At 71.4% G+C, this 192,483-nt stretch carries 168 protein-coding genes, 1 pseudogene and 2 riboswitches; of the genes and pseudogenes, 109 read left to right on the forward strand and 60 right to left on the reverse strand.

Features of this window, described 5'->3' with window-relative positions; genetic code table 11:
* The first annotated feature begins 43 nt into the window (after window positions 1–43).
* Window positions 44–3,193 carry an efflux RND transporter permease subunit gene (locus A6A29_RS31035; protein ID WP_073725157.1) on the forward strand — a complete coding sequence of 1,050 codons (3,150 nt, stop codon included), beginning with the start codon at window positions 44–46 and terminating at the stop codon, window positions 3,191–3,193.
* A 130-nt stretch (window positions 3,194–3,323) separates the two neighbouring features.
* Here A6A29_RS31035 and A6A29_RS31040 read toward each other — a convergent pair whose 3' ends face one another.
* Window positions 3,324–4,340 carry a hypothetical protein gene (locus A6A29_RS31040; RefSeq protein WP_073725159.1) on the reverse strand — a complete coding sequence of 339 codons (1,017 nt, stop codon included), beginning with the start codon at window positions 4,338–4,340 and terminating at the stop codon, window positions 3,324–3,326.
* Window positions 4,341–4,553: 213 nt separating this feature from the next.
* Window positions 4,554–5,741, reverse strand: coding sequence for a quinolinate synthase NadA (gene nadA / locus A6A29_RS31045; RefSeq protein ID WP_073725161.1), 1,188 nt, complete (start codon window positions 5,739–5,741; stop codon window positions 4,554–4,556).
* 222 nt (window positions 5,742–5,963) lie between these two features.
* On the opposite strand from nadA, the gene A6A29_RS31050 reads away from it, so the two are divergent.
* Window positions 5,964–6,320, forward strand: a complete 357-nt coding sequence (locus A6A29_RS31050) for a HesB/IscA family protein (protein WP_073725163.1) — start codon at window positions 5,964–5,966, stop codon at window positions 6,318–6,320.
* Window positions 6,321–6,428: 108 nt separating this feature from the next.
* Here A6A29_RS31050 and A6A29_RS31055 read toward each other — a convergent pair whose 3' ends face one another.
* Window positions 6,429–7,895, reverse strand: a complete 1,467-nt coding sequence (locus A6A29_RS31055; RefSeq protein WP_073725165.1) for a hypothetical protein — start codon at window positions 7,893–7,895, stop codon at window positions 6,429–6,431.
* Between the two features lie 195 nt (window positions 7,896–8,090).
* A complete protein-coding gene (locus tag A6A29_RS31060; RefSeq protein WP_073725167.1) occupies window positions 8,091–8,288 on the reverse strand; it encodes a hypothetical protein in 198 nt (65 codons plus the stop codon).
* 159 nt (window positions 8,289–8,447) lie between these two features.
* Here A6A29_RS31060 and A6A29_RS31065 point away from each other — a divergent pair, with 159 nt between their 5' ends.
* Window positions 8,448–9,422 (forward strand): carbohydrate kinase family protein, encoded by a 975-nt coding sequence (locus A6A29_RS31065; protein ID WP_073725169.1) that lies wholly within the window; start codon window positions 8,448–8,450, stop codon window positions 9,420–9,422.
* On the opposite strand, the gene A6A29_RS31070 is transcribed toward A6A29_RS31065, so the two are convergent.
* The gene (locus tag A6A29_RS31070; protein ID WP_073725171.1) at window positions 9,423–10,820 is read right to left on the reverse strand and encodes a cysteine desulfurase/sulfurtransferase TusA family protein; all 1,398 of its coding nucleotides are present in this window, start codon (window positions 10,818–10,820) and stop codon (window positions 9,423–9,425) included.
* Between the two features lie 271 nt (window positions 10,821–11,091).
* Here A6A29_RS31070 and ctaC point away from each other — a divergent pair, with 271 nt between their 5' ends.
* The 4 genes from ctaC (at window position 11,092) to A6A29_RS31090 (ending at window position 15,572) form a co-directional block, all read left to right on the forward strand.
* Window positions 11,092–12,060 (forward strand): aa3-type cytochrome oxidase subunit II, encoded by a 969-nt coding sequence (gene ctaC, locus A6A29_RS31075; protein WP_073725173.1) that lies wholly within the window; start codon window positions 11,092–11,094, stop codon window positions 12,058–12,060.
* On the forward strand, window positions 12,057–13,793 hold the full coding sequence (ctaD, locus tag A6A29_RS31080) for an aa3-type cytochrome oxidase subunit I (protein ID WP_073725175.1): 1,737 nt from the start codon (window positions 12,057–12,059) through the stop codon (window positions 13,791–13,793). The genes ctaC and ctaD overlap by 4 nt, the downstream gene beginning before the upstream one ends.
* Complete coding sequence (locus A6A29_RS31085; protein ID WP_073725177.1) at window positions 13,790–14,188, forward strand: cytochrome c oxidase subunit 4; 399 nt, start codon at window positions 13,790–13,792, stop codon at window positions 14,186–14,188. The genes ctaD and A6A29_RS31085 overlap by 4 nt, the downstream gene beginning before the upstream one ends.
* Before the next feature lie 130 nt (window positions 14,189–14,318).
* Entirely contained in the window at window positions 14,319–15,572 is a 1,254-nt protein-coding gene (locus A6A29_RS31090; protein WP_073725487.1) for a L,D-transpeptidase, read from the forward strand.
* Between the two features lie 57 nt (window positions 15,573–15,629).
* Here A6A29_RS31090 and A6A29_RS31095 read toward each other — a convergent pair whose 3' ends face one another.
* Window positions 15,630–16,031, reverse strand: coding sequence for a hypothetical protein (locus A6A29_RS31095; RefSeq protein ID WP_073725179.1), 402 nt, complete (start codon window positions 16,029–16,031; stop codon window positions 15,630–15,632).
* A 187-nt stretch (window positions 16,032–16,218) separates the two neighbouring features.
* Between A6A29_RS31095 and ctaE the strand changes: the two genes are divergently transcribed.
* The 6 genes from ctaE to A6A29_RS31125 all read left to right on the forward strand — a co-directional run bounded on the left by ctaE (window position 16,219) and on the right by A6A29_RS31125 (window position 23,348).
* Entirely contained in the window at window positions 16,219–16,839 is a 621-nt protein-coding gene (gene ctaE / locus A6A29_RS31100; protein WP_073725181.1) for an aa3-type cytochrome oxidase subunit III, read from the forward strand.
* Between the two features lie 55 nt (window positions 16,840–16,894).
* On the forward strand, window positions 16,895–17,704 hold the full coding sequence (gene qcrC, locus A6A29_RS31105) for a cytochrome bc1 complex diheme cytochrome c subunit (protein WP_073725183.1): 810 nt from the start codon (window positions 16,895–16,897) through the stop codon (window positions 17,702–17,704).
* Window positions 17,701–18,753 (forward strand): cytochrome bc1 complex Rieske iron-sulfur subunit, encoded by a 1,053-nt coding sequence (qcrA, locus tag A6A29_RS31110; RefSeq protein WP_073725185.1) that lies wholly within the window; start codon window positions 17,701–17,703, stop codon window positions 18,751–18,753. The genes qcrC and qcrA overlap by 4 nt, the downstream gene beginning before the upstream one ends.
* Window positions 18,750–20,375, forward strand: coding sequence for a cytochrome bc1 complex cytochrome b subunit (gene qcrB / locus A6A29_RS31115; protein WP_073725187.1), 1,626 nt, complete (start codon window positions 18,750–18,752; stop codon window positions 20,373–20,375). Before qcrA ends, qcrB begins: the two co-directional genes overlap by 4 nt.
* 122 nt (window positions 20,376–20,497) lie before the next feature.
* Window positions 20,498–21,562, forward strand: coding sequence for an anthranilate phosphoribosyltransferase (gene trpD / locus A6A29_RS31120; RefSeq protein WP_073725189.1), 1,065 nt, complete (start codon window positions 20,498–20,500; stop codon window positions 21,560–21,562).
* A 117-nt stretch (window positions 21,563–21,679) separates the two neighbouring features.
* Window positions 21,680–21,797, forward strand: a riboswitch (SAM riboswitch).
* A 174-nt stretch (window positions 21,798–21,971) separates the two neighbouring features.
* Window positions 21,972–23,348: an aminotransferase class V-fold PLP-dependent enzyme gene (locus tag A6A29_RS31125; RefSeq protein WP_073725191.1), complete on the forward strand. Its 1,377-nt coding sequence runs from the start codon at window positions 21,972–21,974 to the stop codon at window positions 23,346–23,348.
* Window positions 23,349–23,411: 63 nt separating this feature from the next.
* Here A6A29_RS31125 and A6A29_RS31130 read toward each other — a convergent pair whose 3' ends face one another.
* Both A6A29_RS31130 and A6A29_RS31135 read right to left on the reverse strand, forming a co-directional pair.
* Complete coding sequence (locus A6A29_RS31130; protein ID WP_007451244.1) at window positions 23,412–23,693, reverse strand: Lrp/AsnC family transcriptional regulator; 282 nt, start codon at window positions 23,691–23,693, stop codon at window positions 23,412–23,414.
* Entirely contained in the window at window positions 23,690–24,442 is a 753-nt protein-coding gene (locus A6A29_RS31135; RefSeq protein ID WP_073725193.1) for a rhomboid family intramembrane serine protease, read from the reverse strand. Before A6A29_RS31135 ends, A6A29_RS31130 begins: the two co-directional genes overlap by 4 nt.
* Window positions 24,443–24,641: 199 nt before the next feature.
* Here A6A29_RS31135 and A6A29_RS31140 point away from each other — a divergent pair, with 199 nt between their 5' ends.
* The 5 genes from A6A29_RS31140 to A6A29_RS31160 all read left to right on the forward strand — a co-directional run bounded on the left by A6A29_RS31140 (window position 24,642) and on the right by A6A29_RS31160 (window position 30,176).
* Entirely contained in the window at window positions 24,642–24,884 is a 243-nt protein-coding gene (locus A6A29_RS31140; RefSeq protein ID WP_073725195.1) for a hypothetical protein, read from the forward strand.
* A gap of 37 nt (window positions 24,885–24,921) precedes the next feature.
* Window positions 24,922–26,283, forward strand: a complete 1,362-nt coding sequence (locus A6A29_RS31145) for an NYN domain-containing protein (protein WP_073725489.1) — start codon at window positions 24,922–24,924, stop codon at window positions 26,281–26,283.
* A 319-nt stretch (window positions 26,284–26,602) separates the two neighbouring features.
* Window positions 26,603–27,631, forward strand: coding sequence for a C40 family peptidase (locus A6A29_RS31150; RefSeq protein ID WP_073725197.1), 1,029 nt, complete (start codon window positions 26,603–26,605; stop codon window positions 27,629–27,631).
* 237 nt (window positions 27,632–27,868) lie between these two features.
* Entirely contained in the window at window positions 27,869–28,900 is a 1,032-nt protein-coding gene (locus A6A29_RS31155; RefSeq protein ID WP_073725199.1) for a C40 family peptidase, read from the forward strand.
* 79 nt (window positions 28,901–28,979) lie between these two features.
* Window positions 28,980–30,176, forward strand: a complete 1,197-nt coding sequence (locus A6A29_RS31160) for a hypothetical protein (RefSeq protein WP_073725201.1) — start codon at window positions 28,980–28,982, stop codon at window positions 30,174–30,176.
* Here A6A29_RS31160 and A6A29_RS31165 read toward each other — a convergent pair.
* The gene (locus A6A29_RS31165; RefSeq protein ID WP_079183099.1) at window positions 30,133–31,419 is read right to left on the reverse strand and encodes a glycosyltransferase family 87 protein; all 1,287 of its coding nucleotides are present in this window, start codon (window positions 31,417–31,419) and stop codon (window positions 30,133–30,135) included. The two genes, A6A29_RS31160 and A6A29_RS31165, sit on opposite strands and share 44 nt — an antisense overlap.
* Window positions 31,420–31,582: 163 nt before the next feature.
* Between A6A29_RS31165 and A6A29_RS31170 the strand changes: the two genes are divergently transcribed.
* The gene (locus A6A29_RS31170; protein ID WP_073725491.1) at window positions 31,583–32,725 is read left to right on the forward strand and encodes a glycosyltransferase family 4 protein; all 1,143 of its coding nucleotides are present in this window, start codon (window positions 31,583–31,585) and stop codon (window positions 32,723–32,725) included.
* 146 nt (window positions 32,726–32,871) lie between these two features.
* Here A6A29_RS31170 and A6A29_RS31175 read toward each other — a convergent pair whose 3' ends face one another.
* On the reverse strand, window positions 32,872–34,668 hold the full coding sequence (locus A6A29_RS31175; RefSeq protein WP_073725203.1) for an AMP-dependent synthetase/ligase: 1,797 nt from the start codon (window positions 34,666–34,668) through the stop codon (window positions 32,872–32,874).
* A 279-nt stretch (window positions 34,669–34,947) separates the two neighbouring features.
* Between A6A29_RS31175 and A6A29_RS31180 the strand changes: the two genes are divergently transcribed.
* The 6 genes from A6A29_RS31180 to A6A29_RS31205 all read left to right on the forward strand — a co-directional run bounded on the left by A6A29_RS31180 (window position 34,948) and on the right by A6A29_RS31205 (window position 40,025).
* Window positions 34,948–35,757, forward strand: a complete 810-nt coding sequence (locus tag A6A29_RS31180) for a metallophosphoesterase family protein (protein ID WP_073725205.1) — start codon at window positions 34,948–34,950, stop codon at window positions 35,755–35,757.
* Window positions 35,758–35,864: 107 nt separating this feature from the next.
* Window positions 35,865–36,314, forward strand: coding sequence for an SRPBCC family protein (locus tag A6A29_RS31185; protein WP_073725207.1), 450 nt, complete (start codon window positions 35,865–35,867; stop codon window positions 36,312–36,314).
* A 4-nt stretch (window positions 36,315–36,318) separates the two neighbouring features.
* Entirely contained in the window at window positions 36,319–37,518 is a 1,200-nt protein-coding gene (locus A6A29_RS31190; RefSeq protein WP_073725209.1) for an ArsA family ATPase, read from the forward strand.
* 83 nt (window positions 37,519–37,601) lie between these two features.
* On the forward strand, window positions 37,602–38,081 hold the full coding sequence (locus tag A6A29_RS31195) for a DUF5304 domain-containing protein (protein ID WP_073725211.1): 480 nt from the start codon (window positions 37,602–37,604) through the stop codon (window positions 38,079–38,081).
* A gap of 126 nt (window positions 38,082–38,207) precedes the next feature.
* The gene (locus A6A29_RS31200) at window positions 38,208–39,149 is read left to right on the forward strand and encodes an ROK family glucokinase (RefSeq protein WP_073725213.1); all 942 of its coding nucleotides are present in this window, start codon (window positions 38,208–38,210) and stop codon (window positions 39,147–39,149) included.
* 102 nt (window positions 39,150–39,251) lie between these two features.
* Window positions 39,252–40,025: an endonuclease/exonuclease/phosphatase family protein gene (locus A6A29_RS31205; protein WP_073725215.1), complete on the forward strand. Its 774-nt coding sequence runs from the start codon at window positions 39,252–39,254 to the stop codon at window positions 40,023–40,025.
* A 19-nt stretch (window positions 40,026–40,044) separates the two neighbouring features.
* Here A6A29_RS31205 and A6A29_RS31210 read toward each other — a convergent pair whose 3' ends face one another.
* Together A6A29_RS31210 and A6A29_RS31215 are read right to left on the reverse strand one after the other, a co-directional pair.
* Window positions 40,045–40,734: a hypothetical protein gene (locus tag A6A29_RS31210; protein WP_073725217.1), complete on the reverse strand. Its 690-nt coding sequence runs from the start codon at window positions 40,732–40,734 to the stop codon at window positions 40,045–40,047.
* Window positions 40,727–41,506: an alpha/beta hydrolase gene (locus A6A29_RS31215; RefSeq protein WP_073725219.1), complete on the reverse strand. Its 780-nt coding sequence runs from the start codon at window positions 41,504–41,506 to the stop codon at window positions 40,727–40,729. Before A6A29_RS31215 ends, A6A29_RS31210 begins: the two co-directional genes overlap by 8 nt.
* Before the next feature lie 207 nt (window positions 41,507–41,713).
* Here A6A29_RS31215 and A6A29_RS31220 point away from each other — a divergent pair, with 207 nt between their 5' ends.
* The 4 genes from A6A29_RS31220 (at window position 41,714) to A6A29_RS31235 (ending at window position 45,565) form a co-directional block, all read left to right on the forward strand.
* On the forward strand, window positions 41,714–42,484 hold the full coding sequence (locus tag A6A29_RS31220) for a lysophospholipid acyltransferase family protein (RefSeq protein ID WP_073725221.1): 771 nt from the start codon (window positions 41,714–41,716) through the stop codon (window positions 42,482–42,484).
* A gap of 31 nt (window positions 42,485–42,515) precedes the next feature.
* Window positions 42,516–43,742, forward strand: coding sequence for a MacS family sensor histidine kinase (gene macS, locus A6A29_RS31225; protein WP_073725223.1), 1,227 nt, complete (start codon window positions 42,516–42,518; stop codon window positions 43,740–43,742).
* Window positions 43,739–44,431, forward strand: a complete 693-nt coding sequence (locus A6A29_RS31230; protein WP_073725225.1) for a response regulator — start codon at window positions 43,739–43,741, stop codon at window positions 44,429–44,431. The genes macS and A6A29_RS31230 overlap by 4 nt, the downstream gene beginning before the upstream one ends.
* 129 nt (window positions 44,432–44,560) lie before the next feature.
* Complete coding sequence (locus A6A29_RS31235; protein ID WP_073725227.1) at window positions 44,561–45,565, forward strand: 2-hydroxyacid dehydrogenase; 1,005 nt, start codon at window positions 44,561–44,563, stop codon at window positions 45,563–45,565.
* Between the two features lie 56 nt (window positions 45,566–45,621).
* Here A6A29_RS31235 and A6A29_RS31240 read toward each other — a convergent pair whose 3' ends face one another.
* Together A6A29_RS31240 and A6A29_RS48265 are read right to left on the reverse strand one after the other, a co-directional pair.
* Window positions 45,622–47,508 carry an anthranilate synthase family protein gene (locus A6A29_RS31240; RefSeq protein WP_073725229.1) on the reverse strand — a complete coding sequence of 629 codons (1,887 nt, stop codon included), beginning with the start codon at window positions 47,506–47,508 and terminating at the stop codon, window positions 45,622–45,624.
* 96 nt (window positions 47,509–47,604) lie between these two features.
* Window positions 47,605–47,673: a trp operon leader peptide gene (locus A6A29_RS48265; protein ID WP_351863589.1), complete on the reverse strand. Its 69-nt coding sequence runs from the start codon at window positions 47,671–47,673 to the stop codon at window positions 47,605–47,607.
* Between the two features lie 103 nt (window positions 47,674–47,776).
* On the opposite strand from A6A29_RS48265, the gene A6A29_RS31245 reads away from it, so the two are divergent.
* Together A6A29_RS31245 and A6A29_RS31250 are read left to right on the forward strand one after the other, a co-directional pair.
* Window positions 47,777–49,123, forward strand: a complete 1,347-nt coding sequence (locus tag A6A29_RS31245; RefSeq protein WP_073725493.1) for a class II 3-deoxy-7-phosphoheptulonate synthase — start codon at window positions 47,777–47,779, stop codon at window positions 49,121–49,123.
* Window positions 49,124–49,287: 164 nt separating this feature from the next.
* Window positions 49,288–49,557 carry a (2Fe-2S)-binding protein gene (locus A6A29_RS31250; protein WP_073725231.1) on the forward strand — a complete coding sequence of 90 codons (270 nt, stop codon included), beginning with the start codon at window positions 49,288–49,290 and terminating at the stop codon, window positions 49,555–49,557.
* Window positions 49,558–49,617: 60 nt separating this feature from the next.
* Here the strand turns inward: A6A29_RS31250 and bfr are convergent, their stop codons facing one another.
* Window positions 49,618–50,097 (reverse strand): bacterioferritin, encoded by a 480-nt coding sequence (gene bfr, locus A6A29_RS31255; protein WP_007451289.1) that lies wholly within the window; start codon window positions 50,095–50,097, stop codon window positions 49,618–49,620.
* A gap of 154 nt (window positions 50,098–50,251) precedes the next feature.
* On the opposite strand from bfr, the gene A6A29_RS31260 reads away from it, so the two are divergent.
* A complete protein-coding gene (locus tag A6A29_RS31260; RefSeq protein ID WP_073725233.1) occupies window positions 50,252–50,884 on the forward strand; it encodes a sulfite oxidase-like oxidoreductase in 633 nt (210 codons plus the stop codon).
* 76 nt (window positions 50,885–50,960) lie between these two features.
* Here the strand turns inward: A6A29_RS31260 and A6A29_RS31265 are convergent, their stop codons facing one another.
* The 5 genes from A6A29_RS31265 to thiO all read right to left on the reverse strand — a co-directional run bounded on the left by A6A29_RS31265 (window position 50,961) and on the right by thiO (window position 56,218).
* Window positions 50,961–51,824, reverse strand: a complete 864-nt coding sequence (locus tag A6A29_RS31265) for a deoxyribonuclease IV (RefSeq protein WP_073725235.1) — start codon at window positions 51,822–51,824, stop codon at window positions 50,961–50,963.
* A 6-nt stretch (window positions 51,825–51,830) separates the two neighbouring features.
* Window positions 51,831–53,753 (reverse strand): Stk1 family PASTA domain-containing Ser/Thr kinase, encoded by a 1,923-nt coding sequence (gene pknB, locus A6A29_RS31270; protein WP_073725237.1) that lies wholly within the window; start codon window positions 53,751–53,753, stop codon window positions 51,831–51,833.
* A gap of 115 nt (window positions 53,754–53,868) precedes the next feature.
* Entirely contained in the window at window positions 53,869–54,663 is a 795-nt protein-coding gene (locus A6A29_RS31275; RefSeq protein ID WP_073725239.1) for a thiazole synthase, read from the reverse strand.
* A gap of 2 nt (window positions 54,664–54,665) precedes the next feature.
* Window positions 54,666–54,854 (reverse strand): sulfur carrier protein ThiS, encoded by a 189-nt coding sequence (gene thiS / locus A6A29_RS47155; protein WP_073725495.1) that lies wholly within the window; start codon window positions 54,852–54,854, stop codon window positions 54,666–54,668.
* Between the two features lie 179 nt (window positions 54,855–55,033).
* Window positions 55,034–56,218, reverse strand: a complete 1,185-nt coding sequence (thiO, locus tag A6A29_RS31285) for a glycine oxidase ThiO (RefSeq protein ID WP_073725241.1) — start codon at window positions 56,216–56,218, stop codon at window positions 55,034–55,036.
* Window positions 56,216–56,328, reverse strand: a riboswitch (TPP riboswitch). Its footprint overlaps the gene before it by 3 nt.
* Before the next feature lie 51 nt (window positions 56,329–56,379).
* On the opposite strand from thiO, the gene A6A29_RS31290 reads away from it, so the two are divergent.
* The 6 genes from A6A29_RS31290 to A6A29_RS31315 all read left to right on the forward strand — a co-directional run bounded on the left by A6A29_RS31290 (window position 56,380) and on the right by A6A29_RS31315 (window position 61,247).
* A complete protein-coding gene (locus A6A29_RS31290) occupies window positions 56,380–56,721 on the forward strand; it encodes a hypothetical protein (protein WP_073725243.1) in 342 nt (113 codons plus the stop codon).
* Between the two features lie 28 nt (window positions 56,722–56,749).
* On the forward strand, window positions 56,750–57,994 hold the full coding sequence (locus A6A29_RS31295) for an NAD(P)/FAD-dependent oxidoreductase (RefSeq protein WP_073725245.1): 1,245 nt from the start codon (window positions 56,750–56,752) through the stop codon (window positions 57,992–57,994).
* Window positions 57,995–58,064: 70 nt separating this feature from the next.
* A complete protein-coding gene (locus A6A29_RS31300; RefSeq protein ID WP_073725247.1) occupies window positions 58,065–58,430 on the forward strand; it encodes an Rv2175c family DNA-binding protein in 366 nt (121 codons plus the stop codon).
* Between the two features lie 76 nt (window positions 58,431–58,506).
* A complete protein-coding gene (thiE, locus tag A6A29_RS31305; RefSeq protein WP_073725249.1) occupies window positions 58,507–59,166 on the forward strand; it encodes a thiamine phosphate synthase in 660 nt (219 codons plus the stop codon).
* A gap of 198 nt (window positions 59,167–59,364) precedes the next feature.
* A complete protein-coding gene (gene metF, locus A6A29_RS31310; RefSeq protein ID WP_073725251.1) occupies window positions 59,365–60,282 on the forward strand; it encodes a methylenetetrahydrofolate reductase [NAD(P)H] in 918 nt (305 codons plus the stop codon).
* Window positions 60,283–60,332: 50 nt separating this feature from the next.
* Window positions 60,333–61,247: a hypothetical protein gene (locus A6A29_RS31315; RefSeq protein ID WP_073725252.1), complete on the forward strand. Its 915-nt coding sequence runs from the start codon at window positions 60,333–60,335 to the stop codon at window positions 61,245–61,247.
* A gap of 70 nt (window positions 61,248–61,317) precedes the next feature.
* Here A6A29_RS31315 and A6A29_RS31320 read toward each other — a convergent pair whose 3' ends face one another.
* The 5 genes from A6A29_RS31320 to A6A29_RS31340 form a co-directional block, all read right to left on the reverse strand.
* Entirely contained in the window at window positions 61,318–62,835 is a 1,518-nt protein-coding gene (locus A6A29_RS31320) for a phytoene desaturase family protein (RefSeq protein ID WP_073725497.1), read from the reverse strand.
* A 31-nt stretch (window positions 62,836–62,866) separates the two neighbouring features.
* A complete protein-coding gene (locus A6A29_RS31325; protein ID WP_073725253.1) occupies window positions 62,867–63,484 on the reverse strand; it encodes a DUF4126 domain-containing protein in 618 nt (205 codons plus the stop codon).
* A 450-nt stretch (window positions 63,485–63,934) separates the two neighbouring features.
* Window positions 63,935–64,546: a TetR/AcrR family transcriptional regulator gene (locus A6A29_RS31330; RefSeq protein ID WP_073725254.1), complete on the reverse strand. Its 612-nt coding sequence runs from the start codon at window positions 64,544–64,546 to the stop codon at window positions 63,935–63,937.
* Between the two features lie 29 nt (window positions 64,547–64,575).
* Complete coding sequence (locus A6A29_RS31335; protein ID WP_073725255.1) at window positions 64,576–66,666, reverse strand: YhgE/Pip family protein; 2,091 nt, start codon at window positions 66,664–66,666, stop codon at window positions 64,576–64,578.
* Complete coding sequence (locus tag A6A29_RS31340) at window positions 66,638–67,381, reverse strand: ATP-binding cassette domain-containing protein (protein WP_073725256.1); 744 nt, start codon at window positions 67,379–67,381, stop codon at window positions 66,638–66,640. The genes A6A29_RS31335 and A6A29_RS31340 overlap by 29 nt, the downstream gene beginning before the upstream one ends.
* Window positions 67,382–67,680: 299 nt before the next feature.
* Between A6A29_RS31340 and A6A29_RS31345 the strand changes: the two genes are divergently transcribed.
* The 3 genes from A6A29_RS31345 (at window position 67,681) to A6A29_RS31355 (ending at window position 69,777) form a co-directional block, all read left to right on the forward strand.
* Complete coding sequence (locus A6A29_RS31345) at window positions 67,681–68,208, forward strand: SAV_6107 family HEPN domain-containing protein (RefSeq protein WP_073725257.1); 528 nt, start codon at window positions 67,681–67,683, stop codon at window positions 68,206–68,208.
* A gap of 103 nt (window positions 68,209–68,311) precedes the next feature.
* Window positions 68,312–69,070, forward strand: a complete 759-nt coding sequence (locus tag A6A29_RS31350) for a methyltransferase (protein WP_073725258.1) — start codon at window positions 68,312–68,314, stop codon at window positions 69,068–69,070.
* Between the two features lie 302 nt (window positions 69,071–69,372).
* Complete coding sequence (locus tag A6A29_RS31355; RefSeq protein ID WP_073725259.1) at window positions 69,373–69,777, forward strand: DUF3040 domain-containing protein; 405 nt, start codon at window positions 69,373–69,375, stop codon at window positions 69,775–69,777.
* Between the two features lie 297 nt (window positions 69,778–70,074).
* Here A6A29_RS31355 and A6A29_RS31360 read toward each other — a convergent pair whose 3' ends face one another.
* From A6A29_RS31360 to A6A29_RS31375, 4 genes are all read right to left on the reverse strand, one after another.
* Window positions 70,075–72,495 carry a transglutaminase TgpA family protein gene (locus A6A29_RS31360; protein WP_073725499.1) on the reverse strand — a complete coding sequence of 807 codons (2,421 nt, stop codon included), beginning with the start codon at window positions 72,493–72,495 and terminating at the stop codon, window positions 70,075–70,077.
* Complete coding sequence (locus tag A6A29_RS31365; RefSeq protein ID WP_073725260.1) at window positions 72,492–73,865, reverse strand: DUF58 domain-containing protein; 1,374 nt, start codon at window positions 73,863–73,865, stop codon at window positions 72,492–72,494. Before A6A29_RS31365 ends, A6A29_RS31360 begins: the two co-directional genes overlap by 4 nt.
* Window positions 73,865–74,917, reverse strand: a complete 1,053-nt coding sequence (locus A6A29_RS31370; protein ID WP_073725261.1) for an AAA family ATPase — start codon at window positions 74,915–74,917, stop codon at window positions 73,865–73,867. The genes A6A29_RS31365 and A6A29_RS31370 overlap by 1 nt, the downstream gene beginning before the upstream one ends.
* Before the next feature lie 220 nt (window positions 74,918–75,137).
* A complete protein-coding gene (locus A6A29_RS31375; protein WP_073725262.1) occupies window positions 75,138–75,701 on the reverse strand; it encodes a beta-class carbonic anhydrase in 564 nt (187 codons plus the stop codon).
* A gap of 425 nt (window positions 75,702–76,126) precedes the next feature.
* Here A6A29_RS31375 and rsmH point away from each other — a divergent pair, with 425 nt between their 5' ends.
* The 16 genes from rsmH (at window position 76,127) to A6A29_RS31455 (ending at window position 94,354) form a co-directional block, all read left to right on the forward strand.
* Window positions 76,127–77,092, forward strand: a complete 966-nt coding sequence (rsmH, locus tag A6A29_RS31380) for a 16S rRNA (cytosine(1402)-N(4))-methyltransferase RsmH (protein ID WP_073725263.1) — start codon at window positions 76,127–76,129, stop codon at window positions 77,090–77,092.
* Between the two features lie 97 nt (window positions 77,093–77,189).
* On the forward strand, window positions 77,190–77,834 hold the full coding sequence (locus A6A29_RS31385) for an FtsB family cell division protein (protein WP_073725264.1): 645 nt from the start codon (window positions 77,190–77,192) through the stop codon (window positions 77,832–77,834).
* A gap of 4 nt (window positions 77,835–77,838) precedes the next feature.
* Window positions 77,839–79,845, forward strand: coding sequence for a peptidoglycan D,D-transpeptidase FtsI family protein (locus A6A29_RS31390; RefSeq protein WP_073725265.1), 2,007 nt, complete (start codon window positions 77,839–77,841; stop codon window positions 79,843–79,845).
* 37 nt (window positions 79,846–79,882) lie between these two features.
* On the forward strand, window positions 79,883–81,622 hold the full coding sequence (locus tag A6A29_RS31395) for a UDP-N-acetylmuramoyl-L-alanyl-D-glutamate--2,6-diaminopimelate ligase (RefSeq protein WP_073725266.1): 1,740 nt from the start codon (window positions 79,883–79,885) through the stop codon (window positions 81,620–81,622).
* A 4-nt stretch (window positions 81,623–81,626) separates the two neighbouring features.
* Complete coding sequence (locus A6A29_RS31400) at window positions 81,627–83,048, forward strand: UDP-N-acetylmuramoyl-tripeptide--D-alanyl-D-alanine ligase (RefSeq protein WP_073725267.1); 1,422 nt, start codon at window positions 81,627–81,629, stop codon at window positions 83,046–83,048.
* On the forward strand, window positions 83,045–84,115 hold the full coding sequence (gene mraY / locus A6A29_RS31405; protein WP_073725268.1) for a phospho-N-acetylmuramoyl-pentapeptide-transferase: 1,071 nt from the start codon (window positions 83,045–83,047) through the stop codon (window positions 84,113–84,115). The genes A6A29_RS31400 and mraY overlap by 4 nt, the downstream gene beginning before the upstream one ends.
* Window positions 84,097–85,539 carry a UDP-N-acetylmuramoyl-L-alanine--D-glutamate ligase gene (murD, locus tag A6A29_RS31410; protein WP_198953403.1) on the forward strand — a complete coding sequence of 481 codons (1,443 nt, stop codon included), beginning with the start codon at window positions 84,097–84,099 and terminating at the stop codon, window positions 85,537–85,539. The genes mraY and murD overlap by 19 nt, the downstream gene beginning before the upstream one ends.
* Window positions 85,540–85,655: 116 nt before the next feature.
* A complete protein-coding gene (ftsW, locus tag A6A29_RS31415; RefSeq protein ID WP_198953405.1) occupies window positions 85,656–87,113 on the forward strand; it encodes a putative lipid II flippase FtsW in 1,458 nt (485 codons plus the stop codon).
* 6 nt (window positions 87,114–87,119) lie between these two features.
* Window positions 87,120–88,214 (forward strand): undecaprenyldiphospho-muramoylpentapeptide beta-N-acetylglucosaminyltransferase, encoded by a 1,095-nt coding sequence (murG, locus tag A6A29_RS31420; RefSeq protein WP_073725270.1) that lies wholly within the window; start codon window positions 87,120–87,122, stop codon window positions 88,212–88,214.
* Between the two features lie 49 nt (window positions 88,215–88,263).
* Window positions 88,264–89,058, forward strand: a complete 795-nt coding sequence (locus A6A29_RS31425) for a cell division protein FtsQ/DivIB (RefSeq protein WP_073725271.1) — start codon at window positions 88,264–88,266, stop codon at window positions 89,056–89,058.
* Between the two features lie 276 nt (window positions 89,059–89,334).
* On the forward strand, window positions 89,335–90,549 hold the full coding sequence (ftsZ, locus tag A6A29_RS31430; protein ID WP_073725272.1) for a cell division protein FtsZ: 1,215 nt from the start codon (window positions 89,335–89,337) through the stop codon (window positions 90,547–90,549).
* On the forward strand, window positions 90,546–91,304 hold the full coding sequence (gene pgeF, locus A6A29_RS31435) for a peptidoglycan editing factor PgeF (RefSeq protein ID WP_198953407.1): 759 nt from the start codon (window positions 90,546–90,548) through the stop codon (window positions 91,302–91,304). The genes ftsZ and pgeF overlap by 4 nt, the downstream gene beginning before the upstream one ends.
* Before the next feature lie 6 nt (window positions 91,305–91,310).
* Window positions 91,311–92,030: a YggS family pyridoxal phosphate-dependent enzyme gene (locus A6A29_RS31440; RefSeq protein WP_073725274.1), complete on the forward strand. Its 720-nt coding sequence runs from the start codon at window positions 91,311–91,313 to the stop codon at window positions 92,028–92,030.
* Between the two features lie 125 nt (window positions 92,031–92,155).
* On the forward strand, window positions 92,156–92,779 hold the full coding sequence (locus tag A6A29_RS31445) for a cell division protein SepF (protein ID WP_073725275.1): 624 nt from the start codon (window positions 92,156–92,158) through the stop codon (window positions 92,777–92,779).
* Window positions 92,780–92,868: 89 nt separating this feature from the next.
* Entirely contained in the window at window positions 92,869–93,153 is a 285-nt protein-coding gene (locus A6A29_RS31450) for a YggT family protein (protein ID WP_073725276.1), read from the forward strand.
* A gap of 49 nt (window positions 93,154–93,202) precedes the next feature.
* Window positions 93,203–94,354, forward strand: coding sequence for a DivIVA domain-containing protein (locus tag A6A29_RS31455; protein ID WP_073725277.1), 1,152 nt, complete (start codon window positions 93,203–93,205; stop codon window positions 94,352–94,354).
* Window positions 94,355–95,024: 670 nt separating this feature from the next.
* Here A6A29_RS31455 and ileS read toward each other — a convergent pair.
* Complete coding sequence (gene ileS / locus A6A29_RS31460; RefSeq protein ID WP_073725278.1) at window positions 95,025–98,174, reverse strand: isoleucine--tRNA ligase; 3,150 nt, start codon at window positions 98,172–98,174, stop codon at window positions 95,025–95,027.
* 537 nt (window positions 98,175–98,711) lie between these two features.
* Here ileS and A6A29_RS31470 point away from each other — a divergent pair.
* Genes A6A29_RS31470 through A6A29_RS31485 form a run of 4 tightly spaced genes read left to right on the forward strand, consistent with a single transcriptional unit; the run spans window position 98,712 to window position 101,659 of the window.
* A complete protein-coding gene (locus A6A29_RS31470) occupies window positions 98,712–99,494 on the forward strand; it encodes a TraR/DksA family transcriptional regulator (protein ID WP_073725279.1) in 783 nt (260 codons plus the stop codon).
* A gap of 58 nt (window positions 99,495–99,552) precedes the next feature.
* A complete protein-coding gene (gene lspA, locus A6A29_RS31475; RefSeq protein WP_073725280.1) occupies window positions 99,553–100,221 on the forward strand; it encodes a signal peptidase II in 669 nt (222 codons plus the stop codon).
* 23 nt (window positions 100,222–100,244) lie between these two features.
* The gene (locus tag A6A29_RS31480; protein WP_073725281.1) at window positions 100,245–101,186 is read left to right on the forward strand and encodes an RluA family pseudouridine synthase; all 942 of its coding nucleotides are present in this window, start codon (window positions 100,245–100,247) and stop codon (window positions 101,184–101,186) included.
* Window positions 101,183–101,659: a GNAT family N-acetyltransferase gene (locus tag A6A29_RS31485; protein ID WP_073725282.1), complete on the forward strand. Its 477-nt coding sequence runs from the start codon at window positions 101,183–101,185 to the stop codon at window positions 101,657–101,659. Before A6A29_RS31480 ends, A6A29_RS31485 begins: the two co-directional genes overlap by 4 nt.
* A 15-nt stretch (window positions 101,660–101,674) precedes the next feature.
* On the opposite strand, the gene A6A29_RS31490 is transcribed toward A6A29_RS31485, so the two are convergent.
* Complete coding sequence (locus A6A29_RS31490) at window positions 101,675–103,990, reverse strand: glycosyl hydrolase family 95 catalytic domain-containing protein (protein ID WP_073725283.1); 2,316 nt, start codon at window positions 103,988–103,990, stop codon at window positions 101,675–101,677.
* A gap of 238 nt (window positions 103,991–104,228) precedes the next feature.
* On the opposite strand from A6A29_RS31490, the gene A6A29_RS31495 reads away from it, so the two are divergent.
* Window positions 104,229–105,815, forward strand: coding sequence for a Na+/H+ antiporter (locus A6A29_RS31495; protein WP_073725285.1), 1,587 nt, complete (start codon window positions 104,229–104,231; stop codon window positions 105,813–105,815).
* Between the two features lie 125 nt (window positions 105,816–105,940).
* Here A6A29_RS31495 and A6A29_RS31500 read toward each other — a convergent pair whose 3' ends face one another.
* Complete coding sequence (locus A6A29_RS31500; protein WP_073725503.1) at window positions 105,941–107,092, reverse strand: mechanosensitive ion channel family protein; 1,152 nt, start codon at window positions 107,090–107,092, stop codon at window positions 105,941–105,943.
* Between the two features lie 45 nt (window positions 107,093–107,137).
* Between A6A29_RS31500 and A6A29_RS31505 the strand changes: the two genes are divergently transcribed.
* Window positions 107,138–107,707 carry a dienelactone hydrolase family protein gene (locus A6A29_RS31505; protein WP_073725287.1) on the forward strand — a complete coding sequence of 190 codons (570 nt, stop codon included), beginning with the start codon at window positions 107,138–107,140 and terminating at the stop codon, window positions 107,705–107,707.
* A 128-nt stretch (window positions 107,708–107,835) separates the two neighbouring features.
* Here the strand turns inward: A6A29_RS31505 and A6A29_RS31510 are convergent, their stop codons facing one another.
* The 3 genes from A6A29_RS31510 to A6A29_RS31520 all read right to left on the reverse strand — a co-directional run bounded on the left by A6A29_RS31510 (window position 107,836) and on the right by A6A29_RS31520 (window position 110,872).
* Window positions 107,836–108,651 (reverse strand): DsbA family protein, encoded by an 816-nt coding sequence (locus A6A29_RS31510; protein WP_073725289.1) that lies wholly within the window; start codon window positions 108,649–108,651, stop codon window positions 107,836–107,838.
* 61 nt (window positions 108,652–108,712) lie between these two features.
* Complete coding sequence (locus A6A29_RS31515; protein WP_073725291.1) at window positions 108,713–109,429, reverse strand: hypothetical protein; 717 nt, start codon at window positions 109,427–109,429, stop codon at window positions 108,713–108,715.
* Window positions 109,430–109,546: 117 nt separating this feature from the next.
* On the reverse strand, window positions 109,547–110,872 hold the full coding sequence (locus A6A29_RS31520; RefSeq protein WP_073725293.1) for a DUF2252 domain-containing protein: 1,326 nt from the start codon (window positions 110,870–110,872) through the stop codon (window positions 109,547–109,549).
* Between the two features lie 193 nt (window positions 110,873–111,065).
* Here A6A29_RS31520 and dnaE point away from each other — a divergent pair, with 193 nt between their 5' ends.
* The gene (gene dnaE, locus A6A29_RS31525; protein WP_073725295.1) at window positions 111,066–114,605 is read left to right on the forward strand and encodes a DNA polymerase III subunit alpha; all 3,540 of its coding nucleotides are present in this window, start codon (window positions 111,066–111,068) and stop codon (window positions 114,603–114,605) included.
* 123 nt (window positions 114,606–114,728) lie between these two features.
* Here the strand turns inward: dnaE and A6A29_RS31530 are convergent, their stop codons facing one another.
* Window positions 114,729–114,920, reverse strand: a complete 192-nt coding sequence (locus tag A6A29_RS31530; protein ID WP_073725297.1) for a hypothetical protein — start codon at window positions 114,918–114,920, stop codon at window positions 114,729–114,731.
* Window positions 114,921–115,145: 225 nt separating this feature from the next.
* Here A6A29_RS31530 and A6A29_RS31535 point away from each other — a divergent pair, with 225 nt between their 5' ends.
* The 4 genes from A6A29_RS31535 (at window position 115,146) to A6A29_RS31550 (ending at window position 119,270) form a co-directional block, all read left to right on the forward strand.
* Complete coding sequence (locus A6A29_RS31535; RefSeq protein ID WP_073725299.1) at window positions 115,146–116,399, forward strand: NYN domain-containing protein; 1,254 nt, start codon at window positions 115,146–115,148, stop codon at window positions 116,397–116,399.
* Between the two features lie 138 nt (window positions 116,400–116,537).
* Window positions 116,538–117,521, forward strand: coding sequence for an ABC transporter ATP-binding protein (locus A6A29_RS31540; RefSeq protein ID WP_073725301.1), 984 nt, complete (start codon window positions 116,538–116,540; stop codon window positions 117,519–117,521).
* Between the two features lie 94 nt (window positions 117,522–117,615).
* Window positions 117,616–118,458 carry an ABC transporter permease gene (locus A6A29_RS31545; protein WP_073725303.1) on the forward strand — a complete coding sequence of 281 codons (843 nt, stop codon included), beginning with the start codon at window positions 117,616–117,618 and terminating at the stop codon, window positions 118,456–118,458.
* A gap of 128 nt (window positions 118,459–118,586) precedes the next feature.
* Window positions 118,587–119,270, forward strand: a complete 684-nt coding sequence (locus A6A29_RS31550) for an ABC transporter permease (RefSeq protein WP_073725305.1) — start codon at window positions 118,587–118,589, stop codon at window positions 119,268–119,270.
* Window positions 119,271–119,572: 302 nt separating this feature from the next.
* Here the strand turns inward: A6A29_RS31550 and ybaK are convergent, their stop codons facing one another.
* The 4 genes from ybaK to A6A29_RS31570 form a co-directional block, all read right to left on the reverse strand.
* The gene (gene ybaK / locus A6A29_RS31555; protein ID WP_073725307.1) at window positions 119,573–120,076 is read right to left on the reverse strand and encodes a Cys-tRNA(Pro) deacylase; all 504 of its coding nucleotides are present in this window, start codon (window positions 120,074–120,076) and stop codon (window positions 119,573–119,575) included.
* Window positions 120,077–120,105: 29 nt separating this feature from the next.
* Window positions 120,106–120,858 (reverse strand): LON peptidase substrate-binding domain-containing protein, encoded by a 753-nt coding sequence (locus A6A29_RS31560; protein WP_073725309.1) that lies wholly within the window; start codon window positions 120,856–120,858, stop codon window positions 120,106–120,108.
* Window positions 120,859–120,863: 5 nt separating this feature from the next.
* On the reverse strand, window positions 120,864–121,904 hold the full coding sequence (locus tag A6A29_RS31565) for a hypothetical protein (RefSeq protein WP_073725311.1): 1,041 nt from the start codon (window positions 121,902–121,904) through the stop codon (window positions 120,864–120,866).
* 222 nt (window positions 121,905–122,126) lie between these two features.
* Window positions 122,127–123,728 (reverse strand): oxidoreductase, encoded by a 1,602-nt coding sequence (locus A6A29_RS31570; protein WP_073725313.1) that lies wholly within the window; start codon window positions 123,726–123,728, stop codon window positions 122,127–122,129.
* A 147-nt stretch (window positions 123,729–123,875) separates the two neighbouring features.
* On the opposite strand from A6A29_RS31570, the gene hisD reads away from it, so the two are divergent.
* The 13 genes from hisD to A6A29_RS31630 all read left to right on the forward strand — a co-directional run bounded on the left by hisD (window position 123,876) and on the right by A6A29_RS31630 (window position 137,610).
* On the forward strand, window positions 123,876–125,207 hold the full coding sequence (hisD, locus tag A6A29_RS31575) for a histidinol dehydrogenase (protein WP_073725315.1): 1,332 nt from the start codon (window positions 123,876–123,878) through the stop codon (window positions 125,205–125,207).
* The gene (locus A6A29_RS31580; RefSeq protein WP_073725317.1) at window positions 125,204–126,376 is read left to right on the forward strand and encodes a histidinol-phosphate transaminase; all 1,173 of its coding nucleotides are present in this window, start codon (window positions 125,204–125,206) and stop codon (window positions 126,374–126,376) included. The genes hisD and A6A29_RS31580 overlap by 4 nt, the downstream gene beginning before the upstream one ends.
* Complete coding sequence (gene hisB / locus A6A29_RS31585; RefSeq protein WP_073725319.1) at window positions 126,373–126,969, forward strand: imidazoleglycerol-phosphate dehydratase HisB; 597 nt, start codon at window positions 126,373–126,375, stop codon at window positions 126,967–126,969. The genes A6A29_RS31580 and hisB overlap by 4 nt, the downstream gene beginning before the upstream one ends.
* A complete protein-coding gene (locus tag A6A29_RS46005; RefSeq protein ID WP_198953409.1) occupies window positions 126,966–127,133 on the forward strand; it encodes a hypothetical protein in 168 nt (55 codons plus the stop codon). The genes hisB and A6A29_RS46005 overlap by 4 nt, the downstream gene beginning before the upstream one ends.
* A gap of 10 nt (window positions 127,134–127,143) precedes the next feature.
* Window positions 127,144–127,785 (forward strand): imidazole glycerol phosphate synthase subunit HisH, encoded by a 642-nt coding sequence (gene hisH, locus A6A29_RS31590; protein WP_073725321.1) that lies wholly within the window; start codon window positions 127,144–127,146, stop codon window positions 127,783–127,785.
* Window positions 127,785–128,510 carry a bifunctional 1-(5-phosphoribosyl)-5-((5-phosphoribosylamino)methylideneamino)imidazole-4-carboxamide isomerase/phosphoribosylanthranilate isomerase PriA gene (gene priA / locus A6A29_RS31595; RefSeq protein ID WP_073725323.1) on the forward strand — a complete coding sequence of 242 codons (726 nt, stop codon included), beginning with the start codon at window positions 127,785–127,787 and terminating at the stop codon, window positions 128,508–128,510. Before hisH ends, priA begins: the two co-directional genes overlap by 1 nt.
* Window positions 128,507–128,905: a RidA family protein gene (locus tag A6A29_RS31600; RefSeq protein WP_073725325.1), complete on the forward strand. Its 399-nt coding sequence runs from the start codon at window positions 128,507–128,509 to the stop codon at window positions 128,903–128,905. Before priA ends, A6A29_RS31600 begins: the two co-directional genes overlap by 4 nt.
* A complete protein-coding gene (gene hisF, locus A6A29_RS31605; protein ID WP_073725327.1) occupies window positions 128,902–129,657 on the forward strand; it encodes an imidazole glycerol phosphate synthase subunit HisF in 756 nt (251 codons plus the stop codon). The genes A6A29_RS31600 and hisF overlap by 4 nt, the downstream gene beginning before the upstream one ends.
* Window positions 129,658–129,846: 189 nt before the next feature.
* Window positions 129,847–130,779 carry a bis(hydroxyethyl) terephthalate hydrolase gene (gene bdeA, locus A6A29_RS31610; RefSeq protein WP_073725329.1) on the forward strand — a complete coding sequence of 311 codons (933 nt, stop codon included), beginning with the start codon at window positions 129,847–129,849 and terminating at the stop codon, window positions 130,777–130,779.
* A gap of 305 nt (window positions 130,780–131,084) precedes the next feature.
* Window positions 131,085–133,964: a helix-turn-helix transcriptional regulator gene (locus tag A6A29_RS31615; RefSeq protein ID WP_241838732.1), complete on the forward strand. Its 2,880-nt coding sequence runs from the start codon at window positions 131,085–131,087 to the stop codon at window positions 133,962–133,964.
* 125 nt (window positions 133,965–134,089) lie between these two features.
* Complete coding sequence (locus tag A6A29_RS31620) at window positions 134,090–135,538, forward strand: PucR family transcriptional regulator (RefSeq protein WP_073725331.1); 1,449 nt, start codon at window positions 134,090–134,092, stop codon at window positions 135,536–135,538.
* Between the two features lie 202 nt (window positions 135,539–135,740).
* The gene (locus A6A29_RS31625) at window positions 135,741–136,325 is read left to right on the forward strand and encodes a winged helix-turn-helix domain-containing protein (protein WP_073725333.1); all 585 of its coding nucleotides are present in this window, start codon (window positions 135,741–135,743) and stop codon (window positions 136,323–136,325) included.
* A 28-nt stretch (window positions 136,326–136,353) separates the two neighbouring features.
* On the forward strand, window positions 136,354–137,610 hold the full coding sequence (locus A6A29_RS31630) for an MFS transporter (protein WP_073725335.1): 1,257 nt from the start codon (window positions 136,354–136,356) through the stop codon (window positions 137,608–137,610).
* A 146-nt stretch (window positions 137,611–137,756) separates the two neighbouring features.
* Here A6A29_RS31630 and A6A29_RS31635 read toward each other — a convergent pair whose 3' ends face one another.
* Window positions 137,757–138,389: a TIGR03085 family metal-binding protein gene (locus A6A29_RS31635; protein ID WP_073725337.1), complete on the reverse strand. Its 633-nt coding sequence runs from the start codon at window positions 138,387–138,389 to the stop codon at window positions 137,757–137,759.
* 85 nt (window positions 138,390–138,474) lie between these two features.
* Between A6A29_RS31635 and hisI the strand changes: the two genes are divergently transcribed.
* The 11 genes from hisI (at window position 138,475) to lgt (ending at window position 147,497) form a co-directional block, all read left to right on the forward strand.
* Window positions 138,475–138,855 (forward strand): phosphoribosyl-AMP cyclohydrolase, encoded by a 381-nt coding sequence (hisI, locus tag A6A29_RS31640; RefSeq protein WP_073725339.1) that lies wholly within the window; start codon window positions 138,475–138,477, stop codon window positions 138,853–138,855.
* 11 nt (window positions 138,856–138,866) lie between these two features.
* Entirely contained in the window at window positions 138,867–140,375 is a 1,509-nt protein-coding gene (locus A6A29_RS31645) for an anthranilate synthase component I (RefSeq protein ID WP_073725341.1), read from the forward strand.
* A complete protein-coding gene (locus tag A6A29_RS31650) occupies window positions 140,375–141,049 on the forward strand; it encodes a TIGR02234 family membrane protein (RefSeq protein WP_073725343.1) in 675 nt (224 codons plus the stop codon). The genes A6A29_RS31645 and A6A29_RS31650 overlap by 1 nt, the downstream gene beginning before the upstream one ends.
* Window positions 141,050–141,156: 107 nt before the next feature.
* Complete coding sequence (locus tag A6A29_RS31655) at window positions 141,157–141,408, forward strand: HGxxPAAW family protein (RefSeq protein ID WP_073725345.1); 252 nt, start codon at window positions 141,157–141,159, stop codon at window positions 141,406–141,408.
* A 92-nt stretch (window positions 141,409–141,500) separates the two neighbouring features.
* Window positions 141,501–142,118, forward strand: coding sequence for a DUF2752 domain-containing protein (locus tag A6A29_RS44465; RefSeq protein ID WP_385729814.1), 618 nt, complete (start codon window positions 141,501–141,503; stop codon window positions 142,116–142,118).
* A gap of 115 nt (window positions 142,119–142,233) precedes the next feature.
* Entirely contained in the window at window positions 142,234–143,043 is an 810-nt protein-coding gene (gene trpC, locus A6A29_RS31665) for an indole-3-glycerol phosphate synthase TrpC (protein WP_073725349.1), read from the forward strand.
* A gap of 8 nt (window positions 143,044–143,051) precedes the next feature.
* Entirely contained in the window at window positions 143,052–143,264 is a 213-nt protein-coding gene (gene trpM, locus A6A29_RS31670; protein ID WP_073725351.1) for a tryptophan biosynthesis modulator TrpM, read from the forward strand.
* Between the two features lie 138 nt (window positions 143,265–143,402).
* A complete protein-coding gene (gene trpB / locus A6A29_RS31675; protein ID WP_073725353.1) occupies window positions 143,403–144,638 on the forward strand; it encodes a tryptophan synthase subunit beta in 1,236 nt (411 codons plus the stop codon).
* A 35-nt stretch (window positions 144,639–144,673) separates the two neighbouring features.
* Complete coding sequence (gene trpA / locus A6A29_RS31680; protein WP_073725507.1) at window positions 144,674–145,456, forward strand: tryptophan synthase subunit alpha; 783 nt, start codon at window positions 144,674–144,676, stop codon at window positions 145,454–145,456.
* Between the two features lie 76 nt (window positions 145,457–145,532).
* Window positions 145,533–146,357 (forward strand): DsbA family protein, encoded by an 825-nt coding sequence (locus A6A29_RS31685; RefSeq protein WP_073725355.1) that lies wholly within the window; start codon window positions 145,533–145,535, stop codon window positions 146,355–146,357.
* Between the two features lie 99 nt (window positions 146,358–146,456).
* Window positions 146,457–147,497, forward strand: coding sequence for a prolipoprotein diacylglyceryl transferase (gene lgt / locus A6A29_RS31690; RefSeq protein ID WP_073725357.1), 1,041 nt, complete (start codon window positions 146,457–146,459; stop codon window positions 147,495–147,497).
* A gap of 30 nt (window positions 147,498–147,527) precedes the next feature.
* Here the strand turns inward: lgt and A6A29_RS31695 are convergent, their stop codons facing one another.
* Genes A6A29_RS31695 through A6A29_RS31725 form a run of 7 tightly spaced genes read right to left on the reverse strand, consistent with a single transcriptional unit; the run spans window position 147,528 to window position 155,536 of the window.
* The gene (locus A6A29_RS31695) at window positions 147,528–148,397 is read right to left on the reverse strand and encodes an HpcH/HpaI aldolase/citrate lyase family protein (RefSeq protein ID WP_073725359.1); all 870 of its coding nucleotides are present in this window, start codon (window positions 148,395–148,397) and stop codon (window positions 147,528–147,530) included.
* Window positions 148,394–149,593 (reverse strand): CaiB/BaiF CoA transferase family protein, encoded by a 1,200-nt coding sequence (locus A6A29_RS31700; RefSeq protein ID WP_073725361.1) that lies wholly within the window; start codon window positions 149,591–149,593, stop codon window positions 148,394–148,396. The genes A6A29_RS31695 and A6A29_RS31700 overlap by 4 nt, the downstream gene beginning before the upstream one ends.
* Window positions 149,590–150,474, reverse strand: coding sequence for a ribokinase (rbsK, locus tag A6A29_RS31705; RefSeq protein ID WP_073725363.1), 885 nt, complete (start codon window positions 150,472–150,474; stop codon window positions 149,590–149,592). Before rbsK ends, A6A29_RS31700 begins: the two co-directional genes overlap by 4 nt.
* Entirely contained in the window at window positions 150,471–151,838 is a 1,368-nt protein-coding gene (locus tag A6A29_RS31710) for an ADP-ribosylglycohydrolase family protein (protein WP_073725366.1), read from the reverse strand. The genes rbsK and A6A29_RS31710 overlap by 4 nt, the downstream gene beginning before the upstream one ends.
* Window positions 151,835–153,019 carry an ADP-ribosylglycohydrolase family protein gene (locus A6A29_RS31715; protein ID WP_073725368.1) on the reverse strand — a complete coding sequence of 395 codons (1,185 nt, stop codon included), beginning with the start codon at window positions 153,017–153,019 and terminating at the stop codon, window positions 151,835–151,837. Before A6A29_RS31715 ends, A6A29_RS31710 begins: the two co-directional genes overlap by 4 nt.
* Entirely contained in the window at window positions 152,964–154,418 is a 1,455-nt protein-coding gene (locus tag A6A29_RS31720) for an ADP-ribosylglycohydrolase family protein (protein ID WP_241838733.1), read from the reverse strand. The genes A6A29_RS31715 and A6A29_RS31720 overlap by 56 nt, the downstream gene beginning before the upstream one ends.
* Window positions 154,415–155,536, reverse strand: a complete 1,122-nt coding sequence (locus A6A29_RS31725) for an ADP-ribosylglycohydrolase family protein (protein ID WP_073725370.1) — start codon at window positions 155,534–155,536, stop codon at window positions 154,415–154,417. The genes A6A29_RS31720 and A6A29_RS31725 overlap by 4 nt, the downstream gene beginning before the upstream one ends.
* Window positions 155,537–155,802: 266 nt before the next feature.
* On the opposite strand from A6A29_RS31725, the gene A6A29_RS31730 reads away from it, so the two are divergent.
* The 3 genes from A6A29_RS31730 (at window position 155,803) to A6A29_RS31740 (ending at window position 163,023) form a co-directional block, all read left to right on the forward strand.
* Window positions 155,803–156,537: a VIT1/CCC1 transporter family protein gene (locus tag A6A29_RS31730; protein ID WP_073725372.1), complete on the forward strand. Its 735-nt coding sequence runs from the start codon at window positions 155,803–155,805 to the stop codon at window positions 156,535–156,537.
* 440 nt (window positions 156,538–156,977) lie between these two features.
* Window positions 156,978–161,552, forward strand: a complete 4,575-nt coding sequence (gene gltB / locus A6A29_RS31735; RefSeq protein WP_073725374.1) for a glutamate synthase large subunit — start codon at window positions 156,978–156,980, stop codon at window positions 161,550–161,552.
* Window positions 161,545–163,023: a glutamate synthase subunit beta gene (locus A6A29_RS31740; protein WP_073725376.1), complete on the forward strand. Its 1,479-nt coding sequence runs from the start codon at window positions 161,545–161,547 to the stop codon at window positions 163,021–163,023. Before gltB ends, A6A29_RS31740 begins: the two co-directional genes overlap by 8 nt.
* Before the next feature lie 183 nt (window positions 163,024–163,206).
* On the opposite strand, the gene A6A29_RS31745 is transcribed toward A6A29_RS31740, so the two are convergent.
* Complete coding sequence (locus A6A29_RS31745; protein ID WP_073725378.1) at window positions 163,207–164,241, reverse strand: hypothetical protein; 1,035 nt, start codon at window positions 164,239–164,241, stop codon at window positions 163,207–163,209.
* A gap of 58 nt (window positions 164,242–164,299) precedes the next feature.
* The gene (locus tag A6A29_RS31750; protein ID WP_073725380.1) at window positions 164,300–165,217 is read right to left on the reverse strand and encodes a rhomboid family intramembrane serine protease; all 918 of its coding nucleotides are present in this window, start codon (window positions 165,215–165,217) and stop codon (window positions 164,300–164,302) included.
* A 202-nt stretch (window positions 165,218–165,419) separates the two neighbouring features.
* Here A6A29_RS31750 and A6A29_RS31755 point away from each other — a divergent pair, with 202 nt between their 5' ends.
* Together A6A29_RS31755 and A6A29_RS31760 are read left to right on the forward strand one after the other, a co-directional pair.
* Window positions 165,420–165,989 (forward strand): HutD/Ves family protein, encoded by a 570-nt coding sequence (locus A6A29_RS31755; protein ID WP_073725382.1) that lies wholly within the window; start codon window positions 165,420–165,422, stop codon window positions 165,987–165,989.
* A gap of 182 nt (window positions 165,990–166,171) precedes the next feature.
* Window positions 166,172–166,687, forward strand: a complete 516-nt coding sequence (locus A6A29_RS31760) for a pyridoxamine 5'-phosphate oxidase family protein (RefSeq protein ID WP_198953410.1) — start codon at window positions 166,172–166,174, stop codon at window positions 166,685–166,687.
* Window positions 166,688–166,740: 53 nt separating this feature from the next.
* Here A6A29_RS31760 and A6A29_RS31765 read toward each other — a convergent pair whose 3' ends face one another.
* The 3 genes from A6A29_RS31765 to A6A29_RS31775 are packed head-to-tail and all read right to left on the reverse strand — an operon-like array spanning window position 166,741 to window position 169,774.
* Window positions 166,741–167,727 (reverse strand): acyl-CoA dehydrogenase family protein, encoded by a 987-nt coding sequence (locus tag A6A29_RS31765; RefSeq protein WP_073725386.1) that lies wholly within the window; start codon window positions 167,725–167,727, stop codon window positions 166,741–166,743.
* On the reverse strand, window positions 167,727–168,872 hold the full coding sequence (locus tag A6A29_RS31770) for an acyl-CoA dehydrogenase family protein (protein ID WP_073725388.1): 1,146 nt from the start codon (window positions 168,870–168,872) through the stop codon (window positions 167,727–167,729). Before A6A29_RS31770 ends, A6A29_RS31765 begins: the two co-directional genes overlap by 1 nt.
* Window positions 168,872–169,774: an enoyl-CoA hydratase gene (locus A6A29_RS31775; protein WP_241838734.1), complete on the reverse strand. Its 903-nt coding sequence runs from the start codon at window positions 169,772–169,774 to the stop codon at window positions 168,872–168,874. Before A6A29_RS31775 ends, A6A29_RS31770 begins: the two co-directional genes overlap by 1 nt.
* A gap of 93 nt (window positions 169,775–169,867) precedes the next feature.
* On the opposite strand from A6A29_RS31775, the gene A6A29_RS31780 reads away from it, so the two are divergent.
* The 5 genes from A6A29_RS31780 (at window position 169,868) to A6A29_RS31800 (ending at window position 175,034) form a co-directional block, all read left to right on the forward strand.
* Window positions 169,868–170,650: an SDR family oxidoreductase gene (locus tag A6A29_RS31780; protein ID WP_073725390.1), complete on the forward strand. Its 783-nt coding sequence runs from the start codon at window positions 169,868–169,870 to the stop codon at window positions 170,648–170,650.
* A 105-nt stretch (window positions 170,651–170,755) separates the two neighbouring features.
* A complete protein-coding gene (locus tag A6A29_RS31785) occupies window positions 170,756–171,367 on the forward strand; it encodes a TetR/AcrR family transcriptional regulator (RefSeq protein ID WP_073725392.1) in 612 nt (203 codons plus the stop codon).
* Between the two features lie 21 nt (window positions 171,368–171,388).
* Window positions 171,389–172,546: an acetyl-CoA C-acetyltransferase gene (locus A6A29_RS31790; RefSeq protein WP_073725394.1), complete on the forward strand. Its 1,158-nt coding sequence runs from the start codon at window positions 171,389–171,391 to the stop codon at window positions 172,544–172,546.
* A 431-nt stretch (window positions 172,547–172,977) separates the two neighbouring features.
* Complete coding sequence (locus A6A29_RS31795) at window positions 172,978–173,181, forward strand: cold-shock protein (protein ID WP_015607926.1); 204 nt, start codon at window positions 172,978–172,980, stop codon at window positions 173,179–173,181.
* A gap of 179 nt (window positions 173,182–173,360) precedes the next feature.
* Entirely contained in the window at window positions 173,361–175,034 is a 1,674-nt protein-coding gene (locus tag A6A29_RS31800; protein ID WP_073725396.1) for a DEAD/DEAH box helicase, read from the forward strand.
* 413 nt (window positions 175,035–175,447) lie between these two features.
* On the opposite strand, the gene A6A29_RS31805 is transcribed toward A6A29_RS31800, so the two are convergent.
* Genes A6A29_RS31805 through A6A29_RS31820 form a run of 4 tightly spaced genes read right to left on the reverse strand, consistent with a single transcriptional unit; the run spans window position 175,448 to window position 178,852 of the window.
* Window positions 175,448–176,488, reverse strand: a complete 1,041-nt coding sequence (locus A6A29_RS31805; RefSeq protein WP_073725397.1) for an NAD(P)H-dependent flavin oxidoreductase — start codon at window positions 176,486–176,488, stop codon at window positions 175,448–175,450.
* Window positions 176,488–177,240: a CoA-transferase subunit beta gene (locus A6A29_RS31810; protein ID WP_241838735.1), complete on the reverse strand. Its 753-nt coding sequence runs from the start codon at window positions 177,238–177,240 to the stop codon at window positions 176,488–176,490. Before A6A29_RS31810 ends, A6A29_RS31805 begins: the two co-directional genes overlap by 1 nt.
* Window positions 177,237–178,091: a CoA transferase subunit A gene (locus tag A6A29_RS31815; protein WP_073725513.1), complete on the reverse strand. Its 855-nt coding sequence runs from the start codon at window positions 178,089–178,091 to the stop codon at window positions 177,237–177,239. Before A6A29_RS31815 ends, A6A29_RS31810 begins: the two co-directional genes overlap by 4 nt.
* An 11-nt stretch (window positions 178,092–178,102) precedes the next feature.
* Entirely contained in the window at window positions 178,103–178,852 is a 750-nt protein-coding gene (locus A6A29_RS31820) for an enoyl-CoA hydratase family protein (RefSeq protein WP_073725399.1), read from the reverse strand.
* 84 nt (window positions 178,853–178,936) lie between these two features.
* Between A6A29_RS31820 and A6A29_RS31825 the strand changes: the two genes are divergently transcribed.
* Window positions 178,937–179,926, forward strand: a complete 990-nt coding sequence (locus A6A29_RS31825; protein ID WP_073725401.1) for an SDR family oxidoreductase — start codon at window positions 178,937–178,939, stop codon at window positions 179,924–179,926.
* A 262-nt stretch (window positions 179,927–180,188) separates the two neighbouring features.
* Here A6A29_RS31825 and A6A29_RS31830 read toward each other — a convergent pair whose 3' ends face one another.
* Both A6A29_RS31830 and A6A29_RS31835 read right to left on the reverse strand, forming a co-directional pair.
* A complete protein-coding gene (locus A6A29_RS31830; RefSeq protein WP_073725403.1) occupies window positions 180,189–180,938 on the reverse strand; it encodes an ankyrin repeat domain-containing protein in 750 nt (249 codons plus the stop codon).
* A gap of 62 nt (window positions 180,939–181,000) precedes the next feature.
* Window positions 181,001–181,909, reverse strand: coding sequence for a hypothetical protein (locus tag A6A29_RS31835; RefSeq protein ID WP_073725405.1), 909 nt, complete (start codon window positions 181,907–181,909; stop codon window positions 181,001–181,003).
* 264 nt (window positions 181,910–182,173) lie between these two features.
* Between A6A29_RS31835 and A6A29_RS31840 the strand changes: the two genes are divergently transcribed.
* Window positions 182,174–182,950 (forward strand): S1 family peptidase, encoded by a 777-nt coding sequence (locus tag A6A29_RS31840; protein WP_073725407.1) that lies wholly within the window; start codon window positions 182,174–182,176, stop codon window positions 182,948–182,950.
* A gap of 13 nt (window positions 182,951–182,963) precedes the next feature.
* Here the strand turns inward: A6A29_RS31840 and A6A29_RS31845 are convergent, their stop codons facing one another.
* On the reverse strand, window positions 182,964–184,871 hold the full coding sequence (locus A6A29_RS31845; protein ID WP_073725409.1) for a glycoside hydrolase family 35 protein: 1,908 nt from the start codon (window positions 184,869–184,871) through the stop codon (window positions 182,964–182,966).
* Window positions 184,872–185,022: 151 nt separating this feature from the next.
* On the opposite strand from A6A29_RS31845, the gene A6A29_RS31850 reads away from it, so the two are divergent.
* From A6A29_RS31850 to A6A29_RS31870, 5 genes and pseudogenes are all read left to right on the forward strand, one after another.
* Window positions 185,023–185,901, forward strand: a complete 879-nt coding sequence (locus tag A6A29_RS31850; protein WP_073725411.1) for a helix-turn-helix domain-containing protein — start codon at window positions 185,023–185,025, stop codon at window positions 185,899–185,901.
* 91 nt (window positions 185,902–185,992) lie between these two features.
* Window positions 185,993–186,325 (forward strand): annotated as a pseudogene (locus A6A29_RS31855) (chorismate mutase); the annotation flags it as partial.
* A 370-nt stretch (window positions 186,326–186,695) separates the two neighbouring features.
* Window positions 186,696–189,197, forward strand: coding sequence for an aminopeptidase N (pepN, locus tag A6A29_RS31860; protein WP_073725413.1), 2,502 nt, complete (start codon window positions 186,696–186,698; stop codon window positions 189,195–189,197).
* 360 nt (window positions 189,198–189,557) lie between these two features.
* Complete coding sequence (locus tag A6A29_RS31865; protein ID WP_073725415.1) at window positions 189,558–190,979, forward strand: pyridoxal phosphate-dependent decarboxylase family protein; 1,422 nt, start codon at window positions 189,558–189,560, stop codon at window positions 190,977–190,979.
* Entirely contained in the window at window positions 190,976–192,406 is a 1,431-nt protein-coding gene (locus tag A6A29_RS31870) for a lysine N(6)-hydroxylase/L-ornithine N(5)-oxygenase family protein (RefSeq protein ID WP_073725417.1), read from the forward strand. The genes A6A29_RS31865 and A6A29_RS31870 overlap by 4 nt, the downstream gene beginning before the upstream one ends.
* The last annotated feature ends 77 nt before the right edge of the window (window positions 192,407–192,483 follow it).

Here is a 192,483-nt window from a genome sequence, read left to right on the forward strand (position 1 = left end):
TCCCGCCCATCTGCCGCGTAAGCCACAGAAGAGAGACCCACCCATGTCCTGGCTGTCCAGATTCAGCCTCGCGCAACGGGCCCTGATAGGGCTGATCTCGATCGTCGCGCTCGTTTTCGGCGCCATCGCGATCCCGCAGCTCAAGCAGCAACTGCTGCCCACCATCGAACTTCCGATGGTGTCGGTGCTGGCCCCCTACCCGGGTGCGTCCCCCGATGTGGTCGAGAAGCAGGTCGTCGAACCGCTCGAAAACTCGATCAAGGCCGTCGACGGCATCGAGGGCATCACCTCGACCGCCAGCGAGGGCAACGCCGTCATCATGGCGACGTTCGACTTCGGTGACGAAGGCACCAAGCAACTCGTCGCCGACATCCAGCAGGCCGTGAACCGGGCCCGCATCCAGCTCCCCGACGACGTCGACCCCCAGGTCATCGCCGGTTCCACCGACGACATCCCGACCGTGGTCCTCGCCGTCACCTCCGACAAGGACCAGCAGGCGCTCGCCGACCAGCTGAACCGCACGGTCGTCCCCGCCCTTGAGGACATCGAGGGTGTCGGACAGGTCGCCGTCGACGGTGTCCAGGAGCTCCAGATCTCCGTCGTCCCCGACGACAAGAAGCTCGCCGCGGCCGGTCTGAACGCCGGATCGCTGGCCCAGGCGCTCCAGGCGGGCGGCGCCACCGTCCCGGCCGGTTCGTTCTCCGAGGCCGGCAAGAGCCGCACCATCCGGGTCGGCGGCGGCTTCACCTCGCTGAAGCAGATCGAGAACCTCCAGGTCACCGCCAAGGACCCGGCGACCGGCCGGCCCGGAGAGCCGGTCCGCGTCAGTGACGTCGCCGCGGTGAAGCAGGAGCCGTCCACCGCGGTCTCCATCACCCGTACGAACGGCAAGCCGAGCCTCGCCGTCATGGCGACCATGGACAAGGACGGCAGCGCCGTCGCCATCTCGGACGCCGTCAAGGACAAGCTCCCGGACCTGCGCAAGGACCTCGGCGCCGGTGCCGAGCTGACCGTCGTCTCCGACCAGGGCCCCGCCGTCTCCAAGGCGATCTCCGGTCTGACCACCGAGGGCGCGCTCGGCCTCGTCTTCGCGGTCATCGTGATCCTGGTCTTCCTCGCCTCGCTGCGCTCGACCCTGGTCACCGCGGTCTCCATCCCGCTCTCCGTGGTCCTCGCGCTGATCGTGCTCTGGACCCGCGACCTCTCGCTGAACATGCTCACGCTCGGCGCCCTGACCATCGCGATCGGCCGCGTCGTCGACGACTCGATCGTGGTCCTGGAGAACATCAAGCGTCACCTCGGCTACGGCGAGGAGCGCCAGCCGGCGATCATCGCGGCCGTCAAGGAGGTGGCCGGAGCGGTCACCGCGTCGACGCTCACCACGGTCGCCGTCTTCCTGCCGATCGGTCTGGTCGGCGGCATGGTCGGTCAGCTCTTCGGCTCGTTCTCCCTCACCGTCACCGCGGCCCTGCTGGCCTCCCTGGTGGTCTCGCTGACCGTGGTCCCGGTCCTCTCGTTCTGGTTCCTGCGCGCCCCCAAGGGCACTGCCGAGAACCCGGCCGAGGCACGCCGCAAGGCCGAGGAGAAGGAAGCCGCCAGCAAGCTGCAGCGGCTCTACGTGCCGGTGCTGCGCTTTGCGACCCGGCGCCGTATCACCAGCCTCGTCATCGCCGTCGCGGTGCTCTTCGGCACCTTCGGCATGGTGCCGCTGCTGAAGACGAACTTCTTCGACCAGGGTGAGCAGGAAGTCCTCTCCGTCAAGCAGGAGCTGACCCCCGGCACCAGCCTGGCGGCCGCGGACGAGGCGGCCCGGAAGGTCGAGAAGGTCCTCAACGACGACAAGGGCGTCAAGGACTATCAGGTCACCGTCGGCTCGTCGGGCTTCATGGCAGCCTTCGGCGGCGGTACGGGCGCCAACCAGGCGTCGTACCAGATCACCCTGAAGGACTCGGGCGAGTTCGAGGCCGCCCAGGACCGTATCGACGAGGCCCTCGGCAAGCTCGACGGCATCGGCGACACCACCATCGCCGCGGGCGACGGCTTCGGCAGCCAGGACCTCAGCGTGGTGGTCAAGGCCGCCGACGGGGACACCCTGAAGAAGGCGTCCGAAGCGGTACGCACCGAGGTCGGCAAGCTCAAGGACGTCACCGACGTCCAGAGCGACCTCGCGCAGAGCGTCCCGCGCATCTCGGTCAAGGCCAACGACAAGGCGGCCGCCGCCGGATTCGACGAGGCCACGCTCGGCGCGGCCGTCGCCGGTGCGGTGCGCGGTACCCCGTCCGGCAAGGCGATCCTGGACGACACCGAGCGGGACATCATCGTCAAGTCGTCCCACCCGGCCACCACCATGGCCGAGCTGAAGGACCTGCCCCTCGGCCCGGTCAAGCTCGGTGCGATCGCCGATGTGAAGCTGGTCCCCGGCCCGGTCTCGATGACCCGGATCGACGGACAGCGCTCCGCGACGATCACCGCCAAGCCCACCGGTGACAACACCGGTGCGGTCAGCACCTCGCTCCAGTCGAAGATCGACTCCCTGGACCTGCCGGAGGGTGCCACCGCCACGATCGGCGGTGTCTCCGAGGACCAGAACGACGCCTTCATGAAGCTGGGCCTGGCCATGCTGGCGGCCATCGCAATCGTCTTCATGCTGCTGGTGGCGACCTTCCGGTCCCTGGTCCAGCCGCTGATCCTGCTGGTCTCCATCCCGTTCGCGGCGACCGGAGCCCTGGGTCTGCTCATCATCACCGGCACCCCGATGGGCGTCCCGGCGATGATCGGCATGCTGATGCTGATCGGCATCGTGGTGACCAACGCGATCGTGCTGATCGACCTGATCAACCAGTACAGGTCGCAGGGCATGGGCGTCGTCGAAGCGGTCGTCGAGGGCGGCCGTCACCGGCTCCGCCCGATCCTGATGACCGCTCTGGCGACGATCTTCGCCCTGCTCCCGATGGCGCTCGGCGTCACCGGCGAGGGCGGCTTCATCTCGCAGCCGCTGGCGGTCGTGGTGATCGGTGGTCTGATCACCTCCACGCTGCTGACCCTGCTGCTCGTCCCGACGCTGTACGCGATGGTCGAGCTGCGCAAGGACCGCAGGGCCGGCAAGAAGGCGGCCAAGCGGGCGAAGAAGGCCGGCGTCCCGGCGCCGACGGCCACCGACGAGAGCCGCGAGAGCGAGCCTTCGAGCGTGTGATCCGTCCAGCCGTCCATCCGTCCAGCAGTCCCGACCGGCTGACGGCTCATGACGAAGGGGCCTGCCCCACGCACTCCGCGTGGGGCAGGCCCCTTTCGCTGTCCACCGCCCCCCGAGGGGAGGGTAAGCGTCAGCCGGCCTCCACGAGGGCCCGGACGAGACGGAGCCAGAGGTCGGGGCTCCGGTCCGCGTGGCGGACGCTCAGCGCCGAGATCTCGCGGACCAGACGGCCACGGACCTCCTCCGGTGCCGCGGCGGCGAGATCCACGAGCTCCTCCGGAGTGATGCCGTCGGTGGCGCCCGCCAGGATCATGCCGACCTGGGCATGCGCGAAGGAGGAGAGCCGGTCGCCGAAGACCTCGCCCTCGATGCCCGCGGCATGGAGCAGCGAGTTGGCGTCACCCGCGTCGAGGGCGCGCTGCAGATAGCTCTGGAGCGCCTCGCGGTCGCGGATCAGCTGATAGGCGGCGGCGATCCCGTCGGAGCGGGAGACATGCAGGAGAGCGTCGTGGGTGAGGGGCGCGGAGGGCGGAGCGGTCGTGCGCAGCAGGTCGGGGTGGTCCCGCAGATACTGCTGGGACTCCTTCCAGCCGCTGCACCGGAGCCATTCCGCGAGCTGGTCGTCCAGCATCAGACGGGGAAAGACGACGTCCGCTCCCTCGGCCAGGATGCGTTCCCTGAGCGCCTGGTGCTGCCGTGCGGAGTCCGGGGAGACGAGCGCGTACTCGGCGAGCGCGACCGGCGCGTCCGGTGAGTTCAGCGTGTCGGCGTGATCCGTCCAGTACGCGTACGAATCGGCCCACGTGGCGCTGAGGAGCCAGGCGGCGACGGTCTTGAGCGTCGCCTCGGGGAGCGGCAGCCACGCGGGCACCGGCCCGCCGGACTGCTCCTGCCACACCGTCTCCAGAGCCTCGCGATTGGCCGGCGCGGCATGCCCGTAGGAGCGAAGAGCCTGTCTGGCGCGGAAGCGCGTGCTGTCCGCCCCTTCGGCGGGCGGGTCGGCCGGGTCGGCCGGGTCGGCCGGGTCGGCCGGACGGTCCGCCTGTCTCACCAGGTTCCGCAGCGCGGATTCGGTCTGGGGGCCCGGCTGTTCGAGCAGAAGGATGTCGCGTTCGAGGGCGCTGCTGGTGGCTGGATCGATCGTCATCAGAACTTCCACTGTCGTATCGGGGGCCTGTGCGAGGTCCCGCCGCAGCGTAGTCACGGCACGAGCGCCCATGTGCCGGACAGGGGAAAATTCAGCCTGTCCGGTCACATGGGGATACGACGGATACAGCGGATACGACGGGATGCGGCGGATACGAGGGCGTACGCCGATGCCGATGCCGTGGCCGCGCGGGCGCGACCGCGGCTGCTGCGGCTACGCCAGCGCCAGCATCCGCTCCAGCGCGAGCTTCGCGTACTTCTCCGTCTCCGGGTCGACCGCGATCCGGTTGACCAGGTTGCCCTCGGCCAGCGACTCCAGCGTCCAGACGAGGTGCGGGAGGTCGATCCGGTTCATCGTCGAGCAGAAGCAGACCGTCTTGTCGAGGAAGACGATCTCCTTGTCCTCGGGCGCGAAGCGCTCGGCGAGGCGGCGGACCAGGTTCAGTTCCGTGCCGATCGCCCACTTCGAGCCGGCCGGGGCCGCTTCCAGGGCCTTGATGATGTACTCGGTCGAGCCGACGTAGTCCGCGGCCGTCACGACCTCGTGCTTGCACTCCGGGTGCACCAGTACGTTGACGCCGGGTATGCGGGCGCGCACGTCGTTGACGGAATCGACCGAGAAGCGTCCGTGCACCGAGCAGTGCCCGCGCCACAGGATCATCCTGGCGTTCCGCAGCTCCTCGGTGGTCAGGCCGCCGCCCGGCTTGTGCGGGTTGTAGAGGACGCAGTCCTCCAGGGTCATCCCCATGTCCCGTACGGCGGTGTTCCGGCCGAGGTGCTGGTCGGGGAGGAAGAGCACCTTCTCGCCCTGCTCGAAGGCCCACTCCAGGGCCGTCCTGGCATTGGAGGAGGTGCAGATCGTGCCGCCGTGCCTGCCGGTGAACGCCTTGATGTCGGCGGAGGAGTTCATGTACGAGACGGGCACCACCTGTTCGGCGACACCCGCGTCGGTCAGGACGTCCCAGCACTCGGCGACCTGTTCGGCGGTGGCCATGTCGGCCATCGAGCAGCCCGCCGCCAGGTCGGGCAGGACGACCTTCTGGTCGTCGGTCGTCAGGATGTCCGCGGACTCGGCCATGAAGTGCACGCCGCAGAAGACGATGTACTCGGCCTCCGGCCGCGCGGCCGCGTCCCGGGCGAGCTTGAACGAGTCGCCGGTGACGTCCGCGAACTGGATGACCTCGTCGCGCTGGTAGTGGTGGCCGAGGACGAAGACCTTGTCCCCGAGCTTCTCCTTCGCGGCACGCGCACGCTCCACCAGGTCCGGGTCGGACGGGGAGGGGAGGTCGCCGGGACACTCGACGCCGCGCTCGCTCTTCGGGTCGGCCTCGCGGCCGAGCAGCAGCAGCGCGAGGGGTGTCGGCTGTACATCCAGGGGCTGGGCCGTGGTCACGTCACGCACCCTTTCTTCTCTGCGGACTCGCCTTTTCGTCTATTTGACGTTATCTATCATAACCGCTTCGTGTCACTTTGACGATGCCGATAGCGTCGATGTGACGCATCCCGCCACGGGTGCGGTGTGCGAGCATGAAAAGGAACAGACACGCGCCTGGCCCGGAATGAATCCGCGGCCCCGACGGTTGAAACGTCGGCAAGCAGTCCGTACAACCCGGGAGAGAAGCAGATGTCCGTATCGGACGAGACCACCACCGTGAACGACGGCATCCTCCTTTCGGACGCCGCCGCAGCCAAGGTCAAGGGCCTGCTGGAGCAGGAGGGCCGTGAGGACCTCGCGCTGCGTGTCGCCGTTCAGCCCGGCGGTTGCTCGGGCCTGCGCTACCAGCTCTTCTTCGACGAGCGTTCGCTCGACGGCGACGTCGTGAAGGACTTCGACGGCGTCAAGGTCGTCACCGACCGGATGAGCGCCCCGTACCTGGGCGGCGCCTCCATCGACTTCGTCGACACCATCGAGAAGCAGGGCTTCACGATCGACAACCCGAACGCCACGGGTTCCTGCGCCTGCGGTGACTCCTTCAACTAGGCGTCCCGAGCAACGACTGACGGCGGCGGCCCCCGAGGAATGATCCTCGGGGGCCGCCGCCGTCAGTCGTCGGCCGTCACCGCCCCGGCCGTGTGTTCCGAGGCGCGTTCAGCCGCGCGGCACCCCGCTGCCGGACGCCGCGTCGATCACCTTCCGGTCGCCCAGCGGCGCGTCCAGCGTCACCGTCCGCTTCAGTTCCTTGGCGATCATGATGCAGGCCTTGCCGCCGTCCTGCTTGGTCTCGGCCACCGACACCCGCACCTGGCCCGCGCTCTCCTCGGCGCTCGCCGTGTACGTGCTGCACGCGCCGCCCCAGAACGTCACCTCCAGCGTCCGGCCGTCCGCGCTGTACGAGCTGACCTTCCGGTCGCCCGCCTCCTGCGGCGGGTCCGACTTCGCGAGGAAGGCGGGGGCCACGGCCACCTGGGTGACGGTGCTCTGCGGGCCGCCCGGCGCCGACCGCACCGAGAAGAGCCAGGACGGTACGAGGATCTGGCGTCCGTCCACGTAGTTCAGGGCCAGCCCGAACACCGCCTTGCCGACCGTCATCGTGACCGGTGCCTCCTTGCCGTTCGACGGCACGCACTGCGGCTGCGAGGACTTCGGCCGTGAGGGCTGCTGCTCGCCCTCCAGCGGTACGGGAGTGGCGCAGCCGCCGACGTCCGGCCTGCTGGTCCGCCGGTTCGACGCGTTCAGCCGCTTCAGCGCCGCGTCCGCGCCGATCGCCGGGTAGGTGTCGCCCTTCTTCAGGGCCTTGAGGTGTCCGCTCCCGCCGATCACATCGCCCCCGGGGCCCACCTGGATCCCGGTCTGCCAGCCGTACGTGGGCAGCCCGTCCACCACCGGGTCGGCGTTCACCACCCGTACGGGGCCCATCAGCTGGCCCGCGTCGAGCGCCGCGTCGCCCTGGCCGACCGCCTTGAGTACGGGGACGGCGGCCGCCTTGGCCGCCTTGTCGCTCACCGGGTCCGTCCGGCCCGGCACCGCGGTCCCGTTCGCGCACACCGTGGCGGACTCGCAGGGAACCGTGCCGCCGGAGCCGTACCGGGCGAACGTCCAGCTGCCCGGAGCCTGCTTGGTGACGCTCAGGACCGGGCCGGAGCCGTCCTTGCCGGCGCCCACCTTCCAGGCGGTGCCCTCGGTGCGCGGGGTGCCCGGCACACCGAGCGCCTTCGCCAGCCGGGTCACCTCGGCCGCCGTGACCGTACCCGTCGCCCGGTGGACGGCCGCGGAGTCCGGGCCGTCCGGCAGCTCGCCGGAGGCGCGGTAGGTGATGCCCGCACCGCTGGGGTCCGGTTCGCCCGGCGCGATGCCCTCGGGCGGTGCCGTAGGGGTGTTCCCGGACTCGGCGGGGCCGGCCCCGGTCTCGTCCAGGGTCAGCAGGGGGGCGGCGCTGTCGCCGCGGGCCGCGGAGCCGCTGTCCGTACCGCCGTCGCCGCCCGAAGCGGTCGAGGCCCAGTACGCGCCGCCGCCCCCGGCCAGCAGCACCGCTGCCGCCACCGAGGCCACCGCGAGCGGCGGACGCCGCCGCCGCCGGGGGCCGGTCACGTCGTTGTCGGGTCGCTCGGTGCTCACCGGATCGCTCCTTCGACTGCATCGCCGTCACGTGACCTACCGTGAGCCTCCCGGACGGGAGACAACGGTGGGACGGAGCGGAGGAGCGCGCGGTTCCACCGGCGGGTGCGGGGAAACCGCGCTCGTCGCGCACGGCACGGCCCGAACCGGCGGGAAAAGGCCGGAAAGAGCCGCTGCCGCAACCGGCAGCCTGACTCAGTCGCCGTATTCGGACATCGCGTCGATCAGCCGGGCGGACGCGGGAGGCACCGAGACCCCGTGAATCAGGGACGGTGTCACCGGTGCCGTGGCAGTCTTCGCAGGTACCACCCAGTGCGGCGCCATACGCGCGCAGTCCCCGCGCAGCTCGGCCAGGCTCATTTCGGACTCACGAGGTGCGGTGTGCTTCGACATATCCGCACCGTACGCACGGTCGTACTCAGGTAGAAAGCCCTACTATCGGGTAGTTTTCCCCTTTCGGGCCGGGTGCGGTGACCCGGTAGCGTGAACTGTCACGCCGTCCCGGAGGGCGCGCTCCCGCGTTCCCTTCGCCTGTCGAGGAGAATCCTCCCCGTGCGTATTGCAGTCACCGGCTCCATTGCCACCGATCACCTCATGACCTTCCCCGGCCGTTTCGCCGACCAGCTGGTCGCGGATCAGCTGCATACGGTCTCCCTCTCCTTCCTGGTCGACAACCTCGATGTGCGCCGGGGCGGTGTCGCCGCCAACATCTGCTTCGGCATGGGGTTGCTCGGCACCCGCCCGATCCTGGTCGGCGCGGCAGGTGCCGACTTCGACGAGTACCGCGCCTGGCTCGACCGGCACGGTGTCGAAACCGGTTCGGTACGGATCTCCGAGGTACTGCACACCGCCCGCTTCGTCTGCACGACGGACGCCGACCACAATCAGATCGGCTCCTTCTACACGGGCGCGATGAGCGAGGCCCGGCTGATCGAACTGAAGAGCGTCGCCGACCGGATCGGCGGCCTCGACCTGGTCTCGATCGGCGCCGACGACCCGGAGGCGATGCTCCGGCACACCGAGGAGTGCCGCTCCCGGAACATTCCGTTCGCCGCGGACTTCTCGCAGCAGATCGCCCGCATGGACGGCGACGACATCCGCATCCTGCTGGACGGCGCCACGTACCTCTTCTCCAATGAGTACGAGAAGGGGCTCATCGAGTCGAAGACCGGCTGGAACGACGCGGAGATCCTGTCCAAGGTCGGCCACCGGGTCACCACGCTCGGCGCCCGGGGCGTGCGCATCGAGCGCGTCGGCGAGACGACGATCGAGGTCGGCTGCCCGGACGAGGAGACCAAGGCCGACCCGACCGGCGTCGGCGACGCCTTCCGGGCCGGATTCCTCTCCGGCCTGGCCTGGGGTGTCGGTCTGGAGCGCGCCGCCCAGGTCGGCTGCATGCTCGCCACCCTGGTCATCGAGACGGTCGGCACCCAGGAGTACACCCTGCGCCGCACCGACTTCATGGACCGCTTCACCAAGGCGTACGGCGACGAGGCCGCCGCCGAGGTGCGCCTCCACCTGGTGTAGTCACCGGAGCCGGCGGACCACATAGGCCGAGCCCTGCTCCGCCGGCTCCTCACCCACGTACTCCTGCCCGCGCATCTCGCACCACGCCGGGATGTCCAGGCGCGCCGCCTCGTCGTCGGACAGGACCCTCACCGTGCCGCCCACGGGTACCTCTTCGATCACTTTTGCGAGCTCGATCACCGGAATCGGGCAGCGCCTGCCCAGCGCGTCGACGACGAGTGACGCGGCGGGAGAGGGGGAGAGGGCTGTGGGGGAGGGAGGCGCGGACGCCGGGGCGCCCAGCTTCTCGCGCACCCCGGCCACCACTCCCGGCAGTACCTCCAGGAAGCGGTCGACATCGGCCCGGGTGGTGCCCGCCGGGAGCGACAACCGGACGTTTCCCTCCGACAGCACCCCCATCGCCTTGAGCACATGGCTCGGCGTCAGTGTGCTGCTGGTGCAGGACGAACCGGACGATACGGAGAATTCGGCCCGGTCCAGTTCGTGCAGCAGCGTCTCTCCATCGACATAGAGACAGGAGAAGGTGACCAGATGCGGCAGCCGTCCCTCCGGATCGCCCACCACCTCCACATCGGGCACCCGCTCGGCCACCGTCGTCCGGATCAGGTCGACCAGGGCGCGCAGCCGTACCGATTCGGCCGCCGCCTCGGCGCGTACCGCCCGCAGCGAGGCCGCGGCGGCCACGATCGCCGGGATGTTCTCGAACCCGGCCGCCCGTCCCGACTCCCGTTCCCCGGCCGGTCCCTGGGGGGAGAAGCGGACCCCTTTGCGTACCGCCAGCAGCCCGACCCCCGCGGGACCGCCCCACTTGTGGGCGCTCGCGGTCAGCAGCGACCAGCCGCCGGGCACCGGACCCCACCCCAGCGACTGCGCCGCGTCCACCAGCAGCGGCACCCCGGCGGCGGCGCAGATTCCGGCCACCTCGGCCACCGGCTGCTCGGTGCCCACCTCGTGGTTGGCCGACTGCAGGCAGGCCAGCGCGGTGTCCGCCCGCAGGGCCCCGGCGTACGCCGCCGGGCTCACCGCCCCCGACCGGTCGACCGGCACCTCGGTGAACGAGCCCCCGCCCGCCTCGTGGGCGGCGGCCGAATGGAGTACCGACGAATGTTCGACCGCGGAGTGGACCAGATGGCGCCCGACACGCCGACGCCCGGAAAGGGCCCCGGCAATTCCCGAGTGCACCGCCGTCGTCCCCGAAGAGGTGAACACCAGCTCGTCCGGACGGCAGCCGACGGACTCCGCCGCGGCCTCGCGGGCCGCGTCCAGCAGCAGCCGGGCGCGCCGCCCCTCCCGGTAGAGCCTGGCGGGATCGGCCCAGCCCTCGTCCAGCGAGGCAAGCAGCGCCTGGCGGGCGACGGGGTGCAGGGGGGCGGCGGAGGCGGCGTCGAAGTAGGGCACGCCGCCACGCTAGCCCGCACCCGGCTCCACCTCGGTGGCGGCTGCCCGCCGAGACCGGGAGAGGGGGCGTCAGATGGCGCCCGGAGGCCCGGATTCCACCCCTTCGGGGAGTCGGGCGGCGCGTTGGGCACCCTCCCCGCGCGACCCCAAATAGCGTCCAGTAGGGTTTGGTCCGCATAAACATCCAAACCCCTGCCCGCGTCAGGGCCGGCGACCGACCAGCGAGACGGGCGCGCCGACCGTGCGGGCGAGACTCTCGGGAAGGCGCTACGTGAGTCCCAACGGCTCCGACCGCTCGTCGCGGCGCCCGATGCGGCGGAAGCTGCCGCAGGTGCTGACTGCGGGCCTGGTCCTGGCGACGGCCTCCGGTTGTTCATACAACTGGGAGGATTTCCCCCGCCTTGGTATGCCCACCCCGGTAACGGAAGAGGCCCCTCGGATCCTCTCCCTCTGGCAAGGCTCGTGGGCGGCAGCGCTCATCACGGGTGTCCTTGTCTGGGGGCTGATCATCTGGAGCGTCATCTTCCACCGGCGTAGCCGGACCAAGGTGGAGGTACCTCCGCAGACCAGGTACAACATGCCCATTGAGGCGTTGTACACAGTGGTTCCCCTCATCATCGTCTCGGTGCTCTTCTACTTCACCGCGCGTGATGAATCGAAGCTCCTGGAGCTCTCCGACAAGCCGGCCCACACGATCAATGTGGTCGGCTACCAGTGGAGCTGGGGCTTCAACTACATCGAGAAGGTGGAAGGCCAGCCCTCCGCCAGCAGTGAGTTCCCCAAGGAGCTCGACGCCATCCCCGACCGGTACCGCAAGGACTTCCCCCAGGACGCCGGCGGCGTCTACGACGTGGGCATCCCCGGCACCCGTAACCCGCAGAACGGCAACCCGGGTCCGACCCTGTGGCTGCCGAAGGGTGAGAAGGTCCGCTTCGTCCTCACTTCGCGTGACGTCATCCACTCCTTCTGGGTGGTGCCGTTCCTCATGAAGCAGGACGTCATCCCGGGCCACACCAACGCGTTCGAGGTCACTCCCAACCGGGAGGGCACCTTCATGGGCAAGTGCGCCGAGCTCTGCGGCGCCGACCACTCCCGGATGCTCTTCAACGTCAAGGTCGTCTCCCCGGAGCGTTACCAGCAGCACCTCAAGGAGCTGGCGGAGAAGGGTCAGACGGGCTACGTGCCGGCAGGCATCGAGCAGACGGACCCGGCCAGGAATGCGGAGACGAACAAACTGTGAGCATCCTCAACGAACCTCAGGGTGCCGCGGCAGCAGACGACTCGTATGAGGACGAGCTGCCGGTACGGCGCAAGCAGCCGGGAAACGTCGTCATCAAGTGGCTGACCACCACTGACCACAAGACGATCGGCACGCTCTACCTGGTCACGTCGTTCGTGTTCTTCTGCATCGGCGGACTGATGGCGCTCTTCATGCGCGCCGAGCTGGCCCGTCCCGGCACGCAGATCATGTCGAACGAGCAGTTCAACCAGGCGTTCACGATGCACGGCACGATCATGCTGCTGATGTTCGCGACGCCGCTGTTCGCCGGATTCGCGAACTGGATCATGCCGCTCCAGATCGGTGCGCCCGATGTGGCGTTCCCGCGGCTGAACATGTTCGCGTACTGGCTGTACCTCTTCGGCTCGATCATCGCGGTGGCCGGCTTCCTCACCCCGCAGGGTGCCGCCGACTTCGGCTGGTTCGCCTACTCCCCGCTGTCGGACGCGGTCCGCTCGCCGGGCATCGGCGCCGATATGTGGATCATGGGTCTGGCGTTCTCCGGATTCGGCACGATCCTCGGTTCGGTCAACTTCATCACCACGATCATCTGCATGCGCGCACCCGGCATGACGATGTTCCGCATGCCGATCTTCGTCTGGAACGTCCTGCTGACCGGTGTTCTGGTCCTGCTGGCCTTCCCGGTCCTCGCCGCCGCGCTCTTCGCGCTGGAGGCGGACCGTAAATTCGGTGCGCATATCTTCGACGCGGCCAATGGCGGCGCATTGCTCTGGCAACACCTCTTCTGGTTCTTCGGCCATCCAGAGGTGTACATCATCGCCCTGCCATTCTTCGGAATCATTTCCGAAGTGATCCCGGTGTTCAGTCGCAAGCCGATGTTCGGTTACATCGGCCTGATCTCCGCGACGATCGCCATCGCGGGTCTCTCGGTGACCGTGTGGGCCCACCACATGTACGTCACCGGCGGCGTGCTGCTGCCGTTCTTCTCCTTCATGACCTTCCTGATCGCGGTACCGACCGGTGTGAAGTTCTTCAACTGGATCGGCACGATGTGGAAGGGGTCGTTGTCCTTCGAGACACCGATGCTCTGGGCCGTCGGCTTCCTGATCACCTTCACCTTCGGTGGTCTGACCGGCGTCATCCTGGCCTCGCCCCCGATGGACTTCCACGTCTCCGACTCGTACTTCGTCGTCGCGCACTTCCACTACGTCATCTTCGGCACCGTGGTCTTCGCGATGTTCTCCGGATTCCACTTCTGGTGGCCGAAGTTCACGGGCAAGATGCTGGACGAGCGGCTCGGCAAGATCACGTTCTGGACGCTGTTCGTGGGCTTCCACGGCACGTTCCTGGTGCAGCACTGGCTCGGTGCCGAGGGAATGCCGCGTCGATACGCGGACTATCTCGCCGCTGACGGCTTCACCGCGCTGAACACGATCTCGACGATCTCCTCGTTCCTGCTCGGCCTGTCGATGCTGCCGTTCTTCTACAACGTCTGGAAGACGGCCAAGTACGGCAAGAAGGTCGAGGTCGACGACCCGTGGGGTTACGGCCGTTCGCTGGAGTGGGCCACGTCCTGCCCGCCCCCGCGGCACAACTTCCTCACGCTGCCTCGGATCCGTTCGGAATCCCCGGCGTTCGACCTGCACCACCCGGAGATCGCGGCGCTCGAACAACTGGAGCACCACTCCGAGGCCGACAAGGCCCTCGCCGGTGGCAAGGAGGCAGGCAAGTGAAGGTCCAAGGCAAGATGTTCATCTGGCTGAGCGTCTTCATCCTCGCCATGGCCGTCACGTACGGCGTGTGGTCGAAGGAGCCGGTCGGCACCACCGCGCTCGTCCTGGCCTTCGGCCTGAGCATCATGATCGGCTTCTATCTGGCCTTCACGGCCAACCGGGTCGACCAGATGGCCCAGGACAACAAGGAAGCCGATGTCGCGGACGAGGCCGGCGAGGTGGGGTTCTTCTCCCCGCACAGCTGGCAGCCGCTCTCCCTGGCAGTCGGCGGAGCCTTCGCCTTCATGGGCGTCATCTTCGGCTGGTGGCTGCTGTACTTCTCGGCCCCGATGCTGCTGATCGGCCTCTTCGGCTGGGTCTTCGAGTACTACCGCGGTGAGAACCGCACCCAGTGACACCGCACCACCCGTGACACCGCAGCACCCACGAAGGGCCCGGACCGCTCAGCGCGAGCAGTCCGGGCCCTTCGCTCGTTTGCAGTCATTGAACGCGCTGGAACGAATGAATCTTCTTAGCGTGGGGTTCATGAACCACACGCCGCGCATCCGCACCGTAGTGAGCTGCACTCTGCTGGTCGTGACCTTCGTCGCAGGTGCGGCTGCCTGTGGCGAACCCGATGGCCATCCGCTCTCCGCGAAGCCGTACGACGCCGGGGACCAGGTCAGCTTCAACGGTCCCTCCGAAGGCGGGAAGACCGACCCCGACAAGCCCCTCGAAGTCACCGTCAAGGACGACGACGTCCGCATCACGGACGTGTCGGCGGTGGACACCGGCGGCCGCCATCTCGCGGGCGAGCTCGCCGCCGACGGCAAGCGGTGGCACTCCACCGCCCCGCTCGCGGCCGGCACCGGCTACACCGTCAGGGTTTCCACCGAGGACGACGACGGCGCTCCGGGGAGCCGTACGCTCACCTTCGAGACCACCTCGCCCAAGAAGCTGCTGAAGGTCTCCTTCGGCCCTCAGGCGGGCACCTACGGCGTCGGACAGCCCATCACGGCGGAACTGAGCGCTCCGGTCACCGACAAGGCCTCCAGGGCCACCGTGGAGCGCGCCCTGAAGGTCCGCTCCACGCCCGCGGTGACCGGCTCCTGGTACTGGGTGGACGACAAGACCCTGCACTACCGTCCGCAGGACTACTGGCCCGCCAAAGCCACCATCGAGGTACGCAGCAACCTCACGGGCATCAAGGTGACCAACGCCCTCTACGGGGCCGCCGCCAAGCCGCTGAAGCTCACCACCGGGGATCGTATCGAGGCCGTCACCGACGCCTCGGACCACTCGATGACGGTGCTGCGCAACGGAGAAGTGATCAACACCATTCCGGTCACCACCGGCAAGCCCGGCTTCTCCACCCGCAACGGCGTCAAGGTGGTGCTCGGCAAGGAGTACTACGTACGCATGCGCGGGGAGAGCATCGGCATCTCGGCCGGTTCCTCGGACTCGTACGACCTGCCGGTCTACTACGCGACGCGGGTCACCTGGAGCGGCGAGTACGTCCACGCGGCCCCCTGGTCGACCGGCTCGCAGGGCAGCGCGAACGTCAGCCACGGCTGCACGGGCATGAGTACCGGCGACGCCGAGTGGTTCTTCGACACCGTGCGCGAGGGCGACATCGTCAAGGTCGTCGGCAGTGAGGGCGAGACGATGACGCCGTTCGACAACGGGTTCGGCGACTGGAACCTGTCCTGGGAGAAATGGCAGAAGGGCAGCGCCCTGCAGAACGGCACGCCGGACAGCGGAAACACCGTCCAGGCCGCGCGCCTGCGCCCCCAGGTCTGACCCGGCCAGGGAGTGCGCCGCCCCTCGGCAGGACCGTCACAGGCCCTGTGGGGGCCCTCAGGCCCCCACGGAGAGCCTGCTGCGCAGCAGGGCGGCCAGTGCGTCCGCGAAATCGACCGGATCGACCGGAAGGGTCACCGCGGCGTCCGCGCGGCTCCAGGTGGCCAGCCAGGCGTCCTGAGGGCGGCCGATCAGCACCAGCGCCGGCGGGCACCGGAAGATCTCGTCCTTGATCTGCCGGCAGACGCCCATGCCGCCCGCGGGGGCCGTCTCGCCGTCCAGCACGCAGACGTCGATGCCACCGTGGTCCAGTGCGGCCAGGACGGCGGGCAGGGTGGCGCACTCCAGGAACTCCACCGGTGGCACGTCCGCCGCAGGCCTGCGACCGGCTGCCAGCCTCACCTGCTCGCGGATGTTGGCGTCGTCGCTGTAGACCAGGACCGTGGCGGTCGGCTGCATTGTTCCTCCGTGACATCTGTGTCTTCGGGGCTCTCGGGGCATGAACCGATGCGCGGATCGTACTCCGACGGACAGCCTGTCAGCACCGGTAATGACACCGATTCGCTGGGCCGTTCGAGGAGGACACACGCTGCTGACACACCGAACGGCACCCCCCGGAGTGAGGGCGGGATAAGCGACCGACATAATGTCGGTCGTGGCGACAGCAACGACAGTAGAAACCGGGCACGCGCACCCGTCGGTCAATCGACCGAACCTCACCAGCGTCGGAACCATCATCTGGTTGAGTTCCGAGCTGATGTTCTTCGCGGCCCTCTTCGCGATGTACTTCACCCTGCGATCGGTGATGGGACCGGATCACTGGAAGGAGATGGCTCATCATCTGAACTTCCCGTTCTCCGCGACGAACACCACGGTCCTGGTGCTTTCCTCTCTCACCTGCCAGCTCGGCGTTTTCGCCGCGGAGCGGGGCGATGTGAAGAAGCTCCGCACCTGGTTCATCATCACCTTCGTGATGGGTGCGATCTTCATCGGCGGCCAGGTCCTGGAGTACACCGAGCTGGTCAAGGACGCGGGGCTCTCCCTGTCGTCCGACCCGTACGGCTCGGTGTTCTACCTGACCACCGGCTTCCACGGTCTGCATGTGACAGGCGGTCTCATCGCCTTCCTGCTGGTTCTCGGCAGAACATACGCGGCCAAGAGGTTCACCCACGAACAGGCAACCGCCGCCATCGTCGTGTCCTACTACTGGCACTTCGTCGATGTCGTGTGGATCGGCCTCTTCGCCACGATCTACATGATCAAGTAACCGGGCTCGCACCCACCCACCATCGACGCAGAAGATCCTGACACCGGGGTAATCCGTGAAAAAGCTCTCCGCACGACGACGCCATCCACTGGCGGCGATCGTCGTACTACTCCTCGCGCTGGCGGCTACCGGGGGGCTGTACGCCGCGTTTGCGCCTGCGGGCAAGGCGCAGGCCGACGAAACCGCCCAGTCCCTCGCCATCGAGGAGGGCAAGAAGCTCTACTCCGTCGGCTGCGCCAGCTGCCACGGAGCCGGCGGTCAGGGCACCACCGACGGGCCGCAGCTTGTCGGCGTGGGCTCCGCCGCCGTTGACTTCCAGGTCGGTACGGGCCGTATGCCGGCACAGCAGCCGGGCGCCCAGGTACCGAAGAAGAAGGTCATCTACACCCAGGCCGAGATCGACCAGCTGGCGGCGTACGTAGCGTCGCTCGGCGCCGGTCCGATCACGCCGACCGAGAACCAGGTCAATCCGGCCGGCGCAGACGTCGCCAAGGGCGGCGACCTGTTCCGTACCAACTGTGCCCAGTGCCACAACTTCACCGGTCAGGGCGGCGCGCTGACACACGGCAAGTACGCCCCGACCCTTGACGGCGTGAGCCCGAAGCACATCTACGAGGCCATGCAGACCGGCCCGCAGAGCATGCCCTCCTACCCCGACACGACGATGCCGGAGCAGGAGAAGAAGAACATCATCGCGTACATCAAGACCGTGAACGGTGACAAGGCCGAGAACCCCGGAGGGCTTTCCCTCGGTGGCCTCGGACCGGTCAGCGAAGGTCTGTTCGCGTGGATCTTCGGGCTGGGCGCACTGATCGCAGTTGCCGTTTGGGTCGCGGCCCACACCGCTAAGGCCAAGAAGTCATGAGTAGCCAAGAGATTCCAGAAGAGACCCTGCCCGCAGAGCAGGAGACCGCGCACGGCGCGGTAGAGGGTACGGACGACCCGTTCGCCGACCCGGGGCTGCCGGCCCACAAGCCGCGCATCCAGGACATCGACGAACGTGCCGCGAAGCGCTCCGAGCGAGCCGTCGCGTTCATGTTCACGCTGTCGATGCTGGCGACGGTGGCGTTCATCGCCTCCTACGTCATCTTCCCGGTGGACCGGATCGTCTACATCTGGCCCTTCGGCCATGTGAGCGCGCTGAACTTCTCCCTGGGTGTGACCCTGGGCGTGGCGCTCTTCTTCATCGGCGCGGGCGCCGTCCACTGGGCGCGCACCCTGATGTCCGACGTGGAGGTCGCCGACGAGCGGCACGCCATCGAGGCGACCCCCGAGGTCAAGGCGAAGGTGCTCGCCGACTTCAAGGCCGGTGCCGAGGAGTCCGCCTTCGGGCGGCGCAAGCTGATCCGTAACACCATGTTCGGCGCGCTGGCCCTGGTGCCGCTCTCCGGCGTGGTGCTGCTGCGCGACCTCGGTCCGCTGCCGGAGAAGAAGCTCCGCCACACCCTGTGGGCCAAGGGCAAGCAGCTCATCAACATGAACACGATGGAGCCGCTGCGTCCCGAGGACATCGTCGTCGGTTCGCTGACCTTCGCCATGCCCGAGGGCCTGAAGGAGGACGCGCACGACTTCCAGACACAGATGGGCAAGGCGGCCCTGATGATCATCCGCATCGAGCCGGACGACATCAAGGACAAGCGTGAGCGCGACTGGGCCCACGAGGGCATCGTGGCCTTCTCGAAGATCTGTACCCACGTCGGCTGCCCGATCAGCCTGTACGAGCAGCAGACGCACCACGTGCTCTGCCCGTGCCACCAGTCCACTTTCGACCTCTCCGACGGCGCTCGCGTCATCTTCGGTCCGGCCGGTCACCCCCTTCCGCAGCTGCGGATCGGTGTGAACAGTGAGGGCAACCTCGAGGCGCTCGGCGACTTCGATGAGCCCGTCGGTGCTGCCTTCTGGGAGCGCGGATGAGTACTTCGACAGACACACGGCGCAAGGCGCCCGCCGGCGAGCGGGTGGCCGACTGGGCGGACGGCCGGCTGGGCATCTACGGCCTGGCCAAGGCCAACATGCGCAAGATCTTCCCGGACCACTGGTCCTTCATGCTGGGCGAGGTCGCGCTCTACAGCTTCATCATCATCATCCTCACGGGTGTGTATCTGACGCTGTTCTTCCACCCGAGCATGAACGAGGTCGTGTACCACGGCTCGTACGAGCCGATGCAGGGCATCCGGATGTCCGAGGCGTACGCCTCGACACTGGACATCAGCTTCGACGTCCGCGGTGGTCTGCTCATGCGGCAGATCCACCACTGGGCCGCGCTGATCTTCCTCGCCGCCATGTTCGTGCACATGATGCGCGTGTTCTTCACGGGTGCGTTCCGCAAGCCGCGTGAGATCAACTGGCTGTTCGGCTTCCTGCTGTTCGTGCTGGGCATGTTCACCGGCTTCACCGGCTACTCCCTCCCGGACGACCTGCTCTCCGGTACGGGTGTCCGCTTCACCCAGGGCGCGATCCTGTCCGTGCCGATCGTGGGCACGTACATCTCGATGTTCCTGTTCGGCGGAGAGTTCCCCGGCGGCGACTTCGTCGCCCGGTTCTACTCGGTCCACATCCTGCTGCTGCCGGGCATCATGCTCGGTCTGCTGGTAGGCCACCTGATCCTGGTCTTCTACCACAAGCACACGCAGTTCGCGGGTCCCGGCCGGACCAACAAGAACGTCGTCGGCATGCCCCTGCTGCCGGTGTACATGGCGAAGGCCGGAGGGTTCTTCTTCCTGGTCTTCGGCATCATCGCCCTCATCGCGGGCATCGCCTCGATCAACCCGATCTGGGCCATCGGCCCGTACCGGATCGATCAGGTCTCCACCGGCGCCCAGCCCGACTGGTACATGGGCTTCGCCGAGGGTCTGGTCCGAGTGATGCCTGGCTGGGAGATCAACCTCTGGGGTCACACGCTGGTCCTGGGCGTGTTCATCCCGCTGGTGCTCTTCGGTGTCGTCCTCACCGCGATCGCGGTCTGGCCGTTCATCGAGTCCTGGGTCACCGGCGACAAGCGCGAGCACCACATCCTGGACCGCCCGCGCAACGCCCCGACCCGTACGGGCTTCGGTGTCGCCTGGATCACGGCGTACTTCATCGGTCTGGTCGGCGGTGGAAACGACCTGTGGGCCACGCACTTCCACCTGTCGCTGAACGCCATCTCGTGGTTCGTCCGGATCTTCTTCTTCGCCGGACCGGTCATCGCGTTCATCATCACCAAGCGGATCTGCCTCGGCCTCCAGCGCCGGGACCGGGAGAAGGTGCTGCACGGGCGCGAGTCCGGCATCATCAAGCGCCTGCCGCACGGTGAGTTCGTCGAGATCCACGAGCCGCTCAGCCCGGGCCAGCTGCACACGCTCACCGCGCACGAGCAGTACCAGCCGGCCGAGATCGGCCCGCTGGTCGACGAGAACGGTGTCAAGCGCAAGGTCTCCGTCGTCGAGAAGCTGCGCGTCAAGCTCAGCAAGGGCTTCTACGGCGAGGAAAGCCAGATCGCCAAGCCCACCGCCGAGGAGTACAAGGAGATCACCAGCGGCCACGGTCACCACTGATCGCCTGAACTGATCGCCACAGCAGGAGCCCCGTCCATTCGATGGACGGGGCTCTTCGCGGTCTCCGGCGCTGGATAGGGTGGAGCCATTCCCTTACCGGCTGTGGACCCCAGGAGCGGACCATGAACGTGGCGACCCCGAGCGGCGGCGGCAGCGTGGCGGACCGTTCCTGGCCCGGCGTGCTGAACCCCCTGCTGCGTGGTGAGGACCTCACCTCGGACGACACCGCGTGGGCCATGGACCGCATCATGAGCGGCGAGGCGACCGACGCGCAGATCGCCGGCTTCGCGGTCGCGCTGCGGGCCAAGGGCGAGACCGTGGACGAGGTCACCGGGCTCGTCCGGGCGATGTACGAGCACGCCAGGACCATTCACGTACCGGGCCGCACGGTCGACATCGTCGGCACCGGCGGCGACCTCGCCAAGACGGTCAACATCTCCACGATGTCCGCGATCGTCATCGCGGGGACCGGCGCCAAGGTCGTCAAGCACGGCAACCGCGCCGCCTCGTCGGCGAGCGGCTCCTCCGACGTACTGGAGAAGCTGGGCGTCAACCTCGACCTCACCCCGCAGCGGGTCGTCGAGGTGGCGGAGGAGGCGGGCATCACCTTCTGCTTCGCCGTGAAGTTCCACCCCGCCCTGCGGTACGCGGCCAAGGCCCGCAAGGAACTGGGCGCGCAGACCACCTTCAACATCCTGGGTCCGCTCACCAACCCGGCCCGGGTGCGCGCCCAGGCCGTCGGGGTCGCCGACGCCCGCATGGCGCCCATCGTCGCGGGCGTGCTCGCCGACCGGGGCAATTCCGCGCTGGTCTTCCGCGGCGACGACGGTCTCGACGAGCTGACCACCACCGCCACCTCCCGGGTCTGGGTGGTCCGTGACGGCCAGGTGCGCGAGGAGGCGTTCGACCCGCGTCACGTCGGCCTGGAGCTGGTGCCCGTCGAGGCGTTGCGCGGCGCCGACGCCTCGTACAACGCCGATGTCGCCCGTCGGCTGCTGGACGGCGAGCGGGGGCCCGTGCGCGAGGCCGTGCTGCTCAACACGGCCGCCGCGCTGGTCGCGCTGGACCCGGGCGCGGGCACGCTGAACGAGCAGATCGCGGCGAAGATCACCGAGGCCGCCGCTTCCATCGACTCGGGTGCGGCCAAGCGGGCGCTGGAGCGCTGGGTCGCGGCCAGCAACGCCTGAGGGCCGGCCCTCGGCGCGGGATGTGCGCCCCGAGGGTATGCGCTGTGCGCAAGGGCGCAGTCCGAATGACGGACTGCGCCCTTGCGCATGCCGGTACGTATGGCAAGATGCTGCGCAGGTCATGAGTGACAGCGACTACGGCCCCGGCCCGCTGTCCGGCAACCCTCCGTCCGTGGCGGGGTGCCCCGGGTGAAGACCAGGCCGTAGGCAGCGAGGTCTGCGGCAAGCGCGGGCCCCTCGGCATTGTTGAATGCCAACCCCCGGGGTCCTGGTCCCTAGGGAGCCTCTTGTGAGCAAGCGAATGCGTTAGGGCCTCCGGCCCTCTTCCGCGCACCCTTCCTTCTTTTTCCCGCGCTGCCGCGTATCCGCCGGCGCGAGGAATTCGCCTGCCTTGTTACGGGAGTTCGCCATGTCTGTCTCCACCGCTGCCGCCGACCAGTCCATTTGTGCACCGCTGCCGGTTCTGGGTAAGAACGTCACTGTTCCGCTGGTTACGGGCGGAGAAGTCACCTATGCCGCCCTCGACTACGCGGCGAGCGCCCCGGCGCTCCAGCGGGTGTGGGACGACGTCGCGGCGTACGCCCCGTACTACGGCAGTGTCCACCGGGGCGCCGGGTACCTTTCGCAGCTCTCCACCGACCTGTTCGAGAACAGCCGCACGGTCGTCGCGGAGTTCCTCGGCTGCCGTGCCGAGGACCAGGTGATCTTCACCCGCTCGACCACGGACTCGCTCAACCTGCTGGCGGCCGTACTCCCCGCCGACTGCCAGGTGTTCGTGTACGAGACCGAGCACCACGCCTCCCTGCTGCCCTGGCGCGACGCCCGGGTCACCTACCTCAACGCGCCGCGCACCCCGGCCCAGGCCGTCGAGACCCTGGAGCGGGCGCTCGCCGACCGCGACCCCTACGGCCCGGCCCTGGTCTGTGTCACCGGCGCCTCCAACGTCACCGGTGAACTGTGGCCGGTGAAGGAACTGGCCGCCGCCGCCCACGCGCACGGCGCCCGGATCGTCCTGGACGCCGCCCAGCTCGCCCCGCACCACCCCGTCGACATCGCCGAGCTGGACGTCGACTGGGTCGCCTTCTCCGGGCACAAGCTCTACGCGCCGTTCGGCTCGGGCGTCCTCGCGGGCCGCGCGGACTGGCTCCGGGCCGCGGAGCCGTACCTGGCCGGCGGTGGCGCCTCCCGCAAGGTCGCCCGGCGCACCGACGGCGGTGTGGACGTGGACTGGCACACCACCGCCGCCCGCCACGAGGCCGGTTCGCCCAACGTCATCGGCGTCTACTCCATCGCCTCCGCCTGCAAGGCGCTGACCGAGGCGGGCTTCGACAACCTGGTCGCCCGTGAGCAGCGGCTCGTCGCCGAGGTCCGCGCGGGTCTCGCCGAGGTCCCCGAGGTCAGGGTGCTCTCGCTGTTCGGCGACGACGCCCCGCGGGTCGGCGTGATCTCCTTCGTGGTGGAGGGCTGGAACAGCTCGCACTTCGCCGCCGCGCTCTCCGCGGAGTACGGCATCGGGGTCCGCGACGGCCTCTTCTGCGCGCACCCGCTGATCCGCACCCTGCTGGGCAGCGACCCGCAGGACCCGGGGGAGTGCGGTGCGCCGGAGGCGGAGCCGGGCGAGCGCTCGCTCAACGCGATCCGGGTCAGCTTCGGCGCCGGTACGCCGGACGAGCATGTCGAGCGTTTCGTACGGGCGGTCAAGGAGCTGGTCCGCGAGGGCGCCCAGTGGAAGTACCGCACCGAGGGCGGCCGCTGCGTCCCGGACCGGGGCGCGGCGCAGGTCTGAGGGCCGGATACGGCTTCGGCCGGGTACGGGCAGCCGCCCGTACCCGGCCGAAGCCGTACCTGGTTACGCGTCGAGGCCGATGGCGAAGGCCGCTTCCAGGTCGTGCTGGGAGTACGTACGGAACGCCACATGCGTGTCGGTGCCCTCGACGCCCGGGATCTTGCTGATCCGGCCGGGGATGACATCGGCGAGATCGTCGTGCTTGGCCACCCGGACCATGGCGATCAGGTCGTACGTACCGGTGACCGAGAAGACCTCGCTGACACTGTCCAGCGCGGCGATGGCCTCGGCGATCTCCGGAATCCGGTCCACGCTGGTCTTGATGAGCACGATCGCGGTGATCACGGCTGGCTGTCTCCCTCGGTGGCCGTGGCTGGAGTCCTCACTCTAGCGTCACGCCGGTAGCGCCCCCAGGCGTAGAGGAACCCGGCGGCGAACCCCGTCACATGCGCCAGATACGCCACCCCGGGGCCGCTGCCCGCGCTCCGGGCGGCCAGCCATTGCAGGACGAACCAGAAGATCAGCACGATCCAGGCGGGGAAGCGCAACGGCAGGAAGAAGAGGAACGGGAAGAGGCTGGTGACCCGGGCCCTGGGGAAGAGGTAGAGGAACGCGCCGAGCACCGCGGAGATCGCTCCCGACGCGCCCACCAGGGTCTGCTCGGAATCGGCGTGCGCCGCGGCGTAGCAGAGCAGGGCCAGATATCCGCAGCCGAGATAGAAGAAGGTGAACTCGGTGTGGCCCATCCGTTCCTCGGTCATGGCGCCGAACACATAGAGAAAGAGCATGTTGCCCAGCAGGTGCAGCCAGCTGCCGTGCAGGAACAGGGCGGTGAGCGGGGTGAGCATCGCGTGCGCGGAGCCGTCCCACAGCTCGGCGGGGATCACCCCCCACCGTTCGAAGTACGCGGCCTGCGCGGCGAGCAGGGTGTCGGCGGTGCCGTAGGCCGGGTTGAAGCCGGACAGCGGGCTGACCAGGAAGACGGCGCAGCACAGCGCGATCAGCCCGTACGTGACCGGTGCCCCGCCCGCCGCGGCCGCGGCCCGGAACCTCCCGGCCCTGCCCCGCCCATCGGCTTCCCGCCAATCGATCATGCACAGAGCATGACGCACCGGTGGAGAAGCGGACAGAGCGCCTCGCCGTGCCGATGGGTATACGCGAGGCCGTAGGGTTACGCCAGGACTTCCGCAGTTCGACGGCGCACCGCGAGATCCTTGACGTAGGACAGCACGGAACTCGCCGGAATCCGGTGCGGGTCCCGGTGGACGACGAACGACGAAAGAGGACGCAACGATGACGACGGTTCCCCGGCCGACCGACACGACGCGCTGGCGCTGCACGCTCTGCGGCAATCTCACGCGCTTCGATGTGACGCGGTCCTCCAAGGTCGTCGAGTACGTCCATCTCGACCTGGCCGGGGAGTCGAGTGTCGAGGAGCGGGAGGTGGTCAGTGAGACCATCGAGTCGGTCCGTTGTCGTTGGTGCAATGCGGTGGATCAGATCGAACTGGTGGACAGGCCTGGTGCCGACTCCTGAGGGGGCCGCCCGGACAGACAATTTGGGGTGACGGATGGTGGAGCAGCCGACTAACGGCGCCGAACCGGCCGATGCGGCCGACGGCGCCGACGAGGTGCTCGACCGCCCGCTGCCCGAGGGCGTACGGCGGCGGGTCGTCGCGCTGGTCTCGGACGCCTTCGGCGGCCTGACGGTCGGCGAACTGCCCGCCCAGCTGCGGCAGTATGCCCGTTTCACCCCGACCCGGCGCGCCAAGTTCGCCGGGAACGCGATGGCGGCCGCCCTGGAGAGCGACCCGCTCTTCCGCCGGCGTATCGGTGAGCGGATCGGCCAGGCCCAGCCCGAGCTGGCCGGTGCGCTGGAGGCGGGCTCGCCGCCCGCCGCCGCCGACCCCGTCGATGTGGCCGCGGCCGCCTATGTGCTGCGCCCGGCCGGCTGGGTCAAGCTGGTCGAGGCCGCGGGCGAGGAGGTCCAGCGCGCCGACGCCGAACGCGCCGACGAGGAGACCCGGCGCGAACTGGAACGGCTGCGCGAGGAGCTGGCCCAGGCCCGGGGGCAGACGAGGAGCGAGACGGAGCGGCTGCGGGCCGAACTGGACGCCGTCCGCAAGGAATCCGAAGCCCTTCACCGCAAACTGCGCAGCGCCCTGAGCGAGGTGAAGCGCGGCGAGGCCGCGGTGCGCCGGAGCGCGGCCGAGACCGATGCGGTACGGGCCGAGGCGTCCGCCCAGGTCTCCGCGGCCGAGAGCGAGTCGCGGCGGCTCAAGGCGCGGCTCGGCGAGGCGGAGGCGTCCGTCGAGGCGAGTCGCCGGGCTGCCAGGGAAGGGCGCTCCGTCGAGGACATGCGGCTGCGGCTGCTGCTGGACACGGTGCTGGACGCGGCCCGCGGGCTGCGCCGTGAACTGGCGCTGCCGCCCTCGACGATCCGCCCCGCCGACAGTGTCGAAGCGGTGGAGCCGGGCCGGATGTCGCCCAAGGACATTGCCGCCAGGGCCCTTTCGGAGACCGATCCGGCGCTCCTGGACCAGTTGCTCGCGCTGCCGCAGGCGCATCTCATCGTGGACGGCTACAACGTCACCAAGACCGGCTATCCGCAGATGCCGCTGGAGAAGCAGCGGTTGCGGCTGCTGGGCGGTCTCTCGGTACTCGCGGCGCAGACCGGCGCCGAGATGACCTGTGTCTTCGACGGGGCCGAACTGGCCGCCCCGGTGCTGCTCGCCCCGCCGCGCGGGGTCCGGGTCCTGTTCAGCAAGGCCGGCGTGACGGCCGACGAGCTGATCCGTCAACTGGCCCGCGCGGAACCGCCCGGCAGGCCCGTCGTGGTGGTCTCCACCGACCGTGAAGTGGCGGACGGGGTGGCCAAGGCGGGGGCCCGGCCGGTCGCTTCCGCCCTGCTGCTGAAGCGCCTTTCCCGCGTCTGAGGGCACATGGCCGGACATGACCGGCTAGTTCGACATGCGCGACATGTGTGGCATGCCGGATTTTTGGGAACGTACCGTCAAGTCGCCACTACACGCGGTGTGATGTGGGCAAAGAAGTGCCTGAAGTGGTGAGATTTTTCTTGTCAGGATTTGAACTGATCACAAGATGGTCACTAAGGTCAGCCTCGAACCTTCGCACGGTTGATCACCCATTCGGGGTGACGGCGAAGGCACCGCCGAGTCCGTGACATGCACGGAGCCGGGGATTCACCTCCCCCACAGCCCGGTAGGCGGCTCGAGGAAGAAGGAGCTCGCCTTCGTGGCGTCCCACCGTCGTCCCAAGCAGCCGAGCCGCACCCGTGTGAACGTGGTCACCGCGGCCGCCGCTGCGGCCGTGGCCCTGACTTCCCAGGCCGCCCACGCCGATCCCAAGCCGAGCAAGAGCGAAGTCAAGGCGAAGGTCGACAAGCTCTACCACGAGGCGGAAGAGGCCACCGAGAAGTTCAACGGGGCCAAGGAGCAGCAGGACAAGCTCAAGAAGCAGGCCAACGCGCTCCAGGACAAGGTCGCCCGCGGCCAGGAGGAGCTCAACGCCCTGCGCGGCGAGCTGGGTTCGATCGCCACCGCGCAGTACCGCTCCGGCGGTATCGACCCGTCCGTCCAGCTCTTCCTCGCCTCGGACCCGGACGACTTCCTCGACCAGGCCTCCGCGCTGGACCAGCTGACGGCCAAGCAGACCGAGTCGCTCCAGAAGATCCAGTCCAAGCAGCGCACCCTCGCGCAGCAGCGCAAGGAAGCGCAGGCGAAGCTGGGCGACCTCGCCGAGGTCCGCAAGACGCTCGGCGAGAACAAGAAGAAGTCCTCGGCCAAGCTGGCCGACGCCCAGCGGCTGCTCAACACCCTGACCGCCGCCGAGCGCGCCAAGATGGCCGACGACGAGCAGCGCGCCAGCCGCGCCGCGGGCGATCGGGTCGAGCTGGGCAACGAGGCCCCCGCCTCCGCGCGTGGCGCCGCCGCCCTCCAGGCCGCCGCGACCCAGATCGGCAAGCCGTACTACCGCGGTGGCACGGGCCCCAGCTCCTACGACTGCTCCGGGCTGACGCAGTGGGCCTACGCCCAGGCCAACGTCCAGATCTCCCGCGTCACGTACACCCAGGTCAACGACGGCCAGCGGATCGGGCGCAGCGCGCTGAAGCCGGGCGACCTGGTCTTCTTCAACAACACCTCGCACGTGGGCCTGTACGCGGGCAACAACCAGATCCTGCACGCTCCGAAGCCGGGCGCCAATGTCCGCTACGAGTCGATGGACTACATGGGCACCTTCCAGTTCGGCGTCCGCGTCGCCTGACGCCCGAACGGGCGAATTACGCCACGTGTTGCTGACGCCCCGCCCCGCCGGAGACCCGAGGTCACCGGCGGGGCGGAGGCGTTTGACACCCCACTCGCCTCCGGCGCGGTCTTTGGCCGCCGGGTAGCCGTCCGATTACTGTCTGCCTGCTGTGGCAGCACCCGGTCTTCGGTCCGCCCGCCCCGGGCGGCAGGGGCTGCCCACCGTCTGCGTCAGCGGAAGGGAGTGCGGCTTCCTGTGGTGTCCCATCGCCGTCCCACACAGTCCGGCCTCAACCGGAGCGTCCGGGCCACCGTCCTCACGGCGGCGGCGGCCACCGCGGCCGCGACGCTCACGGGAGCCCCGGCGAGCGCCGACCCGCAGCACGGCGCCGGGGCGAGCCGGGCCGAGGTGGACCGGCTGTACCGCGAGGCGGAGCAGGCGACCGAACAGTTCAACGAGGCCGGGGAGCGGGTCGAGGAGCTGCGCGGCGAGGTGGACCGGGCCCAGGACAGGGCGGCGCGCGGCGAGGAAGGCATCAACCGGATGCGTACGGCGCTCGGTTCGCTCGCCCAGGCGCAGTACCGTTCCGGCTCCATCGACCCCTCGCTCGCCCTGCTGTTCTCCTCGGACCCCGACACCTACCTGGACCGGGCCGCCGCCCTGGAGCGGATGAACATCCGTCAGTCGCTGGCCCTGGAGACGCTCCGCCGGGCCCAGCGCGGCGTCGCCCAGACCCGCGCGGAGGCCGCCAGGTCGCTGGAAGGGCTGGAAGCGAGCCGGAGCGCCGTCACCCGCCACAAACGCACCGTCGAGGCCAAGCTCGCCCGCGCCCAGCGGCTGCTGGACGCGCTGCCCGCCGGGGAGCGCGCGTCCTTCGACCGGGCCTCCCGTTCCGGCCGCGACGACGTGGCCCCGGATCTCGCCGGGGTCGTCCCGGGGTCGGCGAGGGCGATGGCCGCCGTGGCGGCGGCCCGGCAGGCACTCGGCAGCCCGTACGTGTGGGGCGCCGAGGGGCCCTCCGGATTCGACTGCTCCGGGCTGATGCGGTGGGCCTACGCGCAGGCCGGGGTCGGCCTGCCGCGGACCTCGCAGGCCCAGCGGTACGCGGGCCGCATGGTGCCGCTCTCCCAGGCCCGGCCCGGAGACCTGGTCGTCTACCGGGCGGACGCCGGCCACATCGGGATGTACGTGGGAAACGGCCAGGTCATCCATGCCCCGTACCCCGGGGCGCGGGTGCGCTACGACCCCGTCGGCATGATGCCCGTCTCCTCGGTCACCCGTATCTGACCGTACGATCGGCAGGGTGGCGGTTCTCACGGGTGACACGCGGCGGGGCAGAGCCCGTGGGCGGCGTACGGCGGGTGCCGTGCTCGCCGGGCTGCTGCTGACGTCCGCCTGCGCGGCCCCCGACGCCCCCGCCACGGGCCCCACGGCCCGGGAGGTCGGCGCCGTCCTGGACCGCCGCGCCGACGCCGTCCTGGACCACGACCCGGACGCCTACCTGGCCGCGCTCGCCCCCGGTGCCACGAAGCTGCGGGCCACCCAGCGCACCGAACTGGCCAACCTCGCGGACATACCCCTGAAGTCCTGGACGTACGAGGTGAAGGCCGTCACGGAGCACGGCGCCGACAAGGTCACCGCCGATGTCGAGCTGCGCTACCGGATCGCCGGTTACGACACCGCCCCGATCGCCACCCGCCGCACCCTGGAGCTGACCCGGTCCGGAGCCGGTGACCGCTGGTACATCACCGCCGACCGGCCCGGCAAGGGCGCCGCGGACCAGCTCTGGCAGCAGGGCGACGTCCAGGTCGTGCGCGGCAGGCACAGCCTGGTCCTGGGCGTCGGCCGGGACCCGGGGGAGCTGCGCCGGGTCGCGGACACCGAGGACCTCGCCGTGCCGGCCGTCTCCGCCGCCTGGCCGCAGCCCTGGGCGGGGCGGGTCGTGGTGCTCGTACCGGACTCCGTCGAGGACATGGCGAAGCTGCTGGGCTCACCGGAGGCGAGCTACCGGGGGATAGCGGCCGTCACCACCGGCGAGGTCGGCGGCAGCGGCAGGAGCCCGGCCCTGGCCGACCGGGTGATCATCAATCCGCAGGCGTACGCGATGCTCGGCACCTTCGGACAGCGGGTCGTCCTGACCCACGAGACCACCCATGTCGCGACCCGGCCCCGGACCTCGACGGCCACCCCGATGTGGCTCTCCGAGGGCTTCGCCGACTGGACGGCGTACCGCGAGGAGGGCCGCCCGGCCCCGGAGATCGCGCCCGAGCTCGCCGAGGCAGTGCGGCGCGGCGAGCTGCCCGCCGCACTGCCGGTGGACGACGACTTCGCCTTCGGCGGGGACCCCGGGAAGCTCGCGCGGGCGTACGAGGGCGGCTGGCTGGCCTGCGCGCTGATCGCCGACCGCTGGGGCGAGGAGAAGCTGATCGCGTTCTACGAGGCCGTGGGGGACCATCCCGGACGGGACGGGGCGGTGGAGCAGGCGATGGGCGAGGTCCTGGACACCACGCCCCAGGACTTCACGGCGTACTGGCGGGACTACCTGAGCGCCCGGCTCGGCTGAGCGTCCGCCCCGGGCGCGGTGCCCGCCGCGTTCCGCACCGCCCCGCCGGACGGCGATCGCCCGCGGATGGCACCGTCTCCCGCCACAGCCGCCGCCCGGCGACGACCGAGGCGGCCACCAGCAGACCGTTGCGCACCAGCAGCAGGCTCACGCCCGTCGCGTCACTGGCCACCACATGCCCGAACCCGAGCGGGAACTCCAGCAGGGTGACACCGGCCGCCACCAGCACCAGACCGGCGGGCAGCACCATCCGGCCGGCCCGGAACACCAGGCAGACCGCCGCGAGCCCGACCAGCCACACGAGGTACTGCGGGCTGATCACCCGGCTGGTCGTGGTGAACAGCAGCACCGCCGTGAACGCCGCGTCCGCCGGGGTGTGCGCCGAGAACCCACGGGCCCGCACCCGCCACAGCAGCAGCCAGCCGAACGCCACGACGCTCAGCCCCAGGGCCAGCGTGGAGACCACCGGCACATACGGACCGAGGAACTCCAGCGAGCCGTAGTGCAGCTCCACCCGGCCCTCCCAGCCGAACCGCCGCGCCACATGGAAGACCAGCGCCCCCAGCGACTCGATCTCGGTGCCCCGCTCCCGCTGGAAGGCCAGGAACGCGAACGCGCCCGGCGCGGCCACGGCGCACGCCCCGGCCACCACCGCACCCGTCACCGCCGCCGAGGCCCAGGCACGGCGCGTCGCCCGCCCGCGCCCGGTACCCACCAGCAGCAGCACCGGCCACACCTTCAGCAGCGCCCCGAATCCGGCCAGCGCCCCCAGCACCCGGGGGTGGCGCGCCCCGGTCAGCAGCGCCGCCACCGCGACCGCCGCCACCATCAGGTCGTACCGGGCGTACGCGGTGGGACCGAGCAGCGGCACCCCCGCCACCCACACCCACGCCCCCGCGTCCCGCATACCGGGCCGCCGCCCCGCGTACAGCAGCAGCCCGAGGACCAGCGCGTCGCACAGCAGCACCAGGACGAAGAACGCCGCGGCGTACTCCAGGAACGGCAGCAGCGCCGGGGACAGCACGGCCAGCGCGGCGGCGGGCGGGTACTGCCAGGTGACGTCGTCCCTCGGGTACGTGCCGGTCCGCAGGACGTCGTACCAGTCCTGGTAGATCACCGAGACGTCCACCGTGACGTCCGGACCCGGCACCGTGAACACCTTGAACACGCACAGCAGCAGCACGGCCCTGGTCAGCGCCCACACCGCGAGCGGCAGCAGCCGTGCGCCGACGGCCCCCGTCATGGCTGCCCTCATCCGTTGCCCCGCCCGTCCCGCTGATGGCTGTCCCGCCCGGGGGTGCGTCCCGCCCGGGTGCGTCCCGCTCGTGGTCCGTGTGGGGAGCCATGATGCCGGGCGGGACGGTGCGGGAGCGATGAAGCGCGGCCGTTCGGTACTGTCGGCGGCGATGGACAAGACCTTGATCGTGACGAACGACTTTCCGCCCCGCCCCGGCGGCATCCAGGCGTTTCTGCACAACATGGCACTGCGCCTGGACCCCGGACAGCTCGTCGTCTACGCCTCCACCTGGAAGCGGAGCGCCGAGGCTGTCGCGGCCACCGCCGCCTTCGACGCGGAGCAGCCCTTCACCGTCGTGCGCGACCGTACGACGATGCTGCTGCCGACCCCGCGGGTCACCCGGCAGGCGGTGCGGCTGCTGCGCGAACACGGCTGCGCCTCCGTCTGGTTCGGGGCCGCCGCCCCGCTCGGCCTGATGGCCCCGGCCCTGCGCCGGGCCGGGGCCCGCCGCGTCGTCGCCACCACCCACGGCCACGAGGCCGGCTGGGCCCAGCTGCCCGCGTCCCGGCAACTGCTGCGCCGGATCGGCGAGGGCACGGACACCCTCACGTACCTCGGCGAGTACACCCGCTCCCGGATCGCCGCGGCCCTCACCCCCGAGGCGGCCGGACGCATGGTCCAGCTGCCGCCGGGCGTCGACGAGAAGACCTTCCACCCGGCCTCCGGCGGGGACAGGGTCAGGGCCCGCCTCGGCCTCTCCGACCGGCCCGTCGTCGTCTGTGTGTCGCGGCTCGTGCCGCGCAAGGGCCAGGACACGCTGATCCTCGCCCTGCCCGCGATCCTGGCGCGGGAGCCGGACGCCGTGCTCCTGATCGTCGGCGGCGGCCCGTACGCCAAGGAACTGAAGCGGCTGGCCGCCGAGACGGGTGTGCTGGACTCGGTGCGCTTCACCGGCCCGGTGCCATGGGCGGAACTGCCCGCGCACTACGGCGCGGGGGACGTCTTCGCCATGCCGTGCCGCACCCGGCGCGGCGGTCTGGACGTGGAGGGGCTCGGCATCGTCTACCTGGAGGCGTCCGCGACCGGGCTGCCGGTGGTGGCGGGCGACTCGGGCGGCGCTCCGGACGCGGTGCTCGACGGCGAGACCGGGTGGGTGGTGCGCGGCGGCAGTGCCGAGGAGTCGGCGGACCGGATCGTGACGCTGCTCGGCGACCCGGAGCTGCGGCGGCGCATGGGGGAGCGGGGCCGGGCCTGGGTCGAGGAGAAATGGCGCTGGGACCTGCTCGCCGAGAAGCTGAAGACGCTGCTCTGAGCCGCGTACGGGCGATCGGTCCCCCCGGACGCCGGGTACGGGCGATCGGTTCACCCGTACGGACGAGAAGACGCGATCGGTCCCGCCCGTACCCACGCGAAAAGGGGCCCGCACAGTGTGTGCGGGCCCCTTTTCGCGTAAATACGTCAGGTGCGGTAGATCGACTCGACCTCGTCCGCGAAGTCCTTCGCCACCACATTGCGCTTCAGCTTCAGCGACGGCGTGATGTGGCCCGCCTCCTCGGTGAACTGCGTGGGCAGGATGCGGAACTTGCGTACGGACTCCGCCTTGGACACCGCGGCGTTGCCGTCGTCCACCGCCCGCTGCACCTCGGCCAGCAGCTCGGCGTCCTCGCGCAGCGACACGGCCGTCGAGCCGACGGGCTTGCCGTGCTCCTCGGCCCAGTGCACCAGGAACTCCTCGTCGATGGTGATCAGCGCGCCGACGAACGGCCGTCCGTCGCCGACCACCATGCACTCGGCGACCAGGGCGTGTGCGCGGATCCGGTCCTCGATCACGGCGGGGGCGACGTTCTTGCCGCCCGCGGTGACGATGATCTCCTTCTTGCGGCCGGTGATCGCGAGATAGCCGTCCTCGTCGAGCGTGCCGATGTCACCCGTGTGGAACCAGCCGTCGGCCAGCGCCTCGGCCGTCGCCGCGTCGTTCTTCCAGTACCCGGTGAACAGGTGCTCGCCGTGCAGCAGGACCTCGCCGTCGTCGGCGATCCGGACGACCGAACCGGGCAGCGGCTGGCCGACCGTACCGATCTTCTGGCGGTCCCACGGGTTGAACGCGGTCGCCGCACAGCTCTCCGTGAGGCCGTAGCCCTCCAGCACCGTGAAGCCGATGCCCCGGAAGAAGTGGCCGAGCCGCTCGCCCAGCGGAGCGCCGCCGGAGATCGCGAACTCGCCGCGCCCCCCGAGCACCGCGCGGAGCTTGCCGTAGACCAGCTTGTCGAAGACCTTGTGCTTGAGCCGCAGCCCGAGCGACGCGCCCTGCGGGGTGCCCAGCGCACGGCTGTAGGCGATCGCGGTATCGGCGGCCCGGTCGAAGATCCGGCCCTTGCCGTCGGCCTGGGCCTTGGCCCGCGCCGAGTTGTAGACCTTCTCGAAGACCCGGGGCACGCCGAGGATCAGCGTCGGCCGGAACGAGGCCAGCTCATCGGTGAGGCTCTTGATGTCCGGCACACAGCCCAGCCTGATCGGGGCCATCACCGAGGCCACCTCGACCAGCCGGCCGAAGACATGGGCCGCGGGCAGGAAGAGCAGCACCGAGCACTCACCCGTACGGAAGAGGGGCTTCAGCCGCTCCACCACATTGCCGCACTCCGCGAAGAAGCTGCGGTGCGTCAGCACACAGCCCTTGGGGCGGCCCGTGGTGCCGGAGGTGTAGACGATGGTGGCCGGGTCGTCGGCCTTGGCGCTCACCATGCGCAGATCCATGGTCTCGTCCGAGACCTCGCCGCCGAGGGCGGTCAGCTCGTCGACCGCGCCCCTGTCGATCTGCCAGACGTGCGACAGCTCCGGCAGCCGGTCCCGTACGGACGCGACGGCCCCGGCGTGCGCGTCGCTCTCCACGAGCACCCCGACCGCACCGGAGTCACCGAGGATCCACTGGACCTGCTCGGCGGAGCTGGTCTCGTACACCGGCACGGTCACCGCGCCCGCACTCCAGATCGCGAAGTCCAGCAGCACCCACTCGAAGCGGGTGCGCGACATCAGGGCGACCCGGTCGCCGGGCTGCACGCCCGAGGCGATCAGTCCTTTGGCGGCGGCTCTCACCTCGGCCAGGAACCGGGTGGCGGTGACATCCGTCCAGACGCCGGCCACCTTGCGGCCCATGACCGCGACATCCGGATGCTGAGCGGCATTGCGGCGGATGAGATCCGTCAGGTTGCCGTCCGTGGGGACCTCGTACAGGGCCGGAAGGCTGAACTCGCGCAAGACTGCTGCTCCTCATCGGGCTCCGGTGCCACGGCTCCGTGCGACGCACCGGCTGCGGTCCAAGACTGGCGGTGCTCCGTGGGGTGAGCACGACTGGACTGCCCGGACGTTACCCATCGGTACGTGGTTCCCGATAGGGGGTTCCGGCCAGATGTCTTGTGCATCACACACATGGGTGGTCCTTTCGCGCAGAGTAGTCCACCCGTGTCATGACCCGGAAGTAACCGCAGGTCCGGCAGCCCCTACCCAGGGCTCCGGGGGCGGCCTAGGGTGGCTCGCATGCGAGGCAGCGAACCGGACGGTCGGGGCACCAGCGTGCGGCGCACCACGCGCGTGCACGTGGTGAGTGATGTGCACGGCAACACCGAAGCGCTGGCCCGTGCCGGAGACGGTGCCGACGCCCTGGTCTGTCTGGGTGACCTGGTCCTCTTCCTCGACTACGCCGACCATTCGCGCGGCATCTTCCCCGACCTCTTCGGGAAGGAGAACGCGGACCGCATCGTCGAGCTGCGCACCGCGCGGCGCTTCGAGGAGGCCCGCGAGTTCGGCCGCGGGCTCTGGGCCGGACGGGACCGCAACACCGCGATCCTCGGTGCCGTGCGCAAGCAGTACGCCGCCCTGTTCGCGGCCTTCCCCACTCCGACGTACGCCACCTACGGCAACGTCGACATCCCCGACCTCTGGCCCGAGTACGCGGGCCCCGGCACCACCGTCCTGGACGGCGAGCGCGTCGAGATCGGCGGCCGGGTCTTCGGCTTCGTCGGCGGCGGGCTGAAGACCCCGATGAACACCCCGTACGAGATCAGCGACGAGGAGTACGCCGCCAAGGTCGAGGCGCTCGGCCCGGTCGACGTGCTCTGTTCGCACATCCCGCCCGAGGTGCCGGAGCTGACGTACGACACCGTCGCGCGCCGCTTCGAACGCGGCAGCCCGGCCCTCCTGGACGCCATCCGCAGGACCCGCCCCCGGTACGCGCTCTTCGGCCATGTTCACCAGCCCCTGGTGCGCCGGATGCGGATCGGCGTCACCGAATGCGTCAACGTCGGGCACTTCGCCTCGACCGGAAGGCCCTGGGCCCTCACCTGGTGAACCCGGCGGCCCGGGGCGTGGACGGGGCGGGGGCGGGCACGCGATAGCCTGCAACCGGCAGGCTCCTGCCGAACGCGACCGGTACACCGCACTGGAGGGCCACGGCGATGGCTGAACACACCAGCTCGAGCATCACGATCGAGGCGGCACCGGCCGACGTCATGGGTGTGATCGCCGACTTCGCCCGCTACCCGGAGTGGACCGGCGAGGTGAAGGAGGCCGAGGTGCTGGCCACCGACGACCGCGGCCGCGCCGAGCGGGTCCGGCTGGTCCTGGACGCCGGAGCGATCAAGGACGACCATGTCCTCGCCTACACCTGGACCGGCGAGAACGAGGTCAGCTGGAGCCTGGTGAAGTCCCAGATGCTGCGGGCCCTGGACGGTACGTACGCCCTGGCGCCCATCGGCGGCGGCGACCGCACCGAAGTCACCTACCGGCTCGCGGTCGACGTCAAGATCCCGCTCCTCGGCATGATCAAGCGCAAGGCGGAGAAGGTCATCATCGACCGCGCCCTGGCCGGTCTGAAGAAGCGCGTCGAGTCCGTCCCGCGGGGCTGACCCGGTGCGTACGGTCCTGGTCACCGGCCCCGGCGGCGCAGGCCGTACCACCGTCGCGGCGGCGACCGCACTGGCCGCCGCCCGCAGCGGCCGCCGCACCCTCCTGATCACCGCCGACGCCATCCCCTCCTTCCCCACCGGTACGGAACCCACCGAGGTCACCGGCCACCTGCACAGCGCCCGCATCGACTCCGGCGCCCACTTCCGCGGCGAACTCCTCGAACTCCAGGACCGGGCCTCGGGCGTCCTCGACCTCCTCGGCGCCAACCGGCTGGACGGCGAGGAACTCACCGAGCTGCCCGGCAGCGCACCGCTCGCCCTCCTGCACACCCTGCGCCGCGCGGCCGAGGGCGACTGGGCATCACCCGAAGGCGGCTACGACGTCCTCGTCGTCGACCTGCCACCGCTGCGCGAGGCCCTCGCCCTCCTCGCCCTGCCCGAGCAGCTGCGCCGCTATCTGCGCCGCCTGCTGCCCCAGGAACGGCAGGCCGCCCGCGCGCTGCGCCCGATGCTCGCCCAGCTCGCCGGGGTCCCGATGCCCGCCCAGTGGCTGTACGAGGCTGCCGCCCGCAAGGACGCCGAGCTGGCCGCGGTCCAGGCGCTGATCGAGGACCGCGCGACGACGGTCCGGCTGGTCGCCGAACCTGGCCCGGCCGCCGAGGACGCCCTGCGCGCCGCCCGTACCGGCCTGGCCCTGCACGGACTGCGCGCCGACGCCCTGGTGGCCGCCCGGGTGCTGCCCCGGCACTCCTGCGACCCCTGGTTCGCCGACCTCGCGGCCCAGCAGGACAAGTGCCTGGACCACTGGCGCGCCGACTGGGCCCCCGGCACCCCCGTGTGCGAGGCACCCCACCTCGGACGCGACCCGCGGGGCCTCGACGACCTCGACGCCCTCGGACTCGCCGGGCCGGACGACCGGACACCGGGCCGGGCGGAGCACCCCTGGTGGATCGAGGAAGCCCCCGCCGGGAGCGACGACGACCGGGCGCTCGTCTGGTGCCTGCCGCTGCCCGGAGCCGCCAAGACCGATCTGCGGCTCGTCCGCCGCGGCGACGAACTGCTGCTCACCGTCGGCCCGTTCCACCGCATCCTGCGGCTCGACTCCGGGCTGCGGCGCTGCACCGTCGCGGGAGCGGCACTCAGCGACGGCGTGCTGCGTGTCCGGTTCACCCCCGACCCGGCCCTCTGGCCGCGCACCTCCTGAACGGCGTACCACCGTTCGGGTAACGTCGGTAGTACGTGTTCCGTACGGCCCGTCGCCGACAATCCGCGTCGCAGGAGTCCGCCATGAGTGAAGCCACCGATCGTCCCGTCGACGGCGACGCGTGGGCCGATGCCTGCGCCGAGGACCTGGCAGCCGAGAAGGCCCGCCGCCGGGCCGAGTACGGCCCGCCGCCCGGCTCAGCCGCCGAGGAGCTGCGCAAACTGGTCGACGCCGTGGCCGACAAGGTCGCCTCGCTCCAGTCGCCGCTGCTCGGCGTGGCGGCGCAGGGTGCCGTGCAGCAGGTCATCCGGCAGGCGAAGACGGCCGTCGAGCCCGTCATCGAGCGCAACCCGGACCTCTTCGACCACCTCGCGGCGGCGGGCAACGAGCTGCTGGCCGCCTACCGCTCGGCGGTCGAGGGCCAGGAGAGCCGCTGGACCCGGTCCACGGAGGGTGCCGGGGGCGCCGACAGCGCCACCGGCACGTCGAAGAAGGCGGCCGAGGACCCGTCCGACCCGAGGGACGAGGGCCCCTCCGGGAGCGAACACATCGACCTGGACTGACCCGGGCCGAAGGGACCGGCCGGACGCGGTGACCGGGGCGTACCGGCCGGTGGACCGGCCGGACGGACCGGCCCCCGCCTCGGGTACGGTTGGCCGTAGCGGGGCTCGACCGAAACTGAGGGATTCATGGGACTCACCATCGGCGTCGATATCGGCGGCACGAAGATCGCGGCTGGAGTGGTCGACGAAGAGGGCCGGATCCTCTCGACGTTCAAGGTGGCGACCCCGCCGACGGCCGAAGGCATCGTCGACGCGATCTGCTCGGCCGTGGCCGGCGCGAGCGAGGGGCACGACGTCGAGGCGGTCGGCATCGGCGCGGCCGGATACGTCGACGACAAGCGCGCCACCGTGCTGTTCGCGCCCAACATCAACTGGCGCCACGAGCCGCTCAAGGACAAGGTCGAGCAGCGCGTCGGCCTGCCGGTCGTCGTCGAGAACGACGCCAACGCCGCGGCCTGGGGCGAGTACCGCTTCGGCGCCGGGCAGGGCCACGACGACGTCATCTGCATCACGCTCGGCACCGGCCTCGGCGGCGGCATCATCATCGGCAACAAGCTGCGCCGCGGCCGCTTCGGAGTGGCCGCCGAGTTCGGCCACATCCGGGTCGTCCCGGACGGCCTGCTCTGCGGCTGCGGCAGCCAGGGCTGCTGGGAGCAGTACGCCTCCGGCCGCGCGCTCGTCCGTTACGCCAGGCAGCGCGCCAACGCCACCCCGGAGAACGCCGCGATCCTGCTCGCGCTCGGCGACGGCACCGTGGAGGGCATCGAGGGCAAGCACATCAGCCAGGCCGCCCGGCAGGGCGACCCGGTGGCCGTCGACTCGTTCCGCGAGCTGGCCCGCTGGGCCGGCGCCGGACTCGCCGATCTCGCCTCGCTCTTCGACCCGTCCGCGTTCATCGTCGGCGGCGGCGTCTCGGACGAGGGCGAACTCGTCCTGGACCCGATCCGCAAGTCGTTCCGGCGCTGGCTGATCGGCGGCGAGTGGCGCCCGCACGCCCAGGTCCTCGCGGCCCAACTGGGCGGCAAGGCCGGTCTGGTGGGCGCGGCCGACCTGGCCCGCCAGGGCTGAGCGGCCGACCGCGCGGGACCGGTCCACCGGCTCCGCAGGACTGACCGGACGCCCGTCGCGCCCTTCGGGGCGGCGGCGGGCGTCCGTCGTATCGTGGCCCGCATGGTCCTGACGCCGTTGCCCGACTCCCGCACCGAGCCGAACGGTTCGGCCGTCGTCCGCGTGCTCAGCTACAACATCCGCTCGATGCGCGACGACACCGCGGCACTGGCCCGGGTCATCCGCGCCTGCGAACCCGACCTGGTGTTCGTCCAGGAGGCCCCGCGCTTCTTCCGCTGGCGCAAGGCGGCCGCCCGGCTCGCCAAACGCAGCGGTCTCGTGGTCCTCGGCGGCGGCGCCCCCGCGGCCGGGCCGATGCTGCTGTGCTCGCTGCGGGTCACGGTGGAGCGCACCGAGGACATCCTGCTGCCGCGCACCCCCGGCCTGCACCGCAGGGGCTTCGCCACGGCGGTCGTACGGATCGCCGGGACCAGGCTCGGCGTGCTGAGCTGCCATCTGAGCCTCCAGCGCGAGGAGCGCCTGGCCCAGAGCGAGTTGCTCCTCCAGCGGCTGGAGACGATGGACGTGCCGCACGCCGTGGCGGCGGGCGACCTCAACGACGTACCGACGGGGAAGGCGTTCACGCGCCTCGCCGGGCGGCTGCAGGACTGCTGGGCCACGGCGCCGTGGGGCGGCGAGCTCACCTTCACCCCGGACGACCCGCGCCGCCGCATCGACGCGGTCCTCGCGACGCGGGGCATCGAGGTCCTCGGGTGCGGCGTCCCGGCGGGACTGCCGGGCATCAGCGAGGCGGACCTGCGGGCAGCCACGGACCACCTGCCACTGCTGGCGGCGCTCCGGGTGCCCGCGTCCGACGACGGCCGGGCAGTGCCGTGACACGGCACCGCCCGGCGGCTCACACCACCGCGCCGCGCCCCGGATCGCCGTGCCCGTCGGCATCGTCGTCGTCATGGGGCATCCGGGCCACCAGCGTCGCGAAGCCGCCCAGGAAACCGCCGATGCAGAGCGTGGTGAGCCACCACGTCATCTCCCACTGCAGCAGCACCGCGAGGAGCATCAGGACCGGGCCGCCGACGACCGCGAGCCACGCGAACTTCGCCGTGACGTCGGCCTCCGGCAGCGGCGGCGGCTCCGGGGGCACGAAGTGGCCCTCCTCGCCGTCGTCCGGGTCGTCGATGTCACCTTCCTTGGGCTCCGCCATCTCGTAGTCACGGGGACCGCCGACGCCGGGGGCGAAGACGACCGAGCTGCCGAGCGACTGCTTCTCCGGCGGCTTCGGGGGCCTCTTCGCCGCCCCCTTGTCCGCCGCGTCCGAGGGACCCGCGTCCGGTCCCAGGACATTGAGCTGGTCGTCCTCCAGCAGGGCCAGGTCCTCGATGGACTTGAACGGCTTGGCGCCCGGCGGGTCCGGCGGCTCCTCGCCGTACCCCGCGACGATCGCCTCCCACGCCGCGTCCTCGTCGACCGGCCCGCCGCTCCGTGCCCCCTCGGGCGCCTCGGCGCCCCCGGGGACGGCCGCGCTCTCCGTGGGGCGCGGCTCACGCTCCTCTTCGCTGCCTGTGCGTTCCGCGTCCTGCTCAGCCACCGGACGTGCTCCCCTTCTTCCCGACGCTGGGTGCGAGACGGCCGATGAACCGGTAGCTCTCATCGAAGATCCGCTCCGCATCGTGGTCCAACGTCGCGACGTGGTAGCTCTGTTCCAGCAGGATCTCCTCGACATCCGTGGAGGACACCCGGCTGAGGATCCGGGCCGAGTCGGCGGGCGGCACCACATGGTCCTGCGGACTGTGCAGCAGCACGATCGGCTGGGTCACCTGGGGCAGCTCGGCATCGACCAGCCGGAAGAACTTCCGTACCGAATGGGCCGCGTGCAGCGGCACCCGGTCGTAGCCGACCTCCGCGCCGCTCTCCAGCGCGATGTCGCTGGCCAGGCCCTTCGTCGTACGTACCAGATGACGGGCGACCGGCAGGGCGTACGCGGACAGGCCGTGCACCTTGTTCGCCGGGTTGACGAGCACCAGACCGCTGATCGCGTCCCCGTGCTTCGCCGCGAGCCGCAGCGTCAGCGCGCCGCCCATGGAGAGGCCGAAGACGAAGACCTGGCCGCACCGCTCACGCAGGGCCCGCAGCTCCCGGTCCACCTCCGCGTACCAGTCCTGCCAGCCGGTGACCGCCATGTCCTCCCAGCGGGTGCCGTGGCCGGGCAGCAGCGGCAGTGAGACGGTCAGTCCGCGCTCGGCCAGATAGTCGGCCCAGGGGCGCAGTGACTGCGGCGATCCGGTGAATCCATGACAGAGGAGGACGCCGACCTCTCCGCCCTCGTGGCGGAACGGCTCGGCTCCAGGGAGGACCGGCACCAAGGTCTCCTGTTCGTGAGGCTGGGCGGGCGTGCAAGGGGGAGTGCGAGAAGGATTACTTCACCGTACGCGACCGGGCTGACACCGACCAGGGTCGTCACCGCCCGCACCACCGCCACCGGCCGGAACCACCGCCCCGTGCCGGGCGGGAGGGCGGGTGACCCCACAGGCTAAGGTCTGACCGACCGCATACAGGAGGCACCCGAGTTGATCTACGGCGCAATGAAGTTCTCCATCGGCGGGTCTCTGAAGCTCGCTTTCAGGCCGTGGGTGGAGGGCCTGGAGAACATCCCCGAGCAGGGGCCGGCGATCCTCGCGAGCAACCATCTGTCGTTCTCCGACTCGTTCTTCCTGCCGGCCGTCCTGGACCGCAAGGTCACCTTCATCGCGAAGGCCGAGTACTTCACCGCGCCCGGCGTGAAGGGCAAGCTCACCGCCGCCTTCTTCAAGGGCGTCGGGCAGCTCCCGGTCGACCGCTCCGGCGCCAGGGGCGCCGGTGAGGCGGCCATCAAGGCAGGCATCCAGGTCATCGAGAGCGGCGGCCTCTTCGGCATCTACCCGGAGGGCACCCGGTCGCCCGACGGCCGGCTCTACCGGGGCAAGCCCGGCGGTCTCGCGCGGGTGGCCCTGGCCACCGGAGCGCCCGTCATCCCGGTCGCGATGATCGACACGGAGAAGATCCAGCCCCCCGGCCAGGTGATGCCCAAGCTGATGCGCCCCGGCATCCGGATCGGCAAGCCGCTCGACTTCAGCCGCTACCAGGGCATGGACGGAGACCGCTTCATCCTGCGTTCGGTGACCGACGAGGTCATGTACGAGATCATGAAGCTCTCCGGCCAGGAGTACGTGGACATCTACGCCACCGCGGCCAAGCGCCGGATCGCCGACGAGGCCAAACGACGGGCCGAGGCCGAGAAGCGCGCGCAGAAGCAGGGACACGGGGCGGACGACGAGGGAACGGAACGGTCCGGCGCGTAATGGCGTCGTTGTCCGTCCGGGGGGTGGGTTGATGGCCAAGCGCGAGCGGGTCGTACGGATGTCGGTCGAGCAGCCGCTGTGGCGGGCGCTGACGGCGTACCGCGTACTGACGATGATCTACGCCGTGCTGCTCGCGGTCTTCGGCCGGGACAAGTACGAACGGCCCTGGGTCGCCGTCGCCTTCCTGGCGGTCATGGTCCTGTGGACACTCGTCACGCTTCCCAAGGTCGCGGGCGCGGTGAGCTGTACGAAGCGTTTCCTGGGCGCGGATCTCGTCATCGCCCTCGCCGGGATCCTGCTCACCCCGCTCGCCGACTTCGACGCCCAGCACATCGACGGCCCGACCCTGCCGTCGATCTGGACGGCCGGCTCCGTCCTGGCCTTCGCGATCAAGGGCGGCTGGCGGTGGGCGGCCTTCGCCTCCACCTTCGTCGCCGTCGCCAACATCATCGAGCGCGGCGAGCCCAGCCGGGACACCTTCCACAACGTCCTGCTGGTCTGGGTCGCCTCGATCGCCATCGGGTACGTCGTCGAGGTCGCCCGCGCCAGTGAACGCACCCTGGCCCGCGCCCTGGAGATCGAGGCCGCCACCCGTGAGCGGGAGCGGCTGGCCCGCGACATCCACGACAGCGTGCTCCAGGTCCTCGCGATGGTGCAGCGCCGGGGCTCTGCCATCGGCGGCGAGGCGGCCGAGCTCGGCCGGATGGCGGGGGAGCAGGAGATCGCCCTGCGCACCCTCGTCTCCAGCGGCCTGGTGCCCACGTCCCGGGTCTCCGAGGACGCCGCCGAGGGCGCCGTCGTCCGTACCGTCGAGGTCGACGACGAGCGGTCCGGCCCGGCGGGCGTGTGCGACCTGCGCGCGCTGCTCGCCCCGCACGCGGGTTCCCGGACCAGTTTCGCGGAGCCGGGGGCTCCGGTGCTGCTGCCGCCCGAGGCCGCGCGGGAGCTGGCCGCCGCCGTCAGTGCCGCCCTGGACAATGTCCGGGTGCACGCGGGTCAGGACGCGCAGGCGTGGATCCTGGTCGAGGACGAGCCGGACGAGGTGATCGTCACGGTCCGGGACGACGGCCCGGGTATCCCGGCGGGGCGCCTGGCCCAGGCGGAGGGCGAGGGGCGGCTCGGGGTCGCCCTGTCCATCCGTGGCCGGCTGCGCGATCTGGGCGGCACGGCAGAGCTGATCTCGGTGCCGGGACAGGGCACCGAGGTCGAGTTGAAGGTTCCGAAGGTTTCCCGGGGGAAGGCAGAATCAGCCGGATGAGTACACAGAACGAGCCGGGTGGAGCCGAGCGGCCCATCAAGGTGATGGTGGTCGACGACCACCCGATGTGGCGCGACGCGGTCGCCCGCGACCTCGCCGAGTCCGGATTCGACGTCGTGGCGACCGCCGGGGACGGCCCGCAGGCCGTGCGCCGCGCGAGGGCCGCGGACCCCGACGTCCTCGTCCTGGACCTGAACCTGCCGGGGATGCCCGGTGTCCAGGTCTGCAAGGAGCTGGTCGGCTCCCACCCCGGGCTGCGTGTCCTGGTGCTCTCCGCGAGCGGTGAGCACGCCGATGTCCTGGAGGCGGTGAAGTCCGGCGCCACCGGCTATCTGCTGAAGTCCGCCAGCACCCGGGAGCTGACCGACGCCGTCCGCTCCACCGCCGTCGGCGACCCGGTCTTCACCCCCGGTCTCGCCGGGCTCGTGCTCGGTGAGTACCGCAGACTGGCGTCCGACCCGGCCCCGGCCGCGTCCGACGAACCGAAGGCGCCGCAGCTCACCGAGCGCGAGACCGAGGTGCTGCGGCTGGTGGCCAAGGGACTCTCGTACAAGCAGATCGCCGAGCGGCTGGTCATCTCGCACCGCACCGTGCAGAACCACGTCCAGAACACCCTCGGCAAGCTCCAGCTGCACAACCGGGTGGAGCTCGTGCGGTACGCCATCGAGCGCGGCCTCGACGACGTGTGACCCGGCGGCCGCACCGGCTCCCGCGGGGGGCGAGCGGCAGGGCGGGGTGAGGGGCCGTATATTCGCGATATCCGGATATTCGCGATCTCCGGCCCATCACCCTGGAACGCGTACAGAGCGGGAGCGGCTGTGGAAATCCTGGCATTCGGCGTGCAGTCCGACGAGAAGCCCCTGATCGAGAAGGCCTTCGCCGGACAGCACGAGGTCCGTTGCCTGGACGTCTTCCTGAACCGGGACACCGCCCCCATCGCGGCGGGTTACGAGGTCATCTCCACCAGCGTCAACGCCGACCTCGGCAGCAAGGTCCTCCAGACCCTCGCCGCGGGCGGCACCCAGATGATCGCCCAGCGTTCCACCGGCTTCAACAACATCGACCTGGACGTCGCCGAGCGCCTCGCCCTGCGCGTCGCCCGGGTCTCGTACTACTCCCCGTACTCCGTCGCCGAATTCGCCTGGACCCTCGCCATGGCGGTCAACCGGCGCATCATCCGCGCCGCGAGCCGCACCCGGGACTTCGACTTCCGCCTCGACGGCCTCCTCGGCCGGGACATGCGCGGACGCACCGTCGGCGTGGTCGGCACCGGCAAGATCGGTGAGGCGTTCACCCGCATCGCCCACGGCTTCGGCATGAAGCTGCTGGGCTGGGACGTCGCCGAGAACCCGGCCTGCACCGAACTGGGCATGCGGTACGTCGAGAAGGAGCAGCTGTTCGCCGAGGCCGACCTGATCAGCCTCCACGTACCGCTGCTCCCTTCCACCCACCACCTCATCGACAAGGCCGCCCTGACCGCGATGAAGGACGACGCGATCCTGATCAACTCCAGCCGGGGCGGCCTCATCGACACCACCGCCCTGGTCGGCGAGCTGCGCGCGGGCCGCTTCCTGGGCGTCGGACTGGACGTGTACGAGGCGGAGGCCGGGCTCTTCTTCCTGGACAAGTCGCTGGAGGGCGTCGACGACGACACCCTGGCCCGGCTGGTCACCTTCCCGAACGTCATCGTGACCTCGCACCAGGCGTACTACACCGAGGACGCCGTGGGCCAGATCGTCGACGCCACCGTGCAGAACGTCGCCGACTACCTGGCCCGCCGCACCAGCGACAACGTCCTGGTCCCGGCGCCCCCGAAGAGCTGACGGTCCCGGGACCGTCAGTTCCTCGGGACCGTCCGGCCGCGCGGGCCGTCCGGTCCTCAGCTGAGGACCGGCAGCCCCGCCAGCAGCTCGGTCACGATCGCGGCCCCCCGGATCGTCAGTACCGACTCCGGGTGGAACTGCACCGACGCGAAACCCTCACCCCGCAGCGCGTGCAGCTCACCGGTGGCCTCGTCCCGGCTCACCTCGATGCCGTGCGCGGCCAGTTCGGCGGCGCTCGCCCCGTCGCAGCGCGCGGTGAAGCTGTTGTAGAAGCCGACCGTCTCCGGCCGGCCGAACAGCTCGATCCGGGTCTGCGCCCCCTGGTACGGCACGGTCTTGCGCACGACCTCCATCCCCAGCTCGGCCGCGATCAGCTCATGTCCCAGACAGACCCCCAGCAGCCCGTGCCGGTGGTCGCGCACCAGCTCGGCCGCGAACTCCCGCAGCAGCCGCATCTTCGGGTCCGTGAGGTCGCCCGGATTCCCGGGGCCGGGACCCAGCACGACCGGACCGCGGTGCGCCCGTACGACCTCCCGCAGCCCCGGCTCGTCGTAGCGGCGCACCGATACCTCCAGCCCCGAGGCGCGCAGCAGATGGGCCAGCATCGCGGTGAACGTGTCCTCGCCGTCCACCACCAGCGCATGGCCGGTCAGCTCCCGCGTACGCTCCTGCATCCGCAGCCAGAACGGCGCGAGCCCACCGCGCCGGTCGTCCAGCGCCGCCTGCACCCGCGGATCGGAAGCCAGCTGCGGACGGGTCGCCTCCGCATCCGGCCGCCCCGGCCGCACACCCAGCGCCGTCAGCACCCCGGCCGCCTTCGCATGGGTCTCGGCGACCTCGCTCGCCGGATCCGAGTGGCGCACGAGCGTCGCGCCGACCGGGACCTTCAGCTGCCCGTCGGCCGAGATGTCGGCGGTCCTGATCAGGATCGGCGAGTCCAGGGTCTGCAACCCGTTCGCATCCCGCCGCAGCAGGGCCAGCGCGCCCGCGTAGTAGCCGCGGCCGCCGGGCTCGTACCGCTCGATGACCCGGCAGGCGTTCTGCACGGGGGAACCGGTGACGGTCGCCGCGAACATGGTCTCCCGCAGCACCTCGCGCACGTCGAGGGAGGACTTGCCGCGCAGCTCGTACTCGGTGTGCGCGAGGTGGGCCATCTCCTTGAGCCGGGGGCCGATCACCACGCCGCCCATGTCGCCGACGGTGCACATCATCTTCAGTTCCTCGTCGACCACCATGGAGAGCTCCTCGGTCTCCTTGCGGTCCCCGAGGAAGGCCAGCAGGCTCTCGGGGGTGGGGCCTTCGGCCGGGTAGCGGTACGTGCCGCTGATCGGGTTCATCACGACCGTCCCGCCGGACATCCGCACATGCACCTCGGGGCTGGCACCGACCAGTGTCCTGTCCCCGGTGTGCACGACGAACGTCCAGTACGCGCCCCGCTCACCGGCCAGCAGCCGCCGGAACAGCGCCAGCGCGTCCGCCCGCCCGAATCCGGGGATCTCGCCGCGGAAGGTCCGCCGGATCACGAAGTTCGCGCCCTCGCCCTGCCCGATCTCGTCCTCGATGACCCGCCGGACGATCCCCGCGTACTCCTCGTCCGGGACGTCGAAGGCACCGTTGTCGACCCGCACCTCATGGGCGGGCAGCCGCGTCAGGACCTCGTCCAGCGGCAGCTCGTACGTCTCGTCCGCGACCAGCACGGACAACGGGGTCCCGTCGTCGCGGACGTCGAAGCCGCGCTCGGCGATCTGCCGGAACGGCACCAGGGCCAGTGAGGGGGACCCGCCCACCGGCAGATCGGCCAGCCGGTCCGCCTCCCGCACCTCGCCGATCAGCAGCTCGACGAGATCGTGGTCATGGCCGGGGGTGCGCCGGCGCAGCAGAGCGAACGGCGGGCAGTCGTCCTGGAGCAGCCGGCGGACGAGGTCGGTGACACGGTCGGACATGGGGTGTTCCTTCCGGATGGAGGAGGGAGGAACGGCCCCGGGACACAGAGAAGGCCGCCCTCGGGCGGCCTTCGCGAAGTCTGTACGCGCGTCGAGTCAGCGGGCCGCCGGATGAGCGGTCCACCACCAGTTCTGAATCGAGATCCGGGTCTGCTGCGCGAACATGCTCCGAACCCTAGCGGACGTCCGGGGCACCGGAGCGCGTGTCTCAACTATTGAGCGGGCGAATGGGCGCCCTCCGCGACCCCGTAATGTTGTCCGCGTGACCGTGAACGCCAATACCTCCGTCGCCGGTGGCCACACCTGGCGAGACCTTCCCGCGGCGCAGCAGCCCGAGTACCCCGACTCCGAGGCCCTGCGCGATGCACTCGCGGACCTCGCGTCGTATCCGCCGCTCGTCTTCGCGGGCGAGTGCGACCAGCTGCGCGCCCGACTGGGAGCCGTCGCCAAGGGCGAGGCGTTCCTGCTGCAGGGCGGCGACTGCGCCGAGGCCTTCGACGGCGTGTCCGCCGACCACATCCGGGCCAAGCTGAAGACGCTGCTCCAGATGAGCGCCGTCCTCACGTACGCGGCCTCCGTGCCCGTGGTGAAGGTGGGCCGGATCGCCGGCCAGTACTCCAAGCCGCGCTCCAAGCCGACCGAGACCCGCGACGGCGTGACGCTGCCGACCTACCGCGGCGACTCCGTCAACGGCTTCGCCTTCACCGAGGAAGCCCGGATCCCGAACCCGGACCGGCTGAAGCAGATGTACCATGCATCCGCTTCCACGCTGAACCTGGTGCGCGCCTTCACCACGGGCGGCTACGCGGACCTGCGCCAGGTGCACGCCTGGAACCAGGACTTCGTGAAGTCCTCGCCCTCCGGCCAGCGCTACGAGGCCCTGGCCCGTGAGATCGACAACGCGCTGAACTTCATGAAGGCGTGCGGCACGGACCCGGCCGAATTCAAGGCGGTCGAGTTCTACTCCTCGCACGAGGGGCTGCTGCTGGACTACGAGTCGGCGCTGACCCGCACCGACTCGCGTACCGGGGAGCTGTACGACACCTCCGGCCACATGGTCTGGATCGGTGAGCGCACCCGCCAGATGGACGGCGCGCACATCGAGTTCGCCTCGAAGATCCGCAACCCCATCGGTGTGAAGCTCGGCCCGACGACCACCGTCGACGAGGCGCTGGGCTACATCGAGCGGCTGGACCCCGAGCGCGAGCCCGGCCGGCTGACCTTCATCGTCCGCATGGGCGCCGACAAGGTCCGCGACAAGCTTCCCGAGCTGGTCGAGAAGGTCACCGCCTCCGGCGCCACCGTGGTGTGGGTGACCGACCCGATGCACGGCAACACCTTCGAGGCGGCCTCCGGCCACAAGACGCGCCGCTTCGACGACGTCCTGGACGAGGTCAAGGGCTTCTTCGAGGTGCACAAGGGCCTCGGCACGCACCCGGGCGGCATCCACGTCGAGCTGACCGGTGACGATGTCACCGAGTGCGTCGGCGGCGGCCACGAGATCTTCGTGGACGACCTGCACCAGCGGTACGAGACGGCCTGCGACCCGCGCCTGAACCGCAGCCAGTCCCTCGACCTGGCCTTCCTCGTCGCCGAGATGTACCGCGACCAGTAAGGGCCACCGGGCCGTCGCATCTGTGGGGCACGGATCGATGTGATCCGTGCCCCACAGTGCGTTCCGGGGCTTTTACCCGCCTTGAGGGACGGGTAAGGTTAGGTTAGCCTCACCGAATAGATCGGGACGGCGCCAGCGACCGATCCCGCCGGGAGGTGAACCGCATGTACGTCTGCTCGTGTTTCGGCGTTACGGAACAGCAGGTCAAGCAGCATGCGGACGCCGGAGCGTGCACGCCCCGCCAGATAGCCTCCGCCTGCAAGGCGGGTACGGACTGCGGCGGCTGTGTCCGCAGGATCCAGGCCCTTCTCGGGCGCGGCGAGTGCCCGCGCCGTGAGCTGCTCGACCAGCGTCAGGAACCGGCCACCGGCTCGGTCGCCGCGCCCGTGGCCAGGACCGCGCTGCCGGACATCCGGCTGTCCGACGCCGCCTGACCCGGTCGTTCCGGCCGCTTCGCCCTTCATGCGGACGTACCGGAGAACCGTTCCCGCAGGTCAGCTCTCCGGCTGCTCGATGAGCTGGGCGATGTAGAGCGGCTCGCCGAGCTTCTCGACCAGTTCCAGCTGGGTGTCGAGGTAGTCGATGTGATGCTCTTCGTCCTCCAGGATGGACTCGAAGATGTTTGCGGACGTGATGTCGCCCTTGCCGCGCATCACCTCGATGCCCCGCTTGAGCCGGTCGATCGCCTCCACCTCGACCTGGCGGTCGGCCTGGAACATCTCGGTGACCGTCTGCCCCACCCGGACATGGAAGAGTCGCTGGTAGTTGGGCAGTCCGTCGAGGAACAGGATCCGGTCGGTCAGGATCTCGGCATGCTTCATCTCGTCGAAGGACTCGGCCCGGGTGTACTTGGCGAGCTTGGTCCAGCCGAAGTTGTCCTGCATCTTTGCATGCAGGAAGTACTGGTTGATGGCGGTCAATTCGGCGGTCAGCTGTTCGTTCAGGAACTCGAGGACCTCGGGGTCGCCCTGCATGGCAGAGGCTCCTTCCAACCGGTGAACGGGGCAAGTTGCGCGCATCCTCGCACCGCACTTCCCGGCCGTCCAGTAAGTACATGCTTAGTACGAGTTGCCCGAATCGCCTTCGCCCTGGTCGTGACCACCCTTGGCCGTCTGTCACCATGGAGCCATGGGTCAGCCGGAAAGCCGGGAATACCGCGAATCAGAGCAGTCCGAGCTTCCGCCGGGACAGCGACTGCAGCGCGGTTGGCCGGTTACCCACTACGGGCCCGTTCCGAAATTCAAGCCCGACCGCTGGGAGTTCCGGGTCTTCGGGGCCACCGCGGACGGTGACAAGCACTGCTGGAACCACCAGGACTTCTCCGCCCTGCCGTTCTCCTCGGTGGTCTCCGATCTGCACTGCGTGACGAAATTCAGCATGCTCGGCGCCGAATGGGGCGGGGTGCTCGCCAGGAACGTCCTCGAACTCGCGCCGCCCGCGTCCGATGTCACCCATGTGATGGTCTGGGCGGAGTACGGCTTCTCCTCGAACATGCGGCTCTCCGACTTCGCCTCGGACCGTACGCTCTTCGCCACCCACAAGGACGGCGAGCTCCTCACCGCCGAGCACGGCTTCCCGCTGCGCCTGGTCGTTCCGCACCTGTACGCCTGGAAGGGACCGAAGTGGGTCCGGGGCGTCGAGTACATGACGGCCGACCGGCGCGGATTCTGGGAGGAGCGCGGCTACCACAACATCGGTGACCCCTGGAGCGAACAGCGCTACTCCTACCAGGAGGAGCCCGGGGACGGCCCCGAACTCTGACCCGGCGGTCCCGGTGCGTGGCCCCGGTTGTCCCGGTACGTGACCCCGGTCCGTGGGGAGGTCCTCAGGGTGGTCCTCAGGCGGTGGCGGAGGCGCGCAGCTCCTTCAGCCGTGCCACGTCCGCGGCGTGTCCGGCCGTCCCGCCCGGTGTCTCGATGATCAGCGGGACCCCGTCGGTCGCCGGGTGCGAGAACAGCTCCCGGAAGGGCTCGGCACCGATGTGACCTGCGCCGATGTTCTCGTGACGGTCCTTGTGGGCGCCCACGACGTCCTTGGAGTCATTGGCGTGGATCAGTTTCAGCCGGCCCTCGCCGACCGTGTCCACCAGAAGATCGAGGGTCTGCCGCATGCCCGCCGGACCGGCCAGATCGTGTCCCGCCGCGTAGATGTGGCAGGTGTCGAGACAGACGCCCAGCTTGGGGTGGGAGTCCAGCGCCTCGAAGTACGGTCCGAAGTCCCAGGTCCGCGAGCAGAGCGAGGAGCCCTGGCCGGCGGTCGACTCCAGCAGCAGATCCGGATCGTCGTCATGGGTCAGCTCGTCCAGCAGCGGCCTCATATGCGTACGCACCTGGGCAAGGGCCTCGGCGCGGGGACGTCCGCCGGTCGCCGAACCGGTGTGCACCACGACTCCGAGCGCGCCGATCTCCCTGGCCCGGCGCAGCGAGTGGCGCAGTGACTCCACCGACTTCTCGACGGTGGCCTCGGTGTGCGAGCCGAAATTGATCAGATACGGGGCGTGGACGTACGCCGGGATCGACGCGGCCGCGCACGCGGAGCGGAACAGCTCGTCCTGCGCCGGATTCCCGCTGGGCGTCGCCCATCCGCGCGGATTGGCGACGAAGACCTGAACGGTCTCCGCGGCCAGCTCGCGCGCGTATTCGAGACCGACCTTGGCGAGGCCACCGGCCACCGGAACGTGACCGCCTACTGGGTTGCGCATGTGGATCTAGAGTCCCTTGGTCCTGATGGTGATCGTGGAGCCCTCGGCGGCCTTCTCGCCGCCGTCGACCGACTGGCTGTCGACGGTGTCGCTGAAGGAGAGGAACGGACGGTCGACCTCGACCTCGAAGCCCGCCTCCTCCAGTGTGCTCCTGGCCTCCTCGACGTCCTTGCCGGTGACGTCGGGGACGTCCAGCATCCGGGGGCCCTTGGAGACCGTGAGCTGGACCGTGTCACCCTCCGCCGCCTGAGCGCCCTCGCCCGGCGTCTGGTGGGCGATGTCGCCCGCGACCTCGGGGGAGTTGACCCGGTCGGGCAGCACCTCGGCCTTCAGCCCCTCCCCGTCCAGCTCGGCGGTGGCGTCCTCGACCGAGAGCCCCCGGACATCGGGCACGTCCACCGGGCTGCCCTTGCTGAGGACCAGCGCGACGGCCGAGTCGGGGTGGCGCTCGGTACCGGCCTCGGGATCCGTACGGATCACCTCGCCCCGCGCGACATCCTCGCTGAACTCCTTGGTCACCATCCCGGGGACCAGACCCGCCTTCGTCAGGGCGCGCCGGGCGTCACCGAGGCCGAGCCCCTCGGCGTCGGGCACCTTCACGATCTCCGGGCCGCGCGAGACGACCAGCTTCACCGAGCCGTTGCCCCGTATCCGTTCGCCGGACGCGGGGTCGCTGTCGATCACCGCGCCGCGGTCCACCGTGTCGCTGTACGCCTTCTCGACGCCCTTCAGATCCAGGCCGGCGTCCGAGAGCCGCTGTTCGGCGGTCTTCTGGGACTGGCCCAGGAGGGAGGGGACCCGGGTGAACTGTCCGGAGTTGATGTACCAGACGCCCGCGCCGACCCCCAGGACCAGCACCAGTGCGGTGAGCGCCGCGAACAGCACGCGGTGCGGGCCGCCGAACGGTCCCCGCCGCCGCGGCCGGTCCGGCCCCGGCGGCGCGGACGGCGGCATCTCCAGCCGGCTCGTGTGGTGGGCGGTGCCCTGGTCCACGGGCAGGGCCCGCGGGATCACGCTCGTACGGTCCTCGCCGGCGTCGTGGGCCGTGGTCAGCGCCTGCGGCGGCACGGCGTCCAGCTGTTCGTCGGTGAGCCCGGCACGGGCCTCCCGGGCCTCGGCGAGCAGCACGACCGCGTCGTGCGGGCGGACCTCGGCGTTACGGGCGGTCGCGCTCGCCACCAGGCTGTCCAGCGCGGCGGGGAGCCCGGGGACCACGGCCGACGGGGCCGGGACGTCCTCATGGAGATGCTGGTAGATGACCTGGGCCGCGGTGTCGCCGGTGTGCGGCTTGGCGCCGGTGAGCATCTCGTACAGCACGACACCGCAGGCGTACACATCGGCGCGGGTGTCGGCCGTGCCGTGCTCGATCTGCTCCGGGGCGAGATACGACACGGTGCCCAGGAGCGACCCGGTGGTGTCGGTGACGGTGCCCACGGCCCGTACGAGACCGAAGTCGGCGACCTTCACCCGGCCGTCGTCCCCGATCAGGACGTTCTCCGGCTTCATGTCGCGGTGCACGAAGCCCGCCCGGTGCGCGGCGCCGAGCGCGGCCAGGACCGGCTCCAGGATGTCCAGCGCGGCCCGTGGCTGCAGGGCTCCGCGCTCGCGCAGCACATCGCGCAGCGTGCACCCCGCGACGTACTCCATCGCGAGATAGACGTACGCGCCCTGGGCGCCCTGGTCGAAGACCGCGACGACATTGGGGTGCGCGAGCCGGGCCACCGACTTGGCCTCGCGGATGAAGCGCTCGACGAACGAGGCGTCGGTCGCGAGCGCCGGGTGCATCACCTTGAGGGCGAGCACCCGGTCGAGGCGGGTGTCCACGGCCCGGTAGACCGTGGCCATGCCGCCGACGGCGATGAGTGCCTCGACGCGATACCGGCCGTCGAGCAGCTGCCCGACGAGAGGGTCCTGGAGGGTCGTATCCACCCGATGAGTCTACGAGCCGCCACGGACAGGACGGACGGGCCGGGGCGGTCCCGGAGCGGTACTGCAGCCGATCCGTGACAGGGACAGGCTCATGGCGGGGGTGCGGTGGGGGACGTCAGAACGCCGGGCGTTCCGGGTCCAGCACCGCCCGGCCCGCCACCGGGGACGATGCCTCGGCGAAGTGGCGGCGCGGGATCCGGCCCGCCCGGTACGCCAGCCGTCCGCCGTCCACCGCGTGCCGCATCGCCGCCGCCATCAGCTCCGGCTCCTGCGCCCGGGTCACCGCGGAGGCCAGCATCACCGCGGCGCACCCCAGCTCCATCGCCTGCGCCGCGTCCGACGCCGTCCCCGCCCCGGCGTCCAGGATCACCGGCACCCCGGCCCGCTCGACGATCAGCTGGAAGTTGTGCGGATTGCGGATGCCCAGCCCGGAGCCGATGGGGGAGCCCAGCGGCATGATCGCCGCGCATCCCACGTCCTCCAGTTTCCGGGCCAGTACGGGGTCGTCGTTGGTGTAGGGCAGGACCGTGAACCCGTCGTCGACCAGGATCTCGGCCGCGTCCAGCAGCTCGACCGGGTCGGGCAGCAGCGTCCGCTCGTCGGCCACCACCTCCAGCTTGATCCAGTCGGTGCCCAGTGCCTCCCGGGCCAGCCGGGCGGTCAGGACGGCCTCGCCCGCGGTGAAGCAGCCCGCGGTGTTCGGCAGCACCCGGATGGCGAGCTTCTCCAGGACGGAGAGCACCGAGCCCCGCACGGTCGGGTCGAGCCGGCGCATCGCGACGGTGGTCATCTCGGTGCCGGAGGCGACCAGGGAGCGTTCCAGGACATCGAGGCTCGGAGCGCCGCCGGTGCCCATGATCAGCCGGGAGGTGAACGAGGCGGAGCCGAGGGCGAAGAGGTCGTCGGACATGGTCAGCCCCCCTGTACGGCGGTCAGGACCTCGACCCGGTCACCGTCGCCGAGCGCGGTGACGGACCACTGGCCGCGCGGGACGACGCTCTCGTTGACGGCGGCGGCGACCCCGGAGTGCACGGAGGTCAGGGTCGCGACGAGGGCGTCCAGCGCGGTACCGGCGGGGAGGACGCGGCGTTCCCCGTTCACGGAAACCGAGACGGAGGCCGGTCCGGAGGCCGGTCCGGAAGCAGGGTCGGAGACCGGACCGCCGGAGACCGGTCCGGAAGCCGGGCCGGAGACAAGTCCGCAGGCCGAATCGCCGGCCGGCGCGGGTGCGGTGACCGGATCGGGCGCGGAAGGGGGCACCGGGGCGGAATCGGGCCGGATCATGCGGGCTGCTCCTGGGGTACGGGGGCGGCGGCGGGTGCGAAACGGCCCGGCGCGAAGGGGCGGGCCACCTCGGGCAGTTCGCCGGAGGTCAGCACGTCCGCCATCGCGTCGCCGGTGACGGGGGTCAGCAGCACCCCGTTGCGGTGGTGGCCGGTGGCGAGCAGGAGGCCGGGCAGCGTGGTGGGGCCCAGCAGCGGGGCGTTGTCGGGGGAGGCCGGGCGCAGGCCCGCCCGGGTCTCGGTGAGGGGCAGTTCGGTGATGCCGGGCACCAGCTCGTGCGCGTCGCGCAGCAGCTCGTACACCCCGCCGGCCGTGACCGTGGTGTCCCAGCCCAGCTCCTCGCTGGTGGCGCCGACGACCAGTTCGCCGTTCTCGCGCGGGACGAGATAGAGATGGCTGCCGCGGACCACGGCGCGCACGGTCCGGCTGAGAAAGGGGGCGTACGCGGGTGGCACGGTCAGCCGCAGTACCTGGCCCTTGACCGGGCGGACCGGCGGCAGGGCCTCTTCGGGCACGCCCGCGAGCCGGCCGCTGAGACTGCCCGCGGCGAGCACGACCTGGTCGGCGGCGAGCTCCGTACCGTCGGCCAGCACGGCTCCGACGGCCCGGCCGCCCGTGACCGACAGCCGCTCGGCCCAGCCCCGGCGCAGGACCACCCCGGCCCGCTCGCAGGCGGTCAGGAGCGCCGAGGCGAGCCGCCGGGGGTCCACCTGGTGATCACCGTCGACGCGCAGCCCGCCGCGGACCCCGGGTGCCAGCATCGGTTCCAGGCGGCGGCACTCGCGTCCGCTGAGCCACTCGGACTCCAGCCCCGAACGCTGTTGCAGGGCGTGCAGTTCGCGCAGATGGGCGCGGTCGTCGGAGTCCAGCGCGACGGCGAGCGTGCCGCAGGCGCGGAAGCCGATGTCCTGTCCGCTCGCGGCGGACAGCTCGGCGGCGAACTCCGGATAGCGTGCGGCGGAGGCGACGTTGAGACCGAGCAGCAGCTGTTCGCCGTAGTGGAGTTCGGTGACGGCGGCCAGCATTCCGGCCGCGACCCGGGCGGCCCCGCCCCCCGGTTCGGGGTCGGCCACCGTCGTCCGCAGCCCGCGCTGCGCGGCCCGCCAGGCGGTCACCAGACCGATGATTCCGCCCCCGATGACGAGGACGTCGGATCCGTTGCCGTTCGTGGAAGAACGCATGGGCGTCCAGCCCCTCCCTTCGCCGGCATGACCCGGATCAGGTTCGTACGGTCGGAGGCCGTCCAGCCTCCCTCTCAGCCCGGTACGTCCGGGCTCCCGCGAGTGTTTTACCTCTGCCACCCTAAACCCAGTCGCCCACGGTCAGTAAGGGAGCAACCACCATGGCCCGTTCGCTCGACGGCCTCGTCCTCTCGCCGGTCGCCGACCAGGCCCCCGGCCAGGTCGGCACCCGTACCCGCTTCACGTACCACGAGCGGGACGGCCGGATCTGGGCCGAGTACGAGGGCGGTGACGTGGTGCGCGGCCATCTCGTCGGCACCCGGACCGCGGACACGCTCGATTTCCGGTACGTCCAGCTCAAGCAGGACGGAACGACCTCCTCCGGACACTGTGTGTCCACGGTCGGCGCCTGCCCGGACGGCCGGGTGCGGCTGGACGAGCGGTGGGAGTGGGAGTCCCAGGAGGGCAGCGGGACGAGCGTGGTGGAGGAGCTCATCCCCTGACGGTCCGTCAGGTGTTTATGGTGTACGGGTGAGCGAGCAGACGGAACAACAGTCAGCGCGGCAGTCGGCGCGCCGTGTCGTGATCGTCGGAGCGGGCATGGCGGGCGTGCAGACCGCCGTCGCCCTGCGCGAACGCGGTTTCACCGGACCGGTGGTCCTGATCGGCGCCGAACCGCACCAGCCCTACGACCGGCCACCGCTGTCCAAGGCCGTCCTGCTCGGCAAGGCCGAGGACTCCGCCTTCGACATCGACTTCGAGGCGCTGGACATCACCCTGCGCCTGGGCGTGGACGTGAGTGGCCTGCGCCCCGGCGCACATGAACTGGACACACCGGACGGTCCCGTTCCGTACGACGCCCTGGTCATCGCCACCGGTGCCGAACCCGTGCAGCTGCCCGGCTCCGAGGGCGTGCCCGGCGTGCATCTGCTGCGCACCCTCGACGACGCCGCCCGGCTGCGGCCCGTCCTGGAACGGCAGCACGACGTGGTGGTCGTCGGGGCGGGATGGATCGGCGCCGAGTTCGCCACCGCGGCCCGCACCGCGGGCTGCGCGGTCACCGTCGTCGAGGCCGCCGAACGTCCCCTCGCGGGCGCCCTGCCCGCCGAGGTCGCCGCCCCCATGGCCGACTGGTACGCCGAGAGCGGCGCCGAACTCCTCACCGGCGCCCGGGTCTCCCGCGTCGAACCGGGCGCCGTGGCCCTGGCGGACGGCCGGGTGCTCCCGGCCGGTGCGGTGGTCGTCGGGATCGGCGCCCGGCCCGCCACCGGCTGGCTGGCCGGCTCCGGCATCGCGCTCGGCCCGGACGGCTCGGTCACCGCCGACAGCGCGCTGCGCACCTCGCTGCCCGATGTGTACGCGGTCGGCGACTGCGCCTCCTTCCCGTCCGCCCGCTACGGCGCACGCCTGCTGGTCCACCACTGGGACAACGCCCTCCAGGGCCCCCGGACCGTCGCCGCGGACATCGCCGCACTCGACGGCGACGGCCCTCCCGGCGTGTACGACCCCGTGCCGTACTTCTGGTCCGAGCAGTTCGGCCGCTTCGTGCAGTACGCGGGCCACCACGCCCACGCCGACACCCTCCTGTGGCGCGGCGACCCGGCCGATCCCGCCTGGTCGGTGTGCTGGCTGCGCGACAACGCGCTCGTGGCGGTCCTCGCCGTCGGCCGTCCGCGGGACCTGGCGCAGGGGCGCAAGCTCATCGAATCGGGGGCGGCACTCGACCCGGCGCGGGTGGCGGACCCCTCCGTACCGCTGAAGTCGACGGCTCTGTGAGACGCGGCCCGACCCCCGTACGGTCGGGCCCGGCTTCCGGCTGTCGGTCCCAGATGGCACGCTTGTCCTCGTGACCGAGATTGACGCAAAGATCGATGCTCTAGTACCTGCCTGGCTCCACCTTCCCGACATCGCGGAACTGCTCGACATCCAGGTGACGCGGGTGCGGCAGCTGGTCAAGGAAGGCCAGCTCATCGCCGTACGACGCGGTGAGAACCGGACCCTCCAGGTGCCCGCCGCCTTCATCGACGGCGACAAGGTCGTCAAGGGCCTCGCGGGGACCCTGACGCTCCTGAGGGACGACGGCTTCTCCGACCAGGAGATGCTGGACTGGCTCTTCACTCCCGACCCGACCCTGCCGGGCACCCCCGCGCAGGCTCTGAGTGAGAATCGCGGTACGGAGGTGAAGCGCCGCGCCCAGGCGCTCGCCGTCTGACCGAGACAACCACATGCGGGGTACGGGCCGTCCCGCACGGCCCGTACGCCCGCCGTACCGACGGGGGAACTTCGCCATGCCCACGCCTCGCGAGCTGCTCTCCGACGCCCGGCTCTACCTGTGCACGGACGCCCGCAGGCGACAGGGTGACCTCCCCGCGTTCCTCGACGCCGTGCTCCCGGCCGGCGTGGACATCGTCCAGCTGCGGGACAAGGGCATGGAGGCGGCGGAGGAGCTGGAACACCTCGCGGTGTTCGCCGACGCCTGCAAGCGCCACGGCAAGCTCCTCGCCGTGAACGACCGCGCCGATGTCGCCCATGCCATCGGTGCGGACGTGCTGCACCTGGGCCAGGGCGACCTGCCGGTGCCCGCCGCTCGCGCGATCATCGGCGCCGACGTGGTGACCGGCCGCTCCACGCATGCCGAGTCCGAGGTCGACGCGGCCGTCGCCGAGGCGGGCGTGGACTACTTCTGCACCGGCCCCTGCTGGCCCACCCCCACCAAGCCCGGCCGGCACGCCCCGGGGCTCGGACTCGTGCGCTACGCCGCCTCGCTCGACCAGCCGCGCCCCTGGTTCGCCATCGGCGGGATCGACGAGGGCAATCTGGACGAGGTGCTGGACGCGGGTGCCCGCAGGGTCGTCGTCGTCCGCGCGATCACCGAGGCCACCGACCCGGCCGAGGCCGCCGCCGCACTCGCCCGAAGGGTGCGGGCACGCTCCGTCCGAGGGGCATGACCGAGGGATGTCCGAGGGGGCCTGCCCGCGTGATGGTCGCGAGGGCCCTGCCCGCGTGGTGTTCGCGAGGGGCATGACCACGTGATGTTCGAAGGGCGTGCGCGCACGATGTCCGAGGGGTGGACAACAATCAGGCCAATCCAGACAAAAAACGCCGGCCCGGTTGGGCGACCGCCGAGCCCTGGTTAACCTCACGGTATGGCCCTTGGCACACCTTCCACCAGGACAGACCGTGCACGCACCGTGCGTGACCTGCTCGCGACCGGCACGACCTCGTATTCCTTCGAATTCTGGGCGCCCAAGACCGAGAAGGGTGAGCGGAACCTCTGGAACGCGCTGCGCCGGGTCGAGGCGGTGCGCCCGAGCTTCGTCTCGGTGACGTACGGCGCCGGCGGCTCCACCCGCTCCGGGACGGTCAGGGCGACGCAGCAGATCGCCGCCGACTCCACGCTCACCCCGGTCGCCCACCTCACCGCGGTCAACCACTCCGTCGCGGAACTGCGCAACATGGTCGGGCAGTACGCCGACGCCGGAATCAGGAACATCCTCGCGGTGCGGGGCGACCCGCCCGGCGACCCGATGGGCGAGTGGGTCGAGCACACGCGGGGCGTGCGGTACGCCGCCGACCTCGTCCGGCTCATCAAGGAATCCGGCGACTTCTGTGTCGGCGTCGCCGCCTTTCCCGAAATGCACCCGCGGTCGACCGACTGGGAGACCGACATCGGGCATTTCGTGGACAAGTGCCGCGCCGGAGCCGATTATGCGATCACTCAGATGTTCTTCAATCCGGATGACTATCTCCGGATGCGTGACCGCGTGGTCGCGGCGGGTTGCGACACCCCGATCATTCCCGAGGTCATGCCCCTCACCAGCGTGAAACAGTTGGAAAGATTTGCGCAGCTCAGCAACGCGACCCTCCCCGCTTCGTTGAAAGAACGCATCCTCGCCGTCAAGGACGATCCAGCCGCTGTACGCTCCATTGGCATCGAGTTCGCAACGAAGTTCTGCGCGAAGCTGCTGTCCGAAGGTGTGCCCGGACTTCACTTCATCACGCTCAACAACTCGACGGCAACGCTCGAAATCTACGAGAATCTCGGACTGCACAAGCAGTCGTGACCGGCCGTACCCGCCACCAACCGGGGCGGTGGCCGTAGGAGGGGGCGGGCGTGGGCTGGACGGTCCTCTACATCGCATTCGGCTTTGTGGCGTTGTGGCTGCTGGGCGAGGTGCTGCTGCAGTACAAGGCACGGTTGCGCTGGCGGCTGCTCGCCTTCGGCGGGTTCCTCACCGTGGTCATCGGTGTGCTGATCGCCTCCGTGCCGGTCATCGTGGTCGGGGCGATCGCCTTCGCCACCGGCCAGACGTATGTGACGCTCTCCTTCCGGCGGGGCTTCTCGACCGGCTGGGCCATCGGGGGCAGCCCCGGTGAGAGCCGCCGTCGCCGTGGCGGCGGCGAGCGGGCGGCCACCAAGGACCCCACGCTGCAGGTCTCGGACCTGGAGTACGAGCAGCCCCTCGGGGAGACCGCGGCCATGCCCGCCGCATCCGTCTACGAGCCGCAGCCGCTGCCCGACGACACCGGGCAGTACGGCGTCTACCACGACAACGCGTACGCCGGGAACGGCCGGCAGGGCGACGGCCCCGGCCCCGGTTCCGGCCACCCGGAGCAGCACGGGGCGGAACCGCAGCCGCAGTACGGCGCGTACCCCCCCTACGGCGACTACGACCGGCCCGCCGCCCAGGACACCTACGCCGGGCAGTACGACTACGGCACGGGCCAGCAGCAGAGCTACGCGGCCTACTCCGACCCGTACATCGGCACCGGCCCCGCGGGCGGGGCCGCGCCCTACACCTCGTACGACGGCTACGGCAACGGCAACGGCTACGACAGCTTCGGGGGGCAGCAGCAGTACGCCGACCCCTACCCGCAGCAGTACGACAACCCGGAGACCCCGCCCGGGGGCGTCTGGGTCCCGCAGCAGCGCGATGCCGAGCAGTTCCCGCCGATGCCGCCGGAACAGCCCGTGCGGCCCGCCCCGTACGGCAACGACACCGGCCAGAACGAGCCCTACCGCTACTGAGCACGGCTGTCCGTACGGCGGCCGGGGCGCGCGCAGACGCCTCCGGCCGCCGATCCTTTCGTTCAGCCGTTCAGCGGGAGCCGCGGAAGTCGTCGCCCTCCACGATGAGTCCGGCGACGAGCGTCCCCGACATCCCGGCGTGCGCCAGCCCGCCGCCCGGATGCGACCAGCCGCCCGCCAGATACAGTCCCGGCAGCCGGGTGCGGTTCGCCGGACGCAGATACGCGCCCCCGGCCCCGGCCAGCGCGGGCGCGGGCACCGCCCCTCCCTCGGCTCCCGTCTCGGCGGCGGTCTCGGCGGGCGTACGCACCTCCCGGTGCAGGATCCGCTCCCGCAGACCGGGAACGGCCTTCGCGGCCGACGAGATCAGTGTGTCGGCATACCGCTCGCGCAGCGCCGCGTCCGTCCAGTCGACCGGGCCCTGCGGCGCCACCGTCGCCATCAGCGTCACCGCCTCGTGCGCCTCGTCCGGGCGGGTCGAGGGATCGTCGGGACGCAGCACCGTGACCGTGGGCCGTTCGGCGATCCGGCCCCGGAACACCGCGTCGAGCTCCGCCGCCCCGTCCGCCGCGTGCACCACGGTCCGGTGCACGGCATCGGCCTCCCGGGCGCCGCGCAGCGACAGCAGCACCACGAACCGGCCCGGCACGTCCCCGCCCCCGGGACGTGACCGCACCGCCACGTCCCCGTCCCCCCACAGCTCCTGACCCGGCACCAGACCGGGGCGCGGCTGGGCGCCGAGCACCACCCGGTCGGCCTCCGCCGCCTCGCCGCCCGCCAGCTCCACGCCCGCCGCGCGGCCGTCCTTCTCGACCACCCGGACCACCTCGGCGCCGAAGACGAACTCCACCCGTCGTGCCAGGCACCGCTCGTACACCGCGCGGGCCAGCTCCCGCATCCCTCCGGTGATGTACCAGCTGCCGAAGGTCTCCTCCATGTACGGCAACAGGGCGGCCGCCGCCGGGGCGTGGCGCGGATCGAGGCCGTACGACAGGGCGTACCCGTCGAGCAGGGCGGCCAGCCGGGGGTCCGCCAGCTCCCAGGCGCCGACCTCCGCCACCGTGCCCGCCTGCCGGGCACCGCGCAGCAGCCGGCGCTGCCGGACCGAGGGGTAGGGGTCGCGGGCGAGCGCCTGCGGGTCAGGGCCCAGCGGCTCCTCCAGCAACGGCCGCCGCGACCGGTCCCAGGCATCGCGGGCCCGGTCCAGGAAGCCGCTCCAACGGGCTCCCGAGCCGGGTCCGAGCGCTCCGTCCAGGGCGGCGGCCACCTTGGAGCGCGAGGCGTTGGGCAGGGACACCGCGGTGCCGTCCGCGAAGAGATGGCGGCTCGCCGGATCGACCTGGGACAGCGTGACGCTCTGCTCCAGGGACTCCTTGCCGGTCTTCACGAACAAGTCGCGCTGGACCGCGGGGAGATGAAGCAGCGTCGGCCCGGTGTCGAAGGCGAAGCCCTCATGGGCATACCGGCCGACCGAGCCGCCGTACGTCGCCGAGCGCTCGTACACCGTCACCCGGTGGCCTGCCACGGCGAGCCGGGCGGCCGCCGCCATGGCGCCCGTCCCGGCGCCGATCACCGCAATTCGTGCCATGCCGTTGACTTTATCGACCGCCACCGACAACTCATCCGGGAGGCCGGTGCCCACCCGCCCCGGCCAGGCGTTTCTCCTCGCGGCGCTGGGCCCTGCGGCGCAGGAACCGGCGGATCCGCGCGGCCAGGAAGACCAGTATCAGCAGTCCGAGCAGCAGCAGGACGGCGGCGATGACGGCGGCCGCCAGCGGATGGAATATGGCGAACGTGATGACCGCGGCGACACCGAGGTCCTCGGCCGTGCTCACCCCGATGTTGCTGAACGGTTCGGGCGAGGTGTTGACCGCCATCCTGGTGCCCGCCTTCACCAGGTGGCTCAGCAGCGCCGTGGAACCGCCGACCGCCCCGGCCACGAGCTCCGGCAGCGAACCGCTCTCGCCGGCCAGCAGCGCCGCCACGACCGCTCCGGAGAGCGGCCGGATCACGGTGTGCGCCGTGTCCCAGACCGAGTCGACGTACGGGATCTTGTCGGCCACCGCCTCGCACAGGAACAGGACGGCGGCGACGACGAGGACATCGGTGCGCTGCAACGACGCCGGCACCTCGTCGCTCACGCCGGTCGCGCCGAAGATGCCGAGGAGCAGGACCACCGCGTAGGCGTTGATCCCGCTCGCCCAGCCACTCGTGAACACCAGGGGGAGTACGGACACGGACGCGATCGTAGCCAGAGCGGGCCCGGCAGGGGTGGGCCCGGGTGCGCAGCTCTGAGTATCCGTACCTAGTGAGCGAGATGAGTAGCAGCGCGGATAGGCCCCCACCTGCGCGGACGGCAGAGTGGTGACCACGGAAGGGGCGCGGCGCCAGGACCGCCGACACGGGGCGGCGGAACGGCGCGGCACCCCTGACGGAGCGGGGGTGCGCGACGGAGAGCCCGGGGGACCACGGGGGAGATCGGGGTCACGGGGGAACGGTTCTCCGGCAGCACGGAAGACGCCGGTCCGGCGGAGTTCGAGACGATCGCACTCCGCCGGACCGGCGTCTTCGTGTGCGCTGCGGCTGCCAGGAACGCACGGCTCCGCCCAGCGCCCGCCATGTTGCCGCCGTATGCGTACGGTCCCGGTCAGCGCCTGCCACATCGCCGCGGGATGCGTACGGCCCGGTCAGCGCCCGCTGACCCGCCCGTGCAGCAGCAGGGACAGCGCCGAGTGCACCTCGTCGATCGACCGTTCCGGCTGGAACGCCTGCCAGTCGAGAGCCGCCACCAGCACCATCCCGACGAGCGCGGCGGCCGTCAGCGGAATGTCGATCTCCTCGCTCAGCTCACCGCTCTTCACGGCGCCCCGCAGCACGTCCTCGACCACGGCCACCGCCTCCTGCCGCACCACCAGCAACGTGGCCTGCCAGGCACGGTTGGTGCGCCAGAGCTCGGCGACGTACAGCTGGGTGAAGGCCGGGTAGCGGTCGATGAAGGCCAGACCGGCCCTGATCATCGCGTCCAGCGCCTCCACCTTGCTGCCGCCGCGTTCCTCGGTCTCCTCGGCGGCGGACCGCAGCGAGGCCGTGAGCAGCCCGACGCCGTGGCGCAGCAGCTCCTCGAAGAGTTCGGTCTTGCTCTTGAAGTTGTAGTAGACCGTGCCCTTGGCGACCCCGGCGCGCTCGGCGATCTCGTCCACGGTGGTCGCGGAGAAGCCCTTCTCCGCGATGAGGGTCACCGCCGCCTCGTAGAGCTTCTGCCGGGTGGCCTGGCGGCGCGTGGTGCTACTGCTTTCCATACGGTCGATTCTCACAGGTCCCGGCGCGCTCACAGGCTCAGCTCCGGATGCAGCCGGTCCAGGGTCCACACCTGCTTGCGTCGCGCGGAGAGGGCGGTCAGGGCCAGCGCGCCCGCGGTGAAGGCCAGCAGGACCGCGCAGCCCTGCCACACCGGGCCGAGCCCGCCGCCGGTGATCAGCCTGCGCAGTGCGTCGACGACGTAGCTCATCGGCAGGTACGGGTGGATCGCACCGAAGAAACCGGGGCTGGTCTCGACGGGGTACGTCCCGCCCGCCGAGGTGAGCTGGAGCATCAGCACCGCCAGGACGAGGATCCGCCCCGCCGCGCCGAAGCGGGCGTTCAGCCACTGCACGATCGCGGCGAAGCAGCAGGTCACCAGGGCCAGGAAGCCGATCGTCCCGGCCGCGTGCGCCATCTGGAGGCCGAGGCCCCAGTGCAGGACGGACATCAGCGCGGCGACCTGGAGCACGCCGATCGCGGCGACCGGAAGCCAGCCGGCGAAGGCGATCCGCCAGGCGGAGGCTCCGGCGGCGAGCGCCCGTCGGTTGAGCGGCTGGATCAGCATGTACGCCACCATCGCGCCGACCCAGAGGGAGAGCGGGATGAAGTACGGGGCGAACCCGGTGCCGTAGTTCGGGGCCGCGTGCAGCGACTTGGAGGCCAGCTGCACGGGGTCGGCCATGACGCCCGTACGCGCGTCGCGGTCCTTCTTGTCGTAGTCCGGGATCTTGCCGACGCCGTCGTTCAGCCCCTGGGCCAGCGTCGCCGACCCGTCGCCGAGGCGGAACAGCCCGCCGTCCAGGTTGTCCGCGCCCGTCTTGAGCTTGCCGACACCGGTGTCCAGATCGGCGGATCCGGACTTGGCCGTGCCCAGTCCGGTGTGCAGCGCGTCGGCGCCCGTGGCGACCTTGTGGGCACCGGTGTTGAGCGCGTTGATCTTCGCGACGGCGGACTCCAGGTCCGTGTCCAGGGTCGGTGAGCGCTTCGCGAGCGCGTCGGCCTGCTCCTGAAGGGTGGCCAGCTGTCCGCGCAGCTTCTTGAGGTCCCCGTTCTGATGGGTGACCAGTGCGTTCACGTCGTCGGCGACCTTCGCGACATCGGCCGCCGCGGTCCTGGCCCGCTTCAGCGGCGGGCAGACCGTGGGGTCGTCGGGGAGCGGCTGCTCCTCGCACCGGGTGCGGTAGACCTCGGCGAGGTCGTCGGAGGCCGTGTGGGCGGCGCCGGCCGCGGTGGGGGCGGCCTCCACGAGCAGGTCGAGGTTGTCCCGTACGGTCTGCGAGGAGTCGGCGACCAGCCGGGCCGTGTCGCCGATCGCCTTTCCGTTGTCCTTCAGGAACGGGCGGACGTCGCCGGCGATGCCGTTGACCTTGTCGGCGAGTGCCTGGGTGCCGACGGCGACCTGCCGGGAGCCCGCTTCGAGGTCGCTCGCGCCCTGGTTGAGCGTGACGATCCCGTCGGACAGCCGCTTGCTGCCCGCCTTGGAGTCCTTGAGGCCGTCCGCGAGGTCCTTGGAGCCCTTCTTGGCCTTGGAGATGCCGCCCTTGAGGTCGTCGGCACCCTTGGCGGCCTTCTCGGTCTGACCGTGGAGGTCGGAGAAGTTGATGAAGATCCGGTCCAGGAAGCCCCGTGAGGCGTTCGTGGAGGCGGCGGTGCGCACCTCGGAGAACACCGAGCGGGAGATCTGCCCGACGATGTAGTTGTTGGCGTCGTTCGTCCGCACCTGAAGGGCGCCCGTCTCGGGGGAGTCCCCGCTGCTCGACGCGATCCTGCTGCTGAAGTCGGACGGCATGGTCAGCGAGAGGTAGTACGTCCCGTCCTCGACGCCCTTGTGGGCCTCGGCGGAGCTGACCTCGTGCCACTGGAAGATCTCGGAGTCCCGCAGCTTGCCGGTGATCTCGTCACCCGCCGCGATGCGCTTGCCCGCGGCACTCGCCCCCTTGTCGTTGTTGACCAGGGCGACGGGCAGCTTGTCGAGGCGGCCGTACGGATCCCAGAACGAGCAGAGGTACAGGGCTCCGTACAGCAGAGGCAGCAGCAGAAGGGCCACCAGCGCGGCCGCCGGCAGCTTCCCCCTGCCGAACCGCTTGAGTTCAAGCGCGGCCAGTTTCGGCGAACGCATCGGCCGTCCTCTCCTCGGTGGTGGTGCCGGTGCGCACGACGAGCGCGTCCTCGGGGGCCTCGCTGCACACGGCGAGCACCGTCGTCCCGCCGGCGGCGATCGAACGCAGCAGTTCCCATGCCTCGGCGCGTTCGGCGTCGGACAGCTTGAGATCGGTGTCGTCGACGGCGAGCAGCCGGGGTCGGCCGATGAGTGCCAGGGCGACGGACAGCCGCAGTGCTTCGAGCCGCTCCAGATCCCGTACGGAGGTCCGCTCGGCCTTGGGCAGGGCGGCGGGATCGAGTCCGGCGGCGTCCAGCGCCTCGTCGATCCGGGCCCGTGCCGCGGCGGCGCGCTCGGCGCGCGGGCGGAGCAGGGCGCGCAGTGAACCGCCGTAGCGCCGCTGGAGCAGGGCCCGCTCCCACAGGTGTTCGGCGACGGTGAAGGCGGGGTCGAGCTCGCTGACCCCGGGGACCGGCCCCAGAGCGCTGATCCTGCGGACGGCGGCCCCCTTGGAAGGCAGGCTCAGGCCACCGGTCTCCGCGTGGCCCTCGGAGGGGCGCATCCGGCCGGTGAGCGCGAGCAGCAGGCAGGTGCGGCCCGATCCGGACGGTCCCTCGATCGCGACGAGCGCTCCGGGGGCGGCGGTGATGTCCACCCCCCGGAAGGCCCAGCCGCGCGGTCCCTTGAGTCCGAAGTCCTCGGCGTCGACAGCTGCGCCGTGCGGGCTGTCCACAGGCCCTCCCCTGATCCTCTGATGTTCGGACGATTCTCTTTGAACTGACCGGTCAGTGCAAAAAGTTAGCCCGAACCTGCGCTCGAACGCAAAAGTGGGCTGTCCGGCGGGCTGTGCGCGGGCGCGCCCGACGCCCGCGCACATGAGCCGGTGACTTTCTTCTTCGGTGCGGGCTTCGGTGCGGGCTTCGGTGAGAACGCCCAGGTCGGAGGTGGGTTCGACGGAATTGTCAGTGGGGACCGTCACGATAGATACATACGGCCACGGAGCCGTCACACGACGACAGCAGGAGGTTCGTCATGGCCAGCTCGTCCGCAGCCGCCGCCCCGCGGCGCCGCGCAGTCAGCCCTGCCCCCTCACTGACCGGTCCGGCAGGCGATGTCCACCCTGTACTGCGCCGCACCACGGCGCCGCCGGCCGCTCTCGATCTGCTCGCCAAGGCCCGTGCCGGCCTCGACGAGGCCGCCGTTCTCGACGTGCCGAACGAGCGGTATGCCACCGCCCACCTCGCCGCGCTGCGCACGGCTGCCGCCGTGCTCGCCGCCCGAGGCCGCCCCGAAACGAACAAGCGCCGCCGGGAGCGCATTCGCAGCGCATGGGAAGTCCTCCCGGAGATAGCCCCCGAACTCACGGAGTGGAGCGCGCTGTTCGCCTCCGGAGCCCTCCGCCGGGCACGGGCGGAGGCCGGCATGCCGGGCGCGGCCAGCAACCGTGACGCCGATGATCTGCTGCGTGACGCGGCGATGTTCCTGCGTCTGGTCGAACGCCTGCTGGTGCTCCAGCCGGTGCTCCCGCAGCCCAGGAAGGAGCGGCCCGACGTGAGGTGACCGGGACGGCGGTGCGAGGCAATAGGGTGGAGAGCACCTGTAGTCACCTGCACTGTTCACGCACCGCCGTCAGCGGCGGCACCGTGCCGAGGAGTCATCTGTCGTGTCGGACCAGCTGCGCCCCCGCGCCTCCCTCCGTACCGCCGTGGTCTGGGAGGTCCTCAAGGACGCTCTCGACCGTCAGGTCAAGGCGACCGGCAGGGACGCCCTGGACGTCCTGGACACCGGCGGCGGCACCGGGAACTTCGCGGTGCCCGTCGCCCGGCTCGGCCACCGGGTCACGGTCGTCGACCCCAGCCCCAACGCGCTCTTCGCGCTGGAGCGCCGCGCCGCCGAGGCCGGGGTCGTCGATCGTGTCCGGGGAGTCCAGGGCGACATCCTCGGACTGTTCGACGTGGTCGAGCGCGGCGGCTTCGACGCGGTGCTCTGCCACGGTGTCCTGGAGTACGTGGACGAGCCCGCCGAGGGCGTACGGAACGCGGTCGACGCGCTCCGTCCGTCCGGCGCGCTCAGCCTGCTGGCCGCCGGGCTCGGCGGGGCCGTCCTGGCCAGGGCGCTCGCCGGGCACTTCACCGAGGCCCGGCAGGCGCTCGGCGACCCGGCCGGCCGCTGGGGCGAGGGCGACCCGGTGCCCCGCCGGTTCACCGCCGAGCAGCTCTCCGACCTGGTCTCCGGGGCGGGCCTGGAGGTCGGGGCCGTCCACGGCGTACGGGTCTTCGCCGACCTCGTGCCGGGCGTCCTGGTGGACACCGAACCGGGAGCCATGGACGCGCTCCTCAAGCTGGAGGCAGCGGTGGCCGAGCTGCCGGCCTTCCACTCGGTCGCGACCCAGCTGCACGTTCTGGGCGAGAAGCGCGCCTGAGGGGTGGCGCGGTCGCGGCCGAGGCATGGCCGCGGAGCGACCGGAGCGTGGCTGATCAGCAACGCAGCGGCAGACGGAGTACCGCCCAGGACCCCCGTACGGCGCTCCGGCCCCGTATGATCGGGTGACACCATCCGGCATGACGGATCGGCTGTCGGGGAATCTACGCCTCAGCAGCCGAGCCGACATGGCGGTCCGGAGTGGCTAAACGCTAGAGGGCGGGTTTCACGGGGACGAATCCCTGCCTATCCTGGAAGGGCCGCATACCGGTCGCCCCCGCGGCCGACGACGAGGAGGACTCCGTGCCGCTCTCGGAGCACGAGCAGCGAATGCTCGAGCAGATGGAGCGAGCGCTGTACGCCGAAGATCCCAAGTTCGCTACAGCGCTTGAGGGAAGCGGGCTGCGCAGGTACACCCGACGACGGGTCTACCAGGCGGTCGCTGGCTTTCTGGTGGGTATCGCGCTCCTCATGGCCGGAATGGTCGCACAGCAGATCTGGGTCAGCGTGGTGGGGTTCCTCGTCATGCTGGGCTGTGCCGTGCTCGCGGTCACCGGGTGGCGCAAAGCGCCCAAACCCGGCGAACAACAGCCGGAGGCCGCAGGGAGCGGGGGCAGCGGCACCCGCCGACAGCCCCGGCAGCGCCGGTCGATGATGAACCGCATCGAGCAACGGTGGCAGCGCCGCCGCGACGAACAGGGCCAATAGACACTCCCGATTCCCGGAAGTCGTTCCGGAATCGGGCTGAGAACTTAACGCTGGACACTGATGGGTGAGGGGCGGCCGCATTTCTGCGGCCGCCCCTCACCCATCCCCGCTGTCCGGCACCCGGCGCCGCTCGGTGATCAGTGCTCGCCGGAGTGCGGGTGGTCGCGTGTACGGCGGGCGGGGCCGGGGCCCTGGGCGAGGCGCGCGTGGCGGGCATGGCGGGAGTGGCGGTGAGCGTGGCGATGGGCCGGGTCCGCCCGCGAGGGGTGGGCCCGGCCCATCACTGGAGACCACGGATCAGCCGTGCCGGCGCGACGGCCTCTGCGGTCGGCGGGTCCAGCGGCCACGCCCCGGACGGTTCGCCCAGCGGCGGGCGAGCTCCGCACGGCGCTCCGTGAGAGCCCACACCACCCGGACGGCCGAGCGGGGCGCGAGCGTCGCGCGGAGCCGTGCGGCGCGGCCCACGGAGGCCCGCAGAGCCGCCCGTACTGTGAGGGCGTCCTCGGTGAGACCGGAGGCCGGCCGGGGCTGCGGCGCGTAGAGCACCTGCTCCACGGCCCCCGCGACCCGGTGAACCGCGGCAGCCGCGGTGGAGTCGAGCCGTCCCAGCCGCACCACGCGCGCCGCGGCCTTGCGCGGGGTCAGTGACTCGTCCGGCACAATGCCGTGGTCCCATGCCGCATCGGTGATCTCCCGCCAGGCCGCCAGGACTCTGGCCCTGGCATCCGCGGGCGTACGCCCTCCGGACGAGCTCAGCCGCCGGGTCCGGGCACGGACCCGCCAGAGCAGCGGCAGCAGAGGCAGCATCAGCACCAGCAACGCGCCGAGAACGATCAGGGTCACCGTGCCGGCGGGGGTCCCCGGCCCGGTGGGGCCCACCGAGCCCGGCGCCGCAGAGGCACCGCACTCACCCTGGCGGCGCATCTGTGCCGGGCAGCTCTCCGAGGCGGACGGCGCGGCGCTCGGCGCGGCGGAGGCGCTCGTGGACGGCTGCACCGGGTTGGCCGCGTCGCCCGAGGGGGCGTCGGGCCGGGTGTACGCGGGGGTGGTGCCCCGCGTCGGTGTCGGCTCGAACCGGGTCCAGCCCACGCCCTCGAAGTACAGCTCGGGCCAGGCGTGCGCGTCCCGCAGCCCGACCGAGGACGCCCCGTTCGACTGGACGGTGCCCGGTGTGAAGCCCACCGCGACCCGGGCCGGGATGCCCAGCGTCCGGGCCATCGCGGCCATCGTGAACGAGAAGTGGACGCAGAAGCCCTGCTTGTCCTTGAGGAACCGGCCGATCGCCGCCGATCCGGTCCCCGAGGTGACCGTGGTGTCGTAGATGAAGCCGCCCGAGGAGGAGAACCAGTCCTGCAGTTTCACGGCCCGTTCGTAGTCGTTGGCCGAGCCCTGCGTGATCTTCCCGGCCGTCTCGGCCACCACGTCCGGCAGCGAGCCGGGCAGCCGGGTGTACTCCCGTGCCAGCGCCTCCGGCGGCGGGCCCGCCGCCGCGAGCTGTGCCGCGGTCGGTTCGACCACCAGGCTGCCGACCTCGTACCGCGCGCCACGCGTCGTCTGGCCGTCGTCGCCGACGAGGGTGCGGCCCTCGGGCTCGTACCGCCAGCGCCCGCCGGCCTTGACCTCGGTCACGGGGTAGGGGAGCGGCAGATAGGTCTGCTGGTACGAACGCGACGCCGCGATGTTCGTCCTGATCTCGGTCACGGCGACGTCCGGGCTCAGCCCGGTGGGATCGGGGAGGCGCTCGGGCACATCCTTGAGCCGACGGGTCGAGGACCGCCACTCGCTTCCGTTGAACTGGTCCAGGGCCAGGATCCGCAGATAGAGGTCCTGAGGGTTCCCGGAGTTGGTGCGATACGTCATCACCTCCCGGTTCTCCGGCTGATTGAGGTTGTTCTGCAGCGAGACCAGCGGATTCACCGCGGAGATGGTGCCGCCGCCGCTGCCCTTGCCGTTCCCGTTGCCCGTACCGCCCAGCAGACCGCCGTCGAGAGCGGGCAGGGCCGCGGGGACGACCAGGGCGATACCCAGTGCCATGGCGCCGATGCGCCGCCCGGTGCGGACCGGGGCCGTCGCCCCGCTGCCGGAACCGACGAGCCCGGCCAGACCGTCCGAGGACCGGGCGACGCCGCCGAAGACCCGCCCCCACTGGGACAGCCGGTCGCGGCCCTCGGCCAGCAGGAGCAGCAGATAGCCGCAGGCGGCGAGCAGGAACCACAGCCAGCCCGCTCCGCCGTCGGCCAGCCCGGCGGCGACCGAGTACAGCGCGAGCAGCGGCAGCCCGGCCGGTGCCGCGCTGCGGAAGGTCACCGCGAGGGCGTCCACCGCGAGCCCGATCAGCAGCACACCGCCGATCAGCAGCAGCCGGATGCCGTCCGTCGCCGGTGCTGGAATGGAGTACGTACCGACATCGTCGGCGCCCGCCGCGAGCAGTGCCCCGAGCCGCTCGACCGCCTCCGGTCCGGGCAGGACACCGAAGAGTGCGTGGTCCCTGGCGAACACCACGGTCAGCACCAACAGCGTGACCAGCGCCTGAGCGGCCACGGTCAGCGACCTGGCCGGCGTCACCCGGCGGACGAGCGCGCCCGCCCCGCCCTGGATCGCGAGCAGGACCACTGCCTGCAACAGCCACCCCGCCGACTCCACCAGTGGCAGCAGAGCGCCCGCCGCCATCAGCGTCGCCGCGAAGGCGCACAGCGCCAGCCGGGTCCGCCCGCTCATGACCATCCCCCCGAAAAACCTGTCGAACCGCCGCTCCCGGCGCTCTGGGCGCCGTCGGGCAGCTGACCCGCCTGCTGCCACAGCCGGGCGAGTTCCGCCCCGGCGGGCACCGGCACCGCGATCCAGCCCGCCTCGCGCAGCAGCCGCAGCCGCTTGTCGGCGGCGCCCGCGCCCCGCTCGTCCCCGCCGTGCACCCAGTCCCCGCTGTCCAGGACGAAGGCGACGGCCGCGCCGCTGCGCTGCCGCATCCGGGCCGCCACCGCCGTCTGCTCCTCGTCGAGATCGCCGAAGAAGGCGATCAGCAGTCCTTCGTCACCGCCGCGCAGCACGTCGTAGGCACGCGACAGGCCACCGCCGTCGGACTGGTCGACGACCGCGAGGGTGTCCAGCATCAGGCCGGCCGAGTCCGCGGACGCCTGGGTCGAACCGGCGAACCCGTCGGAGCCTTCACCCGGCACCGAATCCCCGTTGTCCGTCAGCAGCCGTACCGCGAAGCCGCGCTCCAGCATGTGCACCAGCGCGGACGCCGCGCCCGACACCGCCCACTCGAAGGCCGAGTCGGGCCCGGCCCCCTGATAGCCGATCTGCCGGGTGTCCAGCAGCACCGTGCACCGGGCCCGCCGCGGCTGTTCCTCGCGCCGCACCATCAGCTCGCCGTAGCGCGCCGTGGAACGCCAGTGCACCCGGCGCAGATCGTCGCCGTGCCGGTAGCCGCGCGGGATGACATCGTCCTCACCGGCCAGGGCCAGCGAGCGCTGCCGTCCGTCGCCGTACCCCGACGCCTCGCCCGCGAGCCGCAGCGTGGGCAGGGGTTCGGTACGCGGGATCACGATCAGGGTGTCGTACGCACTGAACGAGCGGGTCAGCTCGCACATGCCGAAGGGGTCGCTGAGCCGCAGTTGCAGCGGGCCCAGCGGGTAGCGCCCGCGCAGGTCGGACCTGACCTTGTAGGACACCTCGCGCCGGCCGCCCGCCTCCACCCGGTCCAGTACGAAACGGGGGCGCGGCCCCAGCACGTACGGCACCCGGTCCTGGAGCATCAGGAGCCCGGTGGGCAGCCCGGACACGTTGTCCATCCGCAGATGCACCCGCGCCTCGGAACCGGCGGGCACCCGCGACGGCGACAGCCGCCGGCTGCCCGCGACCCGGTAGCGGGTGCGGTAGAGGACCGTCACACACAGCAGCGGCAGTACGGCGAGCAGCAGCCCGACCCGCAGCAGGTCGCCCTGGCCGAGCACATAGGCGCAGACCGCGGCGGCCACACCGGCGGCGAGGAAGGACCGTCCCCGGGTGGTCAGCCCGCCCAGGGCCGCCCGCAGACCGCCCTTGTCGTCGCCGTCCTCCACGGCACCGGGCTCCCCGGCCGCCATCACAGCCGCCGTGCGCCGGGCTGCTGCTGGCCGTACGCCGGGCGGCCCGGCAGGTGCTGGGACCGCACGTCGGCCGCGGTGCCACCGGCCGAGGTCGGCACGGGTGTGCGCTGAAGGATCTCCAGCACCACCTGTTCGGCCGTGCGGCGGTTCAGCTGGGCCTGCGCGGTGGGCAGCAGGCGGTGCGCGAGGACCGCTGTCGCGAGCGCCTGCACATCGTCCGGCAGCGCGTAGTCGCGCCCGCTGAGGGCGGCGGAGGCCTTCGAGGCGCGCAGCAGATGCAGGGTCGCGCGCGGCGAGGCCCCGAGTCTGAGATCCGGGTGGTTACGGGTGGCCCCGACCAGCTCCACCGCGTACCTGCGGACGGAATCGGCGACATGGACCGTGCGCACCGCGTCGATCAGCTTCACGATGTCGTGGGCGTGCGCCACCGGCTGGAGGTCGTCCAGCGGCGAGACGCCGCCGTGCACGTCGAGCATCTGCAGCTCGGCCTCCGGGCTGGGGTAACCGATCGAGACCCGGGCCATGAAGCGGTCGCGCTGGGCCTCGGGCAGCGGGTAGGTGCCCTCCATCTCCACGGGGTTCTGGGTGGCCACCACCATGAACGGGTCGGGCAGCTCGTACGTCTGTCCGTCGATGGTGACCTGGCGCTCCTCCATCGACTCCAGCAGCGCGGACTGGGTCTTCGGCGAGGCGCGGTTGATCTCGTCGCCGATCACGATCTGGGCGAAGATGGCGCCCGGTTTGAACTCGAAGTCCCGCCGCTGCTGATCGAAGATGGACACACCGGTGATGTCCGAAGGCAGGAGATCCGGTGTGAACTGAATGCGCCGCACCGAGCAGTCGATGGACCGCGCCAGCGCCTTGGCCAGCATGGTCTTGCCGACCCCGGGGACATCCTCGATGAGGAGATGTCCTTCCGCGAGCAGCACGGTCAGCGAAAGCCGTACGACCTCAGGCTTGCCTTCGATCACACCTTCCACCGACCGGCGCACCCGCTCCGCTGTGGTGGTCAGATCTGTGAGGCTCGCTCGATCGTCATAGGTCGTCACCCGGCCCTCCTCGGCCCTTTGTGCATGGGCCGGCGCGCGCTTCCGCCCCGGCCCACCCCGAAATTCGGACACCGCGCCGGAGGACCCGGGGAGATGTCACCCCCGCATTCTTGTTGCCGTTACCGCTTCGTGTCACTCGCCTGTGGATAAGTGGGTGCGATATGTCGGCTGTTGCCGGGGTTTCGGTGTCCTGATGCCGCCGGAGGAGGGGTGGGGCGGGTCAGGAAGCGGGAAGGATCTCGCGCAGCAGGCCGGTGGTGACGTCGAAGACGAAGCCGCGGATGTCGTCGGTGTGCAGGAGGAACGGCGACGTGCGTACGCGCTGCATCGACTGGCGTACGTCCTGGTCGGCGTCCGAGTAGGCCTCCACCGCCCAGACCGGCCGCTGGCCGACCTCGTGCTCCAGCTCCTGCCGGAAGTCCTCGGTGAGCGATTCCAGGCCGCAGTTGGTGTGGTGGATGAGTATGACGCTGCGGGTGCCGAGTGCCCGCTGGCTGATGGTGAGCGAGCGGATCACGTCGTCGGTGACCACGCCGCCCGCGTTGCGGATGGTGTGGCAGTCGCCGAGTTCGAGGCCGAGCGCGTCGTGCAGGTCGAGGCGGGCGTCCATGCAGGCGACCACGGCGACGTGCAGCACCGGCCGTGCGTCCATGCCCGGGTCGCTGAACTCGTCCGCGTACCGGGCGTTCGCCTCGACCAGGCGGTCGGTGACCGTGCTGCCGGGACTGGCCGTGCCCGGGGCGGTCGTCACGGGTTCGGCGGGGGAGTGCGCGGAAGTCGACATGAAGATGACGTTAGCCTTCCCAGCTGGACGAAGCCTGCTGTGAGAGTGGACAAAGAACGTCAACGAGGCTTGTTGTGAGGTAACCCACAAGCCTCATGGAGATGCGCCCGGTCGGGTGAGCTCCGGGGTGTGCGGGCGGCGGGCCGACGCGCTGCCCGGTTCGTTGATCGGGAATCGATCGAATGGCAGGGTGGACTAAAGTGACGCGAAGTTACCGACACACCCCGCACATATCGCGCATTCCATAGATATAGATGTCGTACGTTCCGTTTTCCCCCGTGCTGTGCGGTGTTACGTGCGGCCCGGCCCTCTCCCGCTCTCGGTCGGCCGACGCCCCTTCCCCGGCGCCGGCGGACCTCCCCTTCAGGGCGGGCGGGGACCAGGACGCACGCGCTGCCGCACGGGACTGAGCCTGAGAGGGCGCTTTGAGCCAGACCCGACATGTCCCGGTGATGCTCCAGCGGTGTCTGGACCTGTTGGCCCCGGCTCTGGAAGCCCCGAGCACCGGGGCGCCGGTGGTCGTCGACTGCACCCTCGGCCTCGGTGGCCACAGCGAGGCCCTGCTCTCGGCCTTCCCCACCGCCCGGCTGATCGCCCTGGACCGGGACAAGGAAGCGCTGCGGCTCTCGGGCGAACGGCTCGCCCCGTACGGCGACCGGGCCACTCTGGTGCACGCCGTCTACGACGAGCTTCCCGAGGTGCTCGCCCGGCTGGGCATCCCCAAGGTCCAGGGCATCCTGTTCGACCTCGGCGTCTCCTCCATGCAGTTGGACGAGGCCGACCGCGGGTTCGCGTACGCCCAGGACGCCCCGCTCGACATGCGCATGGACCAGACGACCGGCATCGGCGCCGCCGAGGTGCTCAACACCTACCCGCCGGGCGAACTCGTCCGGATCCTGCGCGCGTACGGCGAGGAGAAGCAGGCCAAGCGGATCGTCTCCGCCGTTGTGCGCGAGCGCGAGAAGGAGCCGTTCAGCAACAGCGCCAGGCTCGTCGAGCTGATCCGCGACTCCCTGCCGCAGGCCGCCAAGCGCACCGGGGGAAACCCGGCCAAGCGCACCTTCCAGGCCCTGCGCATCGAGGTCAACGGCGAACTCACCGTCCTGGAGCGGGCCATTCCGGCCGCCGTACGGAGTCTCGCGGTCGGTGGCCGCATCGCCGTCCTGTCCTACCACTCGCTGGAGGACCGGCTGGTCAAGCAGGTCTTCGCGGCGGGCGCCGCCAATACGGCGCCCCCCGGGCTGCCCGTCGTCCCCGAGCGCTACCAGCCCCGGCTGAAGCTGCTCACCCGAGGCGCGGAGCTGCCCACCGAGGAGGAGGTCGCCGAGAACCGGCGCGCCGCCCCCGCCCGGCTGCGCGGTGCCCAGCGCATCCGCGAGGAGGAGCGATGAACGCTCCCGGAGCGTCGGAGGCGGCCACCGGTGCCGTGACCGGCCGGACGTCCGAGGCGGTGACCGGCGTGGCGGCCGAGGCGGCAGGGGTGATGCGGTGAGCAAGTCGGCCGCGCAGTTGAAAGGGCGGGCCGGACGGCTCGCCCGGCTGATGCCGTCGGGGCCCAGCAACGCGGCCCGCACCCCCTTCGTCCTGCTGGTCGTCCTGCTCCTGGGCGGCGGGCTCATCGGCCTTCTCCTGCTGAACTCCGCACTGAACGAAGGATCGTTCAGGCTGAGCGAGCTCAAGAAGGAGACCACCGAGCTCACGGACGAGCAGCAGGCCCTCCAGCGTGACGTCGACGGATACTCCCAGCCCGACGCGCTGGAGCGCCGCGCCCGGGAACTCGGCATGGTGCCCGGCGGCAGCCCCGCCTTCCTCGACCCGGACGGTACGGTCCGCGGGGTGCCCGCGGAGATCACCGCCGAGCCGTCCCCCACCCCGGAGCCGGAGCCCGGGACCAGCGAGCCCACCGTCCCGGCCGCCCCCTCGGACGGCACGTCACCGGACGCCACGCCCACACCCGACGCCTCCGAGCAGGCCGCCGGTCCCACGCCCGCCGCCCCCGAAGCCCCCGAGGGCCGGGCGAGCGGCGCCGCCGGAACAACCCGCGAGGCGCCCGCCGGGCCCGCCGACCCCGCAGCAGATACCGTGCCGCCGCGCACCGCGGCGACCCCGCCCACGACGAGCCCCGGCAGGTGACGCAGTGCCGCCCAAGGAACCGCCGCGCCGCCGCGTACCCGGCCCCACGCGCCCGCGCAGCAACGGAGCGGGCGGCTCCGGCCGCCCCCGGTCCACCGTGCGTCCCGAGGCCGGACGCCCGCGCCCCGCTCCCAGGCGGCCGGGCACCAAGGCCGCTCGTAACCGCGCCCGGCGCACGCTGCGTCTGGGCAGTCCCCGCCCCCGGCTGCGCCTGGTCGGCCTCGGCCTGACGGTCGTCATGCTGGTCTTCGTGGCCCGGCTGCTCCAGGTCCAGGCCGTCGACGCCAGTGCGTACGCGGCCAAGGCCGACGAGAACCGCTACCTGGAGTACACGGTGGCCGCCGAGCGCGGCGAGATCACCGACCGCAGGGGCATCGCCCTGGCCACCAGCGTGGACGCGCACGACATCACCGCCGACCCCAAGATGTTCACGCCCGAGGACAGCAAGGCCGCCGACGCGCCGCAGCAGGCGGCGGCCCTCCTCGCGCCCATCCTCGGCAAGGACGTCGAGGAGCTGACCAAGAAGCTGTCGACGCCCAAGAGCCGCTACACCGTCCTGGCCCGGCGGCAGACCCCGCAGGTCTGGAAGCAGATCAAGGACCTCAAGTCCGTCTTCGCGGAGAAGGCCGCCAAGGACAAGGCCGACGGCGGCCCGGGGGCCAACGTGCTCGCCGGTGTCCTCCAGGAGCCGACCACCAAGCGGGTCTACCCCAACGGCGACCTCGCCGCCGGGATACTGGGATTCGTCAGCGCCGACGGCAAGGGCGGCGGCGGACTCGAATCGCAGCTGAACAAACAGCTCGCGGGCGAGGACGGCACGATCAGGTACGCCCAGTCCGGCGGGCGCAGGGTGCCCACCGCGGGCGCCCGGGAGATCCCGGCCGTGTCCGGCTCCGACATCGAGCTGACCATCGACCGGGACATCCAGTGGGCCGCCCAGCGGGCCATCGCCGACCAGGTCAGGAAGTCCAAGGCCGACCGCGGCTATGTCATCGTGCAGAACACGAAGACCGGCGAACTGCTGGCCATGGCCAACGCCCCCGGCTACGACCCGAACGACCTCTCGCAGGTCAACGGGGCCGCCCTGGGCAACGCGGCCCTCCAGGACGTGTACGAACCCGGCTCCACCAGCAAGGTCATGTCCATGGCCGCAGTGCTGGAGGAGGGTGCCGCCACGCCCGGCACGCACGTCACCGTGCCCAACCGGCTGCACCGCGGCGACCGGCTCTTCAAGGACGACATCGACCACCCCACCTGGTACCTGACGCTCAACGGCGTACTGGCCAAGTCCAGCAACATCGGCACCATCCTGGCCACCGGACAGCTCGGCAGGACCCAGGCCGAGTCCAACAAGGTCCTGCACTCCTACCTGCGCAAGTTCGGGCTCGGCAGCAAGACCGGGCTCGACTACCCCGGCGAGTCGCCCGGCATCCTGGCCGAGCCGCAGGACTGGTCGACCTCGCAGCAGTACACGATCCCGTTCGGCCAGGGGCTCTCGCTCAACGCCGTACAGGCCGCGTCGGTCTACTCCACGATCGCGAACGACGGGGTCCGGGTCGCCCCCAGCCTCGTACGCGGCACCAAGGGCTCCGACGGCCGCTACACCGCGGCCCCGGACCCCGGGCGGAGCCGGGTGGTCAGCACGAAGACCGCCAAGACGCTGGCGTCCATGCTGGAGTCCGTCGTCGGCGACGAGGAAGGTACCGGGACCAAGGCCAAGATCCCCGGCTACCGGGTCGCGGGCAAGACCGGTACGGCCAACCGCGTCGACCCGGTACGCGGCGTCTACAAGGGCTACACGGCCTCCTTCGCGGGATTCGCGCCCGCCGACAATCCGCAGATCACCGTCTACTGCGCGATCCAGAACCCGACCAGTGGCAGCTACTTCGGCGGCCAGATCTGCGGACCGATCTACAAGCAGGTCATGGAGTTCGCGCTGAAGACGCTCCAGACCCCACCGTCCGGCAGCGAGCCCCCCCGGCTGCCGGTGTCCTTCAAGCCCGGCGAGTGACAAGGGGGTGCGCGAGCACGCCCCGAGGGAAGCCCCAGTGACAACCATCACCCCCGATCCCGGGAACCGGAACGAGAACTACCGCAACCCGGGTCCCTCGCTTCGCGAGAGGCCGGGTCAGCCCGGTACGCTCACCGCCGTGCCCCACGCTGATCAGTCCCAAACCACCCAGAAGGACGCGCCTGTGACCTATCCGGGAGCGCCCCGACCGGACCGGCTCCGGCCCACTTCCCTCGGCGAGCTGGCAGCCCGGCTCCAGGTCGAAGCACCGCGAACCGGCGAGGTCACGGGCATCACCCACGACTCGCGCGCGGTACGGCCGGGCGATGTGTACGCGGCCCTGCCCGGCGCCCGCTTCCACGGCGCCGACTTCGCCGCCCAGGCCGCCGGCCTCGGTGCCACCGCGGTCCTCACCGACCCGGCGGGCGCCGAGCGCGCCGCCGCCACCGGACTTCCGGTGCTGGTCACCGAGGACCCGCGCGGCCGGATGGGCGAGCTCGCCGCCGAGATCTACGGGCGGCCGGGCGTCGGCCTGCTCCAGATCGGCATCACCGGAACGTCCGGCAAGACCACCACCGCGTATCTGGTCGAAGGCGGACTGCGCGGCGCCGGACGCAGCACCGGGCTGATCGGCACCGTCGAGATGCGGATCGGCGACGAGCGCATCAAGTCCGAGCGCACCACGCCGGAAGCCACCGACCTCCAGGCCCTGTTCGCCGTCATGCGCGAACGCGGCGTCGAGGCGGTCGCCATGGAGGTCTCCAGCCACGCCCTGGTGCTCGGGCGGGTCGACGGCTGCGTCTTCGACGTCGCCGTCTTCAACAACCTCAGCCCGGAACACATGGAGTTCCACACCGGCATGGAGGACTACTTCCAGGCCAAGGCGCAGCTGTTCACTCCGCGGCGCAGCCGGCGGGGGGTCGTGAACTTCGACGACGAGTACGGCCGCAGGCTGATCGAGGAGGCGACCGTACCCGTCGTCACCTTCTCCGCCGAGGGCCACCCGGACGCCGACTGGCACGCCGAGGACGTCGAGGTCGGCCCACAGGACAGCACCTTCACGGCCGTCGGCCCCCAGGGCGAGCGGATCGCCGCCAAGGCCCCGCTGCCCGGCCCGTTCAACGTCGCCAACACCCTCGCCGCGATCGTCACCCTGGCCGTCGCGGGCGTCGACCCGCAGACCGCCGCCGACGGCATCGCGGCCGTCCCCGGGGTCCCGGGCCGGCTGGAGCGGGTGGACGCGGGACAGCCCTACCTCGCGGTCGTCGACTACGCGCACAAGACCGACGCCGTCGAATCGGTCCTGCGCTCGCTGCAGAAGGTCACCGAGGGCCGGGTGCACATCGTGCTCGGCTGCGGCGGTGACCGCGACACGACCAAGCGCGGCCCGATGGGCGCCGCGGCGGCCCGCCTCGCCGACACGGCCGTACTGACCTCGGACAACCCCCGTTCCGAGGACCCCCTCGCGATCCTCGCCGCGATGCTCTCGGGCGCCGCCGAGGTGCCCGTCCACGAGCGCGGCGACGTCCTGGTCGACGCCGACCGTGCCGCGGCCATCGCCGCCGCGGTCGCCCGCGCCGAGCCCGGCGACACCGTCCTCGTCGCGGGCAAGGGACACGAACAGGGCCAGGACATCCACGGGGTGGTACGCCCCTTCGACGACCGCCTGGTCCTGCACGCAGCCATCGAACGGTCCCTGGGGCGTGCCCGCGCCGACGACGCACCCCCGAGCGTCACGGACCGCGCCCCTCACCACGAGAACAACAGTCAGGGATGACCCAGTGATCACCCTTTCCCTCGCCGAGATCGCCGAAATCGTCGGCGGGCAGCCGCACGACATACCGGATCAGGCAGTCGTCGTCGGCGGCCCCGTCGTCATCGACTCCCGAGAGGTGGAGCAAGGCAGCCTGTTCGCCGCGTTCGCCGGGGAGCAGGTCGACGGCCACGACTACGCGCAGCGCGCCGTCGAGGCGGGCGCGGCAGCAGTGCTCGCCGCCCGCCCCGTCGGTGTTCCGGCGATCGTCGTGGACGATGTCGAAGCCGCGCTCGGCGCCCTCGCACGTGCCGTCGTGAAACGCCTCGGCACCGCCGTCGTCGCCCTCACCGGCTCCGCGGGCAAGACCTCCACCAAGGACCTGATCGCCCAGATCCTGGCGAGCAAGGCCCCCACCGTCTGGACGCCGGGCTCCTTCAACAACGAGATCGGTCTGCCGCTCACCGCGCTGCGCGCCACCGCGGAGACCCGGCACCTGGTCCTCGAAATGGGTGCCCGCGGCGTCGGCCACATCCGCTACCTCGCCGGCCTGACCCCGCCGAGGATCGGTCTGGTCCTCAACGTCGGCACCGCCCACATCGGCGAGTTCGGCAGCCGGGAGGCGATCGCGCAGGCCAAGGGCGAACTGGTCGAGGTCCTCCCCGAGGAGGGCGTCGCCGTGCTCAACGCGGACGACCCCCTCGTGCGCGCCATGGCCTCCCGTACAAAAGCCCGGGTCCTCCTCTTCGGAGAAGCCCCGGATGCGGACGTACGGGGCGAGAAGGTCAGGCTGACCGAGGACGGCCGCCCCGCTTTCGAGCTCCACACACCCTCCGGGTGCAGCGACGTGACCTTGCGCCTGTACGGTGAGCACCACGTGTCGAACGCGCTCGCCGCGGCCGCCGTCGCCCATGAGTTGGGCATGTCCGTGACTGAGATCGCCGAGGCGCTCTCCGGAGCGGGCACCCTCTCCCGCTGGCGCATGGAGGTCACCGAGCGTCCGGACGGTGTGACGGTCGTCAATGACGCCTACAACGCGAACCCCGAATCCATGAGAGCCGCACTGCGTGCGCTGGCTGCCATGGGCAAGGCCCGACAGGCCGGAGGGGGGCGCACCTGGGCGGTGCTCGGTCCGATGGCCGAGCTCGGCGAGGCGTCACTCGCCGAGCACGACGCGGTCGGACGGCTCGCCGTTCGGCTCAACGTCAGCAAGCTCGTCGCTGTCGGAGGAAGAGAAGCCTCCTGGCTGCAACTGGGCGCATATAACGAGGGTTCGTGGGGTGAGGAGTCGGTGCACGTGTCCGACGCACAGGCGGCCGTCGACCTGTTGCGCAGTGAACTGCGCCCGGGAGACGTCGTGCTGGTGAAGGCGTCCCGGTCGGTCGGCCTGGAGAAGGTCGCCCTGGCACTGCTGGAGAACTCGACCGAGGGCGAGGTCGCCGGCCGATGAGGCAGATCCTCTTCGCGGGGGCCATAGGGCTCTTTCTGACCCTGGTCGGTACCCCGCTGCTGATCAAGCTCCTGGCCCGCAAGGGATACGGGCAGTTCATCCGGGACGACGGCCCGCGCACGCATGGCAGCAAGAAGGGCACGCCCACCATGGGCGGCATCGCCTTCATCCTGGCGACGATCATCGCGTACGTCCTGGCGAAGGTGATCACGGGCGAGGACATGCGCTTCTCCGGCGTCCTCGTGCTGTTCCTGATGGCCGGGATGGGGCTCGTCGGCTTCCTCGACGACTACATCAAGATCGTCAAGCAGCGTTCGCTGGGCCTGCGGGCCAAGGCGAAGCTGGCGGGCCAGCTGATCGTCGGTGTCGCCTTCGCGGTGCTCTCGCTCCAGTTCGCCGACTCCAGCGGCAACACCCCCGCCTCCACCCGGCTCTCGTTCGTCGAGGACTTCGGCTGGTCGATCGGCCCGGTGATGTTCTGCGTCTGGGCGCTGTTCATGATCCTCGCGATGTCCAACGGCGTGAACCTGACGGACGGTCTGGACGGCCTGGCCACCGGTGCCTCGGTGATGGTCTTCGGTGCCTACACCTTCATCGGCCTCTGGCAGTTCCAGGAGTCCTGCGCCAACGCGGACACCCTGACCAACCCCAGCGCCTGCTTCCAGGTACGCGACCCGCTCGACCTCGCCGTGGTGGCCTCCGCCCTCATGGGCTCCTGTTTCGGCTTCCTGTGGTGGAACACCTCGCCCGCCAAGATCTTCATGGGTGACACCGGTTCGCTCGCCCTCGGCGGCGCGCTGGCCGGGCTCGCGATCTGCTCCCGTACGGAGTTCCTGATGGCCATCCTCGGTGGCCTCTTCGTGATGATCACCATGTCCGTGGTCATCCAGGTCGGTTCGTTCAAGATGACCGGCAAGCGGGTCTTCCGGATGGCGCCACTCCAGCACCACTTCGAACTCAAGGGGTGGTCCGAAGTCCTTGTCGTGGTCCGCTTCTGGATCATCCAGGGCATGTGCGTGATCGTCGGCCTCGGCCTCTTCTACGCGGGATGGGCAGCCAAGAAGTGAGCAACGTGGACTGGCAGGGCAAGCGCGTCACGGTCGCCGGACTCGGCGTCAGCGGTATCCCCGCGGCCCGTGTCCTGCACCGCCTCGGGGCGCTCGTCACCGTCGTCAACGACGGCGACGACGAGCGCAGCCGTACCCAGGCGGCCGAACTGGAGGCGCACGGCATCACCGTGCGCCTCGGCGACGGCGCGACCCTGCCCGAGTCCACCGAGCTCATCGTGACCGCCCCCGGCTGGAAGCCGGACAAGCCGCTCTTCCTGGCAGCCGCCGAGGCGGGCGTCCCCATCTGGGGCGACGTCGAACTCGCCTGGCGGCTGCGCGGGCTGAACGGCAGGGAGCCGGCTCCCTGGCTCGCGGTCACCGGGACCAACGGCAAGACCACCACCGTACGGATGCTCGCCTCGATCCTCGAAGCGGCAGGGCTGCGCACCGCGGCCGTCGGCAACATCGGCGTCTCGCTGCTGGACGCGGTGCTCGGCGAGGAGACGTACGACGTACTCGCCGTCGAGCTCTCCAGCTACCAGCTGCACTGGGCGCCCTCGGTACGCGCCCACTCCGCGGCCGTGCTCAACCTGGCCCCGGACCACCTCGACTGGCACGGCTCGATGGAGGCGTACACCGCCGACAAGGGCCGGATCTACGAGGGCAACACCGTCGCCTGCGTCTACAACGTCGCCGACCCGGCCACCGAGCACCTGGTGCGCGAGGCCGATGTCGAGGAGGGCTGCCGTGCCATCGGCTTCACCCTCGGCGCCCCCGGCCCCTCGCAGCTCGGTGTGGTCGACGGCATCCTCGTCGACCGGGCCTTCGTGGCGAACCGGCAGAAGCAGGCCCAGGAACTCGCGGAGGCCGGCGACGTCAACCCGCCCGCCCCGCACAACATCGCCAACGCCCTCGCGGCCGCCGCGCTGGCCCGCGCCTTCGGTGTCGAGCCCGCGGCGGTCCGCGACGGACTGCGGGCCTTCCGCCCGGACGCCCACCGCATCGAGCATGTGGCGGACGTCGGGGACGTCGTGTACGTCGACGATTCCAAGGCCACCAACACCCACGCCGCCGAAGCCTCCCTCGCGGCCTACGACCCGGTCGTCTGGATCGCCGGGGGCCTCGCCAAGGGCGCCACGTTCGACGAGCTGGTGACCGGTGCCGCCAAGCACCTGCGCGGGGTCGTGCTGATGGGCGCCGACCGGGCGCTGATCCGCGAAGCCCTGACGCGACACGCCCCCGAGGTACCGGTGGTCGACCTCGACCGGACCGACACTGGGGCGATGTCCGAGGCGGTACGGGAAGCGGCACGGCTCGCCCGGCCGGGCGACACCGTACTGCTGGCACCGGCCTGCGCCTCGATGGACATGTTCGCCAACTACAACAAGCGGGGCGAGGCGTTCGCGGACGCGGTCCGCGCACTCGCCGACGAGCGCGACTGACGGGCCCGGCCGCCGCGCCACGGGTGTCCCGGTGCCACCGGGCCGCCCGCGGCACCGCCGCAGGCTCCCGGGCCCGGCACCAGCCCCGGGCACGAGCAGTGGAGGGGACAGCGACAATGCCGGCCGACGAGAGTTCCGCCGCGCGCGGCCCGGACCGCGCCCGTGCGGGCGGGGTGCTCAGCCGGGCGCTCACCCCGCGCCTCCTTGCCCCGCCCGCCCCCGCGGGCGCCCCGCTGCCCGGGGGCTTCGCCCTGCGCGGGCGGCTGGCCACCGGCTCCCGGCGGCCCCCGGCGCCCCGTGGCGGCGGCCGCGGCTCCGGCGGCACCCGGACACCGCGCGGCGGCGGTCCGCGCCGGCTGTACGAGCGGGCACGCCGGGCCTGGGACCGGCCCCTGACGGCGTACTACCTGATCCTGGGCTCCAGCCTCCTGATCACCGTGCTCGGGCTCGTGATGGTCTACTCCGCATCGATGATCAAGGCGCTGGACATCGACCGGCCCGCCACCTACTTCTTCCGCAAGCAGTTCCTCGCCGCGGTCATCGGTGCCGGACTGATGCTGATCGCCGCGAAGATGCCCGTGAAGCTCCACCGGGCGCTCGCCTACCCCCTGCTCATGGGCACGGTCTTCCTGATGGTGCTGGTCCAGGTGCCGGGGATAGGGATGTCGGTCAACGGCAACCAGAACTGGATCTATCTGGGCGGCCCCTTCCAGCTCCAGCCCAGCGAGTTCGGCAAGCTCGCACTCATCCTGTGGGGTGCCGATCTGCTGGCCCGCAAACAGGACAAGCGGCTGCTGACGCAGTGGAAGCACATGCTCGTCCCGGTCGTCCCGGTCGCCTTCATGCTGCTCGGGCTGATCATGCTCGGCGGCGATATGGGAACTGCGATCATTCTCACCGCGATCCTGTTCGGCCTGCTCTGGCTGGCCGGTGCGCCGACCCGGCTGTTCGCGGGGGTACTCGCCTTCGCCGGGGTCATCGGATTCCTGCTGATCAAGACCAGCCCGAACCGGATGGCCCGGCTCGAATGCACGGCGTTCAGCGATCCCGGCCCGGATGCCTCCTGCTGGCAGGCCGTACACGGAATCTACGCGCTGGCGTCCGGCGGATGGTTCGGTTCCGGGCTGGGGGCGAGTGTGGAAAAATGGGGTCAACTGCCCGAACCGCACACCGACTTCATCTTCGCGATCACCGGTGAGGAACTGGGGTTGGCGGGGACGCTGTCGGTGCTCGCCCTGTTCGCGGCTCTAGGCTATGCGGGTATCCGCGTGGCCGGACGCACGGAGGACCCCTTCGTGAGGTACGCCGCGGGAGGTGTGACCACCTGGATCACGGCGCAGGCTGTGATCAACATCGGTGCGGTGCTCGGTCTGTTGCCGATCGCCGGGGTCCCGCTCCCGCTGTTCTCCTACGGAGGGTCGGCTCTGCTGCCGACCATGTTCGCTGTCGGGCTGATGATCGCCTTCGCGCGAGATGATCCCGCCACGAAGGCGGCCCTGGCCATGCGGAGGCCCGGGGTGAGATGGAAGACGATGAGACGGCGCGTCAAGAAGCGTCCGTCCGGAGAGCGGTGAATTTCGGTGCATGTCGTACTCGCCGGTGGGGGGACCGCCGGCCACATCGAGCCCGCGCTTGCCCTCGCAGACGCCCTGCGCAGGCAGGACCCGACCGTGGGAATCACTGCCCTCGGTACGGAACGCGGACTTGAGACCAGGCTCGTACCCGAGCGGGGGTACGAACTGGCGCTCATCCCGGCCGTACCGCTGCCGCGCAAACCCACCCCCGAACTGATCACCGTCCCGGGACGGCTGCGCGGCACGATCAAGGCCGCCGAGCAGATCCTGGAGCGCACCAAGGCGGACTGCGTGGTCGGCTTCGGCGGCTACGTCGCCCTGCCCGGCTACCTCGCGGCCAAACGCGCCGGAGTGCCGATCGTCGTCCACGAGGCCAACGCCCGTCCGGGCCTGGCCAACAAGATCGGTTCGCGGTACGCGCACGGGGTCGCCGTCTCCACCCCGGACAGCAAGCTGCGCGGCGCCCGCTACATCGGCATCCCGCTGCGCCGCACCATCGCCACCCTGGACCGCGCCCGGGTCCGCCCCGAGGCGCGTGCCGCCTTCGGCCTGGACCCCAACCTGCCGACGCTGCTGGTCTCCGGCGGCTCACAGGGCGCCCGGCACCTCAACGAGGTGGTCCAGCGCGTCGCGCCGCTGCTCCAGCGCTCCGGAATCCAGATCCTCCATGTGGTCGGCCCGAAGAATGAATTGCCGCGTATCGACAACATGCCCGGAATGCCGCCCTATATCCCGGTACCGTATGTGAGCCGGATGGACCTCGCGTACGCCGCGGCCGACATGATGCTCTGCCGCGCGGGCGCGATGACCGTCGCCGAACTCTCCGCCGTCGGGCTTCCCGCCGCCTACGTCCCGCTGCCCATCGGCAACGGCGAACAGCGGCTCAACGCCCAGCCGGTGGTCAACGCGGGCGGCGGCCTGCTGGTGGACGACGCGGCGCTCACCCCCGAGTGGGTGCAGGGCAACGTCCTTCCGGTGCTGTCCGATCCGCACCGGCTGTACGAGATGTCGCGCGCCGCCGCCGAGTTCGGCCGGCGCGACGCCGACGACCTGCTCGTCGGCATGGTGTACGAAGCGATTGCCGCACGCCGCCAGGCGTGAGGCGGTGCGGACCCGGGGCGCGCGTCCCGGGTCCGGTGAAGGAGCGAGCGTGGCCGGAGGGACGACCGCCCAGCGCGGTGCGGGCAAGCGGGCGGACACCCCGGCCCGCCCGCCGCACATCGGCACCGAGAGGCGCCGGCCGAGCCGCCGTACACTTCTGATCCTGATCGCCGTCGCGGCGGCGCTGCTCACCGCGGGCGTCGTCTGGGTGCTCTACGGATCGTCCTGGCTGCGGGTGGAGCGCGTGAGCACCACCGGCGTCGGCGTGCTGACCCGTGCCGAGGTGGAGCGGGCGGCGGCGGTGCCGATCGGGGCTCCGCTGATTTCCGTGGACACGGGTGCCATGGAGAATAGGTTGCGCCAGAAGTTGTCTCGTATCGACAGAGTGGATGTCGTACGGTCATGGCCGCACGGCATCGGCCTTAAAGTGACCGAACGAAAGCCGGTCCTGTTGGTGAAAAAGGGCGCAAAGTTCATTGAAGTGGACGCGAAAGGCGTGCGCTTCGCGACAGTGGACAAAGCGCCCCGGGGCGTACCTCTGCTGAAATTGACACCTGATCAGTCAGCGAGTCTGCGCCGCTTCGGCAGTGACCGTCTGTTGCGGGAAGCGGTCCGGGTCGCGGGCGATCTTCCGGAGAACGTTTCCAGGGACACCAGGGTCGTACGGGTCACCTCGTACGACTCGATCTCCTTGGAGCTGACCCGGGGGCGGATGGTGGCCTGGGGCAGTGGTGAAGAGGGCGCGGTGAAGGCGAGAGTCCTCGCCGCTCTCATGAAAGCCTCTCCCAAAGCGGGGCACTTCGACGTCAGTGCGCCCACCGCCCCTGCGGTTTCGGCGAGTTGACGCACATTTGGCCTGGCCAGCACCCTGGTTGGTCAGCGACACGGGTGATCACATAGGGTGAAAAGAAAAACGGGAGGTTCGGCGTGTTCGTTGAACGTGCGCCACTTGTCGACTTAGTGTCCTGTTCGGAAGAGTCCAAGAAGCAGACACACTGGTAACCCTAAACTTGAACGTTAGGGTTTGGGTCGGCGTTCGGACCGTCCCCATCGGCATCCGTCGTCGCCACGGGAATCCCGTGAAGCGGCGACACGTAACTCGAGGCGAGAGGCCTTCGACGTGGCAGCACCGCAGAACTACCTCGCAGTCATCAAGGTCATCGGTGTCGGCGGCGGTGGTGTCAATGCCATCAACCGAATGATCGAGGTCGGTCTCAAGGGCGTCGAGTTCATCGCGATCAACACTGATGCGCAAGCCCTGTTGATGAGCGACGCCGACGTCAAGCTCGACGTCGGCCGTGAACTCACCCGTGGCCTCGGCGCCGGGGCAAACCCGGCCGTCGGTCGCAAGGCGGCAGAGGACCACCGTGAGGAGATCGAGGAGGTCCTCAAGGGGGCCGACATGGTCTTCGTCACCGCCGGAGAAGGCGGCGGCACCGGCACCGGCGGCGCACCCGTCGTCGCCAACATCGCGCGCTCGCTCGGCGCCCTGACGATCGGTGTGGTCACCCGCCCGTTCACTTTCGAGGGCCGGCGACGCGCGAACCAGGCGGAGGACGGCATCGCCGAACTCCGCGAAGAGGTCGACACCCTCATCGTCATTCCCAATGACCGACTGCTGTCCATCTCGGACCGCCAGGTCAGTGTGCTCGACGCATTCAAGTCGGCCGACCAGGTACTGCTCTCGGGTGTCCAGGGCATCACCGACCTCATCACCACCCCCGGCCTGATCAACCTCGACTTCGCCGACGTCAAGTCGGTCATGTCCGAGGCGGGATCGGCGCTCATGGGGATCGGCTCGGCCCGCGGGGACGACCGCGCGGTGGCCGCCGCGGAGATGGCGATCTCCTCGCCGCTCCTGGAGGCGTCCATCGACGGCGCCCGTGGTGTCCTGCTCTCCATCTCCGGCGGCAGCGACCTCGGTCTCTTCGAGATCAACGAGGCCGCCCAGCTGGTGAGCGAGGCGGCGCACCCCGAGGCGAACATCATCTTCGGCGCCGTCATCGACGACGCGTTGGGCGACGAGGTACGGGTCACCGTGATCGCCGCGGGCTTCGACGGCGGACAGCCGCCGACCCGTCGCGAGAACGTCCTGGGGGCCAACTCCGGCAAGCGCGAGGAGCCGGCCGCGCCGGTACGGGCCGCCGAGCCCGTGCGCCAGACCAGCGGACTGGGATCCCTGCCGCTGCGCGAGGAGTCCTCGGCCCAGGCCGAGCACACCCCGGTATCGGGCGAGAGCCAGCTTCCGCCGGTCTCCGCTCCGCACGTCCCGCCGGCCCGTCCCTACCAGGACACCCAGGCCGAAGAGCTGGATGTACCGGATTTCTTGAAGTGATAGGTCAGCGTCACGCAGTACCCGCGGTTCACGCGGTGGCCTCCGCGGATCGCGCGCACTTCGCCTTCACCGACAGGTGGGGCGGAGTGAGCGCCGCTCCGTACGAGGAGCTCAACCTCGGCGGCGCGGTCGGAGACGACCCCGCCGCCGTGCGCGCGAACCGCGAGCGCGCCGCCCGTCACCTCGGTCTCGACCCGGCGCAGGTCGTCTGGATGAACCAGGTGCACGGGCGGGACGTGGCCGTGGTCGACGGACCCTGGGGCGAGACCCCGGAAATCCCGGCCGTGGACGCGGTGGTGACCGCCCGTCGCGGGGTTCCGCTCGCGGTTCTCACCGCCGACTGCACGCCCGTTCTGCTCGCCGACCCGGTCGCCGGAGTCGTCGCGGCGGCGCACGCGGGGCGGCCCGGTCTGGTCGCCGGAGTCGTACCGGCCGCGATCGAGGCCATGATCGGCCTCGGCGCCGAACCCTCCCGTATCACCGCGCACACCGGCCCGGCCGTGTGCGGGCGGTGTTACGAAGTCCCCGAGGGGATGCGGGCGGAGGTCGCGGAGACCGTTCCCGTCTCCTGGTCCGAGACCAGTTGGGGAACACCGGCCGTGGATGTCACCGCCGGAGTGCATGCCCAGCTCGACGCCCTCGGCGTGAGTGACCGGCACAGCTCGCCGTTCTGCACCCTGGAATCGGGCGACCATTTCTCGTACCGCCGCGACCGCACCACGGGGCGGCTCGCCGGATATGTCTGGTTGGACTGATAGGGCATGACGGAACGTAGGGCTCAACTAGCCGAAAATCTGGCACAGGTGGAGGAGCGTATTGCTTCCGCTTGTGCAACAGCCGGTCGTAAAAGGGAAGAAGTGACCCTCATTGTGGTCACGAAGACCTATCCCGCGAGCGATGTGCGGATCTTGCATGAACTCGGTGTGCGTCACGTCGCGGAGAATCGCGACCAGGACGCGGCACCCAAAGCCGCTGCTTGTGCGGATCTGTCGCTGACATGGCACTTTGTCGGACAATTGCAGACGAACAAGGTTCGTTCTGTGGCGAGTTATGCCGATGTCGTGCAGTCGGTGGACCGTAGCAAGTTGGTCACAGCCCTGTCCGCGGCCGCGGTGCGCGGCGAGCGGGAACTCGACTGCCTCATCCAGGTCGCCCTGGACGCGGACAGCGGTGAACGCGGTGAGCGCGGCGGTGTCGCGCCGGACGCGATCGAGGAGTTGGCCGCCGCGGTGGACGCCGCGCCGGGGCTCCGGCTCGGCGGTCTGATGACGGTCGCGCCGCTCGCCGGCCCGTACGCGGGGCGGCAACGGGCCGCATTCGACCGGCTGATGGAATTCGCATCCCGCCTGCGCTCCGACCGTCCGGCTGCCACCATGGTCTCCGCGGGGATGAGTGCGGACCTTGAGGACGCGGTAGCGGCCGGAGCGACACATGTACGCGTCGGTACGGCGGTACTCGGAGTCCGACCCAGGCTCGGGTAACGTCGCGAAGCAAGTCGGACCACAGCAGAAAATATGGTCATTCCCGCTCCGAACGGGCAGGCCACAGTGGATCGCGGGCACTTGGTGACGAATGCCGATCCACCACAGAGCGGAGGACTCAGAGCATGGCCGGCGCGATGCGCAAGATGGCGGTCTACCTCGGCCTCGTGGAGGACGATGGGTACGACGGTCCGGGGTTCGACCCCGACGATGAATTCGAACCCGAGCCGGAGCCCGAGCGGGACCGGCGGCGGCACCAACCCGCGCATCAGGTGGAGCGGGAGCGCGAGCGCGAACGGGACGAACCGGTGCGAGTGGTGCAACCACCCGCGCAGCGCGAGCCGGTTCAGCTCCCCGCAGAAAGCGGACGACCCGCCCGAATCGCCCCCGTGGCGTCCATCACACCTGAACGCCCGAACATGGAGAAGAACGCACCGGTGATCATGCCCAAGGTTGTGTCCGAGCGGGAGCCTTACCGCATCACCACGCTTCACCCCAGGACCTACAACGAGGCCCGTACCATCGGGGAACACTTCCGTGAGGGCACTCCGGTGATCATGAATCTCACGGAGATGGACGACACGGATGCGAAGCGACTTGTCGACTTTGCCGCAGGACTCGTCTTCGGTCTCCATGGCAGCATTGAGCGCGTGACGCAGAAGGTGTTCCTGTTGTCGCCTGCTAACGTCGATGTCACGGCGGAGGACAAGGCCCGTATCGCAGAGGGCGGATTCTTCAACCAGAGCTGAGAACACGACACCGGGAACAACCCGGCCGAGAGGCCGGTGCCGGCCGAGAGGCCGGAGCTACGAGAGCCAGGGGAGAGGGAAGCGCGGGAATGGGCGTCGCACGGGATGTGGTCTATATCGCGCTGATGTGTTTCCTCATCGTGCTGATCTTCCGGCTGGTCATGGACTATGTCTTCCAGTTCGCACGTTCATGGCAACCCGGCAAGGCGATGGTGGTCGTTCTTGAGGCCACTTACACTGTCACCGATCCACCGCTCAAGCTTCTGCGGCGGTTCATTCCGCCGCTGCGTCTCGGGGGCGTGGCACTCGACCTGTCCTTCTTCGTTCTGATGATCATCGTCTACATCCTGATCAGAGTTGTGGTCAGGTTGTGAGCGATACGGTCTTGCCGACTGCCGACGACTACGTAGAGGTGAAGAAGAGATGCCGCTGACCCCCGAGGACGTGCGGAACAAGCAGTTCACGACCGTCCGCCTCCGAGAAGGCTATGACGAGGACGAGGTCGATGCCTTCCTCGACGAGGTCGAATCGGAGCTGACCCGTCTGCTCCGTGAGAACGAGGACCTGCGCGCCAAGCTGGCCGCCGCGACGCGTGCCGCCGCGCAGAACCAGCAGCAGCAGGGCATGCGCAAGCCGGAGCCGCAGGACCGGCCCGGTGCGCCCGTTCCCGCCGCCATATCCGGTCCGCCGGTGCAGCAGCAGCCCCCGCAGATGGGTCCGCCCCAACTGCCCGGTGGCGCGCCGCAGCTGCCCGCCGGTCCCAGTGGCCATGGCCCCCAGGGTGGCCACGGTCCCGGTCCGCAGGGCCCGCACGGCCCCGGACCGATGCAGGGCGGTCCCATGGGTGGCCCGATGGGCGGTCCCATGGGCGGTCACGTCCAGCAGCAGCAGATGCAGCAGATGCAACAGCAGCAGCAGCAGCCGCAGATGCAGCAGCCCGGTCAGGCCCCCGGTGGCGACAGTGCCGCCCGTGTCCTCTCGCTCGCACAGCAGACCGCCGACCAGGCGATCGCGGAGGCCCGTTCCGAGGCCAACAAGATCGTCGGCGAGGCGCGCAGCCGTGCCGAGGGCCTGGAGCGCGACGCGCGTGCCAAGGCCGACGCGCTGGAGCGGGACGCGCAGGAGAAGCACCGCGTGGCGATGGGCTCGCTGGAGTCGGCCCGCGCGACGCTGGAGCGCAAGGTCGAGGACCTGCGGGGCTTCGAGCGCGAGTACCGGACCCGTCTGAAGTCCTACCTGGAGAGCCAGCTGCGTCAGCTGGAGACCCAGGCCGACGACTCGCTGGCTCCGCCGCGGACCCCGGCGACCGCTTCGCTGCCGCCGTCGCCCTCGCTGGCTCCGGCCGGTGCGGGAGCCATGGGTCACCCCATGGGTGGCGGAAACCATGGCGGGCACAACAGCCAGCAGATGGGCGCCAACGCGTCCATGGGCGGTGCGCCTTCGTACGGTGGCCAGCAGCAGATGTCGCCCGCGATGACGCAGCCGATGGCACCGGTGCGGCCGCAGGCGCCGCAGCCGATGCAGCAGGCGCCTTCGCCGATGCGTGGGTTCCTGATCGACGAGGACGACAACTGAGCGGTTTGCGCTCGCTGAGCGCGTAGCCGTCGGCAGGCTGAGGGCCGGGTCCTGGGGTTTCCCCGGGGCCCGGCCCTTTGTCGTGGGTGGGTGGGGGCCGGGGGCGGGGTGTGCGCGGGGCGGAGCCGGGGGTGCGGGTGGGGCGCCTGCGGCGGGCGTGTCCCCTACCCGCCCCTTCCCGAAACTGGGGCGCTGCCCCAGGCCCCGGTCCTCAATCGCCGGACGGGCTGAAATGCGCCCTCAATCGCCGGGCGGGCTTGGGGTGCGGGAGGGGCTGGGATGTGGTGTCAAGCGCGGCGCGGGGTGGGGAAGTCGGGCGGGCTGAGATGCGCACTCAAGTGTCGGGTGGGGTGCGGGAGTCGGTCGGGCTGGGATGTGCCGTCAGGCACCGGGCGGGGTGGGGGTGCGGGAGGGGCTGGGATGTGGCGTCAGGCACCGGGTGGGGTGGGGGAGTCGGGCGGGCTGAGATGTGCCCTCAAGCGCGGGGGAGGGGCTGAGGTGCGCCCTCACGTGCCGGGCGGGGTATGGGGTGCCGGGCGGGCTGAGGTGTGCCCTCGATCGTCGCCGCAGGGTGGGGAGTCGGGGCAGTGGGGGTGGGGCTTGGGTGGGGATGGGGAAGGGCCCGGCCGGGGGGTGGTCCGGGCGGGCCCTTCGGGGTGGGGCTCTTCGGTTACTGCTCCGTCTTGCGGAGGCGGAAGGTGAGGGACAGGCCCTCGTCCTCGAACGGGGTGCCGTACGTGTCGTCCGCCTCGGCCTGCGCGTAGTCCAGGGCCAGGACCTCGTCCTGGATCAGCGGCGCGTGCTCGGTCAGGGCCTCCACCGTGGCGGGGGACGTGGACGTCCAGCGCACCGCGATCCGGTCCGCCACGTCCAGGCCGCTGTTCTTGCGGGCCTCCTGGATCAGGCGGATCGCGTCACGGGCGAGGCCCGCGCGCCGCAGTTCCGGGGTGATCTCCAGGTCCAGGGCGACCGTGGCGCCCGAGTCGGAGGCCACCGACCAGCCCTCGCGCGGTGTCTCGGTGATGATCACCTCGTCCGGGGAGAGGGTGACCGTCTCGCCGTCCACCTCGACCGACGCCGTACCCTCGCGCAGGGCCAGGGAGAGCGCCGCCGCGTCCGTGTCGGCGACGGCCTTGGCCACCGCCTGGACGCCCTTGCCGAACCGCTTGCCCAGGGCTCGGAAGTTGGCCTTCGCCGTCGTGTCGACGAGCGAGCCGCCGACGTCCGAGAGGGAGGCCAGCGAGGTGACGTTCAGCTCCTCGGTGATCTGGGCGCGGAGTTCGGGGGAGAGGGTCTCGAAGCCGGAGGCGCCCACCAGGGCGCGGGACAGCGGCTGGCGGGTCTTGACGCCCGACTCGGCGCGCGTGGCCCGGCCCAGCTCCACCAGGCGGCGCACCAGGGCCATCTGCGTGGAGAGCGCGGGGTCGATCGCCGCCAGGTCCGGCTTCGGCCAGGTGGAGAGGTGCACCGACTCCGGGGCGTCCGGGCTGACCGGCGCGATCAGGTCCTGCCAGACCCGCTCCGTGATGAACGGGGTCAGCGGGGCCATCAGCCGGGTCACCGTCTCGATGACCTCGTGCAGCGTGCGCAGCGCCGCCTTGTCGCCCTGCCAGAAGCGGCGGCGCGAGCGGCGGACGTACCAGTTGGACAGGTCGTCCACGAAAGCGGAGAGCAGCTTGCCGGCGCGCTGGGTGTCGTAACCGTCCAGCGCCTGGGTGACCTGGTCCACCAGCGCGTGGAGTTCGCTGAGCAGCCAGCGGTCCAGGACCGTGCGGTCCGCCGGTGCCGGGTCGGCCGCGGAGGGGGCCCAGTTCGACGTACGGGCGTACAGCGCCTGGAAGGCGACGGTGTTCCAGTACGTGAGGAGGGTCTTGCGGACGACCTCCTGGATGGTGTCGTGGCCCACGCGCCGCGCCGCCCACGGGGAGCCGCCCGCCGCCATGAACCAGCGCACCGCGTCGGCGCCGTGCTGGTCCATCAGCGGGATGGGCTGGAGGATGTTGCCCAGGTGCTTGGACATCTTGCGGCCGTCCTCGGCGAGGATGTGGCCGAGGCACACCACGTTCTCGTACGACGACTTGTCGAAGACCAGCGTGCCCACGGCCATGAGCGTGTAGAACCAGCCGCGGGTCTGGTCGATGGCCTCCGAGATGAACTGCGCCGGGTAGCGGCTCTCGAAGATCTCCTTGTTCTTGTACGGGTAGCCCCACTGCGCGAACGGCATCGAACCGGCGTCGTACCAGGCGTCGATGACCTCGGGGACGCGGTACGCCTCCAGCTGGCAGTTCTCGTGCGAGCAGGTGAACGTGATCTCGTCGATGAACGGACGGTGCGGGTCCAGGTCCGTCCGGTCCGTGCCGGTCAGCTCACCGAGCTCGGCGCGCGAGCCGACACAGGTGAGGTGGTTGTCCTCGCAGCGCCAGATGGGCAGCGGCGTGCCCCAGTAGCGGTTGCGGGACAGCGCCCAGTCGACGTTGTTGTTCAGCCAGTCGCCGAAGCGGCCGTTCTTGACCGACTCGGGGAACCAGTTGGTGTTCTCGTTCTCTTCGAGGAGCCGGTCCTTGATCGCGGTCGTACGGATGTACCAGGACGGCTGCGCGTAGTAGAGCAGCGCGGTGTGGCAGCGCCAGCAGTGCGGGTAGCTGTGCTCGTACGGGACGTGGCGGAACAGCTTGCCGCGGGCGGCCAGGTCCTCGGTGAGCGCTTCGTCGGCCTTCTTGAAGAAGACGCCGCCGATCAGCGGCAGGTCTTCCTCGAAGGTCCCGTCGGGGCGGACCGGGTTCACGACCGGGAGGCCGTAGGAGCGGCAGACGACGAGGTCGTCGGCGCCGAAGGCGGGGGACTGGTGGACCAGACCCGTACCGTCCTCGGTCGTCACGTAGTCGGCGTTGACGACGTAGTGGGCCTCGGCCGGGAAGTCGACCAGGGTGAACGGGCGCTCGTAGGTCCAGCGCTCCATCTCGGCGCCGGTGAACGACTCGCCGGTGGTCTCCCAGCCCTCGCCGAGGGCCTTCTCCAGCAGGGGCCGCGCGACGACGAGCTTCTCCTCGCCGTTCGTCGCGACGACGTAGGTGACCTCGGGGTGCACGGCGACGGCGGTGTTGGAGACCAGGGTCCAGGGTGTGGTCGTCCAGACCAGGAGCGCGGCCTCGCCGGCCAGCGGGCCGCTCGTCAGCGGGAAGCGTACGAAGACCGACGGGTCGACGACCGTCTCGTAGCCCTGCGCCAGCTCGTGGTCGGAGAGCCCGGTGCCGCAGCGCGGGCACCAGGGGGCGACCCGGTGGTCCTGCACCAGCAGGTCCTTGTTGAAGATCTCCTTCAGCGACCACCACACGGAGTCGATGTACTCGGGGTCCATCGTGCGGTACGCGTCGTCCAGGTCGACCCAGTACCCCATCCGGGTCGTCAGCTCGGCGAAGGCGTCGGTGTGCCGGGTCACGGACTCGCGGCACTTGGCGTTGAACTCGGCGATGCCGTACGCCTCGATGTCGTTCTTGCCGTTGAAGCCCAGTTCCTTCTCGACCGCGAGCTCGACCGGCAGGCCGTGGCAGTCCCAGCCGGCCTTGCGGCCGACGTGGTAGCCCTGCATGGTGCGGAAGCGGGGGAAGACGTCCTTGAAGACGCGGGCCTCGATGTGGTGCGCGCCGGGCATGCCGTTGGCGGTGGGCGGGCCCTCGTAGAAGACCCACTCCGGGCGGCCCTCGGACTGTTCGAGGCTCTTGGCGAAGACCTTGCTCTCGCGCCAGAAGTCGAGCACGGCGTGCTCCAGCGCGGGCAGGTCGATCTGGGCGGGTACCTGGTGGTACTGCGGCGATGTCATGTGCGGGCTTCCTCCGGCGGACGTTTTCCACTTCCGTCGGAGGGACGAGAGCATGTCGCTCCCGCGGTACCACCCTCCTTGGCCCCGGGCGTGCGCCCTTGGCCCCCTCATTGGGGTCGCGATGCCGGGTCTACTGGCCTTGCGGCGTTCTTCCGACGGCTCCGGGTGATCTTCACGACGCGCTCGCCCCCGGGCTCCCACCGTCCCCGGGTCGCTGCTGGCTGCGTACGACGCTACTCGTCCCATCCATGCCTCTCGCTGAGGCCAGTGTACGGGCCCGTACGGGCGACGGCCGACCGGTTCAACCGCCGCCCCCGGGTGTGACCCGAATGGCCAGAGGGGGGCGGTCGGACTTTCCGGTCCGGGGCGGGAGCGGATTACCGGGCGGGGAGCTGGGCACAACGGAGGCAGGCGCGCCTCGACCTGGGCTCAGGGAGGGGCGAACGGCGGCGTGCCCCGTTGCCGCGGAGCTGGGGTCGATTTATCGTCCCAGCACGATTCGCGTGCAAGATCACAATATGTGAAGGGGCCGCGGCCATGGTGGCGAAGAAGACGGCGAAAGAGACCGTGGAGACCGTGGCCGAGAAGGAGGCCGCCAGGACGCCACCGGCCAAGAAGGCGGCGAAGAAGGCGGCCGTGAAGAAGGCGGCCGTGAAGAAGGCCCCGGCGAAGAAGGCGGCGGCGAAGAAGGCGGCGGCGAAGAAGGCGGCGGCCGGGGCGGCGGCCAGGAAGGCGCCGGCGAAGAAGAGCGCGGTCAAGAAGGCTTCGAAGAAGGCCGCAGCGGCGGCCATGGGGGCGGCCCAGGCCGCCGAGCAGACGGGAGCCACCACGGTGGTAGCCAAGAAGAGCGCGGGTCGGACCACAGCTGCCGGAAAGGGGGCGGCGGCGGTGCCGCAGGCCCGCGCCGCCGCTGCGACAGCCCCCGGCGAGCTGGCGGTACGGCCCGGGGAGGACCCGTGGACGCCCGAGGAGGTCACCGAGGCGCGCACGGAGCTGGCCAGCGAGGTCATGCGGCTGCGGAGCGAGCTGGAGGCGTCGGGGGCCGCGCTGGCCGGACTGATGCGGGACTCCGGCGACGGCGCGGGTGACGACGAGGCGGACACCGGAACGAAGAACATCACCCGCGAGCACGAGTTGTCGCTCGCCGCCAACGCGCAGGAGATGCTGGAGCAGACCGAGCGGGCCCTGGCCCGGCTGGAGGCGGGGACGTACGGACTCTGCGAGATCTGCGGCAAACCGATCGGGAAGGCACGGATGCAGGCATTTCCCCGGGCCACCCTGTGTGTGGAGGACAAACAGAAGCAGGAGCGACGCGGCTGATCCGCCGGGGTGTGTCGTACTCTCGTCCTCAGTCAGGCACCTAGGTTGAGGGACTCACGTGGCAGAGGCGGAGCGCATCATCGGTACGCCGGATATCCCTGATGCAGCGGGGGCCGACGGGGCCGAGCCCCCGAAGGCCGCCGACGGCACGGTCGTGGGCTCGACGGGAAGCACGGTCGAAGGCTCGGCCGGGAGCACGGTCGAGGGCGACGGCTCCGGCGGCAGCACGGCCAAGGGCAGGGGCAGGCGGAAGATCCTGGCCCTCTTCACCGTGGCCGTCGTCGCCTATCTGCTGGACCTGACCACCAAGATGATCGTGGTCGCGAAGCTGGAGCACCAGGAGCCCATCGAGATCTTCGGCGACTGGCTGAAGCTCAGCGCGATCCGGAACGCGGGTGCCGCGTTCGGGATCGGCGAGGCGTTCACGGTGATCTTCACCGTGATCGCCACCGGTGTGATCGTGGTCATCGCCCGGCTCGCCCGCAAGCTCTACAGCCTGCCGTGGGCCATCGCGCTGGGGCTGCTGCTCGGCGGTGCGCTCGGCAATCTCACCGACCGCATCTTCCGTGCGCCCGGCGTGTTCAAGGGCGCGGTGGTGGACTTCATCGCCCCCGCGCACTTCGCGGTCTTCAACCTCGCCGACTCCGCGATCGTCTGCGGCGGCATCCTGATCGTGATCCTTTCCTTCAAGGGACTGGACCCCGACGGCACCGTGCACAAGGACTAGCAGGCGCAAGGCATACTCGACAGGTGAGTACGCATCCCGAGATCCGCACCCTGCCCGTACCCGATGGCCTGGAAGGCGAGCGTGTCGACGCCGCCATCTCCCGGATGTTCGGTTTCTCCCGCACCAAGGCCGCAGAGCTGGCCGCCGCCGGGAAGGTCCAGGTGGACGGTGCGGTGGCCGGGAAGTCCGAGCGGGTGCACGGTGGCGCCTGGCTGGAAGTGGAGATGCCGCAGGCACCCGCTCCGGTCCAGATCGTCGCCGAGCCCGTCGAGGGCATGGAGATCGTGCACGACGACGACGACATCGTCGTGATCGTGAAGCCGGTCGGCGTCGCCGCCCACCCGAGCCCCGGCTGGACCGGGACCACGGTCATCGGCGGCCTCGCGGCCGCCGGATACCGGATCTCGACCTCCGGTGCCGCCGAGCGCCAGGGCATCGTGCACCGCCTGGACGTCGGCACCTCGGGGCTGATGGTCGTCGCCAAGTCGGAGCGCGCCTACACCCTGCTCAAGGCCCAGTTCCGCGACCGGGTCGTCGAGAAGAAGTACCACGCGCTCGTGCAGGGCCACCCGGACCCGATGAGCGGCACCATCGACGCCCCCATCGGCCGCCACCCCAATCACGACTACAAGTGGGCGGTCACGGCCGAGGGCAAGCCGTCCATCACGCACTACGACCTGATCGAGGCGTACCGGTCCGCGAGCCTCCTCGACATCAAGCTGGAGACGGGCCGCACGCACCAGATCCGGGTGCACATGTCGGCCCACCGCCACCCCTGCGTCGGGGACCTCACCTACGGTGCAGACCCGACCCTGGCCAAGCGCCTGGGCCTGACCCGGCAGTGGCTGCACGCCGTGCGCCTCGGTTTCGAGCACCCCTCCGACGGCAGCTGGGTGGAGTTCTCCAGCGGCTACCCGGACGACCTCCAGCAGGCCCTCGACACGATCGTGGCGGAGAGCGAGTGACCACCGCTCCCGCCCCGTACACCACCCGCAGGGCTCTCGACGACGGCGATCTGGCGGCCTGCTTCCAGGTCCGCAAGGACGTCTTCGTCGGTGAGCAGCAGGTGCCCGAGGAGATCGAGTACGACGCCCACGACGCGGACGCGGTGCATGTCCTGGCCCTCGCGGCGGACGGCTCGGCGCTCGGTACGGGACGGCTGCTGCACGGCGCCGCCGCGGCGGACCGGACCGGCGGTGACCTTGCGGTCGGCGCGCTCGGCAGGCTCGCCGTGACCCGGACGGCACGCGGGCTCGGCGTCGGCGCCGCACTGGTGCGCGCCATCGAGGACCAGGCGCGCACGCTGGGCCTGGGCGCCGTCGATCTGCACGCCCAGACCCATGCCCTCGGTTTCTACGAGCGGCTCGGGTACGTGGCCTACGGCCCGGAGTTCCCGGACGCGGGCATCGCCCACCGGGCGATGCGCCGCACCTTCTGAGCGGAGCTCCGCGCCTCAGTCCGGCAGCCCCCAGCGCGTCCACGCGCCGTTCGACGGCACCTCGCGCGGACCGGTCTCCGGGCGGCGCGCCCCGCGCGGGGTGATCAGCACGGTGCCGCCGCGCGGCACGTCCAGGGTGATCCGGCCGGGGCCGGTCTCCCGTCGGCGCACCGGGTGCCCGCGCCCGTCCCGTACGTCGATCTCGCCCTCCACCGAGTGCTCCAGCGTCAGCGGCGCGCCCGCCTCGCTGCGCACCCGTACCCAGCGGGTGAGACCGCCCGAGCGGTCCGCGTCCACCAGGAACGCGCCCTGGGTGCGCAGTGAGGCGATCGACGCGTCCGCCCACCGCCGCGAGAGGGACGGAAAGACCTTCACCACCCCGTCGTGTCCCTGCACCACCATGTCGAGCATCGACTGGGCGGCGGACAGCGGGCTCTCCAGGGCGAGGTTGCGGCCCTCCCGGTACATCGTGTTCACCGTCATCGCGCAGTCGGCGACCACGTTCAGGTCGGTGAAGAAGGTCAGGAAGTCGAGCGCCTTCTCCGGCTCGTCCATCACGGAGTACATGGACGACGCCGTGGCGTAGCTGTACCCGTGCCACAGCTCCCGCATGGACACCCAGTGGTCCATGCTGCGCCGCATGACGGCGCGGTCCGGCGCCCGGTCCCAGTTCCGCTCGCGCAGGGGGTGGAGCCAGAGCAGATGGGAGTGGTGGCGGTGCGATGCGGCGAGCGGCACATCCTTGCCGATCATGACTCCGGCCGCCGGGTCCTCGGCGTACGGGGTGAGGCGCCGGCCGATGTCCCGCCAGCGCCCCAGCCGGGGGTCGTCGTGGCGCAGCAGCTCCGCCGACCCGATGAGCGTGCGCACGCCCCAGCGGATGAGCGAGAGGTCGTACGTGCAGTCCGCGGCGTCGGCGTACTCGGGGGAGCGGGTGGTGAGCAGATGCAGCCGGCCGTCGGAGCCCTCGCGCAGGAAGTGGGCGTAGAACGTGATCGCCTTCGCGAGGATCGGATACACCACGTCGCGCAGGGTGCCCGGGTCCATCGAGTGCCGGTAGGCCAGCCAGACGTGGTGCAGGGCCCAGGTGAGGTTCCCGAAGTTGTCGGAGATCCGGTCCGAGCCCGGTATCCCGACGTCGTACGTGTCGCCCGCGCGCAGCTGCCAGTCGGAGGGGTGGCCGAGGGCGTAGCTCTCCCCGTCGCGGTACGCGGCCGGGACGGAGGCGGGCAGATGGTGCTCGAAGCGGCGCAAGGCGTGGGTCACCGAGTCGAGTTCGGGGTGGTTGGAGCCGTGGACCGGTGCCATGCCGATCTGGACGTTGAGGTTCCACCAGACCGCGGTCCAGTTGTTCCCGACCTCCGGGAACCAGGGGCCCCATTCGGAGATGACCGGGCCCCGGGCGCGGGTCGCCGAGGCGAGCTTGTAGAGCTGGGTGACGTAGAAACTCTGCAGCCGCTTGTCCGGTACGGACAGGAAGCTGCGCCGGTAGTAGGCGTGCCACCAGTCGCGGTGGCGGTCCACCAGCCGGTCCGGGTCGGTGGCGAGGGTGCGGTCCACGGCCCGTAGCGCGGTCGAGGTCGCCTCGGCCGGTTCGCCGGGGAAGCGGTACACGAGGTGCGCGGCGAGCAGCCGCCCGGTGCCCTCGCGGCGCTCGCGCCAGGCGGTGGTCCAGCCGCCGCCCGCGAGCAGCGGCTGCTCGACGAAGCCGTCGCCCACCCGCGGGGCGGGGTTGGGGGTGTAGTCCGCGGGCCTGCCGCTGGTACGGGTGGTGGCGGCGGGCAGCCACTGGAAGGTCCAGGCGGCGGCCTCCTCGCCCGCCGTCGGCCGGGTGGAGAGCAGCAGCGCACCGGTGTCGTTGTGGATGAGGGCGCAGAACGCGAGGCTGCCGCGGGTGGTGGTGACGGTGCCGCGCAGCTCCGCGTCGTACAGGTCGAGTGTCCAGTCGACGGCCGTGATCTCTCCGGCGAGCGTGAGCGTGAAGTACCCGACGGGAAGCCGGGAGAAGCCGATGCCGCCGCGCCACTGCCCGCGCTGGTCCTGTACCTGACTGTGGCTCAGCATCAGCTTCAGGGTGTTCGGGGTCGCGCCCGCGTACAACTGGGCGCCCAGGTAGCCGTTGGCCAGGAACGGGGCCTCCTGCCAGCCCGTGGGGAGCCGCCGCCAGGTCATGGCCGCCGCACGGACGGTGTTCTCGTACGGGTCCGGGGAGGCCGGGCCGGCCGCGCCCGCGGGCGGGGCCGTCCAGGCGGTACGGGAGCCGGCGAGCCAGAGCGCGGTGGTTCCGGCGGCCGTGGTGGAGACGAAACGCCTTCGGGAGAACTCGGTCATGGGATCTCTCCTGCCGGTCATATACGTGGCGGTGGTTCGTGTTCCTGAACCGTGCCCGCCGCATACTGCCCTCCTCGCCAGGTCGGCGGAAGAGGTGCGACGGCAAAGACATCGGAGGAATGCGGCGCCAAGAGGGCGGCCGGAGGGGGGTGTTGTCTGATTTGCAGGCATTGCATGGCAGGGTGGAAGTCCCGATCGACCGATCACCGCTCGATTTCGCACGCCCGGAAGGCACATCGTGGATCAAATGGCACTGCTGCTCCTGCTCCTGCTCGGAGCCGTGGTCACGGTGCCGTTGGGGGAGCGGCTGGGCCTCCCGGCGCCGGTGCTGATGACGCTTGCCGGGATCGCGATGGCGTTCACCAGCTTCGTGCCCAATGTCGACATCCCGCCGGAGATCATCCTTCCCGCGCTGTTGCCGCCGCTGCTCTACGCCTCCGTGCAGCGCACCTCCTGGCGGCAGTTCGCCGCCAACAGACGACCGATCTTTCTGCTGGCCGTGGCGCTGGTCTTCGTCACCACGGCCGCGGTCGCCGCGGTCGCCAACTCGATCGTCCCCGGACTGCCCATCGCCGCCGCGGTCGCCCTCGGCGCGCTCGTCGCCCCGCCCGACCCGGTCGCCGCGACGGCCGTCGCGGGCTCGGTCGGACTGCCGCGCAGGCTGGTCTCGATCCTGGAGGGCGAGGGGCTGTTCAACGACGTGACCGCGATCGTGCTCTACCACGTGGCGATCGCCGCCGCGGTGAGCGGGACCTTCTCGCTGCCCGAGGCCTTCGGACTGCTGATCCTTTCCGCCGTCGTCGCGGTGGTCGTCGGACTCGCGCTCGGCTGGCTCACCATCAAACTGATGGGCATCCTGGGGGACGCCACCCTTCAGGTCGGCCTCTCCCTGCTCGTGCCCTTCGTGAGTTACGTCCTCGCCGAGGAGCTGATGGGGTCGGGCGTGCTGGCCGTCCTGACCACGGCGCTCTTCCTCGCCGAGCACACCGCGGACGCCGACGACGTCCTGGGACGTCTCACCGGACATACCTTCTGGGAGATCGTCGACACCCTCGTCACCGGTGTCGCCTTCGGACTGATCGGCCTCGAACTCCACAGCGTCTTCGGTACGGCCGACGGGCGCGAACTGGAGATGGTGGGCTGGGGCCTCGCGATCGTCGTGGTGGTCGTCGGCGTACGGCTGCTGTGGCTGCTGCCCGCGACCTGGCTCGCCAAGCGGCTGCACAAACGGCGGGACGTCAGCGAGGAGATCCCCACCAGCTGGCGGGAGACCGTCGTCATGTGGTGGGCCGGGATGCGCGGGGTGGCCTCGGTCGCGCTGGCACTGGCGATCCCGCTGGAGACGGACGACGGGAAGCCGTTCCCCGGCCGCGACGAGATCATCTTCATCGCGTTCGCCGTCATCATGGCGACCCTCGTCTTCCAGGGGCTCACCCTGCCCTGGCTGGTGCGCAAGCTCGGCGTGCGGGCCGACACGGACGCCGAGGAGGCCCTGGAGCGGGACCTCGCGATCCGCGCCGCCAAGGCCGCCAAGCACCGGCTCAAGGAGATCCAGGAGGTCGAGGACTTCCCGGAGGACGTCGTCGAGCGGCTGCAGCGCGCGGCGTACGACATCGGGGCGCGGATCAGCCCGGACATGGTCGACGAGGAGCGGCGCGAGGCGTACGCGAAGCGCGCGGACCGGTTCAGAGCGGTCAGCCGTGTCCAGCGCGAGATGATGTCGGCCGCCCGCCACGCGGTGCTCTCCGCGCGCAGTGAACCGGGCGCCGACCCCGAGGTGGTCGACCGGGTGCTGCGCTACCTGGACGTACGCAGCCTGCGCTGAGGCGCGCCGGAGCGCGGGGGAGGCGTGCGGGAGGCGCGGGAGGCAGGCGGGGGGCGCGGGGCGCGCGGCACCTGACGGAGACGTCCGCGGGGCGCGGGGTGTGAGGGGGCGTGGTCCGCGCGGTGTCAGCCGCGCCCCGTCCGCGGGGCCCTGCTGTCGCCGGTCCCCGCACCGGGACCGCTGCCATTGCGGCCGGTCCCCCCGGCGGCCCCGGTCAGCTCCGCCCACTGCTCGCCCGGCGGAAGCACCGCGGGGGAGGTGGCGATCCGCGGCAGCGCGTACGGATGGTGGTCCCGCAGCCAGCCGACCAGCTGCTCCCGTACCGCGCAGCGCACCGTCCAGATGTCGTCCGCGTCCTTCGCCGTGACCACGGCCCGCACCTGGATCGTCGACGGGGTGGTGTCGGTGACCGCGAGCGACCAGTCACGGCCGTCCCACGCGGCGCACTCGCCGAGGATGTCGCGCAGCCGCTCACGCATCGCGGCCACCGGCGCCGAGTGGTCGAGGTGGAGGAAGACCGTGCCGGTCATCTGGACCCCGCCGCGCGACCAGTTCTCGAACGGCTTGCCGGTGAAGTACGAGACGGGCATCGTGATCCGCCGCTCGTCCCAGGTCCGTACCGCGAGGAAGGTCAGCGTGATCTCCTCGACGGTGCCCCACTCGCCGTCCACCACCACCGTGTCGCCGATCCGCACCATGTCCCCGAACGCGATCTGCAGCCCGGCGAAGAGGTTGCCGAGCGTGGACTGGGCGGCGACACCCGCGACGATGCCGAGCACGCCCGCGGAGGCGAGCATCGAGGTGCCGACCGTCCGCATCGCGGGGAACGTCAGCAGCATCGCCGCGACGGCGACGGTCGCCACGACGGCGGTCACCACGCGCTGGATCAGGGTCACCTGCGTACGCACCCGGCGCACCCGGGCCGGATCACGGGTGGCCGCCGTGTAGCGCGCGTACGACGCCTCGATGACCGTCGCCGCGACCCGTACCACCAGCCACGCCGACGCGGCGATCAGCACCAGGGTGAGGACCTGGCCGATACCGGCCCGGTGATCGTTCACCGGGCCGAGCCGGGTGTGGCCGAAGGTGGCTCTCAGCAGCGCGGTGCAGAGCACCAGCTGCACGGGGAGCCGGCACCGGCGCAGCAGACCCCACAGGGGGGTGTCGTGGTGGCAGCTGTCGGCCCGCCGCAGCAGCAGATCGACCAGCCAGCCGACCAGCAGGGTGATCACCACGGAACCGCCGACGATGATCAGCGGGCGCAGGACGTACTCCATTGCCTCGTCCTCCAAGCTCTGGTACATAGCTGGCACCATGGCCTCATGAACATCATGCTTTTCCACTCGACCTACGGGCTGCGGCCCGCTGTGCACGCCGCGGCCGACCGGCTCCGGGCCGCCGGCCATGAGGTGCGGGTGCCCGATCTGTTCGAGGGGCACACCTTTGACACGGTGGAGGAAGGCATGGCTTTCAAGGAGCAGGTGGGCAAGGACGAGCTGCTCAGGCGCGCAGTACTGGCCGCGGCGCCCTACTCCGACCAGGGGCTCGTGTACGCGGGCTTCTCCCTGGGGGCGGCCACCGCGCAGACCCTGGCCCTCGGCGACGAGAAGGCGCGCGGACTGCTCCTTCTGCACGGCACGTCGGACATCGCGGAGAACGCTTCCGTGAACGAGCTGCCCGTACAGCTGCATGTCGCCGACCCCGATCCGTTCGAGTCGCACGACTGGCTGAACAGCTGGTACCTCCAGATGCAGCGGACCGGCGCCGATGTGGAGGTCTACCGCTACCCGGGCGCCGGGCATCTGTTCACCGACCCGGATCTGCACGACTACGACGAGGCGGCGGCGGAGCAGACCTGGAAGGTCGCGCTCGGTTTTCTCGCCACGCTGTAGACGCGTTTCTCGCGCGCTGTAGGCACGCCGGACGCTCCGGACATACGACAGGGCCCCGCACCTGGGTGCGGGGCCCTGCTGTCATCGGTGAGGCGGTGAGGCGGTGAGGCGGTGAGGCGGTGACGCGGTTACGCCTTGAGCGCCTTGTCGACCGCGGCGGTGAAGTCGGCCACGGTCATCGGGGCGTTCTCGCTGCCCTCCGCCGTGACGGGCTTGCCGTCCATCTTCAGCGTGGGCGTGCCCTTCACCCCGCTCTTGTCGAACGCCTTGGACATCTTCATCGCCCAGGCGTCGTACGTGCCGTCCTCGACGTTCTTCTGGAACGCCTTGTTGCCCTTCAGCGCGTCCACCGAGTCCGCCACCTCGATCAGGAAGCTGTCCTTGGCGAACTTGTCGTCGCGCTCCTCGGGGTGGAACTTGGCGGAGTAGAGCGCGGCCTTGTAGTCCAGGAACGCCTCGGGGCTCACGTCGAGCGCGGCGCCCAGGGCGCTGAGGGCGTTCTTGGAGCCCTCGCCGTTGTCGGAGTTGTCGATGAAGGTCGCACCGACGTACTTGATCTTGTACTTGCCGGCGTCGACGTCCTTCGTGACGGTCTCGCCGATCTCCTGCTCGAACGTGGCGCAGATCGGGCAGCGCGAGTCCTCGTACAGCTCAAGGGTCTTCTTGGCGGTCGACTTGCCGATGACCACGGTCGTGCCGTCGTCGCCCGAGGTGTTCTTCGGGGCGGTCACGTTCTTCGCGTCCGCGGCGGCCTTCCAGCCGTCGGGCTTGTTCAGCTGCATCACGCCGTAGCTGATGCCGCCGATGACCGCCAGGGCGGCGACGACCGACACCCCGACGACGATCTGCTTGCGGGCCCTGTCCTTCTTCGCCTGGCGTTCCCGCTCGGCGCGCAGCCGGTCGCGGGCCGCTGCCTTGTTGGCCTGGGTGTTGCGGTTGCTCATGATCGTTCTCCGTGGATGCGTGGTGATGTGTGGGGGCGCTGTGCGGGTACGTGTCACGTGCTCAAGCAGTGACACGGGCCGGCAGCGGCGGTCCCCTCCGTCCCACGGAGTGCACGAGGAGGCGGGCCGGGAAGAGCGGATGCGGGCGTCCGACGGGTCGCGGGCCCCGGGTCGCGGGGCGGCCCGGGTGGCCCACCGCGGCGACGGCGGTCAGCAGCGGCCGGAAGGCCAGGGCGGCCACCGCGCGCAGCAGCCCCGCGAGCGCCGACTCCCCGTGCCGCAGCCAGGCGGCGGCGAGCAGCCCGACGGTCACATGGGCGGCGAGCAGCAGCCACGGCACCGCGGGCCCCGGCTGCGCCAGCAGGGCGGCCGCCCGGTCCCCGGCCCCGGTCACCCCGGCCAGCGGGGTGCCCACCGCGCCGACGCCCGCCAGCCGCGTGCCGCTCTCGCCGCCGCACAGTACATCGACGCCCACGGAACGCAGCGGACCCGCGATGGGCCCGCCGGCCGCCCCGTAACAGAGGTGCTGACCGGTGGTGAAGACGGTGTCGGCGGCCAGCTCCAGCGGCACGAGCAGTCCCGCGATCGCCCCGAAGCCACGCTCCCGGCCGGCCAGCGCGTACGCCGTGGCGAAGACGAGGCAGGCCAGCATCGCGACCACGCTCAGCGGCAGCGGGACCCGGGAGAGCAGCACATGGGACGCCGAGGACAGGGTGACGACGAGCGCGGTGAAAAGCGCCGCGCGCACCACCCTGAATTGCGTCCCTGAGATGTCCATCGCCCGAGAGTGTGTCATGTGTACCTGTAAACGACCCCTAAACGGGCTGAACCCGCCGACCCGGCCCGATGAACGGGCCGGACCTGCCGCCCCCGTATCCCCGACCGGCGAACGGCTCTACAGGCCGGGGATACGGCCGTTGCGGAAGAGGTCCACGAAGATCTGGTGGTCGGTGCGGGCGCGGGCCCCGTAGCTGTGGGCGAAGTCGACCAGCAGCTCCGCGAAGCCCTCCTCGTCGGCCGCGATGGCCGCGTCGATCGCCCGCTCCGTGGAGAACGGCACCAGCGAGTGTCCGCTCTCGTCGTCCGCCGCCGAGTGCATCGTCGCCGTCGCCCGGCCGAGATCCGCGACGACCGCCGCGATCTCCTCCGGCTCGTCGATGTCGGACCAGTCCAGATCGACCGCGTACGGCGACACCTCGGCGACCAGCTGGCCCGCGCCGTCCAGCTCGGTCCAGCCGAGCCACGGGTCGGCGTGTGCCTGGAGCGCGCGCTGCGAGATGACGGTGCGGTGCCCCTCGTGCTGGAAGTAGTCCCGCACGGCCGCGTCGGTGATGTGCCGGGAGACCGCCGGGGTCTGCGCCTGCTTGAGGTAGATCACCACATCGTTCTCCAGGGCGTCGCTGTTGCCCTCCAGGAGGATGTTGTACGAGGGCAGCCCGGCCGAGCCGATCCCGATGCCCCGCCGGCCCACGACGTCCTTCACCCGGTAGGAGTCGGGGCGGGTCAGGCTCGACTCCGGCAGCGTCTCCAGATAGCCGTCGAACGCGGACAGCACCTTGTAGCGGGTCGCCGCGTCCAGGTCGATCGCCCCGCCACCGGCGGCGAACCGCCGCTCGAAGTCCCGGATCTCCGTCATCGAGTCCAGCAGCGAGAACCGGGTCAGCGAGCGGGCGTCACGCAGCGCGTCCAGCAGTGGCCCCTCGGCGGTGTCCAGCGTGAACGGCGGCAGCTCGTCGTTCTTCGCGCCCGTCGCCAGGGCGTGGATCCGCTCGCGGTAGGCGGCGGCGTATATCCGTACCAGCTCGCCGATCTGGTCGTCGCCCAGCGCCTTCGCGTAACCGATCAGGGCGACGGAGGCGGCGAAGCGCTTGAGGTCCCAGGTGAAGGGGCCCACATACGCCTCGTCGAAGTCGTTCACGTTGAAGATCAGCCGGCCGTTGGCGTCCATGTACGTGCCGAAATTCTCCGCGTGCAGATCGCCGTGGATCCAGACCCGGCCGGTGCGCTCGTCCAGGTACTGGCCGCCGTGCTGCTCGCGCTCCAGGTCGCCGTAGAACAGGCATGCCGTGCCCCGGTAGAAGGCGAAGGCCGAGCCCGCCATCTTGCGGAACTTGACCCGGAAGGCCGCGGGGTCGGCGGCCAGCAGCTCACCGAAAGCGGTGTCGAAAACGGCGAGAATCTGCTCCCCGCGCTGCGCTGCGCCGGTCTGCGTTTCCGACATTTCTTGGTGCCTCCTGGTACCGGACGTACATGACTGAAAGCGTGACTGAGGACATGACAAAAAGGACAGGCGTCCCAGCCTCTACAACGCGCGACCGTACCCGGGAGTGCCCCTCGTCCGTCACCACCAGGACGTAGACTTCCACGCTGTCCCCCCAGTCCGTCATCCCCAGTTCTCCCGGAGGCCCGACGCCGTGACCAAGCCGCCCTTCACGCACCTTCACGTCCACACCCAGTACTCGCTGCTGGACGGTGCCGCGCGGCTCAAGGACATGTTCGAGGCGTGCAACGAGATGGGCATGTCGCACATCGCGATGACGGACCACGGCAATCTGCACGGGGCGTACGACTTCTTCCACTCCGCGACCAAGGCGGGTGTGACGCCGATCATCGGCATCGAGGCGTACGTCGCCCCGGAGTCGCGCAAGCACAAGCGCAAGGTGCAGTGGGGACAGCCGCACCAGAAGCGCGACGACGTGTCCGGATCCGGTGGGTACACCCACAAGACGATCTGGGCGTCGAACAGGACCGGGCTGCACAACCTGTTCCGGCTCTCCTCGGACGCGTACGCCGAGGGCTGGCTGCAGAAGTGGCCGCGCATGGACAAGGAGACCATCGCGAAGTGGTCCGAGGGTCTCATCGCGTCCACCGGGTGCCCCTCCGGAGAGGTGCAGACCAGGCTGCGGCTCGGGCAGTTCGACGAGGCGGTCCAGGCGGCCTCCGACTACAAGGACATCTTCGGCGAGGGCAAGTACTTCCTGGAGCTGATGGATCACGGCATCGAGATCGAGCGCCGGGTCCGTGACGGGCTCCTCGCGGTCGGCAAGAAGCTGAACATCCCGCCGCTCGTGACGAACGACTCGCACTACACCTATGCGAGCGAGGCCACGGCGCACGACGCCCTGCTGTGCATCCAGACCGGCAAGAACCTCTCGGACCCGGACCGCTTCCGCTTCGACGGCACCGGCTACTACCTCAAGACGACCGACGAGATGTACGCCGTCGACTCCTCCGACGCCTGGCAGGAGGGCTGCGCCAACACCCTCCTGGTCGCGGAGCAGATCGACACCACCGGCATGTTCGAGGCGAAGAACCTCATGCCGAAGTTCGAGATCCCGGACGGTTTCACCGAGGTCACCTGGTTCCAGGAAGAGGTCCGGGTCGGCATGCAGCGCCGCTTCCCGGGCGGTGTCCCCGACGACCGGCAGAAGCAGGTCGAGTACGAGCTGGACGTCATCATCCAGATGGGGTTCCCGGGGTACTTCCTGGTCGTCGCCGACTTCATCATGTGGGCCAAGAACAACGGCATCGCGGTCGGCCCCGGGCGAGGCAGCGCCGCCGGTTCGATCGTGGCGTACGCGATGGGCATCACCGACCTCGACCCGATCGAGCACGGGCTGATCTTCGAGCGGTTCCTGAACCCCGAGCGTGTCTCCATGCCCGACGTCGACATCGACTTCGACGAGCGCAGGCGCGTCGAAGTGATCAGGTACGTGACCGAGAAGTACGGCGCCGACAAGGTCGCCATGATCGGCACGTACGGCAAGATCAAGGCGAAGAACGCCATCAAGGACTCCGCCCGTGTCCTCGGCTACCCGTACGCGATGGGCGACCGGCTCACCAAGGCCATGCCCGCCGACGTCCTCGGCAAGGGCATCGACCTCAACGGCATCACCGACCCCAAGCACCCGCGCTACAGCGAGGCGGGCGAGATCCGGGGGATGTACGAGAACGAGCCGGACGTACGGAAGGTCATCGACACCGCGAAGGGCGTCGAGGGCCTGGTCCGGCAGATGGGCGTGCACGCCGCGGGCGTGATCATGTCCAGCGAGCCGATCGTCGACCACGCCCCGGTCTGGGTCCGGCACACCGACGGCGTCACCATCACGCAGTGGGACTACCCGCAGTGCGAGTCGCTCGGCCTGCTGAAGATGGACTTCCTGGGCCTGCGCAACCTGACGATCATGGACGACGCCATCAAGATGGTGAAGTCCAACAAGGGCATCGAGCTGGAGATGCTCGCCCTGTCGCTGGACGACCCCAAGACGTACGAGCTGCTGTGCCGCGGTGACACGCTGGGCGTCTTCCAGTTCGACGGCGGCCCGATGCGCTCCCTGCTGCGCCAGATGCAGCCCGACAACTTCGAGGACATTTCCGCCGTCTCGGCCCTCTACCGGCCGGGCCCGATGGGAATGAACTCCCACACGAACTACGCGGAACGCAAGAACGCCCGCCAGGAGATCACCCCGATCCACCCGGAGCTGGAGGAGCCTCTCAAGGAGGTCCTCGGCCTCACCTACGGCCTGATCGTGTACCAGGAGCAGGTGCAGAAGGCCGCCCAGATCGTCGCCGGATACTCGCTCGGCGAGGCCGACATCCTGCGCCGCGTGATGGGTAAGAAGAAGCCCGACGAGCTGGCGAAGAACTTCGTCCTCTTCGAGGCCGGCGCCAAGAAGAACGGCTTCTCCGACGCGGCGATCAAGGCGCTGTGGGACGTCCTGGTGCCGTTCGCCGGATACGCGTTCAACAAGGCGCACTCCTCCGCGTACGGCCTGGTCACCTACTGGACCGCGTACCTCAAGGCGAACTATCCCGCCGAGTACATGGCGGCCCTGCTGACCTCGGTCAAGGACGACAAGGACAAGTCCGCGGTCTATCTGAACGAGTGCCGCCGCATGGGCATCAAGGTGCTGCCGCCCAACGTCAACGAGTCGCTGTCCAACTTCGCCGCCCAGGGTGACGACGTGATCCTCTTCGGGCTGACCGCCGTGCGCAACGTCGGCCAGAACGTCGTCGACTCGATCATCCGCAGCCGCAAGGCGAAGGGGAAGTACAGCACCTTCCCCGACTTCCTCGACAAGGTCGAAGCGGTCGTCTGCAACAAGCGCACCGTGGAATCACTCATCAAGGCCGGGGCCTTCGACGAGATGGGCCACACCCGCAAGGGCCTCGTCGCCCACCACGAGCCGATGATCGACAACGTGGTGCAGGTCAAGCGCAAGGAGGCCGAGGGACAGTTCGACCTCTTCGGCGGCGGCGGCGGCGAGGAGAGCGACGAGCCCGGCTTCGGGCTGGACGTGGAGTTCTCCGACATCGAGTGGGAGAAGTCCTACCTGCTCGCGCAGGAACGCGAAATGCTCGGACTGTACGTCTCCGACCACCCGCTCTTCGGCCTGGAGCACGTCCTGTCCGACAAGGCCGACGCCTCGATCTCCCAGCTGACCGGCGGGGAGCACGGGGACGGTGCCATCGTGACTGTCGGCGGCATCATCTCCGGCCTCCAGCGCAAGATGACCAAGCAGGGCAACGCCTGGGCCATCGCCACCGTGGAGGACCTCGCGGGCTCCATCGAGTGCATGTTCTTCCCGGCCACCTACCAGCTGGTCTCCACCCAGCTCGTCGAGGACACCGTCGTCTTCGTCAAGGGCCGCCTGGACAAGCGCGAGGACGTGCCGCGCCTGGTCGCCATGGAGATGCAGGTCCCCGACATTTCCCACGCCGGGACCAACGCCCCGGTCGTCCTCACCATCCCCACGGTGAAGATCACCCCGCCCATGGTCAGCCGGCTCGGGGAGGTCCTGAGCAGCCACCGGGGCGACACCGAGGTACGCATCAAGCTCCAGGGACCCCGCAAGACCACGGTGCTCCGGCTCGACCGGCACCGGGTCAAGCCCGACCCGGCGCTCTTCGGCGACCTGAAGGTGCTGCTCGGCCCGTCCTGCCTGGCGGGCTGACGGGACTACCAGCGGCGAGCGGCGGACCGACGGCCGCCACCGGCGAACGACGAGAGGGGCGCCCCGCGGCCGCGGGGCGCCCCTCTCGGTCTACAGCCCTGCGGCCGGACCGGAAGCGACCGGTCAGTTGTGGCCGAAGCGCCGCTGGTGCTTGCGCGCGACATCGGCGGGGCTGCCCTGGGCCTGCGACTGAGACTGGTTCTCGTTCTCGTTCTGGGACTCGAAAGCCGTCGACTTGGCCTGCTCCTCGCCGCGCTCCGAGGCGGACGCGCGATCGTGATGGCTGCCCTGCTTGCGGTTCTTGTGCTTGGCCATGGTGAATGCCTCCTGTGGGGAATCCTGTGGGCCAGGACCGCTGTCAGACTCACATAGCACCGTAAAGGCCGCATGTTGGATCATTACCGTGCGTAGCAGTATCCGCAGTCGACCGATTTCTGGATCCGCCACGCCGATGATCGAGTTCCGGACGTTAACCCCCGCACGGTCGGGCAGACTCGAAGGAAACCCTGAGTAAACCCGTTCCCGAATTCCTGGAAGAGGGTGGAACGCGTGGACCGTTGCGTCGTCCTGGTGGACGCCGGCTACTTGCTGGGCGCAGCCGCGAGTCTGCTGGCCGGAGAGCCCGCCCGTTCCCGCATCACCGTCGACCACACGGCCCTGATCCAGGGGCTGCGGGAACGCGCAGAAATCGATACGGAACAGCCCCTGCTCCGGATCTACTGGTTCGACGGCGCCCCCGACCGGGTACCGCAGCCGGAGCACCGCAGACTCCGGGTGATGCCCCGGGTGACCGTACGGCTGGGCGCCCTCACCCGCAGTGACGGACGGTGGGCGCAGAAGGGCGTCGACGCCGCCATGCACGCCGAGCTCACCGAACTGGCCAGAAACCGGGCCTGTTCCGACGTGGTCCTGGTGACCGGTGACGGCGACCTGCTGCCCGGCCTGATGTCCGCCAAGGAACACGGCGTCGCCGTCCACCTGTGGGCCGTCCAGGCCGCCGACGGCGACTACAACCAGTCCGAGGACCTGGTCGCCGAGGCCGACGAACGCCGTGTGCTCGACCGGGCCTGGATCACCAAGGCCGTACGGGCCAAGGAGACCGGCGGCATCTGCGCCCCGCCGCCCGTCCCGCGCCCCGAGATCCAGGCGATCCTGTCCGCTCCGCTGCCGGAGGCGGCCCTCGCCGCGTCCGCCGAGCGTGCCTCGGAGGCCCAGGCCGCCGCCCGCAACGGCACCCCGGCACCGGCCGGTGAGGCCACCGCCGACGCGCCGCCCGCCCCCGGTCACAAGAGCGTTCCCACCCCCAAGGACCTGGCCGCCCTCCGTGCCCCCGGCGCGCACGCCGACCGGCATCCCGCGCCGCCGCCCGCCAACGCGACCCTGCGCTGGTCCTCGGACAAGGGGTGGGTGGAGCGCGGCGGACCGCTCGGCGAACCGCCGGAGACCGCGTCCCTGCCGACCCTGGCCCAGCTCACCAGCGCCGAACAGCGCTGGGCGGACCGGGAGGAGGACATCACCACCGTCGGCGGCGACCCCTTCGAAGTGGGCCAGGTCTTCGCCCGGCGCTGGATGGAACGGCTGCCGGAGACCGTGCACCTGCAGAAGCTGTCCACCATGTACCCGCGCATCCCGCACCGTATCGACGGCGAGCTGCTGCGGTACGCGGCACGCTTCGGACTTCTCGCCCACAAGGACGACCAGATCGACGAGCACGACCGCTATGCCATCCGGGCCGGGTTCTGGCGCGAGATCGACGTACGGGCCGCGGCGGAGCACGTACCCACGGTGGAGTAGCCGTCCTGCGGCCGGAATCGGCCACACCCTTCCGGGCCGCCCGGGTTGCGGCCCCGGACGCGGTCCGGGGCATCCGACCCCGTACCCTCATACCTCGTGAGTACGGGCACAGCACAGGCGCAGAGGGCCGGCGGAACCGTGTGCGCGGTGCGTGATCTGGTCAAGACCCATCCCGCGGTCCGGGGCCGACGCGGCGCGCCCGCCACCCCCGAGGTGCGCGCCACCGACGGAATCAGCCTCGATGTGGGGCGCGGGGAGATCTTCGGCCTGCTCGGTCCCAACGGCGCGGGCAAGTCCACCCTGGTCCGGCAGCTCACCGGGCTGATGCGTCCCGACTCCGGCAGCGTCGAAGTGCTGGGACACGATCTCGTACGCCACCCGGAGCGGGCCTCCCGGCTCATCGGCTACCTCGGGCAGGAATCCACCGCCCTGGACGAACTGACCGTCTCCCTCGCCGCGGAGACCACCGGTCGGCTGCGCGGCCTCCCCGTACGCGAGGCCCGCGCCGAGCGCGACGCCGTACTGGAGGAACTGGGGCTCACCGAACTCGCCGGGCGCCCCCTGAAGAAGCTCTCCGGCGGACAGCGCAGGCTCGCCTGCTTCGCCGCCACCCTGGTCGGGGACCGCCCCGTCCTGGTCCTGGACGAGCCGACGACCGGCATGGACCCCGTCGCCCGGCGGGCCGTCTGGGCCGCCGTCGACCGGCGCAGGGCCGAGCGCGGCGCCACGGTGCTGCTGGTCACCCACAACGTGATCGAGGCCGAGACCGTCCTCGACCGGGTCGCCGTCCTCGAACGCGGCAAGGTCATCGCCTGCGACACCCCCGCCGGGCTCAAGGAACAGGTGGCCGGGGAGGTCCGCGTCGAGCTGGTGTGGCGCGAGCGGGCACCGCTGGACGTCCCGGAGGTCGCCGCGCTGCGGGCCTCGGCGCAGGAGTCCGGCCGGCGCTGGGTGCTGCGGCTGGGACCGGACGAGGCACGGGCCGCGGTCGCCGCGGTGACCGGTGGCGCGGCCTTCGCCGCGCTCGACGATTTCACCCTGGCCACGCCCAGCCTGGAGGATGTCTATCTGGCCCTCGGCGGGGATGCGGCCAGGGCGAACGAGGGACTGGTGAAGGCGTGAACATCCACGGACGGGTGCGCGGAGACGCGTGGGGCGTACAGGGCCGGGGGCGGGTGCACGTGAGGGCGCGCGTGGTGAAGGGGAGCGGCCCCAGGTGACGAGCATCGTTCCCGCCGAGGCGGTGCCCGCGCACGTTCGGGAGAGGACGGCGCACGGCCCCTCCGGCCCGCCCCGCACCCTTCCGGCGCCGCTCGCGCCGCGCGCCCGGCTGCTGCCCTCGCTGGCCGCCGTCTACCGCGCCCAGCTCTCCCGGGCGCGGGTCGCCCGGATTCCGCTGCTGTTCGTGGCGACCTTCCAGTCCGTCGGGATCATGATCCTGATGCGCGGAGTCGTCGACGGCGGCTCCGAGGCCCGTGCCGTCGTCGCCGGATCCAGCGTGCTGGTCGTGGCGTTCGTCGCGCTGAACCTGCTGGCCCAGTACTTCGGGCAGCTCAAGGCCGGCGGCGGCCTCGACCACTACGCCACGCTGCCGGTGCCGCCCGCCGCGGTGGTGCTGGGCGCGGCCGGGGCGTACGCCTCCTTCACCGTGCCCGGCACGCTCTTCACGGCCATCACGGGCAGCATCCTCTTCCAACTGCCGATGACGCATCTGTGGGTCCTCGTCGCCGTGATCCCGCTCGCCGGGGCGGCGCTGGCGGGTCTGGGGGCCGCGTTCGGCCTCCTGGCGCCGCGCCAGGAACTGGCCACACTGCTCGGGCAGCTGGGCATGTCCGCCGCGTTGCTGCTGGGGGTGCTGCCGGCCGACCGGATGCCGGAGCCGGTGGGGTGGGCGCGTGATCTGCTGCCGTCGACGTACGGGGTCGAGGCGCTGGCCCGATCCTTCGACGCCCGGCCGGACTGGGCGGTCGTCGCGCTCGATCTCGCCGTCTGCGCGGTCGTGGGCGTGCTGTCGCTGGCCGTCGCGACGTGGGCGTACCGCCGTGCGGCGGTGCGGTAGCCGTTCGGGTGCGGGTGCGGTGGCCGTTCGACTGCGGTGCGGGTGCGGTGCGGCTGGGGTGCGGGTGCGGTGCGGTGCGTCGGCGGTCCGGTGAGGCGCCGCACAGGGGCGCCTGGCACGATGGCTGAGTGAACGCACCTTTGACGCCGCCTCACCAGCCTCCGTCCCACGATCCCTGGCAGACTCCGCCGGCGGGTTCCCATCCCGCGCCCGGCCACGAGTCGCCGGACGACGCCACGCATCCGGCGGCGGAGCTCCGTCCCGCCGCCGTGATCATGGTGCTCGTGGCCCTCACCGGCCTCGTGCTCGGGCTGCTGTGGCTGTGGCTGGCGCCGCGGGTGCCGCTGATCTCCGACGACACGGCCGTCTTCCTCAAGGACAGCGAGGGCGAGGAGGCGATCGGGGCAGACGGAACGTTTGTGCTGCTCGCGCTCGTGTTCGGGGCGGTGACCGCTGCGGCCGTGGTCCTCTTCCGCCGCCGCGGGGGCATCTGGCTGGTCGTGGGGCTGGCGCTCGGCGGGCTGCTCGGCTCCCTGCTGGCGTGGCGCATCGGCGTCTGGTTCGGGCCCACGTCGGATGTGGTCGCCCATGCGCGGGAGGTCGGCAAGGGCGTGGTCTTCGACGCGCCGCTGGAGCTGCACGCGGTGGGGGCGGTGCTGGCGTGGCCGATCGCGGCGATGGTCGTGCACTTGGGGCTGACGGCGGTGTTCGGGCCGCGGGATCCTGAGCCGGAGTGGGGTGTTCCTTACGGGGGAGTGGGGCCGGGGGGCGGGGCCGTGCCGGGGGGTGGGGCGGGGGCGGTGTCGTCCTAGCGGGGTGGCGGTGGGGGTGGGGCGCCTGCGGCGGGCTTGTCCCCTACCCGCCCCTTCCCGAAACCGGGGCGCTGCCCCGGGCCCCGGTGTCCTCAAGCGCCGGACGGGCTGAAGACTCGGGGCGCTGCCCCGGACCCCGCTCCTCAATCGCCGGAGGGGCTTGAAAGAGCGCTGGACGGGCTTGAAGAGTGCCGGAGGGGCTTGAAAGAGCGCCGGAGGGGCTTGAGGAGCGCTCTGGAGGGGCCTGAAGAGTGCGCTGGACGGGCTTGAAGAGCTCTGGACGGGCGTTGGGGGTGTGGGGGTTACGTTGCTCGGGCGATGTTGGCGAATGTCGCGTTCGTCAGGGTTGCCAGGTCCGTTGCGGAGAGTTCGACCTCCAGGCCCCGGCGGCCCGCCGAGACGCAGATGGTGGGGTGGGACCGTGCCGATGCGTCCAGTACCGTGCGGAGCCTCTTGCGCTGGCCCAGGGGGGAGATGCCGCCCCGGACGTAGCCGGTCGTGCGTTCGGCCGATGCGGGGTCGGCCATCGCCGCGCGCTTGCCGCCCACTGCCGAGGCCAGGGCCTTCAGGTCCAGGGAGCCGGCGACCGGGACGACCGCGACGGTCAGTTCGCCGTCCACGTCGGCCACCAGGGTCTTGAACACCCGGTCGGGGGAGACGCCGAGGGCCTCGGCGGCCTCCTCCCCGTAGGAGGGGGAGGCAGGGTCGTGGTCGTAGGCGTGCACCGTGAAGGCGGTGCCCGCCGCGGTCAGGGCGACCGTGGCGGGGGTGCCGCCGGACTGCTGCTTCTTCGACTTCTTCGCCACCGGGCAGGGGTCCTTGTTCGGTGAGGGGCTCAGTTCGGGTGTGTGGGGGCGCGGGTCAGTTCCACCGCGGGCAGCGACGGCAGGTGCCGGATGACCGCGGTCTCCTTCCGCAGGAGCGTCAGCTCCTCGCGCAGCCGGGTCGCCGTGTCCGGTGCCTGGAGCAGCCGCTGTTTCGTCGGGACGTCGAGGACGGCCGCCGCCGCGACCAGGTACGAGACCACGGACGGGTCGTCCGGCAGGTCCGCGCCCGTCGTCAGGGAGCGTTCGCTCGCTCCGGCCAGCCGCTTCTGGTAGGCGCGGAAGGCCCGCAGGACGCCCTCGGCCAGCGCACCGGCCTCGTCGTCCTTCGCCTCCTCGTCCAGCACTTCCACCTCGGCCGTCAGATAGGGGCCGTCGGCGTCGACGGAGAGCAGCTTGACCCGGGTGGTGCCGGTGGCCAGGACCTCGAAGCTGCCGTCGGAGCGCTCGCGGATCGTCGCCGCGTCGGCGACGCAGCCGACCCGGTGGAAGGTCTGGATCGGGTCGGGGCCGAAGCCCTCGGCCGGGGCGCGCTGCATGACGGGTGCCGCGGCGACCGTGTCCGGCATACCGGTGGCCGTCGGGGCGATCTCGCGGCCGTCGCGGATCGCGACCACGACGAAGCGCCGCGGTTCGTCCTCGTCGGTCTTCAGCAGCTCGCGCATCATGGCGCGATAACGCTCCTCGAAGACGTTGAGCGGCAGCACGAGGCCGGGGAACAGCACCGCGTTGAGCGGAAAGAGAGGCAGGCGGGCGGTGGTCACAACGGTCAAGCGTAATGGCCGCGCGGCCGGGCGCGGCCTGCCCGGTTCCGCAAAGGGGTCGCGGAGGCCACCCGGAGCCGTGCGCGGTCCCTCGCGTCGAGGAAATGGCCCAGGGCGTCGTCGGACACCGAGGACCACGGGAACGACGTCGAGTGGGGCCCGATCAGCTCGAACTGTTCCAGTGCCTCCGCCCAGCGGCCCCTGGCCACCAGGACGTACGCGAGGAGGTTGCGGACCTCCGCGGGCCACGGGTCGCCCGCGCGGTAGGAGGCGGAGAGCCTGATCGCCAGATCGGCCGCCGTGTCGATCCGCTCCTCCAGTACGGAGGTGGTCCGCCCGGCGAGCTGTGTGTCGAGCAGCAGCGCGAAGGCGGCCCGCACGGGCAGCGCCTGCACCAGTGAGCCGGGCAGGGCGTCCTCGGCGGCCTGCTCGGCGAAGTCGAAGCACTCGCGGTGCGAGCCGTACCAGGCGGCGGAGAGGTACCGGAGCGCCGCGACGTGGCAGCCGTAGTGGTGCGCGGAGCGGCGTACGGCCTGCTCCCACAGGGCCTCGAACGCGGTGTGCGTGGCGTGTGTGCCGCGGGCGTGGTCGAGGGCGAGCCGCCAGGGCACCGGATCGCGCGGGTCGGCGTCGGCCGCCGCGGTGATCAGGGGGCCGACCTCGCGCAGCCGCTCGGCCCTGGCGGGCGACTCCCACGCCCGGTGGACGGCCAGCTGGGCCTTGACGAGCAGGGCGTCCGGGTCGCGCGGGGCGGCGGCCAGCCAGTCGATGAGCCAGCCCTCCCGGCTGTGGGCGAACGTGACGAGGCGGCCGAGATACCGGTCGCGGTCCTCCCACTCGGCGCCGTCGCGGGTGGTGGCCAGGAGTTTGGCGGCGGGTTCGTACTCCCCCAGGGCAGCGGCCACCAGCGCGGGGGAGAGCCGCTCGTCGGGGGCGTCGAGCAGCACCGCGTCGTCCGCGGGCAGTCCGGCGGACAGCCGGGGGCTGTGCCGGAACCTGCGCGCGGTACTGAGCAGAGCGCGAAGCAATGGCATGGTGCAGACCATTGAAAAGCGCTGGTGAGGGCGGCGCCAGGGGTGCGCTGTGAAGCTTCTGTGCCGAGTGAATGGGTTGTACCGGGGCCGGTCAAGAAAGAGCAAAAGAAAAGGGTGTGACTGGCTTGATTCTGCCTTTTCCCGCCGACCCCGTTCGTCACTTCGGTCGCACTTCGGCAACCCGTTCGACCGCACTGTCCGAAGGGATTCCGCCCGGTCCGCGCCGCCCCGGTATCAGCCGCGGCGCAGCAGCCGGGAGGCGCCCGCCGCCACCGTGGTGGCCAATATCCACCCAAGCAGTACGAGAGCGGCCGCCGACCACTGCCAGCCGCCCTCCATCCGCCAGTAACCGTCCTGGCCGAGGTTGATCACCGGCACCAGCAGATCGAGGGCGTACAGCGCGGCGTTCCACTGCGGATGCTCGTCGCCCTTGATCGCCGGCGGTTCGTACTGCGCGAAGGCCACCGCACCCGCCGCCCACAGCACCGCCATCCACACCGCGGCCCGGCCCGGCCGGTAGCCGTACGCCACCGTCCAGTCCTGGAGGTAACCCCACAGCTTGGCGGCGAGCGGCAGCGTCTCCCGGCGGCGCCGCTGCTTGGCGAGCAGCACCTCACGGGCGTCCGCGTCCTCGCCGCAGCTGCGCAGGACCGCGGCGAGCCGCTCGTACGGCTCCGGGACGTACTCCGGGGTCGCCGCCAGCACCCACTCCAGCCGCCGGGAGAGCGGGAAGTGCCCGTACGGGACGAGGTTCTCGTAGACGAAACCGCCCATCGCCAGACCGCCCGGGCCCGGCCAGCTGGACGACACATCGATCAGCGTGACCACCTTCGCGCCGTTCAGTACGACCCGGCCCTCCTCCGGGCGCTCCGCGTTGAACCGCAGTTCGGGCGTGACGATCCTGCGCAGCGACAGCTCCTCGTGCCGGGACAGCACGAACCGCGCCTTGTGCAGGTCCACCGCGTCTCCGAAACGCCCGTCGTCCAGCCGTACCGCCCCCCGGCACTCGAAGATCTGCGCCCGGGTCCCCCGCGCCGGGGTGGGGCCGAACACGATGCCGTACGGGGGAGTGGTGCCCTGGTTCCCGGTGTCGACGCTCACCCACGCCTCGGTCATGTAGAGCGTGCGCTCCACGGTCAGCTGCGGGGCGTTCAGGGCCCGCCGCCCGTCCTTGGCGCGCAGCCGGCTGCCCCGCAGGCTCAGCGAACCGCCCACCTTCGCCCCGCGCAGGCTCAGCTCGCCGTGGGTCTCGACCATCTCCGCCTGGAGGTCCTGCGCGACGCTCATCCCGTCCCCGACCAGTGCGCGGCCGCGCCGGTCGGCGCCGACGCTGATCTGGTTGATCAGCAGATCGGTACCGATCTGGGCATCGGTGAGCCGGATGCCGCGCTCGACGCGGCAGCGCGGCAGATGCAGATCGCCCTCCGTGTGCAGCCGGGCCGCCTCCAGTCTCGGCAGCGCGCAGCCGACCATCCGCAAGGTCGTGAAGTGGCACTCGGGCAGCACCACTTCCTGCTCGAACCGGCAGCCCGTCAGCTCCACGTACGGAGCAACCCGGCCGCCCGCCAGGTCCAGCTTTCCGGTGATCCTGACGCCCCGGAGCTTCAGCGCGGCCACCCGGCCCGGCCGCGCGGGCGGCCCGCTCAGCAGCAGCCGCGCCACCGTGCGCGCGCCGACGCTCCGCTCGGGTCCCCAGATGTGCGGTGCGAAAGGATCGTCGCGCGCCGGGTCATGGGTGCGCAGATCGTAGGTGGTTCCGTTACGGAAGGATTGCCACATGCCCAGCTCCGCTGCGCTGAGGCCGTCCGGGATTTCGCCATCCTGCGGCTCGGTCACTGCCGTCCCCTCTGTGCACATGCCGTACAACTGTTCTTCCCGCTGTGTGACGGCGTGAACGCTAATGGTCAGCAGTGACAGACGTGGCTGGTATCAGCCAGTGATACGGGCGACCGGGCGTCCGGGGCGGTCTGCGAGAATTGCGGTGTGATCTCTCGAATCGATCTGCGCGGCGAAGCCCTTCCCGAGGGTGCCGCCCTGCGCGACCTGCTGCCCCGTGCCGAGTTCGACGTGGAAGCCGCCCTGGAGACGGTGCGGCCCATCTGCGAGGACGTACGCCATCGTGGCTCCGCGGCAGTGATCGAATGGGGAGAAAAGTTCGACGGTGTACGGATCGACTCGATCCGGGTACCGGCCGCCGCCATCACCGCCGCGCTGGAGGGGCTCGATCCGGCCGTTCGCGCCGCGCTGGAGGAGTCGATCCGCCGCGCCCGCCTGGTCCACCGCGAGCAGCGCCGCACCACGCACACCACCCAGGTCGTCCCCGGCGGCACGGTCACCGAGAAGTGGGTCCCGGTCGAGCGGGTCGGGCTGTACGTCCCCGGCGGCCGCTCGGTCTACCCCTCGTCCGTCGTCATGAACGTCGTGCCCGCCCAGGAAGCGGGCGTCGAGGGCATCGCCGTCGCCTCCCCGCCGCAGAAGGACTTCGGCGGACTGCCGCACCCCACCATCCTCGCCGCCTGCGCCCTGCTCGGCGTCGACGAGGTGTACGCGGCGGGCGGCGCCCAGGCCATCGCGATGTTCGCGTACGGGACCCCGGAACCGGGCGGCTGCGCTCCCGTCAACCTGGTCACCGGCCCCGGCAACATCTACGTCGCCGCCGCCAAGCGCCTGCTCAAGGGGCGTATCGGCATCGACGCCGAGGCGGGCCCCACCGAGATCGCGATCCTCGCCGACGCCACCGCCGACCCGGCGCACGTGGCCGCCGACCTGATCAGCCAGGCCGAGCACGACCCGATGGCCGCCGCCGTCCTCGTCACCGACTCCGCGGAGCTGGCCGCCGCCACCGAGGCCGAGCTGGCCTTGCAGGTCGCCGCGTCCAAGCACGTCACGGACCGGATCGGGCCCGCCCTGGCCGGCCGTCAGTCCGCGATCGTCCTGGTCTCCGGCCTCGACGACGGCCTCAAGGTCGTCGACGCCTACGGCGCCGAGCACCTGGAGATCCAGACGGCGGACGCCGCGGCCGTCGCCGACCGGGTCCGCAACGCCGGAGCGATCTTCGTCGGCCCGTGGTCCCCGGTCTCCCTGGGCGACTACTGCGCGGGCTCCAACCACGTCCTGCCCACCGGCGGCTGCGCCTGCCACTCCTCGGGCCTGTCCGTGCAGTCCTTCCTGCGCGGCATCCACATCGTCGACTACACGCGCGACGCGCTCGCCGAGGTCACCCACCATGTCGTGACCCTCGCCGAGGCGGAGGACCTCCCCGCCCACGGCGCCGCGCTCAAGGCACGGTTCGGCTGGAAGGTTCCGCAGCAGTGACGAACGACCGCTCCAACAGCAACAGCAACAGCAACAGCAACAGCAACAGCAACAGCACCACCGGCAACGCCTGGGACGCGCTCCCGATCCGCGACGAGCTGCGGGGCCAGTCGCCGTACGGGGCGCCCCAGCTCGACGTACCGGTCCGGCTGAACACCAACGAGAATCCCTACCCGCTGCCCGAGGCCCTCGTCGACCGGATCGCCGAGCGCGTGCGCGAGGCCGCCCGCGACCTCAACCGCTACCCGGACCGGGACGCCGTCGAGCTCCGTACCGAGCTGGCCCGCTACCTCACCCGCACCGCCGGGCACGAGGTCGGCTTCGCCAACGTCTGGGCGGCCAACGGCTCCAACGAGGTCCTCCAGCAGCTGCTGCAGACCTTCGGCGGACCGGGGCGTACGGCCATCGGCTTCGAGCCCTCGTACTCGATGCACGCCCTCATCTCGCGCGGCACCGGCACCGGCTGGATCTCCGGCCCCCGCAACGAGGACTTCACCATCGACGTCGCGGCGGCCCGCGAGGCCATCGCCGAGCACCGCCCCGACGTCGTCTTCATCACCTCTCCCAACAACCCCACCGGCACCGCCGTCGACGCCGGCACCGTCCTCGCGCTGTACGAGGCGGCCCAGGCGGCCGGGCCCTCGATGGTCGTCGTCGACGAGGCGTACGGCGAGTTCAGCCACCACCCCTCGCTGCTCCCGCTGATCGAGGGCCGCCGCAACCTGGTCCTCTCGCGCACGATGTCCAAGGCGTTCGGCGCCGCCGGACTGCGCCTGGGCTACCTCGCGGCCGACCCGGCGGTGGTCGACGCCGTCCAGCTGGTGCGGCTGCCGTACCACCTGTCCTCCATCACCCAGGCCACCGCGCTCGCCGCCCTGGAGCACACCGATACGCTGCTGGGGTACGTCGGCCGGCTCAAGAGCGAGCGCGACCGGATCGTGGACGAACTGCGCGCGCTCGGTTTCGACGTGACCGACTCGGACGCCAACTTCGTCCAGTTCGGCCGCTTCGCCGACAGCCACACCGCCTGGCAGCAGATCCTCGACCGGGGCGTCCTGGTCCGGGACAACGGCGTACCGGGATGGCTGCGGGTCTCCGCGGGCACCCCGGCAGAGAACGACGCGTTCCTCGATGCGGTGCGCGAAATGAAGAAGGAGCACGACGCATGAGCCCCCGCGTAGGCCGCGTGGAACGCACCACGAAGGAAACATCCGTGCTCGTCGAGATCAACCTCGACGGCACCGGCAAGGTCGATGTCGCCACCGGAGTCGGCTTCTACGACCACATGCTCGACCAGCTCGGCCGCCACGGCCTGTTCGACCTCACGGTCAAGACCGACGGTGACCTGCACATCGACAGCCACCACACCATCGAGGACACCGCCCTCGCCCTCGGCGCCGCCTTCAAGCAGGCGCTCGGCGACAAGGTCGGCATCTACCGCTTCGGCAACTGCACCGTCCCGCTGGACGAGTCGCTCGCCCAGGTCACCGTCGACCTCTCCGGCCGCCCCTACCTGGTGCACACCGAGCCCGAGAAGATGGCGCCGATGATCGGCGAGTACGACACGACGATGACCCGGCACATCCTGGAGTCCTTCGTCGCCCAGGCGCAGATCGCCCTGCACGTCCACGTACCGTACGGGCGCAACGCCCACCACATCGTCGAGTGCCAGTTCAAGGCACTCGCCCGCGCCCTGCGCTATGCCAGCGAGCATGATCCGCGCGCCGCCGGAATCCTCCCCTCCACGAAGGGCGCGCTGTGACCGGCCTCAACACCATCCTGATCGTCGTCGGCCTCTTCCTGGCCGGTGGCGTCTACTCCTTCGCGAAGCAGGGCATGCCCAAGGGCGTCATCGTCCTGCTCTCGATCGGCTCCGTGATGTGCCTGCTGGCAGGCATTCTGCGGATCCAGGGACTCTGGGACTGAGGAACGAGCTGTGAGCGACAACAAGAAGGTCGTCGTCTTCGACTACGGCTTCGGCAACGTCCGTTCCGCCGAGCGGGCCCTGGCCCACGTCGGCGCGGACGTCGAGATCACCCGCGACTTCGACCGGGCGATGAACGCCGACGGGCTGCTGGTGCCCGGCGTCGGTGCCTTCTCCGCCTGCATGGACGGGCTGAAGCGGGCCCGCGGCGACTGGATCATCGGCCGCCGGCTCTCCGGCGGACGGCCCGTCATGGGCATCTGCGTCGGCATGCAGATCCTGTTCGAGCGCGGCATCGAGCACGGTGTGGAGACGGAGGGCCTGGACGAGTGGCCCGGCACCGTCGGCCCGCTCAAGGCCGACGTCGTACCGCACATGGGCTGGAACACCGTCGAGGCACCCGAGGGCTCCCGGCTCTTCGCCGGTCTCGACGCCGACGCCCGGTACTACTTCGTGCACTCCTACGCCGCGCACGACTGGTCCCTCGAAGTCACCAACGCCAAGATCCGCGCCCCCAGGGTCACGTGGGCCACGCACGGCGAACGGTTCGTGGCCGCCGTGGAGAACGGCGCGCTGTGGGCCACCCAGTTCCACCCCGAGAAGTCCGGCGATGCCGGCGCCCAGCTGCTGACCAACTGGATCGAGACGCTGTAATGCCGAAGCTTGAACTGCTCCCCGCCGTCGACGTCCGCGACGGCCGGGCCGTCCGCCTCGTCCACGGTGAGTCCGGCTCCGAGACCTCCTACGGCTCCCCGCTGGAGGCCGCCCTCGCCTGGCAGCGCGCCGGTGCCGAGTGGCTGCACCTCGTCGACCTGGACGCCGCCTTCGGCACGGGCGACAACCGGAAGCTGATCGCCGAAGTGGCCGGCGCCATGGACATCAAGGTCGAGCTGTCCGGCGGCATCCGCGACGACGCCTCGCTCGCCGCGGCCCTCGCCACCGGCTGCCGCCGGGTCAACCTCGGCACCGCCGCCCTGGAGACCCCCGAGTGGGTCGCCAAGGTCATCGCCGAGCACGGCGACAAGATCGCGGTCGGCCTGGACGTACGCGGCACGACGCTGCGCGGCCGCGGCTGGACCCGCGACGGCGGCGACCTCTACGAGACGCTCGCCCGCCTCGACTCCGAGGGCTGCGCCCGCTACGTCGTCACCGACATCGCCAAGGACGGCACCCTCCAGGGCCCCAACCTGGAACTCCTGAAGAACGTGTGCGCCGCCACCGACAAGCCCGTCGTCGCCTCCGGCGGCGTCTCCTCGCTGGACGACCTGCGGGCCATCTCCGCGCTCGTCCCGGACGGCGTCGAGGGCGCGATCGTCGGCAAGGCGCTGTACGCCGAGGCGTTCACCCTGGAAGAGGCGCTGAAGGCGGTCTCGGCATGAGCGACTCCGTACGCCGCTTCGCCTCGGACTCCCCGTGGGAGGAGAAGTTCGGCTACTCCCGCGCCGTGGAGCTGCCGGGCGGCCTGGTCCTGGTGTCCGGCTGCACCTCCGTGGTCAACGGCCAGATCTCGGCGGGCAGCCCGTACGAGCAGACCCTCACCTCCTTCGAGGTCGCGTTCGAGGCGCTGAAGGCGGCGGGCCTCGGCCGCGAGGACGTCGTCCGTACCCGGATGTACCTCACCCACGCCCGCGACGTGGACGACGTCGGCCGCGCCCACAAGGAGCTGTTCGACGCCGTACGCCCCGCCGCGTCCATGCTCATCGTGTCCGGCTTCGTCGATCCCAGCCTGGTCGTCGAGGTCGAGGTCGAGGCCTACCGGGCAGGTGCGCGGTGACCCTCGCGGTACGCGTCATCCCCTGCCTGGACGTCGACAACGGCCGGGTCGTCAAGGGCGTCAACTTCCAGAACCTGCGCGACGCCGGTGACCCCGTCGAGATGGCCAAGCTGTACGACGCCGAGGGCGCCGACGAGCTGACCTTCCTCGACATCACCGCCTCCAGCGGCGACCGCGAGACGACCTACGACGTGGTGCGCCGCACCGCCGAGCAGGTCTTCATCCCGCTCACCGTCGGCGGCGGCGTCCGCACCCCGGACGACGTCGACAAGCTGCTGCGCGCCGGGGCCGACAAGGTCGGCGTCAACACCGCCGCCATCGCCCGCCCCGACCTGATCCGCGAGATCGCCGAACGCTTCGGGCGCCAGGTGCTCGTGCTCTCCGTCGACGCCCGGCGCACCGCGCAGGGCACCTTCGAGGTCACCACGCACGGCGGTCGCAGGGGCACCGGCATCGACGCCGTGGAATGGGCGCACCGGGCCGCCGAGCTGGGCGCCGGAGAGATCCTGCTCAACTCGATGGACGCCGACGGCACCAAGGACGGCTACGACACCGAGATGATCACGGCGGTACGCGCACACGTCACCGTCCCCGTCATCGCCTCCGGTGGCGCCGGCCGGCTCGCGGACTTCGCGCCGGCCGTCGAGGCGGGCGCCGACGCGGTGCTCGCCGCGTCCGTCTTCCACTTCGGTGACCTGCGCATCTCCGAGGTCAAAAGCGCTCTGCGGGAAGCCGGGCACCCGGTCCGCTGACAGAAGCGGTGAGAGGACCGGTCGACAGGACCGGCGATCTCGCCGATGCGCACCCCAGGGGTGCACCGCGAAAGTGACGACCGCCAACGAACAACGGCGGCTCCCACGCGGTGCACCCCGACAGCCCCGGACGACGGGTTCTCGGTCCCCGTGCGGTGTGGTTCCGCCACAACCGAGAGGACCCCCCTCGTGCAGCAGCACCTCCCCTCCGGCGACACCTCCCCGCGCCACCGGACGGCCAAGAGCCGCTCCCGTACCCTCAAGGGCATGCTGGCCGCCGCGGCCGCGACCGCGGGTCTGATGACCGCGCTGGTCCCCGGCGCCCAGGCCGCCGCCGACAACCCCTACGAGCGCGGACCGGCACCGACCGTCTCCAGCATCGAGGCGAGCCGCGGCTCCTACGCCACCTCGCAGACCTCGGTCTCCTCGCTGAGCGTCAGCGGCTTCGGCGGCGGCACCATCTACTACCCGACGTCCACCGCCGACGGCACCTTCGGCGCGGTCGTCATCTCGCCCGGCTTCACCGCCTACCAGTCCTCCATCGCCTGGCTGGGCCCGCGCCTGGCCTCGCAGGGCTTCGTCGTCTTCACCATCGACACCAACACCACGCTGGACCAGCCCGACAGCCGTGGCCGTCAACTCCTCGCGGCTCTCGACTACGTGACCGAGAACAGCGCGGTGCGCGGCCGGGTCGACGCCACCCGGCTCGGGGTGATGGGCCACTCCATGGGCGGCGGCGGCACACTGGAGGCCGCGAAGAGCCGTACCACGCTCAAGGCGGCGATCCCGCTGACCGGCTGGAACCTCGACACCACCTGGCCCGAACTGCGCACCCCCACCCTGGTGGTGGGAGCCGACGGCGACACGATCGCCCCCGTCGCCACCCACTCCGAGCCGTTCTACGGGTCGCTGCCCGGCTCGCTGGACAAGGCGTACCTGGAGCTGCGGGGCGCCACGCACTTCACCCCGAACAGCTCCAACACCACGATCGCCAAGTACAGCATTTCGTGGCTGAAGCGCTTCATCGACAATGACACCCGCTACGAGCGGTTCCTCTGCCCGATCCCGCAGGCGAGCCTGACCATCGCCGAATACCGGGGCAACTGCCCGCACACCTCGTAGTCGGGGGGAGAGGGGCCGGACCGGAGCGGACGGTCCGGCCCTTCCACGCGTGCGCTCCCGGCCCTCCGTGCAGGTGCTCCCAGTCCCACCGCGCGTGTGCCCCCGGCTCCTCCGCGCGTGCGCTCCCGGCCCTTCCATGCGTGTGCCCCGGCCCTTCCACGGGTGAGCTTCCGGCCCTTCCCCGTGTGTGCCCGTGCACAGCGCCCCCGCCTCCGCCCTGTGAGTCCGCACCGCACCGGGCCGCCCCGGACGGGCCGGCGGACGTGGACCTTCCGGGACTCGTTACGCGGAAGTAACGTGCGGGTGTGACCCCATCGACCGTGCACAGTCCGCCCCGGCTGTACGGCCGAAGCGGTGAACTCGCCATCCTGGAAACCCTGTTGACCCGGCTGCACCGGGGCGACGGCGGTGCGCTCGCACTGACCGCGCCCCCGGGCCTCGGCCGCACCGCCCTCCTGCGGCAGGCCACCGCCGCCCACCGGGACCGCGGTGCGGGGCACCTGCTCCAGGCCGCCGCGGCCCCCGGCGAACGCCATCTGCCGCACAGCGGGCTGCACGCCCTGCTCTGTTCCGCGCCGGGCCCCCTGCCCGTACCGCCCGACCTCGTACTCCGCAACGGCATCACCCCTGGCGCACTGCTCGCCCTGCTGCGGGAACTCGGCGCCGAACGACCGTTGTTGGTCTGCGTGGACGACGCCCATACCTGGGACCCCGCCTCGCGGGCCGCCCTCGCCTTCGCGGCCCGCAGACTCGGTGCGGGCAGCCGGGTCGCCGTGCTGATCACCGCCGTCGACGGGATCGGTGCCGTCGACGAGACCGGTGCCGCTGCGGACACCTGCTTCGCCGGACTGCCCGCCGTCCGGCTCGGACCCCTCGACGAGGACGCGGCCTCGGCGCTCCTGGACCGGCTCACCGCCCACGCCGGTGAGCCCGACCCGGTCGTACGGAGCGAGCTGCTGCGGGAAGCGGCCGGAAACCCGCGGCTGCTCGCCGGACTCGCGGGCCGTCTCACCCCCGACCAGCTGACCGGACGCACCCCGTTGCCCTACCCGCTGCCCGGCGGCGAGAGCGTGCTGGCCGACCACGCCGCCCACCTCGACGGACTCCCGCCCGACACCCGCACCCTGCTGCTGCTCGCCGCGGCGGCCCAGGAACACGAACCCGAGGGCACCGGGGCGGACACCGCCCTGCTGCTGCGGGCGGGCAGCCGGGCGGGCCTGGCCCCCGCGGTGGCGGACCGTGCGCTGTTCGGGCCCGCCGGCACCGTGAGCGCACTCCAACGCGTGGGAAGCCGCGTCCACTTCCGCCACCCGCTGCTGGGCCGCGCCGTCCTGCGCCACGCGCCGCCGGACCACCGCCGCGCCGCGCACGACCTGCTCGCCAGGCTGCTCGCGGGTGCCTCGCCGCAGGGGCCGCCGCTGCCCGCGCTCGTCCAGCGGGCCTGCGCCGCCCCGGGCCCCGACGCCGCGCTCGCCGGGCTGCTGGCGGCCGCGGCCGTCGCCCCGTGCCCGCCCGCCGAACGGTCCGCCGCGCTGGTCCGCGCGGCCGTGCTCTCCACCGACGCCACCCTGCGCGCCGCGCGGTTCGCCGAAGCCGCCGACCACGCCAGGCTCGCGGGCGACCCGGCCCGGACCCGCGCGCTGCTGGCCCGCCGCGGTCCGGCCGGCACTCCGGAAGGCGGCCTGGCCCCCTATGTGCACGGCATGCTCGCCCTGCGCGCCGGACCCGCGGCCGACGCCAGGGAAGCGCTCCTCGCCGCGGCCGCGCTGCTCGCCCCGCACGACCCCCGCCGCACCCTCGACGCCCTGCTCGGCGCGGCCGAGGCCGCCTGGGCGACGGGCGACGCCCGCGCCTACCTGGACGCGATGCACCGCATCCCCCTCGCGTCACCCGACCGCGCCCTGGACCGGTACCGCGCCGGAATGTGTGCCGTACTGGGCTCACGTACCGCCGAAGGACATGCCCTGCTGCGCCGGTGCCTCGCCTTTGCCGACCGCACCGAGGACCCGCCCGCCCTGCTGCGGGCCGGAGTCTCGGCCCTGGTGCTCGGCGAGGTCGACGCCGCCTGCCGGGCGGGGGCGCGGGCGCTCGCCGCCGTACGCACGAAGGGGCCCGAGGAGCTGCTGCCGCGCGCCCTGGAACACCTCGCCTACGCCGAACTGCGGGCCGGACGGCACGCCGGGGCCCGCGCCCACGCGCTGGAGGGCCTGCACGCCGCGCGCCGTACCGGACAGCCCAACGCCTCCGCCCACCTGCACGCCGTGCTGGCCCTCGCCGCGTCGGTGGAGGGCCCCGCGGAGGTCTGCGCCGCCCACCACGACGCCGCCCTGGCCGCGGCGGGGCCGCACGGGCTCGCCCAGGCGGTGACCCTCGCCACCTGGGCGGTCGCCCGCGCCGACCTGGCCTGCGGGCGCCCCGGTGAGGCGGCGGCCCGGCTCGCGCCCCTGGTGCGGCCGGGACCGCACCAGGGCCACTTCGCCGCCCGGATGCTCGCCGTTCCCTGCTACATCGAGGCGGCCGTGCTCTCCGGGCGGGCCGCCGACGACGGCGACGGTGCCACGGCGGCCGGACTCGCCGCGGCCGTCGCGGAGTTCGCGCGGTGGAGCGCGACCACCGCCGACCCGCAGGCCCCCGCCCAGCTCGCCCGCTGCCGGGCCCTGCTGGCACCTCCGGAGGAGGCCGCCGCCCGGTACGCGGAAGCCCTGGCCCACCACGACCGGGCCGACGGCGGCTTCGAACGGGCCCGTACCCAGCTGCTGTACGGGCAGTGGCTGCGCCGCCGACGCCGTACCAGGGAGGCACGTGGCCCGCTGCGCGACGCCCTCGTCGCCTTCGAACGCTGCTCCGCACGCGCCTGGGCGGTCCGGGCGGGCGGGGAACTGCGGGCGGCGGGGGAGGCGGTGGACGCACCGGCGACCGGAGGGGCCGGGCCGTCGGCCGGGCTCACCCCGCAGCAGCGGCGCATCGCCCGCTGTGTGGCCGAGGGCGCCACCAACCGCGAAGTGGCGGAGCGGCTCTCCCTGAGCCACCGGACCGTCGACCACCATCTGCGCAATGTCTTCGCCGCGCTGGGCATCCGCTCCCGGACCGAACTGGCCCGGCTGTTCACCGGTAGCCGGCCGGAAGTCCCTCATGTGTCCGGGAGGTTGCCGGACCGTGATGAGAAGTATCCCGCAGACCTCTAGGTACCGACCGGGCGGTATGTCATTCTGCGACCGTCAGGATCATTCGGTTGTGCTCGCGCCCACTGCCGGGCGGGGTGCCCGGGCCGGCCCGACCCGTAGCCGGCCGATTCCCGGTGGAGGCCGCCATGCCACAGGTCGTACGTTCACGGATCCGGGCACCGCACGGTCCGCCCTCCGCGGCGCCGTCGCCGCGACGCTTCCGTTCGCTGGCCGACCGCGAGGCCGTCGAGGTGCTGCACCGGGCCGCGCGAGCCCTCGTCGCGGCGCTGCCGGAGCTCACGGAGCGGCTCGTCGACGCCCTGTACGAACAGGAACCCGGCTACCGCCCGGCGATCGAGGCCGACCGGTCCGAGGTCTGGCAGGAGGTCCACCATTCGCTGCGGCACAACGTCGGCTCGCTGATCCAGCCACGGGAGTTCCGGGACGCCGCCCACCGCACCTCGCGGTGGATCGGCGAGATCCGGGCCGGGCAGGGCGTGCCGCTCGACGCCGTCCTGCACGCCTTCCGGATGGGCGGGGCGATGGTCTGGCAGGACCTCGTCGACGAGACCGCCCGCCGGAACCCCGACGACGTACGGCTGCTCGTCCATGTCGCCGCCGACGTCTGGAACTTCGTGGACGAGCACTGCGGGGTGGTGGCGGACGCCTACCGCCAGGCCGAACGGCGGCTGACCTGGCGCCGCGAGAACCAGCAGCGGCTGATGACGGCCGCGCTGCTGGACGGCACGGCCCGGATCGCGGATCTGCCGGACGCGGCGGCGATGCTGGGCATCCCGGAGCACGGCCGATACGCGGTGCTCGCCGTCCAAGCCGTCCCAGCGGTCCCAGCGGTCCCAGCGGTCCCGGTCATCTCTTCTGCCCAGGCTGTCCCGGCCGTCCGGCCCGCCTCGGTCGCCCACCGCGCCCCGTACGTCGCCGCCCTGCCGCCGCTGACCCTGCCCGCGGGCACGCCGGTGCTCTGGCACTCGGCCCCGGAGGGCGAGTTGGCGATCCTGCCGCTGGGCGGGGCGGCGTCGGCGGACATGTCGGTGGAGGGCGGGGCGGGCGAGGGCGGCGCGGGTCCGGACGGCGGCAGCGGCACCGACGCCGACACTGCTGCCGCTCTGGGGGAACTCGCCCTGATCTCCGCTGAGTTGTCGGCCCCTGCCGGTACCCGGACCGGGATCAGTTCGGTCGTGGAGGGGCTTGCCGCGCTCGGCGACGCGAGGAGGCTGGCGCAGACCGCGCTCCGGGCCTGCCCGGCGGCCGGGGGAGTGGTCCTGCTCGACGACCACCTGCCGGCCGCCCTCGTCGTCTCCTCCCCGGACCTCGGAGCCGCGCTCGCCGCCCGGGTGCTGGGGCCGCTCGGCCAACTGGACCCCGCCGACCGGGACGTCCTCATCGCGACCCTCACGGCGTGGCTGGACTCGGACGGGTCGGCGCAGCGGGCCGGGGCGCGGCTGTACTGCCACCGCAACACCGTGCTCAACCGGCTCCGGCGGTTCGAACAGCTCACGGGGCGGTGCCTGACCCGGCCCTCGGACGCGGTCGAGGTGTCCCTGGCGCTGGCCGCGCGACGGCTGCTGGGCGGCTGAAAGACCCGGAACGCCGAACCCCCCTGGGCCCGCCGAACCCCCCGAACCGCCGAACCCGCCGAACCCGCCGAACCCGCCGAACCCGCCGGACCCCCCGAACCCGCCGGACTGTCACGCGTCACCCGGTAGCCGACCGAAAGCCCACAGCATTTATTGCGCAATAAATATTGCGCAAGTTTCCTTTTCTTTCTACGGTGGGGGCATGCCCAGCAACGAACCCCGCCGCGTCTCCGACCTCGACACCCTCAAGGCGTTCGGTCACCCCCTGCGGATGAAGCTCTACCGGGCGCTCTACATCGCCCGCTCGGCCACCGCCTCCCAGCTGGCCGAACAGGTCGACGAGGCCGTCTCACTGGTCAGCTACCACCTGCGCAGGCTCGCCGACCACGGGCTGATCGAGGAGGCCGAGGGGCAGGGCGACGGCCGCGAGCGCTGGTGGCAGCCCGCCTCCAAGGGGCTGACCTTCCACAGCGAGGACTTCGACGACGCACCCGAGAAGGCCGCCACGCACTCCGCCGTGGGCCGCCTCTCGTTCGACCAGCACATCGAACTCCACCGCCGCTTCCTCGACTCGTACCGGACCTGGTCGGCGCAGTGGCGCAGTGCCTCCTTCAGCTCCGAGTACCTGGCCAGGCTCACCGTCGACGAGCTCGCCTCCCTGAGCCGTGAGATGCACGACCTGGTCAAGCGGTACGAGGACCGGGGCCGCGACCGCTACGAGGCGGGCGACATGGAGGGCCGCGAGAACGTCGCCCTGCATGTGTACGGATTCCCGTTCCGCACCTGACGCCGCGCGCCCCGAGAGGACGACCCCCATGACCGGCACCACCCTCACGGCCACCGGCCCGGCCGCTCCCGCCGAGAGCCCCGCCCACCGCGACGGCAACGTGCTGCGCTGGCTCGGCGCGTACACCGCGTCGATGATCGGCGACAGCGTCTACTACATGGCCCTCGCCTGGGCCGCCGCCCGCACCGGCAGCGCCTCCCAGACCGGAATCGTGCTCGCCGTCGGCTCCATACCCAGGGCCCTGCTGATGCTCGGCGGGGGAGTGCTCGCCGACCGGTTCGGCCCGCGCCGCGTCGTCATCGGCAGCGACATTGCGCGCTGCGTCGTCGTCCTGGGCCTGGCGGGCGCCCTGCTGTTCACCTCGCCCGCGCTGTGGATGCTGATCGCCGTCGCGCTGGTCTTCGGCGTGGTCGACGCCCTGTTCCTGCCCGCCGTCGGCGCCCTGCCGCCCCGGATCAGTACCGCCGGACAGCTCACCAGGATCCAGGGACTGCGCGGACTCTCCTCCCGCGCCGCCAATGTCCTCGGCGCCCCGCTCGGCGGGTTCGCGGTCGCCCTCGGCGGGCCCGTGCTCGCCTTCGCCGCCGCCGGGGTGCTCTTCGCCGTGTCGCTGCCGCTGCTCCTGGCCGTACGGATCCGACCGCTGCCCGAACAGGACGCCACCGAGCGATCCGGCACGGCCTGGCAGGAGCTGACCGACGGACTGCGCCACATCCGCCGCCATCCGCTGCTCGGCCCGCTCATGCTCGTCATCGCCGTCAGCGAGCTGGGCTTCGTCGGACCGCTCAACCTCGGACTGATCCTGCTCGCCCGGCAGCGCGACTGGGGTGCCACCGGCATGGGATGGATCGCCGCCGCTTTCGGTATCGGCGCGGGCGCGGCCGCCCTGCTGCTCGCGGTCCGGGGCCGGGTGCCGCGCGGCGGGCTCGTGATGTGCGTGACCGTGCTGATCGGCGCGGTCGGCGTCGGTGCCCTCGCGTACGCCCCGTCGGTCGCCCTGGCCGCCGCGGTCGCCGCCCTCGTCGGGCTCTTCATGGGCCTCGGCGGCGCCCTGTGCACGGCGCTCGTGCAGACCGCGACCGAACCCGCCTACCTCGGCCGGGTCACCTCGGTATCGACGCTCTTCACCCACGCCGTCTCACCGCTCAGCTACCCGGTCACCGGCGCGGCCGTCGCCGCCTGGGGCACCGGCCCGGTCTTCGTCGCCAGCGCGGCGCTGTGCGCGGCGGGCGCCGTCATCGGCCTCGCCTTCACCCGGCTCCGCCACGCCGAACTGCCGGGCTGACCCCCGCACGTCACGGGCCCGGCCCCGTGCGCCTCCGCCCCCGCACGACACCGGCCCGTGCCGGCCCCGTACGCCTCCGCCTCCGCACGACGCGGCCCGTACCGGACCCGGACCCGGACCCGGTACGGGTCCGTGATGTGCGGGGCCTACATCCCCAGCCGGGCCGTGTGCAGCCGGGTCACCGCCTCCTTGTCGCCGTCCAGCTCCACCGCCGCCGCGTCCTGCCGCCCGAACGCGAACAGCAGCAGCTCGCCCGGCTCCCCGGTCACCGTCACCACCGGCGCGCCCTTGTGCGCCACCGCCGTCTGGCCGTCCGGCCGGCGCAGCACCATCCCCACCGGGGATCTGCGGCCCAGCAGCCGGGCCATCTTCTCGGTGCGCGACCACAGCACATCGGCGAAGACCGGGTCCAGCTCCCGCCGCGACCAGTCGGACTGGGCCCGGCGCACGTCCTCCGCATGGACGTAGAACTCGATGGTGTTGGCCACCTCGTCGAGCTGCTTGAGGGAGTACGGGGAGAATCGCGGCGGACCCGTACGGATCAGCTGGATCAGCTCCTCGTACGGCTTCGCCGCGAATTCGGCCTGCACCCGCTCCATCCGGCTCCGCAGCGCGCCCATGAGCAGCCCGCCCGCCGCGTCCGGCCGCCGCTCGCGCACCACCACATGGGCGGCCAGGTCGCGGGCGTTCCATCCGTCGCACAGGGTCGGGGCCTCGGGGCCTGCCGCCTCCAACAGGTCGGCAAGCAGAAGACGTTCACGCTTCGCATGGGTCGACATGACCGCCAGCGTACGACCGGTCCCCGTGGTCCGCCCAGTGGACGCCCGCCCGGCCGGTCCCCGCCACCACGGCACAATGGACCCCATGACCAGCACGCCCGGCACCCCGCCGCCCGCCAGCAGCCTCGACCCCGCCATCGCCGCCCGCCTCAAGCGCGGCGCCGACGGCCTGGTCCCGGCCATCGCCCAGCAGTACGACACCGGCGAGGTGCTGATGCTCGGCTGGATGGACGACGAGGCGCTGCACCGCACCCTCACCACCGGCCGCTGCACCTACTGGTCGCGCAGCCGCCAGGAGTACTGGGTCAAGGGCGACACCTCCGGGCACATCCAGCGGGTCAGGTCCGTCGCCCTGGACTGCGACGCCGACACCGTCCTGGTGAAGGTCGACCAGACGGGTGCCGCCTGCCACACGGGGGACCGCACCTGTTTCGACGCGGACGTCCTTCCCCTCACGACGCAGTAAGGTCACCGGCCATGGATCTCGACACCTTCCGCAAGCTGGCCGTCGACCGGCGCGTCATCCCCGTCAGCCGCAGGCTCCTCGCGGACGGCGACACCCCGGTCGGGCTGTACCGCAAGCTCGCGGCCGAGCGGACCGGCACCTTCCTCCTCGAATCCGCGGAGAACGGCCGCACCTGGTCCCGCTACTCCTTCATCGGCGTACGCAGCGACGCCACCCTCACCGCCCGTGACGGGCAGGCCCACTGGCTCGGCACCCCGCCCGTCGGCGTCCCCGCCGCCGGGGACCCGCTCCAGGCGCTGCGCGCCACCGTCGAGACCCTGCACACCCCGCGCGACCTGGTCGCCGACGAGGGACTGCCGCCCTTCACCGGCGGCATGGTCGGCTACCTCGGGTACGACATCGTGCGCCGCCTGGAGAAGATCGGCGAGCACGGCGGGGACGACCTGAAGCTCCCCGAGCTGACCATGCTCCTCACCTCGGACCTCGCCGTCCTGGACCACTGGGACGGCACGGTCCTGCTGATCGCCAACGCGATCAACCACAACGACCTGGCGACCGGCGTCGACGAGGCGTACGCGGACGCCGTCGCCCGGCTCGACGCCATGGAGCAGGACCTGCGCCGCCCCGTGGAGAACGCCCCCGCCGTCCTGCCCCCGTCCGAGCTGCCGCCGTACACCGCCCTGTGGGGCGGCGAGGAGTTCCAGGACGCCGTCGAGGACATCAAGGAACGCATCAGGGCCGGTGAGGCCTTCCAGGTCGTCCCCTCCCAGCGCTTCGAAACCCCGTGCACGGCAAGCGCGTTGGACGTCTACCGGGTGCTGCGCGCCACCAACCCGTCGCCGTACATGTACCTCTTCCGCTTCGACGGGTTCGATGTCGTCGGCTCCAGCCCCGAAGCCCTCGTCAAGGTCGAGGACGGGCGCGCCATGGTCCACCCCATCGCCGGGACCCGGCATCGCGGCGCCACCCCGCAGGAGGACCAGGCGCTCGCCGAGGAACTGCTCGCCGACCCGAAGGAACGCGCCGAGCACCTGATGCTCGTCGACCTCGGCCGCAACGACCTCGGGCGCGTCTGCGAACCCGGCAGCGTCGAGGTCGTCGACTTCATGTCGGTCGAGCGGTACTCGCACGTGATGCACATCGTCTCCACCGTCACCGGCCGCGTCACCGAGGACCGCACCGCCTTCGACGTCCTCACCGCCTGCTTCCCGGCGGGCACCCTCTCCGGCGCCCCCAAGCCGCGGGCGATGCAGATCATCGAAGAGCTCGAACCCACCCGCCGCGGGCTGTACGGAGGCTGCGTCGGCTACCTCGACTTCGCCGGGGACTCCGACACCGCCATCGCCATCCGCACCGCGCTGCTGCGCGACGGCACCGCTTATGTACAGGCCGGAGCCGGGATCGTCGCCGATTCCGACCCCGTCGCCGAGGACACCGAATGCCGCAACAAGGCCGCCGCCGTCCTGCGGGCCGTCCATACGGCCAACCGGCTCCGCGAGCACCGGAGCGGTAAGGGATAGTGGAGGGCGTGAGTGCCGTCCCCGTACCCCAGCCCCGTGCCCGAGCCGCCGCGTCCGACTCCGCCTCCGCCCCCGACAGTGCGGGAAGCCGCCGCAGTCTGGCCGCCGGTCTGTTCCTCGGCGCGATCGGCGCGACCGTCGTCCTCCTCGCCTCCGGCCAGACGTGGGCCGAGGGCAAGGCCACCGTGGGCGGCGGTGCCCTGCCGCTGTCCGCGGACGGCCAGGATGTCACCGGGCTGCCGGCCGCCCTGGCCATCGTCGCCCTGGCCGCGCTCGTCGCCGTCTTCGCCGTACGGGGCGCCGGACGCCTGGCCGTCGCCGGGCTCCTCGCCCTCAGCGGCCTCGGCGCCGCGCTCAGCGCCTGGTCCGGCGCCTTCGACAGCTCGGCCCTCGACGCGAAGGCCGCCCGGTCCACCGGTGACGCCTCGGCCACGATCGGCGCCCTCAGCCACACCGCCTGGCCCTACGCCACGGCCGTCGGCGGCGTGCTGATCCTGCTCGCCGGACTGCTCGCCCTGCGCTACGGCAGCCGCTGGCCCACCATGTCGGGACGGTACGAGCGCGACGGCACCCCGCGCCCCGGCAGGGCCCCCCGCACCGCTCCGGATCCCGACCGGCCCGAGGACCTGTGGAAGGCCATGGACCGCGGCGAGGACCCGACGCGCGAGGCATGACCCCCCAGCTCACGTCCTACCGGCACGTACGGGACAATGGCCGTGAGCTTTCCCCGCGGCGACAGCCACGGCGATACCCACAGCGCAACACCAACGAGGAGCAACTCATGGCGGGCAGCAGCCACGGACACACCCCGGCCGCCTGGACCGGTGTCATCATCTCGTTCATCGGCTTCTGCGTCGCAGGCGTCTTCATGGTCGCGGCCAACCCGCTCGGCTTCTGGGCCGGTATCGCCGTCATCTTCGTCGGCGGCGTCGTCGGCCTCGCGATGAAGGCCGCCGGTCTCGGTATGCCGAAGGAGTCGTCCGAGATGGCGGCGGCCAGGGCCCGCGCCGGACAGGCGCAGATCTCCCACTGATCCGGGACATGTCCGGCCCCGGCCGGAGACACGACGCGAGGCGCAGCCCGGCACGGGCTGCGCCTTTCCGTATGAGCGGGGACAATCGGCGGGTGGACGCCTCGCCTTCTCCCGCCGCAGCCCCGCCCCCCGACCCCGGGGCGGCCCGCCCGACCCCGCAGCCGGGCCCCGGGCCGCATTCCGTCCCGCAGGGCCCGGCCCCGCAGTCCGCCCAGCAGGGTCCCGGGCCGCATTCCGTCCCGCACCCCCCGTACGCGACCGGGCCCCCGCCGCACGCCCCCGGCGGCCCCGCCCGGCCACCCGCCGTGCCCGCCTCGCGCCTGCGGCGCTTCGCCACACCCGTGGGCATCCTGGCCGTCGTCGTCGCCGCGTTCGGTTACGTCGCCACGGTCGACCCCAATGAACCCGGTCACTACCCGGTCTGCCCGCTGCTGGGGCTCACCGGGCTGTACTGTCCGGGCTGCGGCGGGCTCCGCAGCGCCCACGCCTTCGCCCACGGCGACATCGGCGCGGCGTTCGGCGCCAACGCCGTCGCCGTCGTCGGCTACTTCCTCTTCGCCGTCGTCTGGATGCTCTGGATGGTCAGGGCCGGCCGGGGGCAGCCCCTGCGGATCGGTCTGGCACCGGTCCACTGGTGGGGGATCGGCGCCGTTCTGCTGATCTTCTCCGTCGTCCGGAATCTGCCTTTCGGATCGGCGCTGGCACCATGAATGCCCAGGTAGTGGGACACAACCCAGCCGGATGCGAGCCCTTCGGCCTCCTGCGGATACCATCGGGATGGCTGATCCTGTTCCCTCATCATCGTTTCGGAAGGGGGCCGCTCGCGTGAGTGTGCTCGACGAGATCATCGACGGCGTACGCGCCGACCTCGCGGAGCGGCAGGCGCGCGTCAGCCTCGACGAGCTGAAGGAGCGCGCGGCCCGCGCCCCCCAGGCCAAGGACGGAGTCGCCGCCCTGCGCGGCGAGGGCGTCACCGTCATCTGCGAGGTCAAGCGCTCGTCCCCCTCCAAGGGGGCCCTTGCCGCGATCGCCGACCCGGCCGCGCTCGCCGCCGACTACGAGGCGGGCGGTGCGTCCGTCATCTCGGTCCTCACCGAGGAGCGCCGCTTCGGCGGTTCGCTCGCCGACCTGGAGGCCGTCCGCGCCAAGGTCGACATCCCGGTCCTGCGCAAGGACTTCATCGTCACCTCCTACCAGCTGTGGGAGGCCCGCGCCTACGGCGCCGACCTCGCCCTGCTGATCGTCGCCGCCCTCGACCAGGAGGCCCTGGTCTCGCTCATCGAGCGTGCCGAATCGATCGGCCTGACGCCGATCGTCGAGGCGCACGACGAGGAGGAGGCCGAGCGTGCCGTGGACGCCGGAGCCAGGATCATCGGCGTCAACGCGCGCAACCTGAAGGACCTCAAGGTCGACCGCTCCACCTTCGAGCGCGTCGCCCCCGAGATCCCGGACCACATCGTCAAGGTCGCCGAGTCCGGCGTCCGCGGCCCGCACGACCTCATCGCCTACGCCAACGCGGGCGCGGACGCCGTGCTCGTCGGCGAGTCCCTGGTCACCGGCCGCGACCCGCGCGCCGCCGTCGCCGATCTGGTCGCCGCGGGCGCCCACCCGGCACTCCGGCACGGACGGGGCTGACCCGGCCCATGTCCGCCGACCGCCCCGTGTCCCGCATCCGGCCGGGCCTGCCCGCCGCTGCGAGCGCCCGGGACCCGCACGCCCCGCTGGCGCGCGGCTGCCGTCCCCGTGGCTGCCGCGCCCCCGCGCGGCGCGTCCACGGCCGGCGGGTGCGGTATGTGATCGGTGACGAGCCCGGCCAGGTCAACGGCATGCGATGGCGCACGGGGTCCGCGCTGTAGCGAGCCCCGGCCGACGTACCCGCACCACCCCACTCGTACGTACGACCGCACCGCCCCGACCGCCCGCCGGTCGCGGTGGCGCTCCGCTCACGGCGCATACGGTGAATCCACCCGTTGCCATGCCAAGGAGCACGTCGGATGTCCTCTGACTTCTTCATTCCGGACCCCGAGGGTCTGACCCCCAGCGCCGAGGGCTACTTCGGTGACTACGGCGGCAAGTTCATCCCGGAGGCGCTCGTCGCCGCCGTGGACGAGGTCGCCGTCGAGTACGACAAGGCGAAGGCCGACCCGGCCTTCGCCGCCGAGCTCAACGAGCTCATGGTCCATTACACGGGCCGCCCCAGCGCGCTGACCGAGGTCCCGCGCTTCGCCGAGCACGCGGGCGGGGCCCGGGTCTTCCTCAAGCGCGAGGACCTGAACCACACCGGCTCGCACAAGATCAACAACGTGCTGGGCCAGGCGCTGCTCACCAAGCGGATGGGCAAGACCCGCGTCATCGCCGAGACCGGCGCGGGCCAGCACGGCGTCGCCACCGCGACCGCCTGCGCCCTGTTCGGCCTCGAATGCACCATCTACATGGGCGAGATCGACACCGAGCGGCAGGCGCTGAACGTGGCGCGGATGCGGATGCTCGGCGCCGAGGTCATCGCCGTGAAGTCCGGCTCGCGCACCCTCAAGGACGCCATCAACGAGGCGTTCCGCGACTGGGTCGCCAATGTGGACCGCACGCACTACCTCTTCGGCACGGTCGCGGGCCCGCACCCGTTCCCGGCGATGGTCCGCGACTTCCACCGGGTGATCGGCGTCGAGGCCCGCCGCCAGATCCTGGAGCGGGCCGGCCGGCTGCCGGACGCCGCGGTCGCCTGCGTCGGCGGCGGCTCCAACGCCATCGGGCTCTTCCACGCCTTCATCCCGGACGCGGACGTCCGTCTGATCGGCTGCGAACCCGCCGGACACGGTGTGGAGACCGGCGAGCACGCGGCCACCCTGACCGCGGGCGAGCCCGGCATCCTGCACGGTTCCCGCTCCTACGTCCTCCAGGACGACGAGGGCCAGATCACCGAGCCGTACTCCATCTCGGCGGGGCTGGACTACCCGGGCATCGGCCCGGAGCACTCCTACCTCAAGGACATCGGCCGCGGCGAGTACCGCGCGGTCACCGACGACGCCGCCATGCAGGCCCTGCTGCTCCTGTCCCGTACCGAGGGCATCATCCCGGCCATCGAGAGCGCGCACGCGCTGGCCGGCGCGCTGGAGGTCGGACAGGAACTGGGCAAGGACGGGCTGATCCTGATCAACCTCTCCGGCCGCGGCGACAAGGACATGGACACGGCGGCCCGCTACTTCGGCCTGTACGACGGGGGTGCCAAGTGAGCACGCACAGCGGAAACACGGACCTGCTGAGCTCGATGCTGGCGAAGGCCAAGGGGGAGGACCGGGCGGCGCTGATCGCGTATCTCCCGGCCGGCTTCCCGACCGTCGACGGCGGCATCGAGGCCGTGAAGGCGGTCGTCGCGGGCGGCGCGGACATCGTCGAGGTGGGGCTGCCGCACAGCGACCCGGTGCTCGACGGACCGGTCATCCAGACCGCCGACGACATCGCCCTGCGCGGCGGCGTCCGGATCGCCGACGTGATGCGTACGGTCCGCGAGGCGTACGAGGCGACCGGCGCCCCGATCCTGATCATGACGTACTGGAACCCCATCGACCGGTACGGCATCGAGCGCTTCACCGCCGAGCTGGCCGCGGCGGGCGGGGCCGGGTGCATCCTGCCCGACCTGCCGGTCCAGGAGTCCGCCGTCTGGCGTGAGCACGCCGACAAGCACGGCCTCGCGACCGTGTTCGTCGTCGCGCCCAGCAGCCAGGACGCCCGGCTTGCCACCATCACGGCGGCGGGCTCTGGCTTCGTGTACGCCGCCTCGCTCATGGGCGTCACCGGCACCCGCGAGTCGGTCGGCGACGAGGCCCAGAACCTGGTGCGCCGCACCCGCGCCACCACCGACCTCCCCGTCTGCGTCGGCCTCGGCGTCTCCAACGCCGAGCAGGCCGCCGAGGTCGCGGGCTTCGCCGACGGAGTGATCGTCGGCTCGGCCTTCGTCAAGGGCATGCTGGACGCCCCCGACGAGGCGGCCGGTCTCGCCGCCGTCCGCGCCCTGGCGGGCGAACTGGCCGAAGGTGTTCGAAAGCGCTGATATCAGGCGTCACCCAAATGGGTGGAACTGGGACCGGGGAGGCGCGTACGTGCCTCCCCGGTTCGTTGCTGCGGGTGTGAGCGAGAACCGTGAGGGAAACAGAGCCGCGCGTGAGCGCCTTGCCCAGCAGCGCGAGCGGGACAAGGCGCGCGAGCGCCGTCGGCGCACACTGATCGTCTCGGCCGCCGTGGTCGGCGTGCTGGCCCTGGCGGCCGTGGCCGGACTGATCGCCGCCAACGCGGGCGACGACGACAGCGGTGGCAACGGGGCGGGCCCCGCCGTCGCCCCCTCGGGCGCCACCGGCAAGGACGCGCTCACCATCCCGGTCGGAGCGACCGACGCCCCGTCCACGCTCACGATCTGGGAGGACTTCCGCTGCCCGGTCTGCGCCCAGTTCGAGAACGCCTTCCGGGACACGATCGCGGAGCTGGCGGACAGCGGCCGGATCAAGGTGGAGTACCACCTCGCCACGATCATCGACGGCAATCTCGGCGGTGACGGCTCGCTGCGCGCCGCCAACGCGGCCGCCTGCGCCCAGGACGTCGGCAAGTTCCCCGCGTACCACGACGTCCTCTACAGCAATCAGCCCGCCGAGTCCGATGACGCCTTCGGCAGGAACAGCAAGCTGATCGAGCTGGCGGGCAAGGTCGAGGGTCTCGACACGCCCGGCTTCCGCAGCTGTGTGGAGAGCGGCAAGCACGACAGCTGGGTCACCAAGTCCGACACGGCGTTCCGCAACGGCGGGTTCCAGGGCACACCGACCGCACTGCTCAACGGGGTGTCCATCTTCCCGAAGAAGGGCGACGAGCAGATCTCCGCAGCGAACCTCAAGAAGTGGGTCGCCGAGGCCAACAAGGGCAAGAAGCCGGGCACGGCCACTCCGGCCCCTTCGGGGTCCTGACGGGGGTGCGGGACGGGCTTCCGGTGGACGCCTCGTTACCCAGACGTTGCCGGGTGGCTTGCCGTACGTGCCACCCGGCAGGGTAGCGTCGACCCCGTCATGAACCTTGCCTTCATTCCCAGCCCGTCGACCGGCGTGATCGATCTCGGCCCGATCCCGCTCCGCGGCTACGCGTTCTGCATCATCATCGGTGTCTTTGTCGCCGTCTGGTTCGGCAACAAGCGCTGGATCGCCCGGGGCGGCAGAGCCGGCACCGTCGCCGACATCGCTGTGTGGGCCGTGCCCTTCGGCCTCGTCGGCGGCCGGCTCTACCACGTGATCACCGACTATCAGCTGTACTTCAGCGACGGTGAGAACTGGGTGGACGCCTTCAAGATCTGGGAAGGCGGCCTCGGTATCTGGGGCGCGATCGCGCTCGGCGCGGTCGGCGCCTGGATCGGCTGCCGCCGGCGCGGCATCCCGCTGCCCGCCTGGGCCGACGCCCTGGCCCCCGGTATCGCCTTCGCCCAGGCCATCGGCCGCTGGGGCAACTGGTTCAACCAGGAGCTGTACGGCAAGCCGACCGACCTCCCGTGGGCGCTGAAGATCAGCGAGGGCCCGAACCGGGTCGCGGGCACCTACCACCCGACGTTCCTGTACGAGTCGCTGTGGTGCATCGGTGTCGCGCTGCTGGTGATCTGGGCCGACCGCCGCTTCAAGCTCGGCCACGGCCGGGCGTTCGCGCTGTACGTCGCGGCGTACTGCACGGGCCGCGCCTGGATCGAGTACATGCGGGTCGACGAGGCCCACCACGTGCTCGGCCTGCGCCTCAACGTCTGGACCGCGATCATCGTGTTCGTCCTCGCCGTCACGTACATCGTGATCTCGGCGAAGGTACGCCCCGGACGCGAGGCGGTCGTGGAGCCCGCCGCGGCCGACCCGGAGACGAAGGATGCCGAGCCCGAGGCGAAGGACGGCGACTCCGAAGCCGACGCCGAGCCCACGGCCGACTCCGGTGCTGACGCCACCGGCGTGACCGACGACGCGGACAAGGGCGACGCGGACAAGGACAGCGCGGACAAGGACGACGCCGGGAAGGACAGCGCGGACAAGAACCGGCTGGAGAAGAACGGCGCCCCCGAGGCGGCCGAGAAGATCTGACCGTGTGTCCCGGGGGCACCCCCGGACTCCTCAGTCGCCGGACAGGCTGGTAGCTCCAGCCGGTCCGGCGTTCTGCTGTCCGAGCGCCAGTGTTCCGAGCGCCAGTGTTCTGCGCGCGGAGGCCACCACCGCCGCGTCCACGAACCGCCCGTCCGGCAGCGCCAGCGCACCCGCGTCCACCGACGAGGCGGCCACGATCTGCTCGGCCGCCTCGATCTCCTGGGCCGTGGGCCGGAAGGCCCGCTCGATCACCGCCAGTTGCCGGGGGTGGATCGCCGCCCGGCCGAGCATCCCCAGCGCCCGCCCCCGCCCGCAGGACGTCCACAGCCCGTCCAGGTCCCGGACGTCCGGGAACACCGACTGGGCGGGCGGCGGCAGACCTGCCGCCCTCGCGGCGACCACGGTCCGGCTGCGCGGCCAGTCCAGCCCGGCGTCCTCCCGTACCCCCAGATCGGCCCGGAGGTCCGCCTCACCGAGCGCGATGCCCCGCACGTCCGGATGGGCCGTCGCGATCGAGTAGGCGTGCTCGATCGCGAGCGCCGATTCGAGCAGGGGATACAGCGGCACCCCGGGGGCCACCGCCGCCACATGGTGCACGGACACCGCATGGGTGATCTTGGGCAGCCGGAACCCGGAGAGCCCCGGCAGCCCGGCCAGCGCCCGTACGTCGTCCTCGCCGTGCACCCGGACATGGACCGGCACCGTGCCCGGCGCCGTGGTGACCGGGTCGGCCAGGAGCTCGGCGGTGGCCGCCCGCGCGTACTCCTTGCGGTCCGGTGCGACCGCGTCCTCCAGATCGACGATCACCACGTCCGCGCCCGAGCCGAGCGCCTTGCGCACCACCTCCGGCCGGTCCCCGGGAACGTACAGCCAGGTCAGGGGAACGAACAGGGGGGTCATAGGGCTCCCTGCGCCCGCAGCGCCGTGATCTCGGGAGCCGACAGGCCGAGGCCGGTGAGGATCTCCTCGCTGTCCGCCCCGTGCGGGCGGCCCGCCCAGCGGATCGCCCCCGGCGTCCCGGACAGCCGGAACAGGACGTTCTGCATCCGCAGCGGTCCCAGCTCCGGGTCGTCGACCTCGGTGATGGTGTCCAGCGCCCGGTACTGCGGATCCTCCATCACCTCCCGTACGTCATGGACCGGCGCGATGGCCGCCTCCGCCTTCTCGAACGCGGTCAGGGCCTCCTCGCGGGTGTGCCGGGCGATCCAGTTGCCGACCGCTTCGTCCAGCTCCTCGGTGTGCTCGGCGCGGGTGGTGCCCGCCGTGAACCATGGCTCGTCGATCAGCTCCGGGCGGCCGACCAGCCGCATGACGCGCTCGGCCACCGACTGCGCGGAGGTGGAGACGGCGACCCAGTGGCCGTCGCGGGTGCGGTAGGTGTTGCGCGGGGCGTTGTTGCGCGAGCGGTTGCCGGTGCGCGGCTGGACGTAGCCGAGCTGGTCGTACCAGAGGGGCTGCGGGCCCAGCACCGTCAGGATCGGCTCGATGATCGCCATGTCGACCACCTGGCCCCCGCCGGTGGCGTCGCGCCCGGCGAGCGCGGCCATCACCGCGTACGCGGTGGCGAGCGCCGCGATCGAGTCGGCGAGTCCGAACGGCGGCAGCGTCGGCGGTCCGTCCGGCTCCCCGGTGATCGCGGCGAAACCGCTCATCGCCTCGGCGAGGGTGCCGAAGCCGGGGCGGTGCGCGTAGGGGCCGAACTGGCCGAAGCCGGTGACCCGGGCCAGTACGAGACGCGGGTTCACGGCCCGCAGCTCCTTCCAGCCGAGGCCCCAGCGCTCCAGCGTCCCCGGCCGGAAGTTCTCGATGATCACATCGGTGCCGGCGGCCAGCCGCAGCAGGACGTCGTGGCCGCCGGGGGAGGACAGGTCGAGCGTCAGATTGCGCTTGTTGCGGCCGAGCAGCTTCCACCACAGGCCGACGCCGTCCTTGGCGGGGCCGTGCCCGCGCGAGGGGTCGGGTCTGCGCGGGTGCTCGACCTTGATGACGTCGGCACCGAAGTCGCCGAGCATCGTGGCCGCGAGCGGTCCGGCGAAGAGCGTGGCGAGGTCGATGACCTTCAGTCCGGTCAGGGGGCCTTGGGCAGGGTGCTTCATGAGGCATCGATCTCGCTTCGGTACGGCATGGACGTGGAGGCGCCGGGCCGCTGTACGCACAGGGCGGCGGCCGAGGACGCCCAGACCAGCGCCTCGGGGACCGCGCGGCCCTCGCCGAGCGCCACCGCGAGCGTGCCGACGAACGTGTCCCCGGCGCCGGTCGTGTCGACGGCGGTGACCTCGGGGGCGGGGAAGAGGACCGGCCCGCCGCCCCGGGCCGCGTACAGGCTGCCCTTCGCACCGAGCGTGATGACGACCTCCGGGACCTGGTGGAGCAGCAGTTCGGCGGCGGCGTACGGATCGGCGCTGCCGCTCAGCGCGGCCGCCTCGTGCTCATTGGGGATCAACAGGTCGACACAGTCGAGGAGTTCGTCGTCCAGCGGCTGTACGGGCGAGGGGGTGAGGATCGTCCGTACGCCCTGGACATGGGCGGCGCGGGCCCCCTCCAGCACGGCCGACAGCGGGAGTTCGAGCTGGAGGAGCAGCAGATCGGCGGAGGCGATCGCGGTGATCTCTCCGGGGCCGAGCGCGGTGACGGTGCCGTTGGCGCCGGGGATCACCACGATCGCGTTGGACCCGGCGTCGTCCACGACGATGTGCGCGGTGCCGCTGGGGCCGTCGACGGTGTGCAGGAACTCGGTGTCCACCCCGGAGCCGGACAGGTTGGCGCGGAGCAGATCGCCGTACACGTCGGCGCCGACCGCTCCGATCATCACCACGTCCCCGCCCGCGCGGGCGGCGGCGACTGCCTGGTTGGCGCCCTTGCCGCCGGGGATCGTCCGGAACTCCCGTCCGGTGACGGTCTCGCCCCGCTCGGGTGCCCTGGCGACGTAGGCGACGAGATCCATATTGGTGCTGCCGAGCACCGCGATACCGGTCATGGGCGCATTGCCTCCTGGTAGGTCAGTTCGGCGAGGGTGTCGAAGCCGGTCGCGTCGAAACCGGCGACGGATGTGGCGAGACGGTTCTTCAGCGGGGCGGTCCAGTGGTCGGGCAGCGCGGCGGGACGGCCCGCCAGCAGACCCGCGAGCGATCCGGCGGTGGCCCCGTTGGAGTCGGTGTCCCAGCCGCCGGACACCGCGCAGCCGATGGACCGGGTGAAGTCACCGTCGGCGTGGGTGAGGGCGGCGGCCAGCAGCGCCGCGTTGGGCAGCACATGGACCCAGTGGTACACGCCCGCGTACGCCGCGTGCAGCCGGTCCACCACCGTGTCGAAGTCCCGTTCCGCGCGGGCCGTCGCGATACCGAGGCGGACCGCGTGCGTGAACCGGGAACGCGGCGGCACCACCCGGAGCCCGGCCGCCAGGCACCCATGGACATCGCTCTCGCCACCTGCCGCCTCGGCGAGTGCGGCAGCGGTGAACATCGCCCCGTACACCCCGTTGGCGGTGTGCGTGAGGATCGCGTCCCGATGGGCCTGGGCGGCAGCGGCGGCCGGGTCGCCCGGATGCGTCCAGCCATGCGCGTCGGCCCGGATCTGCGCGCCGATCCACTCACGGAACGGGTTGCGGTGGCGGGCCGTGTCCGGCGGCTCGATGCCGTCCAGCAGATTGCGGTACGCGATGCGCTCGGCGGTGAAGACGCGGCCCGCCGGGAGTTCGGCGAGCCAGTGCCGGGCGAGGTCGGCCGTGGTGAAGGCGCGCCCATGACTGCGGAGCAACAGCACAGTGAGCAAAGGGTAGTTGAGGTCGTCGTCCTCGGGCATGCCGTCGATGTTCTCGGCCAGCGAGGTGGGTGCGGAGCGCCGGTTCCAGGGGTGACGCTCCAGCAGCGCGGCGGGCACGCCCCTGGCGGTGAACCAGGTGGTGAGCGGCCAGTTGCCGACCGCGCGGGCCAGGTCGCGGATGCCGGTCAGCTCCAGCTTCTCGACGGGCTTGCCGAGCAGACAGCCCGCGGCCCGGCCGAGCCAGGCGGCGTGCAGCCGGTCCCGGTCGACGGGCGGCCGGTCGGTGCGGAGCGCCGGCCAGCGCGGGCAGGCCGCCCGGATCGCCTCCAGGTCCGTCGGCTCGTCATCCGCCAACGGGGATTCCCGCAGGGCGAGTTCATCCAGGAGCCGCTCGGCCAGCGCGCGCAGCCGGGGCGGTGCGGGCGGCTCGGACGCCCCGGCGCGGTCCGGGGCGGGGGTGCCCCCGGCCCCGTACCAGCGCCGCTCGATGTCCCGCGCGTCCCGGCCGTCCTGCGCCGCCTGCCGCAGCTCATGTCCGACCAGATCCTCGGGCTGCACCCAGGTCAGCCGGACGTTCACCGCTCACCGGCCAGCGCGGCGAAGGCCGACTCGTGCGCCCGGCGGCGGGCCGTGTCCCGTACGAAGATCTCACGGGCCACCGCCGCCAGCTCCAGCGCCGGGGTGTGCAGATCGAGGCGGCTGGCCCCGGCGACCGTCGCCGCCCAGTCGGCGGGGATCGCCGACGCACCGTGCAGCGCGCCCGCGACGGCACCGCTCATGGTGGCGATCGAGTCGCAGTCGCGGCCGTAGTTGACGGAGCCGAGGACGGTACGGCGGTAGTCGCCGTCGCCGACGAGCAGTATGCCGAGCGCGATCGGCAGCTCTTCGATGGAGTGCAGCCGGGAGGGGCGGCGGGCGCCGAGCGAGGGGGCGCGGTAGTCCGGGCCGACCGTGTCGAAGGGGGCGACGGCGGCGCGCAGCGGAGCCAGCGCCGACTCGAAGTCGCTGTGGTCCACGGCCGCTTCGCAGACCGCCTCGATCGCGGACCGGGTCCCGTCCTTGGCCAGCGCCAGGGCGGTCTCGACGACGGAGACGGGGGTGGCGCCCGGCGAACAGGCGGCGGCGACGGCGGCGGCGAAGACCGCGGCGGCCTCCCGCCCGTACGAGGACTGATGGGCCCCCGCCACCTCCAGTGCCTCGGTGTACGCGGCCTCGGGATGGGCGGCGTTGACCAGGCCGACCGGCGCCATGTACATCGCCGCACCGCAGTTGACGATGTTTCCGCTGCCCGCCTCGCGCGGGTCGACATGGCCGTAGTGCAGCCGCGCGACGATCCACTTCTCGGCCAGGAAGATCCGCTGGACGGGCAGCGCCTCGGCCTCCAGCTCCGGGATCCAGCGAGGGCGGGAGATCAGGTCCGGTACGAGATGGTCGGCGATGTCGTACGCGTCGAGGTGGTCGCGGACCGTGCCGTAGACCCGTACCAGCGCATGTGTCATCAGGGTGTCGTCGGTGACGTGCCCGTCGCCCTTGTGGTACGGGGCGATGGGCCGGGCGGTGCGCCACTGTTCGCCGTGCCAGGGGCCGACGATGCCGCGCACCCGGCCGCCGTGCCGCTCGGTGATCTGTTCGGGGGTCCAGCCTTCGACGGGGCCGCCGAGGGCGTCGCCCACGGCGGCGCCGACGAGTGCGCCGGTGACGCGGTCATCGAGTGCGAGCGTGGGCAGTGAGGTCCGGAGAGCGGTTGTTGTGGGCGTCATGCCGGAATTGTCCACCCGCGGGGACCGGTTCCGTGTCTGCCAGCAGCCCGGCGAGTTCGATGAGATCCGTGCCCGCGAGGCGGGGCAGCGCACATCCGGCCAGGGTGCGGCAGGCATCGCGCCAGCCCGCCGGTACGGTGCCGATGCCGCCGAGCGCCCCGGTCAGCGCCCCGGCGAGGGCGGGCGCGGAGTCGGCGACCCGCGACAGGCAGGCCGCCGCCGGGACGGCCTGGGCGATCTCGCCGCGGGCCGCGGTGGTCAGTGCGAGGGCGACCGGCACGGTCTCGGCCGCCGCGATTCCGTAGCTGTAGACGTGGTCGACGATCTGGTGCTCCAGCACCGGGATCAGGGCGAAGGCCCCGTGCGGGTCGGCCGCGAAGGCGCGGGCGAGCCGCACGGCGTGCTCGGCGTTGCGGGCGATCTCGGTGCCCTCGGGGAGCTGGGCGAGCGCGGCGTTCACCACCGTCTCGACATCCGCTCCGGCCAGCGCCTCGGCGACGGCGGCGGCGATGGCGCGGGCGCCGTGCACCCCGTCGCCGTCCTGTGTGTACCGGGCATCGAATTCGGCGAGTTCGGCGGCGGCGGCCGGGTCACCGGGGTGGACGACGGCGAGCACGGCGGCCCGGACACAGGCGGCGTCGTCGAAGTAGTGCGGATTGTCGTGACCGGTGGCGGGCGGGCGGAGGCCGGCGGCGAGATTGCCGAGCCCGGCCCGCACCGAGATCCGGGCCCGCAGAGGGAGTACGGCGGCCTCGACCTCGGGCGCTCGGGCGCCGGCCGCGGCGACCTTCGCGGCCAGCGCGTTCCAGGACCGGTCCACCGCGTCGCGCATCCGGCGGCCGGGGGAGAGGCTGTCGGCCCGGTCGGCGGCGCCGGCCAGCACCGTACGGGCGGCGAACGCGGCCCACTCGGCATCGTCGGACGGACCGAGCCGGAGCGGCTCGGGCGGCTGGTTGAGGGCGATCGGGACCGGGAGCGTGGTGGTGGCGTTCAGCTCGGCGAAGGTGTCCAGCTCCCGGGTGAGCCGCCGCGTCCACTCGGGCATCCGGGCCGCCCGGTGCCGGGCGGCGGGCCACCCGGCGGCGTCCCCGGCCGCCAGCCCGAGCAGCAGCCCCTCGATCCGGTCCCGGCGGACGGCGGAGGCGGGTGGGTCCGCGGGCGGCCGGCCGGGGTCGGAGCCGGGGGCGCGGGAGGTCTGCGCGGCTGCGGTGAGGTGGTTCTTGCCGGGGTCGCCGGCGGTCAGGTTCCGGACAGGGTCCCGGGTGGTCCGTACGTCCGGGTCGTGGGCGGTCAGGTTCCGGTCACGGTCCGGGGCGGTCCGGACGTCCGCGGTGGGGTGGTCCCGGCCGGGGTGCGGGGCTGTGCCGGTGTGATGGACGGCCGGGCGTGAGGTGGTCATCGGCCCTCCTCCCGTACCGGCTCGAAGGACGCCGCCACGTACGCCATGTCACGCACCGTCTCCCTGGCGACCCCCGGCCCACGTCCCCCGCCCCGCTCCTCCGCGCCCTCCCTGTCCTCCCGCTGTTCCGGCTGCTCCGGTTCCTCCGGGGTCAGCAGCTCCGCGATGTCCAGGACGTGGTAGCCCCGCATCGACGGCAGGCAGCTGCCCCGGACCGGTCCGATCGCCGACGCCCAGTCGGGCGGAATCGCGCGCTCCCCCTTCAGCGCCCCCGCCAGCGCCCCCGCCACCGCCGCCGTCGTATCCGCGTCGCGGCCCATGTTGACGGCCGTCAGCACCGCCGTACGGAAGTCGCCGCGCGCCACCGTCAACGCGCCGAACGCCAGGCCCACCGCCTCCGGTGCGAGGTCCGTCCACGGGTATCCGCCGATCACGACGGAGGAACGCACCGCGCGTTCCATGGTGAGACGGTCCGGATAGGGGCGCTGCGCGGCGGCCACCGCGCGCCGCAGCGAACGGGCCGTCCAGGAGTCCATCGGCACGACCGACAGCGCGGCGGCGATCACGGAGGCGAGCCCCGCCCCCACCATCGCCGCGGCCACTCCGGCCGCCACCGCCTGGCCGCCGTAGATGCCCTCGCCGTCATGGCTGACCCGGCCGTCGATCGCGACCAGCCGCGCCGCCTCGGCCGGGCGGCCCGCGGCGAACACCCCGAACGGGGCCGCCCGCATCGCGAGACCGTCGCTCCAGGCGTGCCGGTGCTGCGCGGAGATCGGGGCCGCCAGCCCCCGGCGGAGGTTCTCCAGCGTGCCGCGCTCACTGAACCCGGCGCCGCGGAAGGGGCCCTCGTCGAGGTCGGCGATCCAGTGGTGCCAGGCCCGTTCCACATGCGAAACGGTGAGCGCCGCGCCGTGCCGGGCCAGCAGCAGCCCGGAGAAGATCGCGTACTCCGTGTCGTCCGTCCCCGCGGGGTCCTCGCTCACGAAGCCTTCGATCCGCCCCCAGCGGCGGCGGATCTCCGACGGCCGCAGATTCTCCGCGGGTGCGCCGAGCGCGTCCCCGACGGCGAGCCCCAGCAGCGCACCCCGGGCCCGGTCATTGCCTGCGATCGATTCCATCGCGTCGCCCTTCGTTCGTGCCGGGAGTTCCGGTTCCCGTCCCTGTCCGATCTGTCCCACGCGGAGCGAGCGGAAAGGCTGACAATCGCAATAAAAGGGCCAGTCGGATGACGGGCCAGGGGAGGTGAGCCTGGCCTTCCTTCCCTGGTCAGGGGCCTGGTAAGTACGGCCTGCCTTGCTGGCGGGCGGCCTTTTTCGTGCGTACTTTCGATGGTGTTGAGCGGGGGCGGAACGCAGGAAGCCCGCTTCCGGAGAAGGGGAGAACTGTGGCCATCATCGAGACCGAAGCCGTACTGCACGAGGCGCACCGGGACAATCACACCCACCGCGACGTCAACGGCGGCTGGCTGCGCCCCGCCGTCTTCGGTGCCATGGACGGCCTGGTCTCCAACCTCGCGCTGATGACCGGAGTCGCGGGCGGCGCCGTCTCCCACCAGACCCTCGTGATCACCGGTCTGGCGGGCCTGACCGCGGGCGCGTTCTCCATGGCGGCCGGTGAATACACCTCCGTCGCCTCGCAGCGTGAGCTCGTCGAGGCCGAACTCGACGTCGAGCGGCGGGAGTTGCGTAAGCACCCGCTGGACGAGATGGCGGAGCTCGCCGCGCTCTACGAGTCCCGCGGCGTCGATCCCGCGCTGGCCGCCGAGGTCGCCCGCCAGCTGTCCCGCGACCCCGAGCAGGCGCTGGAGATCCACGCCCGCGAGGAGCTCGGCATCGACCCGGGTGACCTGCCCTCGCCGCTCGTGGCCGCCGTGTCCTCGTTCGGCGCCTTCGCGCTGGGCGCCTTGCTGCCCGTCCTGCCGTACCTGCTCGGCGCGAGCGCGATGTGGCCCGCCGTGCTGCTCGCCCTGATCGGTCTCTTCGCCTGCGGCGCGGTGGTGGCCAGGGTGACGGCCCGCAGCTGGTGGTTCAGCGGGCTGCGCCAGCTCGCGCTGGGCGGGGCCGCGGCCGCGGTCACGTACGGTCTCGGCACGCTGTTCGGTGTGGCAGTCGGAGGCTGAGGCCCCGCCCCGGGCGAATTCAAGGGGTCTCGGCCGCTGTCCCCCCGGCCACTGATTCGGGCCCGATCGGGTCGGAAACGGGCCCGCGACCCGTGTGACGTACGTCTTGGCGTCCGCCACTGGGCGGATCGGGCCCGGCGGACGTAAAATGAGACTCTATGCATGGCTACACATAAGTAGCCATTACCCGGCGGTTTCGTTTCCGTTGCCGCCGGGCATGAGCCGTAGACACCGCAGGCAACGACGCCTGCTCTCTGCGGATCCCCGGGCGCCGATCCTCCGACTGCGACCCCGCCTCACTGTCACCGCAGTGTCCGTATGTTGGAACGAATGATCCGCTTCTTGAGAAGCGCCCCATCATGTAACCTGCACGAAATTTCGCAGAGGGCCAACGTCGTCCCTCGGCACTTGCATATGCCACGACGACGACGGGAGAGCCGATGCGTACTCACGCCTGGTCGCCCATGGACGGTCGCCCCGCCCAGCAGGGGATGTACGACCCCCGTAACGAGCACGACGCCTGTGGCGTCGGGTTCGTGGCCACTCTGACCGGTGTGGCCAGCCATGAGCTGGTCGAGCAGGCGCTGACCGTTCTGCGCAACCTCGAACACCGCGGTGCCACCGGATCCGAGCCCGACTCGGGCGACGGCGCCGGCATTCTGCTCCAGGTCCCGGACGCCTTCCTCCGCGAAGAGGCCGCCTTCGGCCTCCCCGATGCCGGCGCCTACGCCGTCGGCATCGCCTTCCTCCCCGCGGACGACTCCACCGAGGCCGTCGACGAGATCGAGAAGATCGCCCGCGAGGAGGGCCTGACGGTCCTCGGCTGGCGCGAGGTCCCGGTCGCCCCCGACCTCCTCGGCAACGGCGCCCGCGCCACCATGCCCGAGTTCCGCCAGATCTTCGTCGCGGACGGCGACGGCACGGCGACCGGCATCGTCCTGGACCGCAAGGCATTCGCCCTGCGCAAGCGTGCCGAGCGTGAGGCCGGGGTGTACTTCCCCTCGCTCTCCGCCCGCACGATCGTCTACAAGGGCATGCTCACCACCGGGCAGCTGGAGCCGTTCTTCCCGGACCTCTCCGACCGCCGCTTCGCGACCACGGTCGCACTGGTCCACTCCCGCTTCTCCACCAACACCTTCCCCAGCTGGCCGCTCGCCCACCCGTACCGCTTCGTCGCCCACAACGGCGAGATCAACACGGTCAAGGGCAACCGCAACTGGATGAAGGCCCGCGAGTCCCAGCTCGCCTCCAGCCTCTTCGGCCCCGCGCAGATCGACCGGATCTTCCCCGTCTGCACCCCGGACGCCTCCGACTCGGCCTCCTTCGACGAGGTCCTGGAGCTGCTCCACCTCGGCGGCCGTTCGCTGCCGCACTCGGTGCTGATGATGGTCCCCGAGGCATGGGAGAACCATGACTCCATGGACCCCGCCCGGCGCGCGTTCTACCAGTACCACGCCACGATGATGGAGCCCTGGGACGGCCCGGCCTGCGTCACCTTCACCGACGGCACCCAGGTCGGCGCGGTCCTGGACCGCAACGGTCTGCGCCCCGGCCGCTACTGGGTCACCGACGACGGCCTCGTCGTCCTCTCCTCCGAGGTCGGCGTCCTGGACATCGACCCCGCCAAGGTCGTCCGCAAGGGCCGCCTCCAGCCCGGCAAGATGTTCCTCGTCGACACGGCCGAGGGCCGCATCATCGAGGACGACGAGATCAAGGCGTCCCTCGCCGCCGAGCAGCCGTACCAGGAGTGGCTGGAGACCGGCGAGATCGAGCTCGGCGACCTCCCCGAGCGCGAGCACATCGTCCACACCCACGCCTCGGTCACCCGCCGCCAGCAGACCTTCGGCTACACCGAGGAAGAGCTCCGCGTCATCCTCGCGCCGATGGCCCGCACCGCGGGCGAGCCCCTCGGCTCCATGGGCACGGACTCGCCGATCGCCGCGCTCTCCGAGCGCCCCCGGCTGCTCTTCGACTACTTCACCCAGCTCTTCGCCCAGGTCACCAACCCGCCGCTGGACGCCATCCGCGAGGAGCTCGTCACCTCGCTGCTCTCCTCCCTCGGCCCCCAGGGCAACATCCTGGAGCCGACCGCCGCGACCTGCCGCAGCGTCACGCTGCCCTTCCCGGTGATCGACAACGACGAGCTGGCCAAGCTCGTCCACATCAACGCCGACGGCGACATGCCGGGCATGAAGGCCGCCACGCTCTCCGGCCTCTACCGGGTCGGCGGCGGCGGCGACGCGCTGGCCGCCCGGATCGAGGAGATCTGTACGGAGGTCGACGCCGCCATAGAGGACGGCGCCCGCCTGGTCGTCCTGTCCGACCGGCACTCCGACGCCGAGCACGCGCCGATCCCCTCGCTGCTGCTCACCTCGGCCGTCCACCACCACCTCATCCGTACCAAGCAGCGCACCCAGGTGGGTCTGCTGGTCGAGGCCGGAGACGTCCGCGAGGTCCACCACGTCGCGCTGCTGATCGGCTACGGCGCCGCCGCGGTCAACCCGTACCTGGCGATGGAGTCCGTCGAGGACCTGGTCCGCGCCGGCACGTTCATCGACGGCATCGAGGCCGAACAGGCCATCCGCAACCTGATCTACGCGCTCGGCAAGGGCGTCCTGAAGGTCATGTCCAAGATGGGCATCTCCACCGTCGCCTCCTACCGCGGCGCCCAGGTCTTCGAGGCCGTCGGCCTGGACGAGGCCTTCGTCGCGACGTACTTCAACGGCACCGCCACCAAGATCGGCGGCGCCGGACTCGACGTCATCGCCAAGGAGGTCGCCGCCCGGCACACCAAGGCGTACCCCGCCTCCGGCATCGCGGCCTCGCACCGCGCCCTGGAGATCGGCGGCGAGTACCAGTGGCGCCGCGAGGGCGAACCGCACCTGTTCGACCCGGAGACGGTCTTCCGCCTCCAGCACGCCACCCGCAACCGGCGCTACGACATCTTCAAGAAGTACACGGGCCGGGTGAACGAGCAGTCCGAGCGCCTCATGACGCTCCGCGGCCTGTTCGGCTTCACCCCGGACCGCGAGCCCGTCGCCATCGACGAGGTCGAGTCCGTCGCCGACATCGTCAAGCGCTTCTCCACCGGCGCCATGTCCTACGGCTCGATCTCCCGCGAGGCGCACGAGACCCTTGCCATCGCCATGAACCAGCTGGGCGGCAAGTCCAACACCGGTGAGGGCGGCGAGGACGCCGACCGTCTCTACGACCCGGCGCGCCGCTCGTCCATCAAGCAGGTCGCCTCCGGCCGCTTCGGTGTGACCAGCGAATACCTGGTCAACGCGGACGACATCCAGATCAAGATGGCGCAGGGCGCCAAGCCCGGCGAGGGCGGCCAGCTGCCCGGCCACAAGGTCTACCCGTGGGTCGCCAAGACCCGGCACTCCACCCCGGGCGTCGGCCTGATCTCCCCGCCGCCGCACCACGACATCTACTCCATCGAGGACCTGGCCCAGCTGATCCACGACCTCAAGAACGCCAACCCGGCGGCCCGCATCCATGTGAAGCTGGTCTCCGAGGTCGGCGTCGGCACGGTCGCCGCGGGTGTCTCCAAGGCACACGCGGACGTCGTCCTCATCTCCGGCCACGACGGCGGAACCGGCGCCTCCCCGCTGACGAGCCTCAAGCACGCGGGCGGCCCCTGGGAGCTCGGCCTCGCCGAGACCCAGCAGACCCTGCTCCTCAACGGACTGCGCGACCGCATCGTCGTCCAGACCGACGGCCAGCTCAAGACCGGCCGCGACGTCGTCATCGCCGCACTGCTGGGCGCCGAGGAGTTCGGTTTCGCGACCGCGCCGCTCGTCGTCTCCGGCTGCGTCATGATGCGCGTCTGCCACCTCGACACCTGCCCGGTCGGCATCGCCACCCAGAACCCGGTCCTGCGCGACCGCTTCTCCGGCAAGGCCGAGTACATCGTGAACTTCTTCGAGTTCATCGCCGAAGAGGTCCGCGAGATCCTCGCCGAGCTCGGCTTCCGGACCGTCGAGGAGGCCGTCGGCCACGCCGAGCTGCTGGACACCGACCGGGCCGTCACCCACTGGAAGGCCCAGGGCCTGGACCTGGCCCCGCTCTTCCACGTCCCCGCGCTGCCCGACGGCGCCGTCCGCCACCAGGTCATCGAGCAGGACCACGGCCTGGCCAAGGCACTCGACAACGAGCTGATCAGGCTCGCCGCCGACGCGCTCGGCGCGGACACCGCCGAGACCGCCCAGCCCGTCCGGGCCCAGGTCGCGATCCGCAACATCAACCGGACCGTCGGCACCATGCTCGGCCACGAGGTCACCAAGAAGTTCGGCGGTGCGGGCCTGCCCGAGAACACCATCGACATCACCTTCACCGGCTCCGCGGGCCAGTCCTTCGGCGCCTTCGTGCCGAGCGGCGTGACGCTGCGCCTGGAGGGCGACGCCAACGACTACGTCGGCAAGGGTCTCTCCGGCGGTCGCGTCGTCGTCCGCCCGGACCGCGGCGCCGACCACCTCGCCGAGTACTCCACCATCGCGGGCAACACCATCGCCTACGGTGCGACCGGCGGCGAACTGTTCCTGCGCGGCCGGACCGGTGAGCGCTTCTGCGTCCGCAACTCCGGCGCCACGGTCGTCTCCGAAGGCGTGGGCGACCACGGCTGCGAGTACATGACCGGCGGTCACGCCGTCGTCCTCGGCGAGACCGGACGCAACTTCGCCGCCGGTATGTCGGGCGGTGTCGCGTACGTCATCGACCTGAACCGGGACAACGTCAACATCGGCAACCTCGGCGCGATCGAGGAGCTGACCGGCACCGACAGGCAGTGGCTGCACGACGTGGTGCGCCGCCACCAGGAGGAGACCGGCTCCACGGTCGCCGAGAAGCTGCTCGCCGAGTGGGACAGCGCCGACGGCGGTGTCTCCCGCTTCAGCAAGATCATCCCGTCCACCTACAAGGCAGTGCTCGCCGCCAAGGACGCCGCTGAGCTCGCCGGTCTCTCCGAGCAGGAGACCACCGAGAAGATGATGGAGGCGGCGACCCATGGCTGACCCCAAGGGCTTCCTGACCACCGGACGCGAGGTCGCCAGGACCCGCCCCGTCCAGGAGCGCGTCAAGGACTGGAACGAGGTCTACGTTCCGGGCTCGCTGCTCCCGATCATCAGCAAGCAGGCCGGCCGCTGCATGGACTGCGGCATCCCGTTCTGCCACAACGGCTGTCCCCTCGGAAACCTCATCCCCGAGTGGAACGACTACGCCTACCGCGAGGACTGGACCGCCGCGTCCGAGCGCCTGCACGCCACGAACAACTTCCCGGAGTTCACCGGGCGGCTGTGCCCGGCGCCCTGCGAGTCGGCGTGTGTCCTCGGCATCAACCAGCCGGCCGTCACCATCAAGAACGTCGAAGTCTCCATCATCGACAAGGCGTGGGACAGCGGCGACGTCACCCCGCAGCCGCCCGAGCGCCTCTCCGGCAAGACCGTCGCCGTCATCGGCTCCGGACCGGCCGGACTGGCCGCCGCCCAGCAGCTGACCCGCGCGGGTCACACGGTCGTCGTCTATGAGCGCGCGGACCGCATCGGGGGCCTGCTCCGGTACGGCATCCCCGAGTTCAAGATGGAGAAGTCGCACATCAACCGCCGCATCGAGCAGATGCGCGCGGAAGGCACCAAGTTCCGCACCGAGGTGGAGATCGGCACGGACATCGACGCCGCGAAGCTCCGCCGCCGGTACGACGCGGTCGTCATCGCCGCCGGTGCCACCGTCTCCCGCGACCTGCCCGTTCCGGGCCGCGAGCTGAACGGCGTGCACTTCGCCATGGAGTACCTCCCGCTCGCCAACAAGGTGCAGGAGGGCGACCTGACGGTCTCCCCGATCACCGCCGAGGGCAAGCATGTCGTCGTCATCGGCGGCGGCGACACCGGCGCCGACTGCGTGGGCACCGCCCATCGCCAGGGCGCGGCCTCGGTCACCCAGCTGGAGATCATGCCGAAGCCGGGCGAGGACCGTAACGCCAACCAGCCCTGGCCGACCTTCCCCATGCTCTACAAGGTCACCTCCGCGCACGAGGAGGGCGGCGAGCGGGTCTACTCCGTCTCCACCACCCACTTCGAGGGCTCCGAGCCCGAGGAGGGACAGACGGTCGGCGACGTCCAGGCCCTCCACCTGGTCGAGGTGGAGTTCAAGGGCGGTAAGCTGGAGCAGAAGCCCGGCACGGAGCGGCGTATCCCCGCCCAGCTCGTCACTCTCGCCATGGGCTTCACGGGCACCGACCAGGCCAACGGTCTGGTCCAGCAGTTCGGCCTCGAACTCGACGAGCGCGGCAATGTCGCCCGCGACGACGACTACGCGACCAACGTCGAAGGCGTCTATGTCGCCGGTGACGCGGGCCGCGGCCAGTCGCTCATCGTCTGGGCCATCGCCGAGGGCCGCTCCGCGGCACGAGGCGTGGACCGCTTCCTGACCGGGACCAGCGCACTGCCGGCCCCGATCCGCCCGACGGACCGGTCACTGCTGGTCTGACCCACATGGGAATCCCCTCCGGGGGAATCCCCCAAAAACGTCCCGTACAACGGCGTACGGAACTGAACGCGGCGCCTGCGCAGTCCCCGACCGGACCATGCGGGCGCCGTGGCGCGTCCGGGGGCGGACGGAGGCGGACGGGCCACGGCGGTGCGCGCAGGGGCGGTCGCCTCCGTGCCGGGACTACTGGACGTCGACCCCGTGCGGATGCGAGGCGTCCGCCGGGCAGACGAACACCCGGTAGGCGCCGTACCGTCCCACCGTGATCTGCGTCGGCTCACCGAGCAGCGGCACGGGAGGCAGCTCCGGATCGGTGGGCGACGGGTCCTCGTGCGGCCACCACCCGCCGCCGCCCCACTCGCTGGAGTCGACGGTGAGCATCAGCCGCAGCTCCCGTCCACAGTCGCAGGAGGGCCGCTGAAGGTCGGTCACGCTCCAGCCGTCCCAGCCCCCGGCCTTCCAGCCGGGCGCGAGGGAGAGGTCCTGCTGGTACGAAGGGGCCCCGGGCAGCTCCTGGGCGGGACCCTCCTCCCAGGTCCTGATCCGGGCCACGAGCGCGTCCGGCAGATCCTCGTGCCACGGGAAGTCGGTCACCTGCTCCGGGTGCAGCACACACGGTTCGGGGACGTAACCGTCGTCCTCCACGACCTCCGGCTCCGGCTGCCGCCCGGCGAGGACCTCGGTGACCCGGGCGGCCCGCCGCCAGATCAGCCGGAGCGCCGGGGCGCACCCGGTGCCCGGGTGGTCGTCGAAGGGGCACCACAGCACCTGGAGCAGATCGGAGCCACCGGGCGCGAACTCCGCCAGCGCGGGCACGTCGCGCACGAAGAACTGGGCGAGCGCCATCAGCGGTACTGGGGCGTCGTCGGGCAGCTCCGGCGGGTGGTGCCCCTCCACCATCGCGTCCAGCTCGGCCTCCTCGCCACCGACGTAGGTGAGACCGCCCGACGCCGGGCGCGGGCGCAGCCAGGCCGCCGCCAGGATCTCCCGGCGCCTTCGCACATCGGCGGGCCGGAGCCCGTGCGAGCGGGGGTGCGGCTCCCGGCAGACCGGCCACGGCTCCGACGCGGGCCACAGCAGCGGGCCGCCCACCGAACTCGACTCCGCCGTCGGCGTACCGGGGCGCGGATGCAGCCGCGTCGCGGTACGGGCGTAGGGGGCGATCTCCGGGAACAGCGCGGTGATGTCGACCGGGCGGGGCGGGGTCCTGCGGCTCACCGGACACCGCCGCTCACCGGCGCCGGGCCCGTCGGCACCGGGCTCGTACGGCCGTCCATCAGGCACCGCCGCCCGTCAGTGCCGCCGTCTTCAGCGCCACGGCCACGGCCAGCAGACAGAGCAGGACGAGCCCGCCGCCGAGCTGTACCGGGGAGGTCCGCAGCTTCGCCGGGGCGTACGCGAGCCCATAGGTCACCAGGGCTCCGGTCAGCAGCCCGCCCAAGTGCCCCTGCCACGAGGTGAACAGCGCCGAGATGACCATCCAGATCAGAAACCCGGCCATGAACCGGTTGACCGCCCGCATGTCCCGGCCGAGCCGCCTGTTGATGACGTAGAACGAGGCCGCGAGCCCGAAGACCGCCCCGGACGCGCCCACCGTCATGGTGTCGGGGGAGACCAGATAGACGAGCACCGAACCGCCCAGCGCGGAGAACAGATACAGCGCCAGATAGCGCGCCCGGCCCAACTGGCCCTCGACGACCCGGCCCAGGTTCCACAGTGCGAGCATGTTGAAGACCAGGTGCATCACACCGAACGAGGAGTCCGGGGGCAGATGCAGGAAGGCACCGGTCAGCAGCCGGTACCACTCGCCGTCCGCGATGCCGATCAGCTCGTACCCGGGGAACGTCTCGCCCTTGTAGTAGTACTGAGCGCCCTGCGGGTCCTCCAGCACGGCACCGAGCACGCCGAACCGGTCCACGAGCGCGGGCCTGGCCACCTCCGCGATGTAGGCGAGGACGTTCAGCGCCATCAGCACACAGGTCACGACGGGCTTCGCCGCCGTGGAGAGGGCACCGCCGAAGACCGTGCGGGCCGTCCGGACGGAACGCTGCCCCTCCTTCACACACTCCACGCAGTGATGGCCGACCGAAGCCTCCCGCATGCAGTCCGGGCAGATGTAGCGGTCGCAACGGGTGCAGCGCACATACGTCTCGTACGACGGATGGCGGTAACACGTGGTGGCGGCGGCCTCCATGACCGGCTCCTTCACTGCTGGCTGAGACGAACGAGCCGGTGGGGACGGCGGCGCTCAAGATAGCGAACGCGGCAGGTGGCGCCATGCCCGGGTCACCGTCGGCCCCCGGGCGGTGACCTGAGGGCTGTCCCGCCAGGGATGACGGGACAGCCCTTACCCTCAGGAGTCCGCGACGCGCGGACCGGAGACACAGGGAGACGACATGGCCGGTTCGCCGCACGTACTGAGGGCCGCCGGGCGCACGGCCGTGCCCTGGAGGAACGGCGGGGGAGTCACCCGCGAGATCGCCGCACACCCCGCGGGCGCGCCGATGGACGCCTTCGACTGGCGGGTCAGCCTGGCGGACGTCGACGCCGACGGGCCGTTCTCCGCGTTCGAGGGCGTCGACCGCACCCTGACGGTGGTCGAGGGCGCCGGGATGGACCTGATCGTGGACGGCGAACACCACATCGTCGACGAGCCGTACTGGCCCTACGACTTCCCCGGCGACCTGACGACGGAGGGCCTTCTGCTGGCCGGCCCCGTCGTGAACCTCAACGTGATGTACCGCAGGAGCCGTACGCGGGCGGAGACGGCGGTCGTCCGCGGCACCGTCCGGCTGCTTCCGCCGCACGGCGGCGCGGTACTGGCGCTCGCCCTGGACGGCGGGGCCGTGATCGACGGCACGGATGTCGCACTCGGCCGCTACGACGCGGTCCTGGCGACCGGCGGGTCACCGGGCGTCCTGCGGACGATGGGCGACGCGGTCGTGATCACCCTGTCGCCGGTGTGAACCTGCCGGGAACGGACGCGGGGTGCCGCTGGGGACGTCCGGGCAGCGTCGGAACGTCCATGGGGCGGCGTCCGCATGTCCATGGGGGCGGTGTCCGTATGTCCATGGGGCGGCGTCCGATCCGGTGACCTCCGCCGACCTCCGATCAAACCGGACAGAAGATGTCGGGTTTCGGGTGTTCGATGGCTGCCATGACCTCGATCCCACCGGCCCCCTGGGCGGACTTCGCAGCGGCACAACCCGACTTCGCCGAGACCGTGCGCACACGGTTCCAGCTGTACAAGCACCAGGTTCTGGCGACCCTGCGCAAGGACGGCTCGCCCCGGGTCACCGGCCTGGAGGCGGAGTTCCGCCTCGGTGAGCTGTGGCTCGGCATGATGCCGGGCTCCCGCAAGGCGCTGGACCTGCGGCGGGACCCGCGCTTCGCGCTCCAGGCCAACCCGGGACCCGACGCCGAGATGAACGACGGCGACGTCCGCGTGTCCGGGCGCGCCGTGGAGGTGACCGACCCCGGGGTCCGGGCCCGTTTCGCCGAGGAGGTGGAGCCCCCGGAGCCTTTCCTCCTCTTCCGTACGGAACTGACCGAGGTGGTCCGTACGACGCTCGACGGCGAGACCCTGGTCGTCCAGACCTGGCGCCCCGGCCACCTCCTGCGCACCCTCCGCCGGGGCAGCGACGACGCACCGCCCGGAGCCTGAGACGAAGGGACTCCCTTCCCGTTGCCGGGAGCGGGAAGGGGCTCCCCTTCCCGCTACCCGGAGAGCACCCGCTCCCGGCACACCCCCGGCGTCCCCCACGCATCCCGCAACGGCCGTGCCTTGCGCAGCCACAACGACAGGTCCAGCTCCTGTGTGTACCCCACCGCACCATGCAGCTGGAGCGCGGTACGGGCCGCCGCATACCCCGCCTCGCCCGCCAGCACCTTCGCCGCCGCGACATCCGCCCCGGCCCGCGGCGATCCCCCGGCCAGCGACACCGCCGCCCCGTACAGCGCCGGACGCGCGAACTCCAGCCCCAGCAGCGTGTCCGCCAGCCGGTGCTTGACGGCCTGGAAGGAGCCGATGGGCACCGCGAACTGCGTGCGCCGCTTGACGTACTCGACCGTGGAGCCCAGCAACGCCTCCCCGGTCCCCAGCGCCTGGGCCGCCGTCGCGAACGCCGCCCAGTCGCCCGCCGCGCGTGCCGCCGCCACCACCCGGGGCCCGGCGGCGAGCACCGCACCCCCCGCCTCGGGGGTGAACAGCCGCCGCGCCGGATCGGCCGACGCGTGGAGCGTTCCCGGCCCCGGCGCGAGCCGCAGCTCCTCCCCGGTCACCACGAACACCCCGTCCACCGCGTCCGCGTCCAGCGCGTACGGCCCGTACCCGTCCATCCGCAGGGTCGCCGAAGCCTCCCCCGCGGCCAGCCGGGGCAGCCACTCCTTCGCCGCCGGGCCGCCCACCGCACTCAGCAGCACCGAGACCGCCACGGTCTCCGCCACCGGGCCCGGCACCGCATGTCGCCCCAACTCCACGAAGGCGAGGGCGAGTTCGACCGGAAGGGGGCCCATGCCCCCGTGCGCCTCCGGGACCGCGAGGGCGAACACCCCGGCGTGCGCGAGCCGCGCCCACAGGGCCCTGCCCGGCTCATGGTCCCCGGCGCCCCAGGCCCGTACCGCCGACGGCGTGTCCGAGGCCGTCAGCATCGCGTCCAGCGAGCGGGCGAACTCCCGCTGCTCCCCGTCGAGGAGGAAACGCATCAGCGCCGTCCCTTCGGCAGGCCGAGCAGCCGCTCGGCGATGATGTCCCGCTGGATCTCGTTCGTCCCGGCATAGATCGGACCCGCGAGGGAGAAGACGTACCCCTCGGACCACGCGGACTCCGCCAGCTCCGCGTCCGGGCCCAGCAGATCGAGTGCCGTCTCGTGCAGCGCGATGTCGTACTCCGACCAGAACACCTTGTTCAGGCTCGACTCCGCGCCGATGGCCGTCCCCGCCGCGAACCGTGACGCGCCCGCGTAGGTGAACAGCTGATAGGCCCGCGCCCCGATCACCGCGTCGGCGACCCGGTCCCGCAGCGCCGTGTCCGACGGTTCGCCCCGCGCACGCCACAGCCCGGACAGCTGGTCCGCCGCGGCGAGGAAACGGCCGGGGGAGCGGAGGGTGAGCCCGCGCTCGTCGCCCGTTGTCGACATGGCGATACGCCAGCCCTGGCCGGGCTCCCCGATGATGTCCGCGTCCGGTACGAAGACCTCGTCCAGGAACAGTTCGGCGAACGCCGGCTTCCCGTCGAGGCGCCCGATCGGCCGGACCGTGACGCCCGGCGCCGACAGGTCGAACATCAGATACGTCAGCCCGTGATGCGGCTTCGCGGCGTCGGGGTCCGTACGGAAGATGCCGAACGCCCGGTCCGCGAACGCCGCCCGCGAGGACCAGGTCTTCTGCCCCGACAGCAGCCACCCGCCGTCCGTGCGCACCGCACGCGAGCGCAGCGACGCCAGGTCGGAACCCGCCTCCGGCTCGGACCAGGCCTGCGCCCAGATCACCTCGCCGCTCGCCATCGACGGCAGCACCCGGGCCCGCTGCTCCTCGGTCGCGTGGTCGAAGAGCGTGGGGGCGAGGAGGCTGATGCCGTTCTGCGAGACCCGGCCGGGGCCACCGGCCGCGTAGTACTCCTCCTCGAAGGCCAGCCAGCCGAAGATGTCCGCGTCCCGGCCGCCGTACCCGGCGGGCCAGGAGACCGCCGACCACCGGTCCGCGTGCAGCCGCGCCTCCCACGCCCGGTGCGCGGCGAACCCCTCCTCGGTCTCCAGCGACGGCAGCGGCCGGGCGGGCACGTTGGCCCGCAGCCAGGCCCGCGCCTCGGCCCGGATGACGTCCGTGCGGGCCGAGTGCGCCAGATCCATCACGCGCCCGCTTTCTTCATCGCGGCGACATCCATGCCGCCGAGCGGGTCCGCCGCCGTCTCCGCGTTGTGGGCGTGGGCGAGATGGTGCAGTCCGAAGACCGAGTCCAGGCCGCTGTGCAGGCCCTGGAGGTCCTCCGCCTGGTTCACGGCGCGCTTGGTGAGCGCCAGCCCGAGGCGCGGCATCTCGGCGATGCGCAGGGCCAGCTCATGCGTACGTTCGGCGAGTTCGGCCCGCTCCACGACCCGGTTGACCATGCCGACCTCGTACGCCCGCCGGGCGCTCATCCGGTCGCCGGTGAAGAGGAACTCCTTGGCGATCCGGGGCGGCATCACCCAGGGATGGGCGAAGTACTCGACGCCGGGGATGCCCATCCGCACCACCGGATCGGCGAAGAACGCGTCCTCGCTCGCCACGATCAGATCGCAGATCCACGCCAGCATCAGCCCGCCCGCCACGCACGCCCCCTGGACGGACGCGACCACCGGCTTGGGCAGCTCGCGCCAGCGTCTGCACATCCCGAGGTAGACCTCCGACTCCCGGGCGAAACGGCTCTCCGCGCCCGTCTTGTCGCTGTGGTCCCACCAGAGTCCGGCCCGGCGTTCGAAGGGCAGATGCGCGTCGCGCCGAGGGGTGCCGATGTCATGGCCCGCCGAGAAGTGGTCCCCGGCCCCGGCCAGCACGACGGCCCTCACCTCACCGTCCTCGGCGGCCCGGTAGAAGGCGGCGTCCAGCGCGTAGGTCATCGCGGAGTTCTGGGCGTTGCGGTAGCGCGGGCGGTTCAGCGTGACGTACGCGACCGGCCCCCGGCGCTCGTACAGCACGGGCTCGGTCTCGCCGTCGGGTGCCGGGCCGGGGGCGGGTGCCGGGCCGGGGGTGGGGCCGGGTGTCGGATCGGGCATCGGCTCATCCTTCCCTAACAAGTGTTTGGTAGGTTAATGTACGCGCACCGGCACCGGCTAGGGCCCGGCGCCGGAGACCCGAGGAGGCAGGGCGTGAGCGCACCGCAGTACCTACCGGGACACGGACTGCTGACCTCCCGCAACGCCGTCGTGACCGCGGCCGCCGGGGCCGGGATCGGCGGCGCCACCGCCCGCCGGCTCCTGGAGGAGGGCGCCCGGGTCGTCATCGGCGACGCCCACGCCCGCCGGCTGAAGGAGACCGAGCAGGCACTCGCCGACGAGTTCGGCGCCGACCGCGTCACCTCCCTGCCCTGCGACGTCACCGACGAAGCCCAGGTCCAGGCCCTCTTCGCGCATGCCGAGCAGACCCACGGCGGCCTCGACATCGTCGTCAACAACGCGGGCCTCGGCGGCACCGCCGAACTCACCGAGATGACCGACGACCAGTGGACCAAGGTCCTCGACGTCACCCTGAACGGCACCTTCCGCTGCACCAGGACCGCCCTGCGCTCCCTCAAGGCCGCGGGCAACGGAGGCGTCGTCGTCAACAACGCCTCCGTCGTCGGCTGGCGCGCCCAGAGCGGCCAGGCCCACTACGCCGCCGCCAAGGCGGGCGTCATGGCACTCACCCGCTGCGCCGCCGTCGAAGCGGCCGCGTACGGCGTACGGGTCAACGCGGTCGCCCCCAGCCTCGCCATGCACCCGCACCTGGCCAAGGTCACCTCGGCCGGACTTCTCGCCGAACTCACCGCGAAGGAGGCGTTCGGCCGGTACGCCGAACCCTGGGAGGTCGCCAACGTCATCGTCTTCCTCGCCAGCGGCTACTCCTCCTACATGACCGGCGAGGTCGTCTCCGTGAGCAGTCAGCGTGCATGAGGCCGCCACGGGGGCGCGGACGGACGGCGGGCGGGGAACGGCCGGCCGGGCTGCGGTCCGGCGGACAGTGGACGGCCGGACAGCGGGCGGACGGACAATGGACGGGTGCCTACCAAGAAGAAGCCCCAGGTGACCCCCTCGCCCGAGCGGCGCCGCGAACTGCTCGCCACCGCCGCCGAGGTCTTCGCCGCGCAGGGATACAACGCCACCACCGTCCGGAAGATCGCGAACGAGGCGGGCATGCTCGCGGGCAGCCTCTACTACCACTTCGATTCCAAGGAATCGATGGTCGACGAGATCCTCTCCACCTTCCTCGACGAACTCTGGGAGGGATACGACGCGGTACTGGAAGCCGGTCTCGGTCCCAGGGAATCCATCGAAGCCCTGGTCACCGAGTCCTTCCGGGAGATCGACCGGCACCGCGCCGCCGTCGCCATCTACCAGAAGGAGTCCAAACACCTCGCCACCCAGCCCCGCTTCCAGTACCTGGCCGACTCGCAGCAGAAGTTCGAGAAGGCGTGGCTCGGCACCCTGGAACGCGGTGTCGCCGACCGGACCTTCCGCGCCGACCTCGACATCCGGCTCACCTACCGCTTCGTCCGCGACACCGTCTGGGTCGCGGCCTCCTGGTACCGGCCGAGCGGACAGCACAGCCCCGAGGAGATCGCCCGCCAGTACCTCTCGATGGTGCTCGACGGGATCGCCCTGCGTCACTGACTCACCCAAGGAGCAGCAGCCATGGCCGAGGCCTACATCGTCGAAGCGGTACGCACCCCCGTCGGCAGGCGCAAGGGGGGCCTCGGGGCCGTCCACCCCGCCGACCTCGGCGCCCATGTGCTGAAGGCCCTGGTCGCCCGCGCCGGCATCGACCCGGCGGCGGTCGAGGATGTCGTCTTCGGCTGCCTCGACACCGTCGGACCCCAGGCCGGCGACATCGCCCGCACCTCCTGGCTGGCGGCCGGACTCCCCGAAGAGGTCCCCGGCGTCACCATCGACCGCCAGTGCGGCTCCTCCCAGCAGGCCGTGCACTTCGCCGCACAGGGGGTGCTCTCCGGCACCCAGGACCTGGTCGTCGCCGGAGGCACCCAGAACATGACGCAGATCCCCATCGCCTTCGCCTCCCGCCGGGCGGCCGAACCCCTCGGCTTCACCGAAGGCCCCTACGCGGGCAGCGAAGGCTGGCGCGCCCGGTACGGCGACGCACCCGTCAACCAGTTCCACGGCGCCCAGCTCATCGCCGAGAAGTGGGGCATCGGCCGACGCGACATGGAGGAGTTCGCCCTCCTCTCCCACCGGCGGGCGATCCGCGCCATCGACGAGGGCCGCTTCGCCCGCGAGACCGTCGCGTACGGAGAGGTCGCCGCCGACGAGGGGCCGCGCCGCGACACCACCCTGGAGAAGATGGCCGCGCTCAAGCCCGTCATGGACGGCGGCACGATCACCGCCGCCTGCTCCTCGCAGGTCTCCGACGGCGCCGCCGCCCTGCTCATCGCCTCCGAACGGGCCGTCGCCGAGCACGGCCTCACCCCGCGCGCCCGCATCCACCACCTCTCCGTACGTGCGGAGGACCCGATCCGGATGCTGTCCGCACCGATCCCCGCCACCGCGTACGCGCTGAAGAAGACCGGCCTCACCCTCGACGACATCGACCTGGTCGAGATCAACGAAGCCTTCGCGCCGGTCGTCCTGGCCTGGCTGAAGGAGACCGGCGCGGACCCGGAACGGGTCAATGTCAACGGCGGCGCGATCGCCCTCGGGCACCCGCTCGGCGCGACCGGTGCCAGGCTGATGACGACGCTCCTGCACGAACTGGAACGCACCGGCGGCCGCTACGGGCTCCAGACGATGTGCGAGGGCGGCGGCCAGGCGAACGTCACCATCATCGAAAGGCTGTGACGCCGGGGCGCCCGGGGTGCCGGGGCGCCGGGGCGCCGGGGCGCCGAGGAGCCCGGGTGTCGGGATGCCGCGGTGCCGGGGGTGGTGAGGCGTCGGGGTGCCGGGGCGCCCGGCCGGCCCGGACGCACGGGGGAAACGGCCCGGAAACCTTGGGAGAACAGGCGTCCAATCCCCGGGGGACACCGCCCGGACCCCTCCTGGTCAGCGAAGTTCTCCGTCCGGCGGCACGACGGGATCCGCCGCCGGACGACAGAACGTGCTACGGTGGTCCAGTTGCAGTTTTGGTACCCATGAACTTTATGTGCGCCTGACGGGAATGCTTCCTCAGGCGCTTTATTGTTTTCCGGCTTTCTCCGGGTGGGGCTCAATGCGGCGACTTGGAATTCGTAAAGTGCGAATTTCCGGCACTGCACCTCTTTTAGGAGATCGACATGGCTACTGGAACCGTGAAGTGGTTCAACTCGGAAAAGGGCTTCGGCTTCATCGAGCAGGACGGCGGCGGCGCCGACGTCTTCGCCCACTACTCGAACATCGCCACCCAGGGCTTCCGTGAGCTCCAGGAGGGCCAGAAGGTCTCCTTCGACGTCACGCAGGGCCAGAAGGGCCCGCAGGCGGAGAACATCGTCCCGGCCTAATTGCCGGACGCGTACCTCGCAACCGGGGCCCGCACCGTGAAGGTGCGGGCCCCGGTTTGTGCTGTCTGGGGGACACCCCGCTTTGTGCTGCATCCTGGGGCGCACATCAAGCAGTCCACAGACAGTCCCACCAGCAGTCCCGCAGTAACCCCAGGAATCCCCCAGGAGGGCAATTCCGTATGACCCGCTTCGAACGCCAGGACCGACCGACCCGCACCCGACCGGCCAGGGGACGGGGCCCGGCCCCGGCACAGGCGAATGCCAAGGGATCCGGCCGCGGAGCCGGCAAGGCACCCGCCCGCCGCCGCGCCACACCGCCCCAGGGCGAGTTCGCCGTGCCGGAGACCATGACCCCCGCGCTGCCCGCCGTCGAGGCGTTCGCCGAGCTGGACATGCCCGCGGCACTGCTGAAGACCCTCACCGCGCAGGGCGTCACCGAGCCCTTCCCCATCCAGGGCGCCACCCTGCCGAACTCGCTGGCCGGCCGGGACATCCTGGGCCGCGGCCGCACCGGCTCCGGCAAGACGCTCGCCTTCGGCCTGGCCCTGCTCGCCCGCACCGCCGGGCGCCGCTCCGAGCCCCGAGCCCCGCTGGCCCTCGTCCTCGTCCCGACCCGCGAGCTCGCCCAGCAGGTCACCGACGCCCTCACCCCGTACGCGACCTCCGTGAACCTGCGGCTCGCCACCGTCGTCGGCGGCATGTCGATCAGCAAGCAGTCCGGCACGCTGCGCCGGGGCGCCGAGGTACTCGTCGCCACGCCCGGCCGGCTCAAGGACCTCATCGAGCGCGGCGACTGCCGCCTCGACCAGGTCGCCATCACCGTCCTCGACGAGGCCGACCAGATGGCCGACATGGGCTTCATGCCGCAGGTCGTCGCGCTGCTCAAGCAGGTCGAGCCGGACGGGCAGCGCATGCTGTTCTCCGCGACCCTCGACAAGAACATCGACCGCCTGGTCAAGATGTTCCTCACCGACCCGGTCGTGCACTCCGTCGACCCGTCCGCCGGTGCGGTCACCACCATGGAGCACCATGTGCTCCACGTCGCGGACGAGACCGACAAGAAGGCCGTCGCCACGAAGATCGCCGCCCGTGAAGGCCGGGTGATCATGTTCGTCGACACCAAGCGCGCCGCCGACCGCTTCGCCAAGCGGCTGCTCGCCAGCGGTGTACGGGCCGCGGCCCTGCACGGCGGCCGGTCCCAGCCGCAGCGCAACAGGACCCTGGACCAGTTCAAGAACGGCCAGGTCACCGCGCTCGTCGCGACGAACGTGGCGGCCCGCGGCATCCATGTCGACGACCTCGACCTCGTCGTCAACGTGGACCCGCCCACCGACCACAAGGACTACCTCCACCGCGGCGGGCGCACGGCGCGCGCCGGGGAGTCCGGCAGCGTCGTCACGCTGGTGCTGCCCGAGGAGAAGCGGGAGATGACCCGGCTGATGCAGGACGCGGGCATCGACCCCCGTACCACCCGCATCAAGTCCAGCGACGAGGAGCTGACCCGGATCACCGGGGCCCGCGAGCCGTCCGGAATCGCGATCGTCGTCGAGGTCCCCCAGCCCACCCAGCCCAAGCCGCGCACGCGGACGGCCGGGGCGCCGGGCTCGGGCACCGGCGGCGGCTTCCGTTCGGGCAGCCGCGGCCGTGGACGCCGCGGCGGTGGCGGTGGCGCGCAGGGTGCGGGGGGCGGCGGCGAGTCGCGTGGCGGTGCGGCCGGTTCCGTACGCGGGGGCGGTGGCGGTGGCGGCGGAGCCGCGCGTTCGGGCGGCGAGTCCCGTGGTGCGGGTGCGGGTGCGGGGCGTGCCGGTTCGGGGCGGGGTGCGGCGCCTGCGCGTGGGCGTCGGGCGGCGTAGCCGGGAAGGTGTGGGGGCGGGGTGCGGGCGCGGGCCTTTCGGGGCTCCGGTCCTCAATCGCCGGACGGGCTTGATTTGCGGCCCTGGTCCTTGGGCGACGGGTGGGCTTGAATTGGGGCCCCGGTCCTTGAGTGACGGGTGGGCTTGATTTGCGGCCCCGGTCCTTGGAGTGGGCCGGGGCTTCGCCCGGGTCTCGTCCTCAATCGCCGGACGGGCTTGATGGTGGGCCCCGGTCCTCGGTTGTCGGACGGGCCTAATGTTGGACCCCGGTCCTTGGGCGACGGGTGGGCTTGGTTCGTGGCCCTGGTCCTCGATTGATGGGCGGGCTTGATGTTGGGCCCGGTTCTTGAGCGACGGGTGGGCTTGATGGTGGGCCCAGAGCCCTCCGCTGCCGGGCGGGCTCGGTTCTGGGTTTACGGCAGGGTTGCGCGGGCTTGGTGGGCCTCTTTCATTATTCGGGTCACCAGTTCGGCCACGCTCGGCAGATCCTCGATCAGGCCCGCGACCTGACCCGAGGCCATGATCCCGAGGTCGGTGCGGCCATCCACCATGGATGCCTTCAGCAGCATCGGCGTATTCGCGGCCAGCAGTACCTGGCTCCAGGTCAGGTCCTTGCCGTGCTTCGTGGCGAGGCCCTCGCGCAGCATCCGGGACCAGCTCAGGCCGGAGATCCGCCGGAAGCCCGATGCCCGGCGCACCGCCTGGGCCAGGGCCCGGACGCGGCCCGCCCGCTCCAGGGTGGCCACCATCTCCGTACGCAGCATCCGGTGCGGGAGCCCGTCCACCGCCGTGGTGACCGTGATGTCCTTGACGCCCGCCGCCAGATAGCGGGCCTTCACCGCGTCCGGGACCGTGGAGTCCGACGTCAGCAGGAACCGCGTCCCCATCGCGACGCCCGCCGCCCCGTACGCCAGCGCCGCGACCAGGCCCCGGCCGTCGTGGAAGCCGCCCGCCGCGATCACCGGGATGTCCACCGCGTCGACGACCTGGGGCAGCAGGACCGTGGTCGCCACCTCCCCCGTGTGTCCACCGCCCTCGCCGCCCTGCACGATCACCGCGTCCGCGCCCCACGCCGCGACCTTCTCCGCGTGGCGCCGGGCCCCGATCGACGGGACGACGACGACGCCCGCGTCCTTCAGCTCGGCGATCAGCTCCCGCGACGGGGCCAGCGCGAACGACGCCACCCGTACCCCCTCGTCGATGATGATCCGTACCCGCTCGCGCGCGTCCCCCGCATCCGCCCGCAGATTCACGCCGAACGGTGCGTCGGTACGGGACTTGACCTCCAGGACCGCGGCGCGCAGCTGCTCCACGGTCATCGTCGCGGAGGCCAGGATGCCGAGGGCGCCCGCCTCGGCGGTGGCGGTGACCAGCCGGGGGCCGGCGACCCAGCCCATGCCGGTCTGCACGATCGGGTACCGGACGCCGACGAGTTCGGTCAGGGCCGTGCGCATCAGGACCGGACCTCGCGGTCGCGGGTGCCGGTGGGGTCGATGACCTCGCGGATCAGGCGGAGTTCCCCGGCGGTCGGCTCACGGGTGAAGGGCACGTCGTCCTCGATCGTGAGCGCGAAACCCGTGGCTTCGCGGACCTGGTCGACGGTGACGCCCGGATGCAGTGAGGCGAGCCGCATGGAACGGTCCGGGGTCGCGAAGTCGAAGACACCGAGATCGCTGACGACCCGGGGGACGCGGTGGAAGCGGGTCGCGGAGGGACCGGCCGCCGCGGCCCTGTCGTAGCCGACCCCGCAGACCATGTCGACGCGTTCGACGAACACCCGGCGGGCGTGGCGCGGAACCCAGTAACTGACGGGATTGTTGAGGGTGTTGACCGGAGCACCCCGGACCCCGAGGAGCTGTCGGACGGGCCGTTCCCAGTCGCCGACGCAGGAGATGTTCTGGTTGCCGAAGCGGTCGATCTGGCTCGCGCCCATCATCACGTGCCGCTTGCCGCCGGTGACCATGGTGAGATGCTGACGGTAGGGCAGCCAGCCCTCCGGCGTGCCGTCGAGCCCGACGATCAGCGCCTCGCCGTCGGTGAGCAGCAGGTCGGGCGAGAAGGTGCGCTTGGCGAGGCGGGCGCCGAGCGCCGGGATCAGGCCCATCGGGCTGGCCAGCACCTCTCCGTTGTCGCGCCATGCCTCGGCGCACGCGATCACGCAGTACTCGGCCCGGGTGACGGTCCCCGTAGCGGCTTCGGCGCTCACAGCTGCTCCTCGTGCCAGGTCCGGACGGCTGACTGGTAGCTCTTCTCGTCGCCCCCCGCGGGCAGGAAGCGTTCGCTGAACTCGGCCCATGCCGCGGGGCCCGCGGCGGCCGTGGCGTACGCCTTCTGGAACGCCTCGTCGCGGGGGTGGTCGGGGACGCAGGAGGTGAAGTGCGCGCCGTTCGGGGTCTCGACGACACCGGTGACGGAGCTGCGTTTCACGAGGAGGGTCTGCGGGGCGGGCCCGTCCGTGAGCTCGGCGGTCTCGACGAGGCGTTCGCAGGAGAGGTACGCGGTGTCGGCGGCTTCGCAGAACAGGTCGTCGAAGTACGGATCGGGGCCCAGGTACTGGCCGTTGCCGAGCCGGTCCGCGCGGTTGAGGTGGACCAGGGCGGCGTCCATCCGCAGGGCCGGCATCGCGACGAACTCCTCGCCGTCCTCGTACGGCGAAGTCACCGTGCGCAGCGTGGGGTTGACCCGCATCACATCGGAGCCGATGCCCGCCCGCACGGGCAGGAACGGCAGCCGGTTCGCGGCGGCGTGCAGCCCCCACATGAACATCGCCTCGTCGATCTCCGTCAGTGCGAACGCCCCCTGCTGCCGGGCCGCGCGGAAGTGCGGTTCGAGGGGGATCGAGTCGAGGGTGACGAAGGCGGTGACCAGTCTGCGGATCCTGCCCGCGGCGGCCAGCAGGCCGACATCGGGGCCGCCGTACGAGATCACGGTGAGATCGGTGATCCCGGACCGGAGCAGGGCACGCACCAGCGCCATCGGTTTGCGGCGCGATCCCCAGCCGCCGATGCCGATCGTCATGCCGCTGCGGAGCCGGGAGACGACGTCCTCGGGCGTCATCGTCTTGTCGGTCACGATCGTGCCTCCTTGCCGAAGGTGTCGCGGACGCGGTCGGCGGTACCGCTGAGGCCGGCCTCGTAGGTGAAGCCCTGCTCGAAGCGGTAGCTGCGGCGTACGTCCACCGGGTCGATGCCGTTGATGGCGGCCTTGGCCAGCCGGAGGAGGTGTCCGTCCTTGCGGGCGATCTCCCCGGCCAGCTCCACCGCCGCGGCCGGCAGCCCGGTGCGCGGGACGACCCGCCAGACCGAGCCGTGGGCGTGCAGTTCGGCGGCGGTCACCGTGCGCGAGGTGTAGTACAGCGTCCGCATCAGGTGCTGGGGGACGAGCCGCGCGAGATGGGTGGCGGCACCGAGCGCGCCGCGGTCCAGCTCGGGCAGCCCGAAGGTGGCGTCGTCGCTCGCCACGATCGCGTCCGCGTTGCCGACGAGCCCGATGCCACCGCCGAGGCAGAAGCCGTTCACCGCGGCGACGACCGGTACCTCGCACTCGTACACGGCGGCGAACGCCTCGAAGCAGCCGCGGTTGGCACCGATCAGGGCGTCGTGCCCCGGGTCGCGCTGGATCTCCTTGATGTCGACACCCGCGTTGAAGCCGCGCCCGGCCGCGGCCAGCACCACACAGCGGACCGCGGGGTCGCGGCCCGCGGCGCGCAGGGCGTCGGCCAGGTCGTACCAGCCGTGCACGGGCAGGGCGTTGACGGGTGGGAAGTCGACGGTGATGACGCGGATGCCGTCGGCGGGACGTGAGGTGGAGACACCCATGAGAGGATCAGCTACCTTTCCACCAAACATTTGTTAGGTGGAAGGTAGCAGCCTGCCACCGCATCGCCAACAAGGGGAGCCGATATGACCACACGCAGCACCGGGCTCTGCGCGGGCCGGGTCGTCGCCGTGACGGGCGCCGGGCGGGGGCTGGGCCGGGCCCATGCCCTGGCCTTCGCCGCCGAGGGGGCCAAGGTCGTCGTCAACGACCTCGGCGTCGGCCTCACCGGGGACGGCGGCGGAAACGGGAGCGGTGCCGGGAGCGGGAGCGGGGGTGGGAGCGGTGCCGGGGTCGGGGGGCAGGGGGGCACAGGACCGGCCCGTGAGGTCGTCGACGAGATCGTCGCCGCGGGCGGCGAAGCGGTCGCCCACCGGGGTGACATCGCCACGACCGACGGTGCGTCCTCGCTGGTCACCACCGCCCTGGAGGCATTCGGACGGCTCGACACCCTGGTCAACAACGCGGGCTTCCTGCGGGACCGGATGCTGGTCAACCTCGACGAGGACGACTGGGACGCGGTGCTGCGGGTGCATCTGAAGGGCCACTTCCTGCCCCTGAAGCACGCGGCGGCCCACTGGCGGTCCGAGGCCAGGGCGGGCCGCACCCCCGTCGCCCGGGTGATCAACACCAGTTCCGGGGCGGGTCTGCTCGGCAGCGTCGGGCAGGGCAACTACGCCGCCGCGAAGGCCGGGATCCTCGGCCTCACCCTGGTCGCGGCCGAGGAACTGCGGCGGTACGGAGTCCAGGTCAACGCCCTCGCTCCGGCGGCCAGGACCCGGATGACCGAGCAGACGTTCGCCGAGACGATGGCGGCACCGGGGCCGGGCGCCTTCGACGCGATGGCCCCCGAGAACGTGTCGCCCCTGGTGGTGTGGCTCGGCTCGGCCGCGAGCGACGGGGTGACCGGACGCGTCTTCGAGGCCGAGGCGGGCCGGATCACCGTCATGGAGGGCTGGCGCCCCGGCCCCACCGCCGACCGGGGCGCACGCTGGTCCCCGGCCGCGGCCGGCACCGCCGTCCGTCGCCTCCTGGCAGCGGCGGAACCGGCCCGGCCGGTGTACGGCGCGCGGTGAACGGGGCGGGCGGGCGGGTGGCGGGGGAGCGGTGGGCGGTGGGTAGGCCGTGGGGCCGGGGAGCGGTGGCCGCAGGGCAGGCGGGCGGTGATGGGGAGCGGTGGCCGCAGGGCGGGCAGGTGGGCGGGTGGCGGGGGAGCGGTTGCCTCAGAGGTGCCTGCGATCGGGAGCGCGAGGTCCCGAGCGGTGACTCTGCGGGCGCCCTGCGGCGATCGGGAGCGTGATTCCCGCCCCCTCGGGCCCTCGCCCTTCGCTCGGGCCCTCACCCCACACCCCTCAGCAGCTCCGCGATCACCGCGTGCCCCGTCTGTCCGTCCGCTCCCGCGAACGGCTCCCCGTCACGCAGCAGTTCCACGGTCACCGTCTCCTCGCCGTCCACGAGGTCACGGCGGACCATGGCGTCGAACCCGGAACCGTGCGCCTCCTCCAGTCTCCGCAGCAGCTCCTGCTCCACATCCGCTTCGAGCATCCGCCGCGCCTGGGTCAGTGCCCATTCCACCGCCCCCGCCCAGGTCCCCGCCCCGTGCTCCAGCAGCGCCCGCACCGTACGGACCGAGCCGCGCCGGGCCGCGAGCACCAACGGAGGCTCCCCTTCCGGGCCGGGCAGATGAGGGTCCGCACCATGGGCGAGCAACAGCTCGGCGGTCGGTGCGTGGCCGAGCCCGACCGCCCAGCGCAGCGCCGTGAACCCGAACTGTTCGGGCAGGTCCGGCCGCGCCCCGGCGGACAGCAGCGCCCCGACCACCTCGGTGTGTCCGCCGCACGCTGCCCCGCACAGCGGGAGATCGCCCGCCTCGGGGCCGCTCGGCCGGTCCGGGTCGGCTCCGGCCGCGAGCAGGAGCCGCACCGCTCCCGGCCGGTCCTCCACCGACGCCAGATACAGCGCCGTCGTGCCGTCCGCGTCGCACGACTCGGCCGCGGCCCCCGCGCGCAATGCCCGTACGACAGCGTCCTCACTCTCGTACAGGGCCTCGAACAGGCTCCGTTCGTCCCCAATCGGCTCTTCCGTCATGCTTCGACCCTACGGTGGCCCGCGGCGGGGTCCGGACCGCGCACCGGCCCCGGGGCGGGCTCTCAGGTGTCGCACTCCAGGACCGTGCGGCACAGCCCGCACCTGGCGCGCACCCGGCCGCGGACCGGGACCCGGATGCGCTGGAGGCAGGTGGGGCAGGGGAAGGAGACCCGCAGCCCTTCGCCGCCGCGCTCGAAGGCGTACGGGGCAGCGGGGTCCGCGGGCGTGCCCGGGTGGGCGCCGGCGTACCGCCGGTCCTTGGTGTAGCGCCGCCGCCCCAGCAGGCCCGCGGCGGTCAGCGGTGGTTGCCGGAGTTCGCGCAGCGCCTGCGCCCGCCCCTTCGCGTACGCCGAGTACGCCTGCGGGCTGGTGAACCACGGCGAGGGGTCCTCGTCGAACGCGAACGCGCGCTTGGCCAGGACGTACCCGAACTCCTCCGGTGTGAGGTAGCCGAGCTTCTGGCTGGACGTGGCGTCCTCCCGGAAGGCGTCGAGCAGCAGCCAGCCCGCCCCGAGGTAGGTCGTCACGGTGTCGGTGAGGATCTCGTTGTCGCGCGTACCGGGGAGCTCCAGCCCGAGCCGGTGCAGCAGTACGTGGGTGATCTCGTGCGCGAGCGCGGCACCGATGTCCCTGCGATGCGTACGGAATCGGTCATTGAGCTCGATGAAGTACTCCGGTCCGGCGGCGAGTTCGACGGTCGCCGCGTGCTCCATCCGCCGGAAGCCGACGATCATGCGGGCATCGGGCAGACGCAGATGCTGGACCAGTGCCCGCGCCACCCGCTGGGTGCCCAGGTGCAGATCGTCCACGTCCGGGAACGCGGCGTCGGCGGGCAGCAGGCTGGGGCCGTACGCGTGCACACCGTCGTACGAGATCCGCCGGTACAGCGCGGTGATCGCGGACCGGACGGCGTCGAGGTGCGGAAACCCATGGACGACCGGACTGCCGTCTCTCACGTCAGAACCCCCCATCCGCGACGCCCAACGGACCTCCACTGTATGCCGGGGCGGCGGGAGAGGGGGGTGTTGAGCCTCCTTGATGATCTTGGCCGAAAAGTGCGCCTTGTGGCGGCGGTGATCGCGTCCCGATAATCGGATCGTTCTTGTCGGGGTCATGTCGAGTTTGGTCGGCGGCAGCCCTCCGATGCGGCACGCACCCCACAGCAATCCGCACAAGGCACCCTCAAGCACCTTCAAGAACCCCCCTCAGCACCCCCCACGAAAGAAGGCAGTCCGTTGAAGCAGCTTCTGCGCGCGCTGAAAAGATGTTCCGTCATAGCCGCCGTGGCCCTCGCGACCGTCAGCCTCCAGCCCTCCGGCGCCTCCGCCGCCCCCAACCCCGTCGTCGGCGGAACCAGGGCCGCCCAGGGTGAATTCCCCTTCATGGTCCGGCTCTCCATGGGCTGCGGCGGCGCGCTCTACGCCAAGGACATCGTCCTGACCGCCGCCCACTGCGTGGACGGGTCGGGCAACAACACCTCGATCACCGCCACCGCGGGCGTCGTCGACCTCCAGTCCTCCAGCGCTGTCAAGGTCAAGTCCACCAAGGTCCTCCAGGCCCCCGGCTACAACGGCAAGGGCAAGGACTGGGCGCTGATCAAGCTCGCCAAGCCGATCGAGCAGCCGACCCTGAAGATCGCCACCAGCACCGCGTACAACCAGGGCGAGTTCACCATCGCCGGCTGGGGCGCCGCCACCGAGGGCGGGGCCCAGCAGCGCTACCTGCTCAAGGCGAAGGTGCCCTACGTCTCCGACGCCGACTGCCAGAGCGCGTACGGCAGCGACCTCGTCCCCGGTGAGGAGCTGTGCGCCGGCCTCCTGGACACCGGCGGCATCGACACCTGCCAGGGCGACTCCGGCGGCCCGATGTTCCGCAAGGACAACGCCGGTGCCTGGATCCAGGTCGGCATCGTCAGCTGGGGCCAGGGCTGCGCCCAGGCCGGCTACCCCGGCGTGTACTCCGAGGTCTCGACCTTCGCCTCCGCCATCGCGTCCGCGGCCGCCACACTCTGATCCCCATGCGTGATCACGGCTGAACATCCCCGGGGGTGCCCGTCCGGACGGGCACCCCCGGTCCCAGCACCACGCACGGCCCGCCCGCGCCCTCCAGCTCCAGCACCCACACCTCGTTGGTGCCCTCGCGGAGCACGGGGCCGGGCACGTACAGCGTCTCCTGCGGACCCGCCGACCAGTAGCGGCCCAGGCAGAAGCCGTTCACCCACACGAAGCCGCGCGTCCAGCCCGGCAGCTCCAGCCCGGCGTGACCGGTGCCCACGGCGTCCGTCACCTCGAACGCCCCCCGGAACAACCCCGTCCGCCCCGCGCCCGGCACCTCGGTACCGGCACCCGCGCCCGGTGCCTCCGTACCCGCACCGGCACCCGTGAACGGCGCTTCCGCACCGGCACCCGCACCGGCACCCGCACCCGCACCGACAGCCGTGAACGGAACCGCCGCCACCGCCTCCGCCGATTCGAAGGCGTCCAGGCGCAGGCCCCGTGCCCGTACCCCGTGCAGATACTGCCGCTCGTGCAGCACCCCGCCCGTGATGCCCTTCGGCTCACCCAGCCGCGGGCCGTAATTGACCCGGCCCAGCGACTCCACCCACAGCTCGACCTCCGCAGGGCCCGCGACCGGCTCGTCCAGCGTGGCGTGCTCCTCGGTCAGCACCCCGGCCAGGACCCCGTCCACGTACACCGACGCCCGGTCCCGCAGCCCCGAAACCCCCAGCGTGTACGGCATCCGCGGCCCCAGCACCCCGACCCGGTAGCGCACCAGGCCACGGTCCACGCCCAGCTCCTCGAACGTCGGCGGAACACCGGACTCCGGCGTCTCCGGATCACCCAGCGTCTCCAGCACCGCCGACAGCGGCGCCCACTCCGTCAACGCGGCCCGCACCAGGCCCCGAAGCCCCACCGGCTCCGGCGGCAACTCCGGAAGCGGACCGTCCGCGTACTCGGCCAGCACCTTCCGGAACAGCCAGAACTTCTCCGTGGCGCGCCCGTACTCATCGACCGGCGCGTCATAGTCGTACGACGTCACCGTCGGCTGAAGCTCCTGGTCCTGAAGCGGACCGGAACGATTCGCCCCCGCCCAGCCCGCGAAGTTCGTCCCGCCGTGCGCCATGTAGATGTTCACCGACGCCCCGCACTCCAGGATCTCCCGCAACGCGTCCGCCGCCCCCGCCGGATCCCGTACGACAGGCTCGGCACCCCAGTGCTCGAACCAGCCGCACCAGAACTCCATGCACATCAGCGGCCCCTTCGGCTGATGGCGGCGCAGCACCTCGAACCCCGCACGCGCCCCCGACCCGAAATTCGCCGTCGCCAGCAGACCGCGCACCGAACCACCCGTCAGCATGTGATCCTCGGGCCCGTCCGACGTGAACAGCGGCACCGTCACCCCGCACTGCCGCAGCAGCCCCGCCAACCACTCCAGATACACCGAGTCGGTGCCGTAACTCCCGTACTCGTTCTCCGCCTGCACCATGATCACCGGACCGCCCCGGGTGACCTGCCGCCCCACCACCTGCGGAAGCAGCTCCCGGAACCAGCGCTCCACCGACGCCAGGTACTCCGCGTCCCGCGTCCGCACCCGCCGCCCGAACCGCCCCGTCACCCAGACCGGCAGACCGCCGTTCTCCCACTCGGCGCAGATGTACGGACCCGGCCGTACGATCACCAGCAGCCCCGCCCGCTGCGCCGCGTCCAGGAAACGCCCCAACGCCGCCACATCCCGGAACCGCCCCGGCGACGGCTCATGAAGATTCCACGGCACATACGTCTCGACACAGTTCAGACCCATGGCCCGCAGCATCGACAGCCGGTGATCCCACTGCTCCTCGTGGACCCGGAAGTAGTGCAGAGCCCCCGACAGCAGCCGTACGGGCTTTCCGTCGAGCCGGAAGTGGTCGTCCCCCACGGTGAAGTCAGCCATCGTGCTCGTAGTCTCCTGTGCGCCTCGGGTCACCCCGGGTGAAATAGTGCGCCAAGCTTCGCCCTCTGGCGTGCGCCCGGTCCATGGACAAAGATCACTGCTGTTTGGACACAACGCGATGAACCACGGAGACAGGGAGGAAGCAAGGCCGATGTACCACACCTGGATGCGCTTCTTCACTCCCAGCCCGCTCCACCACCGCCTCGGCCTCGTCTGCCTCGGCGTCGGCCTCCAGCACGGCGCCCTGCCCACCGTCGGCCCCCGCACCCTCGACCACCACGTCGCCGTGATCATCAACTCCGGCAGCGGCTGGTTCAGCGGCCCCGACGGCCGCCGCACCCCCGTCACCGGACCCAGCCTGATCTGGCTGACCCCCGGCACCCCCCACCACTACGGCGCCGACCCGCACACCGGCTGGGACGAGAGCTTCGTCGACTTCACCGGACCCGCCACCACCACGTACACCGAACTCGGCTACATCGAACCCGACCGCCCCCTCGTCGCCCTCTCCGACACCGCGGGCCCACGCGCCGCCATCGGCCGCATGGTGCGCGCCGCCCGCCGCGGCAACCCCCTCCTCGAAGTCGAGACCGGCGCCGCCGTCCACGAACTGCTCGTCTCCCTGCGCCGCGCCCGCGCCGACATCGGCCCCGACGGCGACCCCGTACTCCACGCCCTGGCACGCGACGCGTTCCAGCCGCTCTCCGTCGCCGGACACGCCGCCCGCCACGGCATGACCCCCGCGGAACTGCGCACCGCCGTACGCCGCGGCGCCGGCTGCAGCCCCAAGGACTACCTGCTCGGCATCCGCCTGGGCCGCGCCAAGGAACTCCTCGCCAGCACCGACCTGCCGGTCGCCGCCGTCGCCCGCCGCGTCGGCTACGACGACCCGGCCTACTTCTCCCGGCTCTTCGCCCGCCGCGTCGGCACCGCCCCCGTCCGCTTCCGCGAACAGCAGGGCCGCAGCGTGCCCGGCGGCTGGAGCGACCAGGTACCCGACCCGGAACACCCGCCCACGATCAGCAACTGACACACGAGGCCGCACGCGTCCCACCCCGCACGCATCCCACCCCGCACCTTCTCCCACCCCTCTTGTGCCGGTCGGTCTAAGCTCGCTGACCATGACCACGAGCAACATCGACGAGTCCGTACGCACGGAACTGAACCGGCTGCGCGACAGCATCGACAACATCGACGCCGCTGTCATTCACATGCTCGCCGAGCGCTTCAAGTGCACCCAGCAGGTCGGCCACCTCAAGGCTGAGCACAAGCTCCCGCCCGCCGACCCGGCCCGCGAGAGCCGCCAGATCGCCCGCCTGCGGCAACTCGCGGAGAGCGCCCGGCTCGACCCGGCGTTCGCGGAGAAGCTGCTGAACTTCGTCGTCGCGGAGGTCATCCACCACCACGAACGCATCGCGGAGGAATCGGGGAGCGGCGCCGCACGGGCCCCCGGGGGCTGCGGCAACGGGAACGACAGGGCGGGCGGCGGGGACGGGCCGGCCGCCGGGGACGACACGGCCGCAGGCGACACCACAGGCGCCGGGGACAACGCAGGCGCAGGGGACAACGCAGGCGCAGGGGACAACGCAGGCGCAGGGGACAACGCAGGCGCCGGGGACAACGCAGACGCAGGGGACGACGCAGACGCAGGGGACGACACAGGCGCCGGGGACATTGCAGACGCGGGGGACATTGCAGACGCGGGGGACAACGCAGACGCCAGGGACGACCGCGCCGGAGCGTGACCCCTGGCCCGCCCCCCCCGTTCCCCGCCGTGAGAGAGCCCGCCTGCGCAGCCCCGACCTCGTACGGCAGCATGGATCCATGTCCGTACTGACGCGCGACGAAGCGCAGACCCGAGCCCAGATCCTCGACGTACACCGCTACACGGTCGACCTCGATCTCACCGCAGGAGAGCAGACCTTCGGCTCCCGCACCGTCATCCACTTCACCGCCCACGCGGCCGGAGACACCTTCGTCGAGGTCAAGCCCGCCACCCTGCGCTCGCTCAGCCTTGACGGACAACCCCTGGACCCGGCCCTCCTCACCGAGAACCGCTACCCCCTCACCGGCCTCACCGCCGGCCCGCACGAACTCCACGTCGACGCCACCATGCACTACTCCCGCACCGGCGAGGGCATGCACCGCTTCACCGACCCGAGCGACGGCGAAACCTACGTCTACACCCAGCTCTTCATGGAGGACGTCCAGCGCGTCTTCGCCGCGTTCGACCAGCCCGACCTCAAATCCGTCTTCCAGTTCAGCGTCACCGCCCCCACCGCCTGGACCGTCCTCGGCAACGGCATCGCCGAACAGACGGAAGAGGGCCGCTGGACCATCGCCGCCACCCCCCTCATCTCCACCTACCTCGTCGCCGTCGCCGCAGGCCCCTGGCACTCCGTCACCACCGAACACGCCGGACTGCCCTTCGGCATCCACTGCCGCCGCTCCCTCGCGCCCCACCTCGACACCGACGCCGACGAGATCTTCGACATCACCCGCGCCTGCTACGACCGCTACCACGAGAAGTTCGACGAGCCCTACCCCTTCGACTCCTACGACCAGGCATTCGTCCCCGAATTCAACTCGGGCGCCATGGAGAACCCCGGCCTCGTCACCTTCCGCGACGAATTCATCTACCGCTCGGCCGTCACCGACACCGAACGCCAGACCCGCGCCATGGTCATCGCCCACGAAATGGCCCACATGTGGTTCGGCGACCTCGTCACCCTCTCCTGGTGGGACGACATCTGGCTCAACGAGTCCTTCGCCGAATACATGGGCTACCAGACCCTCACCGAAGCCACCGGCTTCACCGACACCTGGACCGACTTCGGCGTCGCCCGCAAGGGCTGGGGATACGACGCCGACCAGCGCCCCTCCACCCACCCCGTCGCACCCGACCCCGACGCCGTCCCCGACACCGCCTCCGCCCTCCTCAACTTCGACGGCATCAGCTACGCGAAGGGCGCCTCCGCGCTGCGCCAACTCGTCGCCTGGCTCGGCGAGAAGGACTTCCTCGCCGGCATCAACACCCACTTCGCCCGGCACAAGTTCGCCAACGCCACGCTCGCCGACTTCATCGACAACCTCGCCTCCGCCACCGACCGCGACGTCCACGCCTGGGCCGAACAATGGCTGCGCACCTCCGGCATCGACACCCTCACCGCCGACGTCACCGAAACCGACGCCGCCTGGTCCCTCACCGTCGACCGCGACGGCAGCCGCCCCCACCGCATCACCGTCGGCACCTACGACCACGCCCTCAACACCGAGGGCGGCCCCGGCCACCTCGCCCGGCGCGACCGCTTCGAACTCGACATCCCCACCGGCGCCGCCCTCACCCTCCCCGGCCGGCGCCCCGACCTCGTCGTCCTCAACGACGGCGACTTCACCTACGCCAAGGTCCGCCTCGACACCGCCTCCTGGGACACCGTCCTGGCCCACCTCTCCGGCATCCCCGACGCCCTCACCCGCGCCGTCATCTGGAACACCGCCCGCGACATGGTCCGCGACGGCGAACTGGACCCCACCACCTACCTCACCACCGCCCGCACCCACCTCCCGCACGAAACCGACCTCGCCCTCGTCCAAGGCGTCCTCGGTTTCGCCGCCACCCACATCGCCCCCCGCTACCTCACCCCCGCCGACCGGCCGGCCGCCCTCGCCACCCTCACCGCCCTCTGCCGCGACCTCATCCGCCGCACCGAGGACGGAACCAATCCCGGACTGCGTCTGACCGCCGTACGCCATCTCATCGACGCGGCCACCCAGCCCGACACCATCCAGGACTGGATCACCGGCGGAACCGTCCACGGCGGCCCCGAACTCGACCCCGAACTCCGCTGGCGCATCCTCACCCGACTCGCCGTCCTCGGAGCCACCGACGAAACCGCCATCGCCGCCGAACTCGCCCAGGACCCCAGCGCCACCGGCCAGGAAGGCGCCGCCCGCTGCCGTGCCGCCCTGCCCACCCCCGAGGCCAAAGCCACCGCCTGGCACGCCCTGTTCAGCGACGACACCCTGTCCAACTACCTCTTCATCGCCACCGCCCAGGGCTTCTGGCAGCCCGAACAGGCCGACCTCGTACAGGAATACGTACCCCGCTACTACTCCGACGCGACCGCACTCGCCGTACGCCGCGGACCCGCCATCGCCGAAGCCGCCGGACGCTACGCATTCCCCGCGTACGCCATCGACACCCACAACCTCGACCTCGGCACCCACGCCATGGACGACGAAGCCCTCATCCCGGCCCTGCGCCGCAAACTGACCGACCAGCTCGACGACCTGCGCCGCGCCCTCGCCGTACGCGAAGCCCACTGACCAAAGCCCACCAACCCCCACTTCACCGCCCGTGCCACCCGTGCGACCCGCGCCGCCCGTGCCACCCGTGCCCGGAGTCCCTCACATCGAGGGGCTCCGGGCACACCCATGCCCGGAGCCGATCCACCACGTGTACGCCCCACCGCACACCCGCACACCCGCACACCGCACACCCGCCCCACCGCACGTACGTCCATCCCACAACCGCACACCCATACCACTTGAACCCCCGACAAGCGGGCCACACCGAAGACCAGTACCCCTTTCGAGTTCGGATCGTTGGGCTCTTCGGCCGCGCCATCACCAAACCCGAACAAGCTGGCATGTCCACCCCCGCGCACCCGAAGGACCACCCCACCCATGTCCACCCCACCCCTCGCCGGAGGCACCGCAGGCCCCACCGCCCTGCGCCCCCTCATCGACACCGTCCTCACCGCCCTGCACGACGGAGCCACCCGCCGAAACGGCCCCCTCCCCGCAGGCGGACCCGACGCCGTCACCTCCCGCACCCGCACCGCCACCCACCCCCTCATCCCCGATCACGGCACCGGCCCCCACCAGGCCCTCAGCACCCTGATCACCGCCCTCGCCGAAGGCGCCGCAGACCCCGCCCACCCCCACTGCGCCGCCCACCTCCACACCCCGCCCCTCGCCCTCGCCGCAGCCGCCGACCTCGCCGCCAGCGCCCTCAACCCCTCCATGGACTCCTGGGACCAGGCACCCGCCGCCTCCGCCCTCGAAGCCGACCTCACCACCGCACTCGCCACCGAGATCTACCCCCACGCCACCTCACCCGACGCCGTCATCACCACCGGCGGCACCGAAGCCAACCAACTCGCCCTCCTCCTCGCCCGCGAACGCCACGGCCCCGTCCAGACCATCTGCGCCGCCAACGCCCACCACAGCATCACCCGCGCCACCTGGCTCCTCGGGCTCCCCGAACCCGTCGTCATCCCCGCCCCCACCGGCGTCATGGACCTCGCCGCCCTCGACACCGCCCTCACCCAACTCCACCGCCCCCTCCTCGTCGTCGCCACCGCAGGCACCACCGACACCGGAGAGATCGACCCCCTCGACCACATCGCCGACCTCTGCACCACCCACGGCGCCGAACTCCACATCGACGCCGCCTACGGCGGCCCACTCCTCTTCAGCCCCACCCACCGACACACCGTCCACGGCCTCGACCGCGCCCACAGCGTCACCCTCGACCTCCACAAACTCGGCTGGCAACCCGCCTCCGCCGGCATCCTCGCCGTCCCCGACCAGCACCACCTCACCCCCCTCCACCACCACGCCCCCTACCTCAACGCCGACGACGACACCGACGCCGGCCTCCCCGACCTCCTCGGCCGCTCCCTCCGCACCACCCGACGCCCCGACGCCCTCAAAATCGCCGTCACCCTCCAGGCCCTCGGACGCGACGGACTCGCCGACCTCATCGACCGCACCCTCGCCGCAGCCCACCAACTCGCCGATATCGTCACCAAACACCCCGCCCTCGACCTCTACGACCGCCCCACCATCAGCACCGTGCTCTTCCGCCCCACCCACGCACCCGACCCCACCGTCGCCGCCATCCGCCGCACCCTCCTCAACCGCGGCCACGCCGTCCTCGGCCGCGCCCACGCCGACGGCCGCCTCTGGCTCAAGGCCACCCTCCTCAACCCCCACACCACCCCCGAAGACCTCCACGCACTCATGGACCTCGTCAACACCACCACCACCGACCTCACCGCCACCCCCAAGACCCACCGCACAGAAGGCGACACCCCTCGATGACCGACCGGCCCGCCCTCGAACCCGACCAGCCACACGACCTCGTCGGCATCGGCATCGGCCCCTTCAACCTCTCCCTCGCCGCCCTCGCCCACGGCGTCCCCACCGCCCCCGGAAACCCCCGGAAACTCGCCGCGACCTTCTACGAGCAACGCCGCGCCTTCCACTGGCACCCCGGCCTTCTCCTCGACGGCGCCAGCCTCCAAGTCCCCTTCCTCGCCGACCTCGTCACCCTCGCCGACCCGGCCAGCCCCTGGACCTTCCTCAACTACCTACGCACCCGCGACCGGCTCTTCCCCTTCTACTTCGCCGAGCGCTTCCACATCCAACGCGCCGAGTACGACGCCTACTGCCGCTGGGTCAGCGAGCAACTCCCCGGACTCCACTTCGGCCACCAGGTCGACGCCGTCCGCTGGAACCCCGGCCGCGCCCTCTTCGAAGTCGACTTCACCCAGCTCGACACCGACGGCGAAGCCGAAGCACTCGGCCGCGCCTACACCCGCCACATCGCCCTGGGCGTGGGCACCGAACCCTTCGTCCCCGAGCCCCTCAAACCCCTCGCCGAAGCCGCGTCGGTCCCCGTCATCCACTCCGCCGAATACCTCCAACATCGCGAACAACTGCTCAAAGCCGAACACATCACCGTCATCGGCTCAGGACAGTCCGGCGCCGAAATCTTCCTCGACCTCCTCCGCGCCCGCCCCGCAGGAGCCGAAAAGATCCACTGGCTCGCCCGCACCCAGGCATTCGCCCCCATGGAGTACTCAAAACTCGGCCTCGAACACTTCACCCCCGACTACAGCCGCTACTTCCACGCACTCCCCGAATCCGCCCGCGACGAACTCGTCCCCCGCCAATGGCAACTCCACAAAGGCATCGACGCCGACACCATCGCCGCCATCCACGACGAGCTCTACCGGCGCACCCTCCACGGCGGCTGGCCCGACGCCACCCTCACCCCCGGAGTCTCCGTACGCACCGCGGGCCGCGTCGGCACCTCCCGCGTCGAACTCCACCTCGAACACACCCAGCAAGCCACCCGCACCCGCCTCACCACCGACGCCGTCATCCTCGCCACCGGCTACCGCGAACGCCCCCTCGACGGCCTCCTCAACAGCCTCGACCCCTACCTCCGCCGCGACTCCTCGCACCGCCCCCGCGTCGACGACCAGTACCGCCTCGTCCTCGACCGCACCGTCACCGGACACGTCTACGTACAGAACGCCGAACGCCACACCCACGGAGTCGGCGCCCCCGACCTCGGACTCGCCGCCTGGCGCAGCGCCACCATCCTCAACAGCCTCACCGGCGCCGAGCCCTACCCCCTCCCACAACGCACCGCCTTCACCACCTTCGGCCTCACCCCCCAACCCACCCCCCTAATCCCCGCACAGGGCCCCGCCCTCATCCCCCTCACCCAAAGCAACTGACCCACCCCCAGGACCCCCGGCGAACCCCATACCCCCAGCGCACCCAGCCCATAAAAAAGGGCGGCCGCCCCCGAAAA

Source organism: Streptomyces sp. TSRI0281 (assembly GCF_001905125.1).
Classification (GTDB): domain Bacteria; phylum Actinomycetota; class Actinomycetes; order Streptomycetales; family Streptomycetaceae; genus Streptomyces.

Excerpts from the sequence above, each read along its gene's own strand:
- A6A29_RS31035 (WP_073725157.1), top strand. The coding sequence starts at position 44 with ATGTCCTGGCTGTCCAGATTCAGCCTCGCGCAACGGGCCCTGATAGGG.
- A6A29_RS31040 (WP_073725159.1), bottom strand. The coding sequence starts at position 4,340 with ATGACGATCGATCCAGCCACCAGCAGCGCCCTCGAACGCGACATCCTT.
- A6A29_RS31050 (WP_073725163.1), top strand. The coding sequence starts at position 5,964 with ATGTCCGTATCGGACGAGACCACCACCGTGAACGACGGCATCCTCCTT.
- A6A29_RS31060 (WP_073725167.1), bottom strand. The coding sequence starts at position 8,288 with ATGTCGAAGCACACCGCACCTCGTGAGTCCGAAATGAGCCTGGCCGAG.
- A6A29_RS31090 (WP_073725487.1), top strand. The coding sequence starts at position 14,319 with ATGAACCACACGCCGCGCATCCGCACCGTAGTGAGCTGCACTCTGCTG.
- A6A29_RS31095 (WP_073725179.1), bottom strand. The coding sequence starts at position 16,031 with ATGCAGCCGACCGCCACGGTCCTGGTCTACAGCGACGACGCCAACATC.
- ctaE (WP_073725181.1), top strand. The coding sequence starts at position 16,219 with ATGTCGGTCGTGGCGACAGCAACGACAGTAGAAACCGGGCACGCGCAC.
- qcrA (WP_073725185.1), top strand. The coding sequence starts at position 17,701 with ATGAGTAGCCAAGAGATTCCAGAAGAGACCCTGCCCGCAGAGCAGGAG.
- qcrB (WP_073725187.1), top strand. The coding sequence starts at position 18,750 with ATGAGTACTTCGACAGACACACGGCGCAAGGCGCCCGCCGGCGAGCGG.
- trpD (WP_073725189.1), top strand. The coding sequence starts at position 20,498 with ATGAACGTGGCGACCCCGAGCGGCGGCGGCAGCGTGGCGGACCGTTCC.
- A6A29_RS31125 (WP_073725191.1), top strand. The coding sequence starts at position 21,972 with ATGTCTGTCTCCACCGCTGCCGCCGACCAGTCCATTTGTGCACCGCTG.
- A6A29_RS31135 (WP_073725193.1), bottom strand. The coding sequence starts at position 24,442 with ATGATCGATTGGCGGGAAGCCGATGGGCGGGGCAGGGCCGGGAGGTTC.
- A6A29_RS31140 (WP_073725195.1), top strand. The coding sequence starts at position 24,642 with ATGACGACGGTTCCCCGGCCGACCGACACGACGCGCTGGCGCTGCACG.
- A6A29_RS31165 (WP_079183099.1), bottom strand. The coding sequence starts at position 31,419 with ATGACGGGGGCCGTCGGCGCACGGCTGCTGCCGCTCGCGGTGTGGGCG.
- A6A29_RS31170 (WP_073725491.1), top strand. The coding sequence starts at position 31,583 with ATGGACAAGACCTTGATCGTGACGAACGACTTTCCGCCCCGCCCCGGC.
- A6A29_RS31180 (WP_073725205.1), top strand. The coding sequence starts at position 34,948 with ATGCGAGGCAGCGAACCGGACGGTCGGGGCACCAGCGTGCGGCGCACC.
- A6A29_RS31185 (WP_073725207.1), top strand. The coding sequence starts at position 35,865 with ATGGCTGAACACACCAGCTCGAGCATCACGATCGAGGCGGCACCGGCC.
- A6A29_RS31195 (WP_073725211.1), top strand. The coding sequence starts at position 37,602 with ATGAGTGAAGCCACCGATCGTCCCGTCGACGGCGACGCGTGGGCCGAT.
- A6A29_RS31200 (WP_073725213.1), top strand. The coding sequence starts at position 38,208 with ATGGGACTCACCATCGGCGTCGATATCGGCGGCACGAAGATCGCGGCT.
- A6A29_RS31205 (WP_073725215.1), top strand. The coding sequence starts at position 39,252 with ATGGTCCTGACGCCGTTGCCCGACTCCCGCACCGAGCCGAACGGTTCG.
- macS (WP_073725223.1), top strand. The coding sequence starts at position 42,516 with ATGGCCAAGCGCGAGCGGGTCGTACGGATGTCGGTCGAGCAGCCGCTG.
- A6A29_RS31230 (WP_073725225.1), top strand. The coding sequence starts at position 43,739 with ATGAGTACACAGAACGAGCCGGGTGGAGCCGAGCGGCCCATCAAGGTG.
- A6A29_RS31240 (WP_073725229.1), bottom strand. The coding sequence starts at position 47,508 with ATGTCCGACCGTGTCACCGACCTCGTCCGCCGGCTGCTCCAGGACGAC.
- A6A29_RS31250 (WP_073725231.1), top strand. The coding sequence starts at position 49,288 with ATGTACGTCTGCTCGTGTTTCGGCGTTACGGAACAGCAGGTCAAGCAG.
- bfr (WP_007451289.1), bottom strand. The coding sequence starts at position 50,097 with ATGCAGGGCGACCCCGAGGTCCTCGAGTTCCTGAACGAACAGCTGACC.
- A6A29_RS31260 (WP_073725233.1), top strand. The coding sequence starts at position 50,252 with ATGGGTCAGCCGGAAAGCCGGGAATACCGCGAATCAGAGCAGTCCGAG.
- A6A29_RS31265 (WP_073725235.1), bottom strand. The coding sequence starts at position 51,824 with ATGCGCAACCCAGTAGGCGGTCACGTTCCGGTGGCCGGTGGCCTCGCC.
- A6A29_RS31275 (WP_073725239.1), bottom strand. The coding sequence starts at position 54,663 with ATGTCCGACGACCTCTTCGCCCTCGGCTCCGCCTCGTTCACCTCCCGG.
- thiO (WP_073725241.1), bottom strand. The coding sequence starts at position 56,218 with ATGCGTTCTTCCACGAACGGCAACGGATCCGACGTCCTCGTCATCGGG.
- A6A29_RS31290 (WP_073725243.1), top strand. The coding sequence starts at position 56,380 with ATGGCCCGTTCGCTCGACGGCCTCGTCCTCTCGCCGGTCGCCGACCAG.
- thiE (WP_073725249.1), top strand. The coding sequence starts at position 58,507 with ATGCCCACGCCTCGCGAGCTGCTCTCCGACGCCCGGCTCTACCTGTGC.
- metF (WP_073725251.1), top strand. The coding sequence starts at position 59,365 with ATGGCCCTTGGCACACCTTCCACCAGGACAGACCGTGCACGCACCGTG.
- A6A29_RS31320 (WP_073725497.1), bottom strand. The coding sequence starts at position 62,835 with ATGGCACGAATTGCGGTGATCGGCGCCGGGACGGGCGCCATGGCGGCG.
- A6A29_RS31330 (WP_073725254.1), bottom strand. The coding sequence starts at position 64,546 with ATGGAAAGCAGTAGCACCACGCGCCGCCAGGCCACCCGGCAGAAGCTC.
- A6A29_RS31335 (WP_073725255.1), bottom strand. The coding sequence starts at position 66,666 with ATGCGTTCGCCGAAACTGGCCGCGCTTGAACTCAAGCGGTTCGGCAGG.
- A6A29_RS31345 (WP_073725257.1), top strand. The coding sequence starts at position 67,681 with ATGGCCAGCTCGTCCGCAGCCGCCGCCCCGCGGCGCCGCGCAGTCAGC.
- A6A29_RS31360 (WP_073725499.1), bottom strand. The coding sequence starts at position 72,495 with ATGAGCGGGCGGACCCGGCTGGCGCTGTGCGCCTTCGCGGCGACGCTG.
- A6A29_RS31365 (WP_073725260.1), bottom strand. The coding sequence starts at position 73,865 with ATGGCGGCCGGGGAGCCCGGTGCCGTGGAGGACGGCGACGACAAGGGC.
- A6A29_RS31375 (WP_073725262.1), bottom strand. The coding sequence starts at position 75,701 with ATGTCGACTTCCGCGCACTCCCCCGCCGAACCCGTGACGACCGCCCCG.
- mraY (WP_073725268.1), top strand. The coding sequence starts at position 83,045 with ATGAGGCAGATCCTCTTCGCGGGGGCCATAGGGCTCTTTCTGACCCTG.
- murD (WP_198953403.1), top strand. The coding sequence starts at position 84,097 with ATGGGCAGCCAAGAAGTGAGCAACGTGGACTGGCAGGGCAAGCGCGTC.
- ftsW (WP_198953405.1), top strand. The coding sequence starts at position 85,656 with ATGCCGGCCGACGAGAGTTCCGCCGCGCGCGGCCCGGACCGCGCCCGT.
- A6A29_RS31440 (WP_073725274.1), top strand. The coding sequence starts at position 91,311 with ATGACGGAACGTAGGGCTCAACTAGCCGAAAATCTGGCACAGGTGGAG.
- A6A29_RS31445 (WP_073725275.1), top strand. The coding sequence starts at position 92,156 with ATGGCCGGCGCGATGCGCAAGATGGCGGTCTACCTCGGCCTCGTGGAG.
- A6A29_RS31450 (WP_073725276.1), top strand. The coding sequence starts at position 92,869 with ATGGGCGTCGCACGGGATGTGGTCTATATCGCGCTGATGTGTTTCCTC.
- A6A29_RS31455 (WP_073725277.1), top strand. The coding sequence starts at position 93,203 with ATGCCGCTGACCCCCGAGGACGTGCGGAACAAGCAGTTCACGACCGTC.
- ileS (WP_073725278.1), bottom strand. The coding sequence starts at position 98,174 with ATGACATCGCCGCAGTACCACCAGGTACCCGCCCAGATCGACCTGCCC.
- A6A29_RS31470 (WP_073725279.1), top strand. The coding sequence starts at position 98,712 with ATGGTGGCGAAGAAGACGGCGAAAGAGACCGTGGAGACCGTGGCCGAG.
- A6A29_RS31490 (WP_073725283.1), bottom strand. The coding sequence starts at position 103,990 with ATGACCGAGTTCTCCCGAAGGCGTTTCGTCTCCACCACGGCCGCCGGA.
- A6A29_RS31500 (WP_073725503.1), bottom strand. The coding sequence starts at position 107,092 with ATGGAGTACGTCCTGCGCCCGCTGATCATCGTCGGCGGTTCCGTGGTG.
- A6A29_RS31505 (WP_073725287.1), top strand. The coding sequence starts at position 107,138 with ATGAACATCATGCTTTTCCACTCGACCTACGGGCTGCGGCCCGCTGTG.
- A6A29_RS31510 (WP_073725289.1), bottom strand. The coding sequence starts at position 108,651 with ATGAGCAACCGCAACACCCAGGCCAACAAGGCAGCGGCCCGCGACCGG.
- A6A29_RS31515 (WP_073725291.1), bottom strand. The coding sequence starts at position 109,429 with ATGGACATCTCAGGGACGCAATTCAGGGTGGTGCGCGCGGCGCTTTTC.
- A6A29_RS31520 (WP_073725293.1), bottom strand. The coding sequence starts at position 110,872 with ATGTCGGAAACGCAGACCGGCGCAGCGCAGCGCGGGGAGCAGATTCTC.
- A6A29_RS31530 (WP_073725297.1), bottom strand. The coding sequence starts at position 114,920 with ATGGCCAAGCACAAGAACCGCAAGCAGGGCAGCCATCACGATCGCGCG.
- A6A29_RS31565 (WP_073725311.1), bottom strand. The coding sequence starts at position 121,904 with ATGGTCTGCACCATGCCATTGCTTCGCGCTCTGCTCAGTACCGCGCGC.
- hisB (WP_073725319.1), top strand. The coding sequence starts at position 126,373 with ATGAGCCCCCGCGTAGGCCGCGTGGAACGCACCACGAAGGAAACATCC.
- priA (WP_073725323.1), top strand. The coding sequence starts at position 127,785 with ATGCCGAAGCTTGAACTGCTCCCCGCCGTCGACGTCCGCGACGGCCGG.
- A6A29_RS31600 (WP_073725325.1), top strand. The coding sequence starts at position 128,507 with ATGAGCGACTCCGTACGCCGCTTCGCCTCGGACTCCCCGTGGGAGGAG.
- A6A29_RS31620 (WP_073725331.1), top strand. The coding sequence starts at position 134,090 with ATGCCACAGGTCGTACGTTCACGGATCCGGGCACCGCACGGTCCGCCC.
- A6A29_RS31625 (WP_073725333.1), top strand. The coding sequence starts at position 135,741 with ATGCCCAGCAACGAACCCCGCCGCGTCTCCGACCTCGACACCCTCAAG.
- A6A29_RS31630 (WP_073725335.1), top strand. The coding sequence starts at position 136,354 with ATGACCGGCACCACCCTCACGGCCACCGGCCCGGCCGCTCCCGCCGAG.
- A6A29_RS31635 (WP_073725337.1), bottom strand. The coding sequence starts at position 138,389 with ATGTCGACCCATGCGAAGCGTGAACGTCTTCTGCTTGCCGACCTGTTG.
- hisI (WP_073725339.1), top strand. The coding sequence starts at position 138,475 with ATGACCAGCACGCCCGGCACCCCGCCGCCCGCCAGCAGCCTCGACCCC.
- A6A29_RS31645 (WP_073725341.1), top strand. The coding sequence starts at position 138,867 with ATGGATCTCGACACCTTCCGCAAGCTGGCCGTCGACCGGCGCGTCATC.
- A6A29_RS31655 (WP_073725345.1), top strand. The coding sequence starts at position 141,157 with ATGGCGGGCAGCAGCCACGGACACACCCCGGCCGCCTGGACCGGTGTC.
- trpM (WP_073725351.1), top strand. The coding sequence starts at position 143,052 with ATGTCCGCCGACCGCCCCGTGTCCCGCATCCGGCCGGGCCTGCCCGCC.
- trpB (WP_073725353.1), top strand. The coding sequence starts at position 143,403 with ATGTCCTCTGACTTCTTCATTCCGGACCCCGAGGGTCTGACCCCCAGC.
- trpA (WP_073725507.1), top strand. The coding sequence starts at position 144,674 with ATGCTGGCGAAGGCCAAGGGGGAGGACCGGGCGGCGCTGATCGCGTAT.
- lgt (WP_073725357.1), top strand. The coding sequence starts at position 146,457 with ATGAACCTTGCCTTCATTCCCAGCCCGTCGACCGGCGTGATCGATCTC.
- A6A29_RS31695 (WP_073725359.1), bottom strand. The coding sequence starts at position 148,397 with ATGACCCCCCTGTTCGTTCCCCTGACCTGGCTGTACGTTCCCGGGGAC.
- A6A29_RS31700 (WP_073725361.1), bottom strand. The coding sequence starts at position 149,593 with ATGAAGCACCCTGCCCAAGGCCCCCTGACCGGACTGAAGGTCATCGAC.
- rbsK (WP_073725363.1), bottom strand. The coding sequence starts at position 150,474 with ATGACCGGTATCGCGGTGCTCGGCAGCACCAATATGGATCTCGTCGCC.
- A6A29_RS31715 (WP_073725368.1), bottom strand. The coding sequence starts at position 153,019 with ATGACGCCCACAACAACCGCTCTCCGGACCTCACTGCCCACGCTCGCA.
- A6A29_RS31720 (WP_241838733.1), bottom strand. The coding sequence starts at position 154,418 with ATGACCACCTCACGCCCGGCCGTCCATCACACCGGCACAGCCCCGCAC.
- A6A29_RS31725 (WP_073725370.1), bottom strand. The coding sequence starts at position 155,536 with ATGGAATCGATCGCAGGCAATGACCGGGCCCGGGGTGCGCTGCTGGGG.
- gltB (WP_073725374.1), top strand. The coding sequence starts at position 156,978 with ATGCGTACTCACGCCTGGTCGCCCATGGACGGTCGCCCCGCCCAGCAG.
- A6A29_RS31740 (WP_073725376.1), top strand. The coding sequence starts at position 161,545 with ATGGCTGACCCCAAGGGCTTCCTGACCACCGGACGCGAGGTCGCCAGG.
- A6A29_RS31750 (WP_073725380.1), bottom strand. The coding sequence starts at position 165,217 with ATGGAGGCCGCCGCCACCACGTGTTACCGCCATCCGTCGTACGAGACG.
- A6A29_RS31755 (WP_073725382.1), top strand. The coding sequence starts at position 165,420 with ATGGCCGGTTCGCCGCACGTACTGAGGGCCGCCGGGCGCACGGCCGTG.
- A6A29_RS31760 (WP_198953410.1), top strand. The coding sequence starts at position 166,172 with ATGGCTGCCATGACCTCGATCCCACCGGCCCCCTGGGCGGACTTCGCA.
- A6A29_RS31765 (WP_073725386.1), bottom strand. The coding sequence starts at position 167,727 with ATGCGTTTCCTCCTCGACGGGGAGCAGCGGGAGTTCGCCCGCTCGCTG.
- A6A29_RS31770 (WP_073725388.1), bottom strand. The coding sequence starts at position 168,872 with ATGGATCTGGCGCACTCGGCCCGCACGGACGTCATCCGGGCCGAGGCG.
- A6A29_RS31775 (WP_241838734.1), bottom strand. The coding sequence starts at position 169,774 with ATGCCCGATCCGACACCCGGCCCCACCCCCGGCCCGGCACCCGCCCCC.
- A6A29_RS31790 (WP_073725394.1), top strand. The coding sequence starts at position 171,389 with ATGGCCGAGGCCTACATCGTCGAAGCGGTACGCACCCCCGTCGGCAGG.
- A6A29_RS31795 (WP_015607926.1), top strand. The coding sequence starts at position 172,978 with ATGGCTACTGGAACCGTGAAGTGGTTCAACTCGGAAAAGGGCTTCGGC.
- A6A29_RS31800 (WP_073725396.1), top strand. The coding sequence starts at position 173,361 with ATGACCCGCTTCGAACGCCAGGACCGACCGACCCGCACCCGACCGGCC.
- A6A29_RS31805 (WP_073725397.1), bottom strand. The coding sequence starts at position 176,488 with ATGCGCACGGCCCTGACCGAACTCGTCGGCGTCCGGTACCCGATCGTG.
- A6A29_RS31815 (WP_073725513.1), bottom strand. The coding sequence starts at position 178,091 with ATGACGCCCGAGGACGTCGTCTCCCGGCTCCGCAGCGGCATGACGATC.
- A6A29_RS31820 (WP_073725399.1), bottom strand. The coding sequence starts at position 178,852 with ATGGGTGTCTCCACCTCACGTCCCGCCGACGGCATCCGCGTCATCACC.
- A6A29_RS31825 (WP_073725401.1), top strand. The coding sequence starts at position 178,937 with ATGACCACACGCAGCACCGGGCTCTGCGCGGGCCGGGTCGTCGCCGTG.
- A6A29_RS31830 (WP_073725403.1), bottom strand. The coding sequence starts at position 180,938 with ATGACGGAAGAGCCGATTGGGGACGAACGGAGCCTGTTCGAGGCCCTG.
- A6A29_RS31835 (WP_073725405.1), bottom strand. The coding sequence starts at position 181,909 with ATGGGGGGTTCTGACGTGAGAGACGGCAGTCCGGTCGTCCATGGGTTT.
- A6A29_RS31845 (WP_073725409.1), bottom strand. The coding sequence starts at position 184,871 with ATGGCTGACTTCACCGTGGGGGACGACCACTTCCGGCTCGACGGAAAG.
- A6A29_RS31850 (WP_073725411.1), top strand. The coding sequence starts at position 185,023 with ATGTACCACACCTGGATGCGCTTCTTCACTCCCAGCCCGCTCCACCAC.
- pepN (WP_073725413.1), top strand. The coding sequence starts at position 186,696 with ATGTCCGTACTGACGCGCGACGAAGCGCAGACCCGAGCCCAGATCCTC.
- A6A29_RS31865 (WP_073725415.1), top strand. The coding sequence starts at position 189,558 with ATGTCCACCCCACCCCTCGCCGGAGGCACCGCAGGCCCCACCGCCCTG.
- A6A29_RS31870 (WP_073725417.1), top strand. The coding sequence starts at position 190,976 with ATGACCGACCGGCCCGCCCTCGAACCCGACCAGCCACACGACCTCGTC.